Annotated in this window: 216 protein-coding genes, 3 tRNA genes, 21 pseudogenes and 1 riboswitch (2 of these 241 cut by a window edge); of the genes and pseudogenes, 183 read left to right on the forward strand and 57 right to left on the reverse strand. The window is 51.7% G+C overall.

Annotated features, from left to right (window positions below; genetic code table 11):
- The 37 genes and pseudogenes from RJD28_08240 to RJD28_08420 form a co-directional block, all read left to right on the forward strand.
- On the forward strand, positions 1 to 14 hold the final stretch of the coding sequence (locus tag RJD28_08240) for a DUF1351 domain-containing protein (protein ID WNV59439.1). 667 nt of this gene lie to the left of the window's left edge; only the last 14 of its 681 coding nucleotides appear in the window; the start codon falls outside the window, past its left edge; the stop codon is at positions 12 to 14.
- Positions 15 to 33: 19 nt separating this feature from the next.
- Positions 34 to 882, forward strand: a complete 849-nt coding sequence (locus tag RJD28_08245) for a recombinase RecT (GenBank protein WNV59440.1) — start codon at positions 34 to 36, stop codon at positions 880 to 882.
- Positions 883 to 943: 61 nt separating this feature from the next.
- Positions 944 to 1,273: a hypothetical protein gene (locus RJD28_08250; protein WNV59441.1), complete on the forward strand. Its 330-nt coding sequence runs from the start codon at positions 944 to 946 to the stop codon at positions 1,271 to 1,273.
- Positions 1,266 to 1,694, forward strand: a complete 429-nt coding sequence (locus RJD28_08255) for a single-stranded DNA-binding protein (protein ID WNV59442.1) — start codon at positions 1,266 to 1,268, stop codon at positions 1,692 to 1,694. Before RJD28_08250 ends, RJD28_08255 begins: the two co-directional genes overlap by 8 nt.
- A 16-nt stretch (positions 1,695 to 1,710) precedes the next feature.
- Positions 1,711 to 2,142 carry a hypothetical protein gene (locus RJD28_08260; GenBank protein ID WNV59443.1) on the forward strand — a complete coding sequence of 144 codons (432 nt, stop codon included), beginning with the start codon at positions 1,711 to 1,713 and terminating at the stop codon, positions 2,140 to 2,142.
- A 19-nt stretch (positions 2,143 to 2,161) separates the two neighbouring features.
- Positions 2,162 to 2,899 carry a hypothetical protein gene (locus RJD28_08265; GenBank protein WNV59444.1) on the forward strand — a complete coding sequence of 246 codons (738 nt, stop codon included), beginning with the start codon at positions 2,162 to 2,164 and terminating at the stop codon, positions 2,897 to 2,899.
- A 23-nt stretch (positions 2,900 to 2,922) separates the two neighbouring features.
- Entirely contained in the window at positions 2,923 to 3,294 is a 372-nt protein-coding gene (locus RJD28_08270; protein WNV59445.1) for a RusA family crossover junction endodeoxyribonuclease, read from the forward strand.
- 15 nt (positions 3,295 to 3,309) lie between these two features.
- Complete coding sequence (locus tag RJD28_08275) at positions 3,310 to 4,209, forward strand: DUF4373 domain-containing protein (GenBank protein ID WNV59446.1); 900 nt, start codon at positions 3,310 to 3,312, stop codon at positions 4,207 to 4,209.
- A gap of 5 nt (positions 4,210 to 4,214) precedes the next feature.
- On the forward strand, positions 4,215 to 4,628 hold the full coding sequence (locus RJD28_08280; GenBank protein WNV59447.1) for a hypothetical protein: 414 nt from the start codon (positions 4,215 to 4,217) through the stop codon (positions 4,626 to 4,628).
- Positions 4,625 to 4,786, forward strand: a complete 162-nt coding sequence (locus RJD28_08285) for a hypothetical protein (protein ID WNV59448.1) — start codon at positions 4,625 to 4,627, stop codon at positions 4,784 to 4,786. Before RJD28_08280 ends, RJD28_08285 begins: the two co-directional genes overlap by 4 nt.
- On the forward strand, positions 4,786 to 5,148 hold the full coding sequence (locus tag RJD28_08290) for a hypothetical protein (GenBank protein WNV59449.1): 363 nt from the start codon (positions 4,786 to 4,788) through the stop codon (positions 5,146 to 5,148). The genes RJD28_08285 and RJD28_08290 overlap by 1 nt, the downstream gene beginning before the upstream one ends.
- A 72-nt stretch (positions 5,149 to 5,220) precedes the next feature.
- A complete protein-coding gene (locus RJD28_08295; protein WNV59580.1) occupies positions 5,221 to 6,798 on the forward strand; it encodes a DNA cytosine methyltransferase in 1,578 nt (525 codons plus the stop codon).
- 184 nt (positions 6,799 to 6,982) lie between these two features.
- A complete protein-coding gene (locus RJD28_08300) occupies positions 6,983 to 7,588 on the forward strand; it encodes a hypothetical protein (GenBank protein WNV59450.1) in 606 nt (201 codons plus the stop codon).
- Positions 7,589 to 7,659: 71 nt separating this feature from the next.
- Positions 7,660 to 7,965, forward strand: coding sequence for a hypothetical protein (locus RJD28_08305; protein WNV59451.1), 306 nt, complete (start codon positions 7,660 to 7,662; stop codon positions 7,963 to 7,965).
- A 263-nt stretch (positions 7,966 to 8,228) separates the two neighbouring features.
- On the forward strand, positions 8,229 to 8,936 hold the full coding sequence (terS, locus tag RJD28_08310; GenBank protein ID WNV59581.1) for a phage terminase small subunit: 708 nt from the start codon (positions 8,229 to 8,231) through the stop codon (positions 8,934 to 8,936).
- A pseudogene (locus tag RJD28_08315) lies at positions 8,920 to 10,301 on the forward strand (PBSX family phage terminase large subunit). The gene terS and the pseudogene RJD28_08315 overlap by 17 nt, the downstream one beginning before the upstream one ends.
- Positions 10,302 to 10,310: 9 nt before the next feature.
- Positions 10,311 to 11,675, forward strand: coding sequence for a phage portal protein (locus tag RJD28_08320; protein ID WNV59452.1), 1,365 nt, complete (start codon positions 10,311 to 10,313; stop codon positions 11,673 to 11,675).
- Positions 11,672 to 13,174: a phage minor capsid protein gene (locus RJD28_08325; GenBank protein WNV59453.1), complete on the forward strand. Its 1,503-nt coding sequence runs from the start codon at positions 11,672 to 11,674 to the stop codon at positions 13,172 to 13,174. The genes RJD28_08320 and RJD28_08325 overlap by 4 nt, the downstream gene beginning before the upstream one ends.
- Positions 13,171 to 13,404 carry a hypothetical protein gene (locus RJD28_08330; protein ID WNV59454.1) on the forward strand — a complete coding sequence of 78 codons (234 nt, stop codon included), beginning with the start codon at positions 13,171 to 13,173 and terminating at the stop codon, positions 13,402 to 13,404. The genes RJD28_08325 and RJD28_08330 overlap by 4 nt, the downstream gene beginning before the upstream one ends.
- A 152-nt stretch (positions 13,405 to 13,556) precedes the next feature.
- Positions 13,557 to 13,913 carry a hypothetical protein gene (locus RJD28_08335; protein ID WNV59455.1) on the forward strand — a complete coding sequence of 119 codons (357 nt, stop codon included), beginning with the start codon at positions 13,557 to 13,559 and terminating at the stop codon, positions 13,911 to 13,913.
- Positions 13,898 to 15,331, forward strand: coding sequence for a hypothetical protein (locus RJD28_08340; protein ID WNV59456.1), 1,434 nt, complete (start codon positions 13,898 to 13,900; stop codon positions 15,329 to 15,331). The genes RJD28_08335 and RJD28_08340 overlap by 16 nt, the downstream gene beginning before the upstream one ends.
- Positions 15,309 to 15,494: a hypothetical protein gene (locus tag RJD28_08345; GenBank protein ID WNV59457.1), complete on the forward strand. Its 186-nt coding sequence runs from the start codon at positions 15,309 to 15,311 to the stop codon at positions 15,492 to 15,494. The genes RJD28_08340 and RJD28_08345 overlap by 23 nt, the downstream gene beginning before the upstream one ends.
- Before the next feature lie 358 nt (positions 15,495 to 15,852).
- Positions 15,853 to 16,395, forward strand: coding sequence for a phage scaffolding protein (locus RJD28_08350; protein ID WNV59458.1), 543 nt, complete (start codon positions 15,853 to 15,855; stop codon positions 16,393 to 16,395).
- Positions 16,396 to 16,398: 3 nt separating this feature from the next.
- Positions 16,399 to 17,595: a phage major capsid protein gene (locus RJD28_08355; GenBank protein WNV59459.1), complete on the forward strand. Its 1,197-nt coding sequence runs from the start codon at positions 16,399 to 16,401 to the stop codon at positions 17,593 to 17,595.
- Positions 17,596 to 17,607: 12 nt separating this feature from the next.
- On the forward strand, positions 17,608 to 18,006 hold the full coding sequence (locus RJD28_08360; GenBank protein WNV59460.1) for a hypothetical protein: 399 nt from the start codon (positions 17,608 to 17,610) through the stop codon (positions 18,004 to 18,006).
- A gap of 4 nt (positions 18,007 to 18,010) precedes the next feature.
- Positions 18,011 to 18,427, forward strand: coding sequence for a DUF6751 family protein (locus RJD28_08365; GenBank protein WNV59461.1), 417 nt, complete (start codon positions 18,011 to 18,013; stop codon positions 18,425 to 18,427).
- A gap of 180 nt (positions 18,428 to 18,607) precedes the next feature.
- Positions 18,608 to 18,865, forward strand: a complete 258-nt coding sequence (locus RJD28_08370) for a hypothetical protein (GenBank protein ID WNV59462.1) — start codon at positions 18,608 to 18,610, stop codon at positions 18,863 to 18,865.
- 4 nt (positions 18,866 to 18,869) lie between these two features.
- Positions 18,870 to 19,313 (forward strand): hypothetical protein, encoded by a 444-nt coding sequence (locus tag RJD28_08375; protein WNV59463.1) that lies wholly within the window; start codon positions 18,870 to 18,872, stop codon positions 19,311 to 19,313.
- Positions 19,310 to 19,816: a hypothetical protein gene (locus RJD28_08380; GenBank protein ID WNV59464.1), complete on the forward strand. Its 507-nt coding sequence runs from the start codon at positions 19,310 to 19,312 to the stop codon at positions 19,814 to 19,816. The genes RJD28_08375 and RJD28_08380 overlap by 4 nt, the downstream gene beginning before the upstream one ends.
- Positions 19,817 to 19,834: 18 nt before the next feature.
- On the forward strand, positions 19,835 to 20,149 hold the full coding sequence (locus tag RJD28_08385) for a DUF6673 family protein (GenBank protein WNV59465.1): 315 nt from the start codon (positions 19,835 to 19,837) through the stop codon (positions 20,147 to 20,149).
- Positions 20,149 to 20,796: a Gp15 family bacteriophage protein gene (locus RJD28_08390; protein ID WNV59582.1), complete on the forward strand. Its 648-nt coding sequence runs from the start codon at positions 20,149 to 20,151 to the stop codon at positions 20,794 to 20,796. The genes RJD28_08385 and RJD28_08390 overlap by 1 nt, the downstream gene beginning before the upstream one ends.
- Before the next feature lie 192 nt (positions 20,797 to 20,988).
- Positions 20,989 to 23,268, forward strand: a complete 2,280-nt coding sequence (locus RJD28_08395; GenBank protein WNV59466.1) for a phage tail tape measure protein — start codon at positions 20,989 to 20,991, stop codon at positions 23,266 to 23,268.
- A 1-nt stretch (position 23,269) separates the two neighbouring features.
- Positions 23,270 to 23,926: a hypothetical protein gene (locus tag RJD28_08400; protein WNV59467.1), complete on the forward strand. Its 657-nt coding sequence runs from the start codon at positions 23,270 to 23,272 to the stop codon at positions 23,924 to 23,926.
- 12 nt (positions 23,927 to 23,938) lie between these two features.
- Positions 23,939 to 26,176, forward strand: a complete 2,238-nt coding sequence (locus tag RJD28_08405) for a phage tail spike protein (GenBank protein WNV59468.1) — start codon at positions 23,939 to 23,941, stop codon at positions 26,174 to 26,176.
- The gene (locus RJD28_08410; protein WNV59469.1) at positions 26,148 to 26,381 is read left to right on the forward strand and encodes a hypothetical protein; all 234 of its coding nucleotides are present in this window, start codon (positions 26,148 to 26,150) and stop codon (positions 26,379 to 26,381) included. The genes RJD28_08405 and RJD28_08410 overlap by 29 nt, the downstream gene beginning before the upstream one ends.
- Entirely contained in the window at positions 26,353 to 27,063 is a 711-nt protein-coding gene (locus tag RJD28_08415) for a hypothetical protein (protein ID WNV59470.1), read from the forward strand. The genes RJD28_08410 and RJD28_08415 overlap by 29 nt, the downstream gene beginning before the upstream one ends.
- Before the next feature lie 15 nt (positions 27,064 to 27,078).
- Positions 27,079 to 27,612, forward strand: a complete 534-nt coding sequence (locus tag RJD28_08420) for a hypothetical protein (protein WNV59471.1) — start codon at positions 27,079 to 27,081, stop codon at positions 27,610 to 27,612.
- Here RJD28_08420 and RJD28_08425 read toward each other — a convergent pair whose 3' ends face one another.
- Positions 27,613 to 27,765: a hypothetical protein gene (locus tag RJD28_08425; GenBank protein WNV59472.1), complete on the reverse strand. Its 153-nt coding sequence runs from the start codon at positions 27,763 to 27,765 to the stop codon at positions 27,613 to 27,615.
- 171 nt (positions 27,766 to 27,936) lie between these two features.
- Between RJD28_08425 and RJD28_08430 the strand changes: the two genes are divergently transcribed.
- From RJD28_08430 to RJD28_08460, 7 genes are all read left to right on the forward strand, one after another.
- Positions 27,937 to 28,926 (forward strand): tyrosine-type recombinase/integrase, encoded by a 990-nt coding sequence (locus RJD28_08430; GenBank protein WNV59473.1) that lies wholly within the window; start codon positions 27,937 to 27,939, stop codon positions 28,924 to 28,926.
- A 33-nt stretch (positions 28,927 to 28,959) separates the two neighbouring features.
- Positions 28,960 to 29,343 carry a hypothetical protein gene (locus RJD28_08435; protein WNV59474.1) on the forward strand — a complete coding sequence of 128 codons (384 nt, stop codon included), beginning with the start codon at positions 28,960 to 28,962 and terminating at the stop codon, positions 29,341 to 29,343.
- Between the two features lie 333 nt (positions 29,344 to 29,676).
- Complete coding sequence (locus RJD28_08440) at positions 29,677 to 30,399, forward strand: acyl carrier protein (GenBank protein ID WNV59475.1); 723 nt, start codon at positions 29,677 to 29,679, stop codon at positions 30,397 to 30,399.
- A 145-nt stretch (positions 30,400 to 30,544) separates the two neighbouring features.
- Complete coding sequence (locus tag RJD28_08445) at positions 30,545 to 30,814, forward strand: hypothetical protein (protein ID WNV59476.1); 270 nt, start codon at positions 30,545 to 30,547, stop codon at positions 30,812 to 30,814.
- A 6-nt stretch (positions 30,815 to 30,820) separates the two neighbouring features.
- Positions 30,821 to 31,099 carry a branched-chain amino acid ABC transporter permease gene (locus RJD28_08450; protein WNV59477.1) on the forward strand — a complete coding sequence of 93 codons (279 nt, stop codon included), beginning with the start codon at positions 30,821 to 30,823 and terminating at the stop codon, positions 31,097 to 31,099.
- 2 nt (positions 31,100 to 31,101) lie between these two features.
- Positions 31,102 to 31,401, forward strand: coding sequence for a hypothetical protein (locus tag RJD28_08455; GenBank protein ID WNV59478.1), 300 nt, complete (start codon positions 31,102 to 31,104; stop codon positions 31,399 to 31,401).
- A gap of 3 nt (positions 31,402 to 31,404) precedes the next feature.
- Positions 31,405 to 32,016, forward strand: a complete 612-nt coding sequence (locus RJD28_08460) for a GH25 family lysozyme (GenBank protein ID WNV59479.1) — start codon at positions 31,405 to 31,407, stop codon at positions 32,014 to 32,016.
- 66 nt (positions 32,017 to 32,082) lie between these two features.
- Here the strand turns inward: RJD28_08460 and RJD28_08465 are convergent, their stop codons facing one another.
- Both RJD28_08465 and RJD28_08470 read right to left on the reverse strand, forming a co-directional pair.
- A complete protein-coding gene (locus tag RJD28_08465) occupies positions 32,083 to 33,063 on the reverse strand; it encodes a carboxypeptidase regulatory-like domain-containing protein (protein WNV59480.1) in 981 nt (326 codons plus the stop codon).
- Positions 33,064 to 33,163: 100 nt separating this feature from the next.
- On the reverse strand, positions 33,164 to 33,361 hold the full coding sequence (locus RJD28_08470; protein ID WNV59481.1) for a hypothetical protein: 198 nt from the start codon (positions 33,359 to 33,361) through the stop codon (positions 33,164 to 33,166).
- Between the two features lie 13 nt (positions 33,362 to 33,374).
- On the opposite strand from RJD28_08470, the gene RJD28_08475 reads away from it, so the two are divergent.
- The 5 genes from RJD28_08475 (at position 33,375) to RJD28_08495 (ending at position 37,370) form a co-directional block, all read left to right on the forward strand.
- Positions 33,375 to 33,575 carry a hypothetical protein gene (locus tag RJD28_08475; GenBank protein WNV59482.1) on the forward strand — a complete coding sequence of 67 codons (201 nt, stop codon included), beginning with the start codon at positions 33,375 to 33,377 and terminating at the stop codon, positions 33,573 to 33,575.
- A gap of 187 nt (positions 33,576 to 33,762) precedes the next feature.
- Positions 33,763 to 35,223, forward strand: coding sequence for a glutamate--tRNA ligase (gene gltX, locus RJD28_08480; protein ID WNV59483.1), 1,461 nt, complete (start codon positions 33,763 to 33,765; stop codon positions 35,221 to 35,223).
- Between the two features lie 74 nt (positions 35,224 to 35,297).
- The gene (locus RJD28_08485) at positions 35,298 to 36,173 is read left to right on the forward strand and encodes a UvrD-helicase domain-containing protein (GenBank protein WNV59484.1); all 876 of its coding nucleotides are present in this window, start codon (positions 35,298 to 35,300) and stop codon (positions 36,171 to 36,173) included.
- Entirely contained in the window at positions 36,119 to 36,625 is a 507-nt protein-coding gene (locus RJD28_08490) for a 3'-5' exonuclease (GenBank protein ID WNV59485.1), read from the forward strand. Before RJD28_08485 ends, RJD28_08490 begins: the two co-directional genes overlap by 55 nt.
- Positions 36,600 to 37,370: a 3'-5' exonuclease gene (locus RJD28_08495; protein ID WNV59486.1), complete on the forward strand. Its 771-nt coding sequence runs from the start codon at positions 36,600 to 36,602 to the stop codon at positions 37,368 to 37,370. Before RJD28_08490 ends, RJD28_08495 begins: the two co-directional genes overlap by 26 nt.
- Before the next feature lie 35 nt (positions 37,371 to 37,405).
- On the opposite strand, the gene RJD28_08500 is transcribed toward RJD28_08495, so the two are convergent.
- Positions 37,406 to 37,738, reverse strand: a complete 333-nt coding sequence (locus RJD28_08500; GenBank protein ID WNV59487.1) for a DUF1292 domain-containing protein — start codon at positions 37,736 to 37,738, stop codon at positions 37,406 to 37,408.
- 165 nt (positions 37,739 to 37,903) lie between these two features.
- Between RJD28_08500 and RJD28_08505 the strand changes: the two genes are divergently transcribed.
- The 6 genes from RJD28_08505 to RJD28_08530 are packed head-to-tail and all read left to right on the forward strand — an operon-like array spanning position 37,904 to position 42,545.
- The gene (locus RJD28_08505) at positions 37,904 to 39,070 is read left to right on the forward strand and encodes an aminotransferase class I/II-fold pyridoxal phosphate-dependent enzyme (GenBank protein WNV59488.1); all 1,167 of its coding nucleotides are present in this window, start codon (positions 37,904 to 37,906) and stop codon (positions 39,068 to 39,070) included.
- 17 nt (positions 39,071 to 39,087) lie between these two features.
- Positions 39,088 to 39,528, forward strand: a complete 441-nt coding sequence (locus tag RJD28_08510) for a C-GCAxxG-C-C family protein (protein WNV59489.1) — start codon at positions 39,088 to 39,090, stop codon at positions 39,526 to 39,528.
- Entirely contained in the window at positions 39,525 to 40,856 is a 1,332-nt protein-coding gene (locus RJD28_08515) for a TrkH family potassium uptake protein (protein WNV59490.1), read from the forward strand. The genes RJD28_08510 and RJD28_08515 overlap by 4 nt, the downstream gene beginning before the upstream one ends.
- Positions 40,857 to 40,869: 13 nt before the next feature.
- Positions 40,870 to 41,532, forward strand: coding sequence for a TrkA family potassium uptake protein (locus RJD28_08520; GenBank protein ID WNV59491.1), 663 nt, complete (start codon positions 40,870 to 40,872; stop codon positions 41,530 to 41,532).
- 36 nt (positions 41,533 to 41,568) lie between these two features.
- Positions 41,569 to 41,952 carry a VOC family protein gene (locus tag RJD28_08525; GenBank protein ID WNV59492.1) on the forward strand — a complete coding sequence of 128 codons (384 nt, stop codon included), beginning with the start codon at positions 41,569 to 41,571 and terminating at the stop codon, positions 41,950 to 41,952.
- Between the two features lie 35 nt (positions 41,953 to 41,987).
- Positions 41,988 to 42,545 carry a GNAT family N-acetyltransferase gene (locus tag RJD28_08530; GenBank protein ID WNV59493.1) on the forward strand — a complete coding sequence of 186 codons (558 nt, stop codon included), beginning with the start codon at positions 41,988 to 41,990 and terminating at the stop codon, positions 42,543 to 42,545.
- Between the two features lie 87 nt (positions 42,546 to 42,632).
- Here RJD28_08530 and RJD28_08535 read toward each other — a convergent pair whose 3' ends face one another.
- Positions 42,633 to 43,241 carry a cytidylate kinase-like family protein gene (locus RJD28_08535; protein WNV59494.1) on the reverse strand — a complete coding sequence of 203 codons (609 nt, stop codon included), beginning with the start codon at positions 43,239 to 43,241 and terminating at the stop codon, positions 42,633 to 42,635.
- Positions 43,242 to 43,447: 206 nt separating this feature from the next.
- Between RJD28_08535 and RJD28_08540 the strand changes: the two genes are divergently transcribed.
- The 31 genes and pseudogenes from RJD28_08540 (at position 43,448) to RJD28_08690 (ending at position 75,624) form a co-directional block, all read left to right on the forward strand.
- Positions 43,448 to 43,519: transfer RNA gene (locus RJD28_08540), tRNA-Glu, on the forward strand.
- A 184-nt stretch (positions 43,520 to 43,703) separates the two neighbouring features.
- A tRNA-Glu gene (locus RJD28_08545) sits at positions 43,704 to 43,775 on the forward strand.
- Positions 43,776 to 43,934: 159 nt separating this feature from the next.
- Positions 43,935 to 45,095, forward strand: a complete 1,161-nt coding sequence (locus tag RJD28_08550; GenBank protein WNV59495.1) for a GerMN domain-containing protein — start codon at positions 43,935 to 43,937, stop codon at positions 45,093 to 45,095.
- Between the two features lie 172 nt (positions 45,096 to 45,267).
- The gene (locus RJD28_08555) at positions 45,268 to 47,190 is read left to right on the forward strand and encodes a DNA gyrase subunit B (GenBank protein ID WNV59496.1); all 1,923 of its coding nucleotides are present in this window, start codon (positions 45,268 to 45,270) and stop codon (positions 47,188 to 47,190) included.
- 12 nt (positions 47,191 to 47,202) lie between these two features.
- A pseudogene (locus tag RJD28_08560) lies at positions 47,203 to 49,441 on the forward strand (DNA topoisomerase (ATP-hydrolyzing)).
- Between the two features lie 139 nt (positions 49,442 to 49,580).
- On the forward strand, positions 49,581 to 50,048 hold the full coding sequence (gene rimP / locus RJD28_08565; GenBank protein ID WNV59497.1) for a ribosome maturation factor RimP: 468 nt from the start codon (positions 49,581 to 49,583) through the stop codon (positions 50,046 to 50,048).
- A gap of 213 nt (positions 50,049 to 50,261) precedes the next feature.
- Positions 50,262 to 51,449 (forward strand): transcription termination factor NusA, encoded by a 1,188-nt coding sequence (nusA, locus tag RJD28_08570; GenBank protein ID WNV59498.1) that lies wholly within the window; start codon positions 50,262 to 50,264, stop codon positions 51,447 to 51,449.
- A 48-nt stretch (positions 51,450 to 51,497) separates the two neighbouring features.
- Complete coding sequence (locus tag RJD28_08575; GenBank protein ID WNV59499.1) at positions 51,498 to 51,770, forward strand: YlxR family protein; 273 nt, start codon at positions 51,498 to 51,500, stop codon at positions 51,768 to 51,770.
- Positions 51,761 to 52,078 (forward strand): ribosomal L7Ae/L30e/S12e/Gadd45 family protein, encoded by a 318-nt coding sequence (locus RJD28_08580; protein WNV59500.1) that lies wholly within the window; start codon positions 51,761 to 51,763, stop codon positions 52,076 to 52,078. The genes RJD28_08575 and RJD28_08580 overlap by 10 nt, the downstream gene beginning before the upstream one ends.
- Positions 52,079 to 52,105: 27 nt before the next feature.
- Positions 52,106 to 55,135 carry a translation initiation factor IF-2 gene (gene infB / locus RJD28_08585; protein WNV59583.1) on the forward strand — a complete coding sequence of 1,010 codons (3,030 nt, stop codon included), beginning with the start codon at positions 52,106 to 52,108 and terminating at the stop codon, positions 55,133 to 55,135.
- A 28-nt stretch (positions 55,136 to 55,163) separates the two neighbouring features.
- A complete protein-coding gene (gene rbfA / locus RJD28_08590) occupies positions 55,164 to 55,571 on the forward strand; it encodes a 30S ribosome-binding factor RbfA (protein ID WNV59501.1) in 408 nt (135 codons plus the stop codon).
- Positions 55,546 to 56,532: a bifunctional oligoribonuclease/PAP phosphatase NrnA gene (locus tag RJD28_08595; protein ID WNV59502.1), complete on the forward strand. Its 987-nt coding sequence runs from the start codon at positions 55,546 to 55,548 to the stop codon at positions 56,530 to 56,532. Before rbfA ends, RJD28_08595 begins: the two co-directional genes overlap by 26 nt.
- On the forward strand, positions 56,529 to 57,431 hold the full coding sequence (truB, locus tag RJD28_08600) for a tRNA pseudouridine(55) synthase TruB (protein ID WNV59503.1): 903 nt from the start codon (positions 56,529 to 56,531) through the stop codon (positions 57,429 to 57,431). Before RJD28_08595 ends, truB begins: the two co-directional genes overlap by 4 nt.
- Before the next feature lie 6 nt (positions 57,432 to 57,437).
- On the forward strand, positions 57,438 to 58,373 hold the full coding sequence (locus RJD28_08605) for a bifunctional riboflavin kinase/FAD synthetase (protein ID WNV59504.1): 936 nt from the start codon (positions 57,438 to 57,440) through the stop codon (positions 58,371 to 58,373).
- 103 nt (positions 58,374 to 58,476) lie between these two features.
- Positions 58,477 to 60,109, forward strand: a pseudogene (locus RJD28_08610) (Na/Pi cotransporter family protein).
- A gap of 12 nt (positions 60,110 to 60,121) precedes the next feature.
- On the forward strand, positions 60,122 to 61,150 hold the full coding sequence (locus tag RJD28_08615; GenBank protein WNV59505.1) for an SH3 domain-containing C40 family peptidase: 1,029 nt from the start codon (positions 60,122 to 60,124) through the stop codon (positions 61,148 to 61,150).
- Positions 61,151 to 61,283: 133 nt separating this feature from the next.
- Positions 61,284 to 61,550: a 30S ribosomal protein S15 gene (gene rpsO / locus RJD28_08620; protein ID WNV59506.1), complete on the forward strand. Its 267-nt coding sequence runs from the start codon at positions 61,284 to 61,286 to the stop codon at positions 61,548 to 61,550.
- A gap of 197 nt (positions 61,551 to 61,747) precedes the next feature.
- Complete coding sequence (locus tag RJD28_08625; protein ID WNV59507.1) at positions 61,748 to 63,919, forward strand: polyribonucleotide nucleotidyltransferase; 2,172 nt, start codon at positions 61,748 to 61,750, stop codon at positions 63,917 to 63,919.
- 155 nt (positions 63,920 to 64,074) lie between these two features.
- Positions 64,075 to 64,827 (forward strand): exodeoxyribonuclease III, encoded by a 753-nt coding sequence (gene xth, locus RJD28_08630; GenBank protein WNV59508.1) that lies wholly within the window; start codon positions 64,075 to 64,077, stop codon positions 64,825 to 64,827.
- 53 nt (positions 64,828 to 64,880) lie between these two features.
- Positions 64,881 to 66,755, forward strand: coding sequence for an ABC-F family ATP-binding cassette domain-containing protein (locus RJD28_08635; protein ID WNV59509.1), 1,875 nt, complete (start codon positions 64,881 to 64,883; stop codon positions 66,753 to 66,755).
- 4 nt (positions 66,756 to 66,759) lie between these two features.
- Positions 66,760 to 68,799, forward strand: coding sequence for a hypothetical protein (locus RJD28_08640; protein WNV59510.1), 2,040 nt, complete (start codon positions 66,760 to 66,762; stop codon positions 68,797 to 68,799).
- Positions 68,786 to 69,079: a hypothetical protein gene (locus RJD28_08645; protein WNV59511.1), complete on the forward strand. Its 294-nt coding sequence runs from the start codon at positions 68,786 to 68,788 to the stop codon at positions 69,077 to 69,079. The genes RJD28_08640 and RJD28_08645 overlap by 14 nt, the downstream gene beginning before the upstream one ends.
- Positions 68,991 to 69,515 carry a TraX family protein gene (locus RJD28_08650; GenBank protein ID WNV59584.1) on the forward strand — a complete coding sequence of 175 codons (525 nt, stop codon included), beginning with the start codon at positions 68,991 to 68,993 and terminating at the stop codon, positions 69,513 to 69,515. Before RJD28_08645 ends, RJD28_08650 begins: the two co-directional genes overlap by 89 nt.
- A gap of 3 nt (positions 69,516 to 69,518) precedes the next feature.
- The gene (locus RJD28_08655) at positions 69,519 to 70,076 is read left to right on the forward strand and encodes a DUF5662 family protein (GenBank protein ID WNV59512.1); all 558 of its coding nucleotides are present in this window, start codon (positions 69,519 to 69,521) and stop codon (positions 70,074 to 70,076) included.
- A 209-nt stretch (positions 70,077 to 70,285) separates the two neighbouring features.
- Positions 70,286 to 71,476, forward strand: coding sequence for an ABC transporter substrate-binding protein (locus tag RJD28_08660; protein WNV59513.1), 1,191 nt, complete (start codon positions 70,286 to 70,288; stop codon positions 71,474 to 71,476).
- A 157-nt stretch (positions 71,477 to 71,633) separates the two neighbouring features.
- Positions 71,634 to 72,512, forward strand: coding sequence for a branched-chain amino acid ABC transporter permease (locus RJD28_08665; protein ID WNV59514.1), 879 nt, complete (start codon positions 71,634 to 71,636; stop codon positions 72,510 to 72,512).
- Between the two features lie 9 nt (positions 72,513 to 72,521).
- A complete protein-coding gene (locus RJD28_08670; protein ID WNV59515.1) occupies positions 72,522 to 73,475 on the forward strand; it encodes a branched-chain amino acid ABC transporter permease in 954 nt (317 codons plus the stop codon).
- A gap of 2 nt (positions 73,476 to 73,477) precedes the next feature.
- A complete protein-coding gene (locus RJD28_08675; protein ID WNV59516.1) occupies positions 73,478 to 74,242 on the forward strand; it encodes an ABC transporter ATP-binding protein in 765 nt (254 codons plus the stop codon).
- 12 nt (positions 74,243 to 74,254) lie between these two features.
- The gene (locus RJD28_08680) at positions 74,255 to 74,965 is read left to right on the forward strand and encodes an ABC transporter ATP-binding protein (protein ID WNV59517.1); all 711 of its coding nucleotides are present in this window, start codon (positions 74,255 to 74,257) and stop codon (positions 74,963 to 74,965) included.
- A gap of 73 nt (positions 74,966 to 75,038) precedes the next feature.
- Positions 75,039 to 75,344 (forward strand): hypothetical protein, encoded by a 306-nt coding sequence (locus tag RJD28_08685; protein ID WNV59518.1) that lies wholly within the window; start codon positions 75,039 to 75,041, stop codon positions 75,342 to 75,344.
- A gap of 34 nt (positions 75,345 to 75,378) precedes the next feature.
- Positions 75,379 to 75,624, forward strand: a complete 246-nt coding sequence (locus RJD28_08690; protein WNV59519.1) for a hypothetical protein — start codon at positions 75,379 to 75,381, stop codon at positions 75,622 to 75,624.
- Positions 75,625 to 75,806: 182 nt separating this feature from the next.
- Here RJD28_08690 and RJD28_08695 read toward each other — a convergent pair whose 3' ends face one another.
- On the reverse strand, positions 75,807 to 77,525 hold the full coding sequence (locus RJD28_08695) for a DUF2156 domain-containing protein (protein WNV59520.1): 1,719 nt from the start codon (positions 77,523 to 77,525) through the stop codon (positions 75,807 to 75,809).
- Between the two features lie 186 nt (positions 77,526 to 77,711).
- On the opposite strand from RJD28_08695, the gene RJD28_08700 reads away from it, so the two are divergent.
- The 5 genes and pseudogenes from RJD28_08700 to RJD28_08720 all read left to right on the forward strand — a co-directional run bounded on the left by RJD28_08700 (position 77,712) and on the right by RJD28_08720 (position 83,876).
- The gene (locus RJD28_08700) at positions 77,712 to 79,055 is read left to right on the forward strand and encodes an MATE family efflux transporter (protein ID WNV59585.1); all 1,344 of its coding nucleotides are present in this window, start codon (positions 77,712 to 77,714) and stop codon (positions 79,053 to 79,055) included.
- A gap of 168 nt (positions 79,056 to 79,223) precedes the next feature.
- Positions 79,224 to 80,792 carry a type I restriction-modification system subunit M gene (locus tag RJD28_08705; protein WNV59521.1) on the forward strand — a complete coding sequence of 523 codons (1,569 nt, stop codon included), beginning with the start codon at positions 79,224 to 79,226 and terminating at the stop codon, positions 80,790 to 80,792.
- Between the two features lie 14 nt (positions 80,793 to 80,806).
- A pseudogene (locus tag RJD28_08710) lies at positions 80,807 to 81,875 on the forward strand (PDDEXK nuclease domain-containing protein).
- A 46-nt stretch (positions 81,876 to 81,921) separates the two neighbouring features.
- Complete coding sequence (locus tag RJD28_08715; protein WNV59522.1) at positions 81,922 to 82,587, forward strand: hypothetical protein; 666 nt, start codon at positions 81,922 to 81,924, stop codon at positions 82,585 to 82,587.
- Complete coding sequence (locus RJD28_08720; GenBank protein ID WNV59523.1) at positions 82,584 to 83,876, forward strand: restriction endonuclease subunit S; 1,293 nt, start codon at positions 82,584 to 82,586, stop codon at positions 83,874 to 83,876. Before RJD28_08715 ends, RJD28_08720 begins: the two co-directional genes overlap by 4 nt.
- Positions 83,877 to 83,907: 31 nt before the next feature.
- On the opposite strand, the gene RJD28_08725 is transcribed toward RJD28_08720, so the two are convergent.
- The 8 genes from RJD28_08725 to RJD28_08760 form a co-directional block, all read right to left on the reverse strand.
- Positions 83,908 to 85,416, reverse strand: a complete 1,509-nt coding sequence (locus RJD28_08725) for a recombinase family protein (protein WNV59524.1) — start codon at positions 85,414 to 85,416, stop codon at positions 83,908 to 83,910.
- 89 nt (positions 85,417 to 85,505) lie between these two features.
- Positions 85,506 to 85,682: a hypothetical protein gene (locus RJD28_08730; protein ID WNV56468.1), complete on the reverse strand. Its 177-nt coding sequence runs from the start codon at positions 85,680 to 85,682 to the stop codon at positions 85,506 to 85,508.
- Between the two features lie 134 nt (positions 85,683 to 85,816).
- Entirely contained in the window at positions 85,817 to 86,020 is a 204-nt protein-coding gene (locus tag RJD28_08735) for a hypothetical protein (GenBank protein WNV56469.1), read from the reverse strand.
- A 508-nt stretch (positions 86,021 to 86,528) separates the two neighbouring features.
- On the reverse strand, positions 86,529 to 86,951 hold the full coding sequence (locus RJD28_08740) for a sigma factor-like helix-turn-helix DNA-binding protein (GenBank protein WNV56470.1): 423 nt from the start codon (positions 86,949 to 86,951) through the stop codon (positions 86,529 to 86,531).
- Positions 86,952 to 87,621: 670 nt separating this feature from the next.
- A complete protein-coding gene (locus tag RJD28_08745) occupies positions 87,622 to 90,114 on the reverse strand; it encodes an FtsX-like permease family protein (protein WNV56471.1) in 2,493 nt (830 codons plus the stop codon).
- 17 nt (positions 90,115 to 90,131) lie between these two features.
- Positions 90,132 to 90,797 carry an ABC transporter ATP-binding protein gene (locus RJD28_08750; GenBank protein WNV56472.1) on the reverse strand — a complete coding sequence of 222 codons (666 nt, stop codon included), beginning with the start codon at positions 90,795 to 90,797 and terminating at the stop codon, positions 90,132 to 90,134.
- 182 nt (positions 90,798 to 90,979) lie between these two features.
- Complete coding sequence (locus tag RJD28_08755; GenBank protein ID WNV56473.1) at positions 90,980 to 92,011, reverse strand: HAMP domain-containing sensor histidine kinase; 1,032 nt, start codon at positions 92,009 to 92,011, stop codon at positions 90,980 to 90,982.
- Entirely contained in the window at positions 92,008 to 92,700 is a 693-nt protein-coding gene (locus tag RJD28_08760) for a response regulator transcription factor (GenBank protein WNV56474.1), read from the reverse strand. The genes RJD28_08755 and RJD28_08760 overlap by 4 nt, the downstream gene beginning before the upstream one ends.
- 226 nt (positions 92,701 to 92,926) lie before the next feature.
- Between RJD28_08760 and RJD28_08765 the strand changes: the two genes are divergently transcribed.
- On the forward strand, positions 92,927 to 93,292 hold the full coding sequence (locus RJD28_08765; protein ID WNV56475.1) for a helix-turn-helix transcriptional regulator: 366 nt from the start codon (positions 92,927 to 92,929) through the stop codon (positions 93,290 to 93,292).
- Positions 93,293 to 93,461: 169 nt separating this feature from the next.
- Here RJD28_08765 and RJD28_08770 read toward each other — a convergent pair whose 3' ends face one another.
- From RJD28_08770 to RJD28_08890, 25 genes and pseudogenes are all read right to left on the reverse strand, one after another.
- Positions 93,462 to 94,877 (reverse strand): relaxase/mobilization nuclease domain-containing protein, encoded by a 1,416-nt coding sequence (locus RJD28_08770; GenBank protein ID WNV56476.1) that lies wholly within the window; start codon positions 94,875 to 94,877, stop codon positions 93,462 to 93,464.
- A gap of 79 nt (positions 94,878 to 94,956) precedes the next feature.
- Positions 94,957 to 95,247 (reverse strand): CD1845 family protein, encoded by a 291-nt coding sequence (locus RJD28_08775; GenBank protein ID WNV56477.1) that lies wholly within the window; start codon positions 95,245 to 95,247, stop codon positions 94,957 to 94,959.
- Between the two features lie 175 nt (positions 95,248 to 95,422).
- Positions 95,423 to 95,764 (reverse strand): plasmid mobilization relaxosome protein MobC, encoded by a 342-nt coding sequence (mobC, locus tag RJD28_08780; protein WNV56478.1) that lies wholly within the window; start codon positions 95,762 to 95,764, stop codon positions 95,423 to 95,425.
- The gene (locus RJD28_08785) at positions 95,764 to 95,946 is read right to left on the reverse strand and encodes a DUF4316 domain-containing protein (protein WNV56479.1); all 183 of its coding nucleotides are present in this window, start codon (positions 95,944 to 95,946) and stop codon (positions 95,764 to 95,766) included. Before RJD28_08785 ends, mobC begins: the two co-directional genes overlap by 1 nt.
- Before the next feature lie 12 nt (positions 95,947 to 95,958).
- Positions 95,959 to 96,549, reverse strand: coding sequence for a hypothetical protein (locus tag RJD28_08790; protein ID WNV56480.1), 591 nt, complete (start codon positions 96,547 to 96,549; stop codon positions 95,959 to 95,961).
- A gap of 132 nt (positions 96,550 to 96,681) precedes the next feature.
- Positions 96,682 to 97,083, reverse strand: coding sequence for a cysteine-rich VLP protein (locus RJD28_08795; GenBank protein ID WNV56481.1), 402 nt, complete (start codon positions 97,081 to 97,083; stop codon positions 96,682 to 96,684).
- Positions 97,084 to 97,281 carry a hypothetical protein gene (locus RJD28_08800; protein ID WNV56482.1) on the reverse strand — a complete coding sequence of 66 codons (198 nt, stop codon included), beginning with the start codon at positions 97,279 to 97,281 and terminating at the stop codon, positions 97,084 to 97,086.
- On the reverse strand, positions 97,278 to 97,925 hold the full coding sequence (locus RJD28_08805) for a DUF4366 domain-containing protein (protein ID WNV56483.1): 648 nt from the start codon (positions 97,923 to 97,925) through the stop codon (positions 97,278 to 97,280). Before RJD28_08805 ends, RJD28_08800 begins: the two co-directional genes overlap by 4 nt.
- The gene (locus RJD28_08810; protein WNV56484.1) at positions 97,912 to 98,178 is read right to left on the reverse strand and encodes a DUF4315 family protein; all 267 of its coding nucleotides are present in this window, start codon (positions 98,176 to 98,178) and stop codon (positions 97,912 to 97,914) included. Before RJD28_08810 ends, RJD28_08805 begins: the two co-directional genes overlap by 14 nt.
- A gap of 22 nt (positions 98,179 to 98,200) precedes the next feature.
- Positions 98,201 to 99,868 (reverse strand): NlpC/P60 family protein, encoded by a 1,668-nt coding sequence (locus tag RJD28_08815; protein WNV56485.1) that lies wholly within the window; start codon positions 99,866 to 99,868, stop codon positions 98,201 to 98,203.
- 279 nt (positions 99,869 to 100,147) lie between these two features.
- Positions 100,148 to 102,416: pseudogene (locus RJD28_08820) on the reverse strand (DUF87 domain-containing protein).
- 79 nt (positions 102,417 to 102,495) lie between these two features.
- Positions 102,496 to 102,882, reverse strand: a complete 387-nt coding sequence (locus RJD28_08825; protein WNV56486.1) for a PrgI family protein — start codon at positions 102,880 to 102,882, stop codon at positions 102,496 to 102,498.
- Positions 102,883 to 102,926: 44 nt separating this feature from the next.
- Positions 102,927 to 103,580 carry a hypothetical protein gene (locus RJD28_08830; GenBank protein WNV56487.1) on the reverse strand — a complete coding sequence of 218 codons (654 nt, stop codon included), beginning with the start codon at positions 103,578 to 103,580 and terminating at the stop codon, positions 102,927 to 102,929.
- Positions 103,581 to 103,589: 9 nt separating this feature from the next.
- Positions 103,590 to 104,042 carry a SpoVG family protein gene (locus tag RJD28_08835; protein ID WNV56488.1) on the reverse strand — a complete coding sequence of 151 codons (453 nt, stop codon included), beginning with the start codon at positions 104,040 to 104,042 and terminating at the stop codon, positions 103,590 to 103,592.
- A gap of 13 nt (positions 104,043 to 104,055) precedes the next feature.
- A pseudogene (locus RJD28_08840) lies at positions 104,056 to 104,331 on the reverse strand (hypothetical protein).
- Between the two features lie 102 nt (positions 104,332 to 104,433).
- A pseudogene (locus RJD28_08845) lies at positions 104,434 to 106,269 on the reverse strand (reverse transcriptase domain-containing protein).
- Between the two features lie 653 nt (positions 106,270 to 106,922).
- Positions 106,923 to 107,513, reverse strand: a pseudogene (locus tag RJD28_08850) (CD0415/CD1112 family protein).
- 41 nt (positions 107,514 to 107,554) lie between these two features.
- Positions 107,555 to 107,770 (reverse strand): Maff2 family protein, encoded by a 216-nt coding sequence (locus tag RJD28_08855; protein ID WNV56489.1) that lies wholly within the window; start codon positions 107,768 to 107,770, stop codon positions 107,555 to 107,557.
- A gap of 89 nt (positions 107,771 to 107,859) precedes the next feature.
- Positions 107,860 to 109,684: pseudogene (locus tag RJD28_08860) on the reverse strand (type IV secretory system conjugative DNA transfer family protein).
- Entirely contained in the window at positions 109,681 to 110,151 is a 471-nt protein-coding gene (locus RJD28_08865) for a PcfB family protein (GenBank protein ID WNV56490.1), read from the reverse strand. The pseudogene RJD28_08860 and the gene RJD28_08865 overlap by 4 nt, the downstream one beginning before the upstream one ends.
- A 92-nt stretch (positions 110,152 to 110,243) precedes the next feature.
- Positions 110,244 to 111,293 carry a hypothetical protein gene (locus tag RJD28_08870; protein WNV56491.1) on the reverse strand — a complete coding sequence of 350 codons (1,050 nt, stop codon included), beginning with the start codon at positions 111,291 to 111,293 and terminating at the stop codon, positions 110,244 to 110,246.
- 14 nt (positions 111,294 to 111,307) lie between these two features.
- Positions 111,308 to 112,021, reverse strand: a complete 714-nt coding sequence (locus RJD28_08875; GenBank protein ID WNV56492.1) for an antirestriction protein ArdA — start codon at positions 112,019 to 112,021, stop codon at positions 111,308 to 111,310.
- Positions 112,022 to 112,025: 4 nt separating this feature from the next.
- Entirely contained in the window at positions 112,026 to 113,111 is a 1,086-nt protein-coding gene (locus tag RJD28_08880) for a DNA cytosine methyltransferase (GenBank protein WNV56493.1), read from the reverse strand.
- Positions 113,098 to 113,454 (reverse strand): hypothetical protein, encoded by a 357-nt coding sequence (locus tag RJD28_08885; GenBank protein ID WNV56494.1) that lies wholly within the window; start codon positions 113,452 to 113,454, stop codon positions 113,098 to 113,100. The genes RJD28_08880 and RJD28_08885 overlap by 14 nt, the downstream gene beginning before the upstream one ends.
- A 309-nt stretch (positions 113,455 to 113,763) precedes the next feature.
- Positions 113,764 to 115,144: pseudogene (locus tag RJD28_08890) on the reverse strand (ParB/RepB/Spo0J family partition protein).
- 161 nt (positions 115,145 to 115,305) lie between these two features.
- Here RJD28_08890 and RJD28_08895 point away from each other — a divergent pair.
- The 14 genes and pseudogenes from RJD28_08895 (at position 115,306) to RJD28_08960 (ending at position 130,688) form a co-directional block, all read left to right on the forward strand.
- Positions 115,306 to 115,941 (forward strand): restriction endonuclease subunit S, encoded by a 636-nt coding sequence (locus RJD28_08895; GenBank protein ID WNV56495.1) that lies wholly within the window; start codon positions 115,306 to 115,308, stop codon positions 115,939 to 115,941.
- Positions 115,942 to 115,953: 12 nt separating this feature from the next.
- Entirely contained in the window at positions 115,954 to 119,232 is a 3,279-nt protein-coding gene (locus tag RJD28_08900; protein WNV56496.1) for a type I restriction endonuclease subunit R, read from the forward strand.
- A 4-nt stretch (positions 119,233 to 119,236) separates the two neighbouring features.
- A complete protein-coding gene (locus RJD28_08905; GenBank protein WNV56497.1) occupies positions 119,237 to 119,503 on the forward strand; it encodes a hypothetical protein in 267 nt (88 codons plus the stop codon).
- Positions 119,481 to 119,816 (forward strand): hypothetical protein, encoded by a 336-nt coding sequence (locus RJD28_08910; GenBank protein ID WNV56498.1) that lies wholly within the window; start codon positions 119,481 to 119,483, stop codon positions 119,814 to 119,816. The genes RJD28_08905 and RJD28_08910 overlap by 23 nt, the downstream gene beginning before the upstream one ends.
- A 57-nt stretch (positions 119,817 to 119,873) precedes the next feature.
- Positions 119,874 to 120,491 carry a flavodoxin family protein gene (locus RJD28_08915; GenBank protein ID WNV56499.1) on the forward strand — a complete coding sequence of 206 codons (618 nt, stop codon included), beginning with the start codon at positions 119,874 to 119,876 and terminating at the stop codon, positions 120,489 to 120,491.
- Between the two features lie 52 nt (positions 120,492 to 120,543).
- Positions 120,544 to 120,620: riboswitch (Fluoride riboswitch) on the forward strand.
- A 48-nt stretch (positions 120,621 to 120,668) separates the two neighbouring features.
- Positions 120,669 to 121,750 (forward strand): annotated as a pseudogene (locus RJD28_08920) (cation:proton antiporter).
- Positions 121,751 to 122,692: 942 nt separating this feature from the next.
- A pseudogene (ltrA, locus tag RJD28_08925) lies at positions 122,693 to 124,482 on the forward strand (group II intron reverse transcriptase/maturase).
- A 184-nt stretch (positions 124,483 to 124,666) separates the two neighbouring features.
- Positions 124,667 to 125,062 (forward strand): pyridoxamine 5'-phosphate oxidase family protein, encoded by a 396-nt coding sequence (locus tag RJD28_08930; GenBank protein ID WNV56500.1) that lies wholly within the window; start codon positions 124,667 to 124,669, stop codon positions 125,060 to 125,062.
- A 92-nt stretch (positions 125,063 to 125,154) separates the two neighbouring features.
- Positions 125,155 to 125,539: pseudogene (locus tag RJD28_08935) on the forward strand (helix-turn-helix domain-containing protein).
- A gap of 9 nt (positions 125,540 to 125,548) precedes the next feature.
- Complete coding sequence (locus tag RJD28_08940; protein ID WNV56501.1) at positions 125,549 to 126,007, forward strand: GNAT family N-acetyltransferase; 459 nt, start codon at positions 125,549 to 125,551, stop codon at positions 126,005 to 126,007.
- Positions 126,008 to 126,089: 82 nt separating this feature from the next.
- Positions 126,090 to 126,731: a TetR/AcrR family transcriptional regulator gene (locus RJD28_08945; GenBank protein WNV56502.1), complete on the forward strand. Its 642-nt coding sequence runs from the start codon at positions 126,090 to 126,092 to the stop codon at positions 126,729 to 126,731.
- 120 nt (positions 126,732 to 126,851) lie between these two features.
- Positions 126,852 to 127,319: a helix-turn-helix domain-containing protein gene (locus tag RJD28_08950; GenBank protein WNV56503.1), complete on the forward strand. Its 468-nt coding sequence runs from the start codon at positions 126,852 to 126,854 to the stop codon at positions 127,317 to 127,319.
- Positions 127,316 to 129,061 (forward strand): ABC transporter ATP-binding protein, encoded by a 1,746-nt coding sequence (locus tag RJD28_08955; GenBank protein WNV56504.1) that lies wholly within the window; start codon positions 127,316 to 127,318, stop codon positions 129,059 to 129,061. The genes RJD28_08950 and RJD28_08955 overlap by 4 nt, the downstream gene beginning before the upstream one ends.
- Complete coding sequence (locus RJD28_08960; protein ID WNV56505.1) at positions 129,048 to 130,688, forward strand: ABC transporter ATP-binding protein; 1,641 nt, start codon at positions 129,048 to 129,050, stop codon at positions 130,686 to 130,688. The genes RJD28_08955 and RJD28_08960 overlap by 14 nt, the downstream gene beginning before the upstream one ends.
- 28 nt (positions 130,689 to 130,716) lie before the next feature.
- Here RJD28_08960 and RJD28_08965 read toward each other — a convergent pair whose 3' ends face one another.
- The 6 genes and pseudogenes from RJD28_08965 to RJD28_08990 form a co-directional block, all read right to left on the reverse strand.
- A complete protein-coding gene (locus RJD28_08965; protein WNV56506.1) occupies positions 130,717 to 131,196 on the reverse strand; it encodes an S-ribosylhomocysteine lyase in 480 nt (159 codons plus the stop codon).
- Between the two features lie 91 nt (positions 131,197 to 131,287).
- On the reverse strand, positions 131,288 to 132,196 hold the full coding sequence (locus RJD28_08970) for an RluA family pseudouridine synthase (GenBank protein WNV56507.1): 909 nt from the start codon (positions 132,194 to 132,196) through the stop codon (positions 131,288 to 131,290).
- A pseudogene (locus RJD28_08975) lies at positions 132,196 to 134,071 on the reverse strand (extracellular solute-binding protein). Before RJD28_08975 ends, RJD28_08970 begins: the two are co-directional and overlap by 1 nt.
- 12 nt (positions 134,072 to 134,083) lie before the next feature.
- A pseudogene (locus RJD28_08980) lies at positions 134,084 to 134,884 on the reverse strand (ABC transporter permease).
- On the reverse strand, positions 134,877 to 135,950 hold the full coding sequence (locus RJD28_08985) for an ABC transporter ATP-binding protein (protein WNV56508.1): 1,074 nt from the start codon (positions 135,948 to 135,950) through the stop codon (positions 134,877 to 134,879). Before RJD28_08985 ends, RJD28_08980 begins: the two are co-directional and overlap by 8 nt.
- A gap of 26 nt (positions 135,951 to 135,976) precedes the next feature.
- Positions 135,977 to 136,519: a cupin domain-containing protein gene (locus RJD28_08990; GenBank protein ID WNV56509.1), complete on the reverse strand. Its 543-nt coding sequence runs from the start codon at positions 136,517 to 136,519 to the stop codon at positions 135,977 to 135,979.
- Between the two features lie 435 nt (positions 136,520 to 136,954).
- Here RJD28_08990 and RJD28_08995 point away from each other — a divergent pair, with 435 nt between their 5' ends.
- The 4 genes from RJD28_08995 (at position 136,955) to ilvN (RJD28_09010) (ending at position 141,739) form a co-directional block, all read left to right on the forward strand.
- Positions 136,955 to 138,016, forward strand: a complete 1,062-nt coding sequence (locus RJD28_08995) for a lactonase family protein (protein WNV56510.1) — start codon at positions 136,955 to 136,957, stop codon at positions 138,014 to 138,016.
- Positions 138,017 to 138,066: 50 nt separating this feature from the next.
- Positions 138,067 to 139,218, forward strand: coding sequence for an FprA family A-type flavoprotein (locus RJD28_09000; protein ID WNV56511.1), 1,152 nt, complete (start codon positions 138,067 to 138,069; stop codon positions 139,216 to 139,218).
- A 404-nt stretch (positions 139,219 to 139,622) separates the two neighbouring features.
- Complete coding sequence (ilvB, locus tag RJD28_09005; protein ID WNV59586.1) at positions 139,623 to 141,242, forward strand: biosynthetic-type acetolactate synthase large subunit; 1,620 nt, start codon at positions 139,623 to 139,625, stop codon at positions 141,240 to 141,242.
- A gap of 17 nt (positions 141,243 to 141,259) precedes the next feature.
- Positions 141,260 to 141,739 (forward strand): acetolactate synthase small subunit, encoded by a 480-nt coding sequence (gene ilvN / locus RJD28_09010; protein ID WNV56512.1) that lies wholly within the window; start codon positions 141,260 to 141,262, stop codon positions 141,737 to 141,739.
- Positions 141,740 to 141,818: 79 nt separating this feature from the next.
- On the opposite strand, the gene aroC is transcribed toward ilvN (RJD28_09010), so the two are convergent.
- On the reverse strand, positions 141,819 to 142,922 hold the full coding sequence (aroC, locus tag RJD28_09015) for a chorismate synthase (GenBank protein ID WNV56513.1): 1,104 nt from the start codon (positions 142,920 to 142,922) through the stop codon (positions 141,819 to 141,821).
- A 132-nt stretch (positions 142,923 to 143,054) separates the two neighbouring features.
- Between aroC and tgt the strand changes: the two genes are divergently transcribed.
- From tgt to RJD28_09060, 9 genes and pseudogenes are all read left to right on the forward strand, one after another.
- Positions 143,055 to 144,188, forward strand: a complete 1,134-nt coding sequence (tgt, locus tag RJD28_09020) for a tRNA guanosine(34) transglycosylase Tgt (protein WNV56514.1) — start codon at positions 143,055 to 143,057, stop codon at positions 144,186 to 144,188.
- A 267-nt stretch (positions 144,189 to 144,455) separates the two neighbouring features.
- Complete coding sequence (gene yajC, locus RJD28_09025) at positions 144,456 to 144,752, forward strand: preprotein translocase subunit YajC (GenBank protein WNV56515.1); 297 nt, start codon at positions 144,456 to 144,458, stop codon at positions 144,750 to 144,752.
- Between the two features lie 243 nt (positions 144,753 to 144,995).
- Positions 144,996 to 146,078 carry a 3-isopropylmalate dehydrogenase gene (leuB, locus tag RJD28_09030; protein ID WNV56516.1) on the forward strand — a complete coding sequence of 361 codons (1,083 nt, stop codon included), beginning with the start codon at positions 144,996 to 144,998 and terminating at the stop codon, positions 146,076 to 146,078.
- Positions 146,079 to 146,209: 131 nt separating this feature from the next.
- Positions 146,210 to 147,881 (forward strand): annotated as a pseudogene (ilvD, locus tag RJD28_09035) (dihydroxy-acid dehydratase).
- 21 nt (positions 147,882 to 147,902) lie between these two features.
- Positions 147,903 to 149,579 (forward strand): biosynthetic-type acetolactate synthase large subunit, encoded by a 1,677-nt coding sequence (gene ilvB, locus RJD28_09040; protein WNV56517.1) that lies wholly within the window; start codon positions 147,903 to 147,905, stop codon positions 149,577 to 149,579.
- A 104-nt stretch (positions 149,580 to 149,683) separates the two neighbouring features.
- On the forward strand, positions 149,684 to 151,072 hold the full coding sequence (locus tag RJD28_09045; GenBank protein ID WNV56518.1) for a peptidoglycan binding domain-containing protein: 1,389 nt from the start codon (positions 149,684 to 149,686) through the stop codon (positions 151,070 to 151,072).
- A gap of 130 nt (positions 151,073 to 151,202) precedes the next feature.
- Entirely contained in the window at positions 151,203 to 152,285 is a 1,083-nt protein-coding gene (gene serC / locus RJD28_09050) for a 3-phosphoserine/phosphohydroxythreonine transaminase (GenBank protein WNV56519.1), read from the forward strand.
- Positions 152,285 to 153,448 (forward strand): phosphoglycerate dehydrogenase, encoded by a 1,164-nt coding sequence (locus RJD28_09055; protein WNV56520.1) that lies wholly within the window; start codon positions 152,285 to 152,287, stop codon positions 153,446 to 153,448. The genes serC and RJD28_09055 overlap by 1 nt, the downstream gene beginning before the upstream one ends.
- A gap of 79 nt (positions 153,449 to 153,527) precedes the next feature.
- Entirely contained in the window at positions 153,528 to 154,763 is a 1,236-nt protein-coding gene (locus RJD28_09060; GenBank protein WNV56521.1) for a DUF1015 family protein, read from the forward strand.
- A gap of 66 nt (positions 154,764 to 154,829) precedes the next feature.
- Here RJD28_09060 and RJD28_09065 read toward each other — a convergent pair whose 3' ends face one another.
- Positions 154,830 to 155,186 (reverse strand): hypothetical protein, encoded by a 357-nt coding sequence (locus RJD28_09065; GenBank protein ID WNV56522.1) that lies wholly within the window; start codon positions 155,184 to 155,186, stop codon positions 154,830 to 154,832.
- 142 nt (positions 155,187 to 155,328) lie between these two features.
- On the opposite strand from RJD28_09065, the gene RJD28_09070 reads away from it, so the two are divergent.
- From RJD28_09070 to RJD28_09095, 6 genes are all read left to right on the forward strand, one after another.
- Positions 155,329 to 156,270, forward strand: a complete 942-nt coding sequence (locus RJD28_09070; protein WNV56523.1) for a mechanosensitive ion channel — start codon at positions 155,329 to 155,331, stop codon at positions 156,268 to 156,270.
- 144 nt (positions 156,271 to 156,414) lie between these two features.
- Positions 156,415 to 156,487, forward strand: a tRNA-Thr gene (locus RJD28_09075).
- 142 nt (positions 156,488 to 156,629) lie between these two features.
- The gene (locus tag RJD28_09080; protein WNV56524.1) at positions 156,630 to 157,097 is read left to right on the forward strand and encodes a hypothetical protein; all 468 of its coding nucleotides are present in this window, start codon (positions 156,630 to 156,632) and stop codon (positions 157,095 to 157,097) included.
- A gap of 269 nt (positions 157,098 to 157,366) precedes the next feature.
- Positions 157,367 to 158,101 carry a hypothetical protein gene (locus RJD28_09085; protein ID WNV56525.1) on the forward strand — a complete coding sequence of 245 codons (735 nt, stop codon included), beginning with the start codon at positions 157,367 to 157,369 and terminating at the stop codon, positions 158,099 to 158,101.
- A gap of 117 nt (positions 158,102 to 158,218) precedes the next feature.
- A complete protein-coding gene (locus RJD28_09090) occupies positions 158,219 to 159,877 on the forward strand; it encodes an AAA family ATPase (protein WNV56526.1) in 1,659 nt (552 codons plus the stop codon).
- Positions 159,816 to 160,088, forward strand: a complete 273-nt coding sequence (locus RJD28_09095) for a PD-(D/E)XK nuclease domain-containing protein (protein ID WNV56527.1) — start codon at positions 159,816 to 159,818, stop codon at positions 160,086 to 160,088. The genes RJD28_09090 and RJD28_09095 overlap by 62 nt, the downstream gene beginning before the upstream one ends.
- 7 nt (positions 160,089 to 160,095) lie before the next feature.
- On the opposite strand, the gene RJD28_09100 is transcribed toward RJD28_09095, so the two are convergent.
- The 3 genes from RJD28_09100 to RJD28_09110 form a co-directional block, all read right to left on the reverse strand.
- A complete protein-coding gene (locus tag RJD28_09100) occupies positions 160,096 to 161,028 on the reverse strand; it encodes a tRNA-dihydrouridine synthase (GenBank protein WNV56528.1) in 933 nt (310 codons plus the stop codon).
- A 105-nt stretch (positions 161,029 to 161,133) separates the two neighbouring features.
- On the reverse strand, positions 161,134 to 161,931 hold the full coding sequence (locus RJD28_09105) for an ABC transporter permease (protein ID WNV56529.1): 798 nt from the start codon (positions 161,929 to 161,931) through the stop codon (positions 161,134 to 161,136).
- Positions 161,924 to 162,691 (reverse strand): ABC transporter ATP-binding protein, encoded by a 768-nt coding sequence (locus tag RJD28_09110; GenBank protein WNV56530.1) that lies wholly within the window; start codon positions 162,689 to 162,691, stop codon positions 161,924 to 161,926. The genes RJD28_09105 and RJD28_09110 overlap by 8 nt, the downstream gene beginning before the upstream one ends.
- A gap of 164 nt (positions 162,692 to 162,855) precedes the next feature.
- On the opposite strand from RJD28_09110, the gene RJD28_09115 reads away from it, so the two are divergent.
- The 12 genes and pseudogenes from RJD28_09115 (at position 162,856) to RJD28_09170 (ending at position 176,807) form a co-directional block, all read left to right on the forward strand.
- Positions 162,856 to 163,512: an epoxyqueuosine reductase QueH gene (locus RJD28_09115; protein ID WNV56531.1), complete on the forward strand. Its 657-nt coding sequence runs from the start codon at positions 162,856 to 162,858 to the stop codon at positions 163,510 to 163,512.
- 18 nt (positions 163,513 to 163,530) lie between these two features.
- A pseudogene (argH, locus tag RJD28_09120) lies at positions 163,531 to 164,923 on the forward strand (argininosuccinate lyase).
- Positions 164,924 to 165,048: 125 nt separating this feature from the next.
- Positions 165,049 to 166,134, forward strand: a complete 1,086-nt coding sequence (asd, locus tag RJD28_09125) for an aspartate-semialdehyde dehydrogenase (GenBank protein ID WNV56532.1) — start codon at positions 165,049 to 165,051, stop codon at positions 166,132 to 166,134.
- Positions 166,135 to 166,328: 194 nt separating this feature from the next.
- A complete protein-coding gene (locus tag RJD28_09130; GenBank protein ID WNV56533.1) occupies positions 166,329 to 167,360 on the forward strand; it encodes an ABC transporter ATP-binding protein in 1,032 nt (343 codons plus the stop codon).
- Entirely contained in the window at positions 167,361 to 168,224 is an 864-nt protein-coding gene (locus RJD28_09135; GenBank protein WNV56534.1) for an ABC transporter permease, read from the forward strand. It begins immediately after the preceding gene.
- A 9-nt stretch (positions 168,225 to 168,233) separates the two neighbouring features.
- Positions 168,234 to 169,682, forward strand: a complete 1,449-nt coding sequence (locus RJD28_09140; protein ID WNV56535.1) for a GldG family protein — start codon at positions 168,234 to 168,236, stop codon at positions 169,680 to 169,682.
- Positions 169,679 to 171,184, forward strand: coding sequence for a DUF4340 domain-containing protein (locus tag RJD28_09145; protein WNV56536.1), 1,506 nt, complete (start codon positions 169,679 to 169,681; stop codon positions 171,182 to 171,184). The genes RJD28_09140 and RJD28_09145 overlap by 4 nt, the downstream gene beginning before the upstream one ends.
- 167 nt (positions 171,185 to 171,351) lie before the next feature.
- Positions 171,352 to 172,419 carry an aldose epimerase family protein gene (locus RJD28_09150; GenBank protein WNV56537.1) on the forward strand — a complete coding sequence of 356 codons (1,068 nt, stop codon included), beginning with the start codon at positions 171,352 to 171,354 and terminating at the stop codon, positions 172,417 to 172,419.
- 20 nt (positions 172,420 to 172,439) lie between these two features.
- A complete protein-coding gene (locus RJD28_09155; GenBank protein WNV59587.1) occupies positions 172,440 to 173,141 on the forward strand; it encodes an ABC transporter ATP-binding protein in 702 nt (233 codons plus the stop codon).
- A complete protein-coding gene (locus RJD28_09160; GenBank protein WNV56538.1) occupies positions 173,134 to 173,937 on the forward strand; it encodes a hypothetical protein in 804 nt (267 codons plus the stop codon). Before RJD28_09155 ends, RJD28_09160 begins: the two co-directional genes overlap by 8 nt.
- A gap of 2 nt (positions 173,938 to 173,939) precedes the next feature.
- Positions 173,940 to 176,099, forward strand: a complete 2,160-nt coding sequence (locus tag RJD28_09165) for a DNA topoisomerase (protein ID WNV56539.1) — start codon at positions 173,940 to 173,942, stop codon at positions 176,097 to 176,099.
- 24 nt (positions 176,100 to 176,123) lie between these two features.
- On the forward strand, positions 176,124 to 176,807 hold the full coding sequence (locus RJD28_09170) for a UDP-N-acetylglucosamine pyrophosphorylase (GenBank protein ID WNV56540.1): 684 nt from the start codon (positions 176,124 to 176,126) through the stop codon (positions 176,805 to 176,807).
- Here RJD28_09170 and RJD28_09175 read toward each other — a convergent pair.
- Positions 176,794 to 178,101 (reverse strand): CapA family protein, encoded by a 1,308-nt coding sequence (locus tag RJD28_09175; GenBank protein WNV56541.1) that lies wholly within the window; start codon positions 178,099 to 178,101, stop codon positions 176,794 to 176,796. The genes RJD28_09170 and RJD28_09175 overlap by 14 nt on opposite strands.
- 162 nt (positions 178,102 to 178,263) lie before the next feature.
- On the opposite strand from RJD28_09175, the gene RJD28_09180 reads away from it, so the two are divergent.
- The 12 genes from RJD28_09180 to RJD28_09235 all read left to right on the forward strand — a co-directional run bounded on the left by RJD28_09180 (position 178,264) and on the right by RJD28_09235 (position 189,425).
- Positions 178,264 to 178,542, forward strand: a complete 279-nt coding sequence (locus tag RJD28_09180; protein ID WNV56542.1) for a GNAT family acetyltransferase — start codon at positions 178,264 to 178,266, stop codon at positions 178,540 to 178,542.
- Positions 178,543 to 178,650: 108 nt separating this feature from the next.
- The gene (locus RJD28_09185; GenBank protein WNV56543.1) at positions 178,651 to 179,601 is read left to right on the forward strand and encodes a M15 family metallopeptidase; all 951 of its coding nucleotides are present in this window, start codon (positions 178,651 to 178,653) and stop codon (positions 179,599 to 179,601) included.
- Positions 179,602 to 180,201 carry a bacteriocin transport accessory protein gene (locus tag RJD28_09190; protein WNV56544.1) on the forward strand — a complete coding sequence of 200 codons (600 nt, stop codon included), beginning with the start codon at positions 179,602 to 179,604 and terminating at the stop codon, positions 180,199 to 180,201.
- 15 nt (positions 180,202 to 180,216) lie between these two features.
- The gene (locus tag RJD28_09195; protein WNV56545.1) at positions 180,217 to 181,668 is read left to right on the forward strand and encodes an MBOAT family O-acyltransferase; all 1,452 of its coding nucleotides are present in this window, start codon (positions 180,217 to 180,219) and stop codon (positions 181,666 to 181,668) included.
- A gap of 112 nt (positions 181,669 to 181,780) precedes the next feature.
- Complete coding sequence (locus RJD28_09200; protein WNV56546.1) at positions 181,781 to 182,971, forward strand: hypothetical protein; 1,191 nt, start codon at positions 181,781 to 181,783, stop codon at positions 182,969 to 182,971.
- 102 nt (positions 182,972 to 183,073) lie between these two features.
- Positions 183,074 to 184,414, forward strand: a complete 1,341-nt coding sequence (locus RJD28_09205; protein WNV56547.1) for an MATE family efflux transporter — start codon at positions 183,074 to 183,076, stop codon at positions 184,412 to 184,414.
- 190 nt (positions 184,415 to 184,604) lie between these two features.
- On the forward strand, positions 184,605 to 185,465 hold the full coding sequence (locus tag RJD28_09210; GenBank protein ID WNV56548.1) for an Rpn family recombination-promoting nuclease/putative transposase: 861 nt from the start codon (positions 184,605 to 184,607) through the stop codon (positions 185,463 to 185,465).
- Positions 185,466 to 185,625: 160 nt separating this feature from the next.
- The gene (locus RJD28_09215) at positions 185,626 to 186,000 is read left to right on the forward strand and encodes a GntR family transcriptional regulator (GenBank protein WNV56549.1); all 375 of its coding nucleotides are present in this window, start codon (positions 185,626 to 185,628) and stop codon (positions 185,998 to 186,000) included.
- 2 nt (positions 186,001 to 186,002) lie between these two features.
- Positions 186,003 to 186,941 (forward strand): ABC transporter ATP-binding protein, encoded by a 939-nt coding sequence (locus tag RJD28_09220; protein ID WNV56550.1) that lies wholly within the window; start codon positions 186,003 to 186,005, stop codon positions 186,939 to 186,941.
- A complete protein-coding gene (locus RJD28_09225; GenBank protein ID WNV56551.1) occupies positions 186,938 to 187,576 on the forward strand; it encodes an ABC-2 transporter permease in 639 nt (212 codons plus the stop codon). Before RJD28_09220 ends, RJD28_09225 begins: the two co-directional genes overlap by 4 nt.
- A 127-nt stretch (positions 187,577 to 187,703) precedes the next feature.
- Entirely contained in the window at positions 187,704 to 188,396 is a 693-nt protein-coding gene (locus RJD28_09230) for a hypothetical protein (protein ID WNV56552.1), read from the forward strand.
- Positions 188,397 to 188,414: 18 nt separating this feature from the next.
- Positions 188,415 to 189,425 (forward strand): GGGtGRT protein, encoded by a 1,011-nt coding sequence (locus RJD28_09235; GenBank protein WNV56553.1) that lies wholly within the window; start codon positions 188,415 to 188,417, stop codon positions 189,423 to 189,425.
- A 146-nt stretch (positions 189,426 to 189,571) separates the two neighbouring features.
- Here RJD28_09235 and RJD28_09240 read toward each other — a convergent pair whose 3' ends face one another.
- Genes RJD28_09240 through RJD28_09250 form a run of 3 tightly spaced genes read right to left on the reverse strand, consistent with a single transcriptional unit; the run spans position 189,572 to position 191,484 of the window.
- Positions 189,572 to 190,447 carry a TlpA disulfide reductase family protein gene (locus RJD28_09240; protein WNV56554.1) on the reverse strand — a complete coding sequence of 292 codons (876 nt, stop codon included), beginning with the start codon at positions 190,445 to 190,447 and terminating at the stop codon, positions 189,572 to 189,574.
- Between the two features lie 37 nt (positions 190,448 to 190,484).
- Complete coding sequence (locus RJD28_09245) at positions 190,485 to 191,348, reverse strand: 4Fe-4S binding protein (protein ID WNV56555.1); 864 nt, start codon at positions 191,346 to 191,348, stop codon at positions 190,485 to 190,487.
- Positions 191,341 to 191,484 (reverse strand): CD1871A family CXXC motif-containing protein, encoded by a 144-nt coding sequence (locus RJD28_09250; protein WNV56556.1) that lies wholly within the window; start codon positions 191,482 to 191,484, stop codon positions 191,341 to 191,343. The genes RJD28_09245 and RJD28_09250 overlap by 8 nt, the downstream gene beginning before the upstream one ends.
- A gap of 117 nt (positions 191,485 to 191,601) precedes the next feature.
- Here RJD28_09250 and RJD28_09255 point away from each other — a divergent pair, with 117 nt between their 5' ends.
- From RJD28_09255 to RJD28_09290, 8 genes and pseudogenes are all read left to right on the forward strand, one after another.
- The gene (locus RJD28_09255; protein ID WNV56557.1) at positions 191,602 to 192,282 is read left to right on the forward strand and encodes a response regulator transcription factor; all 681 of its coding nucleotides are present in this window, start codon (positions 191,602 to 191,604) and stop codon (positions 192,280 to 192,282) included.
- A complete protein-coding gene (locus RJD28_09260) occupies positions 192,279 to 193,424 on the forward strand; it encodes a HAMP domain-containing sensor histidine kinase (GenBank protein ID WNV56558.1) in 1,146 nt (381 codons plus the stop codon). Before RJD28_09255 ends, RJD28_09260 begins: the two co-directional genes overlap by 4 nt.
- A gap of 128 nt (positions 193,425 to 193,552) precedes the next feature.
- Positions 193,553 to 194,110, forward strand: coding sequence for a MarR family transcriptional regulator (locus RJD28_09265; GenBank protein ID WNV56559.1), 558 nt, complete (start codon positions 193,553 to 193,555; stop codon positions 194,108 to 194,110).
- Positions 194,107 to 195,861, forward strand: coding sequence for an ABC transporter ATP-binding protein (locus RJD28_09270; protein WNV56560.1), 1,755 nt, complete (start codon positions 194,107 to 194,109; stop codon positions 195,859 to 195,861). Before RJD28_09265 ends, RJD28_09270 begins: the two co-directional genes overlap by 4 nt.
- Positions 195,861 to 197,789, forward strand: a complete 1,929-nt coding sequence (locus RJD28_09275) for an ABC transporter ATP-binding protein (GenBank protein ID WNV56561.1) — start codon at positions 195,861 to 195,863, stop codon at positions 197,787 to 197,789. Before RJD28_09270 ends, RJD28_09275 begins: the two co-directional genes overlap by 1 nt.
- 151 nt (positions 197,790 to 197,940) lie before the next feature.
- Positions 197,941 to 198,966 (forward strand): branched-chain amino acid aminotransferase, encoded by a 1,026-nt coding sequence (locus tag RJD28_09280; protein WNV56562.1) that lies wholly within the window; start codon positions 197,941 to 197,943, stop codon positions 198,964 to 198,966.
- Between the two features lie 123 nt (positions 198,967 to 199,089).
- Positions 199,090 to 201,215 (forward strand): annotated as a pseudogene (glgX, locus tag RJD28_09285) (glycogen debranching protein GlgX).
- 22 nt (positions 201,216 to 201,237) lie between these two features.
- Entirely contained in the window at positions 201,238 to 202,113 is an 876-nt protein-coding gene (locus RJD28_09290) for a methionyl aminopeptidase (protein ID WNV56563.1), read from the forward strand.
- On the opposite strand, the gene RJD28_09295 is transcribed toward RJD28_09290, so the two are convergent.
- A complete protein-coding gene (locus tag RJD28_09295) occupies positions 202,103 to 202,660 on the reverse strand; it encodes a TetR/AcrR family transcriptional regulator (protein WNV56564.1) in 558 nt (185 codons plus the stop codon). The two genes, RJD28_09290 and RJD28_09295, sit on opposite strands and share 11 nt — an antisense overlap.
- A gap of 265 nt (positions 202,661 to 202,925) precedes the next feature.
- On the opposite strand from RJD28_09295, the gene RJD28_09300 reads away from it, so the two are divergent.
- The 8 genes and pseudogenes from RJD28_09300 (at position 202,926) to RJD28_09335 (ending at position 213,177) form a co-directional block, all read left to right on the forward strand.
- Positions 202,926 to 203,792: a DegV family protein gene (locus RJD28_09300; GenBank protein WNV56565.1), complete on the forward strand. Its 867-nt coding sequence runs from the start codon at positions 202,926 to 202,928 to the stop codon at positions 203,790 to 203,792.
- Positions 203,793 to 203,882: 90 nt separating this feature from the next.
- Positions 203,883 to 204,383 carry an acetolactate synthase small subunit gene (gene ilvN, locus RJD28_09305; protein ID WNV56566.1) on the forward strand — a complete coding sequence of 167 codons (501 nt, stop codon included), beginning with the start codon at positions 203,883 to 203,885 and terminating at the stop codon, positions 204,381 to 204,383.
- 125 nt (positions 204,384 to 204,508) lie between these two features.
- On the forward strand, positions 204,509 to 205,525 hold the full coding sequence (gene ilvC, locus RJD28_09310) for a ketol-acid reductoisomerase (protein WNV56567.1): 1,017 nt from the start codon (positions 204,509 to 204,511) through the stop codon (positions 205,523 to 205,525).
- A 164-nt stretch (positions 205,526 to 205,689) separates the two neighbouring features.
- A pseudogene (locus RJD28_09315) lies at positions 205,690 to 206,350 on the forward strand (ATP-dependent Clp protease proteolytic subunit).
- Positions 206,351 to 206,442: 92 nt separating this feature from the next.
- Positions 206,443 to 209,259 carry a DNA translocase FtsK gene (locus RJD28_09320; GenBank protein WNV56568.1) on the forward strand — a complete coding sequence of 939 codons (2,817 nt, stop codon included), beginning with the start codon at positions 206,443 to 206,445 and terminating at the stop codon, positions 209,257 to 209,259.
- 26 nt (positions 209,260 to 209,285) lie between these two features.
- Entirely contained in the window at positions 209,286 to 210,956 is a 1,671-nt protein-coding gene (locus tag RJD28_09325) for a formate--tetrahydrofolate ligase (GenBank protein WNV59588.1), read from the forward strand.
- 94 nt (positions 210,957 to 211,050) lie between these two features.
- Positions 211,051 to 211,893 carry a bifunctional methylenetetrahydrofolate dehydrogenase/methenyltetrahydrofolate cyclohydrolase FolD gene (gene folD, locus RJD28_09330; protein WNV56569.1) on the forward strand — a complete coding sequence of 281 codons (843 nt, stop codon included), beginning with the start codon at positions 211,051 to 211,053 and terminating at the stop codon, positions 211,891 to 211,893.
- 63 nt (positions 211,894 to 211,956) lie between these two features.
- Entirely contained in the window at positions 211,957 to 213,177 is a 1,221-nt protein-coding gene (locus RJD28_09335; protein ID WNV56570.1) for a chitobiase/beta-hexosaminidase C-terminal domain-containing protein, read from the forward strand.
- 138 nt (positions 213,178 to 213,315) lie between these two features.
- On the opposite strand, the gene RJD28_09340 is transcribed toward RJD28_09335, so the two are convergent.
- Together RJD28_09340 and RJD28_09345 are read right to left on the reverse strand one after the other, a co-directional pair.
- On the reverse strand, positions 213,316 to 213,897 hold the full coding sequence (locus RJD28_09340) for a xanthine phosphoribosyltransferase (GenBank protein WNV56571.1): 582 nt from the start codon (positions 213,895 to 213,897) through the stop codon (positions 213,316 to 213,318).
- A 152-nt stretch (positions 213,898 to 214,049) separates the two neighbouring features.
- A complete protein-coding gene (locus tag RJD28_09345; GenBank protein WNV56572.1) occupies positions 214,050 to 214,850 on the reverse strand; it encodes a zinc ribbon domain-containing protein in 801 nt (266 codons plus the stop codon).
- A gap of 144 nt (positions 214,851 to 214,994) precedes the next feature.
- Here RJD28_09345 and rlmH point away from each other — a divergent pair, with 144 nt between their 5' ends.
- From rlmH to mutS, 18 genes and pseudogenes are all read left to right on the forward strand, one after another.
- Positions 214,995 to 215,474, forward strand: a complete 480-nt coding sequence (gene rlmH, locus RJD28_09350) for a 23S rRNA (pseudouridine(1915)-N(3))-methyltransferase RlmH (protein WNV56573.1) — start codon at positions 214,995 to 214,997, stop codon at positions 215,472 to 215,474.
- Positions 215,475 to 215,632: 158 nt separating this feature from the next.
- Positions 215,633 to 215,899, forward strand: a pseudogene (locus RJD28_09355) (DUF3877 family protein).
- Between the two features lie 73 nt (positions 215,900 to 215,972).
- Positions 215,973 to 216,179: a DUF3877 family protein gene (locus RJD28_09360; GenBank protein ID WNV56574.1), complete on the forward strand. Its 207-nt coding sequence runs from the start codon at positions 215,973 to 215,975 to the stop codon at positions 216,177 to 216,179.
- Positions 216,172 to 216,969, forward strand: a complete 798-nt coding sequence (locus RJD28_09365; GenBank protein ID WNV59589.1) for an NYN domain-containing protein — start codon at positions 216,172 to 216,174, stop codon at positions 216,967 to 216,969. Before RJD28_09360 ends, RJD28_09365 begins: the two co-directional genes overlap by 8 nt.
- 59 nt (positions 216,970 to 217,028) lie before the next feature.
- The gene (locus RJD28_09370; GenBank protein ID WNV56575.1) at positions 217,029 to 217,286 is read left to right on the forward strand and encodes a YabP/YqfC family sporulation protein; all 258 of its coding nucleotides are present in this window, start codon (positions 217,029 to 217,031) and stop codon (positions 217,284 to 217,286) included.
- A 20-nt stretch (positions 217,287 to 217,306) separates the two neighbouring features.
- Positions 217,307 to 218,542: a sporulation protein YqfD gene (locus tag RJD28_09375; protein WNV56576.1), complete on the forward strand. Its 1,236-nt coding sequence runs from the start codon at positions 217,307 to 217,309 to the stop codon at positions 218,540 to 218,542.
- Between the two features lie 30 nt (positions 218,543 to 218,572).
- Positions 218,573 to 219,610: a PhoH family protein gene (locus tag RJD28_09380; protein WNV56577.1), complete on the forward strand. Its 1,038-nt coding sequence runs from the start codon at positions 218,573 to 218,575 to the stop codon at positions 219,608 to 219,610.
- Complete coding sequence (ybeY, locus tag RJD28_09385; GenBank protein WNV56578.1) at positions 219,607 to 220,107, forward strand: rRNA maturation RNase YbeY; 501 nt, start codon at positions 219,607 to 219,609, stop codon at positions 220,105 to 220,107. The genes RJD28_09380 and ybeY overlap by 4 nt, the downstream gene beginning before the upstream one ends.
- Positions 220,108 to 220,134: 27 nt before the next feature.
- Positions 220,135 to 221,805, forward strand: coding sequence for a polysaccharide biosynthesis protein (locus RJD28_09390; GenBank protein WNV56579.1), 1,671 nt, complete (start codon positions 220,135 to 220,137; stop codon positions 221,803 to 221,805).
- A gap of 57 nt (positions 221,806 to 221,862) precedes the next feature.
- The gene (locus tag RJD28_09395; GenBank protein WNV56580.1) at positions 221,863 to 222,462 is read left to right on the forward strand and encodes a hypothetical protein; all 600 of its coding nucleotides are present in this window, start codon (positions 221,863 to 221,865) and stop codon (positions 222,460 to 222,462) included.
- An 86-nt stretch (positions 222,463 to 222,548) separates the two neighbouring features.
- On the forward strand, positions 222,549 to 222,770 hold the full coding sequence (locus RJD28_09400; protein WNV59590.1) for a DUF896 domain-containing protein: 222 nt from the start codon (positions 222,549 to 222,551) through the stop codon (positions 222,768 to 222,770).
- A complete protein-coding gene (locus RJD28_09405; protein WNV56581.1) occupies positions 222,748 to 223,317 on the forward strand; it encodes a 5-formyltetrahydrofolate cyclo-ligase in 570 nt (189 codons plus the stop codon). The genes RJD28_09400 and RJD28_09405 overlap by 23 nt, the downstream gene beginning before the upstream one ends.
- Positions 223,314 to 224,562, forward strand: a pseudogene (locus RJD28_09410) (glutamate-5-semialdehyde dehydrogenase). The gene RJD28_09405 and the pseudogene RJD28_09410 overlap by 4 nt, the downstream one beginning before the upstream one ends.
- 14 nt (positions 224,563 to 224,576) lie before the next feature.
- Positions 224,577 to 225,977 carry a tRNA (N6-isopentenyl adenosine(37)-C2)-methylthiotransferase MiaB gene (miaB, locus tag RJD28_09415; protein ID WNV56582.1) on the forward strand — a complete coding sequence of 467 codons (1,401 nt, stop codon included), beginning with the start codon at positions 224,577 to 224,579 and terminating at the stop codon, positions 225,975 to 225,977.
- 26 nt (positions 225,978 to 226,003) lie between these two features.
- Complete coding sequence (locus RJD28_09420) at positions 226,004 to 227,689, forward strand: SulP family inorganic anion transporter (protein ID WNV56583.1); 1,686 nt, start codon at positions 226,004 to 226,006, stop codon at positions 227,687 to 227,689.
- 68 nt (positions 227,690 to 227,757) lie between these two features.
- Positions 227,758 to 227,943, forward strand: a complete 186-nt coding sequence (locus RJD28_09425; GenBank protein WNV56584.1) for a hypothetical protein — start codon at positions 227,758 to 227,760, stop codon at positions 227,941 to 227,943.
- On the forward strand, positions 227,891 to 228,325 hold the full coding sequence (locus RJD28_09430; protein WNV56585.1) for a GNAT family N-acetyltransferase: 435 nt from the start codon (positions 227,891 to 227,893) through the stop codon (positions 228,323 to 228,325). Before RJD28_09425 ends, RJD28_09430 begins: the two co-directional genes overlap by 53 nt.
- Positions 228,326 to 228,452: 127 nt before the next feature.
- Positions 228,453 to 230,686: the 5' portion of a DNA mismatch repair protein MutS gene (gene mutS / locus RJD28_09435; protein ID WNV59591.1), read on the forward strand. 397 nt of this gene lie beyond the right edge of the window; the window shows 2,234 of its 2,631 coding nt (coding positions 1-2,234); it begins with the start codon at positions 228,453 to 228,455; its stop codon lies off the right edge, out of view.

Genomic DNA, 230,686 nt, shown 5'->3' on the forward strand with positions numbered 1-230,686 from the left:
TTGAAGCGATTTGAGAAAGGATGGGTGTAAAAGATGGCAGTACAGAACAGTTTAGCAAAGCAGAACCGGCGCCTGGGTATCACAGCATATCTGACACAGGACGCTGTGAAGAACCAGATCAACCAGGTGATCAGCGGGAAGAACGGCACAAGGTTCATTTCCTCCGTGGTGTCGGCGGTCAATAATAACCCGGCGCTGCAGGAGTGCACGAACCAAAGTATCTTATCCGCGGCGCTCCTGGGGGAATCCCTGAATCTTTCGCCGTCCCCGCAGCTGGGGCAGTATTACATGGTTCCTTTCAATGACAAGAACAAGGGTAAGGTGGCGCAGTTCCAGCTGGGATATAAGGGTTATATTCAGCTGGCGATCCGCTCCGGCCAGTACAAGAAACTGAATGTCCTGGGCATCAAGGAAGGGGAGCTGATCCGGTTTGATCCTCTGAATGAGGAAATCGTGGTGAAGCTGATAGAAGATGAAGAGGCCCGGGAGCAGGCCCCTACGATTGGATACTACGCCATGTTTGAGTATACCAACGGTTTCCGCAAGGCAATGTATTGGAGCCGCCGGAAGATGGAGGCCCACGCTCTGAAGTATTCCAAGGGCTACCAGGCGAAAAAGGGGTATACCTTCTGGGAGAAAGATTTTGACGGAATGGCCTACAAGACCATGCTTCGGCAGCTTATCAGTAAGTGGGGAATCATGAGCATTGACATGATTTCGGCCATGGATGCAGATATGGCGGTGATCAATGAGGACGGCACGAAGGATTACGTGGACAATGACGATTCTATCATTGACATGGAACCGGAGCAGCCGCAACAGGAACCGACACAGGCCGCAGAGGCACCGCAGGATGCAGCGGCGGCGCTGTTTGGAAATTAGAAATCTACCATATAGCCTGAAACATGGCTATATGGGGCAAATAGAAAGGATGTGATGTTCAATGGAAAAGATATGCCCTGGATGTGGGAAGATAAAGTCTTTCTTATTTTCGTGGGAAAAGCTTTGCTATACATGCAACAAAGAAAAGGAACTGAAGGAAATACAGAAAGCAATCAGAAATGGTGAAGATCCCGGCACATGTTCTTCAGATTATGTGATTTGTCCATATTGCGGAAATGAAATTGAAACAAATTATGAATATGAAGATTTCCCTGAACTTTATAAAGAAGGTGACCATGAAATAGAATGCCCTGAATGTGAAAAAACGTTCATCATGGAAACTTCAATTTCATATTACTACGAAACAAGAAAGGCGGAAGAAGATGAATAAATGGGTGGGCATCGGGAGATTGGTTGCTGATCCTGAAGTGAGATATTCCCAGGGTGAAAATGCTATCTGCATTGCACGGTATCGGTTGGCAGTGAACAGGAGATTCAAAAGGGACAATGAGCCGGAAGCGGATTTCATTTCGTGTGTGACATTCGGCAAGAATGGTGAATTTGCAGAAAAGTATCTTCACAAGGGTATGAAGATTGCTGTTTCTGGAAGAATTCAGACCGGATCATATACAGACAAGGACGGTGTGAAGCACTACACTACAGACATTGTTGTAGAAGAACACGACTTTTGTGAAAGTAAAGGAACCAGCGGCCGTAACGATGCAGGCCCGGCACCCACACCGGCGCCAGAGGTCGGGGACGGTTTTATGTCCATCCCTGACGGCATAGACGAGGAATTACCATTTACATAAAAAAGGAGGAATTGACATGCAGCACATCAATTTAGAGCAGTTTGCGGGTGGCGCCTTTACGGCCCAGATCAACCGGGAACTGAAGAAGGTGGCGGAGAACATCCAGGATCCCAACACGGACGCCACTGCCAAGCGGAAGATCACGGTGGTGATGGAGTTTAAGCCGAACGAAGCCCGGGATTTTGTAACCACAGGCGTACAGGCTAAGGCAACCCTGGCACCGGCGCTTGGTGCAGTGACAGCTTTTAATGTCGGCACAGACCTGAAGACCGGAGAGGTGCAGGCCGCAGAGATCGGAAAGCAGCTTCCGGGCCAGATGGCTATGGTGCTGGAAGATACCGGCGATGAAGAGGACCCTATGGTTCGGACAGTGGATCCATCTACTGGTGAGATTTACGAGACACCGGCCAGCAACGTCATCGACTTGAGAAAGACCAGACAGGCATAAATGAAAGGAGAAGAAAGACATGGAAGGATTAAAGCAGGCATTTGAGTACATTGCGGCACTGAAAGAGGCATCCATGGAACCGAAGCCCATCAAAATCAACGGGGATATCTATTGTGAGAAGTCCCTTAAGCGCTACCACAGTTTTCCCACTGCCGTAGAGCTGCGCGTGAATACACTGACCGCTGTTGTGGATTACATCAAAGGGAAGCGAGAGGAGCTGCGGGAAACCATGATCCTGCATGTGGTGAGCCCCACACAGGTAAGACTGTACTCCGGTCTTATTGATGAGCGCATCCGGGAGGATTTGCTGAGAGCCGATGCCATTGTGAACGAGTTTGTATTTGACCATTACTACATCCAGGAGCGCTTCCTGATTGAGCTGCAGGCGAACTTCCTGGAAACAGATGACCTGCGGACCATCATGCAGGTGGCCGGAAATATTAAGACCGGAACCACAGCGAACTATTCCGATGATGGCATTTCCCAGAAAACTACCGTCAAGATGGGCGTGGAGCTGAACGATGTCATTGTCCCGAACCCGGTTAAGCTGCGGCCTTATCGGACGTTTGCAGAGGTTGAGCAGCCGGAAAGCGCGTATGTGTTCCGTATCCAGGACACCGACAAGGGCCCGCAGTTTAAGCTGGTAGAGGCCGATGGAGGTCTGTGGAAGAATGCAACCATGAAGAAGATCAAGGAGTACCTGGAATTTGAACTGGAAGGCTTGCTGGAAGAGTGCCACATCACAATCCTGGCATAAGCTTCCGGGGAAGGATGTCTGATATGAAGATTGAATTCACGATACCATTAACACCGAGGACAAAGAAGAACAGCCAGCAGATCATTACAGTGAATGGTCGTTCAATGATTATTCCGAGCAAGGCGTACAAGCAGTATGAAAAGGACTGCAGACCGTTTCTGCCGTCTGTGGCGTCCATTAACAGCCCGGTAAATGTAAAGGCCATTTACTATATGCCTACCCACAGAAAAGTGGATCTGTGCAACCTGCACGAGGCCCTGTGTGATGTCCTTGTTCGCCACGGTGTGGTATGTGACGATAACGCAAAGATCATAGCAGCAATGGACGGTTCGAGGGTTGAGTATGACAAGCTCAACCCTCGAACCGAAGTGACAATTACAGAATTTACAGAATAGGAAGGTAGTGATCCCGTGGGGCGTGGAGCGCCGAACAAGAAGGGACTGGACTATTTTCCGAAGATGGTCGATTTTTACGAAGACGACCGGATTTTTGATTTACTGGACCGTTACGGCCCACTGGGTGTGACCGTGTATGACTGCATACTCTGTATTGTGTATGCACACGGATACTACGCAGAGATCCCCTTGGATAAGCTATCGAAAATGATCGTTAAGATGATCGGGAACAAGTGGGTGAAGAATAACAAGGCTGTCGTGCAAGTGGTGCACTTCTGCTCTGAGATAGGTCTCCTTAATGATGACCTCATGACGGAAAACATCATCACCTCTGCTGGTATACAGAAGCGCTATTACGAGATAGCAGTAAAGCGCCTGCGAAGACAGCCCCATACGGATAAATATTGGCTTCTCGGAAAAGAAGAAAACGTGGAGCCTTTATTAAATGTACCCTTAAATCAAATTTCTTCGGGAAATAAACGAATTAATGCGGAAGAAATTCAAAATAATTCCGCAAAAAGTACCCTAAAAGAAAAGGTAAAAGAAAAAGATATATATATGGGCCCTCCGGGAGGTGAAAACGCTTTTCGGGATCCCGGCCTTGAAAATGCATTCCAGCTTTTTGTGGCCTGCCGGGTGAAGAAGTACGGGCCAATGACACCGGAGCAGATTACCGCCCTGCGGAATGACCTGATGGCAATGGCAACGACGGATGCTGAACGGCTGGCTATTGTAAATAAATCTGTTGCCGGTGGCTGGAAGAACTTCTATCCGGTGAGCAAGAAATCCGGGAAGAAGCAGGGAACAGAGAAACCAGCAAACCGTTTTATCAACTTTGATCAACGCAGCTATGATTTTGAGAAACTGGAGAAGCAGCTGCTGGGCATTGATGAGAAGAAACAAGGGGAGGAATGATATGGATGAATGCAAAGGGATATTTGATGCAGGTGAAGAAACTGGACAGGATGATCCAGAACAAAAAAGCAGAGCTGGAAATGTGGCACTCCATAGCCACCGGGACAGGCAGCAAAGCCGACGGGGAACGGGTGCAGTCTTCCGGTAGCCAGCAGAAGATGGAGGATGCCGTGGTTAAGAGCGTGCAGGTGGAATGGGAGATATCGGACCTGATTGAAAGAAAGAGCCAGATCATCAACACCATTGAGCAGCTGCCGACAGAAGAGTACGATCTCCTGCACCAGAAGTACATCCAGTATTTTGATCTGGTGGCCATTGCCAAGAAAAGAGGTAAGTCCTATTCCTGGGCAACCACTGTTCACGGCCAGGCCCTGAAGCACCTGCAGGCGATCCTGGACGCGAGAGGGGAAGAAGAATGAAGGGGAAAAGAAACCAGAAGGAAAGAGATCAGATGATGCAGGAAATTCACGACCGGAAAGAAGGGCAATATGATGATTACATCAAGCACAAGAATCCGGCAGCAGAGGCGAACTTCCGACGGCCTGCATATGCCTACACGAGGCAGGAGAAAAAGTGATGGAAGGATATGGTGTGCCGGTATTTGTAACGGCAATGATTGTATTTTATGCAGTACTGGCAGTGATCGGTCTGCACCAGTGGAGGAAAGAACGCGTGTATAAAAAGCTTGCGATGCATTGCATCGGCCTGGATCGGAAAAAGCTGTATACCAGGCACGGAAGAAAGTATTACCGGCCTTACAGGAATTGTTTTGCAACCGGCCGGGAGCATGAAAACTGGGACAAGATGGTGGCTGCGGGATATGCGGAGCGTGATTCAGAACAGAACCAGCACGGCGGGTATACATATCACCTGACAGAGGATGGCCGGAAGTGGCTGGGGGATGCGCTGGGTGTGTGCATTTTGGATGAATGGGAGTGAAATGAAGTGATAAATGGAGAACTGCTGGTTGACAATTTCGCGGGCGGCGGCGGTGCATCTACAGGCATCGAAATGGCAACGGGATACAGTGTTGATATAGCTATCAACCATGATCCGGAAGCAATTAGAATGCATAAAGCCAATCATCCCAATACCAAACATTATTGTGAGGATGTCTGGCAGGTGGATCCAGTTAAGGTCTGTGGGGGTCATCCTGTAGCATTGGCATGGTTTTCGCCGGATTGCAAACATTTCAGTAAGGCTAAAGGTGGAAAACCTAAGGACAAATTTATCCGCGGTCTGGCATGGGTAGCATGCAGATGGGCTGGGCTTGTTCGACCAAGAGTAATAATGCTGGAAAATGTGGGGGAATTTAAAACCTGGGGACCGCTGAATCGCAGTCACAGACCGATTAAGGCCAAGCAGGGCGTGACATTCAGGCGGTTTGTTCAGCAGTTGGAGGAGTTGGGCTATGAAGTACAGTTCCGGGAACTGGTGGCTGCTGACTATGGAGCGCCGACCATGCGGAAGAGATTCTTTCTGATTGCCCGGTGCGACGGTCAGTCGATTACGTGGCCGGAACCTACGCATGGACCGACGGACAGCGAAGCAGTTAAGGCTGGTTTGCTTAAACCCTACGTTGGGGCGTATACGCAGATAGATTTTAGTAAGCCATGCCCGTCAATTTTTGATACGTCAGAGGAAATAAAAGAAAAATACGGTATCCGAGCAGTGAGGCCACTGGCTCCGAAAACGATGGATCGGATAGCCAGAGGGTTGAAAAAATTTGTGCTGGATAATCCGGAGCCGTTCGTCGTTTGGAATGAGATGGGAGACGTGAAGAACCCGTACATAGTGATGATTGGTCAGAATGGATTTATCAAAGATAGAAGCAAAGATGTAAAAGATCCACTCACTACGATTGTAAGCAAGAATGAACACTGCTTGATAGAGCCAAAGCTGGCACCATGTATCATGTGTAATAATGAGAACAACTCCGGGGCGCACGTAGAGAGCCCGCTCCCGACCATTACAACGGGGAACCGAAATTTCGTGGTGTCGCCGATGCTGATACAGTACCATTCCGAGACAACCAAAGATGAAACGCGGGGACAGACAATCTCAGAACCAATCATGACTGTAGATGCTTCCAACAGATATGGTCTGGCTATGCCATTTCTTAGTAAGTTTTATAAGTCTGGCACTGGACAAGATTTAAGGGAGCCGTTGCATACTGTAACCACGTCACCGGGACACTTCGGGGAAGTCAGGGTATTTCTGGCGAAATATTATGGACAGGGAACCGGACAGGATATCAGAGAACCTTTGGATACAGTTACATCCAAGGATAGATTTGGACTTGTGACTGTTTATGGTGTGGATTATCAAATTGTAGATATCGGACTTCGAATGTTAGAACCGAAGGAGCTATACGGTTGCCAGGGGTTTCCTGAAGATTACATAATCGATCACGATTGTACTGGGAAGGTTTACAGTCGGAGTGAACAGGTTAAACGATGCGGAAATGCTGTGTGTCCGCCAATACCTGCGGCATTGGTCAAGGCAAATTTACCAGAGCTGTGCGTTGCACAGAGAACAGGGAATATCGTGATAAAAGAGGAGGACACGGGGCAGTTAAGACTTGCATGATAATCGTGTTTGAAAATTGAGAAAGGTGTTTAGAAAAAAATGAGCGTGTTATGGTTTTTAATTCTCTATAACGCATGGAAAAGTGGAATAGAAATTTCAGATATGGCGTTTTTGATGACTTCGATTTTCTATGTCGGGGATTGCATACTTATTATGTCGGGAAAAATGAAAGGGTGAGGAGAAGATGGCAATTAAGCCTATTTTGTTTAATGGAGAGATGGTTCGAGCGATTCTGGACGGGCGAAAGATTTGCACCAGGCGATTGGTTAAGCATAATGTTGATGCGGTGTTGAACAGTCCATATCACATGGAGCATCCAGAGACGGAGGACGTATGGCTTATAAAAAGACTGTGTAGAGCTCCGTATGATCCAGGAGATATTCTGTATGTTAGGGAGACGTGGGATTGGGATCCGGATAATGAGGTAGCAAAAACTTATTATTATAAAGCAGACGGGGATTTAAGACCGGAGGGATATAAAGGAATGGGCTGGTTGCCATCCATCCACATGCCGAAAGAAGCGGCGAGAATCTGGTTAAAGGTGACGGATGTCAGAGTGGAACGGCTGCAAGATATCACGGCAGAGCAGATCTTGAAAGAAGGTATCGGGCTGACGCAGGATATGATTGAAAGTGTGAAAGAAATGAAAGAACACTGTGATATACCATTCGCAGCTACGTGGAATCATACTCTTAAAAAATCCGATCTTGACCGTTATGGATGGGCCGCGAATCCGTGGGTATGGGTTATCGAATTTGAGCGTTGTGAGAAACCAAAGGAGGCAGAGTGAGTGAAGGATAAAGAGTGCCTGACCTGCGAAAAGGTCATTGACTGTCCGGGAAAGAGAGAGGGAGTGAAGGAATGCTTATTTTACAAGCCGAGGAAGAAAGAGACGTAAGGGCGGAGGAATCGGAGCAGATCAAAGCGGCAAAGCGGCGGCTCTTGCTGTCCATGGTCGAAGCCGGGAAGAGAAAGGCATTTATGGCCAGCGTGCTGCACGTAGATGTGGAGGAGCTGGACGAAATGATAAAGGCTGCGAGGATGGAGGCGTACAACAAAAAACACAATCTGGGAGATCAGCTGCTCTTTGAATGGGATCAGATGCACAGGGCTTACGTAAGATACCGGCAGAAACATCCGAAAAAAAGTTCGGAAAATTGTATGTGATTGTATATAGGTTGTATATATTTGTATGTACGTTGACCTTGACGCACGATTTCGGGCGTTTTATAATATAATTATCAAATTGTAGCTAAGGCTTCGCTGTTATCCATTTCGGCGGGGGCCTTTTTCCTTGCCCCTGCGGGTGTTCCTCCCGTTTCAGATTCATGTATATGCCATCTGCAGGGCCTTTGATAAAGAGACACAGGCAGTCCTCCGGGGCTGCTTTTCTTATGCAACAAAACCGACAAAGACAAGAGGTGGTGATGATGGCCAGAGCGCCGGATAAAAGAATAGAGCAGGCAAAAGAGATGTACCTGCAGGGGCAGAAGTTGGTTGAGATTGCAAGTCAACTAAACCTGCCGGAGGGGACGGTCCGGCGCTGGAAGTGCACGCACAAGTGGGAAAACGAACGTTCGGGTAATAAAAACGAGCGTTCGAAAAAACGGAAAAGGGGTGCGCAGCCTGGCAATAAGAACAGCCATGGAGGACCGCCGGGGAATAAAAAGGCGGAGAAGTATGGATTCTTCTCCAAGTACCTCCCAGATGAAACCAGAGAGATTTTTCATGCCATTGAAGACGCCGACCCGTTGGATCTTCTATGGCACCAGATCCAGATTGCGTATGCAGCCATCATTCGGGCGCAGCGGATTGCCTATGTGAAAGATCAGCAGGATAAGACGGTGGAGAAGGTTGAGGAGAAAAAAGGCAAAGTGAGCGGGGAACGCTGGGAGGTGCAGGAGGCATGGGACAAGCAGGCAAGTTTCATGAAGGCCCAGGCCCGTGCTCAAGGAGAATTGCGCAGCATGATCAAGCAGTATGACGAGATGCTGCATAAGGACTGGGAAGCTGCTTCGGAAGAGCAGAAGAGCCGGATCGCACAGCTTAAGGCACAGACTGATAAGCTTACCGGCAATAATTCCGAGGTTGAGGACATGAGCGAAATCGAGGGGGATATTTATGGTGGTGAACAATAGGTATACCTCCAAAAAGACCATATCTTTCCGCTTTTCGGACAAGCATAAGGAGTACATCAGGAAGTGCGAGCGCTGCATGTTCAATGTGGCCGAGGGCGCGGTGCGTGCTGGCAAGACGGTGGACAATATCTTCGCTTTTGCCCATGAACTGAAAACTACGCCGGACAGGATCCATCTGGCAACAGGTTCCACAGTGGCCAACGCCAAGCTGAATATTGGTGACTGCAATGGTATGGGCCTGGAGTGGATTTTTTTCGTGGGCAATGCCACTGGGGCAAGTACAAAGATAACGAGGCTTTGTTTGTTAAGGGCCCGGCAACCAGGTGGTGCCAGCGGATTGTGATCTTCGCCGGAGCTGCCAAGGCGGACAGTTACAAAAAAATCCGAGGCAACTCTTATGGTATGTGGATTGCCACGGAGATCAATTTGCACCATGTGGATACGATCAAGGAGGCTATGAACCGGCAGCTGGCTGCCAGGCGGTTGAAAATATTCTGGGATTTAAACCCGGACAATCCGCGGGCACCGATCTATTCGGAGTACATTGACAAGTACCAGAAACAGCAGGAAGCCGGGAGTTTTCCTGGTGGATACAATTACATGCACTGTACGATCTACGACAATGTCAATATCCCGCCGGAGCGGTTGCGGGAAATAGAAAGCAGGTATGACGTCAATTCCATCTGGTACATGCGGGACATCAAGGGAATGCGCGTTGTGGCCAACGGCCTGATATACCGCCGGTTCGCGGATGCGATCAGCACGGGAAATAACAGTTTTGCAATAAAAACCAAACCGGTTGATCTCATGGAAATTATCTTGGGCATTGACTTCGGCGGCAGCGGTTCCGGTCATTCATTCACGGCCACGGCCATCACGCGAGGTTACCAGAAAGTGATCGCCCTGGCATCGGAGTGGATTGCCTGCAAAGATGAGGCCGGAAACCAGATAGAGATCGATCCAGAGATGCTGGGAATTCTGTTTTGTAATTTCTGCCAGCGGATTCTGGGCCAATATGGCTATATCACGATTGTGTATGCGGACAGCGCAGAGCAGACGCTGATTGCCGGTATCCGTAGCAGCCTGCGGAAGAATGGCCTGTCATGGGTGCGGGTAGAGAATGCTATGAAAACAGAGATTAACGACCGGATCAATGCAACAGCGATCCTGATGGCACAGGGGCGTTTTGGGTATGTCGAGGGACAGTGCGATAGCTTGGTAAATGCTTTATGTACGGCTGTGTGGGATCCGAAAGAACTGACAAAAAACGTCCGTTTGGACGATGGAACCAGCGACATTGATTCGCTGGATAGTTTTGAATATACGTTTGAGCGGCAAATCAGTCAGCTCATCAGGTACGGGTAGGTGATGGTGATGAAATATACAACAATGTATCAGGCAATCAAGAAGGTTCTGGATAAAGACGAACAGATTGATTATGCGATGTCGGGAGATACGGCGGCGCTGATCGAATTGTGGTCGAGGGTTTATGCAGGGCAGGCGCCATGGCTTGATAAGACAACGGACAGCGCAGGTATTGCGGCGTCAGTGTCAATGGAGATCGCCAGATTGGTGACGCTGGAGATGCAGAGCAAAGTCGAGGGCAGTGGCCGGGCCTCTTATCTGGATAAAACTTACCAGAGCGTACTTGGAAAACTCAGGGTGCAGACAGAATATGCTTTTGCAAAGGGCAATATGGCTTTTAAACCATATGTAACTCCGAGTGGTATTTCTGTTCAGTACATACAGGCAGACCACTTCTTTCCCCTGTCATTTGATACGGAGCAGATCACAGATTGCGCATTCCTGGATCAGTTCAGGCGAGGGGATGAGATCTACAGCCGGATTGAACGGCATACACTGCGAGGCAGGCAGCTGATTATCCGAAACAAGGCATTTATGTCCAGGACAGATGGTGTGCTGGGCAGTGAGGTGCAGATCGGGAGCGTGCCAAAGTGGTCGGAGTTGTCGGCGGAAATGCGGGTTGATGGTGTCAGCAAGCTGCCTTTTGGGTATTTTGCGGTGCCCATCGGTAATGACAGGGATCCGGCCAGTCCGCTGGGGGTATCGGTGTTTTCCCGAGCTCTTGAAAAGATCAGGGAGGCAGATAAGAGATATTCACAGATCAACTGGGAATATGCCTCCAAAGAGACCGCGGTGCATATCGCACAGAGCCTGCTGAAATACCGAAAGGATACAGATGCCTTTGAGTATCCGGGCGGCAAGGACCGGCTGTACCGTGCGGTGGAATACAATGCCGGGGCAACAGATAAGCCTTACATGGATGTGTTTTCACCGGAAATCCGTGATGCGTCCTTTTACAACGGTTGGAATCATCAGCTTCGCTCCATCGAATTTGACTGCAATCTGGCCTATGGTACGCTGTCTGATCCGAATAATACGGACAAGACGGCAGAGGAGATCAAGGCAAGTAAGCAGCGGTCGTACTCCTTCGTGCAGAGCTGCCAGACGGCGCTGCAGAGAGCGTTGGAAGATCTGGTGGATGCAACAGCCTTCTGGTGCGATATTTACAGCCTGTGCCCGGCTGGCACTTATCATACGTCCTTTGTCTGGGACGACAGCATTGTGGTTGACACGGAAAAAGAACGGGCGACAGATCGAGCTGATGTGGCCATGGGCGCCATGTCCTTGGTAGAGTACCGCATGAAATGGTATGGTGAAACCGAAGAACAGGCAAAAGCCGCCGTGCAGCGGCCAGAAGAGACGGTGGTTGAATGACCCAGGGAGAAATTGAAAAGCTGGCATTAAAAACCGGCAATATCTTTTCACAGCTGGAAATGAGGATCATGACAGACATTGTCCGGCGGATCCGGGAGAATGGATTTTCGACAGCCTCTGCTGATCGTCAGATTATGCTTATGCAGAAGCTGGGAGAATCAGAGGAAAGCATAAAGGCCTGGATCAAAGAGGCGCTTAAAGCCTCGGATGAGGAAATGGATCGCATTTTTTCGGATGAAGTGTATAGGCAATACTATGGCTTTGATCGGGCGTATAAAGTCAAAGGATTTCAGCAGATTCCGTTGGAGGACAATGTGGAGCTGCAGCAACTGATAGGGGCAGTAAAGAAACAGCTCTCCGGGGAATATGAAAATCTTGCGGCATCCATGGGATTTGCTGTCAGGAACCCACAGACTGGCAGGCTGCAATATCCCAAACTGATGGAATACTATAGAACCACCATGGATAATGCCATATCCGACATCCAGTCCGGTGCTTTTGATTACGGCACTGTCCTGCAGCGTACCGTCAACCAGATGACCGCTTCCGGCGTCCGGTGGGTTGACTATGATTCGGGTGTACACCGTCGCATTGATGTGGCTGCCAGAATGGCCGTGCTGACTGGTTTCCGGCAGGTGCAGGGCAAGATTAATGAGCAGGTGGCGGCGCAGCTTGGTACAGATACCTATGAGGTGACCTATCACGTGGGGGCCCGTCCTACGCATCAGCCCTGGCAGGGGCGGGTATGGAGCATGCGGGAGCTGATCGACGTCTGCGGACTTGGAACCGTGACAGGGCTTAAAGGGGCAAACTGTTACCATGATTACAACGCTTTTATCCCTGGCGTATCCGCCCGAACATACACGGATGAGCAGCTGGAGGAGATGATGGCCGAAGAGAATCGGCCAAAGATGTACGCCGGGAAGGACTACACCACATACGAGGCGCTACAGCAACAGCGTAAGATGGAGCGGAATATGCGGGCTACCCGCCAGCAGGTCAAGCTTCTGGAAGAGGGCGGCGCCGATGAGATGGCCGTTATTATAAAAAAGGCCAGATATCAGGGGCAGATGCAGAACTATGTGGATTTTTCTCAGCGAATGGGACTACCCCAGCAAAAGCAGAGAATCACGCAGGATGGGCTGCGTGGAAGATTTACACCGATAAAGACAGAACTTGAAAAAATGGCACCTTCGACATTGAAAAACGCGGTAGGGCAGGATATAATCGAAGTTAAGAGAGCTACGCTAATTGCGGAACCGAACAGCATTACCCAGGTGACGAAAAAGAAGGGCGGAATTGAAAGAAATTATTATGATCAAAATGGCAGACAATACAAGCAGGTCAGCAATAATAATCATGGGAATGCTAAAATGCATCCCTATGGCAAAAACGGAGAACATGCACATGATTATGTGTATGAAGAAGGAAAACTGATTGACCGTCCAACCAGGGAGCTGACAGAGGACGAAAGAAAGGAGAACGAGGATATATTATGACAGCAAAAGATTTAAGAGATAGAATCGAGAGTTTATGTACACACGTTCTGTTTGAATATAATGAAAAAGAGTGCGGCGTGGATCCATTTAATGCGAAACACTTTGATGTGTGGTGCGGAGATGATTTCATGGAAGCACACAGTATTGATGAAGTGATGAAAACTCCTTTCTTTGACGGGAAGGCTTTGGAGGATATTGTTGATTTACTTGAGAATGTTGAGGGGATGTAAATGTGTATAGCCCTGATTTCGTTTTGTGTCCATTGGTAGATACAGAAATTGAAATGTTGATTGTATTGAAAATTCGGATGCAGTAGATGGAATCCTGCGAAAGGATACAATACCGGAAAAATTCAAGAAAAAGCCGGATTGGGAGAAAATATGTGAAAGATGTAAATGGCATGGATATTGTTACCATCAGTCAATGGGCTGGTGGTATTTTTATGTTTATTTTTAGAAAGGATAGATGTTATATGGATGTACAGAGAAAACCTACAATAGCAGATACGGAGCTGGAGTTTTCGCTTTCTTTGCAGGGGTTATGCTATCTGGTAAAGAATTTTACTGAGGATGATATATACATCGGTTTTGTAGCCGGGGAAGACAAGACAACGAGAGCCCTGGTGCCGGCGGAGACGGCACAGGTATTTGAAGGTCAGATGATAACTGGCAGTATCATGTACGTGTTGCCGGCGGCAACGTCGGAAAAAGGAGTTGAAGTGCAATGTTTGAGGTGGTAGGACAGGACATCATTTCAGGCAACATGGGGTTTATCGGCACAGATTCAGACAGGTTGTATCGCATGGGGGCAGCAGAGAAAACGGAAGATGTCACCGTCAATGGAAATCCTGCCGTTCTGGACAATGCCACCGGAAAACCGTTCAAGGCTTTGCGCATCTACGGCAGGAGCGAGCAGATGACAACCACAGGGGCGCAGCTGTTTGATGCGGCCTCTATTAAAAAAAACAACAAGATTCAAGTAGAAATTAGTGATAACTCGTATACAATACAAATGACAACAACCATCAATGAAAGCGGAAGCTCTTCAAATAAGGTTTATATAGCAATACAGCATGTCATTGAAGGTGATTTTTCCGGGAAAACAGTGACACTGTCTTATGATGGCGTAAATAGTGATGTGCCAAATGAAAAGTATGTTATAGGGCTAATGTACGATACTGATGATGGAAGAACACATTATCTAAGCTTACAAAAAGATATGTCAAAATCAATTTCTGTAACGCTTCCTGAAAACACGACAAATCTAACGCTAAGACTGTTTATAACTGAAGTTACATCACAAACAGTTCCAGCCGGAACTTATACAGTCACAATACAGGGTGTCATGCTAACAGAAGGTAGCGAAAAAAAAGACTGGGAGCCTTACACAGGCAGGATCCCGTCCCCATCACCGGATTATCCGCAGGAGATTCAGAGTGCAGGTGATAATGGAAATCTCAGTGTCATTGTAAAAAATCCTGATAATGAGCAGATGCAATCCGTGTCTTTCTCAACACCCAATGGTCTTCCTGGTATTCTAGTCTCGGCAGGTGGTAACTATACTGATGAGACTGGTCAGCAGTGGATCTGCGATGAGGTGGATCTCGGACGGGAAGTGTATGTGCAGAGGGTAAAAGTGATACACATAGACATAACACGATACACTCAGAGCGAAAACGGTGGCAGCCATTGGTATGTGAGATATGAGATATATGATAGCATGTTAAATAGTCGTGGACAAAAAGCCTTTGAAAGCATAATGTGCACAACGATGCAGGTTGTTCCGCAAAATAAAGAGACAGCGTATAGTTATCCCATTGTTGCACCGTATGGACACGCAGACAGAGTAGAATTACGATTCAGGGCACCGAAAAACCTGTATACAACAATACAGGATTTTCAAGATATAATCACGGGCGCTGAAATAAGATATCCGCTTGCCACTCCCATCGAAACCCCACTCACTGCCGATGAGATTGCGGCCTACAAGTCCTTGCGATCTTACCGAGGTACTACGATTGTGGAGGCGGAAGATAAGGCGGGGATATCAGTAACTTATAAGCGCAATGCAAAGGCAGCCGAGAAAGAGGTAAATATCTTGCACGCCGATTTGATGGCGGAAATGGAGGAATTAGATGAGAACAGCGAGATTGTGTAAATTACTGATTACCAACGACCGGTATACTTACGATGATATGTATGCCAAGCTCGATTTGTTTCTGATGCTGAATCGGATCACGGAAGAGGAATACGTGGAGTTGACCGGGCTGCTGGTGGGTACAGAAGCTTCTAAGGGCAGCATAGTAGATGATGTGGGGTGATTCAAAGATATATAGTCACAAAAGACATTGATATGCTGGCACCTCCGTGGCTGGCGGAATATACAAGGCGGCGGTCAGGTACTATCCGGTACACGAACAGAGATGGCCACGCAGAAGTGAAGGGGGTGAGGATCGGAGATGAATTGGCACAGATCGGAGACACGGTCGTGTACGACGGCAAGAGGTTATCCATAGAGAGGCGGTGATCCACATATCTCGGAACTGTCCGTTAAACAGTGAAGCGGCACGCAGCACTATGCTGGGTGTTATTTTTTATGCATTTTGGCGTGGCTGCCGGAAAAGCCAACTTTCAGGTAGAGGGCGACCTACCGAAAAAAGCCGAGAAAGGAAGAACAATATGATTTTAAAAACGGAAACATTAAGAGAAAAGGGATTGACCCAGGAACAGGTTGATTTTGTCATGGCCGAAGTGGGGAAAGAAGTCAATGCGATTACCGCGGAGCGCGATGGTTATAAAGCACAGCTGAATACCGCGCAGGCATCCCTGAAAGCGATGGAGGGCATTGACGCAGCTGGTCTTCAGACCAAGATTGGCGAGTTAACAACCCAGCTGAGCGGTAAAGATGCAGAGATCGAGCAGATCAAGGCAGACTACGCCTTTGACGCATCCGTCAAAGAGGCTATCCGGAAGGCTTCTGGACGGAATGAGAAAGCCATTATGGCACTGCTGGATGTAGATACCCTGAAAGCATCTAAAAATCAGGCCCAGGATATCGAAACGGCACTTGCGAACCTGAAGAAGGACAATGATTATTTGTTCCAGGCTGCCGGTACCGTGCCGAGAGTAGTGTCTGTTACCTCTGGAATCAACCCTGATGCGCAGACTAAAAAAGAGCAGGCCAATGAGGCATTAAGAAGCTTTTTCGGAAAAGGAGAGTAAAGAATGGCAGTGAATATTACAAACAGAGCCGACGTGGAGGCTTTAATCCGCGAACAGATTGTATCTACTATTTTTCAGGACGCTCCCAAGCAGTCCGTGTTTATGGGCATGGCAAGAAAGCTGCCCAACATGACAAGCAAGCAGACCAGAATCCGGGTACTGGATTTCCTGCCTACCGCATACTGGGTGGATGGAGATACCGGCATGAAGCAGACCACCCGCCAGGCATGGGATAACGTATACCTGACTGCAGGTGAACTGGCTGTAATCGTGCCGATCCCGGAATCCGTGTTTGATGATGCGGAGATGGACATCATGGGAGAGATCACTCCGAGAGTGAATGAGGCCATCGGTCAGAAGGTGGACGCAGCCATTATCTTCGGTGACAATCGCCCGAGGGAGTGGCAGGCAGATATCATCACTCTGGCAAGACAGGCGGGCAATAACGTGGCTCCGGCCAGCGGAAAAGATTACTATGACCTGACACTGGGAGAAAATGGTGTGTTTGCCAAGGTCGAGAATGACGGCTATGCAGTTACTGGGGCAATCGCTCCGATGACCTTCAAGTCCAAGCTGCGTGGACTGCGGGATGCAAACAAACAGCCGATCTTCATGCACAGCATGCAGGATTCCACTCGGTACACACTGGACGGTGTGCCTATCCAGTTCCCGGAAAACGGTTCCTTCATGGGAAATATTGCGCAGCTGGTTGTGGGCAACTTCTCTCAGGCAGTCTACGCAATCCGCCAGGATATTACCGTCAAGATTCTTGACCAGGGTGTTATCCAGGATCCCGTCAGCAAGGAAATTGAGTACAACCTGGCACAGCAGGATATGATTGCGCTGCGTGTCGTGTTCCGCATGGGCTGGGCGCTGCCGAACCCGGCAACCCGCCTCAACGAGGATCGTACCGGATGCGCATTCGCATATCTGGAACCGGGTACACCGGTAGTAACCCAGGCGGTTACCTTTACTGTGACCGATGGAAAATCCGATAGCCCGACAAAATATGAGGATGTGCGCATCAACGTGGATGGAGCGATCCTGACAACGGATGCTAACGGCCAGGCAGTGTTTAACCTGCGGGCAGGTACTTATACCGCTAAGATCACTAAGAAGGGATTTGTGCCGGTGACAGAGACCATCGTGGTGGCTGCATCTGCCGTTGCCAAGGCAGTAACGCTGACCGCCCAGGAATAAGGAGCTGATTGCATGGCATATGCAGAGCAGAAATATTATGTTTCCGGCTATCTGCTGGGGAGATCCCCAGCGGTGCCGGAGGCGGTATTTCCGTACTGGGAAAAGCAGGCAGAGAGGATCATTGATCAATACACCTTTGACCGCGTGAAACGGGATAATGACCTTGTTTCTGATGAGGTAAGGGATTGTACCTGTGAACTGACAGAACTGCTGTATGCGGCGGACAGTGTGTCGCAGCAGACATTGCAGCAGGGCGGCGCCGGTCCGTTGGTGTCATACAGCAACGACGGAGAATCCGGGACGTTTGACTTGTCGCAGTCTGTGTACACGGAATCCGGAAAGGCTGCCAAGATCAGGGAGATCATCTACCGGTATCTAGGAAACACCGGGCTGCTTTACGCGGGGGTGTGATGCTATGAATGATAATTATTGTCATACGATCACGCTTTATAATCGGATCCGGGCAGCAGACAGTGCAGACCGGAAGGAGCACTGGAAGAGAACCGTGCTCCATGGCTGCTTCTGGAAATCCGTGATCGGTACAGGATATTCCGACACACAGGCGAACGTGCAGAATACCTATGTGGTTCGTATCCCGCGAGATGAGCGGTATTTGTCTTACCTGCAGTACGCAAAGATGTCAGACGGCGCTTTTACTGTTTCCCAGGGGGATATCGTGATTCGTGGGGCGTGCACAGAAGAGATTACCGGAGAGAACGGTCAGACGGCAGCGCAGCTGCTGAACCGGTACAAGCCGGAAGCGTTTAAGGTGACGGCTTTTTCGGATAATACGGCGTTCCGTTTTGCGAAACATTACCGGCTGGGAGGGTGATGGATATGGACTTTTCCTTTGACTTCGTCTGGGAGAGATCACCGGAGCAGGTTGCAGGGCGGATCATCAGCCCGGATGTACGGCTGTTTGCTGCGAATAAGGCAAAGCGGTTCATGGACCCCTATGTTCCGGCTGATACTCTTTCGCTGGCGCGGAATACCAGCGTGTACGTCCAGGGGGATGAGGGGGGTTGTGGAGTATCATTCCCCGTATGCGCATTATCAGTATGTCGGCCAGATTTATGGACCCAATTATCCGATCAAGGACGGTGGCTTTGTTACTGGATGGTATCCCCCGCCGCATAAGACCCCAACCGGCCGGTCGCTGAACTACAGCCATTTCCGGCATCCTCTGGCTACGTCCAAGTGGGATAAGGCCATGGAAACAGCACGGAAAGGTGATCTTGCGCAGGCGGTAGAAAACTATATTAAGAGGTGAGGCTATGACGAAGCACGATGCAGTTAAGGCGTACTTCGGGGATAAGGTGGCGGAGCTGGCCAAGGATGTGCCAGGTTTTAACTTCTCCCCGGATTATCCCGGAGCGGTGGCCATTGTTACGGATTATTCGGACAAGGTCAAAAAGAAGTATATCCGGGTGGGTGCAGACAAAGAATACGGATTTTCTATCATCCTGACGAAGGAATATTCCACGGACATGGATGCGCTCAATCTGGAAGCAATGAATTTTGCACAGGCATTTATGGACTGGCTGGAAATCCAGGACAAGAAGGGTATTTACCCGGAATTCCCGGATGGCTGCCAGATCAAGAAGATGGAGTGCCTGCAGAATATGCCGAATCTGGCAGGCATTAATGCAAAAGAGGGACTTGCACGGTATATGATCCAGTGCAAGATTACATATTTTGAAAAGGAGGTCGCAGTATGAAGTTAAGCGAACTTATGCAGGGCAGGACACCTAATGCAGATTATGAGGGATGGGTGACGAATGATGACTTTGTGTTTGCCATCAATCTGGATCCACATGGAACCGGGACGACAGCCGAGAAGGATTATGGTGTTGTGCAGATGGGAATTGAGGGACTGGATGCCCAGTTGAACCCGATTACCCAGGACAAGACGTACATCCGCGCCGGACAGTCTACCATGCGTACCGGTACACAGAGATCCTTCAAGGTGTCCGGTGACCGGTATATCGGGGACGAGGTGCAGGACTATATTTTCGGACACGGAATTAAGTACGGCACCGGCAATGCGGTGGTTACTGACTACGTGTATTTCAATATCCTGAATGGAAAAGGTGAAAAGGGCCAGGTATCCATTATCATCAATTCTGACGGCGGCGGAAATGCCGGCGAATCTGCGGCGATTGACGTGGAATTTAAGAAGATCGGTAATGTACCCACAGAATATACCTATTCGGCAACCTGAGTGAGGAGGATAAGATAGATGGTTATCAATGGCAAAGAACTGAACTTTAAAATTTCCAATCTGAAGGATGCGGGAAACATGGAGTTGGCACTGAAGGAAATGGAGAAAACGGAGAAAGAAGTTCGGAAAGGTAAGGATCTTTCCACGTCGTCGGCCATACAGGCAATGATCGATATGTTCCGCAACTTTTTCAAAATGGCCACCGGAGTGGATGTTCTGGAGGGATGTGAAGATGCGCTGGATGCCAAGCAGGCGTATTCTGACTTCCTGAAAGAGATATCCAAACAGAAACAGGCCATCCTTGAACCGTTTAGCCTTGACAGAATCAAATGATGGAAGAATGCAATATTTTGATTGACGAACTGCCGCATAGTGTTGTTGTGAATGACTGTATTTATGATGTAAATTGGGGGTATCGAGCCAATATAATAATGGAAATCTGTATATTCAGTGATCGGAGCGATGAACAAAAGCTTCTGGATTGTCTGAATATTTTTTATTGCAGGAATATCCCCGCGGACGTGGATCAGGCCGTTGAGAAAATGCTGTGGTTCCATCGGTGTGGCAGATCTCCTGACAAACCAGAGGATAAAAAGCAGCCATCCGGCGCCCAGAGGCCCAAGCGGACCGGCAGAGCGTATTGTTTTGACAAGGATGCGGCGTTGATCTTTGCTGCATTTTTCAGTCAGTACGGCATCAACCTGAACCGCACTGCAAATAAGGATCTGCACTGGTGGGAGTTTATGGCCATGTTTGATTCCTTAGGTGAAGATCTGCTGATTTCCCGGGTGATGTATTACCGGACAGCAGACACGGAAGGGATGAGCAAAAAGCAAGAGGCGTTTATCATGCGGATGCGGAAGCTGCATTCCCTGTCTGACGCTTCCAGTGATATGGATAGCAAGGCCAAGCTGGCAAAAAGAAATGCAGACATGCTGGCATATGTAAGAGAGAGGATGGACGCATGCAAAAAAGAGTAAAGTGCCCGTTTTGCGGGTATCGGATGCCTATCACGGCCCTGGAAGATGCCGAATGTCATGGCCTGATCATGAAATGTAAGGCCCGTAATTGTGGAAAAGAATTTGAAATCAAAATCAAAGAAGGTGATCAAATCAAGTAGTGCCATTATGTGCCGATGATTATTGCCTCCTGCAAAAAGGAGATGGTACGCATTGGCAAACGACGGAAACGTTAAAATTGGAGTAAAGCTTGATGATAAAGGCTTCAAGGAAGAGGTCTCCGGCCTGGGCAGTTTTGCCAAGAAAGGTTTTGGCGCGATTGGCAGCACGACGGTAGCAGTTGCGAAGCTTGCTGCAGGTGCTGTTACCGCAGCTACTGGGGTCATTGCCACCAGTCTTGGGGCGTCCGTAAAGGTGGGCGCAGCCTTTGAGGCGGAGATGTCCAAGGTCTCGGCCATTTCCGGTGCTACCGGGGATGAGCTTTCGCAGCTGACAGAAAAAGCCAAGGAGATGGGCGCTGCCACAAAATTCAGTGCTTCCGAATCGGCACAGGCCATGGAGTACATGGCGATGGCCGGGTGGAAGACCACAGACATGCTTTCCGGCATTGAGGGCATCATGAACTTGGCAGCTGCTTCCGGTGAAGATCTGGCAACCACTTCGGATATTGTGACAGATGCATTGACGGCGTTCGGGCTGTCGGCGGCAGATTCCACGCATTTCGCAGATGTGCTGGCGCAGGCATCCAGCAACGCAAATACCAACGTTTCGCTGATGGGTGAAACATTTAAGTATGTTGCGCCGGTTGCCGGGGCGCTGGGATATTCTGCAGAAGATACAGCGGTGGCCATTGGATTGATGGCCAATGCCGGAATCAAAGGAAGCCAGGCAGGAACTGTTCTTAGAAGTATGATGTCCCGACTGGCAAAGCCGACAAAGGAAGTTCAGGGGGCAATGGACCGACTGGGTGTGTCTCTCACAGACAACCAGGGCAACATGAAGTCTCTGGATCAGATCATGCTGGATCTCCGGAAAGGGTTTTCCGGGCTTTCCGAAGCGGAGAGCGCCAATGTGGCAGCATCGCTGGCCGGGCAGGAAGCCATGTCCGGATTGTTGGCTATTGTCGGAGCGTCAGATGATGATTTTGATAAATTAAAGCAGGCTATATATAACTGCGATGGGGCCTCAGCCCAGATGGCGGAGACCATGCAAAACAATCTGCAGGGTCAGCTTACAATTTTAAAATCCTCTGCAGAAGGGCTGGGTATAGAAATCTACGAATCCATCCAGGAACCTTTGACGGGATTTGCACAGCTTGGCATTGATGCTATCAATGAGCTGACAGACGCGTTTAAATCTGGCGGTGTGGAGGGACTTGTTTCCGCAGGCGGAGAATTAATTGGTAACCTGATCACCGGCGCAGTGGAGCAGCTGCCGAATGTATTGGCGCTGGCAACTTCGTTGCTGAGCTCTATTATTTCCGGTATTGCATCCGGCATGCCGCAGATCTTAGCTGCAGGTCAGCAGCTGGTATCCGATCTGATTACTGGTGTGGTGGAACAGTTGCCGCAGCTGGTACCGGTTGCATTGCAGATGCTGCTGACATTTGCGCAGGGAATTATAGACAATTTGCCATCCGTTCTGGATGCTGGTATACAGATTATTCTGGCGTTGGTACAGGGCATTGCAAATTCACTGCCCACGCTCATCGAGCAGGTACCGCGGCTGATCAATAGTTTCACCGCGGCTGTGTACGGGGCGCTGCCGAAAATCCTGGCTGCAGGCGTGCAGATTCTGATCACACTTGGCCGAGGTATCATCAGCAGCATCCCGACGATCATTGCCAACGCCGGAGAGATTGTACAGGCAATCCTGAATACAATTTCTCTGCTGAATTTGTTCAGTACAGGCGCGAACATTATCAAGGGTTTGGGTTCTGGTCTGAGATCCATGTTTTCCAGTATTGGCAGTGCAGTGCGAGATTTGATCCAGCAGATCAAAAATCCGTTTAATATTGACTGGTCAAGCATTGGCAGCAATATCATCAAGGGTATTGTAAATGGATTGAAGAACGGCATCGGCGCAGTGGTCAATGCGGCCAAGAGCGTGGCGAAAGCGGCGCTGAATGCCGCCAAGAGCTTTCTGGGCATTCATTCCCCATCCAAGGTTATGCGGGACGTGATTGGTCGGAATATGGTCGCTGGTATCAATGTCGGCATTGAGGATGAGACGCCGGGACTGGAAAAAGTGTCCAGACAGAGTGCATCCCGGGCAGTGGAAGCTATGCAGGACGGTGCGTACCGAAAAGCTGAGGCTGCCGGGGCAGAGGCAACGGAGAAATACAGTCCTGGCGAACCGGATGATAACGGGGAGCAGCCAGATGGCAGATCGAGACGGTGGCGCGTGGAAGTGCCGGTATATCTGGATGGCCGGGAGATGGCCAGGGGAATGGCAGAATTTACCAATGAGCAGTTAGCATGGGAGGGATTATAAATTGTTTGTCAATAATGTACCCATATCGGAATACAACGCTATGCTGCAGCAAGATTACAGTGTGTCCGGGACGGAGATCAATTCCTCCTATGCGGATAATGGCCGGTCTTTGGTTTTACTTGGTCAAAAGATCGGCCTGAAGACCCTTACGGTTAAGTTGACTTTCTTCGGAAAGACCAGCGACGAAACGTACACGCGGTATTCTATGTTCTGTGCAAGCTTGCTGGGCGTTCTGGAGCTGATTATGCCGGATGAAAAGCGATACCGGTGCATTTTAACCTCCGTGGGTGCTGAAACGTATGTGACGGAAGGTGTCATGGACGCAACGTTCTCTTTTGTTGGATACAAGCACGGCGCGCTGCAGACCGTGATGGGAAGCAGGCTGTTTTGCGAGAGCACGCTTCCGAAAACGGATTGCATCCTGACTGCAACAGTGGGATCATCTGGGGAAAATTATAGGCTGGGAACAGTGACTTTTCCCTCGGTGACAGCAGGGGAAGTTTTAAAAGTGGACGGAATTACCAAGCGGATTCTGGTCAATGGCGTACCGGCAGCGCAGCGGGCAGAGTGGCTGCAATTTCCGTATCTGGTGCCGGGCATCAACAATATTGACTGCAAAGATTCGGTTACCACAGAGTATTATCCTGCGTATTTTTAAGGCGGTGATAAAGTGTTAAAGCTTTTAAACGGGGCAGACAACCCCGTTTTGAATATTGATGATTTTTACATAGACGAGCTCTGGTCCGGTCTGGATGAGCTTGTTTTTGATATTCCGGTGGAGGATCCGGCTTACAAGGCGATCCTGGAAGAAGCTGTCATTGAATATGAGCAGCCATATCTGGTAAAGGCCATTGATGCCGGAAAAACACAGGCGAAAATCAAGTGTCAGCTGAATCTTGATGCTTTAAAGGCAGACATGCGTGTGCCGTATGCCAATGACAGCGATACGGTGGCCGGGACAATAGAAGGGGTGCTGCCATCCGGGTGGACGGTGGTGGATCATTCTTATATCAATAACAGGCGCACGATCAAATTGGATGCAGGGACGCCGCTGGATGTGATTCAGGAGTGTGCAAGCACTTACAGTGTGGTGATCCGGTATGATGTCAAGCATAAGCAAGTGCACATCTGGGATCCGGATGCGTTTGTACCGCTGGGCGCTTTTGCGTCCCGGGATCTGAACCTGAAGGAAGTAAATTACAAAGGCAAGAGTTCCAGTTTTGCTACCCGCTTGTATGGATACGGAAAGGACGGCATGTCTGTGGCATCCATCAATGACGGAAGTCCCTATGTGGAAGATCATACTTATTCCGACAAGGTGATATCTGTCTATTGGAAAGATGAACGGTATACCATCGTTGAGAATCTGCTGGCTGATATGAAAAAGAAGCTGAAGGAGCTGGCGGTGCCGGAAATATCGTATTCCTGCGACGTGCTGGATCTGGCCAAAACAAATCCGGAACTGTATGGGCATCAGAATTTTGCACTCATGCAGGTGATCCGGCTGGTGGACGACATCAAGGGGATAACCATCAATCACCAGATTGTGCAATATCGCCGGTATCCATTTTATCCGGAGAAAAATGTGGTGACGCTGTCAACGGTAGCACCGAAGATTATGAGCACGGTCAAGCAGTTGGAGTATAACCAGGACAATCCGTCCAGCCCCTTCCGGAGACAGATGCAGGCTGCCATTGACAATGCAACGACGAGGATCAGTCTGGCAGAGAAGGGCTATGTTGTATTGCCGAAGGATGCAGACGGGAACGTGACGGAGCTTCTGATCATGGACAAGCCCAACAAGGAAACCGCGACAAAAGTCTGGCGCTGGAACATGGGTGGCCTAGGATACAGTGGCAACGGATACAATGGACCGTATGGCACGGCCATCACTATGGACGGTGCAATCGTGGCCAATTACATCACCGTGGGCACCATGTCCTGTGATCGGATCCGGGGCGGGACCCTGATCCTGGGCGGCGCTTCCAATGGGAATGGTACGTTTTACCTGCGGGATGCCGGCAACCAGAACATTGCCATCATGGACAATACCGGGTTGAAAATGTTTAAGGGCAGCATCAATCTGGCAGATAAGTTTATCGTATCCAGTGAAGGAAAGCTGCAGGCCACAGATGCCACAATTACGGGCAGCATAACGGCCAACACCGGGTACATCGGCGGCACCGGCGGATTTGTGATCGCTGCAGGGAAACTTTATTCCGGCGGGAAAACAGCGCTGGGATACAATTCAGACGGCGTTTACCTGGGCGTGGAGGGCATTGCCCTGGGACAGGTGGAAAACGGTGTGTCCATGTTCGAGGTGGACAAGGCTGGGACTGCAGTTATGCGTAAAGCCTACGTCATCGGCAACGGTCTTCTATTCGAACCGGGCGGCGGCATCTCTACGGACTACAGCAGCTATGCGCAGTTCCAGGTATTGTCAAATGGGCAGGATGTGATGGTCAATGCGGTGGATGGCAACCTGATGCTGGGACCTTATAACACCTATGAAGTGCATTGCGGTGCCACGCTGTATGACGAGAATGGCCGGGAGGTGAAAGGCACAACGGCATCAGATCGGCGGTTGAAGAGATCTATCCGCAGGCTGGACAGAGAGAAGGCATACGACTTTATTCTGCATCTGGCTCCGGCGGAATATCGCTACCGGAAAAATGCGGTAAAAAAAGATTTCGACCGCTACCACCACGGGTTTATCGCTCAGGATCTAAAGGATGCTATGTATGCGGACTGGGCGGTGGTGGATGAGTTTGTTCTACCGGGCAAGAGGAAACAAAAGAGATATTGCCTGGAATATGATGAGCTGCTTGCCGATATGGTGGCAGCATTCCAGTTTTTAAGTGAAAGGGTGGATGATTTATATGGAAAAACCAGTAACAGTTGCGCTTGATGATATGCGGCGTGCTGTGTGGCGGGAGATCAATGCTGCGCAGCTTCCGGCCACAATCCTGGAACCGGTACTTGCCGGCATCCACAGGGAGCTTTCTGCGGCGGCGCAGCAGGAGCTGGCCTGTGACCGGCGAAGCTACGAGGCAGAACTGGAAAAGGAAAAGAAGGAGGCAGCGGATGAAGATAAGAACCGAGGTAACGGTTGACCTTATGCAGCCGGATCCACTGCCCGTCGTAAAGGCCAAGCAGGGGGATAGTTGCCGGGAGGTTGCGGTTACGTTAAAGGCTGACAGCTCCATTGTCATCCCGGATGCGGTACCAAAAATCTATATCAAGAAACCGGACGGCACAAAGATCTACAACGTCTGCACCATGGACGGGGAGAAAGTGGTTGTGCCTCTTCGGACGCAGTCTCTGGCGGTGGCCGGGGAGGCAGAGGCGGAGATACAGATCATTGATGCGGACGGTGTCTTGTCCACGCCGATCTTCCGGCTGTTGGTGTATCCGAGCAACATCGACAACGAGGCCATCGAAAGCTTAGATGAATTCACGGCCTTGCAGAAATCTTTACAAGAGTTGGAAGCAATCAAGAAAACCGTCCAGAAGGGAGAGAAGGGTGACCGCTCCACCATAAAAGTTGGAAAAGTAACGACCAGTGATCCCGGTGGCGAAGCAAAGGTGACCAACAGCGGCACCAACACGGACGCGATATTTGATTTCGCAATCCCGCGGGGCGCCACGGGGCCAAAAGGTGAACCAGGCGGGGATGCAGCAAATACAAATTTTGACGATACAACAGCAGGTCTGGGAGTGACCAATGTGCAGGAGGCAATAGAGCTTCTGGCACGGTCAATGTCAAGAGCTATCATTACATCGGGCGAAGTATAAAGGAGATGAGCGATTATGGCAAATAACGTTTTGGGAACAAAAATTACAGATCTGGAAGAAGCCCAGGCGGAGGGCTTGACGGACGATGCGCTGTTGATCGTGGAGCCGGAGACACAGCCAACGAAACGAAGCAAGTTAAGTACATTTTTTGCGTGGGTGAAGGGTAAGCTGGCGGCTTGGATCCTGAGCAGCTACGATGAGGTCATGGCGGCCACGGAGGCCGGATATCTGGTGGATGCACTGGCAATCAAGGGCGGTTTCGCGCAGCTAAACACGAATATTGCCACGACCAAAGACAGTGCTATAAAGGTAAAAACTACTTACAAAGCATACTCGGCGCCGGCTGGTAAAACAGTGCTTTTTACCCCAGGGGATGCTGACTTTTCAGGAGGCACTGTTTTATGCGTCATCCCAGAATTGGTGGCGGCATCTGCCGGATGGGATAACACGATAATAAGCATCGGCACAAGCGACGATGGTAAAAGCATACGCTTATATTCTTCGGTCAATCAGAACCTGTACGTCAGGGCGATCTTTTTATATATTTAATCATGCGTCAAAATTGATTGTCTTGGTGTAAGTCCTGCCATCAATGTAAACATCCACAGACAGTTTCCAGGGCGTGCCGCTGTAATCCACTTTAAGGTTTGTGATTTTGTTATTTGTACTGCTGTCTGCATTATTGGGCACCAGATCAAACATAGTAGTATCTGCCACGCGCATCCGAGCGATGTTCCGCCCGAATGGTCTAAAGTCAAAATCTATTTTCTGGCCACTTGAAAATCCTTTAAGTGATGTTTTGTTTGCAATATTCGTGTTTCGATGTTTAATGCCCGCAGGCTTATAATAAAGCCAAAAACGGAGGACGGAGACATGGATATCAGATCACAGGTGATTGATGAAGTATTGCAGGCGCTGGGAGGCATTGCACAAGATGTATTGCGGCGGGTGGAAGATGCGATAACGATCTGCCTAAATAGGTATGAGCTGCAGGAGCGGTGCACAGAGCTGACGGAAGCAATCGTCAGGAGAGACTACCTGAGTATGTACTTGGCCACGCTGCGGATGGAGGGCAAGGCCGAGAGCACGCTTGATCAGTACGGACGTCATATTCGGATGCTGCTGGCGTTTTCAGGTAAACCAGAAGAGGAGATATCACTGTATGATTTACGGTATTATTTGGCATGTTATAAGCGCGTGCGCAAGGTTGCCAACAACACGTTGGACAATGTGCGGCGGTACATCAGGGCGTATTTTAAATGGTTGGCGGCGGAGGGCCACATACAGAGGGATCCAGCGGCGGCACTTAAGATGATCCACAGCCAGAAAAAGGTAAAGAGAGATCTCAGTGCCGTGGAGTTGGAACGGATCAGGAACGCCTGTAAAACAAAGCGGGACATTGCCTTGGTAGAGTTTTTATACGCAACCGGTACGAGAGTATCGGAAGTGGTGGCTTTGAATATTTTGGATGTGGATTTCGAGCGGCTAGAGGTGCGTGTGCTTGGCAAGGGAAACAAGGAGCGGATTGTGTATATAACGGAGCGCTGTGCCATGTATTTGCGGGAATATCTGCAGAGCAGATCTGATGCCGGAGAATCATTGTTTGTATCCATGAGAGCGGCCAAACGTTTGCAAAAGGCGGGGATTGAGAGAGTAATCCGCGACCTGGGCCGCAGGGCCGGGGTGAGTAATGTGCATCCGCATCGGTACCGCCGGACAATGGCCACGCACTTGATCAATCGTGGCTGCAATATACAGGACGTGCAGCAGCTGCTGGGCCACGAATCCATCAGTACCACGCAGATCTATTATGTGTACAGCCGTAATACTGTTAAAGCTGCGTATCAAAAGTATGCTGCATAAGTAATTTAAAACAAGTACAGGAGACGTCTGGCAGTGTCAGGCGCTTTTGTTGTGCCTTTTTGCAACCGAGGAACCTTGAAAAGAGAATATCGAAACACGAAATTATCTACCGTATCAAAGCAGTATACCGGAGGATTATTGGCAGGAACAATGTATGCTGATAGGATTGGAAATGTCGTATCAGTAAATTATACGGGCGATATCACTAGAGCTCCTGCAGGTGAAACAACTATTGCCACGTTGGATGCACCATTTCGCCCAATGCGACGGGCCATTGTTGCATCCAGCCGCAATTCCGACTATCAGATCACAGTGTTTCCAGATGGGCGAGTGGCCTTATACAATTATGGTTCCGCTTATAGTGGAACCTCTATTTGCAGGTTTGGTTTTACCTATTTGACGGATTCTTCATTTTAATACACACCATATACGGTTAAAACGCGTCCTGTGGTTCCAGATACTCTAGCTGCCTGCAGCCGTGTTTTATTTTCCCATCTCAACTGGAAACGATCCGTTGACAGCCAAGAATTATATCCAGTATTGCAGGATGATCGAAATAATTCTATTGGTACAAAAGCTTGTCTGTATATAGACACTCCATCTGCATATTGTTCTACAACATACAAGTATCGATATTTGCTCATGTCTGATACTGTATAGCTTGACTGTTCGGTGCCGGAGTAGGACAGCAGCTTATCATAAGTTCCATGCTTGCCAATATTCGTGTTTCGGTTCGGAAAGGATGAAGAATTGAATATTATTTTAAAGAATGAAGAAATCGTAACCGGCAGATGCTATCCAGAGGGCCAGAACAGGGTGGTGCTCACTTTTGACGGAGATACCCCTTCTGCGGAGCTGCTGGTTGAGTTCAAGCTTGCCAATGATGCTGGTAATGTGTTCGGGGCCTACAGTGGTTATAGCACCGTATACCAGGCGCTTGAAAATGGATACATCTTATCCAATGACGGCAGCGTGTATGAGCCACCTGCAGAGCCAGATCCAGAACCGATCTATGAGCCTACACTTGATGAGCTTAAAATGGCCAAAAAGCAGGAAGTGAGTGCCGCCTGTGAGCAGACCATTGCCAAGGGTGTTGATGTGCAGCTTCCGGGAGGTGTAGAACATTTTTCTCTGACGGCCAACGACCAGATTAATCTGATCGGGAGCCAGGCGGCGGTCACCGCAGGAGAACAGCAGATTGCGTACCATGAGGATGGTCAGCCGTGCAGGTACTACACGCCGGATGAGATTGGCCTTATCGTGCAGCAAACCATGTTTTGGATCGGTTACCATCGGACGTACTGTAACAGCATCAACATGTGGATCCAGGCGGCAGCTGACAAGGATGCTCTGCTGGAAATCCATTACGGTGCTGATGTACCGGTTGCATACCAGTCCGAAGTGTTGAAGGATTATCTGGCCAAGATTGCGGCAAGCGCAAAGGAAGATGATGTGAGTGAGGCAGTATCTTAAGAGTGTTATCTTGTGGGTGATCGGAGGATGGCTGTACATAGGTATGGAGCTGATTTGGCGCGGTCGGTCGCACTGGACAATGTTTTGTTTGGGCGGCCTTTGTTTCGTCCTGATCGGCTTGATCAATGAGCTGATACCATGGTGTATGCCACTGTGGCAGCAGGCGCTGATCGGGGCCGGGATTATCACATCCTTGGAGTTCCTGACCGGTTGCATTGTCAACCTGGCGCTGGGGTGGCATGTATGGGACTACAGCGGAATGCCGGGCAATGTCCTGGGACAAATCTGCCTGCCGTACAGCTTGTTGTGGATTCTGGTGGCTGTGGCGGCTATCATCCTGGACGACTGGCTGCGGTATCTGATATTTGCCGAGGAGCGGCCACATTACTGCCTGTGGCGGCACAGAGAGGGATAAAGACAAATGTATGTGGATGTAAATACAATCATTACGGCCGCGAGCCTGCTGGCAGCAATCGGGGCCATTTTTTCTGTCGTTTTTGCAGTGTATCGTTGGTATCTGCGGCAGAATCGACAGGATACAGAAATTGAAAAATTAAAATCAGAACAGTGCCTGCTGACATATGGCATTCTGGCTTGTCTTAAAGGCTTAAAAGAACAGGGCTGCAACGGCCCTGTGACAGAAGCCATTGACAAGATCGAGAAGCATATCAATAAGCAGGCACACGATCAGGAGGAATGAATATGAGTATTGAGACAATTATTTTAGCAATCGGTGTTTTGGCGTTTTGCGTGTCCGTGATAACAGAAGTGTTTAAAGGCGTGGGGCTGTTAGCGAAGATCCCCACAGATGCCCTGGTGCTGGTTCTTTCGCTGACACTTACCATCACGGCCTTTATCGCTTACATGCAGTACGTTCAGCAGGCTATTTTGTGGTATACGATCCTGGCAGCGATTATGGCCGGATTCCTGGTGGCGTTTGTTTCGATGTACGGCTGGCAGAAATTGACGGAGCTGTGGGGCCGATTCAAAGGAGGCAAGTAAACCATGATGGAAAAGATCATTGATGTATCAGACAATCAGGGCGTGATCGACTGGCAGCAGGTAGCAAAGCATATCGGCTTCGCCATCCTGCGGTCCGTCCGGGGATCTGGCAAGCTGGATTATCAGTTCAAAAATAATGTGGCGGGCTGTCGGAAGTACGGCATCGGATTTGACGTGTACAAGTATAGCTATGCCCTCACAGAAGCCGCCAGCATTAAAGAGGCACAGCAGGTGGTAGCTGCACTGCAGAGCGTTGGCTGCGGCCCGGAGGTGACCGTTTGGTGGGATATGGAGGACAAGTCCCTCCGGAAGCTTGGCAAGCGCCAGCTGACGAAGAACATTCTGGCCGCCAGAAAGGTCATCGAAGCAGCAGGGTATACCTTTGATCTGTATTGTAACAAAGACTGGTATCTCAACGTGCTGGATGTGTCGCAGCTGGACTGCAGGTTCTGGATTGCAAGGTATCCGTATAACCGCGTGATGTATCTCAACCAGGATCCGGAAAAGAGATATGCGCCGACCTTTGTTAAAAACCTCATGGGCTGGCAGTTCACCAGCCAGGGGCGGGTGCCTGGCATCAAGGGCAATGTGGATCTGTCTGTGTTGTATATGTGAGAAAACCGTCGAACGATAGAGGATGACACCGGAAGAACTGCGTGTTATATTGTAACTGTACACAAGTTATGTGAGAGTAATTGGATAGTGGAAAGAGCAGGAGAATGCTGACACCTCCTGCTCTTTCTGCGTGTAGTAGAATTTCATACGTTTTAACGGAATGGTCAGCCAGTTGGGACAGGACACCCGCCTGCCGTCACAGTACTGGGTGAGGATGGGCTGGCGCACGCCCGGGCGGGACAGATAGTCGGCAAAAATCTCATCCACCACCAGAGAAATGGTGTCGAAAATATTCCGGCCGGGGATCCACTTGTGGTCAAAGGCTGTGGAAGAGGTGATGGTGAAATTGTAGCCGCGATTCCGGTACCATTCCGTGTACACCCGGTTCAGGGTAAAGGACATGATGGCCAGAATGTTGGCGCGAATGGCCGCGTCTGGCCAGGTGGCATAGATTTCACTGGAAGCCACATTTTTGATGTAATCCTTATAGGAAACATAGTAGTCCGAGGCGGAACGATCTGTGGGCGGGCCGTCGTGCACCACAATGGTTTCTGGCACCACCACCCGGCTTAAAACGATCTCCCCGCTTTCCTGAACCGGCTTGATCTCAGTTTCTGCGATTTTCGGTGGATAATCCCCGTAGAGCGTGTGGGGGCCGATGACATAGAGGGATTCCTCCGCCGGGCGGGTGCGGGGGCGAAGCCGGGCCTGATAAAGAGACGTGATCAGCGGCAGTACCTCCACGCCGGACACCTGGAACGGATCAAAGCCGGGTGCCGTAATGGTAAGCGTATATTCGGAATAGGGCTGGGGGCGGTCGGGATTCAGACTGTATTCCACCGGCGGCGCGGGCAGGGAGACGGCCTCCGTCTGGCCGTTATTGTCTGTGGTGAGCTGTTCGATGGCACCGGAAGGATCGCCGGTATAAGCGATGGAAACCTGGGCATCAGCTACGGGGGCAGCGGTGGCAGCGGACACAACCGAGACGTCCAGCTGGCCGGTATCCGTCATGTCCTGTGCAAATGCGGTGAGAGAAGAAGATGGCATAGAAAACCTCGCATGAGAAAACTTCCTCATATCCTATGCAGAGAATAAAAAAATGTGCCTGTTCGTGAGAGCAGACACAAAGTAAAATTTATTTTATGTGCTAGAAAAATACAGGCGTGTTTGCCACAGATGTATCTTCCTCCGTGACCTGCAAAACAGTCACAGTTGGCGCAGACAGGCGTTCCCTGGAAGCGACGCCGGACTTTGCGGAAAGAGAGTAGGTCATGCCGGTAATCGTGATAGCCAGCACGCTTAAGGCCAGGATAATATAATTCATAAAGTGATTGTGTTCATACATGGAAATACCTCCCTTGCTGAAGAAAGAATCCAATCCGATTACTATTTATCGTATAGTTATCATATCAGATAATCTGAAAAAATATGTGAAAGATATTCGAAGATTTTCTTACGGAAAACTTAATATTGAAAACGAAAGATCGGGAAAACAAAAACACCGATATCCGTTAAGAGGGGGAGGGGATATCGGTGCTATGAAAAAGAGAGGGTTATGAAAAAGGTGTTTTCCTTTTACGATATTTACTATACCCGGTAAGTGTGAAAAAAATGTGACGGACTTTTGAAGAGATTGTGAAGGTTTGCGAAAGGGAAGCGCTTGTCAAACCGGAAGGATATGGTATATAATAGGATGCACTGATAACAGAAATGGAAAAATATCATGAGGAAATGGAGATAGAGCATATGGCAAAAGTAAGAACAAGATTTGCACCGAGCCCCACAGGCCGGATGCATGTGGGCAATTTAAGAACCGCACTGTACACCTACCTGATCGCCAAGCATGAGGACGGCGATTTTATCCTGCGTATCGAGGATACCGACCAGGAGCGTTTCCAGGAGGGCGCAGTGGATATCATTTACCGTACCCTGGAGAAGACCGGTCTTATCCACGATGAAGGCCCGGACAAGGACGGCGGCTGCGGCCCCTATGTGCAGAGTGAGCGCTGCAGACAGGGCATTTATATGAAATATGCGAAGCAGCTCATCGAGCAGGGCGACGCTTATTACTGCTTCTGTGATAAGGAGCGTCTGGAAGGGCTGAAACAGGTTGTGGCAGGCAAGGAGATTTCCGTGTATGACAAGCACTGCCTGCATCTGTCCAAAGAAGAGATCCAGGCCAATCTGGATGCGGGCAAGCCGTATGTCATCCGCATCAACATGCCAACAGAGGGAACGACAACCTTCCACGATGTGATTTATGGAGATATCACCGTAAACAATGAGGAGCTGGACGACATGATCCTGATCAAGTCTGACGGTTTCCCTACCTATAACTTTGCAAACGTCATCGACGATCATCTCATGGGCATCACCCATGTGGTGCGCGGCAACGAGTATCTGTCTTCTGCACCGAAGTATAACCGCCTGTATGAGGCTTTTGGCTGGGAGGTGCCGGAGTACATCCACTGTCCGCTGATCACCAACGAGGAGCACAAGAAGCTGAGTAAGAGAAGCGGTCACTCTTCTTATGAAGATCTGATCGAGCAGGGCTTCTTATCCGAGGCAGTTGTGAACTACGTGGCACTGCTGGGCTGGAGCCCGGCGGAGGACAGGGAGATCTATTCTCTGCCGGAGCTGGTGAAGGCCTTTGATTATCGGCGGATCAACAAGTCCCCGGCGGTATTTGACATTGTAAAATTAAAATGGATGAACGGCGAATACATCAAGGCCATGGATCCGGATAAGTTCTATGAGATGGCGAAGCCGTATATCCAGCAGACCATCCATCGGGATCTGGATCTGCGGAAGATCGCCGGCATGGTACAGACCCGTATCGAGTATTTCCCGGACATTGCGCCACTCATTGATTTCTTTGAGGAAGTGCCGGAGTATGATCCGTCCATGTACCGCCATAAGAAAATGAAGACCACTGAGGAGTCTTCCCTGACCGTGATGAAAGAGGTGCTGCCGGTGCTGGAAGCCCAGGACGATTACACCAACGACGCGCTCTATGAGCGGCTGCTGGCCTTTGCCCAGGAGAAGGGCTACAAGAATGGCCAGGTGATGTGGCCGATCCGTACCGCACTGTCCGGCAAGCAGATGACACCGGCGGGAGCCACCGAGATCCTGGAGGTTCTGGGAAAAGAGGAGTCCATCCGCAGAATCCAGAACGGCATTGCGCTGCTGGAGACTGTCGTGCAGTAACTCTGTGTTCCTGCAATCGGAATGAATAAGCATACATTGTCGGAATGAACAATGTTCAAAAAAAGGAGTGTTCTATGGAAAGCAATCAGAACACATCAGTGAAAAATACAGGAACCGCACAGGAAAATAGCGTAACGGGGAAATGGAACCCCGGGCAGCAGAGGGCCATCTGTTATGGAGATGGCCCTCTCCTTGTGCTGGCAGGACCGGGATCGGGCAAGACCACGGTCATTGCTCATCGGGTACAGCAGATGGTGAACGTGCGGGGCATTGCGCCCACGTCCATTCTGGTCATCACCTTTACCCGGGCGGCGGCGGAAGAGATGCGGGAGCGGTTTGCGCTCCTTTGCAGAAAAAGCGTGCCGCCGGTGACCTTTTCCACCTTTCATTCCTTTTTCTTCCGGATTTTAAAATATGCCTACGGCTATACGGCGGAGAGCATTGTCCGGGAGGAGGAGCAGCGGCAGATCATCCGGGAAGCGCTGGAAAAAGAGACGCTGGACATCGGGGATGAGAGTGAATTTATCCAGAATGTGCTCTCAGAGATCGGTCTGCTGAAAAATGACCGGATCCCGTCGGAGCAGTGGATGCCCAGGGTGTGCGAACGGCCGGTTTTCCTGCGGCTGTACCGGAGTTATGAACAGCGGATGCGGCAGATGCGGAAGATCGATTTTGACGATATGCTGGTGTACACCTACGAGCTTTTATCCCAGAGAAAGGATATCCTGGCGGCCTGGCAGAACCGGTTCCGGTATTTTCTCGTGGATGAGTTTCAGGATGTGAACAGGATTCAATATGATATTCTGCGGCTGCTGGCCGGGGAGCGGCAGAATCTGTTCGTGGTGGGAGATGACGACCAGTCCATTTACCGGTTCCGGGGGCCAGACCGGAGATCATGCTGCATTTTCAGGAGGATTTTCCAAAGGCAGACCGGGTGCTGCTGGATGTGAATTACCGTTCCCAGGCGGAGATCGTGACCCGTTCCCTCTGCCTCATCGCCCATAACGAGGAGCGGTACCGGAAAGCACTGCGGGCCCACCGCAAACCGGGGCGGCCGGTGGATGTGCGGGAATTTCGGAACGTGCCGGAGGAGACAGCTTTTCTGGTGGAGGATATCCGGAAACGGCTGGAGAACGGCACGCCGCCGGGCAGTATGGCGGTGCTGTACCGGACGGCAAATCAGGCAAGACCGCTGCTGGATCGGATGATGGAGTTTAACGTGCCCTTTTCTGTCCGGGACGGCATGCCGGACATTTATCATCACTGGATCGCCCTGGATATGATGAGCTATATCCGCATCGGCATGGGCGGCCGGGAGCGGAAGGATTTTCTGCGAGTCATGAACCGGCCTAACCGGTACATCAGCCGGGGAGGCGGTGAACAGCGTTCAACTTTCCTTTGAAAATCTGGAGGAATACTATCGGGAGAAGGACTGGATGCAGGAGCGCATCGACCGGTTCTGGTATGATGCCAAAATGATCGGCAAAATGAACCCCTATGGGGCCCTGCACTATATCAGGCATGTGGTGGGGTATGAGGCGTACCTGCTGGAGTACGCAGCCCAGCGGGGCATTCCGGCATCGGAGCTGACTGATGTGCTGGAGGAGCTCATGGAGGCGGCGAAGAATTACGACAGCTTTGACGCCTGGTTTTCTCATATCGCAGAATATCAGCAGGAATGGCAGCGGCAGATGCAGAAAAAACGGGCCGACCGGGAGGCGGTGGCCTTTATGACCATGCATGCCTCCAAGGGACTGGAATATCCCATTGTTTACATCGTGGATGCCAATGAGGAGATCACGCCCCATAAGAAGGCGGTAACTACCCAGGAAATCGAGGAAGAGCGGCGGCTCTTTTATGTGGCCATGACCCGGGCAAAAAATGAGCTGCACATCTGTTCCGTGAAGGAACGGTACGGCCGCAGGCAGGAGCCTTCCCGTTTCATCGGGGAGCTGCTTTTTGACCGGGAAAAGGCAAAGGAAAAAGGAACTGTCTGGCATAAGGTGTACGGCACCGGGAAACTGCTGTCCATAAAGGGGGACAAGGCGGAGATCCTTTTCGACCGGGATCACCGGCGGATCACACTGAATATGGCTTACTGTATCGAGAAGGGTATTTTAAGGACAGAACAGGAAAAGGGACGCTGATCCTGGATCGGCGTCCCTGTCGTGTTGCTTCTGTTTTATTCGTCGTCCTCGTCGCCGAACAGCTCGTCGTATTCTTCGCTGTCCATCAGCTCATCAAAAGCATCCGCAACGATATCGTATTCCTCATCGTCCTCGATGTTGTCCAGCACCGGATTGCCATCGGCATCCTCGGAATACCGGTATAAATAAATGTCGTCCTCGTCCTCACTTTCCTGCTCGACGGGAAGCAGAGCCACGTACATCTGCTTGTTGCTTGCCGGGAAGATGGCAAGCACTTCGCATTCCACTTCGCTGCCGTCGTCCAGGCAGAGGGTAACGGTCATATCGATCTCTTCTTCTTCCAGATTCTTGAACGGATTTTCACTCATATTTTTTCTCCTTATGCATCAGAATTTGATGGATTCCCATAAATAAACAATAGCAGAAGCGGCAGCAATTTGCAACTGAAAATCATTTTTGCGCGAGGATATTGACTTTACTGCAAAAAGCAATAAAATAGTAGATAGTTTATACAAAAAGGGAGAAGACTGATTATGGAAATCACATTTGCAAAGCGTATGGATTCCTTTCAGGAAGGAATTTTCACATTATTGAATAAGAAGAAAAATGAGCTGCTGGCCCAGGGAAGAACCATTTACAATCTTTCTGTTGGTACCCCGGATTTCAAACCGGCACCTCATGTGATGCAGGCACTGACAGAATCTGCCAGCAAGCCGGAGAACTACAAGTATTCTCTGGTGGAGCGCCCGGCGCTGCTGGAAGCCATGCAGAATTTTTACAACAGACGGTTTGGCGTGCAGCTGGATACGAAACAGATCATGGCCGTGAACGGTTCCCAGGAAGCCATGACCCATATCTGCTGGGCACTGTGCGATCCCGGTGATGTGGTGCTGGTGCCCAACCCCGGCTACCCGATTTTTGAGGTGGGCCCGTTCCTGTGCGGTGCCGAGATTGTCAAATATCCGCTATATGAGGAAAACGGCTTCCTGCCGAAATTTTCCGATATCCCGGAGGAGACGGCAAAGAAGGCAAAGGTGATGGTGGTTTCTTACCCGGCCAATCCGGTCTGTGCCACGGCCAACGATGCCTTTTATGAGGAACTGATCGCATTTGCAAAGAAATACAATATTATCATCATTCACGACAATGCCTATGCGGACATCATTTATGACGGAGAGGGACAGTCTTTCCTGAAATACGACGGTGCCAGTGAGGTGGGCGTGGAGTATTATTCCCTGTCCAAGACCTTTGACCTGACCGGTGCCCGGGTTTCCTTTGTGCTGGGCAATGAAGCCATCATTCAGAAGTTCCGTACCCTGCGTTCCCAGATCGACTATGGTATTTTCTATCCGGTACAGGATGCGGCAATCGCAGCGCTGAACGGCCCCTTTGACGGCGTAGAGCGTCAGCAGGAAGAGTATGCGGCAAGAAACCGTGCCCTTTGCGGCGGCCTGCGCAGCATCGGCTGGAACGTGCCGGACAGCAAGGGAACCATGTTCGTGTGGGCACCCATCCCGGCTTCCTATACCAGCTCTGAGAAATTTACCCTGGATCTGATGGAAAAATCCGGCGTTATCGTTGTGCCGGGCAGCAGCTTTGGCTCCCTGGGCGAGGGCTATGTGCGTATGGCACTGGTGCTGGACGTGCCCACCATGGAAAAAGTGGTGCAGGTCATCAAAGAGAGCGGCATTCTGGAATAAAACGGAGGGGATGAACGATGGAAGATCGTAAGAATATGAAGCTGGAGGATCGCGTGGCTCTGGCCATGGCGTACCATGACAGAGGATTTAACTGTGCTCAGGCAGTGGCCTGCGCTTACTGCGACAAAGCAGGCATCGATGAGAAAACCATGTTTCAGCTGACGGAAGGCTTTGGCCTTGGCATGGGCGGCATGAAGGGCACCTGCGGCGCCGTGTCCGGCGCGGTGCTGCTGGCAGGCATGAAAAACAGCACCGGCAATGTGGAACACCCGGATTCCAAGGGGGCAACCTACAAGCTTTCCCGGGAGATCGTCAAGGAATTCCAGGAGAAAAATTCCAGTGTTGTCTGTGAGGAGTTAAAGGGCGTGGAGACAGGGAATGTCTTACGCTCCTGCGGCGGCTGCATCAAGGATGCGGTGATGCTGGCCGGGAAAATCCTTTACGGAGAAGAGGAATGATCAAAAAAACATTTACCCAGACGCAAATTATTGCGTTGGGATTTTTTCTGATGATTGCAGCGGGGACATTGCTTTTGCTTTGTCCCTTTTCTTCCAGAAACGGAAGCGTTCCTGTGCTGGATGCGCTGTTTACAGCCACCAGTGCGTCCTGCGTGACGGGCCTGGTGACGGTGGACACATACACCCAGTGGAGCCGGTTCGGACAGGTGGTGATCCTGATCCTCATTCAGATCGGCGGCCTGGGGTTCATGACCATTGCCACCCTGTTTTCCTTTTTCCTGCGGCGCAAGATCAGCCTGCGGGAGCGGGGCATCCTGCAGGAGAGTATGAACAGTGATCGGATCGGCGGCATCGTCCGGCTGGTGCGTCTGGTGCTGAAGGGGACACTGCTGTGCGAGGGGCTGGGCGCCTTTTTGCTGGCCTTTCGTTTTGTGCCGCTGCTGGGCTGGGGCGAAGGGCTGTTTTACAGCGTGTTTCATGCGGTTTCTGCCTTCTGTAATGCGGGCTTTGACCTGATGGGGCGGTATGCGCCTTATGATTCTCTCGTGCGGTTTCAGACGGATCCGCTGGTGAACGGTGTGCTCATCGCTCTCATTGTCATGGGCGGCATCGGTTTCCTTGTCTGGCAGGATGTGGTGGCGTATCGCTGGCACTGGAAGGAATATACGATGCAGACGAAGCTGGTGCTGACGGTGACGGCGGTGCTGTTATTGGGCGGTGCCCTGGGCATCTGGCTGCTGGAGCGTCACAGGCTGTTTGCCGGGCAGGCGCCTGCCATACAGCTGCTGGAAGCGCTGTTTGCCTCTGCCAGTGTGCGGACAGCCGGGTTTAATACGGTAGATCTCGCAGGACTTTCGGAAGGAACGAAGCTCTTTCATCTGTTTTTCATGCTGGTGGGCGGAAGCCCCGGCTCTACGGCGGGCGGCATCAAGACAACCACGCTGGCTGTGCTGGTGCTGGGCGTGCGTTCCAACGTGCGGCATGAGGCAGATATCAACGTATTTGGGAGGAGACTGGAGGAAGATGCGGTGAAGCGGGCATCAGCCATTCTCATGATCAATCTGACGCTGGCGCTGGTGGCATCGCTGTGGATTTGCAGTGCGGACGGTATGTCGGCCATGGATGCCATGTTTGAGGCATTTTCTGCCATCGGCACAGTGGGCATAACCGTGGGCATTACGAGAGATCTGGGGCTGGTATCCCGGCTGCTCGTTATTTTTCTCATGTACTGCGGCCGTGTGGGAAGCTTATCCTTTGCCCTTTCTTTTTCTCAGAGAAAACGCCCGGCGCCTGTACGGCAGCCGGTGGAAAAAATAGCAGTGGGATAGTAGGAGGAGAACAGTGAAATCAATTTTAATGATAGGAATGGGAAAATTCGGCCATCACCTGTGCAAAAACCTGTGTGAGATGGGCAATCAGGTGATGATCGTGGATATGGATGAAAAGAAGCTGGAAGACCTGTTGCCTATTGTCACCACGGCCAAGATCGGCGATTGTACCAATGTGGAGGTACTCAAAAGTCTGGGCGTGGGCAATTTTGACATGTGCATTGTCTGTATCGGCACCAATTTCCAGAGCAGCCTGGAGATCACCAGCCTGGTAAAAGAGCTGGGTGCCGCGTATGTGGTCAGTAAGGCCAACCGGGATATCCATGCCAAGTTTCTGCTGCGAAATGGTGCGGACGAGGTTATTTATCCGGACCGGGACATTGCGGAGAGCCTGGCGGTGTCTTTGAGCTCCAGTCATGTGTTTGACTACATCGAGCTGACGGATGAGTATTCCATTTACGAGATCTCCACGGCAGAAATCTGGGTGGGTAAGACCATCAGAGAAGTGGACTTCCGGGCAAAGTATCAGATCAGTATTCTGGCCACGAAGGTGGGAGAGGATATGAAGCTGTTGCCCGGCCCTGATTATGTTTTTAACCGGGAAGACCATCTGATGATCGTCGGCGAGCGCAGTTATATCAAAAAGCTGTTAAAAGAGATCAATTTTAATGAGTGATTTTGAAGCACAACGGCCTGCAGAAAGGAGAAGCACATGAGGATTGAACACGTTGCCATGTATGTCAGTCATTTGGAAGAAGCCCGGGATTTCTTTGTCAAGTATCTGGGTGCAAAGTCGAATGACGGGTATCGCAATCCCCGGACAGGTTTCCGGTCGTATTTTCTCACCTTTGATGATGGCATCCGGCTGGAACTCATGAACAAGCCGACGATGATTGATGATGCAAAAGTGCCGGAGCGCACCGGGTATGCCCACATTGCTTTTTCTGTCGGAAGCAAAGAAGCGGTGGATACACTGACGGCCCGGTTGCGGGCAGATGGCTACGCGGTGGTCAGCGGACCGAGAACAACCGGAGACGGCTACTACGAAAGCTGTATCCTGGCCGTGGAGGACAACCAGATCGAGATTACCGTTTGAGCAGGAGATCAGGCAGACCATAACCGGAGGCATCTATGTTACAGTTTCAAAAAGCGAACAGCAGTGATTTTGCGGCGACCCGGCAGTTTTACTGGGATGTGATAGAGGACATTCATAAGAACAATACGGCAAATGAAAACCTGGGCTGGGAGAAGGGCGTTTATCCGTCGGATGATTTTATCCAAACCAGTCTGGAAAAGGGAGAGCTATACACCCTGGCGGAGGGCGGTGTTTTATATGCCTGCGTGATCTTAAACAGCGAATGCAACGAGGGATATCTCGGCTGTCCCTGGGGGATCACCTGTGAACCGGTGGAGGTGCTGATCCCTCATGCGCTGGCTGTCCATCCCCGGATGCAGGGAAAAGACATCGGGAAAATCGTGGTGGGACATGTGCTGGATCTGGCGGAGCAGGAACATAAGAAAGCGGTGCGTCTGGATGTGCTGGGCGCCTGTAAGGCAGCGGAAGCGCTTTACAGAAGCTGCGGTTTTGCGTTTGTTGCGGCGAAAAATATGTACTATGAGGATACCGGCTGGACAGAGTACCGGTTGTTTGAGCGGAATTTGCCCGTGGAACCAATGCCGGATATGTAAAGTGATGAATATGCAAGGAAAAGAAAGGAGAAGCCCAGGTGGACTTCCCCTTGTTTTTATATGATAGAAAATGGCATCCTATCATATTTATTCTGCGGAACTTTCGGTTTTCAGTCTTACAGCCGCTGCCAGCAGTTCCACGGAACCGTCGATGCCCAGAAGGCTGCTGTTGATCATGAGATCCATGTTCTCTCTGGCACCCCATTTCTGGTCGGTGTAGTACTGATAGTAGGTGCGGCGGTTCTTATCCGTGCGGCGGATGATCTTCTCGATGAGTTCCGGGTCTTTCAGGTGATGGCGTTCCCGGATGAGGTGGATCTTATACTGCATATCGGCATAGATGAATGCGCGGATGCAGTTTGGCTGATCCCGGAGAATGTAATCGGCGCACCGGCCAACGATGACACAGGATTCCTTGGCGGCAATCTCACGGATGATATCCTGTTCATATTTGAACAGCCGGTCATTGAGGGTTCCCTGATCAACGGTAGGGTTGGTGAAAGGACTGGAAAACGGATTGGTGGCAACCTCGTCTGCGCCCTTTAATACGTCGGGATGGATGCCGCTTTTCTCTGCAGCCAGTTCGATCAGTTCCTTGTCATAGAAGGAAATGCCAAGCTTTGCGGCCAGCTTTTCGCCGATGACGCGGCCGCCGCTGCCAAATTCTCTTCCGATGGTGACGATAGTATTACTCATATAGGAAGCCCCCCTTTCGGTGTCCTTTGTTCTGTCAGGATACCACATGCATATCGTTTTCTATATTATAGCAAAAATATGTAAAAAATGAAAGAAAAATCTGAAATTATTGAGAAATAAATCAAATAGAAGAATATTAAAAAATGAGAAAAAAGTGCTTGCTTTTTCGCAGCAGATGATGTATGATAAACAAGTCGCAAGGACATGGCTGGTTGGTCAAGCGGTTAAGACGCCGCCCTCTCACGGCGGAAACAGGGGTTCGATTCCCCTACCAGCTACTATACAGACTCGAAAGTTGAATGGCTTTCGAGTTTTTTTGTATGACAGGAAATTGCGGAGGAAGCGGATCTGATGGACATTGAATCGCCACAATCGTTCGAAAAAAATAAAAATTATAAAAAATTAAAAAAACACTTGCATTTTTGTCAGAGATGATGTATGATAAACAAGTCGCAAGGACATGGCTGGTTGGTCAAGCGGTTAAGACGCCGCCCTCTCACGGCGGAAACAGGGGTTCGATTCCCCTACCAGCTACTACACAGACCCGGAAGTTGAATGGCTTCCGGGTTTCTTTGTGTTTAAGGAAATCGTAAGGGAAACTTTTGGAAAAACCATATGCGTTATTTTGGGTTCATGGTATAATAAGCACAAAAGAAATATTCAAATGATTTTTATAACAGGAGGGCAGATGATATGAGAAAGAGAAGGCTGGGAAAGATTCTGGCGCTTATTCTTACAGCATCCGTGCTTTGTGCCTGTGGAGCAGAGCAGACATCCACAGATCAGACAAAAGAGGAGGACAGCGCCGCTTCTGCGGGAAATGCACAGGAGAGCGAGACTGCCGTTTCGGAGAATACGGCGGATCAGCAGACAGCGTCCGGAAAGATAAAGATCAACATTTATTACAGCAACGAGATGGGAGACGGCCTGGATGAGAGAACGGTGGAAGCGGAGAAGCTGACACCGGAGTTCCTTCTGGAACAGCTGGCCCAGGAGAACATCGTCACAGAGGATACGAAGGCCAACAGCTGTACCGTAAAGGAAGAGAACGGTCAGAAGATCGTCGTGCTGGATCTGTCGGAGGCTTTTGGTGCCTACGCATCTTTCATGGGAACAGATGGCGAGTACGTGGTGATCGCGGCGCTGACGGATACGTTTTTGGACGCATATCAGGCGGACAGCCTGCGGCTGACAGTGGAAGGCCAGCAGCTGGAGACCGGCCATATGCTGTATGACTGGGATCTGACCTGGTATCAGCTCACTTCCTATACGATAGAGACTGCGGACTACAAGGATGGAAACATTGCGATTTCCTATCCGCAGCTGGTGAACGTGCACAATTCCTACACAGAGGAAGAGTGGAATGATATTTTCGAGCAGTACGCCAAGAAGGATCTGGAATATCTGGACGGGGAGACTTCCGAGTACACGCTGACCTACGAGGTGGCCACCGCGACGGAGGATCTGCTGTCCATCGTTTACCGGGTGAGCGCTTATGAGCAGGGCGCAGCACATCCTTATTCCTATATAGAAACGTTCAACATTGATATGACAAGCGGCGACGGTCTGCGGCTGTCTGATTTTGTGAACACCTACAATGTGGTGGGTGCATTTACCAAGGAGAACGGGTATACGCTGGTGAACACGGAGCTGGATGTGAAGGATTTCCAGGAGTTTGTCAATACGAGTGAAGACCTGGTGGAGACGGATTACTTTGAGGAGTTCGATATTGATTATGCCAATCCGGATGCATATCCCAACGGCTACTCCTACAAAAAGGATGGCAAGATCATTCTGTGCATCGAAGTACCTCATGCGCTGGGGGATTTTGTGGAAGTACAGCTGAATGATTGACTTTTCCACAGGTTTTCTTATAATATAATAGAAGAATTTGTAATAGCGTCAATGCATTGCATTGGCGCTATATTATGCTGCGTGGCACCCGAAGGAAGCTGTCCGGAGGCGGGTCTGGCAGGCAAAAAAAGGTCGGGCGCAGCTTTTTGGTAAGTGAGGAGAGAAGGCAGGTATGAGCAAAGGGACAACATATGATGCGGGAAGTATTTCTGTGCTGGAAGGCCTGGAGGCGGTGCGAAAACGCCCGGGCATGTATATCGGCAGCGTTTCCAGAAAAGGACTGAACCATCTGATCTATGAGATCGTGGACAATTCCGTGGACGAGCATCTGGCGGGATTCTGCGATCACATTGAAGTTTTTCTGGAAAAGGATGGATCGGCTACCGTCATCGACAATGGCCGCGGCATTCCGGTGGATATGCATGAGAAAGGGGTTTCCGCAGAGCGGCTCGTATTTACAACCCTCCATGCGGGCGGCAAGTTTGACGACTCCGTGTACAAGACTAGCGGTGGTCTGCACGGCGTGGGTTCCTCTGTTGTCAACGCCCTGTCCCGGTATCTGGACATTGAGGTGAGCCGGGATGGATGGGTGCATCATGACCGGTATGAGCGGGGTATCCCGACGCAGGAACTGGAAAACGGCCTGCTGCCCAGGCTTCGCAGGACGAAGGAGACCGGAACAAAGATCAATTTCCTGCCGGATGACGAGATCTTTGAAAAGGTACGGTTTAAGGCGGACGAGGTGAAAAGCCGTCTGCATGAGACCGCTTACCTGAACCCGAAGCTGACCATTGTGTTTGAGGATCGGCGGATGGAGGAGCCGGAGCGGATCGTGTATCACGAGCCCGACGGTATCATCGGTTTTGTCAAAGACCTGAATAAAAATAAAGAAGTGCTCCACGATGTGATCTATTTCACAGGGACCAGTGATGGCATCACCGTGGAAGCGGCGGTGCAGTATGTCAATGAATTCCATGAAAACGTGCTGGGCTTCTGCAACAACATTTACAATGCCGAGGGCGGCACACACATTACCGGCTTCAAGACAACGTTTACGGCGGTGATGAACAACTATGCCCGGGAACTGGGCATTTTGAAGGAAAAGGATGCCAATTTCACCGGCGCGGACATCCGAAACGGCATGACGGCGGTCATCTCCATCAAGCATCCGGCGCCCCGGTTTGAGGGACAGACAAAGACGAAGCTGGATAACCAGGATGCGGCCAAGGCCACCGGCAAGGTGACCGGCGATGAGATCGTGCGCTATTTTGACCGGAATCTGGAAACACTGAAAATCGTGCTGGGCAGTGCGGAGAAAGCTGCCAAGATCCGCAAAACCGAGGAGCGGGCCAAGACCAACCTGCTGACAAAGCAGAAGTATTCCTTTGATTCCAACGGCAAGCTGGCCAACTGCGAGAGTCGGGATGCGAAGAAATGTGAGATCTTCATTGTAGAGGGAGATTCTGCCGGCGGCTCTGCCAAAACAGCCAGAAACCGGCAGTTCCAGGCGATCCTGCCCATCCGCGGCAAGATTTTGAACGTGGAGAAAGCCAGCATTGACAAGGTGCTGGCCAACGCGGAGATCAAGACGATGATCAATGCCTTTGGCTGCGGCTTTTCCGAAGGCTACGGCAATGATTTTGATATCACCAAACTCCGCTACGACAAGATCGTGCTCATGGCCGATGCGGACGTGGACGGGGCTCACATCTGCACCCTGCTTTTGACATTATTTTACCGGTTTATGCCGGAGCTGATCTACGAGGGGCATGTGTATATCGCCATGCCGCCTCTTTACAAGGCCATCCCTTCCCGGGGACAGGAAGAGTATCTGTACGATGACAAGGCACTGGAGCGGTACCGGAAGCGCCACAAGGGGCCTTTTACCCTGCAGCGGTACAAAGGTCTCGGTGAGATGGACGCCCAGCAGTTGTGGGAGACCACGCTGAATCCGGAGACCCGGATCCTGAAGCTGGTGGAGATCGAGGACGCCAGAATGGCCTCCGAGGTGACGGAGATGCTCATGGGAACGGAAGTGCCGCCCCGCCGGACGTTTATTTATGAACACGCGTCGGATGCGCAGCTGGATGTCTAAGGAGGAAGCGTTATGCAGGAACAGATTATCAAAACAGAATATTCCGAGATCATGCAGAAATCGTACATTGATTATGCCATGAGCGTTATTATTTCCCGGGCGCTGCCGGATGTCCGGGACGGTCTGAAACCGGTACAGCGCAGGACCCTTTATGATATGTATGAGCTGGGCATCCGCTATGACCGGCCTTATCGAAAAAGCGCCCGTATCGTGGGCGATACCATGGGTAAATACCATCCCCACGGGGACAGCTCCATCTATGATGCCCTGGTGGTCATGTCCCAGGATTTCAAGAAGGGGCTGCCGCTGGTGGACGGCCACGGCAATTTCGGCTCCATTGAGGGAGACGGGGCGGCTGCCATGCGATACACGGAGGCCAGACTGGCCAAAGTGACCCAGGAGGTTTTTTTACAGGATCTGGACAAAAATACCGTGGAATTTATGCCAAACTTCGACGAGACAGAGCGGGAGCCCACGGTGCTGCCGGTGCGGATCCCCAATCTGCTGGTCAACGGCGCGGACGGCATTGCCGTCGGTATGGCTACCAGCATTCCGCCCCACAATCTGGGGGAAACGGTGGACGCGGTCATCGCCTACATGGATAACGAGGCCATCACCACGGAACAGCTGATGCAGTATATCCAGGGGCCGGATTTCCCCACCGGCGGTATTGTGGTGAACAAGGATGAGCTGCTTTCCGTCTATGAGAGCGGTGTGGGCAAGATCCGTATCCGGGGCCGGGTGCAGGTGGAGGCCGAAAAGGGCGGCCGGCAGAAGCTGGTCATCACCGAGATCCCGTACCCCATGATCGGTGCCAACATCGGCAAGTTTTTGAATGACATCTGTGCGCTGGTGGAGACGAAGAAAACGTCGGATATCGTGGATATCTCCAACCAGTCGTCCAAAGAGGGCATCCGCATTGTGCTGGAGCTGAAAAAGGGCGCAGATGTGGAAAATCTCAAGAACCTTCTATATAAAAAGACCCGGCTGGAGGATACCTTCGGCGTGAACATGCTGGCGGTGGCAGACGGGCGGCCGGAGACCCTGGGCTTAAAAGATGTGATCCGTCACCATGTGGAATTCCAGTTCGAGCTGGCAGGCCGGAAATATGAGACGCTGCTGGGCAAGGAGCGGGAAAAGCGGGAGGTGCAGGAAGGCCTCATCAAGGCGGTGGATGTCATTGATGTGATCATCGAGATCCTCCGGGGCAGCAAAAACCTCAAGCAGGCAAAGCAGTGCCTCATCGAGGGTGAGACCGAGGGCATCAAATTCCGTACCCGCAGCGCGGAAAAGCTGGCGAAGAGCCTGCATTTTACTGAGCGGCAGGCAACAGCCATTCTGGAAATGCGCCTGTACAAGCTCATTGGCCTGGAGATCGACGCCCTGCAGAAGGAGCATGCGGCAACCATGAAAAACATTGCCACCTACGAGGATATTTTGAACAATTACAGTTCCATGGCAGCAGTCATCAAAAAAGACCTGCTGCAGATCAAGAAAAGAATATGCACAGCCCCGCCGGACTTCCATTGAAAATGCCCAGGCGGCTGTTTATGAGGAAAAGAAACCGGAGGAGGCCGAGGTGGTCATCCTTATGGATCGGTTCGGATACATCCGCAGCGTGGATCCGTCCACCTACGAGCGCAACCAGGAGGCTGCCCAGGCGGAGAACCGCACCATCCTCCGCTGCATGAACACCGACCGGCTGGCAGTATTTACAGACATTGGCCGGATGCACACGGTGAAAGTCAGCGACCTGCCTTTGGGCAAGTTCCGGGACAAGGGCATCCCCATCGATAACCTGAGCAATTACGACAGCACCCAGGAGCAGATCCTTTGCGTGGCACCGGTGCAGGAGATGAAATTGAAGAAGCTTTTGTTTGTCACTGCCATGGGCATGTGCAAGCTGGTGGACGGCGAAGAATTTGACGTGGCCAAGCGGACGGTGGCGGCCACGAAATTATTGCCGGAGGACAAGCTGGTGAGCGTGGAATGTCTGGAGGATCAGGGCCAGATCGTGCTCCAGTCCGCCCAGGGCGTGTTCCTGAAATTTGCGCTGGAAGAGATCCCGGAGAAAAAGAAGGCAGCGGCCGGTGTCCGGGGCATCCGCCTGGCGGAAAATGACCGGATCGAGCAGGTGTATCTGCTGGTTCCGGGCATGGATGTGGCCATCAGCTGGAAGGACAAGGAGCTGCTGCTGAACAAGCTGCGGCTGGGCAAGCGGGACACCAAGGGTGTGAAAGTGAGAGGGTAATAAAAAGGCTTGCATTTCCTTTCGGGAAGTGTTAGAATGAAAAATATGATAAAGGTAACTAGATGAGAGTGGGCGAAAGTCCACTCTCATTCCGTGTAGAGAAAAAAACAGAGAAAGAGAGCATGAAGGAGGTGTGCATATGACGAAAAGAGAAATGATCGAGCAGAAAGCGGAGGAACTGATCACGCCTCTGATTGAGGAACACCATTTTGAACTGGTGGATGTGGAATATGTAAAAGAAGGGGCCAACTGGTATCTGAGAGCCTATATTGACAAGCCCGGTGGCATCAACGTAGATGACTGTGAGGTTGTCAGCAGAGCCTTTTCTGATCTTCTGGATGAGAAAGATTTCATCGACGATGCCTATATCCTGGAGGTCAGTTCCCCGGGACTGGGCCGTCCGTTAAAGAAGGATAAGGATTTTAAGAGAAGCGTGGGCGAAGAAGTGGAGATCCGCTTATATCGTGCCCAGAACCATCAGAAGGAATTTACCGGCATCTTAAAAGCCTGGGATGCAGATACCGTCACCATCGTGACCGATACAGAAGAAGAGCAGACATTCGCGCGGGCAGACATCGCGCTGATTAGGTTGGCATTTGATTTTTAGCAACAGTTCAGTCATGACAAACGAAGAACAGCGGCCGTGCTTGCACGGAGAGCTGAGCGAGTGCAGGCATGAACGGAGCGCCGGAAAATGAGCAAAAATGAGCTGCAAAGCAGCGGAAAGCATCGAAGATGCGGTTTTGCGAATGGCGCGTCTGAACTGTTGCGTAAAGATGAGAACGATTAGAAAAAGAGATGAGACAGGAGGATAAATATCATGAACAAAGAATTGATTGAAGCTTTGGATATACTGGAAAAAGAAAAAAATATCAGCAAGGACACCCTTTTGGAGGCCATTGAGAATTCCCTGCTGACAGCCTGTAAGAACCATTTCGGCAAGGCTGACAACGTCCATGTGAACATCAACCGCGAGACCGGTGATTTTGCAGTATATGCGGAGAAGACCGTTGTAGAAGAGGTAGAGGATCCGGCAGAGCAGATCGCGCTGGAGAAGGCAAAGATGATGGATTCCCGCTATGAGGTGGGCGACATTGTGAACGTGGAGATCAAGTCCAAGGAGTTTGGCCGGATCGCCACTCAGAATGCCAAGAACGTGATCCTGCAGAAGATCCGCGAGGAAGAGAGAAAAGCACTGTTCAATCAGTACTATGGAAAAGAGCGCGACGTGGTGACCGGTATCGTGCAGCGGTATAACGGCAGAAACGTCAGCATCAATCTGGGCAAAGCAGATGCCGTGCTCATGGAAAATGAGCAGGTGAAGGGCGAGGTATTCCGTCCCACCGAGCGTATCAAAGTATATATCCTGGAAGTGAAAGACACCACCAAGGGGCCGAAGATCCTTGTGTCCAGAACCCATCCGGAGCTGGTAAAGCGTCTGTTCGAGTCTGAGGTGACAGAGGTTCGGGACGGCACCGTAGAGATCAAGAGTATTGCCAGAGAGGCCGGTTCCCGTACAAAGATCGCCGTATGGTCCAACGACCCGGACGTGGATCCGGTGGGAGCCTGCGTCGGCATGAACGGTGCCAGAGTCAACGCCATCGTCAACGAGCTGCGAGGAGAGAAGATCGACATCATCAACTGGAGCGACAACCCGGCCATCCTCATTGAGAATGCATTAAGCCCGGCCAAGGTCGTATTCGTTATGGCAGATGACGAGGAGAAGACCGCCAAGGTCGTTGTGCCGGATTATCAGCTGTCTCTTGCCATCGGTAAGGAAGGACAGAATGCCCGTCTGGCAGCCCGCCTGACCGGTTTCAAGATCGACATCAAGAGCGAGACCCAGGCAAGAGAGATCGAGGGCTTCATGGAAGAGTTCGATGAGAACGAGGAGTACGAGGAGTACGAGTATCCGGAAGGATATGACCCGGAGGCCGGGTACGAGGATGCACCGGCTGACGGCGAAGGCTATGAGGAGCAGGGAGAGAACGAAGATACAGAAGCATAATCCGGGAAAAAATGCAGGCATGATAAATGAAGCGGGGAGTGAGAGAATATGAGTACGACGGTCAGAAAGGTTCCGATGCGCCAGTGCACCGGCTGTCAGGAGAGGAAGAACAAGAAGGAGATGATCCGGGTTCTGAAAACGGCAGAGGGGGAGATCACACTGGATGCCACCGGCAAGAAAAACGGCAGAGGGGCATATTTGTGCCGCAGTATGGACTGCCTGGAAAAAGCAGTGAAAAACAAAGGTCTGGAGCGCTCCCTGAAGGTGAAGATCCCTTCTGAGGTTTATGACGCACTGAGGGAGGAACTGAAATGCCTGTAATGGAGAAAAAGGTGCTGTCCCTTCTGGGGCTGTCCGCCAAATCAGGAAATCTGGTGAGCGGCGAGTTTTCCACCGAGAAAGCGGTAAAGGAGCATAAAGCTGCCCTCGTGGTGGTGGCAGAGGACGCATCTGATAATACAAAAAAGAGTTTCAGTAACATGTGTGCCTATTATCACGTGCCGATGATTGTTTTCGCAGACAAAGAGACACTGGGGCATGCCATCGGAAAGCAGTTCCGGGCATCGGTAGCGGTGACACAGGACGGCTTCGCCAAAGCGATACTGAAGCTTACGGAAAGTGACAACTGAATATAGGAGGTAGTGAATGTGTCTAAAATAAGAGTACATGAACTGGCAAAAGAATTAGATAAACCAAACAAAGACATTATGCAGATACTCAGCGACAACAAGATCGAAGTCAAGAGCCATATGAGCACCCTGACAGAGGATGATGTGAAGCTGGTGAAAAATTATTACCATAAACAGACTACAGCAGGGAAGGAAGAACCGGCAGGAAAGATGGAAGAGAAGAAAGAAACAAAAGAAGTGAAGAAAACAACAGAGACCGGTGCCGCAGCACCGGCCAGACCGGAAGGCCAGGTCGTTCGGAAAAAGAAATATGTTTCCGTGTATAATCCGCAGAACAGCCGGACCAACCTGAAACCGCCGATGGGCGTCAGAAACGGCGCCTCCAACCGCCCGGCAGGCGCAGCAGCTGCAAGACCGGCTGCGGCACCGGCAGCAAAGAGTGAGACTGTGAAGGCAGAAGCACCGAAGGCAGAGACACCGGCAGCAAAACCGGCTGCGGCAAAAACAGAGGCGCCCAAGGCAGCTGTGACACCGGCAGCAGAGGTACCGGCAAAGACAGAAGGGGCAGCGAGAACAGAGAGCCCGAAGACGGATCGTCCCGCAGGTAGCCGTCAGGAGGGCGACAGACCGTACGGCAACCGTCAGAACGGAGACAGACCGTATGGCAACCGCCAGGGCGGCGACAGACCGTATGGCAACCGTCAGAACGGAGACAGACCGTACGGCAACCGTCAGAATGGAGACAGACCGTACGGTAACCGCCAGGGTGGAGACAGACCGTATGGCAACCGCCAGGGCGGTGACCGGCCCTATGGCAATCGGCAGGAGGGCGACAGACCGTACGGCAACCGTCAGAACGGAGACAGACCATATGGCAACCGCCAGGGTGGAGACAGACCGTATGGCAACCGTCAGGATGGAGACAGACCCTACGGCAACCGGCAGGGCGGCGAGAGAAGTTTTGGCGGCAATCGGCAGGGCGGAGACCGCAATTTCGGCGGCAATCGCCAGGGCGGTGGTTCCTTCGGCGGCAACCGTCAGGGAGGCCAGGGCGGCTTCCAGGGACGTTCCGGCGGACGCGGCGGCAATAACGATGACCGGGCAGCACTGGATCGGGCAGCACTGGATCATGCAAACGCAGAGCGCGCCAACAGCGAAAAGCGCGCTTACAAGGAGAAGGCCAACAGAGAACGTCAGAACCGGGAGCGCAAGGAGCAGGAGAGAGATAACCTGACAAATCTGAAGAACAAACCGAAGAAGAACGGTTTCCAGATGCCCAAGCCGGTGGAGAAGAAGGAAGACGAGATCCGCACCGTTACCCTTCCGGAGACACTGACCATCAAGGAACTGGCAGATGCGCTGAAGGTACAGCCCGCAGCCATCGTCAAGAAGCTGTTCCTGCAGGGCGTCATGGCAACCGTAAACCAGGAGATCACCTACGAGAAGGCAGAGGAGATCGCCCTGGAATACAACTGTATCGCAGAGCCGGAGGAAAAGGTAGATGTGATCGAGGAGCTGCTGCGGGAGGACGAGGAAGATGAGAAGGATATGGTTCCCAGACCGCCGGTAGTCTGTGTCATGGGTCACGTAGACCATGGTAAGACTTCCCTTCTGGATGCCATCCGTCACACGAACGTCATCAGCGGTGAGGCCGGTGGCATCACCCAGCACATCGGTGCATCCGTCATCAAATACAACGGACAGCGCATCACCTTCCTGGATACTCCGGGACATGAGGCATTTACCGCCATGCGTATGCGTGGTGCCAATTCCACGGATATCGCCATCCTGGTCGTTGCAGCAGACGACGGCGTGATGCCCCAGACCATTGAGGCTATCAGCCATGCCAAGGCAGCAGGCATTGAGATCATCGTTGCCATCAACAAGATCGATAAGCCCAGTGCCAACGTGGACCGCGTGAAACAGGAGCTGTCCGAGTACGAGCTGATCCCGGAAGACTGGGGCGGCAGCACCATTTTCGTACCGGTGTCCGCCAAGACCGGCGAGGGCATCGACACCCTGCTGGAGATGCTGCTTCTGACCGCAGAGATGCATGAGCTGAAAGCCAATCCGAAGCGGGAGGCAAGAGGTCTTGTCATCGAGGCAGAGCTGGATAAGGGCAAGGGCCCTGTGGCTACCGTTCTCGTACAGAAAGGTACGCTGCATGTGGGCGATCCCATCGCGGCAGGCGCCTGCCACGGTAAAGTCCGTGCCATGATGGATGATAAGGGAAGAAGAGTGAAAGAGGCAGGCCCGTCCACTCCTGTGGAGATCCTGGGACTTTCCGATGTGCCCAATGCAGGCGAGATTTTCGTTTCCCTGAAAACAGAGAAAGAGGCAAGAAGCTTTGCCGAGACATTTATTTCTCAGGGCAGAGAGAAGCTTCTGGAGGACACCAAGTCCAGAATGTCTCTGGATGATCTGTTCAGCCAGATCCAGGCCGGTAATGTCAAAGAACTGAATATTATTGTAAAAGCAGATGTACAGGGTTCCGTGGAGGCCATCAAGCAGAGTCTTGTGAAGCTGTCCAATGAGGAAGTCGTTGTCAAGATCATCCACGGCGGCGTGGGTGCCATCAACGAGTCCGATGTGAGCCTGGCATCCGCATCCAACGCCATCATCATCGGCTTTAATGTGCGTCCGGATGCAACCGCGAAGAATATCGCAGAGCAGGAGGGCGTAGACCTGCGTCTGTACCGTGTCATCTACAATGCCATTGAGGATGTGGAGGCTGCCATGAAGGGTATGCTGGATCCGGTCTTCGAGGAGAAGGTCATCGGTCACGCAGAGGTACGTCAGCTGTTCAAGGCTTCCGGCGTGGGTACCATTGCCGGTTCCTATGTGCTGGATGGTTCCTTCCAGAGAGGCTGCAAGGTACGTATCACCAGAGAGGGCGAGCAGATCTACGAGGGCGAGCTGGCATCTCTGAAGCGGTTCAAGGATGATGTGAAAGAAGTAAAAGCTGGTTATGAGTGTGGTCTGGTATTCGAGAAGTTCAACGATCTTCAGGAGCTTGACCAGGTAGAAGCGTATATTATGGTGGAGGTACCGCGCTAGAAGGCTGCCTCCGAAGGAGGACGACAACATGAGAAAGAACAGCATTAAGAATACAAGGATCAATGGCGAGGTTTTAAAAGAGCTGAGCAACATTATCCGCGGTGAGATCAAGGATCCCCGCATCCACCCCATGACATCTGTCGTGGCGGTGGAGGTGGCACCGGATCTGAAAAGCTGTAAAGCATATATCAGCGTACTGGGCGACGAAGCGGCACAGAAGGATACCCTGGCAGGCTTAAAGAGTGCGGAGGGCTACATCCGCACGAAGCTGGCGCATACGGTAAACCTGAGAAATACACCGCAGATCCGGTTTATCCTGGATCAGTCCATCGAGTACGGTGTCAACATGTCCAAGCTGATCAACGACGTGAACAAAGACGTGGTGCGGGAGGCTGAGGAAGAACAGGAGCGTGCGACGGACAGTGAAGAACTTTAATGCATTGGAAGCGTGTCTTGCGGGTGTGAAAAGCCTGGCCATCGCAGGCCATGTGCGCCCTGACGGGGACTGTGTGGGCTCCTGCATGGCGGTTTACAATTATGTGCGGGAAAATATGCCCCAGATCCAGGTGGATGTGTATTTGCAGGAGATCCCGGAATCCCTGGATTTCCTGAAGGGAACAGAGGATATTCACCATTCCTGTGAAGAAAATAAAACCTACGATGCGTTCCTGGCGCTGGACTGCGGCGACCGGGAGCGCCTGGGAGCGGCTGTCCGCTATTTTGACAGCGCGAAAAAACGCATTTGTGTGGATCACCACATCAGCAACACCGGGCTGGGCGAGCAGTATGTCATCGATCCTGCGGCCTGTGCCACCTGTGAGATCTTATACGAACTGCTGAATCCGGAAAAAATGAGTCTGGCAGTGGCGGAAGCGCTGTATACCGGTCTTATCAACGATTGCGGCGTGTTCCAGTACAGCAATACCACGCCGAAGACCATGCGGATCGCGGCAAAGCTGATGGAGAAGGGCGTGCCCTTTACGCGGATCATTGAGGAAAGCTTTTATCAGAAAACGTACCTGCAGAACCAGATCCTGGGCCGGGCACTGATGGAAAGCATGCTGGTGTGCGACGGACAGGTGATCGTCAGCGTCATCCGCAAAAAGGATATGGAATTCTATGGCGTGGACTCCCGGGATCTGGAGGGCATTGTCAGCCAGCTGCGCAACACCAAGGGCGTGGAGGTGGCGATCTTCCTCTATGAGACAGCGATCCAGGAGTACAAGGTGAGCATGCGTTCCAACGGCGCGGTGGATGTGAGCAAAATTGCAGTATACTATAACGGCGGCGGCCATGTGAAGGCAGCCGGCTGTACGATGCAGGGCTCTATCCATGATGTGATCAACAATCTGACCGGGCATATCGCCAGACAGCTTGACGGGGAGCGCAGATCGTGAAAAGCGGAATCATCAACGTATATAAAGAAAAAGGCTTTACCTCCTTTGACGTGGTGGCGAAGCTGAAAGGTATTTTAAGGGAGCGCAAGATCGGCCATACCGGGACATTGGATCCGGATGCGGAGGGCGTGCTGCCGGTGTGCGTGGCCAAAGGCACGAAGCTGTGTGCCCTTCTGACGGATCAGGATAAGGAATATGAGGCGGTACTGCTGCTGGGCCAGGTCACCGATACCCAGGACTGCTCGGGCACGATCCTGGAGGAACATCCGGTGACGGTCAGCGAAGCGGCCGTGCGGGAAGCGGTGCAGAGCTTTGTCGGCGCCTATGACCAGGTGCCGCCCATGTACTCGGCGTTAAAGGTCAACGGCAAGAAGCTGTATGAGCTGGCACGAAAGGGTGTGGAGGTGGAACGCGCGGCAAGGCGGGTGACCATCCATTCCATCGATATCCTGTCGGTGGAGCTGCCCCGGGTGCGGATGCGGGTGCACTGTTCCAAGGGCACCTATATCCGGACACTCTGCCAGGACATCGGCGAGAAGCTGGGCTGCGGCGGCTGTATGGAGTCGCTGCTGCGCACCCGTGTGGGCCGGTTTGGCCTGGAGGAAGCATACCGTCTGTCCGAGATCGAAGCTTATGCGAAAGAGGGACGGGCAGAGGAACTGATTCTGTCCTCCGACCAGCTGTTCCTGGACGATCCGGCGCTGTCCGTGCGGCCGGAGCTGTACCGGTTTGCGGACAACGGCAATGTGCTTTTGCCGGAGCATTTCACGGAAATGCCGGGAGAACTGGCGGACGGACAGCAGGTGCGGGTCTATGGCCGGAACCAGGGTTTTACCGGGATTTATGAATACAGAAAAAGCCGGGGGGATTTTCATCCGGTGAAATTATTTTTGGAGTGAAAAAACATGGAATATATAAAAGGGACAACCGATTTTTCCATTGAAGAGCCGTCTGTGGTGACCATTGGAAAATTTGACGGACTTCATGTGGGCCATCAGAAGCTTCTGCATCTTGTGTGCGAGAAAAAGAAAGATGGCGTAAAAGCAGTTGTTTTTACCTTTGATGTACCGCCGGGCGCGAAGCTGTCCGGCAAGGGCATGGACACGCTGGTGACCAACGAGGAGCGCTGCCAGATGCTGGAGGAACAGGGCATCGATTATCTCATCGAATGTCCTTTCGTGCCGGAGATCATGTCCATGGAGCCGGAGCGTTTTGTGGAAGAGGTACTGGTAGGCAGACTGAAAGCCAGATATATCGTGGCAGGGACAGACTGCGGGTTCGGCCATAACCGGAGAGGCGACTATAAGCTGCTGCAGAAGCTGGCACCGGTATACGGCTATGAAGTGGATATTGTGGAGAAGGTGCAGTATCAGGGCCGGGACATCAGCAGCACCTATGTGCGGGAGGAGATCGCCAAGGGGAATATGGAGCTGGCAGATTTCCTGCTGGGCTACACATACCGCATCAGCGGAACGGTGGAACACGGCAACCATCTGGGCGGTACAAAGCTGGACATGCCCACTGCCAACCTGTTCCCGCCGGAACACAAGCTGCTGCCGCCCAACGGCGTGTATGCCACGAAGACCATCGTGGATGGCAAACGGTATGAGGGCATCAGCAATATCGGCACGAAGCCTACGGTCAGTGAGGGCAACGCCAGAGGCATAGAGACCTTCCTGTTCGATTTTTCCGGTGACCTGTACGGCAAGAATATCACGGTAGAGCTGTACACCTTTGAGCGGCCGGAGATGAAATTTGCGTCTCTGGATGAGCTGAAAGTACAAATGCATAAAGATATGGAATTTGGGAAGAAATTTTTTGCAGAAAAAGCGAACCGATAAAAACTGCTTGTAACTTTTGAAAGAATATATTAAAGTATTAACTGTAAAATTGTAAAGTTTGGGTAAAAAATATATTCTGTTACGGCAGATAAAAGGAGAGAACATGGACATAGGGATTGTATTATCACTGATGGGCGGTCTTGGATTTTTCCTGTACGGCATGAAACTGATGAGCGACGGTCTGGAGAAGGCAGCCGGCGCAAAGCTTCGCGGAATTCTTGAATTTTTCACAAAGAACCAGCTGATGGGTACGCTGGTGGGTATTGTGTTCTGTGCGATCATCCAGTCTTCCAGTGCCACGACAGTCATGGTCGTCAGCTTTGTAAACTCGGGACTTATGAACCTGTATCAGGCGGCCGGTGTGATCATGGGTGCCAATATCGGTACGACGATCACCTCGCAGCTGGTAGCCTTTAACCTATCGGAGGTAGCACCGGTATTTCTGATGGCCGGTGTCATCATGGTGATGTTCTGCAAGAAGCCCGTCGTCAACAAGATCGGAGAAGTCATTCTCGGCTTTGGCGTGCTTTTCATGGGACTGAGCATCATGTCCGGCAGTATGTCGGATCTGCGGAATTCTCCGCTGATCGTCAATGCACTTTCGACTTTGAACAACCGGTTCCTGGCGATTTTTATCGGATTTCTGATTACAGCGATCATTCAGAGCTCTTCCGTAACCGTCAGCATTCTGCTGCTGATGGCGCAGCAGGGACTTCTGGGCCTTGGTATCTGTTTTTATGTGATCCTGGGCTGTAATATCGGTGCCTGTACGTCGGCGCTCCCTTGCTTCCTTAAGCGGAAAGAAGGATGCCAAGCGTGCGGCAATGATCCATTTCCTTTTTAACGTGTTCGGTACGATCATCATGGTGGTGATCCTGTCGCTGTTCGGCGGCTGGGTGGAATCTACCATCATGGCAGTATCCGGCGGCAATATCGGCAGATGTGTGGCAAATGCCCATTCCTTCTTCAAGATTTTCCAGGTAATTGTGCTGTTCCCCTTTGCGAAGCTGATCGTAAAGGCGACCTACCTGGTTGTGCCCGGTGAGGATAAGAAGACGGATGACAGTGAGTATCAGCTCATGTACATCGGCCGGAAGAACATCTTTTCCCCGGCAACGGCTGTTGTGGAAGTGACAAGAGAGCTGGAGCGCATGGGACAGATGGCTTCTGAGAACCTGAACAGAGGCATGAACTGCCTGATCACCCTGGATGAGGAAGACATCACGAAGGTTTATCAGGTGGAAAAATATATTGACTATCTGAACCACTCCATCACGGATTATCTCGTGAAGGTGAGCCAGATGACCATTCCGGTGGATGACGCCAAGAGCATCGGCGGCCTGTTCCATGTGGTCAACGATATCGAGCGGATCGGTGATCACGCGGAGAATCTGGCGGATGCGGCCAAGATGCGGATGGAGGAGAATGTGACGTTCAGCAAGGAGGCCCAGCATGAGATGGGCGAGATGCTGGAGCGCGTACTGACCATCCTGCGGTATTCCATTGATATGTTTTCTCACAACAACCGGGAGCATATGGAAGAGATCCTGGATCTGGAGGAGCACATTGACGAGATGGAGCGGCAGTATCAGCAGTCCCACGTAGACCGTCTGACGAGAAATGAATGTACCCCGGAAGCGGGTATGATTTTCTCAGATGTGATCTCCGGGCTGGAGCGTGTGGCAGACCATGCTACCAATATCGCGTTCTCTATTCTTGATGAAGATCAGGAGTAACAGGAGGTGCCGATGAAAACATGGAAACAGCCGGTCTGTCTGTTACTGGCAGGCGCGGTATTGTATACAGGAACTTCTCTGGACGTGCAGGCGTCCGGCTTTCGGGCCGGTATGACGGCGGTGATGGAGGAGCTGACCGAGCATACATCTGCGGATGAAGCGGTGGACATGATCGACGGCGTGCTCAATCCGCAGACAGGAATGGAAGAGAGCTACGGCTATACGAATCTGGGCGTGGCCAACGTACAGAATCATCTGAACATCCGAAAGGAGCCAAAGGAGAATGCGTCTCTGGTGGGTACCATGGTAAAAAACAGCGGCTGCGAGGTGCTGGAGACCACCGACGACGGCTGGGCAAAGATCAAATCCGGCAGAGTGGAGGGTTATGTCAGCATGGAATATCTGCTTACCGGCGAGGAGGCACATGCCCGGGCAGCGGAGGCGGCCATGACCATGGCGACGGTGAACACCACCACGTTGAAGGTGCGGTTTGAACCCAGCGTGGAGTCCAAAGTGCTGACCCTCATCCCCATCGGCGAGGAGCTGGTGGTGGAAGAGGAGCTGGATGAATGGATCAAGGTGACGGTGGATGAGGACGAGGGCTATGTATCCAAGGAATTTGTGGATCTGGCGCTGGAGCTTCCCAAGGCGGCAACCCTGTCAGAGGTGACCGGGGTATCGGACAACCGTTCCTCCCTGGTGGCTTACGCCAAGCAGTTTATCGGCAATCCGTACGTCTGGGGTGGAACCAGCCTGACCAAGGGCGCCGACTGTTCCGGCTTTGTACTGAGTGTATATAAGAAATACGGCATCAGCCTGCCCCATTCCTCCAAGGCCCAGGCCAACTGCGGCACAAGGATCAAGGCATCGGCGGCGAAGCCGGGTGATCTGTTCTTCTATGGCAAGAACGGTTCCATCAACCACGTAGCCATTTACATCGGCGGCGGACAGGTGGTACATGCCAGTTCCAGGAAGACAGGCATCAAGATTTCCAATGCATACTACCGGACACCGATCTGTGTGGTATCATTATTGAAATAAATCCTTTACATGTGGGGAAGAGTGTGCTATACTTTCCAGGTATGAGTTTAGCCGATATTCAGAGACCGGACACTCCGACCTCTCTCTTAGTATTCGGCGGTCTATCAAATTTATTTAAGGAGGTTGCTACATTATGATAGCAAAAGAGAAGAAGCAGGCCATTATGGCAGAGTATGGAAGAACACCGAACGATACCGGATCACCGGAGGTTCAGGTTGCAGTTCTCACAGCAAGAATTCAGGAGCTCACTGAGCACTTAAAGAATCATCCGAAGGATCATCATTCCAGAAGAGGTCTTCTGAAGATGGTTGGTCAGAGAAGAGGCTTACTGGCATACCTGAAGAAAACTGATATTGAGAGATACCGTGCTTTAATTGAGCGCTTAGGACTCAGAAAGTAATTGAAAATTTAAGGGCGGAAGAGCATTCCGCCCTTATTTTACGCAAGCTTCTTTTGTTACTGAAGGATCGGATTATGTGTGGAAGAATGGTCCGAGACCACTGAAAAGAGCAGGAAGGCTCCTGGGTTTTTCAGTAGTTTCGGGATCTTCTGCCATAATCGAAAATTTTCAAAATTTATGGAAAAGGAGACGAACAAATGTACAAGAGTTTTTCAATGGAACTGGCCGGAAGAACACTGACTGTTGATGTTGGCAGAGTGGCGGCGCAGGCAAACGGTGCAGCATTCATGCACTACGGAGACACCACCATTCTTTCCACTGCAACCGCTTCCGAGAAGCCCAGAGACGGCATTGATTTCTTCCCTCTGAGCGTGGAGTATGAAGAGAAATTATACGCTTCGGGAAAGATACCCGGAGGTTTCAACAAGAGAGAGGGCAAGGCATCCGAGCATGCGATCCTGACATCCCGTGTCATCGACCGTCCCATGCGTCCGCTGTTCCCGAAGGATTACCGCAATGACGTGACCCTGAACAACCTGGTGATGTCTGTGGATCCCGAGTGCGCACCGGAGGTTGTTGCCATGCTTGGTTCCGCTATCGCAACGGCAATCTCTGACATCCCGTTTGACGGCCCCTGCGCCATGTGTCAGGTAGGCATGATCAACGGTGAGTTTGTATTCAATCCCAGCTATGCGCAGGACAAACTGTCCGATCTGCATCTGACTGTTGCATCTACCCGTGAGAAAGTGATCATGATCGAGGCAGGCGCCAACGAAGTGCCGGAGGCAAAGATGATCGAGGCCATTTTTGCAGGTCATGCGCTGAATCAGCAGATCATCGAGTTTATTGACAAGATCGTTGCCGAGTGCGGCAAAGAGAAGCACAGCTATACCAGCTGCGCGGTTCCGGAAGAGCTGTTTGCAGCCATCCGTGAGATCGTAACCCCCGAGCAGATGGAAGAGGCTGTATTCACAGATGTGAAGCAGGTTCGTGAGGCCAACATCAGCGCCATCAAGGATCGGCTGGCAGAGGCTTTTGCTGATAACGAAGAGTGGTTGGCCGTTCTGGATGAGGCTGTTTACCAGTACCAGAAGAAGACCGTCCGCAAGATGATTCTGAAAGACCACAAGCGCCCGGATGGAAGAGCCATCAACCAGATCCGTCCGCTGGCAGCTGAGATCGATATTATCCCGAGAGTACACGGTTCTGCCATGTTCACCAGAGGACAGACACAGATCTGCAACGTGACCACACTGGCACCGCTTTCCGAGGCACAGAGACTGGATGGCCTGGACGAGACCGTAACCTCCAAGCGTTACATGCATCAGTACAACTTCCCGTCCTACTCCGTAGGCGAGACAAAGCCCAGCAGAGGACCGGGACGTCGTGAGATCGGCCACGGTGCACTGGCTGAGCGTGCGCTGCTGCCGGTACTTCCCTCTGAGGAAGAGTTCCCTTACGCCATCAGAAGCGTATCCGAGACCTTCGAGTCCAACGGTTCCACTTCTCAGGCAAGTGTGTGTGCATCCTGTATGTCCCTGATGGCTGCAGGTGTGCCCATCAAAAAGCAGGTAGCAGGTATTTCCACAGGTCTGGTGACCGGAGATACCGATGATGATTATATCGTACTCACCGATATCCAGGGCCTGGAGGACTTCTTCGGCGATATGGACTTCAAGGTGGCAGGTACCCATGACGGTATCACTGCGATCCAGATGGATATCAAGATCCACGGCCTGACCCGTCCGATCATCGAGGAGGCCATTGCCCGCACGAAGGAAGCAAGAGAGTACATCCTCAACGAGATCATGACACCCTGCATCGCTGAGCCGAGAAAAGAAGTAGGCAAGTATGCACCGAAGATCGTACAGATCATGATCGATCCGGCCAAGATCGGCGATGTGGTTGGCCAGAGAGGCAAGACCATCAACACCATCATCGAGCGCACCGGCGTGAAGATCGACATCACAGACGATGGCGCAGTATCCATCTGCGGCACCGACAAAGAGATGATGGACAAGGCAGTAGACATGATCCGCATCATCACCACCGACTTTGAGGCAGGACAGATCTTCACAGGTACTGTTGTCAGCATCAAGGAATTCGGCGCTTTCATCGAGTTCGCTCCCGGCAAGGAGGGAATGGTACACATTTCCAAGATCGCCAAAGAGAGAATCAATCGCGTAGAGGATGTTCTGACCCTTGGTGATCAGGTAACCGTTGTTTGCCTGGGCAAGGACAAGATGGGCAGAATCAGCTTCTCCATGAAAGATGTCGGCAAGGATGTCACCAAGCTTAAAGACGATGACAGAGACAGACGTGACAACAGAAGAGATAACAGAGACAGAAAGCACGCAGATCACGAGTAAGCGCATCAGCGGCTGAAAAAGCAGGATATGGCCTGCGGGTTCCTTTTCGGAGGAATCCGCGGGCTTCTCTTTTTTTGCAGAAAAATCATGCTATAATGATGTGAGCAAAAGAAAAGGAAGCGAAAAGCCATTATCGAACGAACGGAGGATATTTTATGAAGTTGATTTCCTGGAATGTGAATGGCCTGCGTGCCTGTGTGCAGAAGGGCTTTTTGGAATATTTTCAGCAGGTGGATGCGGATGTTTTCTGCATTCAGGAGAGTAAGCTGCAGGAGGGACAGATCGACCTGGATCTGCCGGGATATCACCAGTACTGGAATTATGCGGTGAAGAAGGGCTATTCGGGCACGGCCATGTTCACGAAGCAGGAGCCGCTGTCGGTGTCCTACGGCATCGGCATGGAGGAGCACGACCAGGAGGGCCGTGTGATCACGGCGGAATTCCCGGAATACTATGTGGTGACGGTGTACACGCCAAATTCCCAGAATGAGCTGGCGCGACTGCCGTACCGGATGCAGTGGGAGGAGGATTTCCTCGCGTATCTGAAAAAACTGGAGGAGAAGAAGCCGGTGATCTTCTGCGGTGACCTGAACGTGGCGCATCGGGAGATCGATCTGAAAAATCCCAAGACGAACCGGAAGAATGCCGGATTTACCGATGAGGAGCGGGCAAAGTTTTCTCATGTGCTGGAATCCGGGTTTATTGACACGTACCGTTATTTTTACCCGGATCAGGAGGGCGTCTACAGCTGGTGGTCGTACCGTTTCAAGGCAAGAGAGAAGAATGCAGGGTGGCGCATCGACTATTTCTGCGTGTCAGAGAGCCTGAAAGACCGGCTGGTGAGAGCTTCCATTCATACCGAGGTGACAGGCTCAGACCATTGTCCTGTGGAACTGGTTATCGAGTGATAACAAATGAGAGAGAATGGTAAGATGGGCCGAGGAAGGATAGACAGAGAACGATGAATTTACTGACAGCAGAACAACTGACAAAAGCATACGGAGAGCGGAAAATTTTCGATGAGGCGGATTTTTCCATTCAGGAGGGAGAGAAGATCGGGATCATCGGTGTGAATGGCACCGGCAAATCTACCCTGCTGAAAATTCTGGCCGGGCAGGAGGAATGCGATGACGGGCAGATCACCATGGGCAATAATCTGAAAATCGCGTATCTGCCCCAGACGCCGGTGTTCGAGCAGGGAGATACGGTGCTGGAAGCGGCGCTGAAGGGCAATGTATCCGCATCCGCAGATGACCGGTGGACGAGAGAGGCGGAGGCCAAGGCCATGCTCAATGAGCTGGATCTGACGGATTTTGACCAGCCGGTGGAGCAGCTGTCCGGCGGACAGAAGAAGCGGGCGGCCCTTGTCCGGGTGCTGATGAGCGAAGGGGATATCCTGATCCTGGACGAGCCCACCAACCATCTGGATCACGAGATGTCCCAGTGGCTGGAAAATTATCTGCTGAAATTCCGGGGAGCTATTGTGCTGGTAACTCATGACCGGTATTTTCTGGATCGGGTGGTGACCCGGATCGTGGAGATCGATCATGGGAAATTTTACAGCTATCCAGGCAGCTATTCCCGGTTTGTGGAGCTGAAAGCGGAGCGGCAGAATATGGAGATCGCCACGGAGCGGAAACGACAGAGCATTCTGCGCACGGAGCTGCAATGGCTCATGCGGGGGGCCAGAGCCCGTTCCACCAAGCAGAAAGCCCATATCCAGCGCATTGAACAGATGCAGGAGATCCAGGCACCGGATGTGGCGGAACAGAAGGTGGAGATGAGTTCCGTGGCCTCCCGTCTGGGGCGCAAGACCATCGAGGCGGAACATATTTCCAAGTCTTATGACGGCAAGGTGCTGTTTGATGACTTTTCCTATATTTTCCTGAAAGGTGACCGGATCGGCATTGTGGGCAGAAACGGCTGTGGCAAAAGTACGCTTTTGAAGGTGCTCACCGGCAATCTGCCGCCGGATAGCGGCAGTGTGGATTTTGGAAGCACAGTAAAGATCGCCTATTTTTCCCAGGAAAATGAAGCGCTGGATGAGCGGCTGAAGGCCATCGAGTATGTGCGGGAGGGGGCCGAATACATTCGGACGAAGGACGGCGTCATCACGGCCTCTGCCATGCTGGAGCGGTTCCTGTTTGACGGGGAGAAGCAGTGGACGCAGATTTCCCGTCTGTCCGGCGGAGAGAAGCGGCGGCTGTATCTGCTGCGTCTGCTCATGGAAGCGCCCAATGTGCTCATTCTGGACGAGCCCACCAATGACCTGGACATCCGCACGCTGACGGTGCTGGAGGACTATCTGGACGAGTTCGAGGGCATTGTCATCACCGTATCCCATGATCGGTATTTTCTGGATCGGGTGGTGCGCAGAATCTTTGCCTTCGAGGGCGGCGGACAGGTGCGCCAGTATGAGGGCGGCTACTCGGATTATGACGCCGTGCGCACCCGGGAAGGGCGAAATCCGGAGGACAGTGACAGTGTTGACGGGAAAAACAGCAGAACCGGCGCGGTAGACGGCATTGACCAGGCGGAAACGGGAAACAGCGAAGCAGCTTCCAAACGGCCGCCCCGGGAGAAAAAGTTAAAGCTTTCCTATAAAGAGGAGCGGGAAGCGGCAGTGATCGACGATGAGATCGCGGCGCTGGAGGAGAAGATTCAGGATCTGGAAGAGCAGATCTCCTCCAATGCCAGCAATTTTGTAAAATTAAATGAACTGATGGCGCAGAAGGCCCAGGCGGAGGAAGCGTTGGAACAGAAAATGGACCGCTGGGTGTATCTCAACGATCTGATGGAACAGATTGCGCGGGAACGGGCAGAAAAGAAAGGGTGATCAGGTGAAAAAGCAGACAGACAAAACCTATCATTTGATGAAAGGGGAACCTTATCCGCTGGGGGCTGTCGTGAAACATGGCGGTGTCAATTCCTGCGTGGCCCTTTCTTCTCTGGCCGAGGATGCACTTTCCCAAGAGACGAAGCCGGAGTCATGTTCTGCTGAATCGTCAGTGAAGCAAATCACACGCACAGCTTTCACAGTGGATCAAAGGCCGGGAACCCCAGCAGTCAACTCGGGGAGCGTAAAGAATCAGCAGCCGGAGGCAGAACCGACATCCCGGCTGTCCCTATGCCTTTATCATCCCGGCGAAGCCACGCCTTTCTGCCAGCTGGATTTTACAGAAGAACACCGCATTGGCGATCTTTACTTTTCCAGATTGGAGCCGCTGCCGCCCAAAGACTGCACCTATTCCTTTCTTCTGGACGGCGTGGAGTTCTGTGATCCTGCTGCCAGAAGCATCTGCGGGCGGGAGGTATTCGGCCGGGAACCGGGGCCGCTGCGGGGGCAGTTTGTCCGGGACACTTACGACTGGGACGGTGACTGTGCACCGCAGATTGCCTATGAGGATGCCATTTTGTATACCGGTCACGTGCGGCATCTGACCATGGATCCCAGCGCCCGGGTGAAAAAGAAGGGGACCTTTGCAGGGATCATAGAACGGATCCCTTATCTGCAGGCACTGGGCATCAATATGCTGGAGCTGCAGCCGGTATATGAGTTTGGCGAGCTGCTGCCAAGACCGGTGAGTTCCATGGCCTATTTTGCCCGTTCCGAAAAACAGGAGCATCATTATAAAAAGAACTGCTGGGGCTATGGCCCGGGCTTCTATTTTGCACCCAAGGCTTCTTTTGCCTGGGGAAAGGATGCGGGAAAAGAGTGTAAGGATCTGGTGAAGGCTCTGCACCGGGCGGGCATCGAACTGATCCTGGAATTCTATTTCCCGGCCCATACCTATCCGGGGCTGATGGTGGACTGCCTGAAATACTGGCTGCTGGAATACCATGTGGATGGTTTTCACATAAGCGGGTTTGACTTGCCCCTGGAACTGATCGCCAGGGAACCGCTGCTGGCGGGCGTCAAGCTGTTGGGCAATGGGTTCCGGACGGAAGAGATTTACCCGGACGGACATCTGCCGAAGGTGCGGCGTCTGGCGGAGGTGCACGACGGGCCGCAGATGGATATGCGCCGGTTCCTTCGGGGAGAGGAAGGGCAGATCGGCGGCTTTGCGGCAAGGCTGCGGAACAATCCCACGGACCGGGCGGTGGTCAATTATGTGGCTTCCCACAACGGGTTCACCCTGGCAGATCTGGTCTGCTATGAGGAGAAGCACAACGAGGCCAACGGGGAAGACAACCGGGACGGCAGCGATTATAACTGCAGCTGTAATTACGGCGAAGAGGGAAAGAGCCGGAAAAAGAAGATCAACGACATCCGGGCAAGGCAGGTGCGCAATGCCCTGCTCATGGTATTTCTCGCCCAGGGTGTGCCGTGTCTCCATGCCGGGGACGAGTGCGGCAACAGCCAGCAGGGCAACAACAATGCCTACGGTCTGGATGACCCCACTGCCTGGATCCAGTATGATCGCAGCAGGGCAGGGGACTCTCTGCGCCGTTTTACAGAGAAGCTGATCGCTTTTCGAAAGGCCCATCGGGTGTTCCATCAGGCAGGGGAACTGCAGGGCATGGATGTGTCCGGCTGCGGCTGCCCGGACATTTCTTTCCACGGCAGACATGTGTGGTATCCGGAGTTTGACGGTGTCAGCCGCCAGCTGGGGGTACTCTATGCGGGAGCCGGTGTGGGAGACAGTTATTTTTACACGGCATATAATATGTATGGAGAGGAGAAATCCTTTGCGCTGCCCCATCTGCCCAAAGGCATGTGCTGGGAGCGGGTCATCGACACGTCTCTGCCGGAGGCGGAAATGTTTCCGGAAAGCCCCGAGCAAAAGGCGTTGGAGGCGCAGAAAGAAATGATTGTAAAAGGCAGGACCGTGGTGGTACTGGAAGGTCGGCTGCCGGGAGGAAAAGATGACACAGTATGAGACAACCGAGGCGCAGGAAAACGGTATCTGCGGGAAGGAAAACGGAGGGGGCCGCGGCATAGATGGGTTCTGGCTGAAAATGCTGGCCGTGGTGACCATGCTCATCGACCATATCGGCGCTATTTTTTTTCCCGGGCGTTCTGTGGATCCGGGCCATCGGCCGTCTGTCCTTTCCTATCTATGCCTTCCTGCTGACGGAGGGCTTTCATCACACGAGAAGCACGGACAGCTATCTGAAACGGCTGGTGCTTTTTGCCTGCATTTCCGAGCCGTTTTTTGATCTGGCATTTTATGGCGAGCTCATCCATCCGGCTCACCAGAATATCTTTTTCACGCTGGCGCTGTCCCTGTTCATGCTGGATAAATGCAGGGACGAGAAGGCTTACTGGAAAAATATGGGATGGCTTCTGGGCGTTATGATCACGGCGGAGCTGCTGCATGTGGACTATGGTTGCGGCGGTGTGCTGGTGGTGCTGCTGTTTGAGCGGCTGCGGGAGCGGAAAAAACTCATGGCGGCAGCGGTGAGCCTGCTGTTTATTTTCCTGTGGGGCGGCGTCCAGAGCTTTGCGGCACTGGCGCTCCTCCCGATTCTGTTGTATAATGGGGAGCGCGACAGGAAGATCAAATACGTTTTTTATACATTTTATCCGGTGCATCTGGCCATTTTATGGCTGCTGAAACTGATCCTGGTGCAGATGTACGGATTTCAGGGGTGACATATGAGACCAATCGCACATTTTAAGACAATCACGAAACATAAGCTGCTGGTGATGCGTTACTGCTTTTCTGTGGGTCTGTACCGGCAGGGGCTGCTCCACGACATGTCCAAATATTCGCCGACGGAGTTCTGGGTGGGCGCAAAATATTATCAGGGCGTTCAGAGCCCCAACAACGCCGAACGCATGGACAGGGGCTATTCCTCGGCCTGGCTGCATCACAAGGGGCGCAACAAACACCATTTTGAATACTGGCTGGATTACAGTCTGGATCCGGACAAGTCCATTGAGGGCATGAAGATGCCGCTGAACTATGCAGTGGAGATGTTTCTGGACCGGGTGGCGGCCGGAAAAATTTATAACGGGGATGCATTTACGCCGGACGGGCCGCTGAAATATTATGAGAAGGGGCATGCCAAGACCCTTTTGCATCCCAAAACAAGGGAATTGCTGGAATTTTTACTGCATATGTATGCGGAAAAGGGAGAAAAGGCCACTTTTTCGTACATCAAAATGGAAATATTGGCGAAGAAAGACTGGAATGACTATAATAATTTCTGAATTAACCTGTTGACAGCAGAAAAGATTGTATTATTTTATGAAAAATTCAGGAAAAGGAAAGTATTTCCTAAAGACGGGTTGACAATGTTCCACAGGAAATAGTATGATAAGTGGCAAATGGATAGAGGGCAAAGGAGTCGAGAGCCTGCAGTTATCTGCAGGCCCATTGTATTTCCCTCCCATGCATGAAAGAAAAAGGAGGATATGTTATGAAAAAAGCAGTAAGTCTTATGCTGATCGCTGCCATGACCGTTGGTCTGACCGCATGCGGAAGCAGCGCAGATGACAGTGCCGCAGCTGACAGCAGCAAACAGGAGAACGAGACAGCCACAGATGCGGCTGGTACTTCTACAGATGGTGATGTGTTCGTGATCGGCGGTCTGGGACCTCTGACCGGTGCTGCAGCTTCTTACGGAATCTCCGTAAAGCAGGGCGCTGAGGTTGCCATTGATGAGATCAATGCGGCAGGCGGCGTACAGGTTGGAGACAAGACCTACACACTGGCACTGAACTTTGCAGATGACGAGGCATCCGAGGATAAGGTTATCACCGCTTACAATTCCCTGATGGATTCCGGTATCAATGCACTGCTTGGCTGCGTAACCAGTGGTGCGTGCCTGGCTGTCATCGACCAGACACAGGCAGACGGTATCCTGCAGATCACCCCGTCCGGTTCTGCAGCAGGCTGCACGGAGTATGACAATGCATTTCGCCTTTGCTTCACAGATCCGCTGCAGGGTGTTACCCTCGCTGATTATGTGACCGACACCCTTGGCCTGACCAAGGTTGCCATCATCTACAACAATGCAGATGAGTACAGCACAGGCATCACAGATGCTTTCGTTGAAGAGGCAGAAGCAAAGGGAGCAGAGATCGTTGCCAAAGAGTCCTTCGTTACTGACGATGTAGACTTCAAGACACAGCTGACTTCCATCAAGTCCACAGATGCTGAGGTGATCGTTGTACCGGCATACTATCAGGATGCTACCTACATCACACAGCAGGCCAAGGATCTCGGTATCGAGCTTCCCTTCGTAGGAAGTGACGGCTGGGACGGCGTACTGGGTACTGTGACAGATCCCAGCACCGTAGAGGGTGCAGTGTTCTTAAGCCCGTTCCTGGCAACTGACCCGGCTGTTACGGATTTCGTATCTGCATATGAGGCAGCTTACAATGCAACCCCTGACCAGTTTGCAGCAGATGGGTATGATACTGTATATGTGATCAAGGCAGCTATGGAGCAGGCGGGTTCTATCGAGAGCGCAGACCTGATCGCAGCGATGACAGAGATCAACGTTGAAGGCGTGACCGGAACAGTTACATTTAATGCAGATGGTGAGCCTGAGAAGGGTGCCAAGTTTGTTAAGATCGTAGACGGTGCTTATACGGCAGTAGAATAAGCGGTATTCTTTACTTTTGACGGTATTGGGGGACGGAAAGGAAGCTCCTTTCCGTCCCTCTTCCTTGATTCTGGCGAGTATCTTCTGAGGGGGATTCTCTCCTTTATCGTATAACACCGGCGCGTCGCCGCGCTGTGAAGGAGAGTGAGACATTCATATGAAAAACTTATTGGAACAGTTAATCAACGGGTTGAGTACAGGCAGTATTTATGCACTGATCGCTCTCGGTTATACGATGGTATACGGTATTGCGAAGATGATCAACTTTGCACATGGAGATATCATTATGGTTGGCGCCTATGCACTGTATGTCGCGGTGCTGACCCTGCATGTCCCGGTGATCCCGGCGGTCCTGATCACCATTGCCGTGTGTGCGGTACTGGGCATTACGGTGGAAAAGGTTGCCTACAAGCCGCTTCGGAAAGCGCCGCCGCTGGCCGTGCTCATCACCGCCATCGGTGTGAGCTATCTTTTACAGAATCTGGCGCTTCTGATCTTCAATGCAACGCCGATTCCTTTCCAGTCTGTCATCAAAGTGCCATCGGTGAAGATCGGCGGTCTGACGATCTCCGGTATCACCCTGGTGACTATGGCCATTATGCTGATTTCCATGATTCTGCTGACATTATTTATCAATAAGACAAAAGCGGGCAGTGCCATGCGTGCGGTATCGGAGGACAAGGGCGCTGCGGAGCTGATGGGAATCAACGTGAACCAGACGATCTCCATGACATTTGCCATTGGTTCTGCGCTGGCAGCGGTGGCAGGTATTCTCTATATCTGTCAGTATCAGTCGCTGCGGCCCACACTGGGAGCTCTTCCGGGTATCAAGGCATTCGTTGCGGCGGTACTGGGCGGCATCGGCAGTGTGCCGGGTGCTATGCTGGGCGGTATCCTTCTGGGCGTCATCGAGAGCCTTGGCAAAGCATATATATCCACAGAGCTGTCCGATGCGATCGTGTTCGGTGTCCTTGTTGTGGTATTGCTGGTGAAGCCTTCGGGACTTCTGGGCAAGCGTAAAAATGTGAAAGTGTAGGTGTTGAATATGAAGGTCAATAAGAAAATCATAGGAAGAATCCTGGTAATTGTCCTCGCCTATGCACTGGTCACATTTCTGATCAAGGGCGGTGTGTTGAATAGGCAGTATACTTCTCTGATCGTGCCCATCGGTGTCAACATTATGCTGGCGGTATCGCTGAATCTGGTCACCGGCTTTCTGGGAGAGCTTTCCCTGGGTCATGCGGGCTTTATGTCGCTGGGCGCCTATGCAGGTGCGTTATTTACGCTGAACACAGACATGGGAGATCTTCCTTCCATCATTGTGGCAATGCTCATCGGCGGTGTCGTTGCAGCGATCTTCGGTTTCCTCATCGGGGTACCGGTGCTTCGTCTGCAGGGGGATTATCTGGCCATCGTAACGCTGGCATTTGGTGAGATCATCAAATCCATCCTGAATGCGCTGAAATTCACCAACGGTCCCAAGGGACTTTCCAAGATCCCGCTGCTTTCCAACTATCAGCATTATACGCTGGTATTTATCGTGACAGTGATCACGATCCTTGTGATTTCGAATATTGTGGACAGCCGCCATGGCCGCGCTGTATGCTCTGTCCGTGACAATTATATTGCGGCAGAATCTATCGGTGTTCATGTGAGCCGCTTCAAGATTATGGCATTTGTGGTGTCTGCATTTTTTGCAGGCGTGGCCGGTGTCCTTTATGCACATAACGTCGGTATCATCAAGCCCACGACCTTCGACTATAACAAATCCATTGAGATTCTCGTTATCGTCGTTCTGGGCGGCATGGGCAGTATCCGCGGTTCCATCATTGCAGCAGTTGTCCTGACGATTCTGCCGGAGATGCTGCGCGGCGCAGATAATCTGCGTATGCTCCTGTATTCCATCGTCCTGATTGCGATGATGCTGTTCAACCAGTCCGGACTGAAGGAACGTCTCCTGGAGAGATTCTCCGGTAACAAAGAGAAGGCGGGTGAGTAGGCATGGAATTGTTGAGTGTAAAAAATTTAAGTATTTCCTTTGGCGGATTGAAGGCCGTTGATAATTTTAATATTTCTATTGAGAAAGGGCAGCTGTATGGCCTCATCGGCCCCAACGGTGCCGGAAAGACGACGGTTTTTAACCTGCTGACCGGTGTATATCAGCCGGATTCAGGCTGCATCGTCCTGGATGGAGAGAATCTGGTGGGAAAAGCGCCGGCAGATATCTGTAAGAGCGGTGTTGCCAGAACCTTCCAGAATATTCGCCTGTTTGCCAAGCTTTCTGTGCTGGATAATGTCAAATCAGCCCTTTATAATGACAAGGACATGTCTTATTCCCTGGCTGCCAGCATATTTCGTTTCCCTTCTTATTACAAGAAGGAAAAGCTCATGAATGAGAAAGCCATGGAAATTCTGCAGGTGTTTGGACTGGAAAAATATGCGAACACGTATGCATCCAACCTTCCCTACGGAAAACAGCGGGAGCTGGAGATCGCCAGAGCACTGGCAACAGAGCCAAAGCTTTTGCTGCTTGATGAGCCTGCCGCAGGTATGAACCCAAATGAGACCGCTGATCTGATGAAAACCATTCAGCTCATCCGGGACAAATTCGGAATTACGATTCTTTTGATTGAGCATGATATGAAACTGGTATCCGGTATCTGTGAGCGTCTGTCTGTGCTGAATTTCGGCACGGAGCTGGCGTCCGGGGAGACTTCGGTGGTTCTCAATGATCCGAGAGTGATCACCGCATATCTGGGAGAGTAGGAGGCAGCTGGTATGGCAATGTTGAAAGTGACAGATCTGGAAGTGTGTTACGGCGTGATCCGTGCCATCAAGGGAATTTCCTTTGAGGTAAATAAGGGAGAAGTCGTTGCACTGATCGGTGCCAATGGTGCCGGAAAGACAACGACCCTTCATACCATCACGGGCCTGATCGCACCGAAAGCCGGAAAGATCGAGTTTGAAGGAAAAGATATCACCCGGATGCCGGGACATAAGATCGTATCTCTCGGTATGGCCCATGTGCCGGAGGGCAGAAGAGTGTTCGCAGACCTGACGGTACTAGAGAACCTGAAGCTGGGTGCCTATACGAGAAAAGACAAGAACGAGATCGCAGAGACACTGAAAAAGGTGTACGAGCGGTTCCCGCGTCTGGAGGAGCGGAAAGGCCAGCTGGCCGGTACACTGTCCGGCGGCGAGCAGCAGATGCTTGCCATGGGAAGAGCGCTCATGTCTCATCCGGACATCATCCTCATGGATGAGCCGTCCATGGGACTTTCTCCCATCTATGTGAATGAGATTTTTGATATCATCCAGAGCATCAGCGCTTCGGGAACGACTGTCCTGCTCGTAGAGCAGAATGCAAAGAAGGCACTGTCTATCGCAGATCGCGCATACGTGCTGGAGACAGGAACGATTTCCCTGGAAGGCAAAGCGGATGAACTCATGAATGATGAGTCTGTGAAAAAGGCATATCTGGGAGAGTAGGATTTCCGATCAAAAAAATATGTGTATACAGAGAATGGTTATCGTCCAGGACAGCGGCAAAAGGCTGGAAGGGATGGTAACCATTTTATATTGTCTGCAAAAAATGTCGGATCACCCGCAGATAAAAGGATTTGTGCACAAACATGGATGTGTGTGTGCCGCCTTTGACCAGGAGCAGCTGTGCCCGCGGAATCTGCCGTGCCATGTACCGGGAGTGAGAAACCTTCACAAGATCCCGGGTTCCGGCAATGAGAAGTACCGGTGCCTGGATGGCCTGCAGCTGTTCTTCTGTGATCTGCGGGGAATGGCAGAGGAGCGCGGTAAGCTGCTGCCGGTGCCGGAAGAAGCTGCCCGGAAAAGGCCGATGAAAAATGGGTAAGCTTTGATTTGCCGCCGCCCGGCAAATGCGGTATTTGGCCCGGAAGAACAGGCGAACGGGAAGCAGCAGCCCATCCGGGGCACTGTTCCCGCTGACTGCAATGACGGCGATCGTCCGTGACGGGAAAAAGGGAGGCGAATTCCAGAGCGATATTGGCGCCGTCACTGAACCCCAGAAGGATGCAGGCATCTATATGCAGGCTGTCCAGAAGGGCGGCAGCATCCCTGGCCATATCTGCGGTGGTAAATTCTTTCCGGGCGCAGAAGGGTTTGATCTGTGAATGGCCGTGGGCACGGCTGTCCATCAGGACCACCCGATATTTGCGGGACAGCTGTTTCTCGTAATAAGAAAAGACCAGATGGGTCTGTGCATTGCCATGCAGCATAAGGATCGGCGTGCCGTGCCCGCTTTCTTTGTAATAGATCCATGCTTCCGGCGTGTCTGCCACGCCTTTTCTGCTTGTCACTTTTTCCATCTCTGCAGCTCCCCTTTGAAAAATGATACGATGTAGCCGCGAATGCCGTGAGGGTTCTGGATTTCAACAGTAGCGTAAAACATGCCGGGCGTGGGATATTTGGGCAGGTAAGCGTAATAGGAAGGCACCCACTGTGTGGGGCTGTATTTTTCCTTCGCCCGGTAAAGATCCCGGAATCCATAGCAGGCGTTCAGATGGTCATAGACGAACTGGAGCAGGCGCTCCACGGGATTCTTACTCCGGGCATCCAGACCGGCCAGCGGTGCCACGCCGAGGCTGCCGTAACCGACCCCTTCTGCTTTGAATACCTGAAAGGCCTCGTAGATGATCGTTTCCATCACGCCGCTGGGGGCGTCTTTTCCGTGTCTCGTCACATCCGCCATGTAGCCGTTTTTGCCAAGAAACGGGACAAAAACGATAAAAGCCACCATCTTTTCGTCGGCATTGCATGCGTAGAAGTACCGTTTATCCATGGGATTGTCAAGGCCGACGGTTCCCATGGTAAATTGCAGAAGGCCGCTCTTTTTCTCTGACAGCCATTCCGCTGTGATCCGGTTAAACTCCTGCTCCAGAGCGGTGTCCCGTTTTTCCAGTACCCGATATTCGTGGACGGTGACACCGGCTTTGGTTGCATGATTGATGTTCATCCGCATCTTGGCCCCTTTTTTGCCGCTGATCTCATAATCTGCTAGGGAAAAACGGGCTTCTTCTCCGCTTTTGACAAAACCAAAGCCCTGCTTTTCATATTCGGCAAGGAAATGATCCGTCAGGCCGAGAAAGAACAGATTGTGGGCACTGTTCTGGCAAAATTCCCGGAATTCCGTCAGAAGTGCCGGAAAATCTTCCTCTCTGCACACGGGATCTCCGTTTACGATAATGGTATTGCCCACGGTTCCATAAGGGATGACGCCATCCACACTGCGCCCGAAATACAGACATTTGTCATCTTCCAGCGTCAGATAGGAACAGGGATTCTGGCTGTACAGATTCAGCAGTGTTCTGGCATGCTGGAGTTCCTGCACCCCATGGGCCTGTTTCTGCAGCCAGGGACGCAGGGCACAGACGATGGCGGCAAGAATGCAGATCCAGCTGAACCAGAACAGAACCAGCTGGGCGCTGTGCTGACCGGTTGCCGGGGATGGCAGATCCCACATGCCGAAGATCATGCCGATTCCCTGTCCGAAGCTGTCCGTCAGGGAGACGGATGCATTGCCGGAGGCAGCAAGGCGCATATAATGCCAGGTGATCCCCACATTGCCAAGAACACCGGCCATAGCCAGGAGAACAAACAGAAATGTCTGTCTGCGGTTGCCCCGTCCGGCAGGGTAGCAGAAATCTTTGCGCAGAGCAAAAAACAAAAGAAACAGGAGCAGGTCAAAGATCATCAGGCCATTGTGCAGCGGGTGTCCCATGCCGACAAGGCCGCGCAGAAAATTCAGGACAAAGATTCCCATGGCAAAAAACCAGGCATTGTGTTTCCGTTTCCATAACTGGACGGAAAGAAAAAACAGAATCATGGAAAAGGCACGCTGTACCATCCGTCCCATTTCAATGGAAGCCTGCATATGCTGAGAAAGCCTGGATAACGGGAAAAATGTAAGCACAAAAAGGAACAGGGAAAAGACGGCCAGAAGGAGAATGGCGGTGTTTTCTGTCCGGATACGGAACCGGCGATATTTTTCCTGATTGGTATGTGATTGGGTCATAGTCATTCCTCCGGAAGAGAAAAATCCTGCAGGGCAGGTTCTCATTTTTTTCACACAAAGTGTAGTCTTTTCCATGGAAAAAATCAATAGCGGAAAACGCCATAAAAGTGAAATTTGTGTTAAAATAAAAGGAATCATGGAAAGAGGGGAAGAATCCATTTGAAGAACAATAAATACGAGATTGATATGTGCAGCGGCACCATTATGGACAAGCTGGTTTCCTTTGCGCTGCCGCTGATGCTGTCCGGCATCCTGCAGCTCATGTTCAATGCGGTGGACATTATCGTGGTGGGGCGGTTCAGCGGCAGCGGGGCACTGGCGGCAGTGGGCTCCACCACCGCGCTGATCAACGTGTTCACCAATCTGTTCATCGGCATTTCTCTGGGAGCCAATGTGCTGGCTGCCCGGTATTATGCGGCAGGCAAGGCGAAAGAAATGTCGGAGACGGTACATACCGCCATCGCCATGGCGCTGGTCAGCGGTATCGTCATGGCCGTTGTGGGCGTGGTGTTTGCAAGAGGCGCGCTGGAGCTGATGGGAACGCCGGAGGACGTCATCGGCAAATCTGCCCTGTATATGCGCATTTATTTCTGCGGCATGCCGTTTTTCATGCTGTACAACTATGGCGCAGCCATCCTGCGGGCAGTGGGAGATACGAAGCGGCCGCTGTTTTTCCTCGTCATCTCCGGTGTGGTCAATGCGGCATTGAATGTATTTCTGGTGGTCGCCTTTCAGCTGGATGTGGCGGGGGTCGGCATTGCCACCGTCATTTCTCAGGCCATTTCCTGCGTGCTGGTGCTTTCCTGCCTGTACCGGACGGACAGCAGCTATCAGCTGCGGGTTTCCAGACTGCGTATCCAGTGGTGCTATCTGAAACGGATCTTTGAGGTGGGGGTGCCCGCCGGGATCCAGAGCACCGTCATCAACCTGTCCAATGTGCTGCTCCAGTCGTCGGTAAACTCCTTCGGCTCCATTGCCATGGCGGGCTATACGGCAGCCAACAACATTTTCGGCTTCCTGTACGTTTCCGTGAATTCCTTCACCCAGGCGTGCATGAGCTTCACCAGCCAGAACTATGGCGTGAAAAAATTCAAGCGCATGGATCGGGTGCTCATCGACTGCATCATCCTTTCCGTCGCAGTCACCCTCGTTCTGGGCGGCAGCGTCTATCTGCTGGGGCCGAAGATCCTGCGCATTTACAGCACCCAGGAGGACGTCATTGCCTGCGGCATGGAGGTCCTGACCTACACCACCTTTTCCTATTTCCTGTGTGGCCTCATGGATCTCTTCCCCGGGGCGCTGCGGGGCATGGGATATTCCGCTGTGCCCATGGTGCTCTCCATCATCGGTACGGTGGGCGTGCGCATCCTCTGGATCTATGGCCTGTTTCCCGCGCACCAGACACTGGCGTTTCTGTTCGTGTCCTATCCGGCGTCCTGGATCGCCACCATTGTCATGCAGGTCATCTGCTTCTGGTTCGTTAGGAGGAGAGTGTATCGGATGGAGGCTGATAGGGGCATCAGCTATTAGAAACTTTCAAATAGTTCAAACAGAAGGCTCTTGCCAGGTTAGTTGAGAAATGATTCATTACAATCTACAAATCGGGGGGAAACTTTAGTTTTAATGTTATCCAACCGGAAATTGGATGATTGAAATAGTATTTGTAATGATATACAAAAAATAATGGAGGAAGAGAGAATGGTGGATACCAAAAAGGAACAGGAGCGGGATGAACTGCATCGTGCCATATGGGCGATCGCAGATGAATTGCGCGGAGCAGTCGATGGCTGGGACTTCAAAAATTATGTTTTAGGTACGATGTTTTATCGATATATTTCTGAAAACCTGTGTAATTACATAAACAGTGGGGAGATTAATGCAGGCAATACCGATTTTAACTTTGCAGAAATGCCGGATGAAGATGCGGAAGAAGCAAGAGCGGGGTTGGTAGAAGAAAAAGGATTTTTTATCCTTCCAAGTGAACTTTTTTGCAATGTCCGTGCCAATGCAGTGAATGATGAAAACTTAAATGAAACACTGGAACGTGTATTCCGTCACATTGAGGAATCTGCAAAGGGCAGCGAAGCGGAGAATGATTTTGCAGGTTTGTTTGATGACTATGATGTAAACAGCAATAAACTGGGTGCTACAGTTGCAAAGCGCAATGAGAAACTTGTAAAACTGCTGAATGGCGTAGGAGAAATGAATCTTGGGGATGTAAAAGATCATTCCATAGATGCCTTTGGTGATGCGTATGAGTATCTTATGACGATGTATGCGTCAAATGCAGGAAAATCTGGGGGAGAATTCTTTACCCCTGCAGATGTGTCTGAACTGCTCACGCGACTTGGAACTGTTGGGAAAACAGAAATCAATAAAGTATACGATCCGGCATGTGGTTCAGGTTCGCTGCTTTTGAAAGCTGAGAAAATTTTGGGGAAAGATGCTATTCGAAATGGATTTTACGGGCAGGAGATCAACATCACAACCTATAACCTGTGTCGGATTAATATGTTCCTGCATGATATAGGATTTAACAAATTTAATATTGCCTGCGAAGATACGTTACTCAGTCCGCAGCACTGGGACGATGAGCCGTTTGAACTGATTGTGTCTAATCCACCATATTCTATCAAATGGGCGGGAGACGAAAATCCACTGCTCATCAATGATCCCCGGTTTGCTCCCGCAGGGGTTCTTGCTCCAAAGAGTAAAGCAGATATGGCGTTTATCATGCATAGCCTGTCATGGCTTGCGTCTAACGGAACTGCTGCCATTGTATGTTTTCCGGGAATCATGTACCGTGGCGGTGCAGAGCAGAAAATCCGTAAATATCTGGTGGACAATAACTATGTGGAGTGTATTATTCAGTTGCCGAGTAATCTGTTCTTTGGCACTTCCATTGCAACTTGTATCATGGTAATGAAAAAGAACAAGACAGATAATAAAACGTTGTTTATTGATGCTACAGGCGAGTGCGTGAAGGTTACCAACAATAATAAGCTGACGCCGGAGAATATAGAGCGGATTGTGGACGTATTTACAAAGAGGGAAGAAATCAAGCATTTTGCACATCTGGCGAGTTATGAGGAAGTGTCTGAAAATGATTACAATTTGTCCGTGTCTACCTATGTGGAAGCTGAAGATACCAGAGAAAAAATTGATATTGTAAAGCTGAACGCGGAAATCAAAGAAATTGTTGCTCGTGAACAGGTACTCCGTGATGAGATTGATAAAATCATCGCAGAAATTGAGGGAGATTCATGAAAAAAGGTCAAGAGATGATGGAATATCAGGATGTTGTCATAGATATTAAACAAATTATTGTATCGGGACAACAGTATGCTTATCAGGCTGCAAATAAAGCGATGGTGCTCACCTATTGGCAGATTGGAAAGCGGATTGTAGAACAGGAGCAGAAGGGGGAGGAACGAGCAGAGTATGGAAAAGCTTTATTGGATACGCTGTCGGCGGAATTGACCGGAGAGTATGGAAAAAGCTATTCAAAAAGAAATTTGCAATATTTTCGTAAATTTTATTTTGCATTTCCAGATGTTCAAATTGTGAACGCATGCGTTCACAATTTGAACTGGACTCATTTTCGATGTCTTCTTCGGGTAACCGATGAAAATGCACGTTTGTGGTATATGAACGAGGCTTCAAAAGAAGGATGGAGTTCCAGAACACTGGACAGAAATATTGGCACACAATATTATTACCGGTTACTGCAATCACCGAAAAAAGAAAATGTGATTGCTGAAATGAAGGAAAAAACAAAAGAGAGTCAGAAGAATAAATTTGAACTTTTAAAAAATCCGATTATTGCGGAATTTTTAGGCTTCAAAAAATGAAGATTCTTATCTTGAAAATGATTTAGAGTCAGCTATTTTGACACATATAAGAGATTTTCTAATGGAAATGGGAAAAGGATTTGCGTTTGTGGCAAGACAGCAGCACATTGTGACGGAAACGCAGGATTATTTTATTGATCTGGTATTTTACAATATTGAGTTAAAGTGCTATGTGCTTATAGATCTGAAAATGGGAAAGATTACACATCAGGATGTAGGGCAGATTGATATGTATGTTCGTATGTATGATGAACTTAAGTGTCAGGAAGGAGACAATCCTACATTAGGAATTCTTCTGTGTTCGGAAACAGATGAGGACATTGCAAGATATTCAGTATTGCATGATAATGACAGATTGTTTATGTCAAAATATCTTACTTATTTGCCGACTAAGGAACGGCTGCGTGCAGAGATTGAGCAGCAGAAGGAGATATTCTATATGCAGCATCCAAGGTTGCATATAGAAAATGCACAGGACAAAAATGCACAGGACGAGTAAAGTGTGATGAGATTGATAAAACCATCGCAGAAATTGAGGTGTAATTATGGTTGAAAAAGAAGCGTTAAAAAAACTTATTGATAATCCAAAACAGCCTAATGTCAGTGAATGGGTTTATGAGGTAGAGGCATTTTTAGAGGAAATTAATGAAAATAACGAGGAAGCATGGTCTCTTATTGATGGCATAAAAAAGCAAGGGGATACTTTCCGGCGTTGTGAAAATTTAGTGGCATTATTACGACAACTTTACAAGAAAAAATATGATAAAGTGTCCATTCCACCGATAACGAAAAGGAATCAAATATTTGTTGCAATGATGTTTTCTGGGGAAACTGATTCTACATACGAACAGATATATAAACCTGTTATTCAATCGTTGAATTATTCAGCTATGAGAATTGATGAGAAACAATTCAATGGATCTATTATCGGAGAAATAACTGCAGAAATAACAGATTCTGTTGCTCTGATTGCAGATTTAACAGGAAATCGTGGCGGTGTTTATTATGAAGCTGGAATTGCCAGAGGATTACAGTTATGTAATCATCCAATCAAATTGATCCTAACTTGTAAACAAAGTTTTTTTGATAGAGAAAGAGTTCATTTTGATGTAAGTGGTGACAACATTGTTCTTTATGAAAACGATGATGATTTGAAACAGAAACTTTTAAAGAGATTACAAGCTGTTTTGATCGAGGAAACTAAAGCATGAGCAAATTGGATGAATTAATTGCAGAGCTTTGTCCTAATGGGGTGGAGTATAGAACTTTTGGCGAAAGTGCAACAATAGTGAGAGGTGCATCGCCACGTCCGATAAAAAATTTTATCACAACAGAATCTACAGGTGTGAATTGGATTAAAATTGGCGATGTAAAACCGGGAGACAAATATATTACGGCTTCAACAGAGAAAATCACGCCAGAGGGTGCAAAAAAATCGCGTGCTGTCAAAAAAGGGGATTTTGTTCTTTCAAATTCCATGAGTTTTGGAAGACCATATATTTTACAAATAGATGGATGCATTCATGATGGGTGGCTTGCGATTAGTAATTTTTCGGATAGCTATCTTCCGGATTTTTTATATCACTTATTGAATTCCAATATCTGTCAAAGCGAAATGCAGAAAAAGGCATCCTTTGGAGGGGCTGTTCAGAATTTAAATGCTGACATCGTAAGAGCGTTAGTTTTGCCTGTACCTCCTCTGAAGGTACAACGTGAAATAGTCCGTGTGTTGGACTCTTTCTCATTACTTACAGCTAAATTTATAGCTGACCTTACAGCTGAACTTACAGCTCGGAAGAGCCAGTATGATTTTTATAGGGATAAGTTGTTGACATTTAGCAATGATATTCCGATACTCCCATTAGGTGAAGTTTGTCAATTGCAGGCCGGAAAGGCAATAAAAGCTACTTTCATTTCAGGGGTGCAAACGAAACGGATGCCTGTTCCATGCTATGGCGCAAATGGTCTTCGAGGATACGTGGCAGACTATAATCAAGAAGGTAACAAATCGATAATTGGGAGACAAGGTGCTTTGTGTGGAAACGTGTGTTATGCTACAGGGAAATATTATGCGACAGAACATGCAATTGTGGTTACAGACAGGGGACATTTTAATGGCAGATATCTTTTTCATGCATTAACACATGCGGACTTAAATCAATATAGAACAGCAGGGGCGCAACCGGGATTATCGGTTTCTCATCTAAATGAGGTGAAAATTGCTGTTCCTGATATAAATATACAAGACAAAATTGCTAGTGTTCTTGATAATTTTGAATCTATCTGTACTGATCTGAATATTGCGTTACCGGCTGAAATCGAAGCGCGCCAGAAACAATATGAATATTATCGAGATTTGCTCTTGACATTTGTTGAAACAGGCAGCATGCTCATGACAGACAGACAGACAGACAGACAGACAGAGCTGAGCGCAATTAAGCTTATTCAGTATGTGTTTGGGTATGTAAACATCGGTGTACAAGGGGTACAAACAAGATAAAATAGAAATGAGGGGCGATAGAGCGGAAATGTCAGATTTTCCACTCTATCTGAACATGGTCGCTGGTGGCCTTGATTGTAGAGATCAAGCCATCGGCGGCTTTTCTTTTGTCGTCAAAATCTATGCTGTCCCAGTTGTCGAGATAATAGGATAACTTCTTTATCTGCTGGGGAGATATGGTTTCAACGCTCAATTCAGCGATTGCCTTTGAAATGGTCTGGCGTCGGGTGTCCAGTTCTTCAATTTTTTTGTTAGCGTAGGCAAGCAAGGTCGCATTGGCTCCGGTCAGCGTATCCAGCAGCTTTTCAATTTCTGCCTCCACCTGTGCCAGCTCCACTTGATAGGCGGTCAGTTTCGGATTGACTTTTTCCTCCCTGCCGTGGAGTATCTGAAAATCTTTGAACTTTTCCTGCATGGCCGAGAAAATGAATTGCTCAAATTCTTCTTTGCGGATTTTCCCGCAGCCCGGACAGCCTTTGTTTTCCGTCCGTTTGGTACAGCGGAAATAGCCGGTGCTGTTTGGTACATGGGTGGCTTTCAGAGCATACCCACAATGCCCGCATTTGATTTTTCCGGCCAGCCAAGTATTTTTTGGTTTCCGTCCCTGCTGGAAGGTGGTATTTTCCATAAGTTTTTTCCGGCATTTCAGCCATGTGTCAGAGGAAATGAGTGCTTCATGGGGAGCGATAACAAGTATCTGGTCTTTTAAGCACCTGTCCTTGTCCTCTTTCACATCCCGCCCCTGATAGAGATAGCAGCCGTTTGTTCCGGCAAAGTCAGAAGCGTCATTGACAATCGCTGCACCCTGACTCTTGAAAAATTCGTACAGCTCCAAATCGGCCTGTGCGTAAACGGGGTTTCTTAAAAGCTGGGAAAGAAATGTACGGAACATGGATTTTCCATAAATTTTTATATCATGTTCCTCGAAGTATCGGGTAATATCTCCGAAGGAGGTTTCCGGTTCAGCGTACATTTCAAACATCAGCCGAACATGGTCGGCGGCTACGGGGTCGGCAACCATTTTCTTTGTGCGGATACCCTCTACCACAGTAGGCTCTAACTGATAACCGTATGGCGCCTGCCCGCTCATGTGAAAGCCTTTCAAGCAACGGGAATAGTAGGCGTCCGTGACGCGCTTCTGGATTGTCTCACGTTCAAGCTGGGCGAATACAATGCAGATATTCAGCATGGCCCGGCCCATCGGGGTCGAAGTATCAAACTTTTCCGTGGATGATACAAACTCCACATCGTACTCTTGAAACAGCTCCATCATCGTTGCAAAGTCCAGAATAGAGCGGCTTATACGGTCCAGCTTGTACACAATGACCCGCCGGACCTTTCCCTTGCGGATCTCGCCCAACAGCTTTTGAAACTCCGGCCTGTCCGTATTTTTACCGGAATAGCCTTTGTCCTTGAATACCCGGCAGCTCCCACCTTTCAATTCATACTTGCAAAAGTCGATCTGACTTTCAATGCTAATACTGTCCTTGCGGTCTACTGACTGTCTTGCGTAAATACAATCTTCTCTGATAAATTCCATATTGGGCTCCTTTCCTTGTTGGAATGGAGCTACCAACCTTACAACTATATTATACCATCAGCAGCCCCGGACAACAATGTTGCGAATGATTAGGGAAATCTGTCCCCATATTTTCTGAACACCTCATAAAGACAACGCTCAATTTCTTTTTTGCGCTGTGCTTTCTCCTTCGGGGGAAGTACCGGCGTGAGGCTTTCCAGCACAATGATCTTCCCTTGAAATGCGACAGACTTTGTTTCTCGTTCATAAGTGACAGCTTGCGTCATTGAAAACCTCCTTTGCGAAAGTGCGTGTATATGCCTGCCTTTCCCGCTTGTCCTGTGGGGGAAATGTCAAAAGACGGCACCCAGCAGGTGCCGCCCTTTGAGCTTTCTCCACTTCGGGTCGATGTGACCCGAGGTCAGTAAGGACTGGAATGGTACTTTTCTTTGGCGTCCTCCACGCTGTTGAGGTCAAATACTTCATAAAGCTGTCCCACAACACGGCGAATATCCTTCTTTGAAAATCCGCAGTCCTCCATTGCCATAATGACATAACCACGGCAGGCGTCATTGCTCCATTCGTCCGGTTCCAAGCCGGGGATCATTCCAAACGCATTTCCCATAAAGTGCTCCTTTTTTTGAAAAGATGGGGAGCCACGCCGGATTGGTTGGCCTATCATCAGACAGCATTGCCGGGGGCTCCCCATAGGTTTTCACTTCATTTCAGACACACCGGACGGACATAGGCTTCATGCCCCATAGTATTTCAACTCTCCCCATTCTGATGGCAAGGCGTTCTCATTGCCTGCGACGGCTCACGGCTTGCAAGGCCGCTTCAACGCTCGGACTGTGACTAAACGCAAGTATCCGGGTTCTGCGCCTGTTCCGGTGGAGCCAGCCTTGCCCCACCTATGGCATGGACCTGTTCGCTCGCTCAGTTTTACAAAGACTGTATTCTCTGAAATCCGAGGTCATGGCGGGTCTGTCACACAGCGCGTTCCCCTTCGTATCCGGGTGTCTTTTTATTCGATTTTCAATCTGCATGAGGCTTGTCTGAACCTCGAGCCATTGTGACCCGAAGTGTTTTGCCTCTCATAAGCCATTTCATTTTCCGGCCTAAATCGGTACGCCTTACAAAGAATTTTTCAAAATTTTTTCTAAGCGCCGCAGACCTCGCTCGATTGCGACACGAACCACTTTTTCATGGACGCCCTCTGCCCGGGCAATGTCCTGTTTGGTCATGCCGAGAATGAAATGAGCGTAAATCCGTTTTGCCTGTTTGTCCGGCAGACTGGCAATCGCCGCATGAAGCTCCTGCATGGTCACTTTCCGCTCATACAGTTCATGGGGAGATAAGGCAACAAAGACAGCTTCATGCTCCAGCCCGTCATCCCGATCAAGGGAATAGTAGGCTTTGTGGCGGTATGTACGCAGCCGGTAGGCAGCCTCTTTACGATCAAACTCTTTGAACATTTCTGCAACTTCTTCCGATACTTCCATGAAGCAATCCGATGTATAGAACGGGTAATAGTCCCGCAAATTGATAATAGCCATATTGACCTCCGTTTCGGTTGTTGGTTGACGAGTGACCGAAACGAAGGCGGCGGGGAGCGGCACCGGGGAATGGCTTCGGGCCAACATGACCCGAAGCCGCCCCATAAGAACGCAAAAGCGCCCGGGCGGCATGAAGCCACACGGACGCATGAAATGACATAATAGTTAAGGTTCCAACAAATTTCGCATACATAGCCGGAATAACCCGGAGGCGGGGCTATGCTTTTTTTAACTGATGTAGGTCATGGGCACTGTGAAAAAAGGCAAAGATAGACACGGCGGCAATCCTCCTATATGCCGCCGTGGATTTACACGGTGTTAGGTCGTCGTTGGTTTAGGGGGGCGAAAAGAAACGGCGGCTCTGATTTCTCAAAACCGCCGTATCGTCAGTGATATAGGAAAGCACACGAAATCCTCTGCCCGTCAGCGGTTTTTTTCTTTTCCCCGCTGTGGGGGCAGATGTTTCTTAATTGATTTACCACAAGCATAAACTACAAATGTTACACAAATGTCCGAGGCGTCTTTGATTTCGACAGAAAAACAGGCTGAATTGTTACAAAGCTCGGACATTTCAAAAGAATTTTTTGAAAAATACTAAAGAAGCGGAGCAGCTAAAATCTGCTCCGCTTCGATATGATTGATCTAAGGATGTTTTGCTATTTGATTAAACTCACTCTGTCAACCGCAATCGCTCCACAACTGGAAGGTTAACGTCAGTTTTGTAGACCCATATAGGCACAATAAGGCAGATTAGCAACACCAGTCCAGACACCAGCACCAGTGGGATAAATGGATAGGAGAAAACAGCATAATAGGCCACTTTACTAAAAATCATATATAGCAAGATGAAGATTGCTGTTCCAATGGTGACTGCAAGGGAAAGGGAAACACCCCAATAATAGAAACCTTCCATAAATAGCATTCGTTTGATTTGTCGCTTTGTCATTCCAATGCTTTCAAGAACAGCTAATTCATAGCGCCGAGTATTTACATTGACAACCATTGTATTGACAAAGTTCATGACACCAACAAGCAGCAGGATCACGGACAACCCTGTTCCTAAAACCTTTGCTGTAATGAGATATTCCTGCATTTCTTCTCGCCGTTCATATCGGGATATAATATCAATGTTAGCTTGTGATGCGGTGATTTGCTTTAATTCTTGCAGTATACTTTCGTCATGTTGACCATCCGTATCAAAGGCCACGCGGAACACTCTATATTGCGGAAAGAGTTCTTTCAAAGCTGTTTGACTAATATACAAATCAGGAGCCGTCCCTCTCTCATTGCCTCCTCCTGCTCGAAACCCTTCATTCAAATAACCGTTCGCTACAATAAAGGAATGCTGTCCGTTCTGCGTCTGGATTGTTATTTCCTGCCCTGGCTGAATAAGGCCTTCTACTGTTTTGGACAGCAGCACAACCTTTCCTTGTTCAAAGGCAGACGTGTCAATAGGCAAGTTTAAGGTTTTATTGATTTCTTCCAAATATGCACTGTCAATTCCAAAAACCCCGCTAAAAAAGTTTTGCTGATAATTTTCTAATTTTGCCGGATCAGAAAAATCAATGCCGTTTACTCCGTCTAATGACGCAAGAAACTCGTGAAATACAGCATCGTCATATACAACATCTGCTGCTACTTGAGGATAAGGTGCATAGGTCAACCTCAAATTCTCAATGCCGTCAAGCTGACCAATCTCTGAAACCATTTCGCTGGAAATTAAATCTTCTCTTTCGTGGATACTATATGTGAGTGCAAAATCGCTTACTCCCCATTGGCTCACATAATTCTCCGGGCTTAAACCATGTAATAGCCCTGTGACGACAAGGAACAAGGAAAGGCCGAAAAAAAGCGATGCAAAAACAAGGGTTGTACTCTTAGCATTACGAAAGACATTGTTCCATGCCATTCTGGACAACTTCATTTTGCTACAATTTCTGGCGCTGCTCTTTGTGCTGGCTGCTGTATATTGGAGTGCTGCTATTGGTGAAACACTTCCGGCAATTTTGGCGGGCTTCATGCTTGCAATCATAACGGTAATGAACGTAAATATGGCCGCTCCTATGAAAATAAACGGCGAAAAAGATACTTTTGTTCCCACATCAGAATTTGTTGAATACATCATATTCAGGAAGTAAGGAACAATGCCAAAGGAAACAACCGCACCAAGTAACAGGCCAATCGGAATACCAATACAAGAGATTCTGATTGCCTGCTTATAGATAATTCTCTTTATCTGCCTTTGGGTCGTTCCAATCGTTTTAAGACGGCCATAGAATTGCACATCTTTTACGACAGAGACATAAAGAATATTATAAATCAGCAGATAGCCGCTAAAGGATATAAAAACTGCTAAAATTATTACAGCTAAAATAATAGTTCCACCATTTGCCTGTTCTAATGGTACAATTTCAAATGTTTGCCCTTCTGTAAAGTCAATCTCACGCCGCAATCTTTCACAGTTTTTGTCAGCATTATCATTGCCTTGAAAACGGATCATTGCCGTAACACTATTATCCAGTGATACATTTAAGCTATCCTTAAAAGCGGATGAAACATAAACATAACCACGATTATTTGTGCGCATTGGAATGTAGTCCGTATAGTAGCCCGACAGCAAAAAGGTGTCCGTGACATAATCATAGCTATCGCCAATTTGGTATGACAACACAATTTCCATCCCTATTTGTGGATCAGAAATACCCATCTGTTCAAGCACCCATGTAGGCAACATGATTTCGCTTTTACTTAACGGATAATTTCCTACAACACCTGATATAGTAGGAAGACGGTGGTGTTCCCACTCTGTATCATTTATCCATACTACACCTAATCTTGCGTTTCTCAGTTGTTCTGTATCAACACTGCCTAAACGCTGCTGTATGCCTACGTCAAGTACAAGACTTGATTTTGAAATCTCAACCAACTGTTCTTCCGTTACATTTGTGATTCCGGCATCTGCGGTAGTTCCCATTAAGCGGATTTGTTGCATTTGGTAGGTTTCAAAGTAACTAAAGCCAATACTGAATGTCGCAGTTATCATAAATGCAGTTAGCGCCAGAGCAATGATTGCAAATAAATTACGCTGCCGTTCATGGTGCAAACTGCGCTTTGCCAGTTTCTTTTCAATGTTACTGGTATCATTTTCAAAAGGCCATGTCATAGTCTGCCACCCCCTACTTATTCCACAATTTTGCCGTCCTCAATGCGGACAATCCGATCTGCAAGACGGGCAATATCGTTGTTGTGGGTAATCATCACAACGGTTTGCCGGAACTCCGCACTGGTGCGCTTGATAAGCCCCAGCACCTCGGCGCTGGTCTTGCTGTCAAGGTTACCGGTCGGCTCGTCGGCCAGCACGATAGCCGGTTTGGTAATCAGGGCGCGTGCAATCGCCACACGCTGCTGCTGTCCGCCGGAAAGATTATTCGGCATATTTTTCAGTTTATCTTCCAGCCCCAGCAGGTGAACGATCTCGTCCAAAAACTTCTGATCCACCGTGTCCCCATCCAGCTCCACCGGCAGGACGATGTTCTCATACACATTCAGAATAGGAACAAGGTTATAGTTCTGGAAGATAAAGCCGATGTTGCGGCGGCGAAAGATGGTAAGCTGTTCATCGTTCTTCTTTGCCAGTTCTTCGCCCCGGACGATCACGGTTCCGCTGGTGGGAGTGTCCAGCCCGCCCATCATGTGAAGCAGGGTGGACTTGCCGCTACCAGAGGTTCCCACAACAGCCACAAACTCGCCGTCCTCCACGGAGAAATTTACGCCGTCAAGGGCGCGGGTAATGTTCGGTTCTGTACCGTAATACTTTTTCAGGTCAATCGTCTGTAAAACGCTCATATTCAAAACTCCTTTCAAGGCTTCCTACCTGTTGATAAGTGTATTGTAAAACCCAAATGTCCGCGAAATGTTACAGCGGCTAAAAAAATTCATTGAAAATTGAGGTGAAATGTTACAACGCTCGGACATTTCATTTTATCTCTGCACCTCGGGCCAACTTGACCCGAAGCAGAAAGTTTCTCTCAACGCAAGGGAAGCATAATGGAAAATTCCGAACCCTTGCCCGGCTCCGAAACCACTTTGATATAGCCGCCTTGCCGCGTTACGATCTCGCGGGCCAGATACAGGCCAATGCCCACGCCCTGCTGTTCGTGTACTTCTTCCTCACGATAGAAGCGCCGGAAGATGGCAGCCTGATTGCTTTCGGAAATGCCCTTGCCGGTGTCGGTCACTTTGACCTCCACATACATTTCCCACAGCACCACTGACACGGCGATTTTCCCGCCTGCCGGGGTGTACTTCACTGCATTGTCCAGCAGGTTAAAGAGGGCTTCGGATGTCCACTTGCTGTCATGGAAAACGGTCAAATCCTCCGGGCAGTCCACGGACACAGCGATTTCCTTTTTCTCCGCTGCATACACAATCCCACTCATGGCCTGCGCCACGGTATCAAAGAGGCGCCCCGGTTTCTTATCCAACTGGATCACGCCCGTTTCCAGCCGTGAGGTTTTCACAAGGGCCTGAAAGAGAAAGTCCAGCTTATCCGTCTGGCTGCGGATTCCCCGGATAAAGTCGGTGCGCTCCGCCTCGGTCATGGGCTTTTCCAGCAGGGTGTCCGTCGCCATTTTCAGATTGCTTACCGGCGTTTTCACCTGATGGGAAATATCCGATACAAGGGTCTGTAACTCCTGCCGTTCCTCGTCCACCCGGCGGCGGTTCTCCTGCATGATCTGGTAAAGCCTTGCCAGCCGGTGTCCGATTCTGGCAAGCTGGGTTTCGCTGTCCTCCGGGCGCTGGGGTGCTTCATTCCCGGCGATCATGTGGTCTAAGGTCTGGCACAGGTCAGCGGTAAACTGCGACAGCCGCTTTCCAAACGCCTGTGTCAGTACAAAAATCCCCACAAGGGCGCACAGCAGCAGCGCCCCGCCCGTCAGCAGCACCGCAATCTGTTTTGTCACAAGAAACAGGGCTATGGTGATCCCGGACATGGAGAGGACAAGTCCCATTGCCACCCAGCCAAACAGCCGCTTTACCGAAAGGTTCTGAAACTTCATTTTGCCTCGCCTCCCGTCCATTGATAGCCCATGCCGTAAACGGTCTTGATGTAGGGCGCGCCGCCGTCGGCTTCAATCTTGCTGCGAATCCGGCTGATGGAGGTTGTCAGTGTGTGTTCGTCCACAAACCTTTCGTCTATATCCCACAGCTTTTCCAAAAGCTGCCCACGGGTCAGCACTTGCCGGGGATTTTTACGGAACAGGTTCAGCATTTTGTATTCCATCGGGGATAGGGTCAGGGGCTTGCCGTTTAAGGAAGCTGTCTGCTCGGAGAAGTCCAGAAACAGCCGCCCGTCGTCGTAAATGTCCTTGGCCGGTTTGTGGTGTTCCAGCATGGCGAACATGGCTTTGATTTTTCGCTGCAAGGCCCCGATCACAAAGGGCTTTGTGATGTAGTCCACCGCGCCCACCTCATAGCCCCGTATCTGGTCGCTCTCCTGATCGTTGGCGGTCAGGAAAATCACGATGGTGTCCGGGTGCTGGGGCTTTATCAGTTTGCACAGCTCAAAACCATTTCCATCCGGCAGGTTGATGTCCAGCAGCACCAAATCAAATTCCCGCTGGCGGATGGCGTCGGCTGCGGTTCTGGCATTTAGGGCAGAAGTCACGCCGTAGCCGTCCGCGGTCAGGTTATAGGCCAACATCTTATTCAAAAAACTGTCGTCCTCGACAATTAAAATCTGCTTCATATCCTCACTTCCTTTGCTTTTTGCAGATAGTATAACAGGCAAATGTCCGCGAAATGTTACAGCGGACGGATTTTTTTTTCAAAAAATTATTTCTTCATAAATTATATAGCCTGTTGGCTTTTACATCAAGATTTTACAAGTGAATAGTGAAATGAAATACTACCTTACATAAAGCTTCATTACATTCTCATAATCCAGCCCGAAATGTACAATGATATAGGGTGATATGAGAATGAACCAAAATGAAAGAAGGTTTGACTTTCACGGCCTCGGGGCGGCTCTCAAACGGGCCAGAGAAGAAAAGGGCTGGACACAAGCCTATGTTGCGGAATTAGTAGACCGTGACTCCCGTACCATTATGAATATTGAGAACAAAGGTCAGTATCCCAGCTTCGACCTTTTTGTTAAACTCATTACCATGTTTGACGTTTCAGTTGACCAGTTTATTCATGCGGACGGAGGGGCGAGGTCAAGCTCTTGCAGAAAGCATATTGATGTGCTTCTAAACTCCATGAATGAAAAAGAGCTTGTCGTGATAGAAGCCACAGCCGAGGGCATTAAGAAAGCCAGAGAAACGGAGGTTCCAGAATAAGGGCCTCTGTTTTTTTGCGCCATTTTAGGGACTGCCGCTAAGTGGCAAGCAATGCCTCTGTGGCCACAAGTGGCACAAAGGCGGCTTGTTGGGGCTCGCCCCAAACCCGTATCTTCGGGCCAACATGGCCCGAAGTGTCAGCGTCGCTTTGCTCCTTATTTTCATAACCTTAACGCTCCTTTTCCTGCTTTCTTCCCGGCTCGGTGTAGCCCATCAGAGTGTCAATGTTCGCCTTGATCGTGACGAGCTCCTGCATATCCCGTCGTGCCTTCTGGTATTCTCCATAGAGCTGTTTTTTCTTTGCTGTGAGCTTGCGGCCTTCCTCCTTCAGCACATCCATTTTAGGGAGCTTCGCCCCGCCCAGCAGAGAGCGCATTTCCGCTTGTGCAGCCCGGTACAGTTCAAGGTCGGCCTCATGCTCCGCAAGGAATTTCCGGCTGTACTTCGTCGCCTTATACTGCTCAAAGACTGGGCGGGTTTTGGCATACTGAACCGTTGCGGCCTTTAGCCCGGCATTGGTTTTCATGGCCTGTTCCGTCTGCTTGACCTGTTCGGAAATAACATGGAAACGGTCTGCCGCCTCGGTGGCTTTCTTCGCCAACTGCTCATAATCGGTCAGGTTATTGTCCTGTATATAGGCAAGAGCGGCGGCCATCTGCTTAATGTTAAATACCTTCGCCCAGCGTTCATATCCCGGCCCCTTACCGGCAGCCAGCTTTGCTTGAATATCCACCGCCAGACTGATTTTCCGCTCCGAGCGCCCGGGGCGTTCTTCTTTGCCCTCAATGGCGGACAGAACATCTTGCAAGTCGTAGCCGTCCCCCAGCGTGGAGGCACGCAGACGGGTGAAGCGTTCCTGTCCCTGCCCGGTCAGCCGGAAGCTGATACCGCCGCCTCGAACCGTCTTGACCTCATACCCGGCCCGCTTCATCAAATTGAGAAATTCATCCAGATCAGCGGGGCGTTCCGCCAGCGCAGTATCAATAGCAAGGCGCAGTCGGTCCTGATAGGAAAGCGGCCCTTTCCGGTCTTTCTGCCACTCCCCATAGTTCCGATACTTGCTCTTGCTCCGGGGCTTCGGGTTCTCCACGATGGACAGCCCGTTTTCAAGGCACAGCCTGTCAGAGAGCCGCCGAAGGGCGAAGCTGGAGCCCCAAAAATTTCGGAATTTCCGGGTGCAGTCAAGGGTGGTGGAGTTGTAATAAATGTGACAATGGATGTGCTGCTTATCGGTGTGCGTGGTAACGATAAAAGCGTGCCGCCCCTTTGTCCAGCGCATAGCCAGCTCATAGCCGATACGGTTCGCCTCCTTCGGGGTGATCTCGCCCGGATAGAAGGATTGTCGTATCTGATAGCACAGCACATTATTTTCTTTCTTCTGTTCCCGGCCCGTCATAGCGGCATAGCTGGCCTTTGCCAAAAGGAACTCGTCCGCCACGGTGGCCGGATCACATTCATAAGCGGAGATATACTTTCCGCTTTCTGTTTTCTCCGGGTCCTTGCCATAGTCCAGACAATCCCGGATAGCCTCAGCAATCGTTTCGCCTTCGCCCGCATGGCGCTGTAACAAAGTTGTGGTAGCCAAAAATCATTCCTCCTTTCCATGAGAAAGGGGCGGCCCATTCAGACCGCCCCGACTTCGGGCCAGTATGGCCCGAGGCTGCTTAACTTGCCAGAAACCGGTACAGAGCGGATTTGCCTCCGTCCAGCACCCAAAGAAGGGAGCCCGCCGCCGCTTGCAGTCCATACGGCGAAAGAAGGAAGGCAAGAAACAGAAATACAATCCCACCTATGGGCGTCGGCGTGAAAAAGAGAGCGACACCCAGCACCGCCAGGATCACAGAGGCAATCGTCAGCAGGACGGCACAAATATCAAACAGGAACACCAGCAGAGCCGCCAGAAGGGACAACGCCAAAGCAAAGGGAGCAACCAATATTTTCAGCAGTATCTTCATCTTCAAAACCTCCTTTATCTATCCTTCCTACCTCTATTTTATCATGCCTGCCCGGGGACATAAATGTTGCGAAAGATTAGTGAATCCTGTCCCAAACCTTCGGGTCATACTGGCCCGAAGTGGTAAAAAAAGAGCAGGGCGGCAAGCCCCGCAACGGAAGCCTGCCGCCCTCGTCTTACTTTGCCACCAGCTCGGAGAGCTCCCGCAACACCTTTGACACCTCGCCCCACAGCTTTTCATAGTCCCGCTTCAATCCGTCGATTTCCTCCGGGTACACGCCATAGGTATGTGCGTGTATGGCAACCTGATTGAGATTGTTAGAACAGCGCCGTTGCAGAGAGATCAGCTCTTTTACGGGCGCAAGGTCGATGTGCAGGATATACCCATTCAGAGCCATTTTCCGTACATAAGCCCCGGCGTTGGAAATGCCCGCCTCAGCCATCCGTTCATGGATGGCTGCCAGCTCGTCCGGCGTTACCATGACGTGCAGATGGACATTCCGCTTGCGGTTCTCCATCAGCGTTCCAGCTCCCGGCCTTTCCGGCGCTCTTTGGGTTCCTTTACCTTATCAAGCGGTTTTGCGTCCAGCTCCGGGGGCGTGGGTGGGATGGGCGTGTTGTTGGGTACGCCGTCGATCATGTTGCAGTTCTGCTCTGTGGAGAGCTCGGCGGTTTTCAGATAGTTGTCTTTTTCGTGCATGGCGATCCTCCTTTATCGTTCCTCATGGTTTTTATGGCTCCGCTTCTGGCCGGGCTCCTTCGGGGGTTCCTGCCCTCTGGTTCCTTCTTTGAGCCGGGCGGTAATGGATGGGCGCACCCGGTCAGGATTGCCCGGTGCTGGTTTCAGTTCATAATCCTCCATCTGCTTTTCGGTCAGCGGCTTTGCGTAGGTCAGTTCGCCCCATGCCATCAGACTGCCGTCTGCCACAGGACGCCGCCTGTCATCGTCGTAGTTGACGATGGAAAGAGGCTGGTTATCCGGCAGCTTCGGGTAAGTTCCTATGTCCACGGGCCGCTGGGTGGAATAATAGCGGTAAACGCCCTCCGGTCCCAGCTCGGTATGCTTGACCGCCGCATGGTAAAGCTGCTGATAGTCGTCCACCCGGCGGTCAAAGTCCCGCTGCGCCCACGCCTGACTGGTTCCATAGCGGCCCCAGTAGTAATCCCGATGGCCGTTTTCCCCCTCGGTAAACTGCCAGGTCACAAAGGGGCTCGGCGCTCCCGGATTATGCCCCAGCGCAAAGCCGTGTCCGGTTTCAAAGGTGGCAGCTTTCAAAATCACATATCCTTGTACTGTCTCCAAGAGATCCCTCCTTTCTGTGCCTCGGGTCAACATGACCCGAAGTGCTGGATGTTACGAAATAAGAGGGCAGACCGGGGAGAAATGTAATAAGATATTCCCACCCCGGAAACACCCTCAAAAAAGCCCGGAATGTCAAGCCTTTGGAGGCGGCAAATCGTAACAGCCGCCCGGTCTTTTCTCCCGCATTTTCCTCATGCGTTCCCGGCTTTTTCGGCGGTTCCCTTCGGCCTTGCAGGCGTCGGAGCAGTAGGCTTGACGCCCCTCGGGCAAAAACGCCTTTCCGCAGACCGCACAGGCTCGCAGCTCCGGGGAGATGCCTTCCGTTGTCAACGACGCTTGAAGCTCCGGGTTAAGAGGCAGGACAGCCTCACGGAAATAACGGCAGTACGCCCCTGTCCAGCACTTGTGCAGCATATAGCAGGCACAGTCAAGAGGAAGGCACAGGCCGCTTTCCCGGTCATAGTTGGCGCACATCCCCGTGACAAGAGAACGGATTTTCTTCTTCTCGTCACGGGTCAGCTCCCGGGCGTCCATTTAAGACTTCGGGCCACGATGGCCCGAAGGGCGGGACTCCACGATCAGCGCCCGGAACTTCTTCCGGCACTGTTTTTTCTTTCCTTTGCACTCCTTGTGATAACGGCATCCCTTACAAGGGTCGTCATTGTTCCAGCCGGGGTGCGGTACTTCCTTCATCATTCGTTCAAAAGGGCTGCTTGTAAAATTCATTCTCATTCCTCCGTATCTTCCTCCCATGGCGGGGTATCTTCGTCATCGGGTTCCTCTGAGATCTCCTCCAGCTCCCCGTCCTCATATTCGCAGTAATCATCTTCCAAATCCGGGGCTTCATGCTTCGGCTTGTAAATCTTGAAATAGTAACCAATCCCACCGCCGGCCAGCACCACCGCACCGATCAGGAGCAGAGAGAGAAGGGGGCTGTCCTTTTTCTCCGGCTCGGATTCCGGTACTTCCTCCACCGGTTCGGTGGGCTTTGGCTCTGGCTCCGGGGTCACTTCTTTGGGCGGTTCCTTACCCTGTTCGGCAAGAGGCAGAAGGTCGTCTGTGGTAACGGTATTGAGGAAATAGACGTTCTCGCTGGTTTTCTGTTTGTCGATCACCAGATAAAACACGCTCTCGTCTGCTGTGGTAATGGTGTAAAACTCTTTACCGTCCTCGTCGGTGGCGTTGTCCACCACGGTTCCCGTCCCGTCCGGGGTAAAGGGGTTCTGTGTTTCCGGCTCCGCTTCGGTTTCCGCCGGGGCGGGAGCTGTCTCCGGCTGTGGCTCGCTGCTCTGGGCGTAGGCCGGGACCGTAAAGATCAGGCAACACAAAAGGCTGGCAGCCATCGCCGCCAGCCTGCGGTATTTAGTTTTCTTCATGGGCTGTGTCCTCCTTTTCGGGTGCCTCCGGCTTCGGGTCAGTATGGCCCGAAGCGGTAAGGCTGTTTTTGGGGTCATTCAGAAATGCCATCAGCTGGGCGGGCGTCAGTTTAAGGGAGCGCACCGCCTGCACGATCTGGCTGTTTTCTTCCTCCTGTTTCTGCTTTTCCAGCTCCCGGATTTTGGCCTGCCACTCGGCAGCCTTCTCCCGGGCTTTTTCCAGTTCCTTATCGAGCTTGTCGATCTTGTTCATGCAAGAACTCCTTTCCTCTGGCTCACAAACGCCCGAAGGCATAGAAATGTGTCTGCCAGTAGCTTGAATTGATGTTTGCGTATTGGATGGGCGAACCACAATGGAGCATCATCCCGTCGCCCACATAAATCCCCACATGGGACACAGGGCCGGGGCTGTCATAGGTTCCCGTGAAAAAGATAATGTCGCCGGGCTTTGCCTCGGAGGGGGAAATGATAGCGCACTGGTTATAAATGCCCTGCGCCGTGGTACGGGGCAGGTTGTGGACGCCGCTGGCCGTGTACACCCAGCAGACAAAGCCCGAACAGTCAAAGGAGGTGGACGGGCTGGAGCCGCCCCACACATAGGGCCAGCCGATGTACTTTGTGGCTTCTTCCATGAGCGCCGCAAAAGCCGGGTCATCCAGCGCCTCGCCGGGTATCTCATAGCTGGGGCCGGTATCTTCGCCGCCGTTGTAAATCCCTTCCCACAGATAGGGTTTGTTGCCTTTGAGCTGCTGCATAACGGTGTAGATTTCCCGCTGCTGTTCGTTAAGCCTCGGCAGGATCACGGCGGGCAGCGTCTTGTTTGTGAGGGTCACATTGAGAATGTAATACTCATAGGGGACTTCCTCGGTGGTGGTTTCCCCGGTCTCCGGGTCGGTGCTGGTTTCGGTGCGGTAGCGTATCTCGACTTCCTCCGTCAAGGTCAGCTCATACTGTGCCTCGAAAATCTCCCGCAGTTCGTCCTGCACCTGTTCCCGGAAATAGACATGGTACTTTGCAGAGAAATAGGATGCCAGCTCATAGGGGTTATGGCCGATCTCGTCCACGGAATAGCGGTACTCGTCATAGCCGGGATGGGTGCTTTCAATGTTCGCCACCGTCTGCGCCAGCTCGTTTTCCAACGCTGTATAGTCCTCGTCCACCCCCAGCAGGTCCGTATCCTCCGAGGCATAGGAGGTGCCGGATAACGCATTGGCAAGGCCGCTGCCAAGCGTGGGGAAAATGGAACTTACCGCCGACACAAGAAAACAGAGCAGCAACAGCAGGAGCAGGACCAGCACCGCCACGGGATGACGGGTCACAAACTGCGCCGCCCGCCGGGTCGCAGTTCCCGAAGCGGCAGCGGTTTTCTTTGCGGCCTTTGCGCCCTGTTTTGCAGCCGCTTTTGCCTCTTTGGAATACCGGCGTTTCAGTTTCCATTTCTGCTGCACACGGGAAAGCGGATTGCTGGCAAGTTCCGGGTGCTCGGAGGCCATCTTCTGAAAATCCACATTGGCCCGGGCTTTTATGTCCTTCCGTTCCCACTTTGCCACCTTCCGGGCTGGGTGTTCCCGCCAGCGGCGTTTGGCATAGCGGGTCAGTTTCCGGGCTCCGGCCTCTGCGGCCAGCTCGGATTTATGGGCTCCTTCCACACCCACATTTTCATGCTCAACCTCGTGTATCTTGTTGTGGACATAGAACCACGCTTCTGTACGGGCTCCCCGGACTGCCTTTTTTGCAAGCCCCGGCGGCTTCTTCGCTGCCCGTTTTGCCTCGGTCTTGTCCAGTTTCTCCCGGGCCTTTCCCAGCTTTTCCCCGGTGTGTTCCGCTTTTGCCTGTGCTTTCTTGTACTTGCCCTTTTTGCTCCCGACCTTCTCGGCGGAGCCCTCCGGCTCCTGTGCCTTGCCGGTATCCTGCGGCCCGTCCGCTTCATCCTCCTGCCTCATGCGGTCAGAGGGACGGCTTTTCCGGCTGTCCTCTTGAAACTTACCGCTTTGGGACTTCAGGCCATCATGGCCCGAAGGGCTGTCCTGTCCGGTATCCTCGTCCTCAAACCGCAGACGCCGGGATGGTGCGAGGGAAGGTCCTTCCCGTTCAGCCGGTCCGGGGCGATTGCCCCCGGTATCCTCCGTCGGCTCCGGCCTTTGAAAATTCCGTTTATCCGGTTTCTTTCCGATGATGTATCCCTCCTTTCCAAACCTCGGGCCATCATGGCCCGAAGTGTGTTATGCCCGGTTCATTTCCTGTTTTTTGTCCTCCGGGCGGGTGGTCATAATGGCGTACAGCTCGGTATTCTGCGGGAAGCGGTCAACAAACGGGATGGTGGTATTCCCGAAGAACAGCAGCCCTTCGCCGGAATTGGTATGGGTCACATAGGAAAGCTGATGGGGGCTGATCCCAAGCTGTTTGGCTAAAATCTGCCGGTCGCCCTGTGCCTGCGAGAGAAGCACAAGGAAGTCCGAGTTTTCAAAGATGTTCTCGATCTCCGGGCTTGCCAGAAAATCCTTCACGTTCTGCGTTAAAGCACTGGGAACGCACCCTTTTTTTCGCAGCATTTTCCAGATCGCCACACAGTAGCTTGCCGTCAGCCGGTCACGGAGCAGCACATGGAACTCGTCGAAGTAGCACCATGTAGCGATACCGCGCAGGAAATTCATGGACACCTGCGAGTTTACCAAGTCCTGCATAATGAGCATGGCAATCGTCCGAAGCCCGGCACCCAGCTTTTTTAAGTCAAGGCATACCAGACGGCGGTTCAGGTCCACATTGGTTTCATGGTTGAACACGTTAAGGGAACCCGACACATAGATTTCAAGGGCAGTTGCCAGCCGTACCGCCTCGCCCTCCGGCTGGGAACAGAGCAGGTCATACAGGGTTTGGAGGGTCGGCATTTTGCTTGTTTCCGGGTCCTGCAAGTGTTCCCGGTACATCTGGCGTACACAGCGGTCAATGACGGTCCGCTCCACCGGCTGCAAGCCATCCTTGCCGCCAACGATCAGCTCCATCAGTGACAGGATAAAGTCGGCTTTCAGCGCCATCGGGTTTTCCTCGTCGAAGCTCAAATCAATGTCCATCGGATTGATGTGGTGGGGGCTGTCCGGGGCGATCTCGATGACCTGACCGCCCAGCCGCTTGATAAGGGGCGAATATTCGCCCATCGGGTCCACCACAATGATCCGGTCACGGGTGGCAAGGAACACGTTCACAAGCTCTCGCTTTGCGGCAAAGGATTTGCCGGAGCCCGGCACGCCGAGGAACAGGCCGTTGGGGTTTTTGAGCTTTTTCCGGTTTGCCATGATGACGTTATGGGAAAGTGCGTTGAGCCCGTAATAGACGGCTTCGCCATCCATGCGGAGCTCCTGCGTCATAAAGGGAACGAAAATGGCCGTGGAGCTGGTCGTCATGCCGCGCTTGATCTCAATGCCGTTATGGCCAAGCGGAAGGCTGGAAAGAAAACCATCCTCCTGCTGGAAGTCCAGCCGCTTCAAGGTGCAGTTGTATTTCTGGACGATACCAGATACCGTGAACAGGTCGTTGTCCAGCTCCCGGCGGGTCGGGGCCATGTTCACTACAAGGAAGGTCAGCAGGAACATTCGCTCGTTCCGGCTCTGCAAATCTTCCAAGAGAGTCTTTGCGTCGTTGCTGTATGTCACAAGGTCGGGCGGGAGTATGTCCATGTCGTACCCTGACCGGGCTGCCTTCTTTTGTTCCTCCACCTTCATCTTGTCAATGTCGGAGACTTTAGCCTTGATAGATTTTACGGCGGCGGCCTGATCGACGGTTTGGATATGGAGAGTGATGGTCATTTCCGCGTCCATTTCCAAAAGCTCCGCCAGCAGCTTGTCCGAGAGCTCCGAGGCCAAAATCTGCAAGTAGGAGGCAGCGCCCCAAGTCGTCCCCACCCGGAACAGACGGCTGAAACGAAAATCGAAACTGTCCGGGGCGATAAAGTCTTTGGTGGAAAGCCCAGTTTTGGGGATCATATCCCATGAAAACCGGAAGGGGGAGCCGCTGCCGGGGTGAAGCTGCCCGTGAAGAAGCTCCAGCCGTTCCAGCCCCCGAAAGGGAGCGGCACTTGACGCCCAGCTTTTTGAAGTTCCCGCAAATGTCCGCCTCTACACGTTCCAGCCTTGCCCTGGCGGTGGAAAGGTCGTCCACGTTCACGCCGAAGGTCAGGAGCTTTGTGCGAACAATGCCGTTGTTGCTTTTGGCGATCTGGTTTTCCAGCATTTCCACATACTCACACCGGACGCTGTTGTAATCGTCATCCTGCATGGGGATGTTCACGCTGTACCGGCTGCCCGGGCGGCTTCGGTGGTTGAGGAAGGAAAGCTGGAACGGAAGGCTGCTGTCAAAGTAGTTGAGGCAGGCGCTCCACCCATCAAAGATGGCTGCCTGATCTTCGGACTGTGCGAGCTGGTAGTTGATGTCCTCGTATTCAATGGTTTTGGTGTAATAGCGGTCCGCTACCCGGCACACCCCGTCCCGGTACATTTCCCGGTAAGGGAGGGTCTGCTGGGCGGTGGTGGGAATGTTCTTTCCTTTCGTGAACAGGCCGGTAAGGCCCTGCTTTTCAGGCTTTCTGCCTGCGGGCTTTCCGGCCCTTCTGCTGTTTCGCAATCGGCTGCGCCTCCTTTCTGGCGCTAAGCAGCGCATAGAAGTTTTCGGTTTTGTAAGGCCGCACACGGGGATAGAGGAACCGGGTGCGGATGATGTTTTTCAGCACTTTTTCCAGCGGCAGACCGTCTCGTTCATACATAGCCAGAAAGAAGAATGGGAGCATGAGGCCGATCATCAGGAACATGGCGGCACTGTTCCCGATACTGCCACGGGAAAACAGGTAAGCCGGGAGGCCCACCGCCGCCGCGCTGGAAAAACAAACAAGCTGGCGCTTCGTTAGGTTGAAGGCCAGCTTTGTCTTGATTTTGGAAAGGTCTTTTGGTACTGGCACATAGGCCATTTTGGTACACCTCCTTTATTGCTTCGGGCCAGCATGGCCCGAGGTTATCTTGCGGCCTCTTTGGCCGGGGCTGTGCTGCGGGCAGCTTCGGCGGCCTCTCGTCCGCTCTGCCTTGCCCGCCAGTATTCGGGGTGATACTGCCGGATGGACTGATTGAGTTTTTCTTCAAACTGTCCTTTGTCCTTAATGCGGTCAGGGATTTTCCACAGCTTTTTGTCCAGCAGCTCCCGGAGCACTACGCTTTCCTGTGCGTCCTCCTCATAGCAAATATAGCCCTTGTCCTTGAAGCCGCATTTTTTGGCCGCCGGGGAGAGAACGGCGGCTACCTCGTTTGCCACCATCGTTCCGCCGTGGCTGGCGGTAGATACCAAAAACACCCCCGGACAGAGGGTTTCACAGCTCTGCACCTCGCCCCACGGGGAGCTTTTCGGCGCATGGAACATCCCGCCCGTCCGGCTCCGGTCCGCCTGCATGAGCGCCGCCTTTTCCAAGATGGCCTTCAGCTCCGGGGAAAAGTAGGCGTATTCCCGCAGGACACGGGCGGCGTCCCCGCCGCAGGCGTTCATCAACAGGGTATAGGCGTCGCTGTCCGCTTTGGTACAGCGGCCCAGCAGTTTTCCGTCGTAATAGCAGGCCGCGTCATAGCCCGTCCGTTTGCGTGGCATGGTTCCCGCCTCCTTTCTGCTTCGTGGCAGCATGGCCCGAGGTCAACGCTCTGCACCACGGCTGGGCTTTTCCTTCGGAGGCCGCTCTGCCTTTGCCTGTTCGGCAGCCGCTTTTCCGGCTTTGAGTTGGTCGCTGATGGACGCACGCCCCACAGAGCCGCGCTCCGCCATCTGTTCCAGCTTTGCCTCATAGGCTTGCAGAACAGCAGTATTGAGCTGTTCCCGGAACTCCTTTGTGACAGGGTAGGCCATATCCCGATAGCCGCCTTTGCCGTCCGGCTGGCTGGGCATCCCAAGAAAGAGGCCCTTGCTGCCCTGTACGATTTTCAGATTTTCCACCACAAAGCAGTCATTGAATTTCACGCTGGCAAAGCCCATGAGATTTTTCACAGGTTCGATGACCCGCACGCTTACATCCAGCTTTATAGGGGCGGCTGGTGTTCCGCCCGCAGTTTTTTCCTGCATGGATTTCTCCTTTCCGCTTCGGGTCATCATGGCCCGAAGTCTCTTAATGGCAGCCGAAGATGGATTTTGCAAGGCTGCCCGTTTTGAACAGGGTAAAACACAGCAACACCGTATATCCCACGCATCCCCAGATCGCCCCGATGGGGTCGCCGTCGGCGGCGATACTCTGGATCAGCACCGCATAGATGGCAACACAGACTAAGATCAATAGACCTTGAAAGCCCACCGCAAAGAGGGAGCGGAAATAGTTCTGCCCCATGTGTCCGGTTTCCCTGTTGGGGACTGTGGCAAACGGGATAGGCGCTAAACTTGTGAGTAGTAGGGTAAGAACCCGGCGCCTTACCATATCACTATGGCAGGTTTCCGAGAACTCCCCTCCGAACCGGACTTACACCTCTCGATGTATCCGGCTCTCCAGATGTCAGTCTAACTTTCCTGCGTGTAACTTATCGTGACAGTCAATGCAGAGTGCCATTGTCTTGCGCTTACGCCCAATCATGGCGATTTCCCATTGTTTTCTGCCACTTAAATCTTTGAGTTTTCGTATATGGTGTATTTCAAGCGGCACATTCTCTGCGCCACACCACTCACACCTGTTTGCTTGCAGTCTTTTTATAAGGCTATTACGCCCATAATTCTCAAAAATTCTTGCTACTATATCAGGATTTCCGCTTTCTACTTTAGTGTCCCGGCGGAACCCATTATTGTAAAACAATACCTTTCCGACCTTGCCGTTTTTCTTCGGATATTCCACAACAAAATCTTTTCCTTGACGGTACTTGCGGATAATTCTGCTGATTCGTGTCCGATATTTTCCAGCAAAGGTTTTGAGCATACTGTATCTCATTACATAGTAGAAGTTATTGAGTACAGACACGTTGTTTGCAAGTCGGTAGTAGTTATACAATCCACGGATTTCTGCGTTGTATTGGTTTAGGATTTCCAAATCGTCCAAGTGCAACAGGCGAGTGCGCCGGACAGGCTCCCAAACCTCTTTGTTTCCATTTTGTTTGTCATATTTAATCTTGAGGGCATTGTAGGAGAACAATCGTTTTACCCACTTATCATGGGGAACATAAAGTAAGACTTTTCCATTGTTTACCCGTCTGGTAGCCCCGGTTTTGGTCTTTTTGTTGTGTTCGCCTTTGGCGATTGTGACCTCATATCCCAAGAACTTCGCAGCGTCGTGTCCATGAGTAATCAATGTCTTTTCCTCGGACATTTCCAGATGGAGTTTGTCCCGGATAAAGTAGCCTACATCTTGTTTAATCTGTTCTGCGTCCTCTTTGCTGCCGATAACTCCGATTAAGAAATCATCGGCGTATCGGATATAGCAAAAGCCGTTTATAGCTATCGTCCATCTGGTCGCTATACGGTATAGATTTCAGACTACGCCGAAGTTCCCGGATTTCTGCAATTAAGCCCTCTTTTTTCTTCCACGCTCATTTTAGAGATATTTCTTTTTAAGCCTTTGTTCTTTTCCTCGGCAGACATCCAATTTCTTCTTGAACGCAGGATTGATTTTACGGCGGTTTCCGCCGTTGAATTTCTCTGCATACTCTGCCATATAACTGTCCAGTTCGTTCATGTAGATGTTTGCCAGGATAGGGCTGATGATGGAGCCTTGCGGAGTTCCGGAATAAGTATTGTGGTAATTCCAATCCTCCATATATCCAGCTTTCAAGAACTTCCAGAGCAGACCGATGAAATATTCATCTGCAATCCGCTTTCGCAAAATAGCAATCAACACATGATGGTCTACGTTGTCAAAACAGCCCTTTATATCCCCCTCAACGAACCACTTTGTCCCCGTAAAATATTTCTGCACATATTTGAGTGCCGTATGACAGCTTCTGTTTATACGGAAACCGTGGGAATAGTCGCTAAAGGTTGGCTCATAAATACTCTCCAAGATGAGCCGCACCACCTCCTGTATCAGTTTATCGTCGAATGACGGTATCCCCAGAGGACGCATTTTCCCATTGGATTTCGGGATATACGTTCTCCTTGCCGGGTTAGGCTGATAACTAAAATCCCGCATCTTTTCAATGAGGGCGTTTATCCTTGCCATTCCCATTCCGTCAATGGTTTTGCCGTCTGTTCCGGCTGTCATGTTGCCTGGTTTCGCCTGTATCCGCTGATATGCCAGCAGATAGAATTGTGGATTGTACAGGTTGCGGTATAACCGCTCGTACTTGTAACTCTTGTTACACGCCTTGGATTTTAGGCTTTCCAACACATTTTCAGGACTTCTCATAATGCCTCACGCACCTTTCCTTTTTATGAATTGGTTGACATCCTGCCTCCCTTCGCCATGTAGACGGCTTTCCCGCCCTCGGACTACTACGGAGGCTCCGTTGCCATGCCGGATATTCAGCGTCATCTTTCTTGGGTTTTTACCCCTTGAAATTTATCGCCTTGCGGCATTACGCATAGCCGGATAGTTCCGGCGTTCCGGTTTAGGCAATCTCCAGTTAGACACTTTGGGATAAGCGTATTGTGATGTCGGTAGTGGGTTTTCGTCCTTTTCCGCTTACTGCGGCTGGCTGTCATAAGTATCGTGCGGTCTGTGTTTACCTGTCACATTCCGCTATGACATACGGCGAATACAACCATCCTGCGCCGCCGGGTCGAGTATCCCGCCTCGGACTACCCTTAAAGCAGTTTAGCCTTGCTCCTCATTCACAATGTTGCGTCTTGCCGCTCAGTCGTGGGTAGATGGTTTTCCCAACTCGCGATTTTTCCGATACGCTATTGTCCCCCTTGTGGTTTCCCTCCGGGGTAAATCGGATGACGCTAAAGTGACGCGTTTCACGTCTTTGATACTTTTCTTTACCGGCTTGCTAAAGCCGGATTCCCAAAATGTCCGCGCACCGCCTTTGGATGAAAAGCGGCGCTTCTGGACGCGCAATAAATTTCAATCATACGGCCATATACGATGACGAAAATCACGATGTTTAAGGCAATCATGGTAAGCTGGATCAGGAAGGACTGGAGCCAGAGTCCGAACAGAGGGCCTAACTCCATCGCCTCAAGCTCTGTCCGCAGACTGTCCAGCACATCCGGCGTGATTTCTGTCCCGTTCTGGATAATGCCCGCTGACTGCTGGATCACATACTGGCTCACATCAAAGACCGCCAGCACGATATTGAAGGTATTCGTCAGGATCATCACAGCCACAAAGGTTTTGAACACCCACTTAAAAAACATCCATGTGTCAACTTCATGGAGGTTGTTGCGTTCTATGAGCATCTGTATCAGTTCATAGGTCATAACAAAAGTGAGGATGACCCCGGCGATTGGCAGAATGGCAGTTTCGGAGATCTGTCGTATCATGGAAAAGACCCCGGCGTTCCAGTCCGCCGGGGTCGTGCCTACCTGTGTGGCGATCTCGCCAACGCTCTGATTGACGTTATCGAAAAGGCCGTCCAGATTTCCCATGATACCATCGACGAGCAGACCTTTCAGCCATTCAACGATTGCGTCGATGATAAAGTCCATACATCAGCTCCTTTTCTGGAAAAAGGGACAACGGGTGACACTTAGCTGAACAGGCCGGACAGCAGAGGGATAAGCTGAAGGCCGATCAGAACGACACCGCCGCCAGCCATGAGCTGCTTAATGCCCTGTGATTTTGCCGCAGGGTTGTCCGACCCGTAACCTTCCAGAAGGTTGATGACGCCCCACACCGCCAGACCGGCGCCAAGAGCCATGACCAGAATTTTAAGAATGTCGATTGCCTGATTGAAAAATTCCATATACGTTCCTCCATTTTGTTTGTTTGATGGTTTTGGGTACAAAAAAAGCCGCCCACATCGGCGGCGCTTCGGGTCATCATGGCCCGAAGTTACACAAACTCGTCGCTGTCCAGATCATCGAAATTCAACAGGTCAGCTTCTTCGTCCGTGTCGGAGCCGTCCACTTCGTACACCGTGTATTCGTCCTCCGGCTTTAGTCTCAATGGCCGGTGGCGGAACAGGCTTTCCAAGCGGAAGGCGTTTTTCTTTTTATCAAATTCGGCTGTGTACTTGTAATTCGGGTGCTTTTTCAAGTCATACTTCGGGGACAGGAAGGGCGGGAGCCCCCTAAGCTGCAAGATACATTTATCCCCGGGCATGGTGGTGATCTCGCTGGTGGTCATCAGTTCCCGGCCAAGCCGCTGCATATTCTGGCTGTAACTTTCAGACTGTCCACGGCTTCGGCCCTCGGTCTGCATAGAGATGGTGGCCTTGCCCAGCCAGTTTTCCGAAATATCCTTTAGGGTGGAAGCCTCCCGGCCTCCGAGGAATACGGTACTGTCCATGTTGCCCATGATGGTTTCGGAATGGTCTTTGTACAATGCCTTGCACTGGCTCATTGCCTGATAAAAAAGCGTCAGGCTGATCTCACGGGAGCGGATGACGGCCACAATCTTTTCCAGCCCCGGCACCTGCCCGGTGTTGGCAGCCTCGTCCCACAGCACCCGCACATGATAGGGCAGACGCCCGCCATAGGTGTTGTCAGCCCGTTCACACAGAAGGTTGAACATCTGCGAAAAAGCGAGGGCAACCAAAAAGTTGTAGGTGGTGTCCGTGTCGCTGATAAGAAAGAACAGCGCTGATTTTTCATCCCCCAGCTTATCCAGCTCCAGTTCGTCATAAGACATGATCTCCCGAAGTTGGGGAATATCAAAGGGAGCCAGTCTTGCACCGCAGGAAATCAAAATGCTTTTGGCTGTCTTGCCGCTGGCGAGCTTGTATTTCTTATACTGCCTCACGGCGAAGTGCTGGGGGCTGCGGCGTTCCAGCCCGTCAAACATATAGTCCACCGCGTTTTTGAAGGTTTCGTCATCCTCCCGGACTTCCATGCTGTTTATCATTTCCACCAGCGTATTCATGTTGCGTTCTTCCTCCGGCCCCTCAAAGACGATGTAGGCCACAAGGGCACAGTACAAGAGGGTTTCGGCTTTGGTCCAGAACTCGTCGCCCTCCTTGCCATCGCCTTTGGTGTTGGCGATCAGGGCGGTAACGAATTTCAAAACATCGCTCTCCGTCTTGATATAGGCCAGCGGATTATAGTGCATGGATTTTGAAAAGTCGATACTGTTGAACACCCGCACCCTGTATTTCTCCCGTTGCAGAAACCGCCCGCACTGGTCGAGGGTGCCGCCCTTCGGGTCTACCACCACATACGAGGAATGGGCTTGAAGGAGCTGCGGGGTCAGCCAGAACCTTGTCTTTCCCGAGCCGGACGAGCCGATGACACAGGCGTTTAGGTTCCGGGCATTGGCAGGTATCTTCGGACGGGTGTTCATGGTAAGGAACTCCGTTCCGGTCAGAATGACATTGTTCTGAAATTTAGGGTCTACAAACGGCTTTATATCCTCCTTTGTTCCAAAGCGGGCAGTGCCGTACTCTGCATCCCGCCGGAATTTTTTCGCCTGCCTGATCTTTGACTGTATCAGCAGATACACCCCAGCCGCACCGGCAAGGCCCACCAGCAGGTCAATACCTCCCAGCCCCGGCCAGTAGGTTTCAAAGGCTTTGGGGAAGGTATCGAGCATCCCCATGAGCTTTGTCCCGAAGTCTGTGCCGGGGGCGATCCGGTAGGCCGTCCCGATTTTTGGAGAAGAACCAGAACACAAAGAGGTACGGCAGGTTTGGGAGCACATATTTTCTAATCTTGTCACTCAACGTCCGTCCTTCACCGCCTCTCTGGTTCGCTGCTTTTCCTTTGCCTGCGTCCTGATCGGCTCCGTGAATTTCCGAAGCTGGCCGAGGATGGAAGCCTTGTCCTGCTCTTTGTTCAGCACCTTTGCGCTGTACTTCTGGAAGGCCGCCGTGATAGCGTCCGCCTGATTGGCTTTGAAGAACAGCAGGTAATGACCGGGGCTCACTTTATGGAAAGCGTAGTCCACATGGAACTCCTTTGCGATCCGGTCAAAATCCTTTGGGGCTCCCACATAGGGCATGGCGCTTTTGCCGCCATAGTGGTTCATCAGCTTTTTTACACTCTGGCGTCCCCGCGGGGTCAGCGCCTTCCGGTGGTGCTTTTGCAGCGCCCGCGCTACCTTCCCAAGCGCGGCAGCCAGCACCTTTCCCGTGAGCTTCGTTGTCCTGATCGAAAGGGCAACCGTTTTTTGGTTTACTTCTTCCTGCATAAAACCTCCTTTCCGTCGGGGGGTCCCGCTATCCGGGAGGCCCCCGTACAATCTCGGGGAACAGAAAACCTCGGGCCAATGTGGCCCGAGGCTTACCGCTCGGCATCCCTGCCGGACGGAGCTTTCTTTTCCGGCTCCGTCTGGACTTTTTCGCCCTGTTCCCGCATGGTCTGCAAGATAGAGGGCTTCTTTTGAAGCTGGGAGGGCTTTTCGCCGGACAGCGGCTTGATACATTCCAGACGGTCAGCCGCCCGGATGGCGTTGTCCGTGAGCTGCCTCTGCCATGCGCCTACACTGGGAGCCCAGCGGAAACCGCTGCTTTTCAACTCGGCCCGGGTGTCCGCGTCAGGCTTTCCATCAAAGAATACCTGCAAGCGGTTGTCCTCCCGGTTCATCTCCACACGGCCCCCGTCGAACTCCCAGCCGGAAAACTCCCGCTGCGCCTGTTTGGAAAGCTGTTCGATACGGGCCTTTACCCGGCGGATCTCCGCATTGTTGTTGGTAAGCTGGTAACTTTCAAAGGGCCTCGGGTCGCTCCGCCAGCTTGACGCCATGCTTGCTTTCAGCTTTTCGATCTGGTCCGGCGACAGCAGCGCACAGCCGTCCAGCTTGCCATGCTTGCGGTAATAGGCGTTGACCTCCTTCATAATGAGCTGGGAGCGTTCCAGCCCGTCCAGCTTCTTCTGGAGCTTTTCAATGGCCGCCGGGTCATCGGCGCTGATCCCGCCCATGCCGGTACTGCATATCTTATCCAGCAGCCCTTGAATATACCGCCATTCCTCCATGTTGCTGTCCCGGGCCCGGTTCTGTTTTTCCTTCTTTCCCACCGGGAAATTGGCAGGTCCGGCGATCATCACAGAGGGAACCCTTGCGTCAATGGCAAAGCCCTGGTTCATGTTTTCGGCCAGCTTGCGGGCGTAGGTGTCTAACAGATGGTCGATCTTCTCATGGTACATGGGGTCCACCCGGGATTTCTGCTGTTCCGCTATGGCGGCGGCCTTGTCCACCATTGCCCGGTATTCCGCCGTTGCGCTCCCTTCCTTGTAGTCGGAAAAGCTGTTCATTTCTTTTGCCCGGCGGGCGGCCCCTTCATTGATAGGGTAATAGTTGATGGTATGTACCTCCTTTATGCTTCGGGCCATGCTGGCCCGAAGTCCTACCGTTCTTCATGGGAAGGCCCCGCCTTGTCCTTTTTCGGAGCGGGTGGGGCTTCTTGAAACCGTTTGAGTGCAGCGAGAATGGAGTGGACAGGCTCGGCCTTTTCAGGATAGGCAAATATCCGGTGTTCCGGCGGAATGTCCTGCGGCCCGTGGTAATACTCCTTGAAGCCCTCCGGGACTGCCGACACATACCCACCGGGAGCGAATACGCCGCCCTCGTTGATACGCACATCCCGCCCGTATGCCTCATAATCGAAGTAGTTCTGAATGTGCTCCGGTATGTCGATGGTCCCAAGCTCGTCGGCGTACAGACGGCCCAGCCCTTCATCATCAGAAATATCCGGGTAAAAGCGGTAAAGGTCAAGGTTCTGCGTCAGGTTTATCAAATCCTTCACGCTCCGTGTGTGGTTTCCCAAGACAAGAGCGGCTTCAAAGGTTTCCAGTCCCCCCTTATCCCGTACTTCCAGCAGAGCGTGGCCCAGCTCGTTCAGCTCGTCGATGTTCTCACATTCGTAGAGATGATCGTAGAGCCCCAGCACATCGCTGTCAAAGCTGGTAAAGAACACTTCGCTGTACCGTTTCCCGTCTATCCCGATTTTGGCAAGGGCGGCCTGCAACTCCTGTGTCGTCATGGGGAAATGTACCGTTGTCCCTACCTCGATTCCCATTAAGGGGTATAGGGCTGTATTGGTTATATAGGCTTCAAACATGGGCTCATTCCTCCTTTTCGGCCCGGTCAGCCAGCACCTCATAAATCCCGGCCATAATGTAATCGGCGCAAGGGAGGGCAATCGCGTTTCCCAGTGCCTTGTAGCGTTGCAGAGGCCGGATCTCCACGCCGTCCGCCCCGTACTTTGTCCAGCCCTCTGGCAGCCCCATCAGCCGTTCGCTTTCCGTTTCCGTCAGAAAACGGATACAGCCGCCCTTCGGGTCGCCCTCATACCAGAAGGCAAAGGGCGTTACATCACTGGCTAAAAGAGTGGGAAAAGGGTCAGTTGGTAATCCGAAGCTGTTTCGGAAGGCCGTTTCTTCCTGCCTTTTTGCCGCTCCCCGCATACGGAAGCACTGAAAGGGGTGGATGACTGGTATCTGCCGCCCTGTTTCAAAAGAAGCTGTTCGATCTCCTTCGGCGGCGGCCCGCCCGCCCTCTCCGCAAGGCGGAGGAAGTGGGAGCATTGGACGGGGCTTAAATAGTATGTCTGCGGCACGTCTGCCTCCAAAATCCGCCACGACGAAAATCCGCTGCCTTCGTGCCAGCCTTCGGGAGCCTGCCCAATACTGGGCGTCCATGAGCCGCCAGCACACATCAGGCGTTCCCCCTCGCACCATTCCGGCGTTTCCCCATCTTCCCGAAGGAGGCATTGGAACTTCGGTGTCCGAGAAGGCGGATAGGACGGCTCTAAAGTCCATCCGGTCATTTGTAGAAAACGCTCCCATGACGTTTTCCCAAACAGCGATAGCTGGATATAGGTTATCAGTAGCATCCCTCATTTCCTGTATGATACGAAACGCCTGATAGAACAGGCTTGATTTTGCCCCGGCAAGGCCGGAGCGGTTGCCGATCAGAGAAAGGTTCTGACAGGGGGAACCGAAGGTAATTATATGGACAGGTGGGATTTTCCCGCCGTCCACCTTCGTAATATCCCCCAAATGCACCATGTCGGGAAAGTGCCTTTTGGTTATGGAGATGGGCGCTTTTTCAATCTCGCTGGCCCATACCGGACGGATACCGCACCGGGAAGCAGCCAGAGGGAACACGCCGATCCCGTCAAAAAGGCTCCCCAGCTTAATGTCCGGCATGGCCCGAGGTGCCGTGTCCCTTCACGGCAAGCACCCCTTCCAGTGTGGTCGCCGCAATGCCCAGCCGCCCGGCAACCGCAATATCATTTTTTACATCCTCGTCCACAACGCTGCCACAGACGATCAGGGTGTGGGAACGCCGCAGCATATCCCGGCGCATATCAATCCCGGCCTTATGTTCCTCGGGAACACTGTCATTCAAAAACAGCGGCAGGTACAAGAGCGGGCAGATCGGGGAAAAGCCCGCCTCATAAGCAAGGCGGCAGTAGTGGGCCGCCAGCTCCATATCAACATCCGGCTCGCCGCTCCATGCGGCGGTCAGGTACGCTAAAGGTCGTTTCATTGGTTGAGCCTCCATTTCTGTTTTGGTTTAGGAAAAAGCAAGAGTTCGCCCAACCCCTCCGCCCCTTCCCCCGGGAAGGGGAACGGCTCTGGAGAATTTATATCCCCGTCGCTTGACCGGGAAAAAGCATAACCGGGAGAAATCCGTCAAGGGTGCCTCCGGTACCGCCTGCGGCGGCGCTGCCCTTGACTGATTTTCCCGGCTATGCTACGGAATAACTGGCGACGGGGAATCATTTATATCTCCAGAGCTTCGGGGCGCGGGGCAGAGCCCCGCAATCCTCGGGCCATGCTGACCCGAAGTTTGGGCTTACTTTTCCTGTTCGGTTTTCTTCTCCGGCTTTTCGTGTTCCTTCTGCTGACCCTTCCAGTCGTCCAGCAGCTTGATGATCTGGTCCTTCATTTCCCTCGGCGTAGTTTCCTTGCCGAAATACTTGCTCAGTTCCGCACCTGTCAAAATCACTTTGTCTACCTCCTTTTTGTCCTCCATCATAATGCCGTCGATCACATCCCCGTTGAGCAGCTTCTTTTCGTCCAGCTCACGCATACGCTTTGCCTGCGCCTGCGAAGGAGAGGACTGCTGGCTGTCAATGGCAACGGCGATATAGTTCTGGTTCTTTTTGCTGACATAGGAAAGCTCCACCGCCGTAGTAAAGCCCAGCTTTTTTTTCATCCATCAACTTCATCAGGTCGGGAACCAGCTCATTGAGACGGATATACCGCTGCACCTGCTTGACCGCCATCTTATTGCGCTCGGCCACGATCTCGTTGGAGCGTTTGCCAGCGTCCTTCGGGTCAATCTGGCCCGAAGTGCGGGAGCCCTGGTGCTTGATAGCCTCAAGCTGCATTTTTAAGGCTTTGGCCCGCTCACTGGGTAGGATTTCTTCACGCTGGTTGAGATTGTCCTCGACCATCTGTGTGATGGCTTCATCGTCTGTCAGGTTTCGGACGATACAGGGCATATCCGCATACCCGGCAAGCTCGCTGGCCTTCTGGCGGCGGTGGCCGGACACGATCTCATAGCCGCCATCCTCACGGGGACGGACGATAGCAGGCTGGGTAACGCCCTTGTCCTTGACGCTGGACACCATAGCCCGCATTTCTTCATCGTCCCGGACTTCAAAGGGATGGTTCTTGAAGGCGTAGAGCTCGTTCAGCTTGATATAGACGATCTGCTCCTTGCCCCGGCGTGGTGCATCCTTCGGCTTTTCGGGTTCCTTCGGAGTGGGAGCAGTCTGCACCGTTGGAGCCGTTTTTTTCTCCGGTTCCTTTTTGACCGCCTTTTCCGGTTTCTGTGCGGGAGCTTTGGGCTTCGGGGCTGCGTCCTTGTCCTTATCTGCCTTCGGGGGACGGCCCCGGCGCTTCGGCTGTTCCGGCTCTTTGGGTTTTTCCTCCGCTTTCTTCGGAGCCTCCGGCTGCTTTTCCGGTTTTTCCGTTTTTGCCGGGACAGGCTTTTCCCCGCTGGGAACTGCCGCCCGTTCCTCGACTTTCTTTTCCTTCATAATTTCAGCGAAGTTATAGACAGAAACCTGTGGGTTCTTTACCTCCGGTTCCGTCTTTTTTTCCGGCTCCGGGGAAACGGAAACCTTCTCCGGCTCTTTTGGGGGAGCGGGAGGCGTTTCCTTGCCCGGCCCGCTATCCGTTACCGGCTGTTCCGGCGTTTTTGTGGTTTTATCATCTGCCATAAGCATTTACCTCCTGTTTTTTGGCATGAAAAAAAGGGGCTCAACTTTTCAGTCAAGCCCCCGTGGGAAGTTCCTCCTTTCTCCGCCATGATACAAAAATACCGCCCGTAGTCTCGTTTGGGCGGTACTTTGTGTAAGATTGGCAGTCCATTATTAAGTTTTTTATTATGTTCCCTTTGTACACCGTTGCAAGTGTTGAATTAGAAAAAGTGATTGTCTCTCTCAATACAGGGTTGAATCCTCGACACTTTTTTAAACTTAACACGGCCGAGGCAAAAAATTATTATATTACGATTCGAGAACTTCAAAATGGAAAAATCGTTCCTTCTGAAAAAACTGATCGAATAAATGATGAAGCGATGCTGTTGTGTAACAATAGGTCTAATCTTGAGATTGGAGATATTTTATTCTCAGGCACAGGAACGATAGGAGAAGTTGCGGTTATTGAAGAAATACCGACGAACTGGAATATTAAGGAAGGTGTATATGCGATTAAGCCCAACAAGGAATTGATCGACTCGAAATATTTAAGATATTTGTTGGTGTCTGAGGATATAAAGAAATCCTACATGAAAAAGGTGGTAGGTGGAACTGTGAAAAGCATTCCTATGAAGGAATTACGAAAAATTATAATTCCATTACCGCCTATTTCAAGACAGCAGTCAATAGCAACGCTTATCGATCGCTTTGATACTCTCTGCAATGACCTGTCCGCAGGACTTCCAGCAGAAATTGAAGCCCGTCAAAAACAATACGAATATTACAGAGATAAATTATTATCTTTTAAAGAATTACAAAAGTAAGGAGGCGAGGATGTGTCGTACTTTAATATTGTAGCGGAGACATCGGAGAATACCGTTGTTACGGAATATGAGCCGATGAAAAAGCATTCTGACAGTTATCAGAGTGAAGCGGAACTGGAACAGGAGTTTATCCGTTTGCTTTGTGAACAGGGATATGAGTATCTGCCTATTCACACGGAGAATGACCTGATTGCCAATCTTCGTAGAATGTTAGAGAAATTGAATCATTACCAGTTTTCTGATACAGAGTGGGATGCTTTTTTCAAAAATATCGTTGCTAATCCCAATGAACATATTGTGGAAAAGACCCGGAAGATACAGGAGGATAATGTCCAGGTTCTGATCCGTGATGACGGTTCTTCCAAGAATATCACACTTATAGATAAAAAGAATATTCACAATAACAGACTGCAGGTTATCAATCAGTACAGGGTGAATGCTGCCACAGGGAACAATGGGGGCAGCCTGGGATGTGCGATTGGTACAGAGAACGGTGCAAAGTATGATAACCGCTATGATGTTACAGTATTGGTCAACGGTTTACCGCTTGTGCATATTGAACTGAAACGAAGAGGTGTTGCTATCCGGGAAGCATTCAACCAGATCAACCGTTATCAGAGAGACTCTTTCTGGGCCGGATCGGGATTGTACGAGTACATTCAGATTTTTGTCATTTCCAACGGTACGAATACAAAGTATTATTCCAACAGCACCAGGAGAAATGCAGAAAAGGAACAGGAGAAGCGGGGAGCAAGTAAGACTAAAACCAGTAACAGCTTTGAGTTTACCTGCTTCTGGGCAGATGCCAATAACCGTGTAATTCCTGATCTAATTGATTTTACAAAGACCTTTTTCTCAAAACACACAATTTTGAATATTCTTACAAAGTATTGTATTTTCACATCGGAGGATATGCTGATGGTCATGCGCCCGTACCAGATCACGGCTACAGAGAGAATCCTCAATCGGATTGAAATTGCGAACAATTATAAGAAGTATGGAAGCGTTGCGGGAGGTGGATATATCTGGCATACGACGGGGTCAGGAAAAACCCTGACTTCTTTTAAAACAGCCAGACTGGCATCGAAGCTTCCTTATATTGATAAGGTGTTGTTTGTAGTGGATCGTAAAGATCTGGATTATCAGACAATGAAAGAATATGATCGTTTTGAAAAAGGTGCCGCTAATAGCAATACTTCGACAACGATATTAAAACGGCAGTTGGAAAACCCAGATGTACATATTATCATTACGACCATACAGAAACTGGCTACTTTTATAAAAAAGAATCCGGGACATGAGGTATATATGAAGCACATCGTCATTATTTTTGATGAGTGTCATCGCAGTCAGTTTGGCGATATGCATACAGCGATTGTAAAGAATTTTAAAAAGTATCATTTGTTTGGATTTACGGGGACGCCGATTTTTTCTGTAAATGCAGGTAAAGCAAAGAATCCGGGATTTTTTACCACAGAACAGACCTTCGGGGATCAGCTTCACAGTTATACAATTGTTGACGCAATCAATGATAAAAATGTTCTTCCCTTTAGAGTTGATTATATTAAAACAATGGATGAAGAGGAAGAAATTACAGATGAAATGGTTTGGGATATTAACCGCGAAAAGGTTATGATGGCGCCTGAACGTATCCACATTGTGACACAGTATATACTGGAACATTTTGATCAGAAAACATATCGCGGGGATAAAACCTACATATATAATACGCTGACAAATATTTCGGAGGTAGCTTCTGCCAGACAGGATGAAGTCGAGGAAGTTAAGAGAAAACAGCGGATCAATGGTTTTAACTCTATTTTTGCGGTGTCAAGTGTGCCGATGGCAAAACTTTATTATCAGGAATTTAAAAAACAGATGGCAGCAGACCCAACCAAAAGGTTACGTGTTGCGACTATTTTCAGTTATGGTGCAAATGAGGAAGAAGCAGATGGTATTCTGGATGAAGAAAATTCGGAAGATACGTCTGCACTTGATCAGCCATCCAGAGATTTCCTTGAAGAAGCTATCAAGGATTACAATGAAATGTTTCACACAAACTACGATACATCCAGTGACAAATTTCAGAATTATTATAAGGATGTATCCCTTCGCATGAAGAATAAGGAATTGGATATTCTGATTGTGGTAAATATGTTCCTCACAGGTTTTGATGCCACGACTATGAATACGTTGTGGGTGGACAAGAATTTGAAAATGCATGGACTGATACAGGCATTTTCCCGCACCAACCGTATTTTGAATTCCATTAAGACTTTTGGAAATATTGTGTGTTTTCGAAATCTGCAAAAACGTGTGGACAATGCGATTTCCTTGTTTGGAGATAAAAATGCCGGAGGTATTGTCTTATTACAAAGTTTTAAAGATTATTATTATGGTTATGAGTCTGTTGACGGAAAGCAAATGCCTGGTTATGTGGATATGATAGAAGAATTGAACAGAAAGTTTTCTTTGTCAGAACCACAGATTATCGGAGAACAGAGACAAAAAGAATTTATTGCTTTGTTTGGCGCAATTTTACGCATGAGAAACCTGTTGCTTTCCTTTGATGAGTTTAAGGGAAACGAACAGATTTCGGAGCGTGACTTACAGGATTACCTTGGCCGTTATCAGGATTTGCGGGATGAATGGAAACGCAGGCGCAAGAAGAGCACAGATATTACAGATGATGTTGTATTTGAAATTGAATTGATCCGACAAATAGAAATCAATATTGATTATATTTTGATGCTTGTAAAAAAGTATCATGATACGCATTGTGAGGATAAGGAAGTATTGATAACCATCAATAAGGCGATCGATGCCAGCCCGGAGCTGCGCAGTAAAAAACAGCTTATTGAAACTTTTATTGCAGGGATCAATGATGTGGATGATATTATGCATGAGTGGCATGAATATGTGGTAGAGCAGCGTAACCATGATCTTGAACAGATTATTGCTGAAGAGAGATTAAAGCCAGAGGATACGAGAAAGTTTATGGAAAACTCATTTCGAGATGGAGAAATCAAAACAGCAGGGACAGATATTGACAAAATTATGCCGCCAATTTCGCGTTTTGGCGGGGGAAGAGAAAAGAAGAAGCAGGGAGTTATTGATAAATTGAAAAATTTCTTCGAGAAATATTTTGGCATTGGTGGCTCATCAACTTTTGTGCAGGAAGGACAGAGACTGGTAACGTATGATTTTGAAAATCATAGGGAAGTATCAAAGGTAGCGGAACCAGAAGTGCCTTATGGAAGTGATTTCAAACAGAAGGGAGAAAAGAAGTAATATAATGGCGATAACAGAAAATGAACTTATTCGAAAGGCATTGTCGTTATATCCGTATATACAGAATCAAACGATATCACATGGACGTGCAGCGGAACTGCTAGGAATCAGAAAATCAGAGTTGATTGAGCTGTATGATAAGCTGGGCTATTCTTATTTGGATATGATCTGGGATGAGTTAGATGATGAATTGAATACGTTCAGACGACTAAAATCGGATCCACCACTGATGCCGGGGAGGAAAATCCATGAAAATAAGAATTACTTTTGAGAGGCCATATTTCGAGGAAGAAACTATCCTTGCACTGACGTCCCATGATCTGGATGATTTTTATGTGGAAGCGAACGAGGTGGATCGCCTGAATCTGTTTTTTGTGCTGGAAACATCTCTGCACAGGTTTCAAAGGGAAAACCGCAGGAAAGCGGCTGCACGCTGCGCCTTTCTCATGGCGTATTATCTGTTCGTTCCCCTGACGCCTCCGGCTTCGTCGGAACTGGCGAGGTTTTATATCGACCAGGCGCTGGCATGGGAGGATACGCCGGAGTACCGCCAGTGGAAAAAACTGATAGAAGAAGGAAATTGAAACTGATATAAGGAGATTTTAACATCAGAAGATTTTATTAAGAAAAGGAGCTATCACATGAAAGTATTATTATTGAACGGAAGTCCGCGAAAAAGCGGCAACACATCCATCGCACTGGAGGAAATGAGAAAAGTATTTGAAGCAGAGGGGGTAGAGGTAGAGATTGTCCAGGTGGGGAATCAGGCTGTCCGGGGCTGCGTCGCCTGTGGCGGCTGCGGAAAACTGGGGAAATGTGTGTTTGATGATGTGGTCAACGAACTGGCGCCCAAATTTGAGGCGGCAGACGGTCTTGTGGCTGCCAGCCCGGTCTATTATGCCTCGGCCAATGCGACGTTGATCGCGGTGCTGGATCGGCTGTTTTACAGCACCCACTTTGACAAAACGATGAAAGTCGGGGCAAGTGTGGTCTGTGCACGGCGCGGTGGATGTTCGGCTACCTTTGATGAGCTGAACAAGTATTTTACCATATCCAATATGCCGATCGCGTCCAGCCAGTACTGGAACTTGATCCATGGCCGAACCCAGGGAGAAGCGGCGATGGATGAAGAAGGCAGGCAGACGATGCGTGTGCTGGCAAGAAACATGACATTTCTGATGAAAAGTATTGCTTTGGGAAAAGAAGCGTTTGGACTGCCGGAAACGGAAGAACGGGTGGCAACAAATTTTATCCGGTAGGGAATGCAAAAGAGTGTTGCAAGGATGGACTCTCTGTGTTACACTCTTAAAGTCAGACAAAGGGAATGAGATTCTCCCTAAGTAAAATTTACTTGAACCGCTTATTAAGCTGATGACTTCTGCGATAAAAAGAACGCAGATAGTCTCAGCTTTTTCTGCGTTTAAAGGAGGATTTTTATGTTATTGAGTGTTTCACTGATCCTGATTGTAGGCATGTCTATGGGGTGGATATGCCAGAGACTCAAATTGCCGGGGCTGCTTGGCATGTTGATGACGGGCATGATCCTGGGGCCTTATGCTCTGGGGCTTCTGGATGGGAGCATCCTTGGTATCTCGTCGGAGCTTCGCAAAATGGCGCTGATCATCATATTGACGCGGGCAGGCCTGGGGCTGGATCTGTTGGGGCTGAAAAAGATGGGAAGGTCGGCAGTGCTCATGTGTTTTGTCCCGGCGAGCTTTGAACTGCTGGGGATGCTTTTCCTTGCACCGAAGCTGCTGGGCATCACATGGCTGGAAGCTGCCGTCATGGGAGCTGTGCTGGCGGCGGTTTCCCCTGCGGTTGTCGTTCCGCGGATGGTGAAACTGATGGAGGAAGGATATGGGGGGGAAAGAAGGCATCCCGCAGCTGATTCTTGCCGGTGCATCGGTGGACGATGTGTACGTGATCGTGTTATTTTCCACCTTTGTGGGCATGATGCAGGGAGAAGGTGCGTCCCTCATCCGTTTCGTGAATATCCCGGTTTCTATTTTCCTGGGGATCGCCATCGGGCTGTGCATTGGCGTCCTGCTGGCAGTTTTTTTCCAGAAGTTCTGCGCTGATCGCAATTATGTTTATCGGTATCGGGCTGCAGAGAAAGCGGGAGGCTGTTGCAAAAAGACTGTCGGTAAAATATGGGAAACTGTGGGTCGCGGCAGAGGTGTTTCTGTTTGTGCTGGTGGGGGCAACAGTGAATATCGGGTATCTGAGTAAGGTTGGCATCCGGGCGCTGGTGCTCATCGTGGGCGCGCTGTTGTTCCGCATGCTTGGTGTATTTGTATGCCTGTTGGGCACCGGCCTGAAAGGAAAAGAAAAGGCGTTCGTGATGCTGGCCTATACGCCGAAAGCCACGGTGCAGGCGGCCATTGGCGGCATTCCGCTTTCGCTGGGGCTTGCCTGCGGGGATATGGTACTGACCGTGGCGGTGCTTGCCATTGTACTGACCGCGCCCCTTGGCGCATTTGCCATTGACTTATCCTATAAAAAGCTGCTGTCGCTCTGAAAATTCATAGTGACTGATAAATTTGCTAATAGTGTGACACGTTCTACGCCGAAAACGGTGGGAATAACCGACAAAAGCGTAGCCTAAAGTCACAAATAATTTAATAAATGTGGTTTTAGAGAACTGCATAACTGAAATTTCAAATGAAGGGGTAACGCCCTGAAGGGAATTCACTAATACTCCGAATAGCGTTAGTCGGATACAGACGATTAAGGTTATAAGCTCGGGGAAGTCGTGCGAAGCACACCCTAACACTGCAAGGTGAGGAAAGGTTTGTAGAGGTACAAGCTGTGTGTGACAGTGCGGGTGGGGTTGCCATATGGTTAGAATGACCAGTAAGGCGGTCTGACAAAATTCCGAATGTACGGCTCTAAACGAATGGCTGGCAGAAATGCCAGTGTACCAGTAGGTACGCAAGTGGGGTAAAGTAAAAGTTGTTAGTATGAAATACCCTCTGTGTTTACAGGACACAGGTATCTATAAAGATAATACTTGCAGGGCTAAAGGAATGACCTAAGTGACAACAATCCTAAGTTATGTGGAACGTGGAAAGCAACCAATACGGGAACTGACTGTATCAGTGACAAAGTACCGTAGTTGTGTCGAAAAGGAAAGGTATAAAGGAATCCTTTCTACAATAAGCACATTTATGGTTGTGAGAGTAGTGGCACAGTACCGATGAAACCGTGATAACAAGCGGTGGAGGGATAGCCACAAGCCGATACTAAGATTTCCTTTATGTCTATATAGTAATCACCAAATGGAGATTTTCATAGCTGTCGAGGTGAGACGAAGAAAAAATCATTCTCCAATAAGGAGTTGGTTACTATGGCAAAACGAATTGTAAATAAAGCAGAAAGAAATGCAGAAAGATATGACGCAAAAGAAACTGGATATCAGTTATATGAAGGCAGTCTGAAAGGTAATAAATTTGACAGGCTTATGCCCCTGATAGTATCAGAGCAGAATATCATACTTGCATATCGGAATATCTGCAAAAATAACGGGAGCAAAACCCCTGGAACAGATGGGAAGACAATAACAGAAATTCAGTCACTCCCAATCGAAACGGTCATTAAAACCGTCAGAAATAAATTGAACTTTTATCAGCCTAAAAAGGTCCGGCGTGTAGAAATACCAAAAGACAATGGAAAAACCAGACCATTAGGAATCCCAAGTATATGGGATAGACTGATACAGCAATGTATTCTGCAAATACTGGAACCGATTTGTGAAGCAAAATTTCATGAACGAAATAATGGGTTCAGACCATACAGGTCAACGCAAAATGCGATTGCTCAATGCTATAAAATGGCACAGTTGCAAAATCTGCATTTTGTAGTAGATGTGGACATTGTTGGATTCTTTGACAATATTGACCATAATAAGCTGATTCGGCAGTTGTGGGGACTTGGAATACAGGACAGGAAACTGATTATGATAATCAAACAGATGCTAAAAGCAGAAATCCTGTTTAATGACATTGTAATTACCCCGGAAACAGGTACACCACAGGGGGGATTTTATCCCCACTTCTTGCAAATGTAGTATTGAATGAGCTGGACTGGTGGATTGCTAATCAATGGGAGATGTTTAAAGTCAAAGATGGAAAATCCGGACTGGAATTTTACAGGACTGATAAGGAGGGAAATATCCTCACAATAGACAGGTCACCAAAGTGGAAAAAGCTGAGGGAAAAGACAGAACTTAAAGAAATGTACATCGTAAGGTATGCAGACGATTTTAAGATATTCTGTCGGGACTATGTAACAGCTAAGAAAGCCATGTATGCAACAAAACTATGGCTTGCAGAACATTTACATCTGCAAACAAGTGATGAGAAATCTGGAATCACAAACTTGCGTAAGAACTATACAACTTTTCTTGGAATCAAATTTAAAGTTGTTCCAAAAGGTGATAAATGGATAATCCGTTCACATATAGCCGACAAAAGTAAAGATAAGGTTATCAATAAGCTGCGGACTGTCTGGAAAGATATCAAAAATCCAAGCAAGCAAAGCGAAATTGATAAAAACATAAGTCTTTACAATTCAATGGTTATGGGTATGCACAATTATTATTGTATGGCAACAATGGTATCAGCAGATTTTGCAGAAATCGCCTATAAAGTGAATGGGAAAAGTAACGGTATGAACCACAATAACCGATGTTTTCCGATAACAAAAACGGGTGAGATAACCAGTAAATTTATCCAACAAAAGTATGGAAAGTCAAAGCAGTTCCGATGGATAAAAGGAAGAATGATTATTCCAGTAGGGTATGTGGCGTATGAATATCCAAAATACAAAAGGCGGGAAGTCAATAAATATGTGAGGAAGTATTCAGACATCGAAAACTGTATCAGTTATGATGTTATGAAATATATGATGGGAAATGCACATCTTTATCCGACCTTGGAGATGGCAGATAATGCCCTTTCAAGGTATATAGCACAAAAAGGAAAATGTGCAGTAACACACAATGCCCTGTCAATAACAGACATGGTATGTATACACATAAAACCGTGCAAAGGTGAGCGAAATGACACATATAGGAATTTGATAATTTTATCCAAAGATGTGTCAAAATTGGTTGATGCAACAGAAAATAAAGTAATAAAGAAACTGTTGCAGAATTTAACATTGACCGTGGAAATGCAAGAAAAAAATAAACAAACTCCGAAAATACAGGGAGTTGGAAGAAATACAATTCGAGGACTATATAGGCACTAAAATGTAATCTTAGTCGGTGGAACGCCGTGTGATGGGAAACTATCACGCACGGTGTGGAGTGGGGGAAAAGCCCGAGGTGGTAACACCAGAGGCTTACCTATCACTATTCTTCCGGAAACATTGGAGATTCGCTAAGATAAACGTATCAGGTGACTGATCAAAAAGAAATCTGGAGGGATAAGCAATGTTAAATGAAGCAGTGATCAACGTATTAAAAAATGGCATGTGGGATCTGGCAACCTGCGCAAACGGAGAGCCCAATGTGGTGCCCGTTGCCTTTAAGGATGTGACGGAGGACGGCAAGCTGGTGGTAGGAGATGTTTTCCTGGAGACCACATTGAACAATATCCGCGCAAACGGCGGAAAGATTGCCATTTCTGCATATGATGCACAGAGCCTGGAGGGATATCAGATCAAGGGAACGGCGGAATATGTGACAGAGGGAGCTGTCGTTGACACCTTCAAGGCGATGGTCGAGAAGATGTTCAACGGTGCGGCGACTGCCAAGGGTGCCCTGATCATCACACCTGCCAAAGTCATCGTTACGACACCGGGTGCGGACAACAAGAAAGAGATTTAAGGAAAGAAGCACTCATAAATTTCATAGTTACTTTTAAAACGAGCACCTTCAGGCTATAATGGAACAAACGAATAGCTTGAAGGTGACTTTATATGGCGAAATATAAGAAAAAATTAGACGATGATATCCGCTGTCCGCTGGAATACGGACTGGCGATCTTTGGCGGCAAATGGAAATCGCGCATCATCTGTGTACTGGCGGCGAAGGAAAGGCTGCGCTACAGTGCCCTTCGGAAGGAAATGTACAACATTACAGATGCGGTGCTGGCGGCCACGCTGAAGGATCTGATGGAAGACGGGATCGTTGACCGAAAATCCTATGACGAGATCCCGCCCCGGGTGGAATATTTCCTGACGCAAAAAGGGCGCGTCCGTTGTGCCCATTTTGCAGAGCATCTGTGCGTGGTCGGACATTTTTTATAAGGAAGACAGTGAAAATAAAATGGTGCAGTGCCAAAAATGCGATCATCGCAGATAAGGGGAAAAGATGATAACTTATACAGAAGAAAAGAAATTTACAAAACAGCAGGTACAGCAGTTGTTTCTGTCGGTGAACTGGACGTCAGGTAACTACCCGGAGCGGCTGTATCGGGCATTACTGCATTCTTCCACGGTGCTCACCGCCTGGGACGGGGAGAAGCTGGTGGGCCTTATCCGGGTGCTGGACGATACCGCGATGCTGGCGCAGATTCACTATGTGCTTGTGCATCCGGCTTATCACGGACAGGGCATTGCCGGTCACATGCTGGAGCTGATCAAGGAGAAATACCGGGATTTCCTGTATATCGAGGCCATGCCGGAGGATAAAAAGAATGTGCCCTTTTATGAAAAGCATGGGTTCTCCGTGATGGAAAAAGGGGCTGCTATCCAGATCTGGCATGACCTGGAGCCGGAAAATGAAGGCGGACCAGAACAATCTGATGATAGAATAGGGGAGCGCGAATAATTTCGAATGAAAAAGAGCCATAATGAACAGATTTTATGCTATAATTTCCAAATAGATACTGATTCTGTAGGAAGAGGCGGGAATGGATATGAATTATAAAGAGAAACAGGAACGGATACTGGACGCGGCATTCCGCATATTTGTGGAGCGGAAGATCGAACCGGTGAGCATGGGAGAGATCGCGGAGGCAGCAGGTATCGGGCGGGCGACATTGTTTCGATACTATCCGAGCAAGCTGGAGCTGGTCATCGCAGTCTGTACGAGAGAATGGAAGAAGTATATGGATGAGCTGGATCGCAGAAGACCCATCAGCTCCGTGGGGGAGATCCCGGCCATTGACCGGCTGATCTTTACGCTGGATGGATGTATTGCGCTGTATATGAACTATAAGGAGCTGTTTTTATACAATGATAATTTCAATCATTACGTGTCACACGCGGGATGTGAGAACAGCCAGCTGAAAGAGTTCCATGAAGCGCTGTATTCGGTCAACACCCGTCTGCACAATATGTATGAGAAGGCGAAGGAAGACCACAGCTTCCGGACAGATATCCCGGAAGAGGAGTTTATGCGGGTGACCGTCCATGCGATGATGACGTTCTGTACCTACTATGCGGGCGGATTCATCTGGGGTTCCCAGCAGAGCGGGGACTACACGAAAGAGCTTCTCCGGATGAAGGAAATGATACTGGAATATGTAAGGCCGGAGGCAGAAGAGGTTTAGCGAGCTTCTGCGGGCTGTTGACAAAGCGGTTTTTTGCACTATAATAGTTGTAGGTACAACGATGTACATACAACTATTTGTATTTCACAGGAATCTGAAAAATACCTTCGGGAGGAAATTATGGATATCACAGGACGAAAAATCACGAAGATTGCCCGGGAAGCGGAGAAGCTGGTTTTGCTGACTCTGCGGGAAACGGGCGTTGGAACGGCGGAGATCGATCTGATCCATGCGTTGCGTCACAGACCCGGCTGCACGCAGGCGCAGCTGGCGGAGATTCTCCATGCGGATAAAGCGGCCATTGCCCGCAGAACCAAAAATCTTGAGACAAAGGGATACCTGATCCGCAGGGATGATCCCCATGACCGGCGCAGCCAGCAGCTCTTTCCCACGGAAAAAGCAGAAGCCATGAAAGTGTCCAAGGTGGAGATCGAATCGTCCTTTTACGAATATCTGACCCGCGTGCTGACGGCGGAGGAAGCGGAGGCCTTTGCGGCATCCCTGGATAAGCTGTACCGGGCCTCCAAGACCGAGAGCCGGGCGGGATTTCCGCATTTTCATAAAACGGACGGGGAGATGAAAGCATGAGCAGGAGAGAGAAGCAGACATTTACACCGGATCGCATCCGTTCCTATTTCGTGATGGAATGGCTGCCGCTTTTGCTGGTTACGATTTCCGGTGTGATCTACAATGTGGGGCTGCTGGCAACGCCCCGGTTCGAGGGACGGCTGGCCCAGTGCCTGGCGGACATTCTGGGAGGGAGCGCAACGGCTGCCAAGATGGCCATGCTGGTGATCTTATACGTGATTGTCACATTTATCGTGCAGGCGGCCCGGTTTGTGAAGCGTTTTTATGTCCGGCGGTTTGCCAACAATATCAACCGGCGGATGAAGGGCATCCTTTATGCCAATCTGGTGCGCCAGAGCCGGGCGGCACTGGAAAAGGAAGGTGTCGGAAACGTCATGACGAAGGCCATTTCCGATGTGGATGACTGCGTGGAGGGCATGCGGAAATTTACCACGGAAGTGTTTGACACGGGTGTGGCGCTGGCCGGTTATGTAGTCATGCTGCTGGTGTACGACTGGCGGCTGGCACTGCTGAGTCTGCTTTTCACACCGATCTCTTATTTTTGCGCAGAATGGATGAAAAAACCGGTGCAGCGTGCCGGAGCTTCCTATAAGAAAGCGGCCGGGGCTTTGAGCGCAGCCACGCTGGACCGGGCGGAAAATGCCGTTACCTACCGGGTGTACGGCTGTGAGGATACCAGAGCCGGGCTTTATGAAGGGGCGCTGAATCGCTATGAGAAAACGGCGGTGCGTAACAATGTGTGGCAGTCGGCCCTTCCGCCGCTGTATCTGGCGGCATCTGAGGCGGGGGTGTTATTTATCCTCTGGTTTGGCGCTAAAAATGTGCTGGGAACCGGATGGAGCAGCTGGGATATCGCAGCATTTACCACGTTTCTTTCCTGTTTTACCAAGCTGACCGTCAAATCCTCCAAGGTTGCCAAGCTGTTTAACGCGGTACAGAAAGCGGAAGTTTCCTGGAAACGGATAAAACCGCTGATGCAGTCGCCGGAGCAGCTGGAGCCGCTGGCCATTCCGGCAGCAGAAGAGGTGACGCTGGAGAATCTTTCTTTCGCCTATGGAGATACGACTGTATTTTCCGGTCTGACATTGACAGCCCGTCCGGGAGAAATGATCGGCGTCACCGGCCCGGTTGCCTGCGGAAAATCCACCTTCGGGCGCGTGTTCCTCTGCGAATCCCCGTATGAGGGCTCGGTTCGTTTCGGTAAAAGAGAGCTTTCCATCCTCACTCCGAGAGAAATCGCTGCCACGGTGGGATATCTGGGGCACGACCCGGAGCTGAGCGCGGACACGCTGGAGCATAACGTGCTGTGCGGCAGCGAGCAGGAGGTCATCCCTTATTTTCAGGCGGTGGCATTCCGGGAAGAAGTGTTATCCATGGAAAAGCAGGCAGAAACAGTCATCGGCAGCAGCGGTACCCGTCTGTCCGGCGGCCAGGCCCAGCGGCTGGCACTGGCACGGACGCTGGCCCATCCGCGTCCACTGATGATCCTGGATGATCCGTTTTCTGCCCTTGACCGGAAAACAGAAGATACGGTATTTGCCAATCTGCAGGAGTATGCAAAGGATAAGGTCGTCTTTCTCATTTCCCACCGGCTGTACCATTTCCCACAGATGCAGAAGGTGATCTTCATGGAAGACGGAAAGACCACAGTCGGAACCCATGGGGAGCTGATGGCTTCGGTTCCGGCATATCGAAGACTTTATGAAAGCCAGACAGGAGGGGAACAGCATGAAGAAGCATAAGACAGGCGTGTTTGACGCTGTAAAAACCGCCGCCCTGACCCATCGGGGGCTGACGGCGGTAACGCTGCTGTGTGTGGCGGCATCGGTGATCATGTCCCTGATCCCGCCGCTGCTGCTGGCGCGGATCATCGACCGGCTGACCGGCGGCATGCCGCTGGCGTTCCTTGCCGTGCTTCTCTATTTTGGAAGCCTTGTGCTGGAGAGCATTCTCTCCTCCGCCCAGGAAGCACTGCTGGTGTTGTTTGGACAGAAGATGACCCACGCCCTCCGCTCGGAAATGTCGCAGAAATTAACGCAGCTGCCCGCAAGCACGCTGGCGGCCCAGAATCCCGGGGAAGTTGCGGCCCGCTTTTCCGGTGATGTGGATACGGTGGAGGCCTTGTTCACCTCCGGCATCATCAGCATGGCGGCGGATGCCTGCCGGATTGTTTCTATTTTGGCAGTTATTGCCGTGAAAAACGCAGGACTTGCGCTGATCTTGCTGCTGGTTCTGCCGTTGTTTGCCCTGTTTACCCGTCATGTACAGAAGCGGATGCTGGCAGCCCAGCTGGATCATCGCCGGGCGGTGGCAGCCGTGTCCGGGCAGGTGCCGGAGACCCTTCATAACATTCGGACGATCCGGGCGCTGGGACTGGAAAGCTATATGGAACGCCGGTATGACCGACGGATCGGGGAGAGCTATGGGGCCATGGAGAGAACCAATTTTTACGATGCCATTTATTCTCCGGTGGTGCTCCTGCTGAATGCGGCGGTGGTGGGGATCGTCATGCTGCTGTCTGCCTCGGGGAATGCCGGCATTCTTCGCCTGTTTGGCATGTCGGTGGGTATTTCGGTTGCGGTTATCAGCTATATTTCCCGCATTTTTACGCCCATCGAAAGCCTTGGTATGGAAATCCAGACCATTCAGTTGGCAATGGCAGGCGTCAGACGGATCGATGCCTTTCTGGCACAGCCGGAGCGGGACATCCCCCAAAAGCGGGAACAGGCCGCCCACGGGGATATTGTATTTTCTCATGTAACCTTTGGATACGGGGAAAAACCGGTACTCCATGATTTTTCCATGAAGGTAAAAGAAGGAGAGCAGGTCACGCTGGTGGGCAGGACCGGTGCAGGAAAGAGTACCATTTTCCGTCTGCTGTTGGGGCTTTACAGGCCGGAAGCGGGGACCATCACCATCGGCGGCGTAGATGTTGCCAGGATCACGGATGAGGAACGGCGGTCATGCATTGGCTGCGTGGAGCAGCATTTTTCACGGGTACCGGGGACGGTGCGGGAGCAGATCACGCTGGGAGACGGGCGGATCACGGAAGAGATGGTAAAACAGGCGGCAAAGCTGGCCGGGCTCGATGGAGCTATCGGCGCTTTGCCGGAGGGATATGATACGCTGTGTACGGACGGTATGTTTTCACAGGGAGAATGGCAGCTTTTGTCCATTGCCCGGGCGGCAGCGGCAGATCCGGCCATCCTGCTGCTGGATGAGATCACCGCAAACCTGGACGCGGAGACAGAAGCGCGTGTTCTGGAGGCGCTGCGCCGGGCATCGAAAGGAAGGACGGTTCTCTCTATTTCTCATCGTATCTACGAGAATCTCGGCGGCAGGACGGTGGAGATCGGAGATGGGAGATAGCTATGTCTGATGATTTTACGGGAATCTGTTACTCCGGGTATACCAGACGGTCTTCCTGGATATCTGTCAGCACATTTTCCAGATATTTCTTTGCCAGGTAGTTTGCCATGGGCAGGTTCATGTCCAGATAGTTGCCGCAGTCTCTGGGGGAAGCGCCGGGCACTTCGCCCTTATAATCCCGGATGAAAGCGAACATTTCCTGCATGAGCGGGATGATGTCGCGGGATTCATAGTCGCCGAAGAGCAGCAGGTAGAAGCCGGTGCGGCAGCCCATGGGGCCGAAATAGACGATCCGGGAGCCGAATTCCGCGTGGTTGCGCAGGAAGGTGGCAGCCAGATGCTCGATGGTGTGTACCTCGGCGGTGTTCATGACGGGTTCCTCGTTGGGGGAGGTCATGCGCAGGTCGAAGGTGGTGATGGTGACGCCGTTGTGGGTGTCTTTCCGGGATACGTAGACACCGGGCTGTAATTTGATATGGTTAATGGTAAAGCTTGTGATTTTCTCCATGAAGTTCATCCTTTCTGTCTGTGATTCCATCTATAATCATTGCGTTTTCTTCGTTTTTCAAACTCTCGAAAACGCAAAACATTCGCGATTATTATAGCATAAACCAGTCCGGGTGGCAATCTTCCGGCAGGGGTGAGGTAAAGGTCATCTCTTCCCCGGTGACGGGATGGGAAAAGGACAGCCGGTGGGAGTGGAGGGGCTGCCGCTTAAAGTGCCGGTAATCGGGGCAGTAGAGGAAATCTCCCGGCAGGGGATGACCGATATGCCCCATGTGTACCCGGATCTGGTGTGTGCGGCCGGTGTCCAGCCGGATGCGAAGCAGGGAATAAGTACCGTTTGGGGAAATGGCCATCCGTGTAAAATGAGTGACGGCAGGATCACCGTTTACGGGATCGACACACCGTTCGATAACGGAACCGGGTTGGCGGCCGATGGGGGCGTCGATGGTGCCACGCTCGGGTGCCAGCCCCTGTACGACAGCCAGATATTCCCGGTGGATGTGCCGTTCCTTCATCTGGGCGGAGAGGACAACGCTGCTGTAAGCATTTTTTGCCACGATGAGTAGTCCGGACGTATCCCGATCCAGCCGGTTGATGCAGCGGAAGATGAAGGGCCGTTCCTGCTGCTCGTAGTAGTATGCCAGCGCGTTGGCCAGTGTATTTTCATAGTTGCCCATGGACGGGTGAATGGGCATGTCCGGTGGCTTGTCCAGCACCAGAAGATCTTCATCCTCGTAGACGATGGTAAGGGGCAGTGGAACCGGTGCAATGTGCTCGGAGGCTTCTTCTTCCCGCAGGCGGATTGTAAGAAGCGATTTCACACGGTCAAAAAAGAAACGGTGTGATGGCAGCACCGGCACACCGTCCAGCGTGATCCCGTCAGGCATGGTTTTCAGCCGGATAAGGAGATGCCGGGAAAAGCCCCGGCTTCGCAAATACTCGGCCACGGTTCTCCCGGCATCTTCCGGCTGGATTTCATAGGTCAGAATCCGTTCCCACATTAGTTGGATTTTACCTCTTTCCATTTATTGTTGTAGACCTCGTCCACATCATCTCCCAAATATTTGAATACTTCGCAGTTTTTCAGCATTTCTGCGGTAGGGAAAGCAATGGTGGAATTCTTAATGTCCTCATCCTCAATAAGTTCCCGGGCTGCCTTGTTGGGGGTAGAGTATGTGATATACTCAAAGTTTTTCAGTGCGATTTCCGGTTTGCACACATGAAGTTAATGAAAGCCTCTGCATTTTCCTTGTGTTCTGCATTTTTCGGGATCACCCATCCATCGATCCAGACATTGGAGCCTTCCTTGGGGATCACATATTCCAGATCCGAATTTTCTCTCTGGGTGAAAATAGCCTCACCGGAGTAGATGACACCGATGGCGGCCTCATTGCCGATCATCTTGTCACGCACCTGGTCGATGACATAAGCCTGTACCAGCGGTTTCTGGTCGATAAGCAGGTTTTTGGCTTCCTCCAGCTCGTTTTCATCGGTGGAGTTGAGAGAGTAGCCCAGCTTTTTCAGTGCAACAGCAAAAGCATCGCGCACGCTGTCCTGCATGAGGATGTTGTCCTTGTATTTCTCGTCCCAGAGTACGTCCCAGCTGTCGATGGGTTCATCTATCATCGTCTTGTTGTACAGGATACCGACAGTTCCCCAACAGTAGGGTACGCAGTATTTATTACCGGGGTCAAAGCCCTCTGCCTGCGCCAGATAGGTCTCATCCAGATTGGAAATATTGGGAATGTCATCGTAATTCAATTCTTCCAGCAATCCCTCCTGGATCATACGCTGTATCATGTAGTCGGAAGGGCAGACAACATCATAGGCCACAGCGCCTGCAGATACTTTGGGATACATGATCTCATTGGTCTCGAACTCTTCATACACGACTTTGATGCCGGTCTCTTCTTCAAATTCATCCAGCACATCGGGATCGATGTATTCTCCCCAGTTGTAGACAACGACCTGATTGTCAGAAGATGCGCTGTCAGAGCCGCCGCATCCGGCAAGCAGAGAGGCACACATGGATGCCAGTAAAACAGATGCAAGTACTTTCTTTTTCATTTGGTAACTCCTCCTCATTTGCTGCCGTTTGCTCTGGCAGACTTGTTTTTTGCGTTAGGTGCGATATTGATCAGAAGAAGAAGCAGCAGCACAGAAACAAACAGCAGCGTGGAAAGCGCGTACATTTCCGGCTTGATGCCTTTCTTGACCTCTGTATAAATTTTTGTGGACAGCGTGTCCAGGCCAGGTCCCTTGGTAAAATGGGTGATGATAAAATCATCCAGGGACATGGTAAATGCCAGCAGAAAGCCGGAGAGGACACCGGGAACGATGTCCGGGAAAACCACCTTGAAAAAAGCATACAGCGGGGAAGCGCCCAGATCCAGGGCTGCCTCGTAGGTGGATTTGTTCGTCTGTTTTAATTTCGGCATGACGCTTAAGATCACGTAAGGAATGTTAAACGTAATGTGGGCTGCCAGCACGGAGCCGAAGCCGAAATGAACGCCCAGCGCAATGAACAGCAGCATGAGAGAAATACCGGTGACAATGTCGGCGTTGAGCATCGGGATGTTGGTGACGCTCATGCAGATGGTTTTCATTTTCCGGTTCATGCCGTTGATGCCCATGGCTGCCATGGTGCCGATGATGGTGGCGATGGCTGCGGACAGGAAAGCGATGAGCAGCGTATTGTATAATGCCTGCAAAATGGCCTGGTTCTGGAATAATTCAGAATACCATTTCAGCGTAAAACCGCCCCATTTTGCCCGGGTTTTCGACGCATTGAAGGACAGGACGATCAGTGCGGCGATGGGCGCATACAGAAGCAGAAAGATCAGCGCCAGATAAATGCGTTCCAGATGTGCGCGCATCAGAACATCGCCCCCCTCTCCGTCTTTATCGTATTTCATCACAAATGCCATGCTGATGAGGATGAATACCATCAGCACCAGGGAAAGGCCGGAGCCTAAATGCCAGTTGTTGCCCTGGGTAAATTCCTGCTCGATGACGTTGCCGATGAGCAGGATCTTGCTGCCGCCAAGTAAAGTGGAGATGACGAAGGTGGTCATGGCCGGAACGAACACCATGGTGATGCCGCTGATGACACCGGGGATGCTCAGCGGAAAAATAACCTTGAAAAAGGTCTGTACGCCGTTGGCGCCCAGGTCTCTGGCTGCATTGATGACGTTCTGGTCGATTTTTATCAGCACATTGTAAATCGGAAGCACCATAAACGGCAGGAAATTGTATACCATGCCAAGTACGATGGCGCCTGGGGTGTTAATGATCTCCAGAGAGGGCAGATGCAGGAAGGAAAGGATGTTGTTGATGACACCGTTCTTTTCCAGCAGTGTCTGCCAGGCCAGGGTACGCAGCAGAAAGTTCATCCACATGGGAAGGATGAACAGCAGTACCATAAAGCTGCTCTGGTTGACCTGATGTTTGTTCAGGATCATGGCCAGCGGATAGGCCAGGATGAGGCAGATCACCGTGCTCACCAGCGACAGGAGGATGGAAAGCCACAATGCTTTGGCATGCTCATGGGTGAGGATGGCCAGCACGTTTTCCATGGTGAAGCTGCCGCTTCGGTCTGTGAAACCATACCAGAAGATCATGAGCAGCGGGATGATGATGAAACCCACGGCCCAGACCAGGTAAGGCGCGGAAAGCCATTTTTTATTCAAGGTTCATCACCGCCTGTTCGTCTTCAGATTCCGGTTTGTTCATGATCTGGATGTCAAAGGGATCCACATGGATGCCCACCTTGGTGCCCACCGGGAACATATCGGTGCTGTGCACCAGCCACTCGTAGCCGTTGGCTTCCACATCCATCTCGTAGTGTACACCCTTGAAAATCAGGCCGGTGACAACGCCCTGGATGGTGCCCTCCTCCGGTTTGACCAGATCGATGTCCTCGGGACGGATGACCGCATCCACCGGTTTGTTTTTGCCGAAGCCCTCATCCACACAGGCAAACTTTGCACCCAGGATCTCTACCAGCCGGTCCTCCAGCATGGTGGCGGAGAGAATGTTGCTCTCGCCGATGAAATCTGCCACAAAAGCGTTTTCCGGCTCGTTGTAAATGCGTTCGGGGGTGCCGATCTGCTGGATATAGCCCTGGTTCATGACCACGATGGTGTCGGACATGGTCAGCGCTTCCTCCTGGTCGTGGGTGACGTAGACGAAGGTGATACCCAGCTCGTTTTTCAGACGGATGAGCTCGTACTGCATATCCTGCCGGAGCTTTAAATCCAGAGCGCCCAGGGGCTCATCCAGAAGCAGTACCTTGGGTTCGTTGACAATGGCCCGGGCGATGGCGATCCGCTGCTGCTGGCCGCCGCTTAAGGAGTCGGGCTTGCGGTTCTCGTAGCCGTCCAGGTTTACCAGCTTTAAGGCGTATTTGATCTTGTCATCGATGTAGGCCTTGGATTTCTTCTTGATCTTCAGGCCGAAAGCAATGTTTTCCGCGATGGTCATATGGGTGAACAGCGCGTATTTCTGGAAAACGGTGTTGAGCTGCCGGCGGTTGGGCGGCAGATGGGTGATATCCTGGCCGTCGAAGATGACCTGGCCCTGATCCGGGTTCTCAAACCCGCCCAGAATCCGAAGGGTCGTCGTCTTGCCGCAGCCGCTGGGGCCCAGCAGTGTGAGAAATTCATTTTCACGGATATATAAATTCAGGTCATCCAGTACCATATCGCCGTCGAAGGATTTGGAAATATGTACGAGATCGATCAGTTTGTTGCTCATGGCATTGTAGTCCTCCTTTGAAAGGCCTAGAAACTCGGCGGGGTGCTGACCCAGATCAGGGTAGCGCCGGTTTTTTCACTGGCAGTAATATAATGATTCTGATTGGGGGTGATGTAAAAGGATTCCCCCTTTTTGGCTTTGAACGTCCGGTTGCCCAGATGAATGACGATGCTTCCGGACAAAATATAACCGAATTCTTCTCCTTCATGGGGAAGATCCGGGTACGTGGAGCCGCCGGGAGCCAGCGTCAGGCGGATTGGTTCCATGCTGTTTTTCTGGGCATTGGGAATGATCCATTCAATTTTATTTTTTAATTCTGCGTCCACCTTCTCGAAATAATCGGAAGCCTTGAATACCACCTGTTCCTCCGCGGGGGCCTCACTGAAAAATTCCTGCAGGTTCGTGCCGAGGCACTGGAGGATATCTGTCAGCGTGGCGATGGAAGGGGAGGTCAGGTTGCGTTCCACCTGGGAAATGAAGCCCTTGGAAAGCTCCGACCGGTCGGCCAGCTCTTCCTGGGTCAGCCCGGTCATGACACGCAGCTCTTTGATTTTTCCACCGATATCCATGGATAACCATGTCCTTTCTGTAAATAGTATTTTAAACAAAAAGTTTACTAATAGTGTCAGAAAGTAAAAATAAACAAAAAGTTTACTATTTCTAAACTCACAGACTTTATTATACACATTACAGCATCCGTGTCAACTGTAATTTTGTAAATTTTGTAAACAGTTCAGGCAGATGTTTCGTGCGCGGAAATTCCGGGCTTGCACGAGAATTTTTGCGCAGGGACAGATGCAGGAAGCGCCCGGTAATGAGCAGAAGAGAGCCGTGAAGCGGCGGAGCGCATGACAGCGCGGTTCTGCGAATGGCGCGGGCTGAACTGTTTGGGGCATATGGCAAGCCGGGCTTGTCAACAAATATGGTTCTGTGCTAGAATAGGAAACAGGATATGTCCTATATAATATAGGAAAGAAACGGGAAAGCAGCAGGAGGATGATACGATGAGCAAAGACAGATATGTGGCGTATGTGGGCACTTATACCCACGGAACGAGTATCGGCATTCATTTATATGACGTAGATGTGGAGCAGGGACTGATGAAGGAGCGCAAGGTGGTGCCCATCAACAACTCTTCCCATCTGACCAAGGCACACAACAAGCAGTTTCTGTATTCTATCTCTGATGAGGGCGTGGAGTCTTTCCGGATCCTGCCGGACGGCGATCTGGAATCCATTAATAAGGTAGGGATCGAGGGCATGAGAGGCTGCTTTGTATCCACCGATGCCACCGATCAGTTTCTGTTTGTGGGCGGCTATCACGACGGCAAGGTGACAGTACTCCGTATTCAGCCGGATGGCAGCATCGGCGCCATCACGGATGGCATTTTCCATAAAGGTCTGGGCAGTGTGGCAGAGCGGAATTTCCGGCCCCATATCAGCTGCGTGCGCATGACACCGGATCAGAAGTACCTGTGCGTGGTGGACAACGGCGTAGACCATGTGAACCTGTACCGGCTGGATCATAAGACGGGAAAGCTGAATCTGGTGGATATCCTGCGGTGCGAACTGGAGTCCGGCCCCCGTCTCATCATGTTTTCCAGAGACGGCCGGTTTGCCTATGTGATCTGTGAACTGAAAAATTATATTGATGTGTATTCCTATGACGGCAGCGGTAAACTGCCGGTATTTGAGAAGCTGCAGCGGGTGGATACCCGGATGGATCTGAAAGAAACGGCCTGCGCGGCTGCCGGCATGAAGATTTCCCGGGATGGCAATTATCTGTATTGTTCCTCTGCGGGAGACAACAGTGTGTCCATCTTTAAGATCAATCCGGACAGCGGATGTCTGGACCGTCTGTGTGCTTTGCCGGTGAGCGGCAGCTATCCGAAGGATATCGAGGTATTCCCGGATGACCGGACGCTGGTGGTGCTGAACCACGAATCCAACGAGATCCGTACCTTCCGGGTGGATTATGAGAAGAAGCTTTTCGTGGAGAAGGGCCGTCCGCTGCGGGTGGACACGCCCAACAGCATTTTGATCTCCAAGCTGTATCCGGCGAAATAGGCAGAAGGATATCCAGACAGCATGTTTGAACAGAAAGGTTGGTTTGAAAAATGAAAGTGACAGAAGAGACTGTGTACGTCGGCGTCAATGATCATGAGTTGGATCTGTTTGAGGGACAGTATGCGGTGCCCGCAGGCATGGCCTACAATTCTTATGTGATCTGTGATGAGAAAACGGCGGTGATGGATTCCGTGGATACCCATTTTGCGGAAGAGTGGCTGAATCACATCGACCAGACGCTGGGCGGAAAAGCGCCGGATTACATTGTTATCCAGCACATGGAGCCGGATCACTCCGGTTCCCTGGTGGCATTTGCAAAGAAGTACCCGCAGACGACCATCGTCACATCGGCCAAGGCACTGGTGATGATGCAGCAGTTTTTCGGGGAGGATTTTTCGGGCCGCAGCCTGGTGGTGAAAGAGAAGGATATCCTTACCCTGGGACGGCACACACTGCATTTCGTCGGTGCACCCATGGTACACTGGCCGGAGGTGCTCATGACCTACGATGACGCGGACAAGGTGCTGTTCTCCGCAGACGGCTTTGGCAAGTTCGGTGCTCTGGATGTGGAGGAGCCCTGGCTTTCTGAGGCACGCCGCTATTATATCGGTATCGTTGGAAAATACGGCGCGCAGGTACAGGCAGTGCTGAAAAAGGCATCCGCGCTGGAGATTGCAAAGATCTGCCCGCTGCACGGTCCGGTGCTGGAAGGGGATCTTCTGGCGGAGGCGCTGCAGGCTTACAGTGCGTGGGCTTCTTATACGCCGGAGCAGGAGGGCGTGCTGGTGGCATACAGTTCTGTGTACGGCAACACGAAGGCAGCGGCAGAGCAGCTGGCAAAGAAGTTACAGGAAAAAGGACAGGATGTGTGCGTGATGGATCTGGCCAGGACGGATCTTTCTGAGGCTGTGGCACAGGCGTTCCGTTACAGCAGGCTGGTGCTGGCTTCCATTACATACAATGGCGACGTGTTCCCGCACATGCGTGCATTTATCGAGCATCTGACTGAGCGGAATTATCAGAACCGCACCGTAGGGCTGATGGAAAACGGTTCCTGGGCGCCCACAGCGGCCAGAATCATGACCAAGATGCTGGAGAGCTGCAAGAACCTGACCATCGCAGAACCGGTGGTATCTGTGAAGGGTGCTGTGAATGCGGCCAATGAGGCACAGATGGAGGCGCTGGCGGAGGCACTGTCCTAAAGAAAAGCAGCGATTTGTCTGCATTTATAAGAACGTCTGTATGGGGGAGAGGAAGCTTTCTGTACAGACGTTTCTTGTTATATAGATATACAGTTCACTCGCGCCATTCGCAAAACCGCATCTTCGATGCTCTCCGCTGCGCTGCAGCTCATTTTTGCTCATCAAAAGGCGCTCCCTTCGTTGCATTGCATCCGAAAGAAGCTGCCAGTGGCAGGTTCTGTAGGTATGTTCCTGTGAACTGTAATATATGAAATCTCCTCCGTGTTTCGACAAATTTTTATCACTTGACAGTTGGAAAGCGGGTGGAGTAAAATTATCATTAAAACTACCGAACAGGAGTATATGCCCTGACCGGCAGGAGAATATTTTACATTACGAAACAGGAAGGAGAACTGGATATGATTATGACAGGTGCAGATGCAATGGTAAAATGTCTTGAGAACGAGGGCATCTCCGTCGTCTATGGATATCCGGGCGTTGCTATTTGCCCGTTCTTTAACAGCATTCTGGATTCTGACATTGAGAGCGTGCTTGTGCGGACAGAACAGAATGGAGGCCATATGGCCAGCGGCTATGCCAGAGTGACAGGAAAGGCGGGCGTATGTGTGTCTACTTCCGGCCCAGGGGCAACGAACCTGATCACAGGAATCGCGACGGCATATATGGACAGTATCCCGATGGTGGCGATCACCGGACAGGTCAACACGGCGCAGCTTGGCAAGGATGTGTTCCAGGAGGCAGACATCACGGGGGCAGTGGAGTCCTTCGTCAAATACAGTTATATTGTGAAAAATGTGGAGGACATTCCGCGGGTATTTAAGGAAGCCTTCTACATTGCCAATACCGGAAGAAGAGGCCCTGTTCTGATCGATGTGCCTATCGATGTACAGAATGCCAAGTTTGACTTTTCTTACCCGGAGAGCGTTTCCCTGCGGACATACAAGCCTACAGTGAAGGGCCATATCATCCAGATCAAGAAGGTCATCGCAGAGCTTTCCAAGGCAAAGATGCCGCTGATCTGCGTGGGCGGCGGCGTGCTGCTGTCTGAGGCGAGAGACGAGGTGCGTGCTTTTGCCGAGAAATATCAGATCCCTGTCGTATCGACCATGATGGGAATCAGCACCATGCCCACCGAGCATCCGCTCTATTTCGGCATGGTGGGAAATAACGGCAAGGCTTATGCCAACCGTGCCATGAATGAGTGCGACCTGCTCATTGTCATGGGTGCCCGTCTGGCAGACCGTGCCATCCAGCAGCTGAACATGAATGCGCTGGCAGAAGAGCGTACCGTGGTACATATCGATGTTGACCCGGCGGAGATCGGCAAGATCATGGGGCCTACCATCCCCATCGTCGGTGATATCCGTCACATTATGAATGATTTTGCAAAGCAGGACTTCGAGAATGATTTCTCTGACTGGCTGCAGCTGTTGAATATGTGGAAGAAGGAGATGGCGCCCAAGCGTCGCCCGAATCCGGAATACGTGGATCCGGCAGAGTTTATCCGCATTCTCTCCGAGAAGCTGGATGACGATGCCATCTATGTGGCAGACGTGGGACAGAACCAGATCTGGTCCGCAGGCTATCACATCGTGAAGAACGGCCGTTTCCTCACCTCCGGCGGTATGGGCACCATGGGATATTCCATCCCGGCAGCCATCGGCGCCAAACGTGCGGATATGAACCGTCAGGTCATTGCCGTATGCGGTGACGGTTCCTTCCAGATGTCCTTCATGGAGCTGGCAACGATGCAGCAGCATCACATTCCCATCAAGATCGTGGTACTGAAGAACAATTTCCTGGGCATGGTTCGTGAGTATCAGCATTACACCTACCATGATCGGTATTCTGTTGTAAATCTGGACGGCAGCCCGGATCTGGAGAAGATCGCGGCAGCCTACGACATCCCTTTTGCCCGTCTGTACAATATGGACGGTGTGGAAGAGAAGCTGGACGCTTTCCTGAAGCAGGAAGGCCCGGGCCTCATGGAGTGTGTGATTGACCAGTATGATCTTGTAAAATAGGAAGAGGGGGAATCGTTTTGAAGAAAATATTTTCCGTACAGGTAGAGAACCGTTCCGGTGTGCTCAGCAAGATTTCCGGATTGTTTGCACGCCGCTGCTATAACATTGACAGCCTTGCTGTAGGTGAGACTGAGGTAAAGGATGTCTCCTGCATGACGATCGTCTCCTCCGGTGATGAGCAGATCATGCAGCAGATCGAGAAACAGCTGAACAAGAAGCTGGACGTCATCAAGGTGAAGACCTTCGAGGAGTCTGAGAGTGTTTCCCGGGAGCTTCTCATGATGCGGCTGAAATACAACAGCACCAACAGAAGAGACATCGTGGAGAACTGTGCCATGATCGGTGCGCAGATCGTGGACATGTCCACCACATCTTTCCTGATCCAGCTGTGCGACACGCCGGAGAGAGCAGACCTCTTTATCCGGATGATGACACCGTTCGGTATCAACGAGCTGGCAAGAACCGGTATTCTGGCGCTGCCCAAGTGTACCGATTAAAAAATAACAAGAACCATAAAGAGAACCCCATAGACAGGAATGTATCCGCTGTTTATGGGGTTCTTTTTTTCAGGTTTGTTTACTTCTCAAAGAAGGCTTTGATGGGTTCCATCCGTGACGTCATACTCTCGAACAGCAGGTCAGTCAGCGCAAGGGCTGCCATGGATTCCACCACCACAACAGCTCTTGGCACGATGATGGGATCGTGGCGGCCGTGGATGGAGATCTCAATCTCTTCCCCGGACTGGTTTACCGTGTGCTGGGGGGCTGCGATGGACGGCGTGGGCTTGAAGGCTGCCCGGAAGATCAGGTCGGAGCCGTCGCTGATACCGCCCAGGACACCGCCGGAATGGTTGGTGCGTTTGGCGGGAGTGCCCTCCGGTGTCATGTAGAAAGCGTCGTTGTTGTCGGAGCCGAAGGCCTGTGCTACAGCCATGCCGTCACCGATCTCAAAACCTTTGACCGCGCCGATGGACAGGATGGCATGTCCGAGAACGGCGGGCAGCTTGTCGAAGTTGGGCTGCCCCAGGCCGACGGGAAGGCCTTTGACGATACATTCCACCGTGCCGCCGCAGGAATCCTGGCGCTGCATGCACTGTTCCAGCACGGCAGCGGCCTCATTCGCAGCCGTGGCGTCTGGCATATACAGGGGATTGTTGTCAATTTCCTCCGCGGAAAAACGGGCGTCGTCGATGCATACCGGGCCGATGGAGCGGGTATACGTAAGAAAAGAGATGCCCAGTTCGCCAAGGAGCTTCACAGCAACGGCACCGGCTGCCACCCGGGCAATGGTTTCTCGGGCGGAGGAACGGCCGCCGCCCCGATAGTCCCGGAAACCATATTTCTGATCATAGGTATAGTCCGCATGTCCGGGCCGGTAGTAGCTGGCAATCTCGCTGTAGTCGGCGGATCGCTGGGATTTGTTGTACACGATCATGGAAATGGGGGCGCCGGTGGTCCGTCCTTCAAAGGTGCCGGACAGGATCTCCACAGCGTCATCCTCTTTTCTGGGTGTGGTATAGCGGGACTGGCCGGGCTTGCGGCGGTTTAAGAATGGCTGGATATCTGCCTCCGTGAGAGCGAGCCCTGCGGGGCAGCCGTCAATGACAACACCGATGGCCTTGCCATGGGATTCCCCCCAGGAAGACACCTGAAATAATTTTCCGTAAATGGAACCGGACATAATGCGCACCTCCAAATAGATTCATTTTGCTCCATTTATTATAATGAAGGAATCCGAAAATGTAAACAGGTTTTCCTTGCGGCCCGGGCGCAAGTCCTGTATACTGGGAAAAGGAGAGGAGAAATTGGATTCATGTATAAATTATTGAAACGAGACGGGAACGCCAAGCGCGGAGAATTCCATACGGTGCACGGCGTGATTCAGACCCCCGTATTTATGAATGTGGGAACAGCGGCAGCTATCAAGGGTGCGGTGTCGTCCATCGATCTGAAGGGCATCGGCACCCAAGTGGAGCTGTGCAACACGTATCATCTGCACGTGCGTCCCGGAGATGAGGTCGTGAAAAAAATGGGAGGCCTTCACAAGTTTATGAACTGGGATCGCCCGGTGCTGACCGATTCCGGCGGATTCCAGGTGTTTTCCCTGGCAGACCTGCGAAAAATCAAGGAAGAGGGCGTATACTTCCATTCTCATATCGACGGCAGAAAGATTTTCATGGGGCCGGAGGAGAGCATGCGGATCCAGTCCAACCTGGCATCCACCATTGCCATGGCCTTTGATGAATGTCCGCCCCATCCGGCCACGAGAGAGTATATGCAGAATTCTGTGGATCGGACGACCAGATGGCTGGTGCGCTGCAAGGCGGAGCTTGACCACTTAAATGGTCTGGAGGATACGATCAACCATCACCAGATGCTGTTCGGCATCAACCAGGGCGGCACCTTTGCGGATATCCGGATCGAGCATGCCAAACGGATCTCAGAGCTGGATCTGGACGGCTATGCCCTGGGCGGCCTGGCGGTAGGAGAGACCCACGCGGAGATGTATGACATCATCGAGAAGACGGTGCCCTACCTGCCGCTGGAGAAGCCGGTGTACCTGATGGGCGTGGGAACGCCTGCCAACATTCTGGAATCTGTGGAGCGGGGCGTGGACTTCTTCGACTGCGTATATCCCAGCCGGAACGGCCGTCATGGCCATGTGTACACGAACCACGGCAAGCTGAACCTGTTCAATGCAAAGTACGAGCTGGATGACCGTCCCATCGAGGAAGGCTGCCAGTGTCCGGCCTGCCGGTATCACAGCCGAGCGTACATCCGGCATCTGCTGAAAGCCAAGGAAATGCTGGGCATGCGTCTGTGCGTGCTGCACAACCTGTATTTCTACAACACCATGATGACCGAGATCCGGGATGCCATCGACGAAGACCGGTTTGCCCAGTACAAGAAGGAAAAACTGGCCGGGATGGAAGAAGAGAAAGGTTGATGGTTAAAGTTCACACGCGCCATTCGCAAAATCGCATCTTCGATGCTTTCCGCTGCGTTGCAGCTCACTTTTGCTCATTACATGGCGCTCCCTTCGTCTGTTCTTGCAGGCAGCTTTTCATGCGAGCATGAAATCTGCCAACAGGAACATCCGAGTGAACTTTAACAAAAAAACCCCTTGATGTTATCGGTTGAATTGTGTATAGTAGTATTAATGGCAAAAATGCGGACAGGCTGAAAGCCGTTCGGTATACTAGGAGGAATGAAAATGAATTTGATTTTGACAGGCGGCAACAGCATGTTTATTCTGATTGCTTATGTGGTAATTTTCGGCGGAATTATGTATTTCCTTGCGATCCGTCCCCAGCGTAAGGAGCAGAAGAGAATGCAGGCTATGCTGATGGATATGGCTGTGGGCGACAGCATTGTGACGACCAGCGGTTTTTACGGTGTGATCATCGATATCACAGAGGATGACGTGATCGTGGAGTTCGGCAGCAACCGTAACTGCAGAATTCCCATGAGAAAGGCTGCCATCGCTGAGGTGGAGAAGGCCGGGGAGTAAGATCTGGCGATTTGATACAGAAAGAAAAGGATGCTTCTAATTGCAGAGGCATCCTTATTTTTTTATGTGCGGAATTTTTCAATTATGCGTGAAACTTTTTATAAAAAGTTTGCTTCTTTATCACGGAAAAGCGACAAAGTGATTTTTTATAGTTGAAAAACGAAAATAAATCATATATTATATAACTAATAATGTTTTCCTGTCGAAAGAGGGAGAACGCTGCAGAAAGGGAGACGACAGCACATGAATTTTCAAGTGGCAGTAATTGCCGGTGACGGCATCGGACCCGAGATCACAAGAGAGGCACGCAAAGTCCTTGATCGGGTCTGCGAAAAATTCGGACATACATTTGTCTATAAAGACGTTTTAATGGGAGGCGCTTCCATCGACGCATGCGGCGTACCGCTGACCGATGAGGCCATTGCAACAGCAAAAGCCAGTGACGCAGTCCTGATGGGCTCCATCGGCGGCAACACGGCAACTTCTCCGTGGTACCAGCTCCCGCCCAACTTAAGACCGGAAGCAGGCCTTCTGAAGATCAGAAAGGCGCTGAACCTGTTTGCCAACCTGCGCCCGGCATATCTGTGCAGTGAGCTGCGCGGCGCATGCCCGCTGAAGGACGAGATCATCGGCGACGGTTTTGATATGATGATCATGCGGGAGCTGACCGGTGGCCTGTACTTCGGAGAGCGCAAGACCATCGAGGAGAATGGCGTGAAGAAAGCCATTGATACGCTGACCTATGATGAAAATGAGATCCGCCGGATCGCCATCCGCGGTTTTGATATTGCCATGAAGCGCCGGAAGAAAGTGACCAGCGTGGACAAGGCCAACGTGCTGGATTCCTCCAGACTGTGGAGAAAGGTTGTCGAGGAAGTGGCAAAGGATTACCCGGAGGTTTCCTATGAGCATATGCTGGTGGACAACTGTGCCATGCAGCTGGTGAAGGATCCGGGACAGTTTGACGTGATCCTGACCGAGAACATGTTCGGAGATATCCTTTCTGACGAGGCAAGTATGGTGACCGGTTCCATCGGTATGCTGTCCTCCGCCAGCTTGAATGACACCAAGTTCGGCCTGTATGAGCCCAGCCATGGCTCCGCACCGGACATTGCGGGACAGGATATCGCCAACCCCATTGCAACGATCCTGTCTGCTGCCATGATGCTGCGTTTCTCCTTTGATCTTGACAAAGAAGCAGATGCAGTGGAAGCAGCGGTCAAGCAGGTACTCAGAGACGGCTACCGCACAGTGGACATCATGTCCGAGGGCATGACCCAGGTGGGCACCACGAAGATGGGAGACCTGATCGCAGAGCGCATTTAAACTGATTTTGCAGAAAACCAACGGAAAGTAAGCTGTGGGCGGCCCGGATGTCTGCGGGCCGTCTGCGGAAACGATAGATATTGTACACAAGTCTGTCCGCAGAGGACAGACAAAGAAGGGGAGAATGAAGAATGAAGAGTGATTCCGTAAAGGTAGGCATGCAGCAGGCACCACACCGCTCGCTGTTCAATGCACTGGGAATGACGAAGGAAGAGATGGAGCGGCCGCTGGTCGGCATTGTCAGCTCCTATAATGAGATCGTGCCGGGTCACATGAACCTGGACAAGATCGTAGAGGCAGTGAAGATGGGCGTTGCCATGGCAGGCGGTACACCGGTGGTATTTCCGGCCATTGCTGTTTGTGACGGTATCGCCATGGGCCATATCGGCATGAAATATTCTCTTGTCACAAGAGATCTGATCGCAGATTCCACAGAGGCCATGGCGACTGCCCATGCCTTTGATGCTCTGGTCATGGTGCCCAACTGTGACAAGAACGTACCGGGCCTTCTCATGGCAGCAGCCAGAATCAATGTGCCCACCGTATTTGTCAGCGGCGGCCCCATGCTGGCCGGTCATGTACACGGACAGAAGAGAAGCCTTTCCAGCATGTTTGAGGCCGTGGGCGCTTATGCGGCAGGCAAGATGACCGAGGAGGACGTGACTGAGTTCGAGAACAAGGTATGTCCGACCTGTGGTTCCTGCTCCGGTATGTACACCGCCAACAGCATGAACTGTCTGACAGAGGTGCTGGGCATGGGCCTGCAGGGCAACGGCACGATCCCGGCCGTTTATTCCGAGCGGATCAAGCTGGCAAAGCATGCCGGCATGAAGGTGATGGAGCTTCTGGAGAAGAACATCCGTCCGAGAGACATTATGACAAAAGAGGCATTTATGAATGCCCTGACCGTAGACATGGCACTGGGATGCTCCACCAACAGTATGCTGCATCTGCCTGCCATCGCCCATGAGGTTGGTTTTGACCTGAACGTGGACATTGCCAACGAAGTCAGCGAACGGACACCGAACATCTGCCATCTGGCACCGGCAGGCGCTACCTACATGGAAGACCTGAACGAGGCCGGCGGTGTATACGCTGTCATGAATGAGCTGACCAAGTTAAATCTGCTGAACCTGGATGTGATGACCGTCACCGGTAAGACGGTAGGCGAGAACATCAAGGGCTGCATCAACAAGAATCCAGAAGTCATCCGTCCGGTGGAGAATCCGTACAGCAAGACCGGCGGTCTGGCAGTGCTGCGCGGCAACCTGGCACCCGACTGCGCCGTTGTGAAGCGTTCCGCTGTCGTACCGGAGATGATGGTACACGAAGGCCCTGCCCGGGTATTTGACTGCGAGGAAGACGCCATTGCAGCCATCAAGGGCGGCAAGATCGTTCCCGGTGATGTGGTTGTTATCCGTTACGAGGGGCCCCAAAGGCGGCCCGGGTATGAGAGAGATGCTGAACCCCACCTCTGCCATCGCAGGCATGGGACTGGGCTCCTCTGTGGCACTGATCACAGACGGCAGATTCTCCGGCGCATCCAGAGGTGCGTCCATCGGCCACGTTTCTCCTGAGGCAGCTATGGGCGGCCCCATTGCGTTCGTGGAGGAAGGGGATATCATCAAGATCAATATTCCGGAATATAAATTAGAGATCGCCGTATCCGATGAGGAGATGGCAAGACGCCGTGCGGCATGGCAGCCGAGAGAGCCCAAGGTAAAGACCGGCTATCTGGCACGGTACGCAGCACTTGTGACGAGTGCTGCCCATGGAGCTGTTCTGGAGGCTCCGAAGAACTAACGGAAGAAGGGAAACAGTAAAATGCAGTTAAATGGATCTGAGATCATCTTAGAGTGCCTGAAAGAGCAGGGAGTTAATACGATTTTCGGATATCCCGGCGGCACGATCCTGAATGTATATGATGCAATTTATAAATACGGAGATCAGTTCCGGCATGTGCTGACCTCCCATGAGCAGGGGGCTGCCCATGCGGCAGACGGTTATGCCCGGGCCACCGGAAAGGTAGGCGTATGTATGGCTACTTCCGGCCCGGGCGCCACGAATCTGGTAACAGGTATCGCCACTGCGTATATGGATTCCATCCCGATCGTGGCCATCACGGCTAACGTGAGTGTCCCCCTTCTTGGCAAGGACAGCTTCCAGGAGGTGGATATCGCAGGCATTACCATGCCGGTGACAAAGCATAACTTTATTGTCAAGGATGTGAATCAGCTGGCGGATACGATCCGCCGTGCGTTCCGGATCGCCCAGTCCGGCCGGCCCGGCCCAGTGCTGGTGGATGTGACCAAAGATGTGACGGCGGCCATGGCCGAATATGAGCCTGCGGTACCGGCACCCATTGAGAAGAAGACCGACATTTCAGAGGAAGAGCTTGAACAGGCGGCTGCCCTCATCAACGCAGCGAAGAAGCCCTATGTTCTGGTGGGCGGCGGCGCCATCCTTTCCGATGCGGCGCAGGAAGTGCGGGCATTTGTGAAGAAGCTGCAAGCCCCTGTGGCAGATACGCTGATGGGCAAGGGCGCGTTCCCGGGCACGGACGATCTGTACACCGGCATGCTTGGTATGCATGGCACGAAGACGGCCAATTTCGGTGTGTCTCAGTGCGACCTGCTGGTAGTGCTCGGCGCCCGGTTTAGCGACCGTGTCATCGGCAATGCGGCAAAATTTGCCAGCCAGGCGAAGATCGTCCAGCTGGATATCGACCCGGCAGAGGTGAACAAGAACATTCATGTGACCGCATCCGTGACCGGAGATCTGAAAGCCAGCCTGGAGAAGCTGACAGAGCGGATCGCGCCCCAGGATCACGCAGAATGGCTTGCAAAGATCCAGGAGCTGAAAGCACAGTATCCGCTGAAATATGACCATCAGGCACTGACCGGCCCGGCAGTCATCGAAGAGATCTATCGGGAAACAAAGGGAGAGGCCATCATCACCACCGATGTGGGCCAGCATCAGATGTGGGCAGCACAGTATTATAAGTACACGCAGCCCCGCACGTTCCTGACCTCCGGCGGTCTGGGTACCATGGGCTACGGCCTTGGCGCCTGCATCGGCGCAAAGTGCGGCTGCCCGGATAAGACCGCCATCAATATCGCGGGAGACGGCTGTTTCCGCATGAATATGAATGAGCTTGCCACCGCGTCCAGATATGGCATCCCGGTCATCGAGGTTGTCATCAACAACCACGTGCTGGGCATGGTAAGACAGTGGCAGACATTGTTCTATGACAAACGATACTCGGCAACGATCCTTGAAGACAAGGTGGACTTCGTGAAAGTGGCGGAGGGCCTTGGCGTTAAGGCTGTCCGTGTGACAGAGCTTTCTCAGCTTGCTCCGGCCATCCGGCAGGCAGTGGAAGAGAAGGTTCCGTATTTTATCGACGTACAGATCGATAAGGATGACAAAGTATTCCCGATGGTTCCGGCGGGAGCACCGATTGACCAGGCGTTTGATTCTGACGATTTGAAGAAGCAGTAAAAAATACGAGAGTGTTTCAGGACAGCAAAGAGGGGCTGGCCTGGGGCACTCTCGTTGCGCTTTATTTTCAATTTCATTTATCATACCTGGTGGGGGGATTTTTTATGGGAAAACACAGACAGGAAAAGTTATGTTCCAAAATTTTGATCACCGTGGCGGCGGTACTGCTGCTGGCGTATACGGGCGTTGCCTGGTATATGCAGCACCTGTTTTTATACGGCACACGCATCAACACGGTGAATGCGTCATTTCTGACCGTGGAAGAGGTGAAAGGGCGGCTTCTGGAGGGGCTGTCCGGTTATACGCTGACCATTCAGGCGAAGGACGGGGAAGAAGCGGTGATCTCCGGGGAGGAGATCGGTCTGACCTATGATTTCGGCGAGGATCTGGACCATATTCTGGAAGGGCAGAATGCCTTTGCCTGGCTTCCGGCGCTGGTAAGCGCACCGGTGCACTATGAGGTGACGCCAAAGGCCGTCTATGACGAGACGAAGCTGGAGCAAGCGCTCCAGGAGATTGCTTTTCTGGATCCGGCCAATATGACAGCGCCGGTGAATGCCAGCATTTCCTACAGCGATGCGGACGGCTTCCTGTTCCAGCCATCCAGTGAGGGCACGACCATCGACGAGGCAAGATTTCAGGAGGCGCTGCAGACAGCGTTCGTAGGGGAAGAGACGGTGCTTTCTCTGGCGGAGGCAGACTGCTATACGCTGCCCACGGTGACAGAGGATTCGCCTCAGATCAAAGAGGTGACGGATCGCCTGGCGGCATTGTCTGATTTTACGATCTCCTATGCGTTTGGAGAAAATAAGGAGGTCATCGACCGGACGGTGCTCTGGTCCTGGTACCGGCAGAAGAAGGACGGCACGCTGTATCTGGATGAAAAGGCGGTGGCGGCCTATGTAAAGACGCTGGCGGAAAAGTACGATACGGTGGGCGGCAAGCGGATGTTCCACACCACGGACGGCCGGGATATCGAAGTGTCCGGCGGCCCCTATGGCTGGAAGATCAGCCAGAAGAAGGAGACAGAGGAGCTGCTTACCCTGGTAAAGGCCGGAAAAGATGTGGCGGACCGGCAGCCGGTATACGCCCAGACCGGCTTTGAACAGGTGCGGGGCACCAGTGACATCGGTGCTACCTACATAGAGATTTCCATTGAGGCCCAGCATATGTGGTATTACGAGGACGGACAGCTGTACATGGACACGGATGTGGTGACGGGCAAAGGCGGCAACCACACGAAGCGGGGCGTGGGCTATATCCACAACAAGGCTCGGAATGCGACGCTGGTGGGCGCGGATTATGTGTCCTTTGTCAAATACTGGATGAAGGTATGGGGCGGTATCGGCATTCACGATGCCTCCTGGCGCAGTCAGTTCGGCGGCAAGATTTATCTCACCAGCGGTTCCCACGGCTGTATCAACACGCCGCTGGACAATGTGATCAAGCTTTACAACCGGGTGAAAATCGGTACGCCGGTGGTAATTTACTGAGACATTTTCAAAAAAGTATGAAATCTTCGCACAAAAAGTATGCAGAAACGGTGAAAAAACATATTGACGAAAAAAAGCGGCAGTTGTAGAATAAGCCTTAAGAATTTTTTGAAAGCAGGAGGAACAAAAAATGAGCAGAGTTTATAACTTTTCGGCTGGACCGGCTGTATTGCCGGAAGAGGTATTGAAGGAAGCAGCGGCAGAGATGCTGGATTACAACGGAACCGGTATGTCTGTCATGGAGATGAGCCATCGCTCCAAGGCATTCGAGGACATCATCAAGACCGCGGAGGCTGATCTTCGGGAGCTGATGAACATCCCGGACAATTACAAGGTTCTGTTTTTACAGGGCGGTGCTTCCCAGCAGTTTGCCATGATCCCCATGAACCTGATGAAGAACGGTGTGGCTGATTACATCGTTACCGGTCAGTGGGCAAAGAAAGCATGGCAGGAGGCGTCCAAATTCGGCAAGGCGAACAAGATCGCATCTTCCGAGGATAAGACATTCTCCTATATACCGGACTGTTCCGATCTTCCCATTGATGAGGATGCGGATTATGTGTACATCTGTGAGAACAATACCATCTATGGAACGAAATACAAGACTTTACCGAACACCAAAGGCAAAACACTGGTTGCTGATGTCTCTTCCTGCTTCTTATCAGAACCTGTGGATGTGTCAAAATACGGTGTGATCTATGGCGGCGTACAGAAGAACATCGGGCCTGCCGGTGTTGTCATCGTCATCATCAGAGAGGATCTGATCACCGAGGACGTGCTGCCGGGCACACCGACCATGCTGCAGTACAAGACACATGCAGACAATGATTCTCTTTACAATACACCGCCGGCATATGGCATTTACATCTGCGGCAAGGTGTTCAAATGGCTCAAGAAGATGGGCGGCCTGTCTGTCATGAAGGAGCGCAACGAGAAGAAGGCCAAGATCCTCTACGATTATCTGGATCAGAGCAAGCTGTTCAAGGGCACCGTTGTTCCCGAGGATCGTTCCCTGATGAACGTGCCGTTTGTCACCGGTGACAAGGATCTGGATGCAAAATTTGTCAAAGAGGCAAAGGAAGCAGGCCTGGAGAACCTGAAGGGCCACCGTACCGTCGGCGGCATGCGCGCAAGCATTTACAATGCAATGCCCATCGAAGGTGTGGAAGCGCTGGTAGCGTTCATGAAGAAGTTTGAGGAGGAGAATCTGTAATGTACAAATATCATTGCCTGAATCCCATCGCAGCCTGCGGCCTGGAGCAGTTCGACGGGAATTATGAGAAAACAGAAAATGTAAACGAGGCAGATGCGATCCTTGTCCGGAGCGCAGCCATGCATGATATGGAGTTCTCCGACCAGCTGTCCGGTATCGCAAGAGCCGGCGCCGGTGTGAACAACATCCCGCTGGATGCATGCGCACAGAAGGGTATTGTCGTATTCAACACCCCGGGTGCCAACGCCAACGGTGTGAAAGAGCTGGTACTGGCCGGTATGCTGCTGGCATCCCGTGACGTGGTAGGCGGTATCGAGTGGGTTGCTTCCCAGAAGGGCAACGCAGAGGTCGGCAAGCAGGCAGAGAAAGAGAAGAAGAAATTTGCCGGATGCGAGATCGAAGGCAAGAAGCTGGGCATCATCGGCCTGGGCGCCATCGGTGTCAAGGTGGCAAATGCAGCTACGCATCTGGGCATGGAGGTACTGGGCTATGACCCGTACATTTCCGTACAGGCAGCGTGGAACCTGTCCCGCTCCATCCGTCATATCAATAATGTGGAGGATATCTACAAAGAGTGTGACTATATCACCATCCATGTACCGCTGATGGATGCCACCAAGAAGATGATCAATGCCGATGCCATCAAGCAGATGAAGGATGGCGTTGTGATCCTGAACTTTGCAAGAGATCTGCTGGTGGATGAGGACGCTGTTCTGGCAGCCATCGCAGAGGGCAAGGTGAAGAAATATGTATCCGATTTCCCGAATGCGACCACCGCAGGACAGCCGGGCGTCATCGTGATCCCGCACTTGGGTGCATCCACCGAGGAGTCTGAGGATAACTGTGCAAGAATGGCAGTGAAGGAGATCCGGGATTTCCTGGAGAATGGAAATATCCAGCATTCCGTGAACTATCCTGACTGTGATATGGGCCCTGCCACCAAGCCGGGACGTATCGCTATCTGCCATAAGAATGTGAAGAATATGATCACTCAGTTCTCCGGCGTCATTTCCGGGGCAGATATCAACATCACCGATATGGTCAACAAGAGCCGCGGCGATTATGCCTACACCATGTTTGACCTGGAAGCTCCGGCTACCGATGCAGTTGTTGAGAAACTTCGCGCAGTGGATGGCGTATTCCGTGTTCGTGTGGTAAAATAGTCCTGTACAGGATTTTTCGGCCGTGGGAGATGATCCTGCGGCCGATTTTTTGATTTTAACCTATTTTAAGGAGGTTTTTATGGCGAAAGTAAAACCGTTCCGGGCCATCCGCCCGGCAAAGGGACTGGAGGATAAGATTGCAGCACTGCCTTATGATGTGTACAGCAGCAGCGAAGCGAGAGAAGTAGTGAAGAAGGAGCCCATGTCATTTCTGCGGATCGACCGTGCGGAGACACAGTTTCCGGAGGATGTGGACATGTACAGTGATGCTGTATACCAGAAGGCACATGATCTGCTGTGGGGCATGATCGAGCGGGGAGAGTTCATCCGGGAGCAGAAGGCCTGCTATTACATTTATGAGCTGGTCTATCAGGAGCGGGTGCAGGACGGCATTGCGGCCTGCGTAGCCGTGAAGGATTATACGGACGGTGTGATCCGCCGTCATGAGAATACGAGACGGGACAAGGAGGAAGACCGGATCCGTCACATTGATGCCTGCCAGGCACAGACCGGGCCGATTTTCCTGGCTTATCGCAGCCAGCAGGAGCTACAGCAGATCGTGGAGCGGGAGAAAGAGCGGGAACCCGTCTATGATTTCGAGACAGAGGATGGCGTCATTCACCGGGTGTGGATCATCACCAGTGAGAAGGTCATTGCACGGATCACGGAGCTTTTCGGCCAGATGGATCACCTGTATATTGCAGACGGCCATCACCGGGCAGCGTCCGCTGTGCGGGTAGGACTCCAGAAGGCAGAAGCGGCGAAGAACCCCACCGGCGAGGAAGAGTTCAACTATTTTCTGGCTGTTATGTTCCCCAAGGAGCAGCTGCGGATCCTGGACTACAACCGGGTAGTGAAGGATCTGCACGGCCTTTCCGTGGAACAGTTTTTGGAAAAATTACAGGAGAAATTTACAGTGGAGGCCAGGACAGAGGCGGTAAGCCCGGAGAAGAAGGGCACCTTCGGCCTGTACGTGGACGGCACCTGGTATGCGCTCACCTACAAGGGAGACATGGATGCGCTGGAGACCGTGGATCGTCTGGATGTGTCCATTTTGCAGAAGGAAGTGCTGGATGCCCTGCTGGGGATCCAGGATCCCAAGACCGACCAGCGCATCAAGTTCGTGGGCGGTATCCGGGGTTTACAGGAGCTGGAGAAAAATGTGGACCAGGACGGATGGGCAGCGGCCTTTTCCATGTATCCCACATCCATGGACGAGCTGCTGGACATCGCGGACGCAGGACTTTTAATGCCGCCGAAATCCACCTGGTTTGAGCCCAAGCTTCGAAGCGGATTGTTTATTCACGAGATCTGACATAAAAGGCTCCTGCCTGAAAGACGGGAGCCTTTTTAAGGGATATGTTTTGATCAAACAAAGGATTTACAGTTGCCGGAGTACTTCCTGGAGGTCTGCCTCCTGGAGGGCAAATATCTCGGAGCAGCGATCCATGTAAAGCACGAAAAGATCAGTGATATCCATATGGTGAAGGGCGGCCAGCCGCTCCATTTCCGGACGGATCGCAGCCAGCTGGGCCCCGATCTTTACCTTCTGCGGGTCAATGTCGCCGAGCACGCGGTCGGCGTAGGCATTCAGGGATGCAATGATGGCATCTTCGGTTTCTTTGGTCATGGCAGGTACATCCTTTCTGTGTAAATTATAATCCGACAGTTCACACACGCCATTCACAAAACCGCATCTTTGATGCTTTCCGCTGCGTTGCAGCTCATTTTTGTTCATGAGCAGGCGCTCCCTTCGTCTGTTTATGTAAACAAATTTTTATGCGAGCATAAAATTTGCTCACACGAACAGACGAGTGAACTGTAATCATTATTTTAACGTGTTTCGCAAAAAATAACAAGTATATATGAGGAGGAACATCATGGCATTTCTTATGACAGCGGCGGAGGCGCTGACGGAAGAGATCAACAATATCGGCAATATCGATACATCGGAGACGATGGAAAATCTGGAAAAATTAAAGGACGTGGATCCGAATAAGGTAGTGGAGTATTTCAAGGGGAAGATTCCGGATTTCATTTCCTTCGGTATGACAGTGCTGCTGGCGCTGGTCATCTATTTTATCGGTTCCAGGCTCATCAAGCTGCTGCGCAGGATCGTTCGGCGTTCGCTGGAGCGGTCCCAGGTGGATACCGGCGTGGTACAGTTCGTAGATGCGCTGGTGAAAGCCATTGCCTATGCGGTGCTGCTTCTGACCATCATTTCTCTGTTTGGCATTGAGACTACGTCGTTTATCGCGGTGTTTGGTTCTGCCGGTCTGGCTGTTGGCCTGGCCTTGCAGGGAAGCCTGGCAAACTTCGCAGGAGGAGTGCTGATCCTGGCGCTGAAGCCCTTTGGTGTTGGAGACTATATTTCCACCGGTTCCAGCGAGGGAACGGTACAACAGATCTCCCTGTTTGCCACCAAGCTGCTCACCGTGGACAACCGTGCCATCATCATTCCCAACGGTGATCTGGCCAATTCCACCATCACCAACATCACGAAGGAGGAGTTCCGCCGTCTGGATCTGACGGTAGGCATCGCCTATCAGGCAGACCTTCTGCGGGCAAAGCAGGTGCTGGAGCAGATCTATCGGAAGGACGCCTGCATTTTACAGGATCGTCCGATCCAGGTGTATGTGGACTCTCTGGGAGACAGTGCGGTAGTGCTGGGTGCCAGAGGATGGCTGGAGGCTGCCAATTACTGGGATACCAGATGGCGGATCCTGGAGCAGATCAAGCTGCAGTTTGACGCGGAGGGCATCGAGATCCCCTTCAATCAGCTGGATGTGCATATCGAAAATATGTCGTCACAGAATCAGTAGATTCGAATGTTGCGTTGCCTGCCCGAGGTCTGTGCCTGGGCAGGCGGCACGACATGGATGGAAATTATATCTGGAAAATATCAGAAAAGACTTGCTTTTTTACTTTGTTTTTGTTAATATATTTCTTGCGTGAGTGATCACACTGCTTCCGTGGCTCAGTTGGTAGAGCAACGCATTCGTAATGCGTGGGTCGCCGGTTCAAGTCCGGCCGGGAGCTTTTGGCCTGCGAGCTGGTTTCGCAGGCTTTTTTCAACATCCGGGCTACCGTTTGCCCGTATGAAGGGAACACCTTTTTGGTTGTCCTTTTTCGGAATTCTTGGTATAATAGGATATAAGATTTTATGAGATTTGGAGGATGAATGATGGCAGGTACATTCAAACCCTATAACAATAATGAATCAGATCGCATCAGCGAGGAGCTGTTCGATGCGTTTAACGTAGATGATTATGATGAGCGGGAGGAGAAGCGCAGCCGGGCGTCCGGGCCTTCTGCCGGAAGAAGAACGCCTTCCGCCAACAATAGGAAGCGCCGCAGAAAAGACCGTCAGCTTATGGTGATGGTGGGCATGTGCGTGCTGGGCTTTCTGCTGATCGCGGAGATCCTGTGCGGCATCTTCCTCTGGAAGTTTCCGGTATTCCCGGCCATCGCTGTGCCGGTGATGAATCTGGCCATCGGTATGATCCTGGGGGTATCCCTGTTCATTGCACCGATCCTCATTGCGGTGGTGGAGATCGCCGCCGGGGTGTTCGCCGGACAGATTCTGCTGGTGGTGCTGGGCGTGATCCTGCTGGCGGCAGCGCAGATCTTCTGCTATGCGATCCGATGAGAAAATGTGGATTGACATATTTTTAAAAGCTCGATAATATAATAGTAAAGACAGGCAACTTGAGTGTCTGCCAGGCGTAGAAGTAAGGTGTTGTGCCAGAATGCAGTACCTTATGAGCTTTATACGGGTTTGACATTTACCACAATCTGGCTAGAAATCGCGGGTTTCGAAAGAAAATGTCGGAGGCTCTGTCATTTGGCAGAGCCTTTTTAGATGGGTTTTAGTTTGCATATCGATTATTTTATAAATAATGAGTGAGGAATTCTAGGTTGAAATGTATTAATAAAATTATTTTATGGATTGTCATTTGGTTTAGCCTGTCTTTGACTGGTTGTGGAAATAATGCGGAAAAACTTGCAGAATTTGGAAAAGAACAATTTGAAAAATATGATAAAGATGATTTTTTGACAAACTTAAGAGATGTTAGTGGACTCTCTGATTTAAATATTAAAATAAATATAGATTATATTTTAAAATATGATTATAAAATTGAAAGTAGAGTATTAAATGTGGAAGGGCGTTTAATATTTGAAAGTGACAAGATAGAGGATTTCTATACAGCAGAATATAATGGGCAGGCGGCAGAACATCTTGTCAAAATACTAAAAAAGTTAAGGCAAATTTATTATGAAGAACCTGTTTATACATATACAAATAAAAATGGAACAGTTGTTTTGACAATTTCCAATGGTGTAAGTAAGAGTATTAAAGTTAGAACATCGTTTGATCACACATACGAACTATCGTATTATACCGATAATGATATTGTTGAAATTAATGGAAATTGGGTTTATTGCAAAGAGAGAGAAGATATATTTACTAAAGAGGATATCGAAGTAAAAAATAATGCTCCTGAATTTCCTTATGTAGGAATGTCTGAAGAATATTTGATATATACCTCTCTTGGCAAACCGGATTCTGTTGAGAAATGTAACAATTTTGATTCATTGGTGGCACGTGCTCGTTGGAAAAAATATGAATGGAATGAGACGCTTATAAATTAGAAGAGAATTAATTCGATAATCTATCAAAAAACGATATAAATTCGGAATATTTCCGATAAATATTGCACATTATTCCGAAGTTGGATATAATGGATAAAAAGACAGGAGGTGTGAGCGATGGAGATGATACGTGTCAGGGATGCGGCGCAGCGCTGGAATCTGACGGAGCGGAGCGTGACGAATTTTTGCAAAGCAGGGAAAATCTCGGGAGCAAGGAAACAGGGACGTTCCTGGCTCATTCCGGCTGATGCGGTGAGACCGGAAGACAACCGGATAAAGACCGGGGCGTACCAGAAGAATATGCGCCCGGGGCGGCTGCCACTTCCTGTGGGGATTTCTGATTATCGGCTGGCGTCATCGGAGTATTATTATATTGATAAAACAATGCTGATCCGGGATTTTATCGATGAACGGCCGATGGTGTCTCTGTTTACCAGACCACGCCGGTTTGGCAAGACATTGAATATGGATATGCTCCGCACCTATTTTGAAAAAACGCAGGAGGATACGTCTGTTTATTTCAGAGACAAGAAAATCTGGGCCTGCGGTAAATATTATCAGGAGTATCAGGGAAAATATCCGGTGATCTTTCTGACATTCAAAGATGTGAAATTCACTACCTGGGAAGAAACCTTTCAGGCGATCCGGGAACTGATTGCCAGGGAAGCTTATCGGCACAAAGAAATTCAGGACAGCGAAACGTGTGATGACCTAGATCGGCGGGCATTTGCCCGTCTGCTGTCGGGAGAGGCGACGGAAACAGAGCTATCCAGTGCACTGGCAGATCTGTCTGCGGCATTGCATAAGCATTATGGAATTGCGCCGATCATTATCATTGATGAGTACGATATCCCGATCCAGCAGGGATATATGCAGGGCTTTTATGATCCGGTTGTTTTGTTTATGCGGAATCTGTTTTCCGGCGGACTGAAAGATAACCGACATCTTTCCTATGGATTCCTGACCGGCATTCTGCGCGTGGCCAAAGAGAGTATTTTCAGCGGTCTGAACAATCTGGCGATTCATTCTGTACTGGATCAGAAGTACAGCGAATATTTCGGATTTACCGCGGAGGAAGTCAGACAGATGGCGGGCTATTATGGGGTGCCGGAAAAGTATGATGAGATTTGTGCATGGTATGATGGCTATCAGTTTGGAAAGACAGAGATTTTTAATCCCTGGTCGGTGATCAGCTATTTCAGCAGCGGATGTGAACCAAGAGCTTTCTGGCAGTCCACGGGGAGCAATGATATTATCGGGGAAATCATCGGCAGGGCAGATCAGGAGGTGTATGATAAACTGACCTCACTGGTGAATGGACAGTCTTTTGTCACTTACATTGATACCGGTGTGATTTATCCGCAGATCAAAAAGAATCCGTCTACGATTTACAGCTTTCTGCTGGTGGCAGGATATCTGAAAGCGATAAGAACGGATCTGGCGTTCAGCGGGGATTTTATGTGTGAGGTGGCACTTCCGAATAAAGAGATTGCCTTTGTGTACAGGAAGGAAATTCTTTCCAGGCTGGAGCCTGCTATTTCCCAGGCAACTGCCATTGCCATACAGGAGGCGCTGTATGCGGGGGACGCAGAGCGGTTGAAAGCCACGATGCAGAAATTGCTTCTGCAGATCGTCAGCTTTTATGATACGGTCGGAGAAAAATTTTTATCATGGATTTTTACTGGGGCTTTGTGTTTTGCTGCATGGTTCCTATGTGACTTCCAACAGAGAATCCGGGGAAGGGCGGTACGATATTCAGCTGCTGCCGGAAAATGATCGCCTGCCTGGAATTTTGATCGAATTAAAGGCGGAGAAGGACTGTACAGGAGATGATTTGAAAAAATTATCCGAACTGGCCCTTTGGCAGATCAGGGACCGCAAATATGATACGGAGCTGACTGCCAGAGGGGTACGGACGATTTATGCCTATGGCGTTGCCTTCAGCGGCAAACAGGTAGAAGTTGCAGTGGAAGAGATAAAAAAATAAGGACAATTTATTCATCCGCAAGCAGCAGGGAAAACATGTTCTGCACGGCTTTTTCATAATCCGGGAAGTGATTGGCTTTCCGGATTTTTTTCAGCGCTTTTTCGGGATGGGCGAAGGAGCAGCACAGGTAGGTCCACAGATCCTTCATCTTGTACAGGACCGGCATTTCCCCGGACATGCGCTGCTGATAACCGGCATAGACGGCATCGTGGAAAGTGCGCAGGGTGTCGGGAGAGGCAGTGGCGCAGCCAGTCTCCATCTGTTCCAGCAGATAGGGTCTGCGCAGGATCTCCCGGCCGATCATGACAGAGGGGAGGTCTGGAAAGTTGTTTTGCAGTGCCTGCACATCTGCGGGGGTATGAATCTCGCCGTTGTAGCACAGTGGGACATGCAGGGCCTTACAGGCTGCGGCAAAGGCATCCCGGTGGGGTATTCCGGTGTACTGCTCCCGGGAGAGCCGGGGATGGATGATGAGCTCGTCCAGGGGATATCCGGAAAAGATATCCAGCAGCCGGGGCCACTCGTCGGTATCCTCCACGCCGATGCGGGTTTTGATGGAGATGCGCATCGGGCAGCGACTGAAAATCTCGTCCAGAAAAGCATCCAGCTCGTCAGGTACGCCAAGGAAACCGGCGCCCCGTTTCCGGGCGGTGACGGTTCCCGAGGGGCAACCCAGATTCAGGTTCACCGTGTCGTAGCCGTAGTCGGCAAGCTGGGCGGCAATGGACAGAAAGTCCTCCGCGCGGTTGGTGAGGATCTGGGGGATGAGGCAGAGACTCTCGTTGTGTTCCGGCAGGATCTCGTCAATCTCCCGGCGGCTCAGCCGGGGATTGGCAAGAAAGGGTGTGAAGTATTTGTCCGCGCCCCGATAGCAGCTTCTCCAGGCGTTTCGAAAAATATAGGTGGAAAGCCCCTCCATGGGGGCAAAGTAGTATTTCATGGGGATTCTCCTTTGGTTCTGAAAAGTCTGCTTTATTATACAGAAAATTCCATGAGAAAACAATGCACGTTTTTTTATTGTCGCCGGGGCTGGCCTGCATGGGGATTACTGCAGTTTCTGACAGTATTTTTCCAGCAGGCTGATCATCGTGTAGAGCCCCATGGCGATGATGCACAGGATGACGATGGACAGGATGACCCAGTCCAGCTTGAACACCTGGCTGCCGTAAATGATGAGGTATCCCAGCCCCTGTCTGGCACCGATGAATTCCCCGATGATGACGCCCACCAGCGCCAGACCGATGTTGATCTTGGAGGTAGAGAAGAAGACGGGGACGTTGGCGGGGAGGATGACGCAGCGTAGAATGTCCAGTCTGCCGCCGCCCAGGGTGCGGATCAGTTTCTGCATGTCAGGATCCACCTCCCGGAAACCGGTGTACAGACTGATGATGGTGCCGAAGATGGCCACGGAGATGCCTGCGGTGATGATTGTTCGCATGTTGGCGCCCAGCCAGACGATGAGCAGCGGAGCCAGGGCGGATTTGGGCAGGCTGTTGAGCACCACCAGGTAGGGTTCCATGATCTCGGAAAACTGCCGGGACAGCCACAGAAGGACTGCGGCCAGGGTGCCGATGACCAGCACCAGCAGAAAGCTGATGAGCGTCTCCGCCAGGGTGATGCCGGTGTGCAAAAAAAGGCTGCCATCCCGGCACATGGACAGGCAGGTGCGGGTCAGACGGCTGGGACAGCTGAAAATAAAGGCATCGATGCGGCCGCTGTCGGCAGCGATCTCCCACAGGCACAGGAATACTACCAGAAGGGTGATGCGGGAGGCCGAGATCATCCGGCGGTGTTTTTGCTGTTTTTGAAGATAAGCGGTCTGGGCAGGGGAGAGGTTAGTCATAAGCGTTCAGCTCCTTCCAGATTTCGTTGAAATATTCTTTGAATTCCGGGGCACTGCGGCATTGGAAGGGCGTGCGGTTCTCCATCGCAAAATGGACGGGCACCACCGCGCGGATGCGTGCAGGCCGTTTGCCAAGGACGATGACCCGGTCGGCACAACTGATGGCCTCGGACAGATCATGGGTGACGAGAATGGCCGTTTTCTGCTCCCGGCGGATAATGGTGGCAATGTCGTCACAGACGGTAAGCCTTGTCTGGTAATCCAGGGCGGAGAACGGTTCGTCCAGCAGTAGAAGCTCCGGTTCCAGCACCAGGGTGCGGATGAGGGCCGCCCGCTGGCGCATGCCGCCGGACAGTTCGCTGGGACGGGCATTGCGGAAGGGGGCCAGTCCATACTGTTCCAGCATGGCTTCTGCCCGGGCCAGAGTTTCTTCTGTACATTTTCTGCGGATTTCCAGTCCCAGGATGACATTGCGGTAAATGGAACGCCACTCGAACAGGTGATCCTTCTGGAGCATGTAGCCGATGCGCTCCCGCTCCCGGAGGACCGGGTTGCCTTTCAGCGTGATTTCCCCGGCTTCCGGGGCAAGAAGGCCGCAGATCAGGTTCAGTAGGGTGGATTTGCCGCAGCCGGAGGGGCCAACAATGGCGACAAATTCCCCCTCTTTTACGGAAAATGATATATCAGACAGTGCCGGGGTCTCTCCCTCGGGACTGTGGTAAGAATAACGGACGTCTGTAAGATTCAGGAAAGCATCCATAGACGGTATCCTTTCCGCTGGTTTCTATTTATAGTATGAAAAAACAGGGAAATCGTGTGTTTGTGATCCCAAGCAGGGCGGCCGGAAGGATTTTTTCTTGCAGAGCCCCTTTTCCTGACGTATAATAAAAAGCACTGAAGCGCCTTTGCGGGAGGAGGGATGTTATGACGAAGCGAAATTATCAGAAGGAGCTGGATGCGGTCATCGAACAGGTGACGAAGGAGGGGCGGGTGCCAAGCCTTTTGCTGCACAGCTGCTGCGGCCCGTGCAGTTCCTATGTGCTGGAATATCTGTCCCGGTATTTTGCCATCACGGTGTTTTATTACAATCCGAACATCTATCCCCCCGAGGAATACGAGCATCGGGTGAAGGAGCAGCAGCGGTTTATCGCGGAATGCACCTTCGACCACCCGGTACAGTTTGTGGCCGGGGCTTACGAGCCGGAACTCTTTTACGATGCGGTGCGCACGCTGGAGGACTGCCCGGAGGGCGGGGAGCGCTGTTTTGTGTGCTACCGGCTGCGCCTTGCCGAGGCGGCGAAGCTGGCGGACGAGCTGGGATGCGATTATTTTACGACAACGCTGTCCATCAGCCCCCACAAGAACGCGGCAAAGCTCAACGAGATCGGGGAGGAGCTGGCCGGGATTACCAAGGCCAGACACCTGCCCTCGGATTTTAAAAAGCGGGGCGGCTACAAGCGTTCGGTGGAGCTTTCCGCGGAACACGGCATGTACCGGCAGGACTACTGCGGCTGTGTTTTTTCCAAGAGAGAGCGGGAACGGCAGCAGCAGGAGAAAGCGCAGGAAAGAAACGAATCATAAAACAGGAGGATCAGACATATGGCACAGTTATGGGGCGGCCGTTTCACCAAAGAGACGGATCAGCTGGTTTACAATTTCAATGCTTCGATTAATTTTGACAAAAAGCTTTACCGGGAGGATATCCAGGGAAGCATTGCCCATGTGACGATGATGGCAAAGCAGGGCATTGTCACAGAGGAAGAGAAGGAAGCCATCATCGGCGGCCTGCAGGGCATTCTGGCGGACGTAGAGAGCGGTGCGCTGGAGATCACGGAGAAATACGAGGATATTCACAGCTTTGTGGAGGCCAACCTCATTGACCGGATCGGGGATGCGGGCAAGAAGCTGCACACCGGAAGAAGCCGGAACGACCAGGTGGCCGTGGACATGCGTCTGTATGTGCGCAGACAGGTGCAGGAGACCGATGAGCTGTTGAAGGAGCTGCTGGAGACGCTGCAGAAGATCATGGAAGAGAACGTGGAGACGTATATGCCGGGCTTCACCCATCTGCAGAAGGCCCAGCCCATCACCCTAGCACTGCATATCGGCGCGTATTTTGAGATGTTCAAGCGGGATCGCTCCCGTCTGCACGACATTTACCGCCGGATGAACTACTGTCCGCTGGGAGCAGGCGCCCTGGCAGGCACCACCTATCCGCTTGACCGGGAATATACGGCAGAGCTTCTGGGCTTCTATGGCCCCACCATGAACGCCATTGATTCCGTGGCAGACCGGGATTACACCATTGAATTCCTGGCAGCCCTGTCCACCATCATGATGCATCTGAGCCGTTTTTCCGAGGAAGTGATCATCTGGAACACCAACGAATACCGGTTTGTGGAGCTGGATGACGCCTACAGCACCGGCAGCAGCATCATGCCCCAGAAGAAAAAACCCGGATATCGCGGAGCTTGTCCGGGGAAAGACCGGCCGGGTGTACGGCGCCCTTATGTCCATGCTCACGGTCATGAAGGGACTGCCGCTGGCGTACAATAAGGATATGCAGGAGGATAAGGAGATGACCTTTGACGCCATTGACACGGCCAAGGGCTGCATCCACCTGTTCAACGGCATGGCCGCAACGATGAAATTCAACAAAGATGTGATGGAAAAGAGTGCAAAAAACGGGTTCACCAACGCCACCGATGCGGCAGACTATCTGGTGAATCATGGCGTGCCCTTCCGGGATGCCCATTCCATCGTGGGCCGTCTGGTGCTGTACTGCATCGACAAAAACTGCGCCATCGAGGATCTGTCCATTGAGGAATTAAAGGCTATCAGCCCGGTATTTGAGGCGGATGTGTATGATGCCATCAGCCTGAAAACCTGCGTGGACAAGCGGCTGACCATCGGCGCACCGGGCAAAGAAGCCATGGAGCAGGTGATCGCAGCCAACCGGATGTATTTGGAAGCGCAGGAAAACTGGGATTAAAGATGCCTGAGGAATAAAAAAGGGTTGCATTTTTCCGGATTGTGGTTTAGTATCTTATGAGAAAGACAGATGTCTTTGTAAGAGAGACACGCAGAGGATATGCGAAACGAAGAGGAGATTGTGAAATGAGTGAGAAGCTGAAAGTTGGAATTCTTGGAGCAACCGGTATGGTGGGCCAGCGTTTTATTGCCCTTCTGGAGAATCATCCGTGGTTTGAGGTGACGACCGTGGCAGCCAGTGCCAGAAGTGCGGGAAAGACGTATGAGGAAGCGGTCAATGGCCGCTGGAAGATGGATACGCCCATGCCGGAGGCTGTGAAGAAACTGTCGGTGATGAATGTGGCAGAGGTGGAGAAGGTGGCTGCATCCGTTGATTTCGTGTTCAGTGCCGTGGACATGACAAAGGAAGAGATCCGTGCCATTGAGGATGCCTATGCGAAGACCGAGACACCGGTGGTATCCAACAACAGCGCCCACCGCTGGACACCGGACGTGCCCATGGTGGTGCCGGAGATCAACCCGGAGCATTTCGAAGTCATCCCGTTCCAGAAGAAGCGTCTGGGCACCACGAGAGGCTTTGTGGCAGTGAAGCCCAACTGCTCCATCCAGAGCTATGCGCCGGTGCTGACCGCATGGAAGGAGTTCCATCCGACCCAGGTGGTGGCAACGACCTATCAGGCCATTTCCGGTGCCGGAAAGACGTTCCAGGACTGGCCGGAGATGGTGGGCAACATCATCCCTTATATCGGCGGCGAAGAAGAGAAGAGCGAGCAGGAGCCCTTACGTCTGTGGGGAAAGATCGAGAACGGACAGATCGTGAAAGCGGCAGGTCCTCTCATCACCACCCAGTGTATCCGGGTACCGGTGCTCAACGGCCATACCGCGGCGGTGTTTGTAAACTTTGAGAAAAAGCCGTCCAAAGAGGAGCTGATCGACCGGATGGTGAATTTTAAAGGTCTGCCCCAGGAGCTGGCACTGCCCAGCGCACCGAAGCAGTTCATCCAGTATCTGGAGGAGGACAATCGTCCCCAGGTGGTGCTGGATGTGAATTACGAGAACGGTATGGGCATCTCTGTGGGAAGACTGCGTGAGGACGCACTGTTTGATTACAAGTTTGTGGGACTGTCCCACAATACCGTCAGAGGTGCTGCAGGCGGCGCCGTGCTGTGTGCAGAGCTTCTGAAAGCCCAGGGATACATTCAGGCAAAGTAAAACGTATCTGTAAAGCAATAGAATAAGGGTGGAATACAAAAGAAAAGGGTGAACTTCGGAATTTCTTTCCTGATCGGGGGAGAAAATCCGGGGTTCGCCCTTTCACAGTTTTTTCAAAAAGTTTTCACAGATTTTCCCAAAAGTGAACACAAATGCCCTGTATAGTGAGGGGAGTGTAAAAAGGAGGAAACAGCGTGATAGAAGTTCGTGACCTGGTAAAGAAATACGGTGACCACGTGGCAGTGGATCACTTAAGCTTTACAGCAGAAAAAGGAAAAATATACGGCTTTCTCGGGCCCAACGGCGCGGGAAAATCCACGACGATGAATATGATGACAGGATATCTGGCCAGCACCTCAGGGGAGGTGCTCATTGACGGGCATGATATTTTGAAGGAACCGGAGAAGGCCAAGAAGCATATCGGCTATCTGCCGGAGGTTCCGCCGCTGTATATGGAGATGACGCCCTACGAACAGTTACATTTTGCGGCGGAGCTGCGGGGCATTGCCAGGGGAGAACGGGAAGCCTGTGTGGTACAGGTCATGCAGGAGACGGGGATCGAAGAGATGGCAGATCGGCTCATCCGCAACCTGTCCAAGGGTTACCGGCAGAGAGTGGGGCTGGCACAGGCGCTGCTGGGAGATCCGGATATCCTCATCCTGGATGAACCCACGGCCGGGCTGGATCCGCTGCAGATCACGGAGATCCGCACGTTGATCCGCAGGCTTTCCAGCGAACATACGATTATTTTGAGTTCCCATATTTTGTCCGAGGTCAGCGCGGTGTGCGACGAGGTGCTGATCATTTCTCATGGAAAACTGGTGGCCAGCGATACGCCGGACAATCTGGGTCATCTGCTGACCGGGAAAGAGACGCTGCACCTGAAAGTAAAGGGAAAGATAGCGGACGTGGAAGCGGCGCTAAAAAACATCAGCGGCGTACAGCAGGTAACGGCAGAGCAGGAAGGGGATCTCACCAGTGTGAATGTACAGTTGAAGGGAAGACAGAGCACCGGCGGACAGGCGAAGGCTGGAAAAGATGCACAGCAGTCAGGTAGCGATGCAGCATCCACGGAGAGCAGGACACCAGATGCTGCGCGGGAAGCCATCTTTTACCGTCTGGCAGAGAAACGGTTGCCTATCTACGAGATGGAAAGCGCCCATGCTTCTCTGGAAAAGGTGTTCCTGGAGCTGACGGAAGACGAAACAGAAAAGGAGGCGGAATAAATGCTGGCAGTATTCAAACGGGAGCTTGCCTCCTATTTTCATACGATGACAGGATATATTTTCATGGCGTTCCTCTTTGTGGTGGTGGGCATTTATTTTTCCGCCTATAACCTGAGCTATCAGTATTCCCTGTTCGGCTATGCGCTGGTGTCGGCGGCTTTTGCCATGCTCATCACTACCCCCATGCTTTCCATGAAGGTGCTGGCGGAGGAGCGGCGGCAGAAGGTGGATCAGCTGCTTCTGACGTCCCCGGTGCCGCTGTATCAGATCGTCCTGGGCAAATATCTGGCCATGATCACGGTGTTTGCGGTGCCCATGCTGGTGTTCTGTCTGTATCCGGTCATTCTGTCCCGGTACGGGGAGGTGGCCTGGGCCCAGACGTACGCGGCGATCTTGGGATTCTATCTGCTGGGCTGTGCCTGCCTGGCCATCGGCCTGTTCATTTCTTCCCTGACGGAAAATCAGGTGATGGCGGCGGTGTTAAGTTTTGGCGTGTTGTTTCTGTTTTATATGATGAGCGGTCTGAAAACCCTCATTCCCAGCACTGCTTCGGCTTCCTTCCTCATTCTTACCTGCGTGCTGCTGGCAGTGGGCTGGATCCTGTACCGGATGACCCAGCGCTTTCTGCTGCCCCTGCTTTTCTGCGTGGTGGGAGAGGCTGTCATGGCAGGCGTTTATCTGACCCATGCGGCACTGTATGAGGGACTGGTACAGAAAATCATGGATATTTTTGATATTTCTACCCGGTTTTCCGGGCTGACGGACGGCATGCTGGATGTGACGGCCATCGTGTATTTCCTGTCCGTCATTGCGGCAGGGATTTTCTTAAGTATCCAGTCCATCCAGAAGAGAAGATGGAGCTAGGAGGGAAAAATGAAGAAACCAGTATTTGAAAAAATCAAACCGCTGTTTCAGAAAAAAGGGAAGGAATCGGTCCATGGCTCTTACAGTGCAGGGTATACGGCACTTTTTCTGGCGGTGCTTCTGATGGGCAACCTGATCGTTTCCAGACTGCCCTCCAAATATACGAAAATCGACTTGAGTGGCTCCGGCCTGTATTCCATCGGTGACCAGACCAAGGCGGTGCTGGATGGGCTTTCCGAGGATGTGACGCTGTATCTGGTCTGCCAGGAAGGGAATGAGGACAGCACGGTGACCCACCTGCTGGAGCAGTACGCCGAGAACAGCGATCATGTAACGCTGGAGACGAAGGATCCGGTGAAGAGCCCCACCTTTACGCAGACGTACACCACGGATCAGGTGGCGGACAACAGTGTGATCGTGGTATCCGGCGACCGCAGTAAGGTGATCTCCTATGCGGATATTTATACCGGGGATTATGATTATTCCACCGGCGGCTATTCCTCCAGCTTTGACGGTGAGGGACAGCTCACCAGTGCCATCGCCTATGTGACCACCGACGATCTGCCGGTGCTGTACGTGGTAACCGGCCACGACGAGGCGGAGATCAGCTCCACCGTGCGCAGTACCATTGAAAAGGAAAACATCCGCCTGGAGGATCTGAACCTGATGACGGACACCGATGTGCCGGAGGATGCGGCGGGCCTGTTCCTGTACGCGCCCATGAGTGATTACTCCGAGGAAGAGGCGGCCAAGATCATCGCTTATCTGGAAAAAGGCGGGAAGTCGCTGATCATCAGTTCCTATACGGAAACCGAGCTGCCCAATTTCCAGTCCATTTTAAGCGCCTACGGGATCCGGACCGGGGACGGCCTGGTGCTGGAGGGCGATCCGGCACACACCCTGTCTCAGAATCCCCTGTATCTGGTGCCGGAGTACGGAGACAGCAGCATTGCCTCCAGCCTGGAAAGCGGAAAAAAATATGTGGCGGTGCCCATCGCTCAGTCCATCGAGACGCTGGAGGCGTACCGGGACAGTCTGACCATGACGCCGATCCTTGTCACCTCGGACAGTTCCTATGAGAAAGCTGACCTGCAGAACATGGAAAGCTATGCCAAAGAGGCGGAAGATCAGGAAGGCCCCTTCACCATAGGTATGGAGGTGACGGAGCAGCTGGAGGATGCTGAGACGAAGATCATCTATTATACCACGGAGGGTATTCTGGATGACACCATGAACCGGGCGGTGGCCGGCGGCAACATGGAGCTTCTGGCAAATTCCCTGAGCGATATGGCTGACCATGAGACGAGTGTGTCTATTGCGGCCAAGAGTCTGGATGCCAGCTATCTGACGGTGACTTCCGCTGCGGCAAATCTATGGAGTATTGTGGCAACTGCCGTGCTTCCGCTGGGCGTGCTGATCCTGGGCGGCGTGGTCTGCTACAGAAGGAGGAAACGATGAAGAAAAGCCGATTGCTCATATGGGCGGCGGTGCTGGTGCTCTGTACCGCCTGCTATGTGCTCCTGGGCAAAAAGAGCAGCAGTGCAGAAACAACAGACAGTGAGGAAACCGACGAAGAGACGGTGCTGGCTGTCCCGTCGGACACCATCACAGGATTTTCCTTTGTGGTGGGAAAAAATACGTACAGTTTTCTGAAAAACGATGATACATGGAACTACAGCGGCGATCCGAATTTTCCCGCAGACGCGGATAAGATAGAAAATCTGCTGTCTGCCTTTTCGGAGGTAAGTGCCAGCCGGGTACTGACGGATGTCAGTGACCTTGCCCAGTACGGGCTGGAGGAACCGGCCAACACCATTCACCTGACGGACAGTGAGGGCGGTGAGTATGTGCTGCACATCGGCAACCTGAACAGCTCCACCGGGGACTATTACGCCTACACGTCAGATGAGAAGACGGTATATACCATCGACAGCACCATTCCGCTGGATTTCCAGATCGGTCTTTATGATCTGGCAAAGACGGAGAGCTTCCCGTCCATTGACTCCACCGAGGTGTCGCTGGTGGAGGTGACCTCGGAGAACGGCCTGTTCTCTGCTTATCAGGACGCATCCAGCAACACCGGCTGGCTTCTGTCAGACGGCAGTCGAGTGTACGAGGGAGACGACAGCAAGCTGTTATCCCTGCTGGATGAACTGGGCAGCATCAGCTATCAGTCCTGCCTGGAATATGACTGCCAGAATCCGGAGGCATATGGGCTGGATCACCCGATTGCGCGGATCCGCGTGCGCTATACGGAAGTTTCTGCCAATACGTCTGTGGCATCTTCTGAGGATCCGTCTGCGTCCGGTGAGAACGGAGATGCTGCCGGTGGGAATTCGGAAGACGGAGAAAACCCGGCGGCGGAAGAAACAACAACCGGCGATGCTGCGGGCACAGAGGTGGTGTTCCTCATCGGCATTCAGGACGAAAGTGGACGATACTTTATCCAGCGGGAGGGCACCGGGGAAGTGCATACCGTCCTGGCTTCTGCCCTGGCAGATTTTCTGGATGTGGATGTGACCTCCTACCGGAGCCTGGCGCTGGCACCGCTGTCCATGGAGCAGGTGGCCAGCCTGACGCTGACTTATGAGGGAAAGCAGTACACCTTCGAGCAGCAGGAAACAACGGCCCAGAACGACGGCGGGGAGGACGTGACGTCCTATACCTGCACCCGGAACGGCAAAACCTTTGATGCGGACACCTATCAGGACTTCTTTAAGACCGCTAGGGGCATGAACGCCCAGAGCTATACCGATGCGTTCCCGGATACCGATGCGGTGTGTGTCATCCAGTTTGCACAGACAGACGGCAGCGGACGGACCGTATCCTATTATCCGTATGACGACAATTTCTATCTGGCGCTGGTCAGCGATGACGGCCAGGACAGTGCGGATGCGGCACTGGTCAACAAGATGGATGTATCCACCCTGCTTGCCCAGGTGCAGAACGTCATCAAATAAAATCAAATGAGGGAAAAGCGCTTTACCGGGAGAGGGAACGAAACAACACTTTCGTTCCCTCTCTTTTTTGTGGTATAGTGAGAATACAGTAGAAAAATAAGCGACGTCGAAGACGGCATTTATTTTTCAATGTATTCTCAACGAACGAACAATGGAAAGGAATACTTATGGGAATTGAGACGAGTTTTTTCGGAAAGACAGCGGGCGGAGAGATCGCCAGACTTTACCGCCTTTACAATGATTATATGGAAATGACTGTGACAGATTACGGCGCCTGCCTGGTGAATGTGTGGTTCCGGGATAAGAGGGGGCGTTTTCAGGATATTGTCTGGGGCTATGACACCCTGGCGGAATATGAGGAAAATGAACCGAACCTGGGAGCCATCATCGGCAGAAATGCCAACCGCATCGGCGGTGCGGAGGTGACCGTGGGCGGCGTGTCCTATCCGCTAGAGCACAACGATGGGGAAAATAATTTACATAGTGGCAGTCACGGCTACCATAAACGGATGTGGGAGGCCTGGACGGATATGAATGACGGCGAGCCAAGCGTGACCTTTTTGCTGAAAAGCCCTCACATGGATCAGGGCTATCCGGGAACGGCGAAGATTTCCGTCACCTATACGCTGACCACGGACAACAAAATCCGCATCGATTATCAGGCAAAGGCGGATCAGGATACGGTATTTAATTTTACCAATCACAGTTACTTCAATCTGGAAGGACAGGAGAGCAGTAGCGTGATGGATCATGTGGTGACCATTTATGCGGATGCTTTTACCCCGACAGATAAAGCATTGATGCCCACCGGCGAGGTGCGAAGCGTGGAGGGAACGCCCATGGATTTCCGGACGGAGCACCGGATCGGGGAGCGGATCGACACAGACTATGAACCGCTGGTGACAGCCGGTGGATACGATCATAACTGGGTGCTGGATGAAACACCAGATGGTACGGCTGACGGAGTACGCCGGGCTGCCTATGTATACTCGGACAACAGCGGCATTGAGATGGCGGTGGACACCGACCTTCCGGGCATCCAGATGTATACGGCCAATTTCCTGGATCAGGAAAAGGGAAAGGACGGGCACGTATATCCGAAGCGCTCTGCGGTCTGCTTTGAGACCCAGTATTTCCCGGATGCCAACCATCATGAGAATTTTCCGGGAACCATCGTGAAAGCCGGGGAGACTTACCGGACAACGACGATTTTCAGCTTTGGAAGAAAACAGTAGGAGCGGGAACTGCCGTGGGAATGATTGACGTATTTCACATTTCAAAAGAATACTCCGCCGGGAGAGGGATTTTTGATGTGAGTTTTCAGGTGGAGCCGGGAGAGGTGTTCGGTCTTCTGGGCGCCAACGGCGCGGGAAAGACGACGACGATCCGCCATCTGATGGGATTTGTACATGCGGATATGGGAGAATGCTTCATTGGTGGAAAGAACTGCTGGGATGAGGCGGCCCTGATCCAGAAGAAACTGGGCTATCTTCCGGGGGAGGTGTCGCTGCCGCCCCAGATGACCGGCGTGCAGTTCTTAAATTTCTGTGGAAAAATGCGGGAGCTGAAAAGCCAGCGCCGCAGAGACGAGCTGGTGGAACGCTTTGATCTGGATCCGTCTGTGAAGATCCGGCGGATGTCCCGGGGAACGAAACAGAAGCTGGCCATTGTGTGTGCCTTTATGCACCGGCCGGATGTGCTCATTCTGGATGAGCCGACCACCGGGCTGGATCCCCTCATGCGCAGCCGGTTCATTGAGCTTCTGCTGGAGGAGAAGGATATGGGGCGGACGATTTTCCTTTCCTCCCATATTTTTGAAGAGATGGAGAAGACCTGTGACCGGGTCGGCATGCTGGTGGGTGGCCATCTGGCAGCTGTGGAAACGGTGCCGGACGGAAAAGAACAGCGGCTGGAGGATATTTTCATGCACTATTACGGAGGAGAGGAACATGCTTAGTTATCCGCTGCTTATGCAGTCTTTCCGGGAGATCCGGAAGAACTTTCTCATTTTTGCGGCGCTGATGCTGGGCGGGACGGCCCTGTGGTTTGGCATTTATCATCCGGGCATTACGGATACGCTGCAGGCGCTGACGGCGTCCCTTTCCCCTCAGATGCTGGCGGCCTTTGGTCTTGATTTTTCCAGAGGCTCCCTGACGGAATTCGTTTCTTTTGGCCTGTTCGGCTTCTTTTTGCTCATCCTGCCGCTGGGGTATGAGGTGATGGCTGCCAGCCAGCTCATCGCTTCCGGCATTGACAGCGGCATTTTTGTATATCTGATCGCCACCCCCAATGCCCGGGCCACCATCGCCTGTACCAGAGGGGCGTGTCTTGCGGGAAGCACAGGGCTTTTGTTCCTGTTGACAGGCATCTGCGGGGAAATCTGTGCCGCGGTGCAGTTCCCGGGGCAGCTGGATGAGCCGGTGTTCTGGCAGCTGCTGGCAGGGTGTTTTTTTCTGCATGCGCTGCTTGGCGGCATTGCGTTTTTTGCCGCCTGTCGGGGGAAAAATATGCGGACATTTGTGCTGTCGGGGGCCGGGATCCCTGTGGCCTTTCTGCTGCTGCATATGCTGGCAGCCACAGGTGGCATGTGGGGGATTCTGCGGTTTGGCACCGTATTTACCCTGTTTGATATAGAAGCGATCCTTGCCGGGGAAGGCATCTGTTTTCTGTACATGGCGCTGCTGTGTGCGGGAGCGGTGGTGCTCTACGCCCTGGGAGTGAACAGCTTCAGAAAGAGAGATTTGGCAATATAATTATGGCAAAAGCATTATATATCGCAGAGAAACCCAGTGTGGCCCAGGAGTTTGCCAAGGCGCTGCACGTCAGTGGAAGAAAGGGAGACGGGTACATCGAGTCGGAGGAGGCGGTGGTGACCTGGTGCGTGGGCCATCTGGTGACCATGAGTTATCCCGAAGTGTATGACGAAAAATTCAGGAAGTGGAGCCTGGCGACACTTCCTTTTCTGCCGGAAAAATTTCTCTACGAGGTCATTCCGGGGGTGAGCAAACAGTTCAATACCGTGAAGAATCTGCTGACCCGGTCGGACGTGGATACGATCTATGTGTGCACCGACTCGGGACGGGAGGGAGAGTATATCTACCGACTGGTGGAGCAAATGGCAGGCGTTACAGGAAAAATGCGGAAACGGGTGTGGATCGATTCCCAGACGGAGGAAGAGATCCTGCGGGGCATCCGGGAAGCAAAAGATCTGTCAGCCTATGACAATCTGGCTGCTTCCGCTTACCTGCGGGCCAAGGAGGATTATCTCATGGGCATCAATTTTTCCCGGCTGCTGACATTAAAATATGGCAATTCCATTGCCAGCTATCTGAACACCAAATACACCGTCATTTCCGTGGGGCGGGTCATGACCTGTGTGCTGGGCATGGTTGTCCGCCGGGAGCGGGAGATCCGGGAATTTGTCAAAACGCCGTTTTATCGGGTGGTGAGCCGGATGTCGCTGACGGGCCATGCCATCGAAGGGGAATTCCGGGCGGTGGAGGGCTCCCGGTATTACCAGTCGCCCCTGCTTTATAAAGAAAACGGTTTCAAAAAGGAAGAGTCGGCGAAAGCACTTATCGGGGAGTTGACCGGGGCAGATAGCCGCATTCCCGATGCCCAGGTGCTGGAAATCTCCAGAAAACAGGAGAAAAAGAACCCGCCGCTGCTGTACAATCTGGCGGAGCTGCAGAATGAGTGCTCCAAACTTTTGAAGATCAGCCCGGACGAGACGCTGCGGACGGTGCAGGAGCTGTATGAGAAAAAGCTGGTGACCTATCCGCGAACCGATGCCCGGGTGCTGTCCAGCGCGGTGGCGAAAGAGATCAGCCGCAACTTAAACGGCCTCTCCCGATTTGGAGAGCTGGGGGCCTTTGCATCGGAGATTCTGGCGGAGGGCAGCTATAAGGGCATCGGCAAATCCCGGTACACCAACGATGCCCAGATCACCGATCACTATGCCATCATTCCCACCGGACAGGGACTGGGCGCTTTTGCGGGGCTGAATGCCCAGGCACAGCGGGTGTATCTCATGATCGTCCGGCGTTTCCTGAGCATTTTCTATCCACCGGCGGTGTACCAGAAGGTGAGCCTTACCACGGCCATCGACGGGGAAAAGTTTTTCTCCGGATTTAAGATGCTGTTATCCGAAGGGTACTTAAAGGTGCTGGGCAGACGTCCGGCCCAGGAAAAGCCTTCCGAAGAGAAAAATGCCGGTGAAAATGGTTCCGGGGACAAGGCTTCGGAGGAAGAAGAAAATATCCAGGGGGATACCGTTTTACAGGAAGCATTGAAGAAGCTGAAAAAAGGCGACAAGATCCCGGTGGATGGGCTGGATATCCGGGAGGGGGAGACCTCCCCGCCGAAGCGGTACAATTCCGGTTCCATGATCCTGGCCATGGAAAATGCCGGGCAGCTCATTGAGGATGAAGAGCTGCGGGCCCAGATCAAGGGAAGCGGCATCGGCACCAGCGCCACCCGGGCGGAAATTCTGAAAAAGCTGGTGAACATCAAGTATCTGAGCCTGAACAAAAAGACCCAGGTGCTGACACCTACCCAGTTGGGAGAAATGGTGTTTGATGTGGTGCGGGCGTCCATCCGTTCCCTGTTAAACCCGGAGTTGACCGCCAGCTGGGAGAAGGGGCTTACCTACGTGGCCCAGGGAGACATCACCGAGGATGAATATATGGGTAAGCTGACCCATTTCATCGTCAGCAGAACCGACGGTGTGCTGGGGCTGAACAACCAGTACCAGCTGCGGGCCTGTTACGATGCGGTGGCACCTTTTTATAAGGAAGCCTATAAAGGTACGGGAAGAACGACGCGGACGACGGGACGGGCAAAAGCCGCAGCCGGGACATCCAGAGCGAAGGCCGGTTCAGCCAGAGGCAGGGCGAAAAAGACGGCTGCGGAATAATCATTACAGGAAGTTCGGAAAAGAATGGAGGAAAAGAAAGTGAGTAAGGAAATGACGATACAGGAAAATTACAGCTTACAGGAAACTATCGCGGCGGAACTGTTCGAGGGCTTGACTTATCCCTGGGAGGCGCTGCCCAATATCGGTGCGTTTATCAAAAAACTGGGCCCCACCCTTCCGGCAGAAGACTATGAGCAGGTGGGCGAGGACGTGTGGATCGCCCGTTCTGCCACCGTGGCGCCCACGGCTTATATCCACGGCCCGGCCATCATCGGCAAAGAGGCGGAGATCCGCCACTGCGCCTTCATCCGCGGCAACGCCATTGTGGGAGAGAACGCCGTGGTGGGCAACTCCACAGAGCTGAAAAATGTGGTGCTATTCAATCGGGTGCAGGTGCCCCATTACAATTATGTGGGCGATTCCATTCTGGGCTACCGGGCACATATGGGCGCCGGTTCCATCACCTCCAATGTAAAATCCGACAAGACACTGGTGGTGGTAAAGAATGGAGAAGAACAGATCCCTACCGGCTTTAAGAAATTCGGTGCCATGCTGGGGGACTGTGTGGAAGTGGGATGCAACAGCGTCCTCAATCCGGGCACGGTCATCGGCCATCACACCAACGTGTATCCGTTGTCTGCGGTACGGGGCTTCATTCCGGCGGAGAGCATCTTCAAAAAGCAGGATGATATTGTCAAAAAGCAGTGATCTGTCCGTTCCCATCACTATCAGCGGTAACCTGCACGCCATAAGACAATTCGGTCAGATGGGAGAAAAGTGCCGCAGGCGCAGTGTTTTTCTGTATCTGTCCATTGACCCTTGTGCAGGGAATGAGAGAGGCGGCCAGTGTGCCGTCTTCTTTTATGTGCACCTGCAGAAGTACGGTGGGATTGGTGCTGTTGCTGAACAGAAAGTTGCCCAGGCTGTAGGCGATGAGCTTTCCTTTGTAGGTTTCAAAGCCCTGCAGCACATGGGGATGACTGCCAACCACCAGATCGGCCCCGGCGTCGATGCAGGCGTAAGCCAGTTTGCGCTGGTATTCCTGGGGATATTCGTCCTTTTCGATGCCCCAGTGCAGATAGACGACAGTGTAATCACACTGGGAGGATAAATCCGAGATTTCGTTTAACAGAGGCGCCTGGTCATAGGCAGTGAACATGCCTGGCCGGGCGCTTCCTGCTGTCCAGGAAGACACGGGAATCACCCGGCTGGCCCCCAGAATGCCCACCGTGCTGTCACCGACGGTGCGGATCACCGGTGCTTTGGCTTCGCTTAATGTGCGGCCGCCGCCCACCCGGGCGATCCCGGCCTGATCCAGCGTATCCAGACTGTCTGTGAAAGCATCTACACCGAAATCCAGCGCATGGTTGTTGGCAACGGTGGCCACATCCACACCGATTTCCTGAAAAATGCGGACGTAGGAGGGATCCACCCGGAAGGTGAACTGCTTGTCCTCGGCTGCCTCCCCGCGGGTGCTGAACGGGAATTCCTCATTGACCATGAAAAGATCAGCGTCGGTCATGGCAGACAGCAGCTCCTCACTGAACATGGAGGAAATGCCCTGCTGATGGTAGTGGGACAGGGTGTTTTCCGTAAAAAGCATATCTCCGGCGAAAGAGAGAACCGGCTCCGGAGTGGTGTCGTCGGAATTGCGTATGTTATCAGATTTGGAACGATCGTTTGAAATAGCCGTGTTACCAGAGTCAATAGAAATGGTCGTATCATCCGAACGGAAGGCGTTCTGTGAAGTTCCTCCATGAGAGATCCTGCTGCCGCCGGCACTGATATCAGAAGGCGAAGGAGCAGTGTCTTCGCTGGAGCGTTTGTCAGAAACTGTCTGTTCTGCGGAGACAGAATCCACATCAGAACCAGCATTGCGGGAGGATACGGATGTCCTGTCAGTCAGCATCAGCCTCTGTCCGGCGAAAAGCACGCAGACGATGAGACAGATGGGGATAACGGCCAGCAGCCCCCGGGTAAGTCCTTTGAAAAAACTGTTCATGCGAAATCCTCCTTCTGTTTTTCTCCATTATACATGAAGCGGAAGCTTTCGCCTATAAGATCGACAGCAGAAGTTTGAAAAAGTGCTGAAAAAGTAAGATTTTGTATATTTTCATAACCGGGAAAATCTGCTATAATAACCCCGCAAAGGAGGCGAAGGCCGATGCTGACAGAAAAAGAGTTATCACCGCTGAATTCCATCAAGAAAGAGGCGGGCACCGGCAGCTACCAGGGTATGCGCTGGCGGATCGAAAAAGACGGGGACGACCAGATGAAGGTGACGATCTACCCGGAACCGAAGTCGTTTGCCTGCACGCCGGAGGAGCAGAAGACGTCCGTACAGTTTCCGCTGACGAAGGAAGGGCGGACACAGGCGGCGGCCTGGCTGTGGGAGCAGTATGAAGCCCAGGAGGAACGGTGGAAGAGCGCACCGCGCATTTAAAAGCCTGGGAGCAGATGGCAGAAAACGGACAGACGATGATGGCAGAAAAGCTGCGGAAAATGCTGCCAGAACATACAAAACGGATAAAAACAGGGAAATTGGACATAGATGAGTATGAAGGATCATAACAGAAGAAAAATACGGGTGGGACAGATTGCTGTGGTCTGCATCGGCGCAGCACTGCTGGCTGTGGGAGGTGTACTGGCGGCGGGAACGCCGGGAGCGGAAGCCCTGCCCCATCTGCACGCGGAGGCAGTGGAGACAATACAGGGGAATGATGTAAAAGAAGCTTCGCTACAGCGTGGAGAGACGGATACAGCAGAAGATACGCAGGCAGCAACCGGCAGCGGAGAAGCAACCGGAGATGCAGAAAAAGGGATGACATACCACGATTTCCAGTATCTGACAGAGCAGATCGTGGAAAATCAGATGGAGCTGCATCGGGAGGCATCAAAGGAGCTGCACAGACAGCAGGATGCCTGGAGGCTTATTCTGGTGAACAGTACCCATCTGCTGGACGAGGATTATGCGGTGGAGCGGACGAAGGTGGGCAACGGCCAGTATGTGGATAGCCGGATCGCCCCGGAGCTGGAGGCCATGCTGGCGGCGGCGAAGGAGGACGGGGTGGAGATCTCCATCATTTCTGCCTATCGTTCCTATGACCGGCAGGTAAACCTTTACAAAAACAAGATCAAACGGCTGGAGCGGCATGGGTATTCGAAGGCGGAAGCCACCGAGGAGGCCGGAACGGTCGTGGCGATACCGGGCATGAGTGAGCATGCCACCGGACTGGCGCTGGATCTGGCCAGCAAATCTTATCCGGTGCTGGAGGAAGAACAGGAGAATACGGATGCGTACCAGTGGCTGATGCAGCACTGCATGGAATATGGATTTATCCTGCGCTATCCCAAGGATAAGGAAGAGATCACAGGCATCATTTATGAGCCCTGGCATTTCCGGTATGTGGGCGAGGAGCATGCCCGGATCATCATGGAACAAGGGCTTTGTCTGGAGGAATATCTGGAGCAATACATAACGGAAGAGGAAAAGGAGAAATAGATGAAAAAAATCATAGCAGTATTACTGACGGCGATCCTGGCGGTTTCCCTGGCAGCCTGCGGCAGCAGCAGCGGACAGTCGGGCAGCAATACAGAGGATAACAAAGAAAACGAAGCAGCAGTGGACATCCCGGATGCGGTGACGCTCCTGACGACCGTCTGGGACAGTTACACGGGCGACGAGAAATTCCCTGCGATAGGCGGAGATTTTTCAGAAGCGAATAACAAGGAAAATGCACCTGGCGTATATGATCTGTCGGATGCAGATGCGGTGGAGGTGAACCTTGGCTTTCCGGCAGTCCAGCTGGATGCGGTGGACGGTGCAGCTTCCCTCATTCACATGATGAACGGCAATACGTTTACCTGCGGGGCCTTCCATGTAAAGGACGCCTCCCAGATGGACAACGTGGCAGCGGCTGTGAAGGCGTCGATCATGAACAAGCAGTGGATGTGCGGTTTCCCGGACAAGCTGGTGATCCTGACGGTGGGCGATTATCTGGTGAGCGTTTACGGCGCAGAGGATCTGGTGGACAATTTCCAGAATCACCTGACGGCAGCTTATGCATCTGCGGTCGTTGTGTGTGACGCACCCATCGAATAAACGGAGAATTTATTTATGGTATTTTCAAGTGTTCCGTTCCTGTACTATTTTTTACCGGTGGCGATGGCCCTGTATTTCCTCGTCCCGGCAAAGGGCAGGAACGGTGTTCTTTTTCTGGAAAGTCTGGTGTTCTATGCCTGGGGCGATGCCCGCTATGTGCCCATGCTGCTTTTTGATGTGGCCCAGGGGTATGCCTGCGCCCGTCTGATATGCTGGCACCGGACGTCCTCCTGGCCGGAGAAAAACAGGATGCGCTGGAAAAAATGCTGGCTGGCGGTCAGTGTGCTCTGTGCGCTGGGAATGCTTGGCTATTATAAATATGCAGATTTCTTTCTGGAAAACTGGAACCGGATGACGGGAGGAAACGTAAGACTTTTGCAGCTGGTACTGCCCGCGGGCATCAGCTTTTATACGTTTCAGATCATCAGCTATACGGTGGATGTTTACCGGGGAACAACGGCGGTACAGCGTAGGCTTGTGGATCTGGCAGCCTATATCTGTATGTTTCCTCAGCTCATTGCCGGTCCTATCGTCCGGTATGAGACCATTGCGGCGCAGCTTGCCGGTCGCACCTGCAGCGTGGATCAGGCGGCAGCCGGTGTCCGGCGGTTGATTCTTGGTCTGTCCAAAAAGGTGCTGCTGGCAGATTCCCTGGGGCTGTTGGTGACAACCTTTCGACAGAGTGAAAAGACGGTGCTGTTTTACTGGATCTATGCCATTGCTTTTACCCTGCAGATTTATTTTGATTTTTCCGGATACAGTGATATGGCGGTGGGCATGGGACAGATGCTGGGCTTTTCCTTTCCGGATAACTTCCGGTATCCGTACATTTCAAAAAGCATCACGGAATTCTGGCGGCGGTGGCATATTTCCCTGGGCCAGTGGTTCCGGGATTATGTGTATATTCCCCTGGGCGGCAATCGAAAGGGCCGGGGGCGGCAGCTGCTGGCCATTGCCGTTGTGTGGCTGGCCACCGGCCTGTGGCACGGGGCGGCCTGGAATTTTGTGCTGTGGGGCGCTTTGTATGCCCTGCTGTTGCTGACGGAAAAATGGTTCACCGGGCGGCTGCTTGCAAAGAGCCGTCTGCTTTGTCATGTCTATGTACTGTTTTTCGTGGTGGTGGGCTTTGTGCTTTTTGACGCCGGAAGCCTTGCAGAGGCGGGAGAGAGCCTTCGGGCCATGGCCGGGCTGTCAGGATTGCCCTTGTGCAGCAGCGTGACTCTTTATTATGGAAAAAGCTACGCTGTCCTTCTGCTGGCGGCCGCCGTGCTGGCGACTCCTTATCCCATGCGGCTGCTGCGGAAGATAAGGGCGTTACCGCTGCCGGAAAAATGGGGCGGCAGAAAAATGGGAGACGATCTGCCAGTACAACTGCTGGAAATCGGCGGCCTTTTGCTGTTGCTGCTGGTGTGCACTGCATTTCTGGTGGCAGGATCCTTCCATCCATTTCTCTATTTTCGGTTTTAAACGCATGACCTACAGGAGATAAAAGGAAAACAAGCTGGTTGATTCCCATAGCATTACATACGAAGAAAGCTATCGATGATGGGTATGAAAGAGAGGAAAAGGAGGTGTCCGTATGTCAGAAAAACGAAAAAACTGCCTTCTGCTGGCGGCGGTCATCCTGCTGGTGGCGGGGCTTGCGGTGACAGGCATCCTGCTGCCGGATCAGCAGATATCTCTGACGGAGCGGCGTAGCCTGGCACAGCTTCCGACAGTAAGCGTTTCCTTGGTGCTGGACAAAAGCTTTTCAGAAGCCTTTGACAGCTACAGCCAGGATCAGTTCCCCTTCCGGGAATGGTTCCGCCGGGTGCGGGCCTGGACGAACCGGTTGGTGTTCCGCCTGCGGGATGACAACGGTATTTATATAGAAGATGGTTATGCGGCCAAAATCGAATATCCGCTGGATGAGGCATCGGTGTTCCACGCGGCGGCCCGTTTTTCCTATGTGTATGACCGGTATCTGGCGGATATGGGAAGTGCGGTTTATGTGTCGGTGGTGCCGGACAAGGGATATTTCCTGGCCGGGAAGCACGGGGCACCGGCCATGGATGAGGAAAAGCTGACCGATCTTCTTACCGGACAGATGCTCTATGCGTCGTATATCGATCTGTTCCCGGCGCTATCCATGGAGGATTACTATGCCACGGACATTCACTGGCGGCAGGAGAAAATCGTGCCTGTAGCAAGGTTGTTGTTACAGAAGATGAAAGAAGATTCCGGAAATCCGACAGATCCTGTGATTTCTGCGGCAATGGATGGCGGGGATACAAAAGACACAGCGCTTCAGGAAGCAGATGTGCCAGCGGAGGATGGTGGTTATACGACAGAAAAAGCTTCCGATGCCTTCTATGGTGTTTATTGTGGTCAGACTGCATTGTCGCTGGCGCCGGATCTCCTGTATTATCTGGACAGCGAATGGCTTTCCGGCTGTACTGTGTGGGATTATGAGGCGCAGAAGGAGATCCCGGTCTATGATCTTTCCCAGGCGGCAGGGCGGGATCCCTACGCCCTGTTTCTGGGCGGTTCCAGGGCACTGCTGACGATAACGAATCCGGCGGCTTCCTCTGACCGGGAGCTATTGCTGTTTCGGGATTCCTTTGGCAGCAGCATCGCGCCGCTGCTGGCCGAGGGGTATGCGAAGATTACGCTCATCGACATTCGTTATATTTCCCCGGAGCTTTTGGATCGGTTTGTCACTTTTGACGGGCAGGACGTGCTGTTTCTGTACAGTGTGTCGGTGCTGAACCACAGCGAAACCATTCGTTAATGAACAATGCGGAGCAAAACGGTTCATTGCCGGGGCAGGGCATTGGTGGTAAAATAAACGGTAGCCGTAAAAACCGGCAATGAAATGATATGAGGTGAAAACATGTCTACATCCATGACAAAGGGCAGTCCGCTGAAGCTGATGCTTTCGTTTGCACTGCCGCTGCTGGCGGGAAACCTGCTGCAGCAGACGTATAATATTATCGATGCGTCCATTGTGGGGCAGGTGCTGGGCAGTGATGCCCTGGCCAGTGTGGGAGCCAGCAGCAGCGTGCAGTTTCTCGTGCTGGGCTTCTGCATGGGAAGCTGCGTGGGCTTCGGGGTTCCCATTGCCAAATATTTTGGCGCCGAAGATCTGGAAAAAATGCGCACCTACGTGTTTCATGGGGCGCTGTTGACAGCGGGCATTGCGGTGGGCATCACCACAGCCTGTACGACGCTTTGTCCGTGGATTTTACATATTCTTTCTGTACAGGCAGACATTTATGACAACGCCTATGCGTATCTCATTGTGATTTTTGCAGGTCTGCCTTTTACACTGATGTATAATTATCTCTCCAGTGTGCTGCGTTCCCTGGGAGACAGTCGGACGCCGTTTCTGTTCCTGGCGTTTTCCGCAGTATCCAATATTTTCCTGGATCTGTTCTGCATTGTGGTGCTGCACTGGGGCTGCGCCGGAGCAGCCATTGCCACCATCACCGCCCAGGCGGCCAGCGGCATTCTCTGTCTGATTTTTATCGTCCGAAAAATGAAGCTGCTGCGGTTCCATAAGGAAAACCGGCAGCTCCAGGGAAGCGTGGCCGGAGAACTGCTGAAAATGGGCATCCCCACCGGACTGCAGTTTTCCATCACCGCCGTTGGCAGTATGGTCATGCAGTCTGCCAACAACGGCCTGGGCGGCGCTTATGTGCCGGGCTTTACCGCCGGCATGCGCATCAAACAGTTTGCCATGTGTCCCTTTGACGCCATCGGTACGGCGGCTTCCGTATTTTGCAGCCAGAATCTGGGCGCAGGAAAGCTTGACCGGATCCGTCAGGGCGCAAGGGAGAGCGTGGTGGCGGCTGTGGGCTACGGTGTGGTGGCCGGTCTGGTGATGATCTTCGCCGGAAGGACCCTTTCCATGATCTTTGTCAGCGCGGATGCAGCAGAAGTGCTGGATGCATCGGCCAAATACCTGCGCTGCCTGGGCTATTTCCTCTGGGCCGTGGGCCTGCTCATCGTTGTGCGGATGATTGTCCAGGGGCTTGGCTATTCCGGTCGGGCCGTGTTTGCCGGTGCCACGGAGATGGTGGGCAGAACCGTGGTCAGCCTGGGCTTTGTCGGCACCTTCGGCTATACTGCCATCTGCTTTGCGGATCAGACGGCATGGCTGGCAGCCTGCGTCTACATCGTGCCTACCTGTCTCTGGTGTATGAAAAAAATCAAACAATCATTGCATGGATAATCATTGACAGAAACATCGGTATTTGCTACACTACAATTACATATCTGGGAAAGTTCTTGGCCGTTCGGTCACTCAATCCCCATATGCGAAAACAAAAAATATGGCGGAGAGAGTGAAAGCGGGCATGCATGCAGCGGCTTTGAGTGCACGTATTCCATTTTTCTCTGCCATCAGTAGGAGAAAACTGTGAATGCAAAGAAGAAAGCTGGAAGAATTGAACCTGTTGGATGATTTCCTTTTTAACGCCATGCTGGCGTATCCGGATACGGGGGAAGCTTTTATCCGCAAACTGTTGGAAACATTGTTTGATCGGAAATTTCCGCATCTGAAAATCCGTGCACAGGAATCGTTTGCGGGTTCGAATACCGATCTTCGCGGTGCCAGACTGGATGTCTATATCGAGGAAGACGGAAGCGTGCAGATCAATGGGGACGAAATTCCAACCATCTATGACGTGGAGCCGGATCACAACCATAAAACTGCGGAGATCAAAGCATTTCCAAAGCGGGCCAGGTTTTATCATGCCATGATCGACAGAAGAAGCCTGAAAGCCGGAGAGCATTTTGGCAAGATGAAAAAGGTGTATGTGATCTTTATCTGTGATTATGATCCTTTCGGCTATGATCGGGCATTATATACGATAAAGAACAGATGTCTGGAAGAGCCGGAGCTGCCGTATGAGGATGATGCGGAAACCTGGGTGCTGTATACCCGGGGCAAAAAAGGAAATATCTCGGAAAGTTTACGTCAGCTGCTCAGCTATATGGAGAACACGAACCAGAACAATGCGATCAATGAAGACCTGAGAGACATCCAGCAGATGGTGGATCAGGTCAAGCGGGACGGGGAGGTTTCATTACGATATATGAAATGGTTTGAACATGATCAGATGATGTATGAGCAGGGGCGTCAGGATGAGCAGGAAAATACGGAACGAGAGAAAGAATTAACAAGACATCTTCTGAAAGATCAGCGTGTTGCAGATGCGCAGCGTGCTTTGGATGATCCGGCATTCCGGGATCAGTTGCTGAAGGAATACGGCATTCACTAATGGCTGGACAGATTGATGATAGGAAGATACCACCCCCGGAGATTTTTCTCCGGGGTATTTTTTTGCCCTTTTCACATAAAAGAATTGACATATCGTATATAAATATATATAATACATATATACAATATAAAGCAAATGATCAACAGATCGAGGTGAGGCTATGGATATCATTATCAGCAATTCTTCGGGAAAACCGATTTATGAACAGATCACGTCCCAGATCAAGCAGAAGATCATGCAGGGAGAGCTAAAGGAGGGCGACGCGCTGCCGTCCATGCGTCTGCTGGCGAAGGATCTGCACATCAGCGTGATCACCACCAAGCGGGCGTATGAGGATCTGGAGCGGGACGGCTTCATCACCACGGTGGTGGGCAAGGGAAGCTTTGTGGCGAGCACGGACAGTGAATTTTTGCGGGAAGAACAGCTTCGGACGGCGGAAGCGCATCTGACCCAGGCGGTACGGGCGGCAAGGCTTGGCGGAATTGACATAGAAGAGCTTGTGGAGGTGCTCCGCATGCTGTATGAGGAGGAGTAGAGATGAATGTGGCAATGGATATGGGAACAGCTGCTTCGCGTTCTGGAAATGAGACTGTGGTGGGAGATGGCGATATGGATATGGATGCTATGCTGGAAATGCGGCAGGTAACGAAACGGTATGAGAATTTCACGCTGGATCATGTGGATTTTGTGGTGCCCAAGGGATATGTCACCGGTCTCATCGGGGAGAACGGCGCCGGAAAAACAACGCTCATGAAGGCAGCGCTGGGGCTCATCCGGACGGAGGAAGGAGAGATCCTGCTGGATGGAAAGCCGCTGGCGGCGAACGACCGGGCGGTGAAAGAGCGGTTTGGCGTGGTGTTTGACAGCAGCAGTTTTCCGGAAGAGCTGTCGGCAAAACAGATCGGCAGGATTTTGCAGGATATTTACAGCCGCTGGGAGCCGGATACCTTTGCGCAGCTGCTGCACCGGTTTTCCATTCCCACGGACAAAAAGGTGAAGGAATACTCCCGGGGCATGAAGATGAAGCTTTCGATCGCGGCGTCGCTGTCCCATCATGCTGATTTCCTACTTCTGGATGAAGCCACCGGCGGCCTGGATCCGGTGGTGCGGGAGGAGATCCTGGAGCTGTTTCAGGAATTTATGGAGGAGGAAGGGCACACGATCCTCATGTCCAGCCATATCACCAGCGATCTGGAGAAGATCGCGGACTATGTGGCGTTTATGAAAGACGGCAGAATGGTTTTTCAGGAGGAAAAGGATGTGCTGCTTTCCGGCTGCGGCATATTAAAATGCGGCCGGGACGATTTCCGGGATATGGACTGCCCGGCCTTTCTGGCCAGCCGGGAGCATGTCTTTGGCCGGGAAATTCTGCTGAGAGACCGGCATTCCTTTGAAGCACAGTATCCGGAGGCGGTGGTGGATCCGGTGAAGCTGGAGGATATCATGTTGTTTTTGGTGAAGGGGGAACAGTTATGATCGGACTGATGAGAAAAGATTTTTACAGTATGCTGTTATATCTGCGGCAGGTGGTAATCGTGGTGCTGTTTATCGGCGTATTCAGCGCTATGACAAAATCCACTTCCATGGTAGGTTTTATGTTGATTTTTCTGAGCCTGAACATGGTGCAGAGCTGCCTGTTTGTGGACGAGAAAAATCACTGGGATCAGTACGCCCTGACCATGCCGCTGCTTCGAAAAGATGTGGTGAAGGCCCGGTACGTGATCCTGGTGCTCATCGGCCTTGCGTCCTTCGCCCTTGGCATCGCATCCAATGTGGTGCTGTGCCTGGTTTTCCGGGAAAATTCCCTGGCAGATTCAGTGCTCACCACGGTAACGGTGTTCCTTTTCTATATGCTGTCCTATACCATCAGCATTCCGTTCGCCTATCGTCTGAGCGCGGATAAAGCCCGATATGTGATGATGGGTGTGATGGTAGGCGGCGCAGCGGTGATCGGTTCGGTTCTGCATCTTTTCCCTGAGCTGAAAACGCTGGCGGCACCGGCACTGCAGATGCTGCCTGCCATTGGCGCGGCTGCACTGGTATTTCTGGCGGCTGCCTTCGTGATTTCCTACAAAATTTCGGTGGCCATCTATGAGAAAAAGGAATTTTGACAGAAAAATGTCAAAAGGACTGGACGAACTCCTCCGTTTGTGAGAAAATACAAGGTGGTTAGAGCAGATGCTCCCGGGGAAGGGCACCCCGGTATTTATTAAACTTACATATGGAAGGAGTTTTAACATGATTTATTCACAGGAAGTAGAGAACATGTGTACAGTAGCACAGGGCGTTGCGCATGGTGCTGCTCCGATCCCGGAAGAAGCCAAATGGGTAAAGGCAAAAGATGTCGCTGATATCTCCGGTCTGACACACGGAATCGGCTGGTGTGCACCGCAGCAGGGATGCTGTAAGCTGACACTGAACGTGAAGGAGGGCATCATCCAGGAAGCACTCGTTGAGACCATCGGATGTTCCGGTATGACCCATTCCGCAGCTATGGCAGCAGAGATACTGCCGGGAAGAACCATCCTGGAGGCGCTGAACACAGACCTTGTTTGTGACGCAATTAACACCGCTATGAGAGAGCTGTTCCTGCAGATCGTATATGGCCGTACCCAGAGTGCATTTTCTGAGGAAGGACTTCCGATCGGCGCAGGCCTTGAGGACCTTGGTAAGGGACTTCGTTCCCAGGTTGGAACCATGTACGGTACCCTTAAGAAAGGCCCCCGTTACCTCGAGATGACTGAGGGTTATGTAACCGGTATTGCACTGGATGCAGACGATCAGATCATCGGCTATCAGTTTGTTTCTCTTGGAAAGATGACAGACTTCATCAAGAAGGGCGACGACCCGAACACCGCATGGGAGAAGGCAAAAGGCCAGTATGGCCGTGTGGCTGATGCAGTGAAGATCATTGACCCGAGAGAAGAATAATTGAGGAGGTAAGGAAGAATGGCTTTATTTGAATCCTATGAAAGAAGAATAGATAAAATCAACGGCGTGCTGAACAGCTACGGCATCGCTTCCATCGAAGAGGCAGAGAAGATCACCAAAGATGCCGGCCTGGACGTATATGCACAGGTAAAGGCAATCCAGCCGATCTGCTTCGAGAACGCATGCTGGGCTTACACCGTAGGCGCTGCCATCGCAATCAAGAAGAACTGCCGCAAGGCTTCCGAGGCTGCTGCAGCCATCGGCGAGGGCCTGCAGGCTTTCTGTATCCCGGGCTCCGTTGCTGACCAGAGAAAGGTTGGCCTTGGTCATGGTAACCTGGGCAAGATGCTGCTGGAGGAGACCACAGACTGCTTCTGTTTCCTGGCAGGTCATGAGTCCTTTGCAGCTGCAGAGGGTGCCATCGGTATCGCTGAGAAGGCAAACAAGGTTCGTAAGAAACCCCTTCGTGTCATCCTGAACGGTCTTGGAAAAGACGCTGCACAGATCATTTCCCGTATCAACGGCTTTACCTATGTTGAGACAGAGATGAACTACTATACAGGAGAGGTAAAGGAAGTATTCCGCAAATCCTACTCCGACGGCCTTCGTGCAAAGGTAAACTGCTACGGTGCCAACGATGTTACCGAGGGCGTTGCCATCATGCACAAGGAGGGTGTTGACGTTTCCATCACCGGTAACTCCACCAACCCGACCCGTTTCCAGCATCCGGTAGCAGGTACCTACAAGAAGGAGTGCATCGAGCAGGGCAAGAAGTACTTCTCTGTTGCATCCGGCGGCGGCACAGGCCGTACCCTTCATCCGGACAACATGGCAGCAGGACCGGCTTCCTACGGTATGACAGATACCATGGGACGTATGCATTCTGATGCACAGTTCGCAGGATCCTCTTCCGTACCGGCTCACGTAGAGATGATGGGCCTGATCGGCATGGGAAATAACCCGATGGTTGGTGCTACGGTAGCTGTTGCGGTTGCTGTAGAGGAAGCGGCAAACGCCGGTAAGTTCTAAGAGAAACCTTGATTTATAGAGAATAGAGAGCTTTTAGATAAAACGAAAAGCTCTCTATTCTTTTTGCTTATATCGAGTCTACGTACCGATACCAGGCGAAAGTCTACGAGAAGTCTACGGAATTTTTCTACCTGACGGAGAACAGTTTATTGCCCGGAATTGTCAGCTGCGATTACCGATTCAATCTGCTTCATGAGAGCATCGTAATTATCCTGCTGATCAATGCCGCCGAGCAGGGGATCTCCGATAATATTTCCATTCCGGTCTACCAGGATCGTAGTGGGAAATGCCATGATATTTGCGGCATACTGGCCGACATCTGAATCCGAGTCAAGGGAAAGATTACAGTATTTTGCGCCCTGGCTTTCCAGTATTTCTTTTGCCTCTTCAATGGCATCCTTGTTATTATCGAAGGTCTCCGTGTTGATACCGATCACTTCCCCACCCATTGTTTTGATGGCATTGTTCAGTTCGTCAAGTTTGAATAACTCGGCAACACAGGGTTTGCAGCCGGTGAACCAGAAATTCATAACTGTTACGGCATTTTTGGAGAAAAGACTGTTGTCAATATCATTACCGTCAAAATCCTTTCCGGAGAGATTTTTGAAAGTGGCCGTATTGTCTGAAACGCTGTCGGTATCTGCAGCTTCTGATGATGACTTCTCTATTTTGGCGATCTGTTCCTCAATTTCCCGAAGGGTCTCAATGTCTTTGGTAAGCGTTGAAAGTTCGTCATCCGTAAAATTCTCTTTATTGGATGCAACTGTATTTGCAAGATAATCCGCATAGTTTTCGTCTGAATCCGTATCTCCTTTGGTCATCATGCCAAAAACCTTGTCCCATACCTCTTTGTGATCTGCAAAAAGCTGGTTCTCCTGCTGATATAAATCATCCAGAGTTGAATCTGCTTCGCCTGTATTTTGTACAGGTTCCTTCGCTGTGGGAGCTGTTCCGTTGCATGCGGTAAGAGATAATGCTGCGCAGAGTGTGAGCATTGTGATGAGGTATTTCTTTGTTTTCATGTTAAAATTCTTCCTTTCTGTTCAGTAATATAAATGGTTATTTTCCCATAAACTGATAATGGATGGCATCTTTGGGGCATGCTTTCATACAGACACCGCAGCGGATACATTCCGGATGATTTGGTGCCTTCAGGACATTGACATCCATCTGGCATACTTTTATACACTGCTGACATCCGATACACTTGTCTTTTTCTACCTGAATGCTGAGAAGAGATACCTTATTAAACAGGGAGTAGATTGCGCCAAGCGGACAGATCCATTTACAGAAAGGTCTGTAAAAAAGAATGCTCAGAACAATCACGGTGATCAGTATCATGCATTTGAAAGAAAACAGTCTGCCGAGTGCTGTACGAATGGCAGAATTACCAAGTGCCAGAGGAATGGCACCTTCCAGAACACCCTGTGGACAAATATATTTGCAGAAGAACGGATCTCCCATTCCGATGGAATTTGTCACAAGCACCGGAAGCAGAATAACGAAAATAATCAGGATCATATATTTGAGATATCTTAAGGGCTTAAGCTTTGCTGTGGAAAATTTTTTCCCCGGAATCTTATGGAGTATATCCTGAAACCAGCCAAAAGGACAGAGGAAACCACATATAAACCGTCCCAGTGTGACACCGAGTAAAATAAAAAATCCTGTGATATAATAAGCGAACTGAAACCGTGATGAGCCGACGACAGCCTGAAAAGCACCGATCGGACAGGAACCGGCAGCTGCAGGACACGAATAGCAGTTTAATCCGGGTACACATATGGTTTTGGTGTTGCCCTGATATATTTTCCCTTTCCAGAAATTGGGAATATGAATATTGGTAAGCAGTGTGGCAACCGCCTGTATCCATCCGCGCAGCCGGGCTGTTTTTTTAGAAAGTATATTTGTTTTTTTATCCAATTCCCACACACTCCAGACATAATTTGATCGCTTTGCCAAGTACAATTGCAGTTTCTCCTCTGACTGCACCGTATGCTATCATAATTACACCGGCAGCGAGTAAAACAAACTGTGATAATTTCCGGTAACGCAACATACCTGTCCCTCCTTTCGTTTGCCTTCCTTCAGCAATCGTTGTCTTTGTTGACCTGTTGACTCTTGTATTATACAATAGACGATGTGAAATCTTTGTTAAGGAAACGGAGAAGATATTTTGAGACTGTTAATTGTTGAAGATGAGAAAGAACTATGTGATGCGGTGGCCCAAAGTCTGTTTGAGGCAGGCTATGAGGTGGATACCTGCTATGATGGAGATGAAGCGCTGGATTATATTCTGTCAGAGGATTATGATTTGATTGTGCTTGATCTGAATCTGCCTGGAACCGACGGGATGGATATTTTAAGGGAACTGAGGCAGACAGACGAAGAGACAAAGGTTCTTATTCTGTCTGCCAGAAGCCAGATTGCGGATAAAGTGGAAGGGTTAGATGCAGGAGCAAATGATTATATGGAAAAGCCCTTCCATCTGCAGGAGCTGGAGGCACGTATCAGAAGTCTGACACGACGTAAATTTGTACAGAATGACATTTGTCTGAACTGTGGGGAGATCAGATTTGACACCAGAAAGCGTGAAGCATATGCAAAGGGAGAACCGGTGTCTCTGACCAGAAAAGAAAACGGGATTTTGGAATACCTGCTTCTGAATCAGGGAAGACCTGTCAGCCAGGAAGAACTGATGGAGCATGTATGGGATGCATCGGCGGACAGCTTCAGCGGAGCTATCAGGGTACACATGTCCTCGCTCAGAAGAAAACTGAAGGCAGTGCTTGGATATGATCCGATTCTGAACAGGGTCGGTGAAGGTTATAAGATACGGGAGGTGGCTGAAGGGTGAGAAAAATGTCGCTGCAGTGGAGACTGACGATAATCACGACATTATTTATTGCGATCATATGCGGATGTCTCACATTGTTTCTTTACAAGAATGGTGTTTATTACATCGATTCCCTGCAGGATGCGGTGGAAGCGCAAGGCGGAGAGGACAATGGAAGAGGCGCCGATGAATTATATATCCGTATCCCGGACGATACATGGAATGATTTTGCAAATGATTTTTCAATTCAGGTATACAATAATAAGGAAGATTACAGAAAAAGAAGTCTTGTATTCTCGGGACTTCTGGCGATTCTCGGAGGTGTTGTTACTTATTTTATCAGCGGGCGTGCACTCCGGCCGCTCAGGGAATTTTCAGATAAAATTGAAGAGGTGCAGGCACAGAATCTGGCAGATTCAAGGATAGAAGAGCATGCAGTGAGGGAATTGAACCAGCTCAGTGTTTCCTATAACAAGATGCTGGAACGTCTGTCAGAAGCATTTGCAGTGCAGAGACAATTTACCGCAAATGCGGCGCATGAGCTTCGCACACCGCTGTCGGTAGTGCAGGTCCAGCTTGATTTGTATCATTCCATGGAACATCCGGACAATGATGCATGTACGGAAAAGACGATAGAAATGGTTACGGAACAGAATGAAAGACTTGCCAGAATGGTAAAGACACTTCTTGATATGAGTGAGCTTCAGACTGTTGAAAGAAATGATACGATTGCGCTGGATGCACTTGTTGAGGAAGTGCTTGCAGACCTTTCTCCTCTGGCACAGAGTAAACAGATAGAACTTATCGGAAAATGCGGGGATGTAACCATGCAGGGAAGTGATATCCTGATTTACAGACTGGTATATAATCTGGTGGAAAATGCCATAAAATATAACCATATGGGCGGACGGGTCACAGTGACTGCGCAACAGGATAACCGGCACCTTACACTTACGGTTCAGGATACGGGAAACGGCATTCCCGAAGAACTGAAACCGAGAGTATTTGATCCTTTTTTTCGCGTGGATAAATCCAGAAGCAGAGCGCTTGGAGGGGTAGGACTCGGACTGGCACTTGTCCGTGAAATCGTAAGTGTGCATGAAGGAAATATCACGGTGAAGGACAATCCTGCCGGCGGTACGATTTTTGAAGTGATATTTTGAAAAAAGCATTGACATTTAAAAAAAAAGAAGTAGGATTAACAGCATATCTATAAAGTTCGCTATAAAACAATTCGCTATGTAACAAAAAAACGGCGATAGATGAAAGAAGAGAACAGGAGGTGCTGTGTTTGATTGGTTCGGATACGATTGGCTACGAAGTCAGGACATTGGATAATTTGCTGTTCCGTATGCTGCTGGCCTATTCTGCCAAAGCAGGAATGGATGAGCTGACGATGATGCATGGCTGGATTATCGGTTATCTGTATGACAACCGGGAGAAGGAAATCTATCAGAAGGATCTGGAGAAGAAGTTTTCCATCTCCCGGTCTACCGTGACGAATATACTGAAGCGTATGGAGAGTAAAGGGTATATCCGCCGGGAGAGTGTGCCGGAGGATGCCAGACTGAAGAAGCTGGTTCTGACGGAGGAAGGGCTGCGGCTTCACTGGGAAAAGGAAGCCCTCATCTGTCAGATGAATGAGGAACTAAAAGGAACGCTGGATCCGGAAGAGACAGAACAGTTTCTTCGGACAGCAAGGAAAATGAAGGGAAATATCCGCCAGATCCTGTGTCGGATGGGTGTTTTGTTTGATGCAGAAGGCGCGCCTTCCGGCTGTGAAATTTCATCCTGTTCCCGGGAAACTGACATACAAAGAAGTGACAGAAAGGAGTGTGACCGCCAATGATCAAAACACTGGCAGCACAGATCAAAGAATTTAAGAAGGATTCCATCCTGACACCGTGCTTCATGATTCTGGAAGTGATCATGGAGATGGTGATCCCTCTGATGATGGCATCTATTATTGATGACGGCGTGGAGGCCGGAGATATCCATCATATTTATATGGTAGGAATCGCGATGGTGATCGCAGCATGTATCGGCCTTTTTGCAGGCGTTATGGGAGGAAAATACGGTGCCCGGGCATCTGCGGGTTTCGCAAGGAATTTACGCCAGGCCATGTATGACAATATTCAGACCTTTTCTTTTTCCAATCTGGATAAGTTCAGTACCGCCGGACTGGTAACCCGTCTGACGACAGATGTGACGAACCTGCAGAATGCATATCAGATGCTGCTCCGGATGTGCATGCGTGCACCGGCGAGTCTGATTATCGCTATGATCATGGCATTTTCCATCAATGCCCGTCTGGCAAGTATTTATCTGGTGGCCGTGGTGGTGCTGGGCTTCTGCCTGTTCCTGATCATGTCTCATGCGACGAAATATTTCCGACAGGTCTTTCGTAAATATGATGATTTGAATGCCAGTGTACAGGAGAATGTTTCTGCCATCCGCGTGGTAAAAGCGTATGTGCGGGAGGATTATGAGAAGGAACGCTTCACAAAAGCCACTGCAAACCTTTACAAAATGTTTGTGGGCGCAGAAAAGGTGCTGACTCTGAATGCACCGTTGATGCAGTTTACGGTATACAGCTGTATCCTGGGGATCAGCTGGCTGGGAGCAAAGATGATCGTCGGAAGCACGCTGACGACCGGAGATCTGATGAGCCTTCTGGCATATTGTATGAATATCCTGATGAGCCTGATGATGCTTTCCATGGTATTCGTTATGCTGACGATGAGTTCTGCCAGTGCAGAACGTATCTGTGAGGTGCTCAACGAGAGATCGGGTCTGACCAATCCGGAAGCGCCGGTGGAAGAAGTCAGGGATGGAAGCATCGAGTTTCGCCATGTGGATTTTGCCTATCAGGCAGAAGAGGGCGGGGAACCTGTCCTGAAGGATATCAGTCTGCAGATTGCAGCAGGAGAGACTGTTGGCATCATTGGCGGCACCGGAAGTGCCAAGACCAGTCTGGTAAATCTGATCAGCCGACTGTACGATGTGACTGCAGGTGAAGTACTGGTAGGGGGACGCAATGTCAGGGAGTACGACATGGAGGCACTGCGAAATCAGGTATCTGTTGTATTGCAGAAGAACGTGCTGTTCTCCGGTACGATTCTGGACAACCTTCGCTGGGGTGATGAGCATGCCACGGAGGAGGAATGCAGGAATGCATGCCGACTGGCCTGTGCGGATGAATTTATTGAGAAGATGCCGGAAAAATATAATACCTATATTGAACAGGGCGGTTCTAACGTATCCGGCGGACAGAAGCAGCGGCTGTGTATTGCCCGGGCACTGCTGAAGAAACCGAAGGTGCTGATCCTGGATGACAGTACCAGCGCGGTAGACACGGCAACAGACAGTAAGATCAGAAAAGCCCTGCGGGAGGATATCCCTCATACGACCAAACTGATCATTGCCCAGCGGATCTCCAGTGTACAGGATGCGGACCATATTCTTGTGCTGAATGAAGGCCAGGTGGATGGTTACGGCACCCATGAGGAGCTGCTGGCAACCAATGCCATTTACCGGGATGTGTATGAATCCCAGACCGGCGGTAACGGTGATTTTGATGAGAATGGAGGCGAGGCATAATGGCAGAAGAAAACGCAAAGGTATTTAAGGGCGGCCCCGGAAGAAGACCAATGGGGAAACGGCCGAAGGTAGATCATCCCGGGAAGCTGCTGAGACGTCTGCTGGCCTATATTCTGAAAAACTATGCACCGCACTGCGTTCTGGTACTGATTGGCATTTTTATCAGTGTACTGGCCAATGTACAGGGAACCATGTTTATGCAGACGCTGATCGATGACTATATTTTGCCGCTGTTGGGTTCCGACAATCCGGATTTCTCCGGACTGCTGCATGCGATCATCCGGGTAGGAGGCTTTTATGCGGTCGGTATTGTATCTACATTTGTTTATAACCGGATACTGGTCAATGTGAGCCAGGGAACGTTGAAAAGGCTGCGTGATGATCTGTTTACGCATATGGAAAGTCTGCCCATCCGATATTTTGATACGCATTCCCATGGTAATATTATGTCTATTTATACGAATGATATTGATACCCTGCGGCAGATGATCAGCCAGAGTATCCCGCAGCTGTTTTCCAGTGCCATTATGATCGTCAGTGTATTTGTCAGCATGATCATGCTGAATATTCCGCTGACGGTACTGACGGTATTGATGATTTTCCTGATGCTGCAGGTGACAAAACGGATTTCTGCAAAGAGTTCCAAATACTTTATAGCCCAGCAGAAGAACATTGGTTCCCTGAATGGTTATATTGAAGAAATGATGGAAGGGCAGAAGGTGGTCAAGGTATTTTGCCATGAGGAAAAGAGCCGGGAAGAATTCAGAAAAAGAAACGATCAGCTGTTTGAGAGTGCGGACAATGCGAATAAGTTTGCCAATATCCTGATGCCGGTAAATGGACAGATCGGCAATATCAGCTATGTACTCTGTGCTATCGTGGGAGGAATTCTGGCACTGAGAGGGGTCGGCGGGTTCACGCTGGGAAGGCTGGCCAGTTTTCTGACTTTTAATAAAAGCATCAATATGCCGATCAACCAGGTAAGTATGCAGCTGAACAGTGCGATCATGGCACTGGCCGGTGCAGATCGCGTATTCCGTCTGCTGGATGAACAGCCGGAGACAGATGAAGGGTATGTGACACTGGTTAATGCAAAAGAAGAAAACGGTGTACTGAAGGAAACAAAAGAACGTACCGGTGTCTGGGCATGGAAGCATTACCATAAAGATACAGATACCACAGATTATAAGAAGCTGGCGGGAGATGTGGTTTTTGATGATGTGGATTTTGGCTATACAGAGGATAAGATTGTGCTGCACAACATTGATATGTATGCCCAGCCCGGACAGAAGATCGCATTTGTCGGTTCTACCGGTGCCGGTAAGACAACAATCACCAATCTGATCAACCGCTTCTATGATATTCAGGACGGAAAGATCCGGTATGACGGGATTAATATTAATAAGATTAAGAAAGCTGATCTTCGCCGTTCTCTGGGGATTGTCCTTCAGGATACCCATCTGTTTACCGGAACGGTGATGGAAAATATCCGTTACGGTAAGCTGGATGCCACCGATGAGGAGGTATACGCAGCGGCCCGTCTGGCCAATGCAGATGGATTTATCAAACGTCTGCCGGAGGGATACCATACGCTGCTGACCGGAGACGGCGCCAATTTAAGCCAGGGGCAGCGGCAGCTTCTTGCCATCGCCCGGGCAGCGATTGCCGATCCGCCGGTGCTGATCCTGGATGAAGCAACCAGCTCTATTGATACCAGAACGGAGAAGATTGTCCAGGAGGGTATGGATCGGCTCATGCACGGCCGGACGACCTTCGTTATTGCCCATCGCCTTTCCACAGTGCGTAACAGTGACTGCATTATGGTACTGGAGCAGGGGCGTATTATTGAACGGGGTACTCATGATCAGCTGCTGGAGCAGAAGGGGCGGTATTATCAGTTATATACAGGGAAAAAAGCACTTGCCTGAAAGCATGTGCATATTCCTGTTTTAAACACAATATGGAAATCGCGGGTAAATCGTCAAAAAAATACTTTCCGTTTTCATAGAGCAGTGCTATAATACCCATAAAAACATAAGACATAAGACTGCTTTCCGGCAGCCGGATAGGAGAATCATTATGGAAAAGAAGAATATCGACTGGGGCAACCTTGGTTTCGGTTACATCCAGACAGACAAGAGATACGTTTCCAACTACAAGAACGGAGCATGGGATGAGGGCGGCCTCACAGAGGAAGCCAACATTGTGATGAGTGAGTGCGCAGGTGTCCTGCAGTATGCACAGACCTGTTTTGAGGGCCTGAAGGCATACACCACAGAGGATGGACACATTGTAACTTTCCGTCCTGACCTGAACGGTGCCCGTATGGAGGATTCTGCAAGAAGGCTTGAGATGCCGGTATTCCCCAAAGAGCGTTTTGTGAAGGCCGTAGAGCAGGTGGTTGCTGCCAATGCAGCATATGTACCGCCGTACGGATCAGGCGCTACTTTATATATCCGCCCTTACATGTTCGGTATCGGACCGGTCATCGGCGTAAAACCGTCTGATGAGTACCAGTTCCGTATGTTTGCAACACCGGTTGGCCCTTACTTCAAGGGCGGCGCACATCCGCTGACGCTGTGTGTCAGCGATTTCGACCGTGCAGCACCGCACGGCACCGGTGATATCAAGGCCGGCCTGAACTATGCCATGAGCTTACATGCCATCGTAACCGCCCATGCCAATGGCTTTGATGAGAACATTTACCTGGATGCTGCCACCAGAACAAAGATCGAGGAGACCGGCGGCGCCAACATCCTGTTTGTAACCAAGGACAACAAGGTGGTGATTCCGAAGTCCACCAGCATCCTGCCGTCCGTTACCCGTCGTTCTCTGGCATATGTTGCCAAGGAATATCTGGGATTGGAGGTAGAGGAGAGAGAGGTTTATTTCTCTGAGGTGAAGGATTTCGCAGAGTGTGGTCTGTGCGGAACCGCAGCTGTCATCTCCCCTGTGGGCAAGATTGTTGACCACGGCAAGGAGATCTGCCTGCCCAGCGGCATGAACGAGATGGGCCCTGTGACGAAGAAGCTGTATGAGACACTGACAGGTATCCAGATGGGACGTATTGAGGCACCGGAAGGCTGGATCCATGTCATCGAATAATGGCGCGTGTGAATGGTAAATAAGTGACTGTTTTGAGAGGGTGCCCCGAAAGGAAATACTTTTGGGACACCTTCTTTTGATGATTGAGTATCAAGTCTCAATAAAAGAAAGGAGGCGGCATGGATGGGAAAACAAAGTCAGATCCCCGTAGCCGAGGAAGAACTGCTCTTAAAACCCCTGGATACATCCGCGGGCTTTCCGGTGCGTCCGGGGTTTTTATGACCGGAACGGAGCCACGGCGCTCAACGGCGCGGTGAATTTTACCGTGCACTCCCATGGAGCCACCTCCTGTGAACTGCTGTTATATCACCGGGAGGAGCAGGAGCCCTATGCCCGGATCCCCTTCCCGGAAAAATACCGGATCGGCCATGTGTTTTCCATGATCGTGTTCGGTCTGGACATCGGGGATTTTGAATATGCCTATTGTCTGGACGGCCCCTGGGATCCGGCAAAGGGGCTGCTGTTTGACAAGAACCGGCCATTACTGGATCCCTATGCCAAGGCGGTGACGGGGCAGAGCGTCTGGGGGGAGCAGCGCCGCAGGGGACGGCCTGTTCCGGGCCCGGGTGGTGAAGAATAATTTTGACTGGGGCAATGAGCCGCCGGTGCATCACGCTATGCAGGATCTGATCATCTACGAGCTGCATGTGCGGGGCTTTACAAAGCATCCCTCCTCCGGGGTGGCCCATCCGGGCACCTTTGCGGGTTTAAAAGAGAAGATTCCCTATCTGCAGGAGCTGGGGGTCAATGCAGTGGAGCTGATGCCGGTGTTTGAATTTGACGAAACCATGGACGCCAGAGAGGTGGACGGGCAGAAGCTGTTCAATTACTGGGGCTACAGCACCGTCAGCTTTTTTGCGCCCAATACCAGCTATGCGGCGGCCAATGAGTACAACCGGGAAGGAACGGAACTGAAGGAGCTGATCCGGGCGCTGGCAGATGCGGGCATCGAGGTCATTCTGGACGTGGTGTTCAACCATACGGCGGAGGGCAATGAGAACGGCCCCTTCATTTCCTTTAAAGGCTTTGACAATAACATTTATTATATGCTGACGCCGGATGGCAGATATTACAATTTCAGCGGCTGCGGCAACACGGTGAACTGCAATCACCCGCTGGTGCAGGAGATGATCGTGGAATGCCTGCGCTACTGGGTGACTGATTACCGGGTGTCCGGTTTCCGGTTTGATCTGGCCAGCATTCTGGGCCGGAGTGAGGACGGCTCCCCACAGCCCAACGCGCCGCTGCTGAAACGGCTGGCTTTTGATCCCATTCTGGGCAACACGAAGCTCATTGCGGAGGCCTGGGATGCTGGCGGCCTGTATCAGGTGGGGACATTTCCTGCCTGGAACCGGTGGGCGGAGTGGAATGGAAAATATCGGGATACCATGCGGGATTTCCTGAAAGGGGATTACTGGGAGGCGCCGGAGGCGGCCAGACGGCTCATCGGTTCGCCAGATCTGTACCGGAAAAATTATAACGGCTATCATTCTTCGGTGAATTTTCTCACCTGCCATGACGGCTTTTGCCTGCGGGATCTGTACAGCTATCAGACAAAGCACAATGAGGCCAATGGCTGGGACAATACCGACGGGGCTGACGACAACCGCAGCTGGAACTGCGGGGTAGAAGGGCCCACCGACGATCCCAAGGTGAACGCCCTGCGGCTGCGGCTCATGAAAAATGCGGCAGTGACTCTTCTCATGAGCCGGGGCACGCCCATGTTTCTGGCCGGGGACGAGTTTGGCAACACCCAGAAGGGCAACAACAATGCCTACTGCCAGGACAGTGATATTTCCTGGCTGGACTGGTCAGAGCTGCCCCGGTGGCAGCCGCTGTATGACTGCTTCCAGCAGGCGATCGCCCTGCGGAAGGCCCATCCGGCTATCCGGGGGGATCTGAAGCCTGCGTTTCCGGGATTTCCGGCGGTGAGTGTGCACACGGAGGTGCCCTGGCCCCGGGAGATCACGGCGGATACGAAGGTATTGACTGTGCTGTATGCAGGCATGGATGAGACTGCGGAAGAGTGCCGGGAGGATCTGGTCTGCTTTGTGATGAACGTATACTGGGAAAACCGGACCGTCTGTCTGCCCGGGCTCCCATTTGGTTATGGCTGGCGCTGTGCTCTGTACACGGGAGATAACGAACAGCCTGCAGCGGAGGCGGATGACGCCTTTCGGATGGAAGCCCGGTCTGTGGCCGTATTTGAGGGCATGATGCGGCGGCAGGCAGACGAAAACAATAAATGAAAAGACTGAGAGGGAAGAAATCATGTTCAAGAAACTGGAACGCAACGATCCCTGCTGGTGCGGAAGCGGCAGGAAGTACAAGAAATGCCACGAGGCTTTTGATGAGAAGATCCGCAAAATCCAGGAGGAGGGCCATATCGTACCGGGCCATGAGCTGATCAAGACACCGGAGCAGATCGCGGCCATCCGGGAGAGTTGCGCCATCAACATCGCCGTGCTGGATTATGTGGCGGAGCATATCCAGGCCGGCATCAGCACCGAGCAGATCGACCAGTGGGTGTATCAGATCACAACAGAGCGGGGCGGCATCCCGGCACCGCTGAATTACGAGGGATTTCCCAAGAGCGTATGCACGTCCATCAATGAGGAGGTGTGCCACGGCATCCCGTCCCCGGATCGGATCCTGCAGGAGGGGGACATCATCAATGTGGATGTGTCCACCATTTATAAGGGATATTTCTCCGATTCTTCCCGCATGTTTATCATCGGGCAGACCGATCCCCAGAAGGAAAAGCTGGTGCGCGTGACAAAAGAGTGTGTAGAGCTGGGCCTGGAGCAGGTAAAGCCCTGGAGCTATCTGGGCGATATGGCGGAGGCAGTACAGCGCCATGCAGTGAAAAACGGCTATTCCATCGTGCGGGAGATCGGCGGCCACGGCGTGGGCCTGGAATTCCATGAGGATCCGTGGGTGGGCTATATCGGGAAAAAGGGAACCGGCATGCTGCTGGTGCCCGGTATGATTTTCACCATTGAGCCCATGGTCAATATGGGAAAAGCCGATATTTTCCAGGATGAGGAAAACGGCTGGACGATCTATACAGAAGACGGCAAGCCCTCTGCCCAGTGGGAGATTATGGTACTGGTGACAGAGGACGGCCATGAGGTGCTCAGCTATTAAAAATCTGTCCCACCTGGGCGGAGAGCGCCAGGATCTTTGACAGGTCTTCCGGGTTCTGGTGGCTGGCGATCCACTGCAGGCAGATGAAGATGATGCTGGAGTAGATCTGGGAGACGAAGGCGTCGTCCAGCCCGTATTTGTTCGGGTGCTGCTTTAAGTATGCCATGCAGGGCGGGATCAGCGTCTCATCCAGAAGCTGTCCTACCCGCTGCAGGGAGACGGCGCCGGACAGGAGCAGGCGGAAAAGCCTTGCATTTTCCAGCACGTAGGCGAGGATCTCGTTTGCCAACTCCAGGCGGTAGGAAGTGCCGCCCTCCTCGGAGAAATAAGCTTCCGTGATGCGGGTAAGCTGTTCCCTGACTTCGTCGAACAGCGCGTTCAGCAGCGCATATTTATCCGAATAATGATCATAAAAGGTAGAACGGCTGATGTTCGCCCTGCGGGCAATCTGGCTGACGGTAATGGATTCAAAGGATCGGTTGTCGTCCAGCAGATCCAGCAGGGCGTTTCTGATGTCCCGGCGGGTTTTTATCATTCTCAGGTCCAAAGGTGTATGCCTCCTTGCTTTTTCGGGGATATTACTCCCGTTAAGTATATGTGAAGATTTGGGGAAAGTAAAGAAGATATCATACAAAAACAATAAAAATGTAGGGTAACCTACAGGTGCGGTTTTTTTGATGCTTGCCCGAAAAAAATCATCTGTTTATAATTAACAAATAATAACAGATACCAAGGTCGAAAAGCCTACACACATGGCACGGAACAATCCAACGGTATCTGAATGAAAAAAGATAGAAAAAGGATGTTGAAAAATGGGAAAGATTGCAGTGATGACGGACAGCAACAGCGGCCTGACACCGGAGGAAGCCGGGCAGATGGGCGCATTTCTGGTACCCATGCCGTTTTATTTAAACGATGAAGTGTTTTACGAGAATGAGACGATCAGCAGAGACCGTTTTTTTGAAGCCCAGGCACAGGATGTGGAGATCCATACGTCCCAGCCGGTGGTGGGCGATCTGCTGGACCGGTGGAATGCGGTGCTAAAAGACTATGACGGCCTGATCTATATCCCCATGTCCAGCGGTTTAAGCGGCAGCTGTGCCTCGGCGGCAGCACTGGCGGAGGATTATGACGGGAAAGTGGTGGTGGTGAACAACCAGCGGATTTCCGTCACCCAGAAACAGGCTGTCCGGGATGCGGTGCGGCTGGCCGAAGAGGGACATTCCATGGAGGAGATCCACCGGTATCTGATGGACACCAAATTTGACAGCACCATTTATATCACTGTGGATACGCTGAAATATCTGAAAAAGGGCGGTCGTGTGACGGCGGCAGGCGCAGCTATCGGCACGGTGCTGAACATCAAGCCGGTACTGACGATCCAGGGGGAGAAGCTGGACGCCTTTGCCAAGGCCAGAGGGATGAAAGCGGCCAAAAAACGGATGATCGCAGCCATGGATGAGGAGCTGGCAGATCGTTTTTCTGATATTCCGGCAGAAGAACTGAAGCTGGGTGCGGCCTACACCTGTGATGAAGAGACGGCAAATGCGTGGAAAAAGACGCTGGAGGAACACTTCGGGAAACCCTGCGAGATGGATCCACTGCCTTTGAGCATCGCCTGCCATACCGGCCCGGGAGCCATTGCGGCGGGATTTGTACGGGTATACCCGGGAGAATGATTATTGACAATCGAGGCAAACCTTGCTATGATAAAAAACGATAAATCGACAGCTGAGGAAACAGGTGTCGAAGTTGAAGGGGTAGATTTCATGGCAAAAAGAGTTCTGTCTCTGCTTGTAGATAACACATCCGGTGTACTGAGCCGTATTTCCGGACTTTTCAGCCGCAGAGGATATAACATTGACAGCATTACCGCAGGCGTGACGGCCGATCCCAGATTTACACGGATCACCATTGTGACCAGCGGAGACCAATACATTCTGGAACAGATTGAGAAGCAGGTGTCCAAGCTTGTGGACGTGCGCAGCGTCCGTGCCCTGGATCCGGAGGAGTCCGTATACCGGGAGCTTGTGATGATTAAGCTGAAGGTGTCCGAGACAGACCGCCCGGTGATCCTTTCCGTGGCCAATATTTTCCGCGCGAAGATCGTGGATGTGGCACCGGATTCCCTGATCATTGAGCTGACCGGCGACCAGAGCAAGGTAGATGCCTTTATCAGCCTGCTGGACAAATACGAGATCGTGGAGCTGGCGCGCACAGGTATCACCGCACTTTCCAGAGGTATGAAGGGTGTCCAGTTCTTTGACTGATCTGAATGACCGGAGAGACGGACGGTGGATCATCCATCGTATGCTAGAGGTATCCCGCGGGAGTTCCTGCAGTTCATACCTTTAACTATATAAACTTTTCTAAACGAACTGAGGAGGAATCAGAAATGGCAAAAATTTATTACCAGGAAGACTGTAACCTTTCCTATCTGGAAGGCAAGACCATCGCAGTCATCGGATACGGCAGCCAGGGTCATGCACATGCCCTGAATGCAAAGGAGTCCGGATGCCATGTAATTATCGGTCTTTACAAGGGAAGCAAATCCTGGGCAAAGGCAGAGGCACAGGGATTTGAGGTATATACAGCTGCAGAGGCTGCAAAGAAAGCAGATATCATCATGATCCTGATCAATGATGAGCTGCAGGCAAAGCTTTACAAGAACGACATCGAGCCCAACCTGGAAGAGGGCAACATGCTCATGTTCGCTCACGGCTTCAACATTCACTTCGGACAGATCGTTCCGCCGAAGAACGTTGACGTTACCATGATCGCTCCCAAGGCTCCCGGCCACACCGTAAGAAGTGAGTACCAGGCTGGCAAGGGCACACCGTGCCTGATCGCTGTTGAGCAGGATTACACAGGCAAGGCAAAAGACATCGCACTGGCTTACGGCCTGGCAATCGGCGGCGCAAGAGCAGGCGTGCTGGAGACCACCTTCCGTACCGAGACCGAGACAGACCTGTTCGGTGAGCAGGCAGTTCTTTGCGGCGGTGTTTGCGCACTGATGCAGGCAGGCTTCGAGACACTGGTTGAGGCTGGCTATGACCCGAGAAATGCATACTTCGAGTGCATCCATGAGATGAAGCTGATCGTAGACCTGATCTACCAGAGTGGATTCAAGGGCATGCGTTACTCCATCTCCAATACTGCTGAGTATGGCGATTACATCACAGGACCGAAGATCATCACAGAGGAGACCAAGAAGACCATGAAGAAGATCCTGAAGGATATCCAGGATGGTACCTTCGCAAAAGACTTCCTTCTGGATATGTCTGAGGCAGGCGGACAGGCTCACTTCCGTGCAATGAGAAAGCTTGCAGCTGAGCATCCGTCAGAGATCGTTGGTGAGGAGATCCGTAAGCTGTACAGCTGGAACGGCGAGGATAAGCTGATCAACAACTAATTGAAAAACAGGCCGGAGACGGCAATGAGGGGCAGAATACCTTTGTATTCTGTCCCTTTTCAGATTCCATGCTGTATGTTGCATGCCTGTATGTGACAGTTTGCTTTGTAAATGCATGCCGGGTCTGTTTCCTTGGCATACTATCCTCAAAAAGGAGGACTGTCATGAATACAGAAAAGCAGGAAGAAGTGAAAGAAAACGGCCAGGTGACGCTGCGGGAAAACGGTTCCCACATTCATCTGCTGTCCATCATCGGGGAGATCGAGGGGCATGAGTGCGCCCCGGCCTCTGCCAAGACGACAAAATACGAGCATGTGCTGCCCCAGCTGGCGGCCATTGAGGATGACCCGGACATCGAAGGGCTGCTTATCCTCATCAACACCGTGGGTGGGGATATTTCCGCGGGGCTGGCGCTGGCAGAGATGATCGCATCCTTAAGCTGTCCCACGGTGTCTCTCGTGCTGGGCGACAGCCATTCCATCGGCGTGCCCCTGGCGGTATCCACCGATTATTCCCCTTATTGTGCCCACCGGCACCATGATCATCCATCCCGTGCGCATGACCGGCATGGTCATCGGGGCACCCCAGACATATGATTATTTCAAACTGATGCAGGAGCGCATCCTGTCTTTTATCGCCGGGCACTGCCGGACGCCCAAGGAGAAGCTGGAGGCCATGATGCTGAACACCGGCATGCTGACCAAGGATCTGGGCACCATTCTGGTGGGGGCAGAGGCGGTGGAGCAGGGGCTCATCGACCAGGTGGGCGGCATCGACCGGGCGTTTGAAAAATTGCATGCGCTTATTGATAAACAAAAAAATTAATGACAGAACCCAAAGCTGATGTTATAATGTTTAATGAAATTTTGCCCTCTGCCTGAGGGCATATTTATCATGATAGCATTGGAGGTCCTAGAATGCCTGCATCGGCAAAGGGAAAGACAGCAACGAGAAAATCAACAGCAAAGAATACAAAGAGAAATTCTTCCAATAAGAACACGACAACCAGAAAATCATCCGCAGGCAGAGCCTCTTCGAACAGAAGAAAGCGGAACACGAAGAAGGAGGAAAGCTTTTTAAAGAGCGAGATCATTACCCTGGTGACGCTGGCCATCAGCGTGGTCCTTCTGCTGAGCTGCTTTGGGGTGGGCGGATACGTGGGAAAATATGTGGCGGACGCTTTGTTTGGTGTCTTCGGGACACTGGCCTACGTGTTCCCCCTTGTCCTTTTTGTGGGAACGGCCTTTCACATGTCCAACCGGGGCAATCCGGCGGCAGCTCTGAAGCTGGCAGCCGGGATCTTGGCTTTCACTCTGGTGGATTCCCTGATCCAGCTGCTGGCGGCAGATAAGGCAGCGGCGGGGATGATCGGCTATTATGCCTACGGCGCCGCAAGACATATCAGCGGCGGCTGGTTGGGCGGTGTGATCACCGGAGCACTGTATCCGGCCCTTGGCATGGCAGGCCAGCTGATCGTTACCCTTATTCTGCTCATCATCTGTGCCGTGGTCATCACCGAGCGTTCCTTTGTGGGACAGGTACAGAAGAGCGGCCGGAAGGTGGCTGACCGGGCCAGAGAGGATGCCGAGCGCAGAAGAGAGCACGCCCAGATGGTACGGGAAGAGCGGGAGAGAGAGCGTGCCTTGCGCATGGATCACAAGGTAACCGGTGTGGCCATGGAGGATATCCAGCTGGAGCCCCGTCCGGAGAGCGCAGACGTGCACGAAGTGGGACGCTTTGGCCGGAAGAAGAAAGACGTACAGACGCAGGAACAGCCCCTGCAGGCACGGGAGCCGGAGGAAAATGCTTCCACAGCGGAGGCCGATGTTTCCCGGGCTGCACAGAAGCAGGATACAAGAGAAGAAGACAGTGCATCGGATTTCCCCAGAGGAAAGGATGCCTTTACGATCACCGGTATCCGTATGAAGGAGGAGCCGGAGGAGGCACCGGTTCATGCAGCCTTTGGCGGTCTCACCGGGGAGATGCAGGAGCGGGTGGCACCGGATATCCCGGCCCGGGCCGGATCCGGCAGCCAAAGGGATGCCGGCAGTGTTGCGATGCCGACAGATGGTGCAGAAACTGACGTTTATGGAGAGGACGCTTTTGACGCAGGTCGCGGGGAGAGCGAACCTGCCAGACGGGAGCCTGCCCGTCACACACCGGCATCCGGCAGCAAGGTCGGTGCAGCTGATGATGGAAAGCCGGTGACAGCAGAGGACATTGACCAGGAGATCCAGCAGAAGGAAGAGACGGATCCCCTGAAGGAATACCATTTCCCGCCCCTGGATCTTTTGAAAAAGGGCAAGGCTACCGGCGGCAACACCGAGGAGCAGCTGCGGGAGACGGCGGCCAAGCTGCGGGACACGTTGCACAATTTCGGTGTCAACGTGACCATCACCAATGTGAGCTGTGGCCCGGCGGTGACCCGGTATGAACTGCAGCCGGAGCAGGGCGTGAAGGTGAGCAAGATCGTGGGCCTGTCGGATGACATCAAGCTGAATCTGGCGGCGGCAGATATCCGTATCGAAGCACCGATCCCCGGCAAGGCGGCTGTGGGCATTGAGGTGCCCAACAAGACCAACAGTGCCGTGATGCTCCGGGATCTGCTGGAGAGCAAGGAGTTCCAGAACCATCCGTCCCGGATCGCCTTTGCAGCCGGAAAGGACATTGCAGGCCAGGTGGTGGTGACAGATATCGCCAAGATGCCGCACCTGCTCATTGCGGGCGCTACCGGTTCCGGTAAATCCGTCTGCATCAACACGATCATCATGAGCATCCTCTATAAGGCCAAGCCGGATGAGGTGAAGCTTATCATGATAGACCCCAAGGTGGTGGAGCTGTCCGTATACAACGGCATTCCCCATCTGTACATACCTGTCGTGACCGATCCGAAGAAGGCTGCAGGCGCCCTGAACTGGGCCGTGGCGGAGATGATGGACCGGTATCAGAAGTTTGCGGAGAGCGGTGTCCGGGATCTGAAGGGCTACAACGAGAAAGTGGAGGGTCTGAAAGATATCGAGAGCGACACCAAGCCCACCAAACTGCCGGAGATCGTTATCATCGTGGACGAGCTGGCTGACCTGATGATGGTGGCTCCCGGTGAGGTGGAGGATGCCATCTGCCGTCTGGCACAGCTGGCCAGAGCTGCGGGCATTCATCTGATCATTGCGACCCAGCGTCCTTCGGTAAATGTCATTACCGGACTGATCAAGGCCAATATGCCTTCCAGAATTGCTTTTTCCGTGTCCTCGGGAGTTGACTCCCGGACCATTCTTGATATGAACGGCGCAGAGAAGCTGCTGGGAAAAGGAGATATGCTCTTTTATCCCCAGGGTTACCAGAAACCGGCCCGTGTACAGGGTGCTTTTGTATCCGACGAGGAGGTGGCGGCAGTCGTAAATTTCCTGGCCAGACAGCAGTCCGCAGTGTCCTACAACCAGGCCATTGAGGAGCGCATGAATGCGGTACAGGATGCAGGCGCAGGCCAGACGGCAGGAGGCAGCGGCCCGGAAAGGGACGCTTACTTCGTGGAAGCCGGGAAGTTCATCATTGAGAAGGACAAGGCGTCCATCGGTATGCTGCAGCGCTGGTTCAAGATCGGTTTTAACCGGGCGGCAAGAATTATGGATCAGCTGGCGGAAGCCGGTGTCGTGGGCGAGGAAGAAGGAACAAAACCGCGGAAGGTTCTCATGAGCATGGAAGAATTTGAACAGTACGTGGACGAATATGTATAAAAAATAAGAGGCGGAGGAGACGAATGATGAAGACAGATATTGAAATCGCACAGGAAGCGGTCATGAAGCCAATCACAGAAGTAGCGGCAGCACTGGATATTACCCAGGATGAATTGGAACTTTACGGCAAATATAAGGCAAAACTGTCCTCTGAGCTGTGGGAGAAGATCAAAGACCGGAAAGACGGAAAACTGGTTCTTGTCACGGCCATCAACCCCACACCGGCGGGAGAAGGTAAGACGACCACCACGGTGGGCCTGGGGGAAGCCATGGCCAAGCTTGGCAAAAAGGCAGTCATCGCCCTTCGGGAGCCTTCTCTTGGGCCGTGCTTCGGCATCAAAGGCGGCGCAGCCGGCGGCGGTTACGCCCAGGTTGTTCCCATGGAAGATTTAAATCTGCATTTTACCGGTGATTTTCATGCCATCACCTCTGCCAACAATCTGCTGGCTGCGTTACTGGACAACCACATTCAGCAGGGCAATGCGTTAAATATTGATACGAGACAGATCGTCTGGAAACGTTGTCTGGACATGAATGACCGCGTTCTTCGAAATATCGTGGTTGGTCTGGGCAGCAAGATGGACGGCTTTGTCCGGGAGGATCATTTTGTCATTACGGTGGCATCGGAGATCATGGCGATCCTCTGTCTTGCCAACGATATGAAGGATCTGAAAGAGCGTCTGGGCAAGATCATCGTTGCCTACAACATGGACGGAGATCCGGTGACTGCGGCAGATCTGCACGCGGTAGGCTCCATGGCAGCCCTTCTGAAGGATGCCTTAAAGCCCAATATGATCCAGACACTGGAGCATACGCCTGCGCTTGTCCACGGCGGCCCCTTCGCCAATATTGCACACGGCTGCAACAGTGTACAGGCGACAAAGATGGCACTGAAAATGGCAGATATCGCCATCACGGAGGCTGGATTCGGCGCCGATCTGGGCGCAGAGAAGTTCTTTGATATCAAATGCCGGATGGCAGGCCTGCATCCGGATGCGGCAGTGCTGGTGGCAACCGTGCGTGCACTGAAATACAACGGCGGTGTGGCAAAGGCTGATCTGGCAGCGCCCAATCTGGAGGCTGTGAAGAAGGGCATCTGCAATCTGGAGAAGCATATCGAAAATCTGCAGAAGTACGGCGTACCGGTGGTGGTGACGCTGAACGCTTTTGTGACCGATACCGAGGAAGAGGTGGCATACATCCGCAGCTTCTGTGAGGCGCGCGGCTGTGCTTTCGCCCTGTCTGAGGTATGGGCAAAGGGCGGCGAAGGCGGTAAGGCACTGGCAGAGAAGGTCATCGAGACACTGGAGACAAAGACCTCTTCCTTCCATCCCATTTATGAGGATGACTGCAGCCTGAAGGATAAGATCGAGACGGTGGCAAAAGAAATCTACGGCGCAGACGGTGTGACCTATGCCCCTGCTGCACAGAAGATGTTAAAGAAGATTGAAGATATGGGATTCGGTCATCTGCCGGTATGCATGGCCAAGACCCAGTATTCCCTGTCCGATGACGCCTCCAGGCTGGGACGGCCGGAGGGCTTCACCGTAAATGTCCGGGAAGTATATGTATCCGCAGGCGCAGGCTTTGTGGTAGCTATCACCGGCGCCATCATGACCATGCCGGGACTTCCCAAGGTGCCTGCAGCCAACGGCATTGATGTGAGCGAGGACGGTGTGATCACAGGATTGTTCTAAAAAATGACAGACGGCAGTGTCTGGAAGTATCCGGGCATTGCCGGGTATGATACAGATTCGACGGAAATCAGAAGACAGACAGGAGATGACAGCATTGGCACAGATCATTGACGGAAAACAGATCTCAGCGCAGATCAAAGAGGAATTAAGGGAAGAAGCTGCGGCTTACAAAGCCCGTGGCATTGAGGCCGCTCTGGCCGTGATTCAGGTAGGGGAAGATCCGGCTTCCTCCATTTATGTGAGAAACAAGAAAAAGGCCTGTGCGTATGTGGGCGTTCGTTCAGAATCCTATGAGCTGCCCCGGGAGACGACCCAGGAGGCGCTGCTGGCACTGATCGAAGAGTTGAATGGCCGGGCGGACATCCAGGGCATTCTCGTCCAGCTGCCGCTGCCGTCCCATATCGATGAGGACGCGGTGATCCGGGCCATCGCTCCGGAGAAGGATGTGGACGGCTTTCACCCGGAGAGCGTAGGCAGAATGTGCATCGGCGAACAGGGGTATCTTCCCTGCACTCCGGCGGGTATCATTCAGCTGCTGAAACGCTCCGGTGTTTCTATCGAGGGAAAAGAGTGCGTTGTGGTGGGCCGCAGTAACATTGTGGGCAAACCCATGGCGCTGCTGATGCTGCGGGAAAATGCCACGGTGACCATCACCCATTCCCGGACGAAGGATCTGCGGGAGGTGTGCCGCCGGGCAGATATTCTCATCGTTGCCATCGGCAAGCCCCGGTTTATCACGAAGGAATACGTGAAAGAGGGCGCCGTGGTCATCGACGTGGGTATCCACCGGGATGAGAACAACAAGATGTGCGGTGACGTGGATTTTGCAGATGTGGAGCCGGTGGCAGGTGCCATCACCCCGGTGCCGGGCGGCGTGGGGCCGATGACCATTGCCATGCTCATGAACAACTGCCTGGAAGCCATCCGAAACCGGTAACAGGCAGCATATCGAAGACGAACAACTGACAGAAAATATTTTACAGGAAATGGGGAACCGAACATGCGCTGTCCCAAGTGTCATGCAGAAATAGAAGAAGGCTACTTATATTGTAAAAACTGCGGAGAAGAGATCCGGATCGTGCCGGACTATGATCCGCAGGTAGAAGACATGCTTTCCGGTTCGCTGAAGGATGTGGTGAAGGAAGCGCAGCAAAATGCGTCTGAGAAAGCGGCAGGCGTGCAGTCTGCCGCCGGACAGAGCGGGGAGAAGACCGCCTCCAATGCCGGAGCATCCGCTTCCAGAAAAACAGAAGGGACTTCCAGAACAGCGGGAAACGGCAGAAAACGCCATTCCCGGAAACGGCGTCTGACAGAAGGTGTCCTCTGTATCTGCATTCTGGCGATTGCGGGCCTGATCTCTGTGACGCTGTTCCGGCGCAATTCCTACGACTACCAGTATCAGCTGGCCGTGAAAGCGGCTGCGGACAATGATGCTGACCGGGCATTAAAGTATCTGTCCCGGGCCATGGAGCTGGAGCCGGATCAGACGTATATGTGGCTTTTCAAGGCACAGATCGAGAAGGATTCCGGCGACCGGGAGGCCGCGGAGGAGAGCTGCCGGTATATTTTGAGCAAGCTGGATCCGGACAACCAGGAAGTATACACCATGCTCATCGAGATGTACATTGAAGAGGGGGATCTGGACAGCGTGAAGGATACCCTTTCCCGGTGCCCGGTGCAGGCGGTAAAAAATTCCTTTGCGGATTATATCGCAGCGGTGCCCACCGCTTCCTTTGCCGACGGCATTTACTATGACACCATGGAAATTGAACTGGATGCGGATGGCCTGGACATTTATTTCACCACTGACGGCACCAAGCCGACCGTGAACAGTACGAAATATGAAGGCCCCATCCGGCTCACCGAGGGCTCCAACACCATCCGGGCAGTGGCGGTATCGCCCAAGGGCGTCCTCAGCGACGAGGCCATTTTCAGCTATGAGATTTCCTATCTGGAGGCAGAGCCGCCGGTGGTCTCCCCGGATTCCGGCGAATACCCGGCAGAGGTGGAGATCGTCGTACAGGTGCCGGACGGTTGTACCGTGCTGTATACGCTGGACGGAAGCCTGCCAACCCTGGATTCTGCCGTATATGAAGCTCCGGTGAAGATCCGGACAAGCACCGTATTCACCGCGGTTTCTGTGTCCATGAGCGGAAGATTCAGCGAGTCCGTGGTGAGAAGATATACGATTGACGGAAGTGCTTCCGGGGATGAAGAATAAGAAGCAGGCCCCTGCATCAATGACAGATATGCGAGGTAAAAAAGAATGCTGGCGCAGATGTTCAGTCTGTATCCAACATTCTTTTTTCAAAAGCAGTAAACTGCAGGTATCTTCTTTCCGGTCACAGGAACGTGATCGCTATGCTTCCTCCGGAATAAATGTGATATGATCGACATCCATCTCGGCGATCCGTGCCAGAGAGTATACGTGAAGTCCCTGGGAATTGAGCTTCTCACGACCAGGCTGGAAGGATTTCTCGATGAGTACACCCAGGCCTGCTACGGTAGCATTGGCTTTCCGGATGAGACGAAGAGCGCCGGTGGCAGCCTCGCCGTTGGCAAGGAAATCATCCACAAGAAGTACATGGTCGGTATCGGACAGATATTTGCGTGCCAGAGTCAGCTGATAACTGATCTCCTTGGTGAAGGAGACAACCTCGGTCTGGATCACGTCAGTTTTGAGAATTGCGGAACTCTGTTTTTTCAGGATCAGAAGCGGTACGCCCAGCTCACAGGCAACAAACAGTGCCGGGGAAATACCGGAGCTTTCTATGGTCATGACCTTGGTGACACCCTGATCTTTGAAGTGATCGGCGATGTCGCGTCCCATTTCCTGCATGAGTACGGGATCTACCTGATGGTTAATAAAAGAGTCAACTTTGAGAATTGCAGGGCTTAATACATTTCCCTCTGCCAGAATACGGTCTTCCAGTAATTTCATTTGTATGTACCACCTTTGTATGAAATGATTAAAAAATTAAATTTACTATAGCATGGATTTCAGACATTTTCAAGTCGAGAACGGCATATTGCCCCGGCAGATGTCCATTGCCTGTCTGCCGTGGGAGATATGTGCCGGGAACAGCGATCTGTTCAGGACTCATAGTATTGTTCATAGAGCGTTTCAGCCAGCGTGTCCATATAGTCTTCGTTCAGAGCATATTCCCGGCGGATCAGCTCGCGGATCCGGTTCGTCCGGGCGTAGTAATTGATCTCATTGGAGTCCTGCAGCTGCAAATCTTCCTCGATATCCGCTCTGGTATAAGTAGCGGTGAACCAGGAGAGGATCTGAGAAGTGCGGTCGTCTTCCTCCTTTGCCTCCTGCCGAAGTCCCTTGACCTTTTGGGCACTGTGGATACCGATGCCGATGAACACCAGAAACAGCAGGCTCATGACGCTCAGCATCAGCACTTTGCTGGAAGCGGCGAAGGGGAAGGGAATGACACCGGCCAGAATGAGGACGATGAGCACCATGCCGATGATGCCCACGGCCAGAAAAGCGGAGGCAGTGGAGCGGACATCCTCCAGCTGATCCTTCTTTTTTTGATAGGGGGAGCCGGAAACTTTGGTCTGCGCGGAGGCTTCGTGCTCCTCCGGGACAGCTTTTTCTGCACGTAATTTGGCAAAATATTGTTCGGTGGGTTTCTGGATCTCCTCCGCGCGGGATGCGGGGACAAGCACCCGATACTTGCCGCTTTCCTGATCAAATTCCAGGGCGCAGTAATCCACCCCCAGATATTCATAATAGGCCACCAGGCCAAGGGCAGTTTCCTCCGGCAGGGAAGCGATACATACTTTCTCCTCGGGAAGCTCCTCCACCAGACGGCTGCCGCAATCCGGACAGGCCGTCACGCCATCGCGGTATTCAGTTTTACATTTGGGACACCAGGGCATACGCAATACCTCCTTGATAAACTTAAGATACCTGATATCATAAGTATACCCTTTTTTATAGGTCATCACAAGAACAATCCGCAGAAATCCATCTGGAACAACCGTCCATCTTGTGTTATGCTAATAGCCGAAGAGGAGAAAACGATGAGAATTACGATCTTGTGTGTGGGAAAAATAAAGGAAAAATTTTACAGTGCCGCTGTGGACGAGTATAAAAAGCGGCTGAGCAGATACTGCCGCCTGGATATCGTGGAGGTGGCGGATGAGAAGACGGAAGAAGGGGCTTCCCCGGTGCAGGAAGAGCAGGTACGGGAAAAAGAAGGGGAGCGCCTGCTGAAACAGATGAAGGACGATGCCTATACGGTCACCCTGGAGATCAGGGGGGAGATGCCGGATTCCGTACAGCTGGCGGAGAAGATTGAGCAGCTGGGTGTCCGGGGCGTGAGCCATATCCAGTTTGTCATCGGCGGTTCCCTGGGGCTGTCCAGGGCTGTCATGGCCCGGGCGGACTATCGCCTGAGTTTTTCGAAGATGACCTTTCCCCATCAGCTTATGCGGGTGATCCTGCTGGAGCAGATCTACCGGTCATTTCGCATTACAAGGGGAGAGCCGTACCATAAATAACATAAAAAATACTCCCATAAGTCATGATGAAAAACGAGTGATCTTGCAGGATTGCGAACTGGCCGCCAGTCAGTAGAAGAAAATGCTATGGCGAAAGATGAGAGGAACGAGGAAATACGAATCCTAATAAAAAAATAAGAGATAGAATGGAGTAACCTATGAATCTGGAACAGAATTTATATGACACCGTGAGGGAATGGCAACTGAAGCTCGGTTACCAGAGAGAAGAAATGCGGCTGTATTATCCGGAAGAGTCCCTGCTGGAGCTTCTGGATACGACAAAGGAGGCATTGCCGGAGGCGGCAAAGGCATTTGCAGCGCAGATGGCGGACAGGCTGGGCAGCATTCAGGTGATGCCCACTGAAAAAAAGGACGGCAGATGGTGTGTGTGCATCCCGCCGGAGGGAGTGACCTATGTGTGGGAGCATGTGCCGGAACCGGCATTTTTGAAAGCTTTTCTGACCGTATTGAAAACGCCGGGAGCCACCCCTTTCGGATGTGGAGCAGCTGTTCGTCGCCACCGCGCCGGAGCAGGCACGAAGCCTTCAGACAGAGCCCCAGGCCAAGGGCTTCTGGTTTGCCGACGGACAGCCGGATCCTTATGTGTATCACGTGGAGGTGGATGATTTCGGGCTGGAATATCACCGGTTTACGAGAAAATCCTATGAGGCACTGTTTGGAAATACGGAGGAATATGATGGATAACGAGCTGCGATTTGCCATACTCATTGACGCGGATAACATATCAGACAAATACATTAAGATCATTCTGGATGAGATCTCCAACAGCGGCGTGGCCACCTACAAGCGGATCTACGGCGACTGGACGAATCCCCAGCTGGCTTCCTGGAAGCATGTGCTGCTGGAGAATTCCATCATTCCCATGCAGCAGTACAGCTACACCACCGGCAAGAATTCCACCGACTCGGCCATGATCATCGACGCCATGGACATTCTCTATTCCGGCATGGTGGACGGCTACTGCATTGTGTCCTCGGACAGCGATTTTACGCGGCTGGCGGCCAGACTGCGGGAGTCTGGCATGCAGGTCATCGGCATGGGGGAGGAGAAGACGCCCCAGCCCTTTATTTCGGCCTGCAACCAGTTCAAGTACCTGGATCTTCTCTATGCAAACCAGCAGGAGGAGGAAGAGGCAGAGAAGCTGCGGGAGGCCAAACACAGCAGCGAGCAGGCGGAAACCGGCAGCGGAAAGAAGAAAAATGGCCGGAAGCGGGGGGATATCCGCCGGATCCGTGGTACCATCAATGCTATTCTGGAGAAATTTTCCGATGAGGACGGCTGGGTGTCCTCGGGAAAGCTGGGGGATCAGCTGTCCAAGCGGCTGCCGGATTTTGATGTGCGTAACTACGGCTTTTCCAAGCTGACGCTGTTCATCAAATCGCTGGGCGACTATGAGGTGCAGAAGATGTCCTACAGCAACGGGCAGAAGCAGATCTGCGTCCGGCTGAAAGGGAAAAAAGCGGACAAAGACTGATGCATCATCCGGGCGGGAAACGCATATATTTTTCATAAAGCGGCGGGCAGGAAAACCGGATGAAGCATAAGATTTCAGACAGTCTGCGGCTGCCCTCTGACCTGACCCGGGGCGATATGCTGGTCAGTGTCACGGGGCGGCATGAGATTTTTGTGGAAAATTATAAGGGCATCATCGAGTACACCGACTGTCGGATCATGCTTTCCGGGAAGAGCGGCAGCGTCCTGCTTCTGGGCAAAGGGCTTTCGGTGGTGTATTATACCGGCGATGAGATGAAGGTAGAAGGCACACTGGACAATATTTGCTTTTTAGAATAAGGGAAGGGCGGTGGCCCATATTGCTCATCCAGATGATTCGCCTGCTGCAGGGCTATGTGACGCTTCGGGTCAGCGGCTATGCGCCGGAGCGGTTTCTGAACTTGTGCAGCCTTGCCAACATTCTCGTGTGGGATATCGAAAACTGCGGCGCTGATTACGAGATGAAAATGACGGTTCGCGGCTTTCGCCAGATCCGGCCTTATGTGCGGAAAACAAAGACGAAGATCATGATCATACAGAAGCATGGTCTTCCTTTTTTTATCTTTCAGAACCGGAAACGGAAAGCCTTTTTCCTGGGAATCGTGCTGTGCGCATGGCTTTTGTGGTTTCTGTCCCTTTTTATCTGGGATATCCGGGTGGAGGGCGGTGCGCATTATACCCAGGAGCTGGTGGTGGATGCCCTGGAGGAGGAAGGGATTTTTCACGGCATCCGAAAATCAAAGGTGGACTGTGAGGAGATCCAGTTTTTCCTGCGGGAAAAATATGCCGGCATCACCTGGGTGTCGGCCAGCATCCAGGGAACCAGGCTGTCCATCCAGCTGCGGGAGGATCTGTTTACGGCGCAGCAGGACGAGACAAAGACGGAAACCGATGAGGATGCGCCCTATGATCTGATCGCACCGGCGGACGGGGTGATCACGGCCATGGTGGTGCGGCGGGGGACGCCCTGTTTTGCTGAAGGGGATCCGGTGAAGGCCGGGGATGTGCTGGTCAGCGGGGTGCTGGAGCTGACCAACGACAGCAAAGAGGTGGCGCAGCTGTGGTACACGAAAGCTGATGCGGACGTGTGGATCGTTTCCACAGAGCATTACGAAAATAGTGTGAACCGGGCGTATGAGCAGAAGGTGTACTCCGGGCAGCAGAAGACGGGCTTCTATGTGCAGCTGCTGTCCCGGCAGGTGAACGTTTCTCCGCAGGTACCGGCGGACACCGGGTGGGAACGGCTGTGCAGCGAGTACCAGCTGCGCCTTCTGGATCATTTTTATCTGCCGGTGGTATTTGGAAAAGTGACCCTGCGGGAGTATGCATTTTCCCCGGCGATCTATACGGAGGCTGAGACGAAATCCCTCCTTTTGCAGCAATTACAGGAGTATTTTACGGAATTAGAGAAAAAGGGGGTTCAAATTACGGAAAATGATGTTAAAATACAGATAGGCCAAAAGCAGGGAACCGCATCGGGGACCGTGACGGTATGCCAGCGGGCAGCCGAACTGGAGCCGTCCGTTTTGCCGGAGGCGGATGTCCCGTTACAATAAACAACCAGCCGGAAAGGAATTTGGTTCTGCATGAGTATACAGGAAACCATTCTTCAGATCCCGGTCGAGCACCAGGCAAATGTGTTCGGCCAGTTTGATCAGTATATCAAGAAAATCGAGCGTGCCATGAATGTCACCGTCATCGCCAGGGACGATACCCTGAAGGTGCTGGGGCGCCTGGAGGATACCCAGCGGGCAGCCCGGGTGTTTGAACAGCTCCTGGGACTTTCTGTCCGGGGCAACACCATCACGGAACAGAACGTGGACTACACCATTGCCCTGGGCTTTGAGGAAAAGGAGGGGGCCGTGGCCGAGATGGATCAGGAGCTGATCTGCCACACCATCAACGGCCGCCCGGTGAAGCCCAAGACGCTGGGACAGCAAAATTACGTGGATCAGATCCGCAAGAAGATGATTGTCTTCGGCATCGGCCCTGCCGGTACCGGCAAGACGTATCTGGCCATGGCCATGGGCATCACCGCTTTCAAAAATGACGAGGTGGGCCGGATCATCCTGACCAGACCGGCCATTGAGGCGGGAGAGAAGCTGGGCTTTCTGCCCGGTGACCTGCAGAGCAAGGTAGATCCGTATCTGCGACCCCTCTACGACGCCCTGTATCAGATCATGGGGCCGGAGAGCTATATGAAAAATATGGAAAAAGGGCTCATTGAGGTGGCGCCCCTGGCTTATATGCGCGGTCGGACGCTGGACAACGCCTTTATCATTCTGGATGAGGCCCAGAATACCACCCCGGCCCAGATGAAAATGTTCCTGACCCGTATCGGGTTTGGCTCCAAGGTGATCATCACCGGCGACTCTACCCAGAAGGATCTGCCGCCGGGCACGGTATCCGGCCTGGATGTGGCGGAGAAGGTGCTGAGCAAGGTGGACGATATCGGCTTCTGTTATCTCACCAGCAAGGACGTGGTGCGTCATCCGCTGGTACAGAAGATCGTCAAGGCTTACGAGGATTATGAGCACCGGGAACAGTATAAGGAGAAACGGGACAAACGGCGAGAGCGCAAAGGTGACCGTGACCGAAAAGGAAAAGGGAGGAAACAGCAGTGACCATCCGTGTAGAGACAGAGGTGACCGATCCGGCACTGGATTTTGATTATGAGAAAATTGCAGAACAGGTGATCGTGGCTGCGCTGGATTATGAAGACTGCCCGTATGAGGCGGAGGTTGACCTGACCCTGACCACCGATGAGGAGATCCACAAGGTAAATAAGGAATTCCGGGGCATCGACCGCCCTACGGATGTGCTTTCTTTTCCGCTGCTGGAATATGAGACACCGGCGGATTTTTCCCGGGTGGAGGAAGACCAGGCGGACTGTTTCAACCCGGAGAGCGGGGAGCTGATGCTGGGAGACATTATGATCTCTCTGGACAAGGTGGCAGAGCAGGCGGAGAAATACGGCCACTCCAGACTCCGGGAATATGCTTTCCTGATCGCCCACAGTATGTTACACTTAATGGGCTATGACCATGAGGATGCGGACATGGCCAGAGATATGGAGCAGCGCCAGGAAGCCATTCTGGACAGCTTAGGCATCCGCAGATAGACAAATCAGGAGAGGAAATCATTTCTGATGGCAGACAACAGAAACAAGAAGAAAAACAGTTCCAACTATTTAAAACAGGGAAGCATCCTTGCGGTTGCTTCCATTTTCGTGCGTGTCATCGGCATGCTGTACCGGATCCCGGTGACGCGTATCATCGGCAACGAGGGCAACAGCTTCTATTCCAGTGCCTTTGACATTTACACCATCATGCTGCTGGTGTCCTCCTACAGCATTCCACTGGCCGTGGCCAAGCAGGTGTCGGCGAGAAATGCCAGAGGGGAATACCGCAATGCCCAGAGAGTGTTCCACGGCGCCATGGTATTTGCCCTGGTGACCGGTATCGCCACCTCGGTGATCACCTTTTTTGGTGCGGGATTTTTCACAGACAAGGTGCTGCACACACCGGAGAGCGCCTTTGCCCTGCGGATCCTGGCACCGGCGCTTCTGATCCTGGCCATCATGGGCGTGTTCCGCGGGTATTTCCAGGGGCAGGAGACCATGGTGCCCACGGCAGTGAGCCAGCTGGCGGAGCAGGTGGTCAACGCCATTGTCAGCATCGGCGCCGCCATGATCTTTGTGAAAATGGGAGCCAATGTGGACAAGATCCTGGGTACCACTACGGCATCCGCAGCCTACGGGGCAGGCGGCAGCACGCTGGGTACCACCATGGGTGCGCTGGCAGGCCTTCTGTTCCTCGTATTTGTCTACGTTACCGGCAGACGCCGGACAGCCAGACGGGTGAAGGCAGACCGGACCAAGCACCGGGAGAGCAACGCGGAGATCATGAAGGTGCTCATCCTCACCATCATTCCGGTGGTACTGAGTACCGCCATTTACAACATCAGCGGCATCATCGACCAGGGCGTTTACAAGGCGTTAAGCCTGGATATGGGCGTCACCAGCTCGGCGGTGAACACCTCCTGGGGTATCTTCTCCGGCAAGTTCAAGACGCTGACCAATGTGCCCATCGCCATTGCCAACGCGCTGGTGTCCTCCACGATCCCGGGGCTTACCATGTGTATGGTGGAGCGGCATTATAAGGAAGCAAGACGGAAGATCCAGACCTCCATCCGTTTCACCATGGTGCTGACGATCCCATGCGCGGTGGGCATGGGCGTGCTGGCAGGGCCGATCCTGAAGCTTCTGTACAACGACCCGGATCCGGACGCCGTGGCCATGGCCGTGCGCATGTTCCAGGTGGGCGTCGTTTCCATCGTGCTTTATGCCATGTCAACGTTAAGTAACGGTATTTTGCAGGGCATCAACCAGATGCGGCTGCCGGTGATCCACTCGGCGGTGGCGCTGGTGCTTCATCTGGGCGTGCTGTATGTGATGCTGACAAAGTTTCACATGGGCATCTACGGTGTTATTCAGGCCAACAACCTGTTTGCTCTGCTCATGTGCCTCATGAATGGCATCGCCATCCGGCGGCACATCGGTTACCGGCAGGAGCTCATGCGGACGTTCATCATTCCGGGCATCTGCTCCGGCTTCATGGGGCTGGCGGTGTTCGGCCTGTACAAGCTGCTGGCGCTGTTTGCAGGCAATGCCATTTCCACGGTGCTTTCCATTGGCGTGGGCGCCTGCATTTACGGGGCGCTGCTGCTCATGCTGCGGGGCATTACGAAGAAGGAGCTGCTGGAATTCCCCAAGGGAAAGACGCTGTACCGGATCGCGAGAAAGTTTCATCTGATGTAAAGTTTGGAATAAACTGGCAGGAAAAGGCTGATACTATACAAAAAAGGAGGAAATTCCGTGAAAAAGTATGGTATCGCCTTTTTGTTTTACGCCCTGCTGCTGTGCGCGGCTTATTATGGAAGCTTCCGGCTGTCCTACCGGTATGCGGGAGAGCAGACGAAGGAGCAGATGGAGAACGCCGGGGAGGCAGTGCTGGCGGACACGACAGAAAAGGCTATTTTGAAAGCAGATACGGAGTATGTGGTGGAAAATTATAACCGCAGGACCGGCGTTACCCGGGAGGTGCGGGAGCGGATCCCCACGGCCCTTCTGGGGCTTGACCGGGAGGAGGCCCTTGCCTATGCAAAGGATTACACGAAGGAGCCGGGCATCGAGGAACTGGAGAACGGTTTTGAGCAGATGGATCTGGTATCCTTCTCGGATGCCAAGGTGGTGTTCCGCAAGACGTATTTTCCCTGGGAAAAAGCGTACAAGTATGCCTTGGGCGAGGCGGACGGTCTGGTGGTGGTCTACTACATGGATCAGAAGACGGTGTACGAGTACACGGACATCCCGGTGGTATCGCTGCCGGAGCGCATGAAGCGCAGTATCCGGGACGGTAACTGCCTGCTGGACGTCCATGAGCTCTATGATTTTCTGGAAAATTATTCCAGTTAAAAAGGGAGGATTCCCGGGCTAGACGGAAGAAAAAAAATGGTGTAATATAGATACGATATTGTGCAGAGGAGAATATACGGATGGGAATTGATAAGAAAAAGATCGACCGGATCAATGAATTATACCGCAAATCCAAGGCCGAAGGTCTGACCAGTGCGGAGCGTTCCGAACAGGCGCTGCTGCGCCGGGAGTACGTGGAGGCGTTCAAACAGAACCTGCGGGGCCAGTTGAACAATATTGATATCAAGGAGAAAGATGGCTCCATCGTCAACCTTGGAGAAAAATATGGCAGCAAAAAAGGAAATTAGGCAGAGGCTTCTTGCCATGCGAAGTGCCTGCCCGAAGGAGGAACGCACCAGACAGTCAGCGGACATTGCCCGGCAGGTGCTGGCACATCCGGCGTATCACAGCTGTGGGACGCTTTTTTCATATGTGCCGTTCCGGCAGGAGGTGGACACCTGGCCGGTCATGCGCACCGCGCTGGCCGAAGGGAAGACCGTGGCTGTGCCGAAGGTGGAGGGCCGGGAGATGACCTTTTACCGGATTACAGGGGAGGCGGATCTTGCCCCGGGAAGTTTCGGCATTCTGGAACCAAAGGAGAGCTGTCCGGCGATATGGCCAGCGGCAGGGGATGTGATGCTGCTGCCCGGCGCAGCCTTTGACCGGGAAGGGCACCGCATCGGCTACGGAGGCGGCTACTATGACCGGTATCTGGAACAGTATCCGGTGCCGGTAAAGCTTGGCATCTGCTTTGCTTTTCAGCTGGTGGACGCCATTCCTGCGGAAACCTTTGACCAGGCGGCGGATGTGGTCATCTGCCCACACACAGACCATATGAGGGAGGAATTACAATGAGTCAGTTAGAAACCATCGGAAGACAGGCGAAAGAGACAGAGAGTTTCATGCGGACACTGGCATCTCAGAGAAAAAATGAGGTGCTGCTATTTGCGGCGGATGCCCTCATCAAAAGTACCGATCTGATCCTGGAAGAGAACATGATCGACGTGGAGAATGGACGCAGAAAAGGCATGCACGAAGGCTTGATCGACCGGCTCATGCTGACATCCGAGCGGATTGAGGGCATGGCGGGAGGGACTTCGTTCCATTGCGGCGCTGGAAGATCCCATAGGGGAAGTGCTGGGCATGAAGGAACGGCCCAACGGCCTGCTCATTGGCCAGAAGCGGGTGCCCTTAGGCGTCGTCGGCATCATTTACGAGGCCAGACCCAACGTGACGGCAGATGCCTTCGGCCTTTGCTTCAAGACCGGCAATGTGGTCATCTTAAAGGGCGGCAGCGATGCCATCCATTCCAACAAGGCCATCGTCACCTGCTTACAGACCGTACTGGATCGTTTTTCCATTCCCCGGTACGCCATCCAGCTCATCGAAGATACGAGCCGGGAGGTGACGGCCCAGTTTATGCGGATGCGTACATATGTGGACGTGCTGATTCCCCGAGGCGGCGCAGGGCTGATCCGTTCTGTGGTGGATAACAGCACCATTCCGGTCATCGAGACCGGCACCGGCAACTGCCATATTTACGTGGATGAGAGCGCGGACTATGAGATGGCGGCCAACATCATTTTCAACGCCAAGACCCAGCGCATCGGCGTGTGCAACGCCTGTGAGTCGCTGGTCGTTCATGAGAATATCATCGGTGATTTTCTTCCTTATCTGAAGCTTTGTCTCGATCAGAAGCAGGTGGAGCTGCGGGGGGATGAAGTCGCCCGTCAGGTACTGCCCATGATCCCGGAGGCGACGGAAGAGGACTGGGGCACAGAGTATCTGGATTACATCCTGTCTGTGAAGACGGTGTCCTCTATCGACGAGGCCATTGCCCATATCAATAAGTATAATACCGGTCACTCCGAGGCCATCGTCACGCGGGATTATGCCAACGCCCAGAAATTCCTGAATGAAGTGGATGCGGCGGCGGTGTACGTGAACGCCTCCACCCGGTTTACGGACGGGTATGAGTTCGGCTTTGGCGCGGAGATCGGCATCAGTACCCAGAAGCTGCACGCAAGAGGCCCCATGGGCTTAAAAGCGCTGACGTCCACCAAGTATATCATTTACGGCAATGGACAGATCCGCAAATAGAAAGGTTTTAAACAATGGAAAATAACGAAACAGAGCGCCAGTATTATTTCATGGAAGCGGTGAAGCAGGAAGTACAGGCGCTGGCAGACAAGCTGGGGCGTGCCCCGACCTATCATGTCACAACCTTCGGCTGTCAGATGAACGCCAGAGATTCCGAGAAGCTGTCGGGTATTCTGGAAACGGTGGGTTACGTTTTCAGCGAATCCGAGGAAGCGGACTTTGTGCTGTTCAACACGTGCACCGTCCGGGAAAATGCCAACCAGCGGGTATACGGGCGGCTGGGCATTCTTCATAATCTGAAGAAAAAGCATCCGCACATGCTGGTGGCGGTCTGCGGCTGCATGATGCAGGAGCCCGAGGAAGTGGAGAGGATCAGGAAGACCTACCGGTTTGTGGATATTGTGTTTGGGACGCACAATATTTTCCTGCTGGCAGAACTTCTGCACAAACGGTTTGCCACCGGAAAGATGGTGGTGGATGTCTGGAAGGATACGGATCAGATCGTTGAGGATCTGCCGAATATCAGGAAATACAGCTTTAAATCAGGTGTGAATATCATGTTCGGCTGCAATAATTTCTGCAGTTACTGTATCGTTCCCTATGTGCGGGGACGGGAGCGCAGCCGGGAACCGGAAGATATTTTAAATGAGATCAGAAGACAGGCACAGGATGGTGTCGTTGAGGTCATGCTTTTGGGACAGAACGTGAATTCCTATGGAAAAACGTTAGAGCAGCCGATGACATTTGCCGCACTTCTGCGGGAGGTGGAGAAGATTGACGGGATCCAGCGTATCCGTTTCATGACTTCCCACCCCAAGGATTTATCCGATGAGCTCATTGAGACCATGCGGGATTCCAAGAAAATCTGCCGTCATCTGCACCTGCCGCTGCAGTCAGGAAGCACGCGGGTTCTGGGACTGATGAACCGCAGATACACGAAGGAGAGCTATCTGGCTCTGGCGGAGAAGTTAAAGCGGGAGATTCCCGATCTTTCCCTGACCACGGATATCATCGTGGGCTTCCCCGGGGAGACCGAGGAGGATTTTCAGGATACGCTGGATGTGGTAAGGCGTGTGCGGTACGACAGTGCCTTTACCTTTTTATATTCGAAACGCAGCGGGACTCCGGCGGCTGCTATGGAAGGGCAGATCCCGGACGACGTGGCGCATGAGCGGTTCAACCGCCTTTTGAAGGAAGTACAACATATTTCTGCCGAGATGACAGGGCGTTTTGAAGGAGAGACGCAGCCGGTACTGGTGGAGGAAGTGAACGGACAGCACCCGGAACTCATGACCGGCAAGCTTTCCAACAACATCACCGTACATTTTCCGGGTACGCCGGATCTGATCGGCAAGATCGTTCCTGTATATCTGAAAAAGAACTGCGGCTTTTATTATATGGGCGAATTACGATAGTACTTACATAAGAGGGGGCATTATCCATGGGCCAATTTCAGCCTAAAATCGTGGAATGCATGAAGCACTATTCGAAAAATCAGCTGGTGAAAGACATTTTTGCAGGAATTCTGGTGGCGGTCATCGCCTTTCCGCTGTCTGTGGCACTGGCAATTTCTTCGGGTTTAAGTCCTGAAAAAGGACTCTATTCTGCCATCATCGGCGGCTTTTTTGTATCGCTGTTCGGCGGAAGTAAAGTAAACATCGGCGGCATCACAGCGGCGACAGTCATGACTGTCTTTACCATTGTGGATGAATATGGACTGGCAGGACTGGCAGCGGCTTCCATCATGGCTGGTGTGATTTTGATCCTTATGGGCCTGTTCCGTCTGGGCGGCCTGCTGAAATATATTCCGAGAACGATCACCTTAGGGTTTACCGCCGCCATTGGCGTGGGTATTTTCACAAATCAGATCAAGGGCTTCTTCGGCCTCCAGATCGAGACAGTGCCGGTGAAGTTCCTGGAGAAAATGCCGGTCCTTTTCGGCGCGGCATCTACGTTCCGGCCGGCAGCTGTGCTGGTGGGCGCGGCATCCATCGTTATTCTTCTCGTTCTGCCGAAGATCAACGATAAGATCCCCAACTCTCTGGCGGCCATTCTCATCATGACGCCGGTGGTGACGATCTTCAAAATTCCGGTATCCACCATTCATTCGGTATACGGCGATCTGCCCACCCATTTTCCGTACCCTGAGATTCACATGCTCTCCCTGGAGACACTGGTGGATCTGCTGCCGCTGTCTGTGACACTGGCAATCCTCATAGCCATTGTTTCTCTGCTGGCCTGCTCGGTGACGGATGGACTTATGGGCGAGAAGCACAACTCCAATCAGGAACTCATTGCAGAGGGCATTGCCAATATTTTCTGCGGAATTTTCGGCGCAGCGCCGGTGGCAGGCGCCGTGGCCCGTGCATCCAACAACGTGAAAAACGGCGGCCGCACCCCCATCGCGGGTATGGTGCACAGTGTGGTTGTCACGCTGATCCTGCTGTTCCTTATGCCGCTGGCGGGCTATATTCCCATGCCGGTGCTGTCAGCGGTACTTATTGTGGTGGCTGTGAATATGTGCAATATCAAAGAATTTGTTTATATCGGAAAGCATGCGCCGAGATCTGATTTTCTTGTACTGATGGTAACGCTGTTCTGTGGCGTGCTGGTAGATCTTTTGTTTGCAGTAGAGGTAGGGATCATCCTGACAGCCTTTCTGCTGATGAAACGGATGGCAGATGTGGCAGAGATCCAGAACTATGTGTATGTGGGCAACAGCGGCAATCCTGACAGCGATCTGGATGCGCCGAACCCGGAGGACGAGATCATCCGAAGTCTGCCGGAGCACACGTTGGTATACCGGTTCTTAGGGCCGTTGTTTTTTGCGGCTGCGGACAATTTTGATATCATTACCACTCCGGATACGCTGAAATACATGATTCTGCAGATGAGAAGTGTACCGGCGCTGGACGGTGCAGCCATGCGGCATCTCAATAATCTGCGCAAGCACTGCGTGGAGCAGGGGATTGCGCTGGTGCTGTGCGGCGTCCAGGAGCAGCCCATGCGTGCCATGAAGCGTTATGGCCTGGTGAAAGCACTGGGAGAGGACAATATCTGCTGCAATCTGGTGGCTGCGGCTGACAGGGTGAAAGCGCTGGATGCGAAAAACAGCGCGGCAGAATAACGATATCCCCCACAGGCAAGAAAAACGGGACAGACATGCAAAGGACAGTTAGAGAAAGGACAGATAACATGGAACAGGAAAAGCTTGTCCGTGTGCGGATGGCACAGCCTTCCGACGCGGCAGATTTGCTTGGCATTTATGAATATTACATCAAAAACACCCCGGTGACCTTTGAATTTACGGTGCCGTCGGTGGAAGAATTTGCAGGAAGGATCCGAAACACCCCTTTCCCACATGCCTTATCTGGTGTGTGAGATCGACGGAAAGATCGTGGGCTACGCCTACGCCTCCCTGTACCGGAGCCGGGCAGCCTATGACTGGGACTGCGAGCTGTCTGTCTATCTGGAGGAGGATTATCACAGAGGCGGCATTGGCAAGATGCTGTACCGCCTGCTGTTTGCTCTTCTTGAGCAGATGCATTACCGCCATGCCTATGCCTGCATCACCTCCCCGAACCCGGAGAGCATTGATTTCCATGCTGCCATGGGCTTCCAGCACGTGGCATTTTTCCCCGGCCTGCGGCTACAAGGACGGCAAATGGCACGACATTGTATGGATGGATTACGTGCTGGAGGACAGCCAGGAGCCGCCCCTTCCGGTGACACCCATCGGACAGGTGGAGCCTGCCTTTATTGATGAAATTTTTCGGGAAGCCGAAAAGGAATTGGAAGAGCGGCTGAACGGTGATATGATGATCTGTAAAGCATTTATGGGGCTTTAAAATATAACGAAAGAGGATAAGAAATTGGCTGAATTTACACCTATGATGCGTCATTACCTGGACACCAAGGAGCAGTATAAGGACTGTATCCTGTTTTATCGTCTGGGCGATTTTTATGAAATGTTTTTTGACGATGCGGTGACAGTGTCCAGAGAGCTGGAGCTGACCCTCACCGGCAAGGACTGCGGACAGGAAGAGCGGGCGCCCATGTGCGGTGTGCCCTACCATGCCGCCGAGACGTATCTGAACCGGCTGGTGGCCAAGGGCTACAAGGTGGCTATCTGTGAACAGGTGGAGGATCCCAAGCTTGCCAAGGGCATGGTGAAACGGGAGGTTGTCCGGGTGGTGACGCCGGGCACGAACCTGAACACCCAGGCGCTGGATGAGACGAAAAACAACTACATCATGTGTATCGTGTATCTGGCAGATCGCTACGGGGTGTCCCTGGCGGACGTGTCTACCGGTGAATATTTCCTTACCGAGGTTTCCAGTGCCAAGAAAATGGAGGATGAGATCATCAAGTTTTCTCCGGCGGAGATCATCTGCAACGAGCCGCTGCTCATGAGCGGCACCGATCTGGACGCCCTGAAAGACCGGCTGGGCATTTCCGTGTTCCCGCTGGATGCGGCCTATTTTGACGATGAGCAGTGCCGGCGGGCGTTGCTGGAGCATTTTCAGGTGGCTTCCATGGAGGCGCTGGGACTGGGGGATTACACTCTGGGTGTGCTGGCGGCGGGCGCACTTATGCGGTATCTTCTGGATACCCAGAAAAACAGCCTGTCCCAGATGACCCGACTGGTGCCTTATTCCACAGGAAAATATATGGTGCTGGACAGCTCCACCCGGCGGAATCTGGAGCTGACAGAGACATTGCGGGAAAAACAGAAACGGGGTTCCCTTCTGTGGGTGCTGGACAAGACAAAGACGGCCATGGGTGCCCGGATGCTGCGCACCTACATCGAACAGCCGCTGCTGGAAAAAGAGACCATTGAGGCCCGGCTGGATGCCATCGAGGAGCTGAACAACAACGCCATCATGCGGGAGGAGATCCGGGAATACTTAAATCCCGTGTATGACCTGGAGCGGCTGGTGAGCCGGATCACCTACCAGTCGGCCAATCCCCGGGATCTGGTGGCGTTCAAGAGTTCCCTTTCCATGCTGCCCGCCATCAAATATCTGCTGAAAGACAGTGTATGCGGGGAACTGAAAACGGTGGAGGAGGAGCTGGACGCCCTGGAGGATGTGCATGCGCTCATCAGTAAAGCCATCGTGGATGAACCGCCCATGATCGTCCGGGAAGGCGGCATCATCAAGGAAGGCTACAATGAAGAGGTGGACAAGCTGCGGCAGGCCAAGACCGAAGGAAAGAACTGGCTGGCCCAGCTGGAAGAGCAGGAGCGGGAGCGCACCGGCATCAAAAACCTTCGCATCAAATATAACAAGGTGTTCGGCTATTATCTGGAAGTGACCAATTCCTATAAGGATCTGGTGCCGGACGACTATATGCGCAAGCAGACGCTGACCAACGCGGAGCGCTACATCACCCCGAAACTCAAGGAGCTGGAGGATATGATCCTGGGCGCCGAGGACAAGCTGTTTTCTCTGGAATATGACCTGTTTGCCGATGTGCGGGATCAGATCGGCCGGGAAGTACTGCGCATCCAGAAAACGGCCCGGGCCATTGCCCGGCTGGACGTGTATGCCTCCCTTTCCCTGGTGGCGGAGCGGGAAAACTATGTGCGTCCTTCCATCAACGAGAAGGGGCTCATCGACATCCGCGGCGGCAGACACCCGGTGGTGGAAAAAATGATCTCCAACGATATGTTCATCGCCAATGACACCTATCTGGATAACAACAAAAACCGGATTTCCATCATCACCGGCCCCAACATGGCCGGAAAATCCACCTACATGCGGCAGACCGCCCTCATTGTGCTCATGGCGCAGATCGGCAGCTTTGTCCCGGCCCAGAAGGCCAAGATCGGCATTGTGGACCGGATATTCACCCGGGTGGGCGCATCGGACGATCTGGCATCCGGCCAGAGTACGTTCATGGTGGAGATGACCGAGGTGGCCAACATCCTGCGAAACGCTACGGCCAACAGCCTGCTCATCTTAGATGAGATTGGCAGAGGCACCAGCACCTTCGACGGCCTGTCCATCGCCTGGGCGGTGGTGGAGCACATCAGCAATCCGCGGCTTCTGGGGGCCAAGACGCTGTTTGCCACCCATTATCACGAGCTGACGGAACTGGAAGGAAAGCTGTCCAGCGTGAA

The sequence above is a fragment of the Oscillospiraceae bacterium NTUH-002-81 genome, from assembly GCA_032620915.1.
Classification (GTDB): Bacteria; Bacillota; Clostridia; order Lachnospirales; family Lachnospiraceae; genus JAGTTR01.

What these genes read in the sequence shown, in the direction of transcription:
- RJD28_08245 (WNV59440.1), top strand. Translation starts at nt 34, where the DNA reads ATGGCAGTACAGAACAGTTTAGCAAAGCAGAACCGGCGCCTGGGTATC.
- RJD28_08250 (WNV59441.1), top strand. Translation starts at nt 944, where the DNA reads ATGGAAAAGATATGCCCTGGATGTGGGAAGATAAAGTCTTTCTTATTT.
- RJD28_08255 (WNV59442.1), top strand. Translation starts at nt 1,266, where the DNA reads ATGAATAAATGGGTGGGCATCGGGAGATTGGTTGCTGATCCTGAAGTG.
- RJD28_08260 (WNV59443.1), top strand. Translation starts at nt 1,711, where the DNA reads ATGCAGCACATCAATTTAGAGCAGTTTGCGGGTGGCGCCTTTACGGCC.
- RJD28_08265 (WNV59444.1), top strand. Translation starts at nt 2,162, where the DNA reads ATGGAAGGATTAAAGCAGGCATTTGAGTACATTGCGGCACTGAAAGAG.
- RJD28_08270 (WNV59445.1), top strand. Translation starts at nt 2,923, where the DNA reads ATGAAGATTGAATTCACGATACCATTAACACCGAGGACAAAGAAGAAC.
- RJD28_08280 (WNV59447.1), top strand. Translation starts at nt 4,215, where the DNA reads ATGAATGCAAAGGGATATTTGATGCAGGTGAAGAAACTGGACAGGATG.
- RJD28_08285 (WNV59448.1), top strand. Translation starts at nt 4,625, where the DNA reads ATGAAGGGGAAAAGAAACCAGAAGGAAAGAGATCAGATGATGCAGGAA.
- RJD28_08290 (WNV59449.1), top strand. Translation starts at nt 4,786, where the DNA reads ATGGAAGGATATGGTGTGCCGGTATTTGTAACGGCAATGATTGTATTT.
- RJD28_08295 (WNV59580.1), top strand. Translation starts at nt 5,221, where the DNA reads ATGGCAACGGGATACAGTGTTGATATAGCTATCAACCATGATCCGGAA.
- RJD28_08300 (WNV59450.1), top strand. Translation starts at nt 6,983, where the DNA reads ATGGCAATTAAGCCTATTTTGTTTAATGGAGAGATGGTTCGAGCGATT.
- RJD28_08305 (WNV59451.1), top strand. Translation starts at nt 7,660, where the DNA reads ATGCTTATTTTACAAGCCGAGGAAGAAAGAGACGTAAGGGCGGAGGAA.
- terS (WNV59581.1), top strand. Translation starts at nt 8,229, where the DNA reads ATGGCCAGAGCGCCGGATAAAAGAATAGAGCAGGCAAAAGAGATGTAC.
- RJD28_08320 (WNV59452.1), top strand. Translation starts at nt 10,311, where the DNA reads ATGAAATATACAACAATGTATCAGGCAATCAAGAAGGTTCTGGATAAA.
- RJD28_08325 (WNV59453.1), top strand. Translation starts at nt 11,672, where the DNA reads ATGACCCAGGGAGAAATTGAAAAGCTGGCATTAAAAACCGGCAATATC.
- RJD28_08330 (WNV59454.1), top strand. Translation starts at nt 13,171, where the DNA reads ATGACAGCAAAAGATTTAAGAGATAGAATCGAGAGTTTATGTACACAC.
- RJD28_08340 (WNV59456.1), top strand. Translation starts at nt 13,898, where the DNA reads ATGTTTGAGGTGGTAGGACAGGACATCATTTCAGGCAACATGGGGTTT.
- RJD28_08345 (WNV59457.1), top strand. Translation starts at nt 15,309, where the DNA reads ATGAGAACAGCGAGATTGTGTAAATTACTGATTACCAACGACCGGTAT.
- RJD28_08350 (WNV59458.1), top strand. Translation starts at nt 15,853, where the DNA reads ATGATTTTAAAAACGGAAACATTAAGAGAAAAGGGATTGACCCAGGAA.
- RJD28_08355 (WNV59459.1), top strand. Translation starts at nt 16,399, where the DNA reads ATGGCAGTGAATATTACAAACAGAGCCGACGTGGAGGCTTTAATCCGC.
- RJD28_08360 (WNV59460.1), top strand. Translation starts at nt 17,608, where the DNA reads ATGGCATATGCAGAGCAGAAATATTATGTTTCCGGCTATCTGCTGGGG.
- RJD28_08365 (WNV59461.1), top strand. Translation starts at nt 18,011, where the DNA reads ATGAATGATAATTATTGTCATACGATCACGCTTTATAATCGGATCCGG.
- RJD28_08370 (WNV59462.1), top strand. Translation starts at nt 18,608, where the DNA reads ATGAGGGGGGTTGTGGAGTATCATTCCCCGTATGCGCATTATCAGTAT.
- RJD28_08375 (WNV59463.1), top strand. Translation starts at nt 18,870, where the DNA reads ATGACGAAGCACGATGCAGTTAAGGCGTACTTCGGGGATAAGGTGGCG.
- RJD28_08380 (WNV59464.1), top strand. Translation starts at nt 19,310, where the DNA reads ATGAAGTTAAGCGAACTTATGCAGGGCAGGACACCTAATGCAGATTAT.
- RJD28_08385 (WNV59465.1), top strand. Translation starts at nt 19,835, where the DNA reads ATGGTTATCAATGGCAAAGAACTGAACTTTAAAATTTCCAATCTGAAG.
- RJD28_08390 (WNV59582.1), top strand. Translation starts at nt 20,149, where the DNA reads ATGGAAGAATGCAATATTTTGATTGACGAACTGCCGCATAGTGTTGTT.
- RJD28_08410 (WNV59469.1), top strand. Translation starts at nt 26,148, where the DNA reads ATGGAAAAACCAGTAACAGTTGCGCTTGATGATATGCGGCGTGCTGTG.
- RJD28_08415 (WNV59470.1), top strand. Translation starts at nt 26,353, where the DNA reads ATGAAGATAAGAACCGAGGTAACGGTTGACCTTATGCAGCCGGATCCA.
- RJD28_08420 (WNV59471.1), top strand. Translation starts at nt 27,079, where the DNA reads ATGGCAAATAACGTTTTGGGAACAAAAATTACAGATCTGGAAGAAGCC.
- RJD28_08425 (WNV59472.1), bottom strand. Translation starts at nt 27,765, where the DNA reads ATGTTTGATCTGGTGCCCAATAATGCAGACAGCAGTACAAATAACAAA.
- RJD28_08430 (WNV59473.1), top strand. Translation starts at nt 27,937, where the DNA reads ATGGATATCAGATCACAGGTGATTGATGAAGTATTGCAGGCGCTGGGA.
- RJD28_08445 (WNV59476.1), top strand. Translation starts at nt 30,545, where the DNA reads ATGCCACTGTGGCAGCAGGCGCTGATCGGGGCCGGGATTATCACATCC.
- RJD28_08450 (WNV59477.1), top strand. Translation starts at nt 30,821, where the DNA reads ATGTATGTGGATGTAAATACAATCATTACGGCCGCGAGCCTGCTGGCA.
- RJD28_08455 (WNV59478.1), top strand. Translation starts at nt 31,102, where the DNA reads ATGAGTATTGAGACAATTATTTTAGCAATCGGTGTTTTGGCGTTTTGC.
- RJD28_08460 (WNV59479.1), top strand. Translation starts at nt 31,405, where the DNA reads ATGATGGAAAAGATCATTGATGTATCAGACAATCAGGGCGTGATCGAC.
- RJD28_08465 (WNV59480.1), bottom strand. Translation starts at nt 33,063, where the DNA reads ATGCCATCTTCTTCTCTCACCGCATTTGCACAGGACATGACGGATACC.
- RJD28_08470 (WNV59481.1), bottom strand. Translation starts at nt 33,361, where the DNA reads ATGTATGAACACAATCACTTTATGAATTATATTATCCTGGCCTTAAGC.
- gltX (WNV59483.1), top strand. Translation starts at nt 33,763, where the DNA reads ATGGCAAAAGTAAGAACAAGATTTGCACCGAGCCCCACAGGCCGGATG.
- RJD28_08485 (WNV59484.1), top strand. Translation starts at nt 35,298, where the DNA reads ATGGAAAGCAATCAGAACACATCAGTGAAAAATACAGGAACCGCACAG.
- RJD28_08490 (WNV59485.1), top strand. Translation starts at nt 36,119, where the DNA reads ATGCTGCATTTTCAGGAGGATTTTCCAAAGGCAGACCGGGTGCTGCTG.
- RJD28_08500 (WNV59487.1), bottom strand. Translation starts at nt 37,738, where the DNA reads ATGAGTGAAAATCCGTTCAAGAATCTGGAAGAAGAAGAGATCGATATG.
- RJD28_08505 (WNV59488.1), top strand. Translation starts at nt 37,904, where the DNA reads ATGGAAATCACATTTGCAAAGCGTATGGATTCCTTTCAGGAAGGAATT.
- RJD28_08510 (WNV59489.1), top strand. Translation starts at nt 39,088, where the DNA reads ATGGAAGATCGTAAGAATATGAAGCTGGAGGATCGCGTGGCTCTGGCC.
- RJD28_08515 (WNV59490.1), top strand. Translation starts at nt 39,525, where the DNA reads ATGATCAAAAAAACATTTACCCAGACGCAAATTATTGCGTTGGGATTT.
- RJD28_08525 (WNV59492.1), top strand. Translation starts at nt 41,569, where the DNA reads ATGAGGATTGAACACGTTGCCATGTATGTCAGTCATTTGGAAGAAGCC.
- RJD28_08530 (WNV59493.1), top strand. Translation starts at nt 41,988, where the DNA reads ATGTTACAGTTTCAAAAAGCGAACAGCAGTGATTTTGCGGCGACCCGG.
- RJD28_08535 (WNV59494.1), bottom strand. Translation starts at nt 43,241, where the DNA reads ATGAGTAATACTATCGTCACCATCGGAAGAGAATTTGGCAGCGGCGGC.
- RJD28_08550 (WNV59495.1), top strand. Translation starts at nt 43,935, where the DNA reads ATGAGAAAGAGAAGGCTGGGAAAGATTCTGGCGCTTATTCTTACAGCA.
- RJD28_08555 (WNV59496.1), top strand. Translation starts at nt 45,268, where the DNA reads ATGAGCAAAGGGACAACATATGATGCGGGAAGTATTTCTGTGCTGGAA.
- rimP (WNV59497.1), top strand. Translation starts at nt 49,581, where the DNA reads ATGACGAAAAGAGAAATGATCGAGCAGAAAGCGGAGGAACTGATCACG.
- nusA (WNV59498.1), top strand. Translation starts at nt 50,262, where the DNA reads ATGAACAAAGAATTGATTGAAGCTTTGGATATACTGGAAAAAGAAAAA.
- RJD28_08575 (WNV59499.1), top strand. Translation starts at nt 51,498, where the DNA reads ATGAGTACGACGGTCAGAAAGGTTCCGATGCGCCAGTGCACCGGCTGT.
- RJD28_08580 (WNV59500.1), top strand. Translation starts at nt 51,761, where the DNA reads ATGCCTGTAATGGAGAAAAAGGTGCTGTCCCTTCTGGGGCTGTCCGCC.
- rbfA (WNV59501.1), top strand. Translation starts at nt 55,164, where the DNA reads ATGAGAAAGAACAGCATTAAGAATACAAGGATCAATGGCGAGGTTTTA.
- RJD28_08605 (WNV59504.1), top strand. Translation starts at nt 57,438, where the DNA reads ATGGAATATATAAAAGGGACAACCGATTTTTCCATTGAAGAGCCGTCT.
- RJD28_08615 (WNV59505.1), top strand. Translation starts at nt 60,122, where the DNA reads ATGAAAACATGGAAACAGCCGGTCTGTCTGTTACTGGCAGGCGCGGTA.
- rpsO (WNV59506.1), top strand. Translation starts at nt 61,284, where the DNA reads ATGATAGCAAAAGAGAAGAAGCAGGCCATTATGGCAGAGTATGGAAGA.
- RJD28_08625 (WNV59507.1), top strand. Translation starts at nt 61,748, where the DNA reads ATGTACAAGAGTTTTTCAATGGAACTGGCCGGAAGAACACTGACTGTT.
- xth (WNV59508.1), top strand. Translation starts at nt 64,075, where the DNA reads ATGAAGTTGATTTCCTGGAATGTGAATGGCCTGCGTGCCTGTGTGCAG.
- RJD28_08635 (WNV59509.1), top strand. Translation starts at nt 64,881, where the DNA reads ATGAATTTACTGACAGCAGAACAACTGACAAAAGCATACGGAGAGCGG.
- RJD28_08645 (WNV59511.1), top strand. Translation starts at nt 68,786, where the DNA reads ATGACACAGTATGAGACAACCGAGGCGCAGGAAAACGGTATCTGCGGG.
- RJD28_08655 (WNV59512.1), top strand. Translation starts at nt 69,519, where the DNA reads ATGAGACCAATCGCACATTTTAAGACAATCACGAAACATAAGCTGCTG.
- RJD28_08660 (WNV59513.1), top strand. Translation starts at nt 70,286, where the DNA reads ATGAAAAAAGCAGTAAGTCTTATGCTGATCGCTGCCATGACCGTTGGT.
- RJD28_08665 (WNV59514.1), top strand. Translation starts at nt 71,634, where the DNA reads ATGAAAAACTTATTGGAACAGTTAATCAACGGGTTGAGTACAGGCAGT.
- RJD28_08670 (WNV59515.1), top strand. Translation starts at nt 72,522, where the DNA reads ATGAAGGTCAATAAGAAAATCATAGGAAGAATCCTGGTAATTGTCCTC.
- RJD28_08675 (WNV59516.1), top strand. Translation starts at nt 73,478, where the DNA reads ATGGAATTGTTGAGTGTAAAAAATTTAAGTATTTCCTTTGGCGGATTG.
- RJD28_08680 (WNV59517.1), top strand. Translation starts at nt 74,255, where the DNA reads ATGGCAATGTTGAAAGTGACAGATCTGGAAGTGTGTTACGGCGTGATC.
- RJD28_08685 (WNV59518.1), top strand. Translation starts at nt 75,039, where the DNA reads ATGGTAACCATTTTATATTGTCTGCAAAAAATGTCGGATCACCCGCAG.
- RJD28_08695 (WNV59520.1), bottom strand. Translation starts at nt 77,525, where the DNA reads ATGACCCAATCACATACCAATCAGGAAAAATATCGCCGGTTCCGTATC.
- RJD28_08700 (WNV59585.1), top strand. Translation starts at nt 77,712, where the DNA reads ATGTGCAGCGGCACCATTATGGACAAGCTGGTTTCCTTTGCGCTGCCG.
- RJD28_08705 (WNV59521.1), top strand. Translation starts at nt 79,224, where the DNA reads ATGGTGGATACCAAAAAGGAACAGGAGCGGGATGAACTGCATCGTGCC.
- RJD28_08715 (WNV59522.1), top strand. Translation starts at nt 81,922, where the DNA reads ATGGTTGAAAAAGAAGCGTTAAAAAAACTTATTGATAATCCAAAACAG.
- RJD28_08720 (WNV59523.1), top strand. Translation starts at nt 82,584, where the DNA reads ATGAGCAAATTGGATGAATTAATTGCAGAGCTTTGTCCTAATGGGGTG.
- RJD28_08725 (WNV59524.1), bottom strand. Translation starts at nt 85,416, where the DNA reads ATGGAATTTATCAGAGAAGATTGTATTTACGCAAGACAGTCAGTAGAC.
- RJD28_08730 (WNV56468.1), bottom strand. Translation starts at nt 85,682, where the DNA reads ATGACGCAAGCTGTCACTTATGAACGAGAAACAAAGTCTGTCGCATTT.
- RJD28_08735 (WNV56469.1), bottom strand. Translation starts at nt 86,020, where the DNA reads ATGGGAAATGCGTTTGGAATGATCCCCGGCTTGGAACCGGACGAATGG.
- RJD28_08740 (WNV56470.1), bottom strand. Translation starts at nt 86,951, where the DNA reads ATGGCTATTATCAATTTGCGGGACTATTACCCGTTCTATACATCGGAT.
- RJD28_08745 (WNV56471.1), bottom strand. Translation starts at nt 90,114, where the DNA reads ATGACATGGCCTTTTGAAAATGATACCAGTAACATTGAAAAGAAACTG.
- RJD28_08750 (WNV56472.1), bottom strand. Translation starts at nt 90,797, where the DNA reads ATGAGCGTTTTACAGACGATTGACCTGAAAAAGTATTACGGTACAGAA.
- RJD28_08755 (WNV56473.1), bottom strand. Translation starts at nt 92,011, where the DNA reads ATGAAGTTTCAGAACCTTTCGGTAAAGCGGCTGTTTGGCTGGGTGGCA.
- RJD28_08760 (WNV56474.1), bottom strand. Translation starts at nt 92,700, where the DNA reads ATGAAGCAGATTTTAATTGTCGAGGACGACAGTTTTTTGAATAAGATG.
- RJD28_08765 (WNV56475.1), top strand. Translation starts at nt 92,927, where the DNA reads ATGAGAATGAACCAAAATGAAAGAAGGTTTGACTTTCACGGCCTCGGG.
- RJD28_08775 (WNV56477.1), bottom strand. Translation starts at nt 95,247, where the DNA reads ATGAAGATACTGCTGAAAATATTGGTTGCTCCCTTTGCTTTGGCGTTG.
- mobC (WNV56478.1), bottom strand. Translation starts at nt 95,764, where the DNA reads ATGGAGAACCGCAAGCGGAATGTCCATCTGCACGTCATGGTAACGCCG.
- RJD28_08785 (WNV56479.1), bottom strand. Translation starts at nt 95,946, where the DNA reads ATGCACGAAAAAGACAACTATCTGAAAACCGCCGAGCTCTCCACAGAG.
- RJD28_08795 (WNV56481.1), bottom strand. Translation starts at nt 97,083, where the DNA reads ATGGACGCCCGGGAGCTGACCCGTGACGAGAAGAAGAAAATCCGTTCT.
- RJD28_08800 (WNV56482.1), bottom strand. Translation starts at nt 97,281, where the DNA reads ATGAGAATGAATTTTACAAGCAGCCCTTTTGAACGAATGATGAAGGAA.
- RJD28_08805 (WNV56483.1), bottom strand. Translation starts at nt 97,925, where the DNA reads ATGAAGAAAACTAAATACCGCAGGCTGGCGGCGATGGCTGCCAGCCTT.
- RJD28_08810 (WNV56484.1), bottom strand. Translation starts at nt 98,178, where the DNA reads ATGAACAAGATCGACAAGCTCGATAAGGAACTGGAAAAAGCCCGGGAG.
- RJD28_08815 (WNV56485.1), bottom strand. Translation starts at nt 99,868, where the DNA reads ATGAGGCAGGAGGATGAAGCGGACGGGCCGCAGGATACCGGCAAGGCA.
- RJD28_08825 (WNV56486.1), bottom strand. Translation starts at nt 102,882, where the DNA reads ATGGCCTATGTGCCAGTACCAAAAGACCTTTCCAAAATCAAGACAAAG.
- RJD28_08830 (WNV56487.1), bottom strand. Translation starts at nt 103,580, where the DNA reads ATGCTGCCACGAAGCAGAAAGGAGGCGGGAACCATGCCACGCAAACGG.
- RJD28_08835 (WNV56488.1), bottom strand. Translation starts at nt 104,042, where the DNA reads ATGATGACCCGAAGCGGAAAGGAGAAATCCATGCAGGAAAAAACTGCG.
- RJD28_08855 (WNV56489.1), bottom strand. Translation starts at nt 107,770, where the DNA reads ATGGAATTTTTCAATCAGGCAATCGACATTCTTAAAATTCTGGTCATG.
- RJD28_08865 (WNV56490.1), bottom strand. Translation starts at nt 110,151, where the DNA reads ATGCAGGAAGAAGTAAACCAAAAAACGGTTGCCCTTTCGATCAGGACA.
- RJD28_08870 (WNV56491.1), bottom strand. Translation starts at nt 111,293, where the DNA reads ATGGCCCGAAGCATAAAGGAGGTACATACCATCAACTATTACCCTATC.
- RJD28_08875 (WNV56492.1), bottom strand. Translation starts at nt 112,021, where the DNA reads ATGTTTGAAGCCTATATAACCAATACAGCCCTATACCCCTTAATGGGA.
- RJD28_08880 (WNV56493.1), bottom strand. Translation starts at nt 113,111, where the DNA reads ATGCCGGACATTAAGCTGGGGAGCCTTTTTGACGGGATCGGCGTGTTC.
- RJD28_08885 (WNV56494.1), bottom strand. Translation starts at nt 113,454, where the DNA reads ATGAAACGACCTTTAGCGTACCTGACCGCCGCATGGAGCGGCGAGCCG.
- RJD28_08895 (WNV56495.1), top strand. Translation starts at nt 115,306, where the DNA reads ATGTTCCCTTTGTACACCGTTGCAAGTGTTGAATTAGAAAAAGTGATT.
- RJD28_08905 (WNV56497.1), top strand. Translation starts at nt 119,237, where the DNA reads ATGGCGATAACAGAAAATGAACTTATTCGAAAGGCATTGTCGTTATAT.
- RJD28_08910 (WNV56498.1), top strand. Translation starts at nt 119,481, where the DNA reads ATGAAAATAAGAATTACTTTTGAGAGGCCATATTTCGAGGAAGAAACT.
- RJD28_08915 (WNV56499.1), top strand. Translation starts at nt 119,874, where the DNA reads ATGAAAGTATTATTATTGAACGGAAGTCCGCGAAAAAGCGGCAACACA.
- RJD28_08930 (WNV56500.1), top strand. Translation starts at nt 124,667, where the DNA reads ATGTTAAATGAAGCAGTGATCAACGTATTAAAAAATGGCATGTGGGAT.
- RJD28_08940 (WNV56501.1), top strand. Translation starts at nt 125,549, where the DNA reads ATGATAACTTATACAGAAGAAAAGAAATTTACAAAACAGCAGGTACAG.
- RJD28_08945 (WNV56502.1), top strand. Translation starts at nt 126,090, where the DNA reads ATGGATATGAATTATAAAGAGAAACAGGAACGGATACTGGACGCGGCA.
- RJD28_08950 (WNV56503.1), top strand. Translation starts at nt 126,852, where the DNA reads ATGGATATCACAGGACGAAAAATCACGAAGATTGCCCGGGAAGCGGAG.
- RJD28_08955 (WNV56504.1), top strand. Translation starts at nt 127,316, where the DNA reads ATGAGCAGGAGAGAGAAGCAGACATTTACACCGGATCGCATCCGTTCC.
- RJD28_08960 (WNV56505.1), top strand. Translation starts at nt 129,048, where the DNA reads ATGAAGAAGCATAAGACAGGCGTGTTTGACGCTGTAAAAACCGCCGCC.
- RJD28_08965 (WNV56506.1), bottom strand. Translation starts at nt 131,196, where the DNA reads ATGGAGAAAATCACAAGCTTTACCATTAACCATATCAAATTACAGCCC.
- RJD28_08970 (WNV56507.1), bottom strand. Translation starts at nt 132,196, where the DNA reads ATGTGGGAACGGATTCTGACCTATGAAATCCAGCCGGAAGATGCCGGG.
- RJD28_08985 (WNV56508.1), bottom strand. Translation starts at nt 135,950, where the DNA reads ATGAGCAACAAACTGATCGATCTCGTACATATTTCCAAATCCTTCGAC.
- RJD28_08990 (WNV56509.1), bottom strand. Translation starts at nt 136,519, where the DNA reads ATGGATATCGGTGGAAAAATCAAAGAGCTGCGTGTCATGACCGGGCTG.
- RJD28_08995 (WNV56510.1), top strand. Translation starts at nt 136,955, where the DNA reads ATGAGCAAAGACAGATATGTGGCGTATGTGGGCACTTATACCCACGGA.
- RJD28_09000 (WNV56511.1), top strand. Translation starts at nt 138,067, where the DNA reads ATGAAAGTGACAGAAGAGACTGTGTACGTCGGCGTCAATGATCATGAG.
- ilvB (WNV59586.1), top strand. Translation starts at nt 139,623, where the DNA reads ATGACAGGTGCAGATGCAATGGTAAAATGTCTTGAGAACGAGGGCATC.
- aroC (WNV56513.1), bottom strand. Translation starts at nt 142,922, where the DNA reads ATGTCCGGTTCCATTTACGGAAAATTATTTCAGGTGTCTTCCTGGGGG.
- tgt (WNV56514.1), top strand. Translation starts at nt 143,055, where the DNA reads ATGTATAAATTATTGAAACGAGACGGGAACGCCAAGCGCGGAGAATTC.
- yajC (WNV56515.1), top strand. Translation starts at nt 144,456, where the DNA reads ATGAATTTGATTTTGACAGGCGGCAACAGCATGTTTATTCTGATTGCT.
- leuB (WNV56516.1), top strand. Translation starts at nt 144,996, where the DNA reads ATGAATTTTCAAGTGGCAGTAATTGCCGGTGACGGCATCGGACCCGAG.
- ilvB (WNV56517.1), top strand. Translation starts at nt 147,903, where the DNA reads ATGCAGTTAAATGGATCTGAGATCATCTTAGAGTGCCTGAAAGAGCAG.
- RJD28_09045 (WNV56518.1), top strand. Translation starts at nt 149,684, where the DNA reads ATGGGAAAACACAGACAGGAAAAGTTATGTTCCAAAATTTTGATCACC.
- serC (WNV56519.1), top strand. Translation starts at nt 151,203, where the DNA reads ATGAGCAGAGTTTATAACTTTTCGGCTGGACCGGCTGTATTGCCGGAA.
- RJD28_09055 (WNV56520.1), top strand. Translation starts at nt 152,285, where the DNA reads ATGTACAAATATCATTGCCTGAATCCCATCGCAGCCTGCGGCCTGGAG.
- RJD28_09060 (WNV56521.1), top strand. Translation starts at nt 153,528, where the DNA reads ATGGCGAAAGTAAAACCGTTCCGGGCCATCCGCCCGGCAAAGGGACTG.
- RJD28_09065 (WNV56522.1), bottom strand. Translation starts at nt 155,186, where the DNA reads ATGAACAAAAATGAGCTGCAACGCAGCGGAAAGCATCAAAGATGCGGT.
- RJD28_09070 (WNV56523.1), top strand. Translation starts at nt 155,329, where the DNA reads ATGGCATTTCTTATGACAGCGGCGGAGGCGCTGACGGAAGAGATCAAC.
- RJD28_09080 (WNV56524.1), top strand. Translation starts at nt 156,630, where the DNA reads ATGATGGCAGGTACATTCAAACCCTATAACAATAATGAATCAGATCGC.
- RJD28_09090 (WNV56526.1), top strand. Translation starts at nt 158,219, where the DNA reads ATGGAGATGATACGTGTCAGGGATGCGGCGCAGCGCTGGAATCTGACG.
- RJD28_09100 (WNV56528.1), bottom strand. Translation starts at nt 161,028, where the DNA reads ATGAAATACTACTTTGCCCCCATGGAGGGGCTTTCCACCTATATTTTT.
- RJD28_09105 (WNV56529.1), bottom strand. Translation starts at nt 161,931, where the DNA reads ATGACTAACCTCTCCCCTGCCCAGACCGCTTATCTTCAAAAACAGCAA.
- RJD28_09110 (WNV56530.1), bottom strand. Translation starts at nt 162,691, where the DNA reads ATGGATGCTTTCCTGAATCTTACAGACGTCCGTTATTCTTACCACAGT.
- RJD28_09115 (WNV56531.1), top strand. Translation starts at nt 162,856, where the DNA reads ATGACGAAGCGAAATTATCAGAAGGAGCTGGATGCGGTCATCGAACAG.
- asd (WNV56532.1), top strand. Translation starts at nt 165,049, where the DNA reads ATGAGTGAGAAGCTGAAAGTTGGAATTCTTGGAGCAACCGGTATGGTG.
- RJD28_09135 (WNV56534.1), top strand. Translation starts at nt 167,361, where the DNA reads ATGCTGGCAGTATTCAAACGGGAGCTTGCCTCCTATTTTCATACGATG.
- RJD28_09140 (WNV56535.1), top strand. Translation starts at nt 168,234, where the DNA reads ATGAAGAAACCAGTATTTGAAAAAATCAAACCGCTGTTTCAGAAAAAA.
- RJD28_09145 (WNV56536.1), top strand. Translation starts at nt 169,679, where the DNA reads ATGAAGAAAAGCCGATTGCTCATATGGGCGGCGGTGCTGGTGCTCTGT.
- RJD28_09150 (WNV56537.1), top strand. Translation starts at nt 171,352, where the DNA reads ATGGGAATTGAGACGAGTTTTTTCGGAAAGACAGCGGGCGGAGAGATC.
- RJD28_09155 (WNV59587.1), top strand. Translation starts at nt 172,440, where the DNA reads ATGATTGACGTATTTCACATTTCAAAAGAATACTCCGCCGGGAGAGGG.
- RJD28_09160 (WNV56538.1), top strand. Translation starts at nt 173,134, where the DNA reads ATGCTTAGTTATCCGCTGCTTATGCAGTCTTTCCGGGAGATCCGGAAG.
- RJD28_09165 (WNV56539.1), top strand. Translation starts at nt 173,940, where the DNA reads ATGGCAAAAGCATTATATATCGCAGAGAAACCCAGTGTGGCCCAGGAG.
- RJD28_09170 (WNV56540.1), top strand. Translation starts at nt 176,124, where the DNA reads ATGGAGGAAAAGAAAGTGAGTAAGGAAATGACGATACAGGAAAATTAC.
- RJD28_09175 (WNV56541.1), bottom strand. Translation starts at nt 178,101, where the DNA reads ATGAACAGTTTTTTCAAAGGACTTACCCGGGGGCTGCTGGCCGTTATC.
- RJD28_09180 (WNV56542.1), top strand. Translation starts at nt 178,264, where the DNA reads ATGCTGACAGAAAAAGAGTTATCACCGCTGAATTCCATCAAGAAAGAG.
- RJD28_09185 (WNV56543.1), top strand. Translation starts at nt 178,651, where the DNA reads ATGAGTATGAAGGATCATAACAGAAGAAAAATACGGGTGGGACAGATT.
- RJD28_09190 (WNV56544.1), top strand. Translation starts at nt 179,602, where the DNA reads ATGAAAAAAATCATAGCAGTATTACTGACGGCGATCCTGGCGGTTTCC.
- RJD28_09195 (WNV56545.1), top strand. Translation starts at nt 180,217, where the DNA reads ATGGTATTTTCAAGTGTTCCGTTCCTGTACTATTTTTTACCGGTGGCG.
- RJD28_09200 (WNV56546.1), top strand. Translation starts at nt 181,781, where the DNA reads ATGTCAGAAAAACGAAAAAACTGCCTTCTGCTGGCGGCGGTCATCCTG.
- RJD28_09205 (WNV56547.1), top strand. Translation starts at nt 183,074, where the DNA reads ATGTCTACATCCATGACAAAGGGCAGTCCGCTGAAGCTGATGCTTTCG.
- RJD28_09210 (WNV56548.1), top strand. Translation starts at nt 184,605, where the DNA reads ATGCAAAGAAGAAAGCTGGAAGAATTGAACCTGTTGGATGATTTCCTT.
- RJD28_09215 (WNV56549.1), top strand. Translation starts at nt 185,626, where the DNA reads ATGGATATCATTATCAGCAATTCTTCGGGAAAACCGATTTATGAACAG.
- RJD28_09220 (WNV56550.1), top strand. Translation starts at nt 186,003, where the DNA reads ATGAATGTGGCAATGGATATGGGAACAGCTGCTTCGCGTTCTGGAAAT.
- RJD28_09225 (WNV56551.1), top strand. Translation starts at nt 186,938, where the DNA reads ATGATCGGACTGATGAGAAAAGATTTTTACAGTATGCTGTTATATCTG.
- RJD28_09230 (WNV56552.1), top strand. Translation starts at nt 187,704, where the DNA reads ATGATTTATTCACAGGAAGTAGAGAACATGTGTACAGTAGCACAGGGC.
- RJD28_09235 (WNV56553.1), top strand. Translation starts at nt 188,415, where the DNA reads ATGGCTTTATTTGAATCCTATGAAAGAAGAATAGATAAAATCAACGGC.
- RJD28_09240 (WNV56554.1), bottom strand. Translation starts at nt 190,447, where the DNA reads ATGAAAACAAAGAAATACCTCATCACAATGCTCACACTCTGCGCAGCA.
- RJD28_09250 (WNV56556.1), bottom strand. Translation starts at nt 191,484, where the DNA reads ATGTTGCGTTACCGGAAATTATCACAGTTTGTTTTACTCGCTGCCGGT.
- RJD28_09270 (WNV56560.1), top strand. Translation starts at nt 194,107, where the DNA reads ATGATCAAAACACTGGCAGCACAGATCAAAGAATTTAAGAAGGATTCC.
- RJD28_09275 (WNV56561.1), top strand. Translation starts at nt 195,861, where the DNA reads ATGGCAGAAGAAAACGCAAAGGTATTTAAGGGCGGCCCCGGAAGAAGA.
- RJD28_09280 (WNV56562.1), top strand. Translation starts at nt 197,941, where the DNA reads ATGGAAAAGAAGAATATCGACTGGGGCAACCTTGGTTTCGGTTACATC.
- RJD28_09290 (WNV56563.1), top strand. Translation starts at nt 201,238, where the DNA reads ATGTTCAAGAAACTGGAACGCAACGATCCCTGCTGGTGCGGAAGCGGC.
- RJD28_09300 (WNV56565.1), top strand. Translation starts at nt 202,926, where the DNA reads ATGGGAAAGATTGCAGTGATGACGGACAGCAACAGCGGCCTGACACCG.
- ilvN (WNV56566.1), top strand. Translation starts at nt 203,883, where the DNA reads ATGGCAAAAAGAGTTCTGTCTCTGCTTGTAGATAACACATCCGGTGTA.
- ilvC (WNV56567.1), top strand. Translation starts at nt 204,509, where the DNA reads ATGGCAAAAATTTATTACCAGGAAGACTGTAACCTTTCCTATCTGGAA.
- RJD28_09320 (WNV56568.1), top strand. Translation starts at nt 206,443, where the DNA reads ATGCCTGCATCGGCAAAGGGAAAGACAGCAACGAGAAAATCAACAGCA.
- RJD28_09325 (WNV59588.1), top strand. Translation starts at nt 209,286, where the DNA reads ATGAAGACAGATATTGAAATCGCACAGGAAGCGGTCATGAAGCCAATC.
- RJD28_09335 (WNV56570.1), top strand. Translation starts at nt 211,957, where the DNA reads ATGCGCTGTCCCAAGTGTCATGCAGAAATAGAAGAAGGCTACTTATAT.
- RJD28_09340 (WNV56571.1), bottom strand. Translation starts at nt 213,897, where the DNA reads ATGAAATTACTGGAAGACCGTATTCTGGCAGAGGGAAATGTATTAAGC.
- RJD28_09345 (WNV56572.1), bottom strand. Translation starts at nt 214,850, where the DNA reads ATGCCCTGGTGTCCCAAATGTAAAACTGAATACCGCGATGGCGTGACG.
- rlmH (WNV56573.1), top strand. Translation starts at nt 214,995, where the DNA reads ATGAGAATTACGATCTTGTGTGTGGGAAAAATAAAGGAAAAATTTTAC.
- RJD28_09365 (WNV59589.1), top strand. Translation starts at nt 216,172, where the DNA reads ATGGATAACGAGCTGCGATTTGCCATACTCATTGACGCGGATAACATA.
- RJD28_09370 (WNV56575.1), top strand. Translation starts at nt 217,029, where the DNA reads ATGAAGCATAAGATTTCAGACAGTCTGCGGCTGCCCTCTGACCTGACC.
- RJD28_09380 (WNV56577.1), top strand. Translation starts at nt 218,573, where the DNA reads ATGAGTATACAGGAAACCATTCTTCAGATCCCGGTCGAGCACCAGGCA.
- RJD28_09390 (WNV56579.1), top strand. Translation starts at nt 220,135, where the DNA reads ATGGCAGACAACAGAAACAAGAAGAAAAACAGTTCCAACTATTTAAAA.
- RJD28_09405 (WNV56581.1), top strand. Translation starts at nt 222,748, where the DNA reads ATGGCAGCAAAAAAGGAAATTAGGCAGAGGCTTCTTGCCATGCGAAGT.
- miaB (WNV56582.1), top strand. Translation starts at nt 224,577, where the DNA reads ATGGAAAATAACGAAACAGAGCGCCAGTATTATTTCATGGAAGCGGTG.
- RJD28_09420 (WNV56583.1), top strand. Translation starts at nt 226,004, where the DNA reads ATGGGCCAATTTCAGCCTAAAATCGTGGAATGCATGAAGCACTATTCG.
- RJD28_09425 (WNV56584.1), top strand. Translation starts at nt 227,758, where the DNA reads ATGGAACAGGAAAAGCTTGTCCGTGTGCGGATGGCACAGCCTTCCGAC.